This is a genomic window from Pseudomonas sp. LBUM1679, assembly GCF_059695565.1.
In genome coordinates, this window is record NZ_CP166774.1 from 4,766,051 (window position 1) to 4,996,736 (window position 230,686).

General features: G+C 59.3%; 198 protein-coding genes, 3 rRNA genes and 9 pseudogenes (1 of these 210 only partly in view). 97 read left to right on the forward strand and 113 right to left on the reverse strand.

Going from position 1 to position 230,686, the window contains the following annotated elements; all coding sequences use genetic code 11:
* The first annotated feature begins 170 nt into the window (after window positions 1-170).
* Both ACA062_RS21720 and ACA062_RS21725 read left to right on the forward strand, forming a co-directional pair.
* Window positions 171-665 (forward strand): PaaI family thioesterase, encoded by a 495-nt coding sequence (locus ACA062_RS21720; RefSeq protein ID WP_497452939.1) that lies wholly within the window; start codon window positions 171-173, stop codon window positions 663-665.
* A 67-nt stretch (window positions 666-732) separates the two neighbouring features.
* A complete protein-coding gene (locus ACA062_RS21725) occupies window positions 733-1,134 on the forward strand; it encodes a GFA family protein (protein WP_497452940.1) in 402 nt (133 codons plus the stop codon).
* A 27-nt stretch (window positions 1,135-1,161) separates the two neighbouring features.
* Here ACA062_RS21725 and ACA062_RS21730 read toward each other — a convergent pair whose 3' ends face one another.
* Window positions 1,162-1,497, reverse strand: coding sequence for a hypothetical protein (locus ACA062_RS21730; RefSeq protein WP_497452941.1), 336 nt, complete (start codon window positions 1,495-1,497; stop codon window positions 1,162-1,164).
* Between the two features lie 148 nt (window positions 1,498-1,645).
* Here ACA062_RS21730 and ACA062_RS21735 point away from each other — a divergent pair, with 148 nt between their 5' ends.
* Window positions 1,646-2,713: a GGDEF domain-containing protein gene (locus ACA062_RS21735; protein ID WP_497452942.1), complete on the forward strand. Its 1,068-nt coding sequence runs from the start codon at window positions 1,646-1,648 to the stop codon at window positions 2,711-2,713.
* Here the strand turns inward: ACA062_RS21735 and ACA062_RS21740 are convergent.
* From ACA062_RS21740 to ACA062_RS21750, 3 genes are all read right to left on the reverse strand, one after another.
* The gene (locus tag ACA062_RS21740; protein ID WP_497452943.1) at window positions 2,710-4,278 is read right to left on the reverse strand and encodes a long-chain-fatty-acid--CoA ligase; all 1,569 of its coding nucleotides are present in this window, start codon (window positions 4,276-4,278) and stop codon (window positions 2,710-2,712) included. The two genes, ACA062_RS21735 and ACA062_RS21740, sit on opposite strands and share 4 nt — an antisense overlap.
* Before the next feature lie 223 nt (window positions 4,279-4,501).
* A complete protein-coding gene (locus tag ACA062_RS21745; RefSeq protein ID WP_497452944.1) occupies window positions 4,502-5,242 on the reverse strand; it encodes a TorF family putative porin in 741 nt (246 codons plus the stop codon).
* 87 nt (window positions 5,243-5,329) lie between these two features.
* Window positions 5,330-7,069, reverse strand: coding sequence for an amidohydrolase (locus ACA062_RS21750; protein WP_497452945.1), 1,740 nt, complete (start codon window positions 7,067-7,069; stop codon window positions 5,330-5,332).
* A 106-nt stretch (window positions 7,070-7,175) separates the two neighbouring features.
* Here ACA062_RS21750 and ACA062_RS21755 point away from each other — a divergent pair, with 106 nt between their 5' ends.
* A complete protein-coding gene (locus ACA062_RS21755; protein WP_497452946.1) occupies window positions 7,176-8,087 on the forward strand; it encodes a LysR family transcriptional regulator in 912 nt (303 codons plus the stop codon).
* 191 nt (window positions 8,088-8,278) lie between these two features.
* Here the strand turns inward: ACA062_RS21755 and ACA062_RS21760 are convergent, their stop codons facing one another.
* The gene (locus tag ACA062_RS21760; RefSeq protein WP_497452947.1) at window positions 8,279-9,187 is read right to left on the reverse strand and encodes a LysR family transcriptional regulator; all 909 of its coding nucleotides are present in this window, start codon (window positions 9,185-9,187) and stop codon (window positions 8,279-8,281) included.
* 120 nt (window positions 9,188-9,307) lie between these two features.
* Between ACA062_RS21760 and ACA062_RS21765 the strand changes: the two genes are divergently transcribed.
* The 9 genes from ACA062_RS21765 (at window position 9,308) to ACA062_RS21805 (ending at window position 25,417) form a co-directional block, all read left to right on the forward strand.
* Window positions 9,308-10,387, forward strand: a complete 1,080-nt coding sequence (locus ACA062_RS21765) for a polyamine ABC transporter substrate-binding protein (RefSeq protein WP_497452948.1) — start codon at window positions 9,308-9,310, stop codon at window positions 10,385-10,387.
* Window positions 10,388-10,397: 10 nt separating this feature from the next.
* Window positions 10,398-11,366 (forward strand): agmatinase, encoded by a 969-nt coding sequence (gene speB / locus ACA062_RS21770; protein ID WP_497452949.1) that lies wholly within the window; start codon window positions 10,398-10,400, stop codon window positions 11,364-11,366.
* 35 nt (window positions 11,367-11,401) lie between these two features.
* Complete coding sequence (locus tag ACA062_RS21775) at window positions 11,402-11,959, forward strand: helix-turn-helix domain-containing protein (protein ID WP_497452950.1); 558 nt, start codon at window positions 11,402-11,404, stop codon at window positions 11,957-11,959.
* A gap of 32 nt (window positions 11,960-11,991) precedes the next feature.
* On the forward strand, window positions 11,992-13,338 hold the full coding sequence (locus ACA062_RS21780) for a glutamine synthetase family protein (protein WP_497452951.1): 1,347 nt from the start codon (window positions 11,992-11,994) through the stop codon (window positions 13,336-13,338).
* 87 nt (window positions 13,339-13,425) lie between these two features.
* Window positions 13,426-14,793 (forward strand): aspartate aminotransferase family protein, encoded by a 1,368-nt coding sequence (locus ACA062_RS21785; RefSeq protein ID WP_497452952.1) that lies wholly within the window; start codon window positions 13,426-13,428, stop codon window positions 14,791-14,793.
* Between the two features lie 136 nt (window positions 14,794-14,929).
* Window positions 14,930-15,133, forward strand: a complete 204-nt coding sequence (locus ACA062_RS21790; RefSeq protein WP_497452953.1) for a hypothetical protein — start codon at window positions 14,930-14,932, stop codon at window positions 15,131-15,133.
* Window positions 15,134-15,469: 336 nt separating this feature from the next.
* Window positions 15,470-24,115 (forward strand): GH36-type glycosyl hydrolase domain-containing protein, encoded by an 8,646-nt coding sequence (locus ACA062_RS21795; RefSeq protein WP_497452954.1) that lies wholly within the window; start codon window positions 15,470-15,472, stop codon window positions 24,113-24,115.
* A gap of 76 nt (window positions 24,116-24,191) precedes the next feature.
* The gene (locus ACA062_RS21800; protein ID WP_497452955.1) at window positions 24,192-24,917 is read left to right on the forward strand and encodes a Crp/Fnr family transcriptional regulator; all 726 of its coding nucleotides are present in this window, start codon (window positions 24,192-24,194) and stop codon (window positions 24,915-24,917) included.
* A 158-nt stretch (window positions 24,918-25,075) separates the two neighbouring features.
* A complete protein-coding gene (locus ACA062_RS21805) occupies window positions 25,076-25,417 on the forward strand; it encodes a GNAT family N-acetyltransferase (protein ID WP_497452956.1) in 342 nt (113 codons plus the stop codon).
* 163 nt (window positions 25,418-25,580) lie between these two features.
* On the opposite strand, the pseudogene ACA062_RS21810 reads toward ACA062_RS21805, so the two are convergent.
* The 4 genes and pseudogenes from ACA062_RS21810 to ACA062_RS21825 all read right to left on the reverse strand — a co-directional run.
* Window positions 25,581-26,045: pseudogene (locus tag ACA062_RS21810) on the reverse strand (class I SAM-dependent methyltransferase); the annotation flags it as partial.
* 310 nt (window positions 26,046-26,355) lie between these two features.
* Window positions 26,356-26,471, reverse strand: a 5S ribosomal RNA gene (rrf, locus tag ACA062_RS21815).
* Window positions 26,472-26,627: 156 nt separating this feature from the next.
* A 23S ribosomal RNA gene (locus ACA062_RS21820) occupies window positions 26,628-29,519 on the reverse strand.
* Window positions 29,520-29,831: 312 nt separating this feature from the next.
* Window positions 29,832-31,368 (reverse strand): 16S ribosomal RNA (locus ACA062_RS21825).
* Together the 16S, 23S and 5S rRNA genes form the textbook arrangement of a ribosomal RNA operon.
* A 434-nt stretch (window positions 31,369-31,802) precedes the next feature.
* Here ACA062_RS21825 and ACA062_RS21830 point away from each other — a divergent pair.
* Window positions 31,803-32,729, forward strand: a complete 927-nt coding sequence (locus ACA062_RS21830; RefSeq protein WP_497452957.1) for a transporter — start codon at window positions 31,803-31,805, stop codon at window positions 32,727-32,729.
* 193 nt (window positions 32,730-32,922) lie between these two features.
* On the opposite strand, the gene ACA062_RS21835 is transcribed toward ACA062_RS21830, so the two are convergent.
* The 3 genes and pseudogenes from ACA062_RS21835 to ACA062_RS21845 form a co-directional block, all read right to left on the reverse strand.
* On the reverse strand, window positions 32,923-34,044 hold the full coding sequence (locus ACA062_RS21835) for a DmpA family aminopeptidase (RefSeq protein ID WP_497457474.1): 1,122 nt from the start codon (window positions 34,042-34,044) through the stop codon (window positions 32,923-32,925).
* Between the two features lie 82 nt (window positions 34,045-34,126).
* Window positions 34,127-35,236, reverse strand: a complete 1,110-nt coding sequence (locus ACA062_RS21840; protein WP_497452958.1) for a polyamine ABC transporter substrate-binding protein — start codon at window positions 35,234-35,236, stop codon at window positions 34,127-34,129.
* A 126-nt stretch (window positions 35,237-35,362) separates the two neighbouring features.
* Window positions 35,363-36,177, reverse strand: a pseudogene (locus ACA062_RS21845) (carbon-nitrogen hydrolase family protein).
* 15 nt (window positions 36,178-36,192) lie between these two features.
* On the opposite strand from ACA062_RS21845, the gene ACA062_RS21850 reads away from it, so the two are divergent.
* Entirely contained in the window at window positions 36,193-36,291 is a 99-nt protein-coding gene (locus tag ACA062_RS21850) for a protease modulator HflK N-terminal domain-containing protein (RefSeq protein WP_497452959.1), read from the forward strand.
* Window positions 36,292-36,309: 18 nt separating this feature from the next.
* Window positions 36,310-37,095 (forward strand): helix-turn-helix transcriptional regulator, encoded by a 786-nt coding sequence (locus ACA062_RS21855; protein ID WP_497452960.1) that lies wholly within the window; start codon window positions 36,310-36,312, stop codon window positions 37,093-37,095.
* A 41-nt stretch (window positions 37,096-37,136) separates the two neighbouring features.
* On the opposite strand, the gene ACA062_RS21860 is transcribed toward ACA062_RS21855, so the two are convergent.
* The 9 genes from ACA062_RS21860 to ACA062_RS21900 form a co-directional block, all read right to left on the reverse strand.
* The gene (locus ACA062_RS21860) at window positions 37,137-38,021 is read right to left on the reverse strand and encodes a sugar phosphate isomerase/epimerase family protein (RefSeq protein WP_497452961.1); all 885 of its coding nucleotides are present in this window, start codon (window positions 38,019-38,021) and stop codon (window positions 37,137-37,139) included.
* A gap of 15 nt (window positions 38,022-38,036) precedes the next feature.
* Window positions 38,037-38,735 (reverse strand): hypothetical protein, encoded by a 699-nt coding sequence (locus ACA062_RS21865; RefSeq protein ID WP_497452962.1) that lies wholly within the window; start codon window positions 38,733-38,735, stop codon window positions 38,037-38,039.
* A 73-nt stretch (window positions 38,736-38,808) separates the two neighbouring features.
* The gene (locus ACA062_RS21870) at window positions 38,809-40,614 is read right to left on the reverse strand and encodes a thiamine pyrophosphate-binding protein (RefSeq protein ID WP_497452963.1); all 1,806 of its coding nucleotides are present in this window, start codon (window positions 40,612-40,614) and stop codon (window positions 38,809-38,811) included.
* The gene (locus tag ACA062_RS21875; RefSeq protein WP_497452964.1) at window positions 40,607-42,163 is read right to left on the reverse strand and encodes a GMC family oxidoreductase; all 1,557 of its coding nucleotides are present in this window, start codon (window positions 42,161-42,163) and stop codon (window positions 40,607-40,609) included. Before ACA062_RS21875 ends, ACA062_RS21870 begins: the two co-directional genes overlap by 8 nt.
* Window positions 42,164-42,611: 448 nt before the next feature.
* Window positions 42,612-43,781 (reverse strand): Gfo/Idh/MocA family protein, encoded by a 1,170-nt coding sequence (locus ACA062_RS21880; RefSeq protein WP_497452965.1) that lies wholly within the window; start codon window positions 43,779-43,781, stop codon window positions 42,612-42,614.
* A gap of 49 nt (window positions 43,782-43,830) precedes the next feature.
* Window positions 43,831-45,081 carry an MFS transporter gene (locus tag ACA062_RS21885; RefSeq protein ID WP_497452966.1) on the reverse strand — a complete coding sequence of 417 codons (1,251 nt, stop codon included), beginning with the start codon at window positions 45,079-45,081 and terminating at the stop codon, window positions 43,831-43,833.
* Window positions 45,082-45,341: 260 nt separating this feature from the next.
* Window positions 45,342-46,832 carry a CoA-acylating methylmalonate-semialdehyde dehydrogenase gene (locus ACA062_RS21890; protein ID WP_497452967.1) on the reverse strand — a complete coding sequence of 497 codons (1,491 nt, stop codon included), beginning with the start codon at window positions 46,830-46,832 and terminating at the stop codon, window positions 45,342-45,344.
* A gap of 42 nt (window positions 46,833-46,874) precedes the next feature.
* Window positions 46,875-48,035, reverse strand: a complete 1,161-nt coding sequence (locus ACA062_RS21895; protein ID WP_497452968.1) for an iron-containing alcohol dehydrogenase — start codon at window positions 48,033-48,035, stop codon at window positions 46,875-46,877.
* A 135-nt stretch (window positions 48,036-48,170) separates the two neighbouring features.
* Window positions 48,171-48,956 (reverse strand): IclR family transcriptional regulator, encoded by a 786-nt coding sequence (locus tag ACA062_RS21900; protein ID WP_497452969.1) that lies wholly within the window; start codon window positions 48,954-48,956, stop codon window positions 48,171-48,173.
* 234 nt (window positions 48,957-49,190) lie between these two features.
* On the opposite strand from ACA062_RS21900, the gene ACA062_RS21905 reads away from it, so the two are divergent.
* On the forward strand, window positions 49,191-50,057 hold the full coding sequence (locus tag ACA062_RS21905; protein ID WP_497452970.1) for a helix-turn-helix transcriptional regulator: 867 nt from the start codon (window positions 49,191-49,193) through the stop codon (window positions 50,055-50,057).
* A gap of 289 nt (window positions 50,058-50,346) precedes the next feature.
* On the opposite strand, the gene ACA062_RS21910 is transcribed toward ACA062_RS21905, so the two are convergent.
* The 8 genes from ACA062_RS21910 to ACA062_RS21945 all read right to left on the reverse strand — a co-directional run bounded on the left by ACA062_RS21910 (window position 50,347) and on the right by ACA062_RS21945 (window position 60,678).
* Complete coding sequence (locus ACA062_RS21910; RefSeq protein ID WP_497452971.1) at window positions 50,347-51,987, reverse strand: GMC family oxidoreductase; 1,641 nt, start codon at window positions 51,985-51,987, stop codon at window positions 50,347-50,349.
* 95 nt (window positions 51,988-52,082) lie between these two features.
* Window positions 52,083-53,378 (reverse strand): ABC transporter substrate-binding protein, encoded by a 1,296-nt coding sequence (locus ACA062_RS21915; RefSeq protein ID WP_497452972.1) that lies wholly within the window; start codon window positions 53,376-53,378, stop codon window positions 52,083-52,085.
* A 130-nt stretch (window positions 53,379-53,508) separates the two neighbouring features.
* Entirely contained in the window at window positions 53,509-54,612 is a 1,104-nt protein-coding gene (locus ACA062_RS21920; RefSeq protein ID WP_497452973.1) for an ABC transporter ATP-binding protein, read from the reverse strand.
* Between the two features lie 5 nt (window positions 54,613-54,617).
* Window positions 54,618-55,535, reverse strand: coding sequence for a carbohydrate ABC transporter permease (locus ACA062_RS21925; protein WP_497452974.1), 918 nt, complete (start codon window positions 55,533-55,535; stop codon window positions 54,618-54,620).
* Window positions 55,510-56,427: a carbohydrate ABC transporter permease gene (locus ACA062_RS21930; protein ID WP_497457475.1), complete on the reverse strand. Its 918-nt coding sequence runs from the start codon at window positions 56,425-56,427 to the stop codon at window positions 55,510-55,512. Before ACA062_RS21930 ends, ACA062_RS21925 begins: the two co-directional genes overlap by 26 nt.
* A gap of 93 nt (window positions 56,428-56,520) precedes the next feature.
* Window positions 56,521-58,194, reverse strand: a complete 1,674-nt coding sequence (locus ACA062_RS21935; protein ID WP_497452975.1) for a thiamine pyrophosphate-binding protein — start codon at window positions 58,192-58,194, stop codon at window positions 56,521-56,523.
* Between the two features lie 508 nt (window positions 58,195-58,702).
* Window positions 58,703-59,986, reverse strand: coding sequence for a histidinol dehydrogenase (hisD, locus tag ACA062_RS21940; protein ID WP_497452976.1), 1,284 nt, complete (start codon window positions 59,984-59,986; stop codon window positions 58,703-58,705).
* A 260-nt stretch (window positions 59,987-60,246) separates the two neighbouring features.
* Entirely contained in the window at window positions 60,247-60,678 is a 432-nt protein-coding gene (locus ACA062_RS21945) for a con-10 family general stress protein (protein ID WP_497452977.1), read from the reverse strand.
* Between the two features lie 261 nt (window positions 60,679-60,939).
* Here ACA062_RS21945 and ACA062_RS21950 point away from each other — a divergent pair, with 261 nt between their 5' ends.
* Window positions 60,940-61,497 carry an ATP-dependent Clp protease proteolytic subunit gene (locus ACA062_RS21950; RefSeq protein ID WP_046817303.1) on the forward strand — a complete coding sequence of 186 codons (558 nt, stop codon included), beginning with the start codon at window positions 60,940-60,942 and terminating at the stop codon, window positions 61,495-61,497.
* Window positions 61,498-61,694: 197 nt separating this feature from the next.
* Here ACA062_RS21950 and ACA062_RS21955 read toward each other — a convergent pair whose 3' ends face one another.
* The gene (locus ACA062_RS21955) at window positions 61,695-62,621 is read right to left on the reverse strand and encodes a LysR substrate-binding domain-containing protein (protein ID WP_497452978.1); all 927 of its coding nucleotides are present in this window, start codon (window positions 62,619-62,621) and stop codon (window positions 61,695-61,697) included.
* A gap of 227 nt (window positions 62,622-62,848) precedes the next feature.
* Between ACA062_RS21955 and ACA062_RS21960 the strand changes: the two genes are divergently transcribed.
* From ACA062_RS21960 to exaC, 5 genes are all read left to right on the forward strand, one after another.
* A complete protein-coding gene (locus ACA062_RS21960) occupies window positions 62,849-64,240 on the forward strand; it encodes an FAD-dependent oxidoreductase (protein ID WP_497452979.1) in 1,392 nt (463 codons plus the stop codon).
* A gap of 235 nt (window positions 64,241-64,475) precedes the next feature.
* Window positions 64,476-65,642, forward strand: a complete 1,167-nt coding sequence (locus tag ACA062_RS21965; protein WP_497452980.1) for a 2-aminoethylphosphonate--pyruvate transaminase — start codon at window positions 64,476-64,478, stop codon at window positions 65,640-65,642.
* Window positions 65,643-65,909: 267 nt separating this feature from the next.
* Window positions 65,910-67,253 (forward strand): MFS transporter, encoded by a 1,344-nt coding sequence (locus ACA062_RS21970; RefSeq protein WP_497452981.1) that lies wholly within the window; start codon window positions 65,910-65,912, stop codon window positions 67,251-67,253.
* 39 nt (window positions 67,254-67,292) lie between these two features.
* Window positions 67,293-68,120 (forward strand): phosphonoacetaldehyde hydrolase, encoded by an 828-nt coding sequence (gene phnX / locus ACA062_RS21975; protein ID WP_497452982.1) that lies wholly within the window; start codon window positions 67,293-67,295, stop codon window positions 68,118-68,120.
* Between the two features lie 74 nt (window positions 68,121-68,194).
* Entirely contained in the window at window positions 68,195-69,715 is a 1,521-nt protein-coding gene (exaC, locus tag ACA062_RS21980; RefSeq protein WP_497452983.1) for an acetaldehyde dehydrogenase ExaC, read from the forward strand.
* Window positions 69,716-69,834: 119 nt separating this feature from the next.
* Here the strand turns inward: exaC and ACA062_RS21985 are convergent, their stop codons facing one another.
* Window positions 69,835-70,278, reverse strand: coding sequence for a MarR family winged helix-turn-helix transcriptional regulator (locus tag ACA062_RS21985; protein ID WP_497452984.1), 444 nt, complete (start codon window positions 70,276-70,278; stop codon window positions 69,835-69,837).
* Window positions 70,279-70,360: 82 nt separating this feature from the next.
* Here ACA062_RS21985 and ACA062_RS21990 point away from each other — a divergent pair.
* Window positions 70,361-71,528: pseudogene (locus ACA062_RS21990) on the forward strand (aminotransferase-like domain-containing protein).
* A 148-nt stretch (window positions 71,529-71,676) separates the two neighbouring features.
* Here the strand turns inward: ACA062_RS21990 and ACA062_RS21995 are convergent.
* Window positions 71,677-72,318 carry a LysE family translocator gene (locus ACA062_RS21995; RefSeq protein WP_497452985.1) on the reverse strand — a complete coding sequence of 214 codons (642 nt, stop codon included), beginning with the start codon at window positions 72,316-72,318 and terminating at the stop codon, window positions 71,677-71,679.
* 375 nt (window positions 72,319-72,693) lie between these two features.
* On the opposite strand from ACA062_RS21995, the gene ACA062_RS22000 reads away from it, so the two are divergent.
* Complete coding sequence (locus ACA062_RS22000) at window positions 72,694-73,098, forward strand: DUF6632 domain-containing protein (RefSeq protein WP_497452986.1); 405 nt, start codon at window positions 72,694-72,696, stop codon at window positions 73,096-73,098.
* A gap of 212 nt (window positions 73,099-73,310) precedes the next feature.
* Here the strand turns inward: ACA062_RS22000 and ACA062_RS22005 are convergent, their stop codons facing one another.
* Both ACA062_RS22005 and ACA062_RS22010 read right to left on the reverse strand, forming a co-directional pair.
* Window positions 73,311-73,694, reverse strand: coding sequence for a hypothetical protein (locus ACA062_RS22005; protein ID WP_497452987.1), 384 nt, complete (start codon window positions 73,692-73,694; stop codon window positions 73,311-73,313).
* Between the two features lie 223 nt (window positions 73,695-73,917).
* Window positions 73,918-75,558: a phospholipase D-like domain-containing protein gene (locus tag ACA062_RS22010; protein WP_497452988.1), complete on the reverse strand. Its 1,641-nt coding sequence runs from the start codon at window positions 75,556-75,558 to the stop codon at window positions 73,918-73,920.
* Between the two features lie 430 nt (window positions 75,559-75,988).
* Here ACA062_RS22010 and ACA062_RS22015 point away from each other — a divergent pair, with 430 nt between their 5' ends.
* The gene (locus ACA062_RS22015) at window positions 75,989-76,444 is read left to right on the forward strand and encodes a hypothetical protein (protein WP_497452989.1); all 456 of its coding nucleotides are present in this window, start codon (window positions 75,989-75,991) and stop codon (window positions 76,442-76,444) included.
* A 29-nt stretch (window positions 76,445-76,473) separates the two neighbouring features.
* Here ACA062_RS22015 and ACA062_RS22020 read toward each other — a convergent pair whose 3' ends face one another.
* The 6 genes from ACA062_RS22020 to ACA062_RS22045 all read right to left on the reverse strand — a co-directional run bounded on the left by ACA062_RS22020 (window position 76,474) and on the right by ACA062_RS22045 (window position 82,228).
* Entirely contained in the window at window positions 76,474-77,796 is a 1,323-nt protein-coding gene (locus tag ACA062_RS22020; RefSeq protein WP_497452990.1) for a purine-cytosine permease family protein, read from the reverse strand.
* A gap of 111 nt (window positions 77,797-77,907) precedes the next feature.
* Complete coding sequence (locus ACA062_RS22025; protein WP_497452991.1) at window positions 77,908-78,882, reverse strand: 5-oxoprolinase subunit C family protein; 975 nt, start codon at window positions 78,880-78,882, stop codon at window positions 77,908-77,910.
* On the reverse strand, window positions 78,879-79,751 hold the full coding sequence (locus ACA062_RS22030) for a 5-oxoprolinase subunit B family protein (protein WP_497452992.1): 873 nt from the start codon (window positions 79,749-79,751) through the stop codon (window positions 78,879-78,881). The genes ACA062_RS22025 and ACA062_RS22030 overlap by 4 nt, the downstream gene beginning before the upstream one ends.
* Window positions 79,748-81,121, reverse strand: coding sequence for an acetyl-CoA carboxylase biotin carboxylase subunit (locus ACA062_RS22035; protein ID WP_497452993.1), 1,374 nt, complete (start codon window positions 81,119-81,121; stop codon window positions 79,748-79,750). The genes ACA062_RS22030 and ACA062_RS22035 overlap by 4 nt, the downstream gene beginning before the upstream one ends.
* 10 nt (window positions 81,122-81,131) lie before the next feature.
* Window positions 81,132-81,377 (reverse strand): acetyl-CoA carboxylase, encoded by a 246-nt coding sequence (locus tag ACA062_RS22040; protein ID WP_128869342.1) that lies wholly within the window; start codon window positions 81,375-81,377, stop codon window positions 81,132-81,134.
* Between the two features lie 92 nt (window positions 81,378-81,469).
* Window positions 81,470-82,228, reverse strand: coding sequence for a 5-oxoprolinase subunit PxpA (locus ACA062_RS22045; RefSeq protein ID WP_497452994.1), 759 nt, complete (start codon window positions 82,226-82,228; stop codon window positions 81,470-81,472).
* Window positions 82,229-82,371: 143 nt separating this feature from the next.
* On the opposite strand from ACA062_RS22045, the gene ACA062_RS22050 reads away from it, so the two are divergent.
* Window positions 82,372-83,289, forward strand: coding sequence for a LysR family transcriptional regulator (locus ACA062_RS22050; protein WP_497452995.1), 918 nt, complete (start codon window positions 82,372-82,374; stop codon window positions 83,287-83,289).
* A gap of 83 nt (window positions 83,290-83,372) precedes the next feature.
* On the opposite strand, the gene proC is transcribed toward ACA062_RS22050, so the two are convergent.
* The 13 genes from proC to ACA062_RS22115 all read right to left on the reverse strand — a co-directional run bounded on the left by proC (window position 83,373) and on the right by ACA062_RS22115 (window position 99,242).
* A complete protein-coding gene (proC, locus tag ACA062_RS22055; RefSeq protein ID WP_497452996.1) occupies window positions 83,373-84,164 on the reverse strand; it encodes a pyrroline-5-carboxylate reductase in 792 nt (263 codons plus the stop codon).
* A gap of 57 nt (window positions 84,165-84,221) precedes the next feature.
* Window positions 84,222-85,025: an IclR family transcriptional regulator gene (locus ACA062_RS22060; protein WP_497452997.1), complete on the reverse strand. Its 804-nt coding sequence runs from the start codon at window positions 85,023-85,025 to the stop codon at window positions 84,222-84,224.
* A 130-nt stretch (window positions 85,026-85,155) separates the two neighbouring features.
* Window positions 85,156-86,709, reverse strand: a complete 1,554-nt coding sequence (locus tag ACA062_RS22065; protein ID WP_497452998.1) for an AMP-binding protein — start codon at window positions 86,707-86,709, stop codon at window positions 85,156-85,158.
* 3 nt (window positions 86,710-86,712) lie between these two features.
* Window positions 86,713-88,416, reverse strand: a complete 1,704-nt coding sequence (locus tag ACA062_RS22070; protein ID WP_497452999.1) for an ABC transporter permease subunit — start codon at window positions 88,414-88,416, stop codon at window positions 86,713-86,715.
* A complete protein-coding gene (locus tag ACA062_RS22075; RefSeq protein ID WP_497453000.1) occupies window positions 88,413-89,483 on the reverse strand; it encodes an ABC transporter ATP-binding protein in 1,071 nt (356 codons plus the stop codon). Before ACA062_RS22075 ends, ACA062_RS22070 begins: the two co-directional genes overlap by 4 nt.
* A gap of 12 nt (window positions 89,484-89,495) precedes the next feature.
* Window positions 89,496-90,554 carry an ABC transporter substrate-binding protein gene (locus ACA062_RS22080; protein WP_497453001.1) on the reverse strand — a complete coding sequence of 353 codons (1,059 nt, stop codon included), beginning with the start codon at window positions 90,552-90,554 and terminating at the stop codon, window positions 89,496-89,498.
* A gap of 156 nt (window positions 90,555-90,710) precedes the next feature.
* Window positions 90,711-91,475 (reverse strand): enoyl-CoA hydratase/isomerase family protein, encoded by a 765-nt coding sequence (locus ACA062_RS22085; protein ID WP_497453002.1) that lies wholly within the window; start codon window positions 91,473-91,475, stop codon window positions 90,711-90,713.
* A gap of 409 nt (window positions 91,476-91,884) precedes the next feature.
* On the reverse strand, window positions 91,885-93,060 hold the full coding sequence (uxuA, locus tag ACA062_RS22090) for a mannonate dehydratase (protein ID WP_497453003.1): 1,176 nt from the start codon (window positions 93,058-93,060) through the stop codon (window positions 91,885-91,887).
* Window positions 93,061-93,077: 17 nt separating this feature from the next.
* Window positions 93,078-94,535: a mannitol dehydrogenase family protein gene (locus ACA062_RS22095; RefSeq protein WP_497453004.1), complete on the reverse strand. Its 1,458-nt coding sequence runs from the start codon at window positions 94,533-94,535 to the stop codon at window positions 93,078-93,080.
* A gap of 27 nt (window positions 94,536-94,562) precedes the next feature.
* Entirely contained in the window at window positions 94,563-95,855 is a 1,293-nt protein-coding gene (locus ACA062_RS22100; protein WP_497453005.1) for an MFS transporter, read from the reverse strand.
* Window positions 95,856-95,924: 69 nt separating this feature from the next.
* Window positions 95,925-96,956: a Zn-dependent oxidoreductase gene (locus ACA062_RS22105; protein ID WP_497453006.1), complete on the reverse strand. Its 1,032-nt coding sequence runs from the start codon at window positions 96,954-96,956 to the stop codon at window positions 95,925-95,927.
* A gap of 68 nt (window positions 96,957-97,024) precedes the next feature.
* Window positions 97,025-98,236: a D-mannonate dehydratase ManD gene (manD, locus tag ACA062_RS22110; RefSeq protein ID WP_497453007.1), complete on the reverse strand. Its 1,212-nt coding sequence runs from the start codon at window positions 98,234-98,236 to the stop codon at window positions 97,025-97,027.
* 4 nt (window positions 98,237-98,240) lie between these two features.
* A complete protein-coding gene (locus ACA062_RS22115) occupies window positions 98,241-99,242 on the reverse strand; it encodes a sugar kinase (protein ID WP_497453008.1) in 1,002 nt (333 codons plus the stop codon).
* Between the two features lie 151 nt (window positions 99,243-99,393).
* Between ACA062_RS22115 and kdgR the strand changes: the two genes are divergently transcribed.
* Window positions 99,394-100,176: a DNA-binding transcriptional regulator KdgR gene (kdgR, locus tag ACA062_RS22120; protein ID WP_497453009.1), complete on the forward strand. Its 783-nt coding sequence runs from the start codon at window positions 99,394-99,396 to the stop codon at window positions 100,174-100,176.
* 84 nt (window positions 100,177-100,260) lie between these two features.
* A complete protein-coding gene (locus ACA062_RS22125) occupies window positions 100,261-101,394 on the forward strand; it encodes a pyridoxal-phosphate-dependent aminotransferase family protein (protein ID WP_497453010.1) in 1,134 nt (377 codons plus the stop codon).
* A gap of 15 nt (window positions 101,395-101,409) precedes the next feature.
* On the opposite strand, the pseudogene ACA062_RS22130 reads toward ACA062_RS22125, so the two are convergent.
* Window positions 101,410-101,556 (reverse strand): annotated as a pseudogene (locus ACA062_RS22130) (hypothetical protein); the annotation flags it as partial.
* 270 nt (window positions 101,557-101,826) lie between these two features.
* Between ACA062_RS22130 and ACA062_RS22135 the strand changes: the two are divergent.
* The 6 genes from ACA062_RS22135 to ACA062_RS22160 all read left to right on the forward strand — a co-directional run bounded on the left by ACA062_RS22135 (window position 101,827) and on the right by ACA062_RS22160 (window position 107,146).
* Complete coding sequence (locus ACA062_RS22135; protein ID WP_497453011.1) at window positions 101,827-103,524, forward strand: molecular chaperone HscC; 1,698 nt, start codon at window positions 101,827-101,829, stop codon at window positions 103,522-103,524.
* A 3-nt stretch (window positions 103,525-103,527) separates the two neighbouring features.
* Window positions 103,528-105,120 carry a J domain-containing protein gene (locus ACA062_RS22140; protein WP_497453012.1) on the forward strand — a complete coding sequence of 531 codons (1,593 nt, stop codon included), beginning with the start codon at window positions 103,528-103,530 and terminating at the stop codon, window positions 105,118-105,120.
* Window positions 105,121-105,301: 181 nt separating this feature from the next.
* Window positions 105,302-105,883, forward strand: a complete 582-nt coding sequence (locus ACA062_RS22145; protein WP_497453013.1) for a hypothetical protein — start codon at window positions 105,302-105,304, stop codon at window positions 105,881-105,883.
* A 33-nt stretch (window positions 105,884-105,916) separates the two neighbouring features.
* A complete protein-coding gene (locus ACA062_RS22150) occupies window positions 105,917-106,285 on the forward strand; it encodes a hypothetical protein (protein WP_497453014.1) in 369 nt (122 codons plus the stop codon).
* A 73-nt stretch (window positions 106,286-106,358) separates the two neighbouring features.
* Window positions 106,359-106,535: a hypothetical protein gene (locus ACA062_RS22155; RefSeq protein WP_497453015.1), complete on the forward strand. Its 177-nt coding sequence runs from the start codon at window positions 106,359-106,361 to the stop codon at window positions 106,533-106,535.
* A gap of 23 nt (window positions 106,536-106,558) precedes the next feature.
* On the forward strand, window positions 106,559-107,146 hold the full coding sequence (locus ACA062_RS22160; protein ID WP_497453016.1) for an SMI1/KNR4 family protein: 588 nt from the start codon (window positions 106,559-106,561) through the stop codon (window positions 107,144-107,146).
* Between the two features lie 98 nt (window positions 107,147-107,244).
* Here the strand turns inward: ACA062_RS22160 and ACA062_RS22165 are convergent, their stop codons facing one another.
* Window positions 107,245-108,174 (reverse strand): LysR family transcriptional regulator, encoded by a 930-nt coding sequence (locus ACA062_RS22165; protein WP_497453017.1) that lies wholly within the window; start codon window positions 108,172-108,174, stop codon window positions 107,245-107,247.
* A 179-nt stretch (window positions 108,175-108,353) separates the two neighbouring features.
* Here ACA062_RS22165 and ACA062_RS22170 point away from each other — a divergent pair, with 179 nt between their 5' ends.
* The 10 genes and pseudogenes from ACA062_RS22170 to ACA062_RS22215 all read left to right on the forward strand — a co-directional run bounded on the left by ACA062_RS22170 (window position 108,354) and on the right by ACA062_RS22215 (window position 118,954).
* Entirely contained in the window at window positions 108,354-109,382 is a 1,029-nt protein-coding gene (locus tag ACA062_RS22170; RefSeq protein ID WP_497453018.1) for an alpha/beta hydrolase, read from the forward strand.
* Window positions 109,379-110,588 (forward strand): annotated as a pseudogene (locus ACA062_RS22175) (MFS transporter). The gene ACA062_RS22170 and the pseudogene ACA062_RS22175 overlap by 4 nt, the downstream one beginning before the upstream one ends.
* Before the next feature lie 25 nt (window positions 110,589-110,613).
* A complete protein-coding gene (locus tag ACA062_RS22180) occupies window positions 110,614-111,087 on the forward strand; it encodes a cyclophilin-like fold protein (RefSeq protein ID WP_497453019.1) in 474 nt (157 codons plus the stop codon).
* A 76-nt stretch (window positions 111,088-111,163) separates the two neighbouring features.
* The gene (locus tag ACA062_RS22185; protein WP_497453020.1) at window positions 111,164-111,661 is read left to right on the forward strand and encodes a (R)-mandelonitrile lyase; all 498 of its coding nucleotides are present in this window, start codon (window positions 111,164-111,166) and stop codon (window positions 111,659-111,661) included.
* A complete protein-coding gene (locus tag ACA062_RS22190) occupies window positions 111,639-112,403 on the forward strand; it encodes a carboxymuconolactone decarboxylase family protein (RefSeq protein WP_497453021.1) in 765 nt (254 codons plus the stop codon). The genes ACA062_RS22185 and ACA062_RS22190 overlap by 23 nt, the downstream gene beginning before the upstream one ends.
* A gap of 163 nt (window positions 112,404-112,566) precedes the next feature.
* The gene (locus ACA062_RS22195; RefSeq protein ID WP_497453022.1) at window positions 112,567-113,049 is read left to right on the forward strand and encodes a (2Fe-2S)-binding protein; all 483 of its coding nucleotides are present in this window, start codon (window positions 112,567-112,569) and stop codon (window positions 113,047-113,049) included.
* Entirely contained in the window at window positions 113,049-115,295 is a 2,247-nt protein-coding gene (locus tag ACA062_RS22200) for a xanthine dehydrogenase family protein molybdopterin-binding subunit (protein WP_497453023.1), read from the forward strand. The genes ACA062_RS22195 and ACA062_RS22200 overlap by 1 nt, the downstream gene beginning before the upstream one ends.
* Window positions 115,296-115,310: 15 nt before the next feature.
* Window positions 115,311-116,657 carry a c-type cytochrome gene (locus tag ACA062_RS22205; RefSeq protein WP_497453024.1) on the forward strand — a complete coding sequence of 449 codons (1,347 nt, stop codon included), beginning with the start codon at window positions 115,311-115,313 and terminating at the stop codon, window positions 116,655-116,657.
* A 15-nt stretch (window positions 116,658-116,672) separates the two neighbouring features.
* Entirely contained in the window at window positions 116,673-117,692 is a 1,020-nt protein-coding gene (locus ACA062_RS22210) for an XdhC family protein (protein ID WP_497453025.1), read from the forward strand.
* 602 nt (window positions 117,693-118,294) lie between these two features.
* Window positions 118,295-118,954, forward strand: a complete 660-nt coding sequence (locus ACA062_RS22215; protein ID WP_497453026.1) for a serine hydrolase domain-containing protein — start codon at window positions 118,295-118,297, stop codon at window positions 118,952-118,954.
* 53 nt (window positions 118,955-119,007) lie between these two features.
* Here ACA062_RS22215 and ACA062_RS22220 read toward each other — a convergent pair whose 3' ends face one another.
* The 8 genes from ACA062_RS22220 to ACA062_RS22255 all read right to left on the reverse strand — a co-directional run bounded on the left by ACA062_RS22220 (window position 119,008) and on the right by ACA062_RS22255 (window position 129,245).
* Complete coding sequence (locus tag ACA062_RS22220) at window positions 119,008-121,017, reverse strand: putative bifunctional diguanylate cyclase/phosphodiesterase (protein ID WP_497453027.1); 2,010 nt, start codon at window positions 121,015-121,017, stop codon at window positions 119,008-119,010.
* Between the two features lie 595 nt (window positions 121,018-121,612).
* Window positions 121,613-123,049: an IS1182 family transposase gene (locus ACA062_RS22225; RefSeq protein ID WP_497453028.1), complete on the reverse strand. Its 1,437-nt coding sequence runs from the start codon at window positions 123,047-123,049 to the stop codon at window positions 121,613-121,615.
* A 124-nt stretch (window positions 123,050-123,173) separates the two neighbouring features.
* A complete protein-coding gene (locus ACA062_RS22230) occupies window positions 123,174-124,118 on the reverse strand; it encodes a LysR substrate-binding domain-containing protein (protein WP_497453029.1) in 945 nt (314 codons plus the stop codon).
* Window positions 124,119-124,143: 25 nt separating this feature from the next.
* Window positions 124,144-126,162 carry an FUSC family protein gene (locus ACA062_RS22235; protein ID WP_497453030.1) on the reverse strand — a complete coding sequence of 673 codons (2,019 nt, stop codon included), beginning with the start codon at window positions 126,160-126,162 and terminating at the stop codon, window positions 124,144-124,146.
* Between the two features lie 63 nt (window positions 126,163-126,225).
* Complete coding sequence (locus ACA062_RS22240; protein WP_497453031.1) at window positions 126,226-127,131, reverse strand: efflux RND transporter periplasmic adaptor subunit; 906 nt, start codon at window positions 127,129-127,131, stop codon at window positions 126,226-126,228.
* A 28-nt stretch (window positions 127,132-127,159) separates the two neighbouring features.
* Window positions 127,160-127,360 (reverse strand): hypothetical protein, encoded by a 201-nt coding sequence (locus tag ACA062_RS22245; RefSeq protein ID WP_497453032.1) that lies wholly within the window; start codon window positions 127,358-127,360, stop codon window positions 127,160-127,162.
* Between the two features lie 360 nt (window positions 127,361-127,720).
* Window positions 127,721-128,512 carry an IclR family transcriptional regulator gene (locus tag ACA062_RS22250; RefSeq protein ID WP_497453033.1) on the reverse strand — a complete coding sequence of 264 codons (792 nt, stop codon included), beginning with the start codon at window positions 128,510-128,512 and terminating at the stop codon, window positions 127,721-127,723.
* A gap of 31 nt (window positions 128,513-128,543) precedes the next feature.
* Entirely contained in the window at window positions 128,544-129,245 is a 702-nt protein-coding gene (locus ACA062_RS22255; RefSeq protein WP_497453034.1) for a TetR/AcrR family transcriptional regulator, read from the reverse strand.
* Window positions 129,246-129,390: 145 nt separating this feature from the next.
* Here ACA062_RS22255 and ACA062_RS22260 point away from each other — a divergent pair, with 145 nt between their 5' ends.
* A complete protein-coding gene (locus ACA062_RS22260; protein WP_497453035.1) occupies window positions 129,391-130,845 on the forward strand; it encodes an efflux transporter outer membrane subunit in 1,455 nt (484 codons plus the stop codon).
* Here ACA062_RS22260 and ACA062_RS22265 read toward each other — a convergent pair.
* The 10 genes from ACA062_RS22265 to ACA062_RS22310 all read right to left on the reverse strand — a co-directional run bounded on the left by ACA062_RS22265 (window position 130,813) and on the right by ACA062_RS22310 (window position 140,554).
* A complete protein-coding gene (locus ACA062_RS22265) occupies window positions 130,813-131,745 on the reverse strand; it encodes a LysR family transcriptional regulator (RefSeq protein WP_128871361.1) in 933 nt (310 codons plus the stop codon). The two genes, ACA062_RS22260 and ACA062_RS22265, sit on opposite strands and share 33 nt — an antisense overlap.
* Before the next feature lie 107 nt (window positions 131,746-131,852).
* Window positions 131,853-133,775, reverse strand: coding sequence for a flavin-containing monooxygenase (locus tag ACA062_RS22270; protein WP_497453036.1), 1,923 nt, complete (start codon window positions 133,773-133,775; stop codon window positions 131,853-131,855).
* A gap of 52 nt (window positions 133,776-133,827) precedes the next feature.
* Window positions 133,828-134,745 carry an alpha/beta hydrolase gene (locus ACA062_RS22275; RefSeq protein ID WP_497453037.1) on the reverse strand — a complete coding sequence of 306 codons (918 nt, stop codon included), beginning with the start codon at window positions 134,743-134,745 and terminating at the stop codon, window positions 133,828-133,830.
* A gap of 15 nt (window positions 134,746-134,760) precedes the next feature.
* Window positions 134,761-135,126 carry a Rieske (2Fe-2S) protein gene (locus tag ACA062_RS22280; RefSeq protein WP_497453038.1) on the reverse strand — a complete coding sequence of 122 codons (366 nt, stop codon included), beginning with the start codon at window positions 135,124-135,126 and terminating at the stop codon, window positions 134,761-134,763.
* 3 nt (window positions 135,127-135,129) lie between these two features.
* The gene (locus ACA062_RS22285) at window positions 135,130-135,441 is read right to left on the reverse strand and encodes a YciI family protein (RefSeq protein ID WP_497453039.1); all 312 of its coding nucleotides are present in this window, start codon (window positions 135,439-135,441) and stop codon (window positions 135,130-135,132) included.
* Window positions 135,438-136,313: a dioxygenase family protein gene (locus ACA062_RS22290; RefSeq protein ID WP_497453040.1), complete on the reverse strand. Its 876-nt coding sequence runs from the start codon at window positions 136,311-136,313 to the stop codon at window positions 135,438-135,440. Before ACA062_RS22290 ends, ACA062_RS22285 begins: the two co-directional genes overlap by 4 nt.
* 42 nt (window positions 136,314-136,355) lie before the next feature.
* Complete coding sequence (locus ACA062_RS22295; protein WP_497453041.1) at window positions 136,356-137,423, reverse strand: maleylacetate reductase; 1,068 nt, start codon at window positions 137,421-137,423, stop codon at window positions 136,356-136,358.
* Between the two features lie 9 nt (window positions 137,424-137,432).
* On the reverse strand, window positions 137,433-138,896 hold the full coding sequence (locus ACA062_RS22300; RefSeq protein ID WP_497453042.1) for an aldehyde dehydrogenase family protein: 1,464 nt from the start codon (window positions 138,894-138,896) through the stop codon (window positions 137,433-137,435).
* A gap of 91 nt (window positions 138,897-138,987) precedes the next feature.
* On the reverse strand, window positions 138,988-140,010 hold the full coding sequence (locus tag ACA062_RS22305) for a hydroxyquinol 1,2-dioxygenase (protein ID WP_497453043.1): 1,023 nt from the start codon (window positions 140,008-140,010) through the stop codon (window positions 138,988-138,990).
* 46 nt (window positions 140,011-140,056) lie between these two features.
* Window positions 140,057-140,554 carry a cupin domain-containing protein gene (locus ACA062_RS22310; RefSeq protein WP_497453044.1) on the reverse strand — a complete coding sequence of 166 codons (498 nt, stop codon included), beginning with the start codon at window positions 140,552-140,554 and terminating at the stop codon, window positions 140,057-140,059.
* A gap of 437 nt (window positions 140,555-140,991) precedes the next feature.
* Between ACA062_RS22310 and ACA062_RS22315 the strand changes: the two genes are divergently transcribed.
* Window positions 140,992-142,251 (forward strand): outer membrane beta-barrel protein, encoded by a 1,260-nt coding sequence (locus ACA062_RS22315; protein WP_497453045.1) that lies wholly within the window; start codon window positions 140,992-140,994, stop codon window positions 142,249-142,251.
* Between the two features lie 561 nt (window positions 142,252-142,812).
* Here ACA062_RS22315 and ACA062_RS22320 read toward each other — a convergent pair.
* The 4 genes and pseudogenes from ACA062_RS22320 to ACA062_RS22335 form a co-directional block, all read right to left on the reverse strand.
* Window positions 142,813-143,106 carry a hypothetical protein gene (locus tag ACA062_RS22320; RefSeq protein WP_497453046.1) on the reverse strand — a complete coding sequence of 98 codons (294 nt, stop codon included), beginning with the start codon at window positions 143,104-143,106 and terminating at the stop codon, window positions 142,813-142,815.
* A 131-nt stretch (window positions 143,107-143,237) separates the two neighbouring features.
* Window positions 143,238-144,407: pseudogene (locus tag ACA062_RS22325) on the reverse strand (methyl-accepting chemotaxis protein); the annotation flags it as partial.
* Between the two features lie 307 nt (window positions 144,408-144,714).
* A complete protein-coding gene (locus ACA062_RS22330) occupies window positions 144,715-145,173 on the reverse strand; it encodes a metallophosphoesterase family protein (RefSeq protein WP_497453047.1) in 459 nt (152 codons plus the stop codon).
* 307 nt (window positions 145,174-145,480) lie between these two features.
* Window positions 145,481-146,269, reverse strand: a complete 789-nt coding sequence (locus ACA062_RS22335; protein ID WP_497453048.1) for a TRAP transporter substrate-binding protein — start codon at window positions 146,267-146,269, stop codon at window positions 145,481-145,483.
* On the opposite strand from ACA062_RS22335, the gene ACA062_RS22340 reads away from it, so the two are divergent.
* Window positions 146,231-146,950, forward strand: coding sequence for an SDR family NAD(P)-dependent oxidoreductase (locus ACA062_RS22340; RefSeq protein ID WP_497453049.1), 720 nt, complete (start codon window positions 146,231-146,233; stop codon window positions 146,948-146,950). The genes ACA062_RS22335 and ACA062_RS22340 overlap by 39 nt on opposite strands.
* Window positions 146,951-146,974: 24 nt before the next feature.
* Here the strand turns inward: ACA062_RS22340 and ACA062_RS22345 are convergent, their stop codons facing one another.
* Window positions 146,975-147,988, reverse strand: coding sequence for a GlxA family transcriptional regulator (locus ACA062_RS22345; protein WP_497453050.1), 1,014 nt, complete (start codon window positions 147,986-147,988; stop codon window positions 146,975-146,977).
* A gap of 214 nt (window positions 147,989-148,202) precedes the next feature.
* On the opposite strand from ACA062_RS22345, the gene ACA062_RS22350 reads away from it, so the two are divergent.
* From ACA062_RS22350 to ACA062_RS22360, 3 genes and pseudogenes are all read left to right on the forward strand, one after another.
* Window positions 148,203-148,775 (forward strand): chorismate mutase, encoded by a 573-nt coding sequence (locus tag ACA062_RS22350; protein ID WP_497453051.1) that lies wholly within the window; start codon window positions 148,203-148,205, stop codon window positions 148,773-148,775.
* 123 nt (window positions 148,776-148,898) lie between these two features.
* Window positions 148,899-149,174 (forward strand): annotated as a pseudogene (locus ACA062_RS22355) (hypothetical protein); the annotation flags it as partial.
* Between the two features lie 498 nt (window positions 149,175-149,672).
* Window positions 149,673-150,095 carry a nuclear transport factor 2 family protein gene (locus ACA062_RS22360; protein ID WP_497453052.1) on the forward strand — a complete coding sequence of 141 codons (423 nt, stop codon included), beginning with the start codon at window positions 149,673-149,675 and terminating at the stop codon, window positions 150,093-150,095.
* 110 nt (window positions 150,096-150,205) lie between these two features.
* On the opposite strand, the gene ACA062_RS22365 is transcribed toward ACA062_RS22360, so the two are convergent.
* Complete coding sequence (locus ACA062_RS22365) at window positions 150,206-150,595, reverse strand: c-type cytochrome (protein WP_497453053.1); 390 nt, start codon at window positions 150,593-150,595, stop codon at window positions 150,206-150,208.
* Between the two features lie 391 nt (window positions 150,596-150,986).
* Here ACA062_RS22365 and ACA062_RS22370 point away from each other — a divergent pair.
* Window positions 150,987-151,100 (forward strand): annotated as a pseudogene (locus ACA062_RS22370) (peroxiredoxin); the annotation flags it as partial.
* Between the two features lie 17 nt (window positions 151,101-151,117).
* Here the strand turns inward: ACA062_RS22370 and ACA062_RS22375 are convergent.
* Window positions 151,118-152,449, reverse strand: a complete 1,332-nt coding sequence (locus ACA062_RS22375; RefSeq protein WP_497453054.1) for an aminotransferase-like domain-containing protein — start codon at window positions 152,447-152,449, stop codon at window positions 151,118-151,120.
* A gap of 86 nt (window positions 152,450-152,535) precedes the next feature.
* Here ACA062_RS22375 and ACA062_RS22380 point away from each other — a divergent pair, with 86 nt between their 5' ends.
* The gene (locus ACA062_RS22380) at window positions 152,536-153,432 is read left to right on the forward strand and encodes a DMT family transporter (RefSeq protein WP_497453055.1); all 897 of its coding nucleotides are present in this window, start codon (window positions 152,536-152,538) and stop codon (window positions 153,430-153,432) included.
* 476 nt (window positions 153,433-153,908) lie between these two features.
* Here the strand turns inward: ACA062_RS22380 and ACA062_RS22385 are convergent, their stop codons facing one another.
* From ACA062_RS22385 to ACA062_RS22395, 3 genes are all read right to left on the reverse strand, one after another.
* Window positions 153,909-154,487: a hypothetical protein gene (locus ACA062_RS22385; RefSeq protein ID WP_497453056.1), complete on the reverse strand. Its 579-nt coding sequence runs from the start codon at window positions 154,485-154,487 to the stop codon at window positions 153,909-153,911.
* 331 nt (window positions 154,488-154,818) lie between these two features.
* Window positions 154,819-155,274: a GNAT family N-acetyltransferase gene (locus ACA062_RS22390; protein WP_497453057.1), complete on the reverse strand. Its 456-nt coding sequence runs from the start codon at window positions 155,272-155,274 to the stop codon at window positions 154,819-154,821.
* A gap of 183 nt (window positions 155,275-155,457) precedes the next feature.
* A complete protein-coding gene (locus tag ACA062_RS22395; protein ID WP_497453058.1) occupies window positions 155,458-155,790 on the reverse strand; it encodes a DUF6124 family protein in 333 nt (110 codons plus the stop codon).
* A gap of 441 nt (window positions 155,791-156,231) precedes the next feature.
* On the opposite strand from ACA062_RS22395, the gene ACA062_RS22400 reads away from it, so the two are divergent.
* The 3 genes from ACA062_RS22400 to ACA062_RS22410 all read left to right on the forward strand — a co-directional run bounded on the left by ACA062_RS22400 (window position 156,232) and on the right by ACA062_RS22410 (window position 157,437).
* Window positions 156,232-156,474, forward strand: a complete 243-nt coding sequence (locus ACA062_RS22400) for a CopG family ribbon-helix-helix protein (RefSeq protein ID WP_497453059.1) — start codon at window positions 156,232-156,234, stop codon at window positions 156,472-156,474.
* A 104-nt stretch (window positions 156,475-156,578) separates the two neighbouring features.
* The gene (locus ACA062_RS22405; RefSeq protein WP_497453060.1) at window positions 156,579-157,061 is read left to right on the forward strand and encodes an HIT family protein; all 483 of its coding nucleotides are present in this window, start codon (window positions 156,579-156,581) and stop codon (window positions 157,059-157,061) included.
* Window positions 157,062-157,122: 61 nt separating this feature from the next.
* Complete coding sequence (locus ACA062_RS22410; RefSeq protein WP_497453061.1) at window positions 157,123-157,437, forward strand: NIPSNAP family protein; 315 nt, start codon at window positions 157,123-157,125, stop codon at window positions 157,435-157,437.
* 47 nt (window positions 157,438-157,484) lie between these two features.
* On the opposite strand, the gene ACA062_RS22415 is transcribed toward ACA062_RS22410, so the two are convergent.
* From ACA062_RS22415 to ACA062_RS22425, 3 genes are read right to left on the reverse strand one after another with little or no spacing between them, the layout of a single operon-like run.
* A complete protein-coding gene (locus tag ACA062_RS22415; RefSeq protein ID WP_497453062.1) occupies window positions 157,485-158,717 on the reverse strand; it encodes a nucleoside permease in 1,233 nt (410 codons plus the stop codon).
* A gap of 46 nt (window positions 158,718-158,763) precedes the next feature.
* Complete coding sequence (locus ACA062_RS22420) at window positions 158,764-159,867, reverse strand: sugar phosphate isomerase/epimerase family protein (protein ID WP_497453063.1); 1,104 nt, start codon at window positions 159,865-159,867, stop codon at window positions 158,764-158,766.
* A complete protein-coding gene (locus ACA062_RS22425) occupies window positions 159,864-161,030 on the reverse strand; it encodes a Gfo/Idh/MocA family protein (RefSeq protein ID WP_497453064.1) in 1,167 nt (388 codons plus the stop codon). The genes ACA062_RS22420 and ACA062_RS22425 overlap by 4 nt, the downstream gene beginning before the upstream one ends.
* A gap of 197 nt (window positions 161,031-161,227) precedes the next feature.
* Here ACA062_RS22425 and ACA062_RS22430 point away from each other — a divergent pair, with 197 nt between their 5' ends.
* Complete coding sequence (locus ACA062_RS22430; protein ID WP_497453065.1) at window positions 161,228-162,235, forward strand: LacI family DNA-binding transcriptional regulator; 1,008 nt, start codon at window positions 161,228-161,230, stop codon at window positions 162,233-162,235.
* A 1-nt stretch (window position 162,236) separates the two neighbouring features.
* On the opposite strand, the gene ACA062_RS22435 is transcribed toward ACA062_RS22430, so the two are convergent.
* The 9 genes and pseudogenes from ACA062_RS22435 to ggt form a co-directional block, all read right to left on the reverse strand.
* Window positions 162,237-162,695 carry a GNAT family N-acetyltransferase gene (locus ACA062_RS22435; RefSeq protein WP_497453066.1) on the reverse strand — a complete coding sequence of 153 codons (459 nt, stop codon included), beginning with the start codon at window positions 162,693-162,695 and terminating at the stop codon, window positions 162,237-162,239.
* Between the two features lie 731 nt (window positions 162,696-163,426).
* A complete protein-coding gene (locus ACA062_RS22440; protein WP_497453067.1) occupies window positions 163,427-164,830 on the reverse strand; it encodes a purine-cytosine permease family protein in 1,404 nt (467 codons plus the stop codon).
* Window positions 164,831-164,880: 50 nt separating this feature from the next.
* Window positions 164,881-165,621 carry a TorF family putative porin gene (locus ACA062_RS22445; RefSeq protein WP_497453068.1) on the reverse strand — a complete coding sequence of 247 codons (741 nt, stop codon included), beginning with the start codon at window positions 165,619-165,621 and terminating at the stop codon, window positions 164,881-164,883.
* A gap of 112 nt (window positions 165,622-165,733) precedes the next feature.
* Window positions 165,734-167,476 carry an amidohydrolase gene (locus ACA062_RS22450; RefSeq protein WP_497453069.1) on the reverse strand — a complete coding sequence of 581 codons (1,743 nt, stop codon included), beginning with the start codon at window positions 167,474-167,476 and terminating at the stop codon, window positions 165,734-165,736.
* An 18-nt stretch (window positions 167,477-167,494) separates the two neighbouring features.
* Entirely contained in the window at window positions 167,495-169,363 is a 1,869-nt protein-coding gene (locus ACA062_RS22455) for an amidohydrolase (protein ID WP_497453070.1), read from the reverse strand.
* Window positions 169,364-169,523: 160 nt separating this feature from the next.
* Complete coding sequence (locus ACA062_RS22460; protein WP_497453071.1) at window positions 169,524-170,546, reverse strand: helix-turn-helix transcriptional regulator; 1,023 nt, start codon at window positions 170,544-170,546, stop codon at window positions 169,524-169,526.
* Window positions 170,498-170,839: pseudogene (locus tag ACA062_RS22465) on the reverse strand (sterol desaturase family protein); the annotation flags it as partial. The gene ACA062_RS22460 and the pseudogene ACA062_RS22465, both read right to left, overlap by 49 nt.
* A gap of 36 nt (window positions 170,840-170,875) precedes the next feature.
* Window positions 170,876-171,448 carry a cysteine hydrolase family protein gene (locus ACA062_RS22470; RefSeq protein WP_497453072.1) on the reverse strand — a complete coding sequence of 191 codons (573 nt, stop codon included), beginning with the start codon at window positions 171,446-171,448 and terminating at the stop codon, window positions 170,876-170,878.
* 81 nt (window positions 171,449-171,529) lie between these two features.
* Window positions 171,530-173,257: a gamma-glutamyltransferase gene (gene ggt / locus ACA062_RS22475; protein WP_497453073.1), complete on the reverse strand. Its 1,728-nt coding sequence runs from the start codon at window positions 173,255-173,257 to the stop codon at window positions 171,530-171,532.
* A 153-nt stretch (window positions 173,258-173,410) separates the two neighbouring features.
* Here ggt and ACA062_RS22480 point away from each other — a divergent pair, with 153 nt between their 5' ends.
* Window positions 173,411-173,923, forward strand: coding sequence for a methylated-DNA--[protein]-cysteine S-methyltransferase (locus ACA062_RS22480; RefSeq protein WP_497453074.1), 513 nt, complete (start codon window positions 173,411-173,413; stop codon window positions 173,921-173,923).
* Between the two features lie 283 nt (window positions 173,924-174,206).
* On the opposite strand, the gene ACA062_RS22485 is transcribed toward ACA062_RS22480, so the two are convergent.
* Entirely contained in the window at window positions 174,207-174,800 is a 594-nt protein-coding gene (locus ACA062_RS22485; RefSeq protein ID WP_497453075.1) for an NUDIX domain-containing protein, read from the reverse strand.
* A gap of 52 nt (window positions 174,801-174,852) precedes the next feature.
* Entirely contained in the window at window positions 174,853-175,290 is a 438-nt protein-coding gene (locus tag ACA062_RS22490; protein ID WP_497453076.1) for a hemerythrin domain-containing protein, read from the reverse strand.
* A gap of 150 nt (window positions 175,291-175,440) precedes the next feature.
* On the opposite strand from ACA062_RS22490, the gene ACA062_RS22495 reads away from it, so the two are divergent.
* Window positions 175,441-175,872, forward strand: a complete 432-nt coding sequence (locus tag ACA062_RS22495) for a GNAT family N-acetyltransferase (RefSeq protein ID WP_497453077.1) — start codon at window positions 175,441-175,443, stop codon at window positions 175,870-175,872.
* 117 nt (window positions 175,873-175,989) lie between these two features.
* Here ACA062_RS22495 and ACA062_RS22500 read toward each other — a convergent pair whose 3' ends face one another.
* Window positions 175,990-176,340, reverse strand: coding sequence for a hypothetical protein (locus tag ACA062_RS22500; protein WP_497453078.1), 351 nt, complete (start codon window positions 176,338-176,340; stop codon window positions 175,990-175,992).
* Window positions 176,341-176,489: 149 nt separating this feature from the next.
* On the opposite strand from ACA062_RS22500, the gene ACA062_RS22505 reads away from it, so the two are divergent.
* From ACA062_RS22505 to ACA062_RS22545, 9 genes are all read left to right on the forward strand, one after another.
* Window positions 176,490-176,738, forward strand: a complete 249-nt coding sequence (locus ACA062_RS22505; protein ID WP_128871290.1) for a hypothetical protein — start codon at window positions 176,490-176,492, stop codon at window positions 176,736-176,738.
* A 20-nt stretch (window positions 176,739-176,758) separates the two neighbouring features.
* The gene (locus ACA062_RS22510) at window positions 176,759-177,088 is read left to right on the forward strand and encodes a DUF6388 family protein (RefSeq protein ID WP_497453079.1); all 330 of its coding nucleotides are present in this window, start codon (window positions 176,759-176,761) and stop codon (window positions 177,086-177,088) included.
* 28 nt (window positions 177,089-177,116) lie between these two features.
* Window positions 177,117-177,821 (forward strand): YoaK family protein, encoded by a 705-nt coding sequence (locus ACA062_RS22515; RefSeq protein ID WP_497453080.1) that lies wholly within the window; start codon window positions 177,117-177,119, stop codon window positions 177,819-177,821.
* Window positions 177,822-178,019: 198 nt separating this feature from the next.
* Window positions 178,020-178,412: a sulfurtransferase complex subunit TusD gene (gene tusD, locus ACA062_RS22520; protein WP_497457476.1), complete on the forward strand. Its 393-nt coding sequence runs from the start codon at window positions 178,020-178,022 to the stop codon at window positions 178,410-178,412.
* Between the two features lies 1 nt (window position 178,413).
* A complete protein-coding gene (tusC, locus tag ACA062_RS22525; RefSeq protein ID WP_497453081.1) occupies window positions 178,414-178,776 on the forward strand; it encodes a sulfurtransferase complex subunit TusC in 363 nt (120 codons plus the stop codon).
* Window positions 178,776-179,069 (forward strand): sulfurtransferase complex subunit TusB, encoded by a 294-nt coding sequence (gene tusB / locus ACA062_RS22530; RefSeq protein ID WP_497453082.1) that lies wholly within the window; start codon window positions 178,776-178,778, stop codon window positions 179,067-179,069. Before tusC ends, tusB begins: the two co-directional genes overlap by 1 nt.
* The gene (locus ACA062_RS22535) at window positions 179,066-179,401 is read left to right on the forward strand and encodes a TusE/DsrC/DsvC family sulfur relay protein (protein ID WP_497453083.1); all 336 of its coding nucleotides are present in this window, start codon (window positions 179,066-179,068) and stop codon (window positions 179,399-179,401) included. The genes tusB and ACA062_RS22535 overlap by 4 nt, the downstream gene beginning before the upstream one ends.
* The gene (locus tag ACA062_RS22540; RefSeq protein WP_497453084.1) at window positions 179,398-180,399 is read left to right on the forward strand and encodes a glycosyl transferase family protein; all 1,002 of its coding nucleotides are present in this window, start codon (window positions 179,398-179,400) and stop codon (window positions 180,397-180,399) included. Before ACA062_RS22535 ends, ACA062_RS22540 begins: the two co-directional genes overlap by 4 nt.
* A gap of 90 nt (window positions 180,400-180,489) precedes the next feature.
* A complete protein-coding gene (locus ACA062_RS22545) occupies window positions 180,490-181,491 on the forward strand; it encodes a glutathione S-transferase family protein (RefSeq protein ID WP_497453085.1) in 1,002 nt (333 codons plus the stop codon).
* Between the two features lie 146 nt (window positions 181,492-181,637).
* Here the strand turns inward: ACA062_RS22545 and cysG are convergent, their stop codons facing one another.
* The 6 genes from cysG to ftsK form a co-directional block, all read right to left on the reverse strand.
* Window positions 181,638-183,032 carry a siroheme synthase CysG gene (gene cysG / locus ACA062_RS22550; RefSeq protein ID WP_497453086.1) on the reverse strand — a complete coding sequence of 465 codons (1,395 nt, stop codon included), beginning with the start codon at window positions 183,030-183,032 and terminating at the stop codon, window positions 181,638-181,640.
* A complete protein-coding gene (gene serS / locus ACA062_RS22555; protein ID WP_497453087.1) occupies window positions 183,033-184,313 on the reverse strand; it encodes a serine--tRNA ligase in 1,281 nt (426 codons plus the stop codon).
* Window positions 184,314-184,329: 16 nt separating this feature from the next.
* A complete protein-coding gene (crcB, locus tag ACA062_RS22560) occupies window positions 184,330-184,704 on the reverse strand; it encodes a fluoride efflux transporter CrcB (RefSeq protein ID WP_497453088.1) in 375 nt (124 codons plus the stop codon).
* Window positions 184,704-186,026 carry a replication-associated recombination protein A gene (locus ACA062_RS22565; protein ID WP_138968180.1) on the reverse strand — a complete coding sequence of 441 codons (1,323 nt, stop codon included), beginning with the start codon at window positions 186,024-186,026 and terminating at the stop codon, window positions 184,704-184,706. The genes crcB and ACA062_RS22565 overlap by 1 nt, the downstream gene beginning before the upstream one ends.
* Window positions 186,027-186,197: 171 nt before the next feature.
* The gene (gene lolA, locus ACA062_RS22570; protein WP_128871298.1) at window positions 186,198-186,821 is read right to left on the reverse strand and encodes an outer membrane lipoprotein periplasmic chaperone LolA; all 624 of its coding nucleotides are present in this window, start codon (window positions 186,819-186,821) and stop codon (window positions 186,198-186,200) included.
* Window positions 186,822-186,898: 77 nt separating this feature from the next.
* Window positions 186,899-189,307 carry a DNA translocase FtsK gene (gene ftsK / locus ACA062_RS22575; RefSeq protein WP_497453089.1) on the reverse strand — a complete coding sequence of 803 codons (2,409 nt, stop codon included), beginning with the start codon at window positions 189,305-189,307 and terminating at the stop codon, window positions 186,899-186,901.
* A gap of 305 nt (window positions 189,308-189,612) precedes the next feature.
* On the opposite strand from ftsK, the gene trxB reads away from it, so the two are divergent.
* The 4 genes from trxB (at window position 189,613) to infA (ending at window position 192,430) form a co-directional block, all read left to right on the forward strand.
* The gene (gene trxB, locus ACA062_RS22580; RefSeq protein WP_497453090.1) at window positions 189,613-190,572 is read left to right on the forward strand and encodes a thioredoxin-disulfide reductase; all 960 of its coding nucleotides are present in this window, start codon (window positions 189,613-189,615) and stop codon (window positions 190,570-190,572) included.
* A 65-nt stretch (window positions 190,573-190,637) separates the two neighbouring features.
* The gene (aat, locus tag ACA062_RS22585; protein ID WP_497453091.1) at window positions 190,638-191,318 is read left to right on the forward strand and encodes a leucyl/phenylalanyl-tRNA--protein transferase; all 681 of its coding nucleotides are present in this window, start codon (window positions 190,638-190,640) and stop codon (window positions 191,316-191,318) included.
* A 74-nt stretch (window positions 191,319-191,392) separates the two neighbouring features.
* Window positions 191,393-192,100, forward strand: coding sequence for an arginyltransferase (locus ACA062_RS22590; protein ID WP_497453092.1), 708 nt, complete (start codon window positions 191,393-191,395; stop codon window positions 192,098-192,100).
* A gap of 111 nt (window positions 192,101-192,211) precedes the next feature.
* On the forward strand, window positions 192,212-192,430 hold the full coding sequence (gene infA / locus ACA062_RS22595) for a translation initiation factor IF-1 (protein ID WP_002553999.1): 219 nt from the start codon (window positions 192,212-192,214) through the stop codon (window positions 192,428-192,430).
* Between the two features lie 261 nt (window positions 192,431-192,691).
* On the opposite strand, the gene clpA is transcribed toward infA, so the two are convergent.
* Together clpA and clpS are read right to left on the reverse strand one after the other, a co-directional pair.
* The gene (gene clpA / locus ACA062_RS22600) at window positions 192,692-194,962 is read right to left on the reverse strand and encodes an ATP-dependent Clp protease ATP-binding subunit ClpA (RefSeq protein ID WP_497453093.1); all 2,271 of its coding nucleotides are present in this window, start codon (window positions 194,960-194,962) and stop codon (window positions 192,692-192,694) included.
* Between the two features lie 30 nt (window positions 194,963-194,992).
* The gene (clpS, locus tag ACA062_RS22605; RefSeq protein ID WP_020799529.1) at window positions 194,993-195,376 is read right to left on the reverse strand and encodes an ATP-dependent Clp protease adapter ClpS; all 384 of its coding nucleotides are present in this window, start codon (window positions 195,374-195,376) and stop codon (window positions 194,993-194,995) included.
* A 225-nt stretch (window positions 195,377-195,601) separates the two neighbouring features.
* On the opposite strand from clpS, the gene cspD reads away from it, so the two are divergent.
* Window positions 195,602-195,859: a cold shock domain-containing protein CspD gene (cspD, locus tag ACA062_RS22610; RefSeq protein WP_497453094.1), complete on the forward strand. Its 258-nt coding sequence runs from the start codon at window positions 195,602-195,604 to the stop codon at window positions 195,857-195,859.
* Window positions 195,860-195,938: 79 nt separating this feature from the next.
* Here the strand turns inward: cspD and icd are convergent, their stop codons facing one another.
* Window positions 195,939-197,195, reverse strand: coding sequence for an NADP-dependent isocitrate dehydrogenase (icd, locus tag ACA062_RS22615; protein ID WP_010458895.1), 1,257 nt, complete (start codon window positions 197,193-197,195; stop codon window positions 195,939-195,941).
* Window positions 197,196-197,691: 496 nt separating this feature from the next.
* Between icd and ACA062_RS22620 the strand changes: the two genes are divergently transcribed.
* From ACA062_RS22620 to ACA062_RS22735, 24 genes are all read left to right on the forward strand, one after another.
* A complete protein-coding gene (locus ACA062_RS22620; RefSeq protein ID WP_497453095.1) occupies window positions 197,692-199,917 on the forward strand; it encodes an NADP-dependent isocitrate dehydrogenase in 2,226 nt (741 codons plus the stop codon).
* Window positions 199,918-200,109: 192 nt separating this feature from the next.
* Window positions 200,110-200,556, forward strand: a complete 447-nt coding sequence (locus ACA062_RS22625) for an NUDIX hydrolase (RefSeq protein ID WP_497453096.1) — start codon at window positions 200,110-200,112, stop codon at window positions 200,554-200,556.
* A gap of 59 nt (window positions 200,557-200,615) precedes the next feature.
* On the forward strand, window positions 200,616-201,761 hold the full coding sequence (gene mnmA / locus ACA062_RS22630) for a tRNA 2-thiouridine(34) synthase MnmA (protein WP_497453097.1): 1,146 nt from the start codon (window positions 200,616-200,618) through the stop codon (window positions 201,759-201,761).
* On the forward strand, window positions 201,758-202,381 hold the full coding sequence (gene hflD, locus ACA062_RS22635) for a high frequency lysogenization protein HflD (protein WP_064678738.1): 624 nt from the start codon (window positions 201,758-201,760) through the stop codon (window positions 202,379-202,381). Before mnmA ends, hflD begins: the two co-directional genes overlap by 4 nt.
* 126 nt (window positions 202,382-202,507) lie before the next feature.
* The gene (purB, locus tag ACA062_RS22640; RefSeq protein ID WP_497453098.1) at window positions 202,508-203,878 is read left to right on the forward strand and encodes an adenylosuccinate lyase; all 1,371 of its coding nucleotides are present in this window, start codon (window positions 202,508-202,510) and stop codon (window positions 203,876-203,878) included.
* Window positions 203,879-203,964: 86 nt separating this feature from the next.
* Complete coding sequence (locus tag ACA062_RS22645) at window positions 203,965-205,134, forward strand: ribosomal protein uL16 3-hydroxylase (protein WP_497453099.1); 1,170 nt, start codon at window positions 203,965-203,967, stop codon at window positions 205,132-205,134.
* A complete protein-coding gene (locus ACA062_RS22650; RefSeq protein WP_497453100.1) occupies window positions 205,127-205,552 on the forward strand; it encodes a GNAT family N-acetyltransferase in 426 nt (141 codons plus the stop codon). Before ACA062_RS22645 ends, ACA062_RS22650 begins: the two co-directional genes overlap by 8 nt.
* 344 nt (window positions 205,553-205,896) lie before the next feature.
* On the forward strand, window positions 205,897-206,658 hold the full coding sequence (locus ACA062_RS22655) for a secretin N-terminal domain-containing protein (RefSeq protein WP_497453101.1): 762 nt from the start codon (window positions 205,897-205,899) through the stop codon (window positions 206,656-206,658).
* 473 nt (window positions 206,659-207,131) lie between these two features.
* Entirely contained in the window at window positions 207,132-208,457 is a 1,326-nt protein-coding gene (gene aceA, locus ACA062_RS22660; protein WP_008032724.1) for an isocitrate lyase, read from the forward strand.
* Between the two features lie 642 nt (window positions 208,458-209,099).
* On the forward strand, window positions 209,100-209,513 hold the full coding sequence (locus ACA062_RS22665) for an NADH-quinone oxidoreductase subunit A (protein ID WP_003223812.1): 414 nt from the start codon (window positions 209,100-209,102) through the stop codon (window positions 209,511-209,513).
* 10 nt (window positions 209,514-209,523) lie between these two features.
* Window positions 209,524-210,198 (forward strand): NuoB/complex I 20 kDa subunit family protein, encoded by a 675-nt coding sequence (locus ACA062_RS22670; RefSeq protein ID WP_008146035.1) that lies wholly within the window; start codon window positions 209,524-209,526, stop codon window positions 210,196-210,198.
* A 73-nt stretch (window positions 210,199-210,271) separates the two neighbouring features.
* Complete coding sequence (nuoC, locus tag ACA062_RS22675; RefSeq protein ID WP_497453102.1) at window positions 210,272-212,056, forward strand: NADH-quinone oxidoreductase subunit C/D; 1,785 nt, start codon at window positions 210,272-210,274, stop codon at window positions 212,054-212,056.
* A 2-nt stretch (window positions 212,057-212,058) separates the two neighbouring features.
* On the forward strand, window positions 212,059-212,556 hold the full coding sequence (nuoE, locus tag ACA062_RS22680) for an NADH-quinone oxidoreductase subunit NuoE (RefSeq protein WP_007970445.1): 498 nt from the start codon (window positions 212,059-212,061) through the stop codon (window positions 212,554-212,556).
* The gene (gene nuoF / locus ACA062_RS22685; protein WP_150801504.1) at window positions 212,553-213,908 is read left to right on the forward strand and encodes an NADH-quinone oxidoreductase subunit NuoF; all 1,356 of its coding nucleotides are present in this window, start codon (window positions 212,553-212,555) and stop codon (window positions 213,906-213,908) included. The genes nuoE and nuoF overlap by 4 nt, the downstream gene beginning before the upstream one ends.
* Before the next feature lie 137 nt (window positions 213,909-214,045).
* Window positions 214,046-216,760 carry an NADH-quinone oxidoreductase subunit NuoG gene (nuoG, locus tag ACA062_RS22690; protein WP_497453103.1) on the forward strand — a complete coding sequence of 905 codons (2,715 nt, stop codon included), beginning with the start codon at window positions 214,046-214,048 and terminating at the stop codon, window positions 216,758-216,760.
* A complete protein-coding gene (gene nuoH / locus ACA062_RS22695; protein ID WP_008146046.1) occupies window positions 216,757-217,764 on the forward strand; it encodes an NADH-quinone oxidoreductase subunit NuoH in 1,008 nt (335 codons plus the stop codon). The genes nuoG and nuoH overlap by 4 nt, the downstream gene beginning before the upstream one ends.
* A gap of 12 nt (window positions 217,765-217,776) precedes the next feature.
* Window positions 217,777-218,322, forward strand: a complete 546-nt coding sequence (gene nuoI / locus ACA062_RS22700; protein WP_019648466.1) for an NADH-quinone oxidoreductase subunit NuoI — start codon at window positions 217,777-217,779, stop codon at window positions 218,320-218,322.
* A gap of 9 nt (window positions 218,323-218,331) precedes the next feature.
* A complete protein-coding gene (gene nuoJ, locus ACA062_RS22705) occupies window positions 218,332-218,835 on the forward strand; it encodes an NADH-quinone oxidoreductase subunit J (protein WP_497453104.1) in 504 nt (167 codons plus the stop codon).
* Window positions 218,836-218,837: 2 nt separating this feature from the next.
* Window positions 218,838-219,146 (forward strand): NADH-quinone oxidoreductase subunit NuoK, encoded by a 309-nt coding sequence (nuoK, locus tag ACA062_RS22710; RefSeq protein WP_007905077.1) that lies wholly within the window; start codon window positions 218,838-218,840, stop codon window positions 219,144-219,146.
* The gene (gene nuoL, locus ACA062_RS22715) at window positions 219,143-220,996 is read left to right on the forward strand and encodes an NADH-quinone oxidoreductase subunit L (protein ID WP_497453105.1); all 1,854 of its coding nucleotides are present in this window, start codon (window positions 219,143-219,145) and stop codon (window positions 220,994-220,996) included. Before nuoK ends, nuoL begins: the two co-directional genes overlap by 4 nt.
* A gap of 40 nt (window positions 220,997-221,036) precedes the next feature.
* Window positions 221,037-222,569 (forward strand): NADH-quinone oxidoreductase subunit M, encoded by a 1,533-nt coding sequence (gene nuoM / locus ACA062_RS22720; RefSeq protein ID WP_497453106.1) that lies wholly within the window; start codon window positions 221,037-221,039, stop codon window positions 222,567-222,569.
* 7 nt (window positions 222,570-222,576) lie between these two features.
* Window positions 222,577-224,040 carry an NADH-quinone oxidoreductase subunit NuoN gene (gene nuoN, locus ACA062_RS22725; protein ID WP_497453107.1) on the forward strand — a complete coding sequence of 488 codons (1,464 nt, stop codon included), beginning with the start codon at window positions 222,577-222,579 and terminating at the stop codon, window positions 224,038-224,040.
* Between the two features lie 250 nt (window positions 224,041-224,290).
* Complete coding sequence (locus ACA062_RS22730) at window positions 224,291-224,641, forward strand: toxin (RefSeq protein ID WP_497453108.1); 351 nt, start codon at window positions 224,291-224,293, stop codon at window positions 224,639-224,641.
* On the forward strand, window positions 224,631-224,945 hold the full coding sequence (locus ACA062_RS22735) for a helix-turn-helix domain-containing protein (RefSeq protein WP_064678751.1): 315 nt from the start codon (window positions 224,631-224,633) through the stop codon (window positions 224,943-224,945). The genes ACA062_RS22730 and ACA062_RS22735 overlap by 11 nt, the downstream gene beginning before the upstream one ends.
* Window positions 224,946-225,286: 341 nt before the next feature.
* Here ACA062_RS22735 and ACA062_RS22740 read toward each other — a convergent pair whose 3' ends face one another.
* The 6 genes in view from ACA062_RS22740 to ACA062_RS22765 are tightly spaced (at most 48 nt apart) and all read right to left on the reverse strand, a layout consistent with a single transcriptional unit that may run on beyond the window.
* Window positions 225,287-227,029: an ABC transporter substrate-binding protein gene (locus tag ACA062_RS22740; RefSeq protein ID WP_497453109.1), complete on the reverse strand. Its 1,743-nt coding sequence runs from the start codon at window positions 227,027-227,029 to the stop codon at window positions 225,287-225,289.
* Between the two features lie 48 nt (window positions 227,030-227,077).
* Window positions 227,078-227,350 carry a DUF2160 domain-containing protein gene (locus tag ACA062_RS22745; RefSeq protein ID WP_497453110.1) on the reverse strand — a complete coding sequence of 91 codons (273 nt, stop codon included), beginning with the start codon at window positions 227,348-227,350 and terminating at the stop codon, window positions 227,078-227,080.
* Window positions 227,351-227,360: 10 nt separating this feature from the next.
* Entirely contained in the window at window positions 227,361-228,161 is an 801-nt protein-coding gene (locus ACA062_RS22750; RefSeq protein ID WP_128871325.1) for a carbohydrate ABC transporter permease, read from the reverse strand.
* Window positions 228,162-228,169: 8 nt separating this feature from the next.
* Window positions 228,170-229,036 (reverse strand): carbohydrate ABC transporter permease, encoded by an 867-nt coding sequence (locus ACA062_RS22755; RefSeq protein WP_497453111.1) that lies wholly within the window; start codon window positions 229,034-229,036, stop codon window positions 228,170-228,172.
* Window positions 229,033-230,130, reverse strand: a complete 1,098-nt coding sequence (locus ACA062_RS22760; protein WP_497453112.1) for an ABC transporter ATP-binding protein — start codon at window positions 230,128-230,130, stop codon at window positions 229,033-229,035. The genes ACA062_RS22755 and ACA062_RS22760 overlap by 4 nt, the downstream gene beginning before the upstream one ends.
* On the reverse strand, window positions 230,130-230,686 hold the 3' portion of the coding sequence (locus ACA062_RS22765) for an ABC transporter ATP-binding protein (protein WP_497453113.1). The gene runs 538 nt beyond the window's last position; 557 of the gene's 1,095 nt are visible here — the last part of the coding sequence; its start codon lies off the right edge, out of view; it ends in the stop codon at window positions 230,130-230,132. Before ACA062_RS22765 ends, ACA062_RS22760 begins: the two co-directional genes overlap by 1 nt.

A 230,686-nucleotide genomic window follows, 5' to 3' on the forward strand; every position in this document is an offset into this window, starting at 1 on the left:
GAGCCTAACCCATTCTGTCGCGATTGATGAAGGCACTGCTTAGGCTCTTTCGCGAGCGCGGCTTCGCAGGCGACTGCCAGCGCCTTGTCTCTCGACAATCGATACCAAGCCCCAATCCCCCAGACTGAGGTTAAAATACCCGAGGTTCACTTCCCAGAGGATGACAAGACATGCCCCCGCACGATACCTCCCTGCAAGACAGCGCCGCGCCCGAAGGCGTGTGTTACGGCTGCGGCAGCAGCAACCCGCACGGGCTGCACATCAAGAGCTTCTGGCACGAGGACGGCGTGCACGTCATGGCCGAGCATGTGCCCGATGCCAAGTACTGCGGCTGGCCGGACCTGGTCTACGGCGGGCTCATCGCAATGCTGGTCGATTGCCATTCGAACTGGACGGCGATGGCCTATCACTACCGGCAGGAACAGCGCGAGGCTGACAGCCTTCCGCGCATCAACTGCGTCACCGGCAACCTTGGCATCAAGTTCATCAAGCCGACTCCCATGGGCGTGCCGCTGACGTTGCGGGCGAAGGTCGAGGGTGAAGTCGGACGCAAAACCCGGGTCATTTGCGAAGTGTATGCGGGGGACGTGCTGACGGCGGTTGGCGACTCGGTTTTCGTTCGGGTCGATACCGGGCAATTGGCCGATGCGGCTCACGGGCGCTAGCAGTCGTTCGACACTGCACCTGCCAACCGTTAAATTGGCCCCTCTCAATGGCCAGGCAGCTTCAAGAATGACCGGTAATTTCCAGGGCAGTTGCCTCTGCGGCGCCGTCCGTTACGAAATCAATTCACGCCCGAAAGCGCTTTCGCATTGTCATTGCAGCCAATGTCGCAAAAGCCATGGAGCAGCCTTTGCCAGCTATGGCAGCGTGCCGCGCGCTGACCTGCATTTCATCCAGGGTACTGAGCGCATCACGTCTTACAGCTCTTCCGAATCGGTGCTTCGTCAATTTTGTAGCCAGTGCGGTTCGTCGCTGTTCTGGTCGAGAGGCCGAGGAGACTACGCAGACTGGATTTCCATAGCGTTGGGCACGCTGGACACGTCGTTTACGTCCAACAAGCAGCAGCACGTCGAAGTGACCTCCAAGGCCTCCTGGTATGAAATCCAGGATCAGTGGCCACAATCCCGGTGATCGCATTGGGTTGATTTACGAGACAGCCTATTGTGTATCCCTGACCCGCTTGCGCACTGCTTTGGCAAGCAGCCAATAGAAGAGGATGAGCACGGGAATTGGCAGTGCGAGCAGTAGCAATGCGCGAGTGACGTCCGACAGGCCGCCGAAATTGAGGCTGGCCAATGGAATCATGATCACCAGACACGCCCCCAGGTTGCACATGCAGATGGCCATGACCCGGTAAAAAATTCGCCAGGGCCTGGAGGGGTGGTCGATGTTCCTGGTAGCCAGCGGGATAGCGCCAGGGCGAGGTAGCACGATACAAGTGCCAATGATTCCGGCACTGAACTGAAAGGCAAAGACGAAAAGTGTGAGTGTCATGAGGGCCAATCAAGTCGGTGGAAGCGCAATGACGGCATTATGCACAGTCTCGGCCAGAAGCAGGTGTACGGCACCGCGCCCCTGCGAAAAATCGGCTCAAACCCTTACAATCCTGGCTTTTCACCCAAACCTGACAGGCAGCTAGGCTATGGCGCTCGACCCACCCACGATGTTGACACTCTCGATCGCCCTCGCCGCGGCCGCCGCGCTGTACCTGGCGATCGAGTGGCGCAGCATTCGCGAACCCTCGCTACTGTTCTGGAGCGCGGGCTTTGCAACAATTACCCTGGGGTCGACCCTCGCCTTGCTGCGCATCAGCGGCCTGTTGCTGATCGGCATCTGGTTCGCCAACGGCCTGCTGGTGGCGGCCCACTGGTTTTTCCTGCTGGGCGTTGCGCGCTTCACGAAAGCGCGGTTGTCCCGTGCCTGGTACCTGATTTTTGCCGCCTGGATTGCACTGCTGTTATTGCCGGACGAGCCGTCCTGGTCGAAGCTCATGCTGCTGGCGCAGTCGCTGCTGGTCGCGCTGTTGGCGCTCAGGGCGAGCTTTTTGCTGCGCCCCCATGGCAAGTCGTTGAGTGTCGGGGCGGTACAACTGCGGTATGTGCTGCTGATCCATGGCCTGTTCTATCTCGCCAAGGCGATAACGGCAGTCGTTCCAGGCACCCTGATCGACCTCGCCGCCTTGCGTGGCGAGATCATTCAGATTTCCCTGGTCGAGGGCGTGATGGCGATCATGCTGATCGCACTGTCGATGACCGGTACCGAGCGCTACCGGCGCGAGAAGCACATCGCACGGCTGGCCGAACGTGATCCGTTGACCGCCCTCTACAACCGCCGCGCCCTCGAAGTGCGAGCGCCGCGGCTGTTGGATGCAGTCTCGACTGCTCGACCAGGCGCCTTGCTGCTGATCGATATCGACAACTTCAAACTGGTCAATGACCTGTACGGCCATACGGCAGGCGACCAACTGTTGGTCGCGCTGAGCGAGATGATTCGTTCGGCATTGCCCGATGGCACGCTTGCAGCCCGGCTGGGCGGTGACGAATTCGCCATCCTGCTGGGTAACGCATCGAATGAACGAATCCTCGAACTGGGCAGCGCCCTACGTGACCAGTTTCACCAGGCTGCCTCACAGACCTTCGTCAGTGTTACTGCCAATGCGATTTATCGCGGTTCAAGTAGCCAATTGCTGCATTGCGCACCGGCGTTCTAGGCAATTTGACGAGCGCGGTTCTCCCAGAACGGCTTGCGCAGTTCGGTTTTCAACACTTTCCCGACACTGGACAATGGCAACGATTCCCGGAACTCGACACTACGCGGAACCTTGTAACCGGCGATACATTCGCGGCAGTGGGCCATAACCTCCATCTCGGAGATGCTTGCTCCAGGATTGCAGACGATCACTGCGTGAACCGTCTCGCCCCACTTGTCGCTGGGAATGCCTATTACTGCAACCTGGGTAACGGCCGGAAGTCTGACGATGGCGTTTTCGACCTCGGCGGTATAGATGTTCTCCCCGCCACTCACAATCATGTCCTTCAGCCGGTCGCAGATATAGACGAAGCCATCTTCGTCCATGTAGCCGCCATCGCCAGTGTGCATCCAGCCGTTTCGCAGCGCTTCGGCAGTGGCTTGCACGTTGTTCCAGTAACCGAGCATGACATTCGGCCCGCGTGCGACGATCTCCCCCACGGTGCCACGCGGCACCTCCCGATCTTCGGCATCAACGATACGGATTTCAACGCAGTTGACCGGCACCCCCGCCGAGTACATCTTGCCGCTGCGCTGATGCTCCTCGCAGTGATACTCGGCATTGAGGATGCATGCGAAGGGAGACAGTTCGGTCATGCCGTAGCCCTGGATGAAGTCGGCTGCCGAAAAGGACTGGCGGGCTTGGTCGAGCAGTGCCGGGGAGATTGCCGAAGCGCCATAAGTGATTTTCCTTAGCGCGCTCAGATCAAGTTTGGCCGCAGCGGGATTGACTTCGCGCCAATCGAGGAGCATCTGCAGCATGGTCGGCGCCAGCATGGTATTGCTGATCCTTTCCAGGCCGATGCATTCAAGTACCTCCTGCGGTTTGAAGGTCGATAACACCACATGCGTACCGCCGCTAATGAACAGTGAGACCATTGCCGACAGATCGGCTATATGGAACATCGGCATGGCATGCAAGAAGATGGTCTGAGGTCCGATCCCGGTCTGGTCGAAAGTGGCCAGGGCTGATAAAACGAGATTGTTATGACTGAGCATTACCCCTTTGGGGAAGCCCGTGGTTCCACCGGTATAAAAGACGCCCAGCAGAGAATCGCCACCACGAAGGGCATCTTCGACCGGCTCATACTGGGTGATCAGCATTTCGTAGTTGAGCATGCCCGGCGGAGTTTCGCCGTCGCCGGCATAAATCATCAGGCGCAGGGTTTTCGCAGCAGCGCTGATTTTTCCTGCCAGATCCAGGAAACTGTCGTCGACGATCAGTACACAGGTTTCAGAATCGTCCAATGAATAAATGATCTCCGCAGCGCTCCAACGGATGTTCACCGGGTTGAGCACGGCATCGGCCCAAGGGACCGCCAGATAGTATTCGATGTAACGCTGCGAGTTTAGCGAAAGCATCGCCACCCGCTCGCCGCTGGTCACGCCCAGGTCTTTTAGTGCGCCGGCCAGACGGGCGACTCGGTCGCCCAACTGGGCAAAGCTCAGACTACGACCTTGGTAACGAATGGCCGGTGTTTCGGGACGCTGTTGCATATGGCGATGCAACCCTTGGGTCAAGTACATCGAAATCTCCTATCTTGTTTTTTTAAAGAGTCCAGCTACCGATACTCGCACGCTGATTGTGGCGCCTCGTTCAGGCATCTGCCCCGATGCCAAACTCCGAAACAGACGCCTAGAACGCGGAAATAAATCTATGTCCCTTCCAGCCTTTAAAAGCGGCGCAAAAGCACCGCCCGAAAAACCTGCAAGCATTCAACAGTGCAAGTTTCTTAACTGAAGGTTTTGATCAGAATGTCTTGCTGGCACTGACTACCACGGTCGCCGTGCAGACGTCGGTGTAACCGTAGTAACTCGCGCACTCGCTCTCGGAAAGATCCGTGTCGATGTAGCTAAGGCCCCAGTCGACCCCAAATGCGCTGCGGGTCAGCTTGGCTTCCCATTCGTCATAATCACCGCGAGCCTTGCCACTGTTTGACAAAAACACATCATCCTTGAAGTCGAAACGACCATAGCGGACCTCCAGACCGACCTGATCCACAATTTCATGGCTGTACCCCAAGTAGCTGTAGAGCGTGTCCTGGTCTTTCCCTACAAAATTCTTCAGATCGTTGGAGTAATAACTGCCGAACTTGAAACCATAGGCTTTGAAAATGGCATAGACCTCACTCATATTGAACTGTCCTTCCTTGGCATAGGTGTACTTGAGATACCCCACATCAAGGCTGACATCGTCATTCAATGGAATGAAAAAGCCTGCGTAGAAATCTTGTTCCAGGCGAGTTTTCAGGTTCATTCCAAAGTCGACATTTGAGGTCCAGACACCCGCGTAAGCACCGCTACTGTGTATCAAGGTGGCTTCCAACTGCGCAGCGGGGTCGCCGAGTGTCATGGACAATCCGCGGCTGCGGTAATCGCTGACCACCTGCGGCTTGAGCTCCAGTTGCAGGTCGTCAGTCAGCGGCACAGCCCAGGCAGCAAAAGGCATAAGCGTGCAGCAGACAGCGGTCGTAAGGGCAAGGCGATGCATAGGTCGAATCCTGTTTATTATTATTGGCAGGCAAGACTTCGTTCTTCCCGTGCCCCGAAGGGCACAGGTCAGGCATACGTTGGGGGGTTACGGGTGGCTGTAAACTTCGCGCCCGGAAAAGTAGGTCTTGAGCACTTGCGTGTCAGCCAATTGCTCATCGGGCACGCTGAACACATCGCGGTCGAGGATGATCAGGTCAGCCTGTTTGCCCGCTGTGAGAGAGCCAATCTCCTTATCTAGACCGATCGCACGGGCGGCGTTGCGGGTATAGGCATAGAACATCGTTTCCCGATCGATATCCTCATCCTTGTTGAGGATCCCCTTGGGGCCTTTACGGCTGATGGCCTGCCCAATGGCTTTCCACGGGTTGGGGGTGCTGATCGGCCAGTCGCTGGCACCGGCAATGGTTGCGCCATTTTTCAGCAGCGAGCGCGCCGGATACATGAATTGGAATTGCATGGCACTGATGTAGGGTTTGAGTAAATCAATGCTCAATTCGTCGGCAGAGGCCCAGTACAGCTGCATGGAAGCAATGACGTTCAGCGGTTTGAAACGGGTGAATTCCTTGGGATTGACCATCTGCAAATGGGTGATCGAATGCGTCACGCCGCTCTGCCTGTCGTGGCGTGCCTGCTCGATCCCATTGAGCGACTCGCGTACCGCCCGGTCGCCAATTGCATGTACGTGGACCAGCCAGCCACGGGCATCTGCGGCACTGACCAATTCACCGAAATGAGCGGGGTCGATCAACAGCTCTCCACCTTTTTTCGAGTTTTTATAGGGGGTCAGCAACGATGCCGTTTGAGCAGGAAACTCGGCGACACCGTCGGCGAATATCTTGATGCCAGGCAGGCTTAGATTATCGACGCCGACAAACTGCTTTCTGACCTCATTCAGCACGTCCAAATCCGCAGGTTTGCTCTTCGGATTGGCAACCATCAGAGCGGCCACCCGCAACTCCAACTCACCTTTTTCCGACAGTGCTTTGTAGACAGGTAAAACCCCCAACGTCTGTGCTGTAGGCTTGAAGTCGAATACCGCATCGCCAGGCATGGTATTGGCCGCTGGGTCCATCAGGGCAGTAATTCCCAGACTGTGGTTCAGATCACGCGCCGCCCGGCCCGCAGCCATCAACTGATCGAAGGAAGGAGAAGGAAGCTGAGACATCACCGCAGACAATCCGGCATCTGCGACGAATCCATTGGGAGTGCTGTCCTCATGGTGGCCGATGGTCGCCACGGCTTCGCCCTTGAGCGACTTGACCCGCTCGGCATCGATACCTGCTCGCTTGAGCATCGCCTTGTTGGCCCAACCAGTGTGGTAATCCCAACCTATGAATACGATCGGTGTATCAACCCATTCACCGTGATTGAAGTGCTTTTCAAGTTGAGCCACTTCACTCCAGTAGGTAGAGGGAAAACCACCAATACTGAGTATGTCGCCGTGTCGCGCCTTGCCATCATCTCGCCACGCGCGCAAACGCTGCTCCAGTTCGTCGAAGGGCAGCATTTGTCCTTCAAGGTCGGCCGCCTTGAGTTTCACCCCGCCAAAGATGGCATGGCTGTGGCTGTCAATAAAGCCTGGCATGACGACCTTACCTTTCAAATCAACCACTTGGGTCATGGCATCTTTGAGCGAAAGAATCTCGATATCACTACCGACCTTGAGGATCCGGCCATCGGCCACCGCTATGGCTTGTTGCTGGGGCTGACCCGGCTCGGCGGTGAACACCTTGCCGTTGTACAAAAGCAGATCGACTGCCGCCATGCTTTCCATAGATGAAAAAGCAATCACCATGGTTAACGTCGCCCTGAGAATCTTCTTCATCGCCCGAACACCTTTTTTTATTAGAGTATCGGGAGACTATCCAATGGAGGCGATGTAAAGAATACTTAAACAGCGAAACACATACTTTCCAAAAAGGTAAAAGTGAATGGATCAGCTCGGCGCTATCACTATGTTCGTCGCCACGGCGGATCAAGGCAGTTTTACGCGCGCGGCTTCCTACCTGGGCAAAACCACGTCGGCTCTGACCCGGGCGGTAACCCACCTTGAGACGGAATTAGGCACACGTCTTTTTGAGCGCTCTACCCGCCGAATTGCCCTGACCGAGGCCGGACAGATCTATCTGGCAAGCGCTCGACAGGTGCTAATTCAGCTGCAGCAAGCTCGGGAAGATGTTGACCAACTCCAGCAGGAGATGTGTGGCACTTTGCGAGTAGCGGCGCCACCGTCCTACGCTCCGGCGTTTCTGAATGCGGTGTGCTGTCGCTTTCTTGATAGGTACCCACAGATGCGTCTTGAGGTAGTTCTCACCGAAGAGTTCGTGGACCTGCTTGAGGGCAGCTACGATCTTGCTGTGCGTGACGGACCTGTTGGGCCGGATCTGATCGCCCGACCACTGACCGTCAACCGTATCCGACTTTACGCTAGCCCACGCTATCTACAGCGCAAGCCTCTTGAAGTCCTACCGCAAACGTTCGATCAACATGACTGGTTGATCTATCGACACCCTGCACTGAACCCGCATTACTGGTGGTTGACCCATGCAGGCGAGCGCCGGCGCATATTGCAGCCGGTGCCTCGCCTGTCTAGCGATAGCTATGATCTTTTGTTTAGTGCGCTGTTGGATGGGCAGGGAATGCAATTCTGTCCGCAGTGGAGTGCTGCTCCCTATCTGCGGCGTGGCGAACTTGTGCAACTGCTCCCCGATATAGACCCGGACCCGGAGCAATTCGGTTCTACAGTCCATGTGATCTATCCGGCACACAGACGCCACACACGCAAACTCCTAGCCTTTATTGAATGTCTCAGCAACTATCTAGACGAGGAAGCGCTGCATTAAGGGGGCAGTGAGGTTCTGAACCAGGGCGATCATCCCTCCCTTTAATTCCGGTCAAACTGGGTAGCGGGAGGGTGTTAACCATAAAAGAAAGTGCGGTTAACGACTGCCGCCGGGATAGTGAGAGCCCAATCTTCGACCACATTGGTGTCTCTACTCGCGCCTCACCATTCAGGAGCGTCTCCTGAATCTAGTCAGATCTCAGAGTTTTCGGCGAACGCAATCAGTAAATCTTCAACCACGGCTTGCTGTGCCTCGCTTGGTTGGCGGCCACTATGGTTGGCCAAGTGGAATTGCACGTTGAATTCTAACGTTTCTGGCCCTAATGCCTGCAACAGGCCTCGGGCTTGCCAAGGCACAGCGATGTGGCGCGGCAGGTAGCCAATGTGTGCGCCAGAAAGGATAAAGGCCAGACTTCCTTCGACTTGTTCGGTGCTCACACTACTGTGGTTGGGCTGGAATGGTTCGACCGAACTTGTGAAACGGTAAGGATGGAGCACTCCGTCACACGCGCTGAGCTGCATCTGGCTGGGGTGTGAAATACCGAATAACGGGTGGCCCTTACCGCAGTAGAGTCGTTGCTGCTCATTGAACAGAGGATGGTAATTCAGCGCACTTTGCTGGCCGGAGAAGTAGCTGATGGCCAGGTGCAGCTGGTTCTGCAACAGGCGCCGTTCCAATTCTGCCGGCATGGCACTGAGTAACTCGATCTGCACATCCTGGTTACGCTTACGAAAACGCCCAATGGCCTGCGCTACGCGGTGCAGCACCTGTACATCAAGGGCTTCGGATAGACCGATTTTGAGCTCGCCGAGCAGTTTATCTGCCATCCCCTGAGCTTCGCCTTTGAATTGTTCGATGGCGGTGAACAGCTTGCGCGTAGCTTGAAGCACCTGCTCACCTTTGGGTGTTAGGCGAAAGCCTGACTTGCCGCGCTCGCACAGGCGATATCCGAGTCGAGTCTCCAGCTTGGCCATTTGCGTGCTGATGGTGGACTGACCGATACCCAGTTCGCCTTGAGCCGCGCTAAAGCCGCCACACTCGACTACGCAGACAAACAGCCGAAGAAGCTGAAGATCAACGTCGTGAACTTGACTGAACATGGCGATTCCAAACATTGATAGCGGTAGATGCCAAGTTAGCACACTTCATATTTATCAGAAGCGAAATGCATCGCAGGATGTCCCGGCCAAATAATAAAAATAACTGAAGAGACCCCAATCATGCGTATGGCCCCCTGGCTTTTGTCGCTCTGTTGCGTGTTGTCCGTGCACGCCGAAGACAAGGTTCTGAATGTCTACAATTGGCCTGAGTACCTTCCGATGCAAGCACTCAAGGAGTTTCAGCGCGAGACCGGTATCCAGGTCAAATACGATATCTTCGACAGCGCCGAGACGCTGGGCAGTAAGCTGCTAACCGGCGGCAGCGGCTATGACGTGGTGTTTCCGGCCTCCAGCGGGCTGGCGCAGGCGATCAAAGCCAAGGCGCTGCAGCCGGTCGACCAGGCACAACTTAAGCACTACACCAACCTCACCCCCGACCTGCTGGCCAACCTTGCCAGTTCCGATCCGGGCAATCGTTACGGTGTGCCTTACACCTGGGGCACGATCGGTCTGGGGCTCAACAAAGAGGCAGTGGCGAAGCGTATTCCCGATGCGCCGCTGAATAGTCTCGACTTGCTGTTCAAGCCGGAATATTCAAGCAAGCTCAAGGACTGCGGCATCGCCATGCTGGATTCACCGCAGGAAGTGATCAGCATTGTCCTCAATTACCTGGGGCACGACCCCTACAGTACGAACGAGGCCGACTTGGAGCAGGTGCAGAAACTGCTCGCCGAGTTGCAGCCGAACCTGCGCTATGTCGCCTCTGGCCGGCATATCGACGACCTGGCCAAGGGTGAGATTTGCCTGGCGCTAACCTACAACGGCGATGCCACCACAGCCGCCGCTCGTGCCAGCGAGGTTAAGCAGCCGTTCGAGGTGCTTTACCGCATTCCGCGTGAAGGCACACTGATCTGGTTCGACACCATGGCGATCCCGGCGGACGCACCGCACCCGCAGGCTGCGCTCGCCTTCATCGACTACATGCTGCGCCCGGAGTCGATAGCCGAGCTGACCAACACCCTGTTCTTTGCCAATGCCAACAGCGCCGCCACCCCTCTGGTTGACCCAGCCGTGAGCGGCGATCCGAACATCTATCCGTCACAGGAAGTGCGTGCCCGGCTATTCAGTGAGCAACTGCTTCCACTGCGCATGCAGCGCGAACGCACTCGCATCTGGACTAGTTTCCGCAGTCACTATTAAGGAGTTCATCGTGGAAGTATTTCAAGGCAACGATCTTGCCCTCACGCGTGAAAGTCTCTACGGCACGCAATCGGAACCGACCTACGGCGGCATCACCAGTTTCATGCGCCGGCGCTACACGCGTGATTTGAGCGGCGTCGATCTGGTAGTCAGCGGCGTACCGTTCGACACAGCTACCAGCAATCGTCCAGGCACTCGCTTCGGGCCAAGGGGAATCCGTGCTGCGTCGATCCAGACGGCCTGGGAGCGCCCTTTCCCATGGGAGTTTGATCCCTTCGATCATCTGGCTGTGATCGACTACGGCGATTGCAATTTCGATCATGGACAGCCGCAGAAGACTCCCGCCGCCATCGAAGCGCATGCCGATCACATTCTGGATGCGGGCTGCGGGATGCTGACTCTGGGGGGGGACCACTTCATTAGCTACCCATTGCTCAAGGCCCATGCGAAGAGGCACGGCGCTTTGTCGCTCGTGCACTTTGACGCTCACAGTGATACTTGGCCCGATGCCGACGACAGCGAGCAGGGGATCCATCACGGCACTATGTTCTATCACGCCGTCCGCCAGGGCCTGGTCGATCCGGGCCGCTCAGTGCAGGTCGGTCTTCGCACCACCAATGACGACACGATGGGCTTCCAGGTACTCGATGCCCGGCAAGTTCTCAGCAACTCACCGAAGGCTATCGCCGAGCTGATTCGTGCGCGGGTAGGTGATAACCCGGTGTACCTGACCTTCGACATCGACTGCCTCGACCCGGCCTTTGCACCCGGTACAGGTACGCCGGTCTGCGGCGGGTTGAGCACGCATCAGGCACTGGAAATCCTGCGTGCATTGCGCGGTATTAACCTGGTTGGGATGGATGTGGTGGAAGTCTCACCGCCTTACGATCACGCCGAAGTGACTTCGCTGGCCGGCGCGACCATCGCCATGGAGATGGTCTGCCTGTATGCCGCGCGGCACAAATTACCCGTCAGTTGAATATGCACGATGAGCCATCTTTTGGAGCTCTTGGCATGAACAAACAAGAAGAAATAGCAGCGTTGGCGATCCTTATTCGCGACCTGCGCGAGCACAAGAAATGCACCATGAAGGAACTGGCGGACAAAATTGGCTGCACGGTCGATTTTCTTTCGCTAGTCGAACGCGGTCTGTCACGTCCAACTGTGGCGGATTTGACGGCGATCAGCGAAACCCTCGGGGTGGCGACCACGTATTTCTATAGCTTGCCAAAACCCAAGAAACTGCCTTGGGTGACTCGACCGGATGAGCGACGTGCGCTGTATTTCGCCAATGGTATTACTGACATTTTAGTCTCACCGAAGATGTCAGCTCCCTTCTCCATGCTCGAAAGCCAGCTGGAGGCCGGTGCCAATAGTGGTGAGCGGTATATGAATGACAGCTCCGAACAGGGAGGTTACGTCCTGGAGGGAGAGTTGAAGTTATGGCTGGGCGATGACGACGAGCCAATCACCTTGTTCCCTGGAGACAGCTTTCAGTTGGCCCGCCACACCCTTTTCCGCTACGGCAACCTCACTGAACAGACGACCCGGGTTCTTTGGGTTTACACCTGATGACACCTATAAAGATCGAAGGAAAAACAACTATGAATGCTGTCTGTGCAGACCTGTTGGCTGAAGTGCGTGCGTTCCGCCTGTGCTACCCGCAGGTCCGCTACGTCGACCTGATTGCCCTGGATATTCCTGGGCACTTTTACGGTAAACGTTACCCGGTAGACATGCTGGAAAAGGTTGCCGCCGGCAGCGCTCTGAAGCTGCCGCAAAACTGCGTGCTGCTGGGTGTGCAGGGTGGGCTGTTCAAGATTGGCGACTACTGCTTCAACGACGGCGACCCGGATGCCCGTCGTCGTTTGATACCTGGCACACTCAAGCCGGTGACCTGGGAAGCACAACCGCTGGGGCAGATGTTGATTACTTCCGATGGCACGGCGACGCCTATCGAGTTCGAGCCACGGGAAGTCCTGGCGCAGGTACTGGATCGCCTGCGCAGCAAAGGCATTCACCCGGTGGTGGCCTTCGAGCTGGAGTTTTATCTGTTCGATAAAAAGTTGCGCGATGGACAACCACAGTTCCCACGCGATCTGCTGACGGACGATGCGGATGATCAGCCGAATATGCACATCGAACGGCTGTCGCGTTTTTCTCCGGTACTCGATGAAATGGTCGAGACGGCGCGAATCCAAGGCATCGACACCACGGTGATCACAGCCGAACTGGGTCCGGGTCAATTCGAAATCAATTTCGGTCACCTCGATGACGGCCTGCGTGCCGCCGACTGGGCCGCTCTGTTTTGCCGCAGCACTCGCGGTGTTGCCCTCAAGCACGGTTACCGCGCCAGCTTCATGGCCAAGCCTTACTTGCAGCACCCGGGCAGCGGCATGCACGTGCACGTCAGCCTCTACGACGAGAAGGGCAATAACCTGCTGGCAGCCAACCATCAGCAGGCGTTGCGCCATGCGGTTGCCGGGTGCCTGGAGCTGCTACCCCATTGCATGCCGATCTTTGCACCGAACCAGAACGCCTTTCGCCGTCTGGGCGGCACAGTGAACGCCGCGACGCGGGCCAGCTGGGGTTTTGAGGATCGCGATGCCTGTGTGCGGATTCCCGAGTCGGACCCGCAGAACCTGCGAATCGAATATCGTCTGGCCAGCGCCGATGCCAACCCTTACTTGGTCCTGGCTGCGATTCTGGTTGGTCTGGAGAACGGCCTGGTCACCGGCCATGAACCGATCGAGCCGCTCAACGAAGACCGCAGCAGCGGTATCGACTTCCCGCTGGAAATACTCGACGCGGTGCGTGCCATGCAGCACGAGCCACGGATACGCGAAGGGCTGGGCGCGGAGTTTGTCGATGTCTACTGCGAAAACAAGCGTCAGGACCATCTGGCCTTTATGCAAGAGATCGCTGCGCGCGAATACCGCTGGTATCTGTAGGTGGCAGCTTGCTGTTCCCGCGCGTTGACGTGGTTGGGCACAGCAAACGTTCTCCAGATTTGTCAGGTACGACTTTAGGAATCAACTATGAGCAAGCAAGTCAGCAACCCGCAGACACTCGAGTGGCAAGCACTGAGCAATGATCACCACTTGGCGCCCTTCAGCGATAACAAACAGCTGAAGGAGAAGGGGCCACGGATTATTACCAAGGCTGACGGGGTCTATATCTGGGACAGCGAGGGCAACAAAATCCTCGACGGTATGGCCGGGCTCTGGTGCGTAGCGGTCGGCTATGGTCGTGACGAGTTGGTGCAGGCCGCCAGCAAGCAGATGAAACAGTTGCCCTTCTATAACACCTTCTTCATGACTGCGCACCCACCGGTGCTGGAACTGGCCAAGGCGATTGCCGATATCGCGCCAGCCGGCATGAACCATGTGTTCTTCACTGGCTCCGGTTCGGAAGGCAACGACACCATGCTGCGCATGGTTCGTCACTACTGGGCGATCAAAGGCCAGCCGCAGAAGAAAGTTATCATCGGCCGTATCAACGGCTACCACGGTTCGACCGTGGCCGGTGCCAGCCTGGGCGGGATGCAAGGCATGCACGCCCAGGGAGGTCTGATACCCGATATCGTGCACATCCCACAGCCATACTGGTTCGCAGAAGGCGGCGACATGACGCCGGACGAGTTCGGCATCTGGGCCGCAGAGCAGTTGGAAAAGAAAATCCTCGAAGTCGGTGTAGACAAGGTCGCGGCTTTCATTGCCGAGCCGATTCAGGGTGCCGGCGGCGTGATCATTCCACCCGACAGCTACTGGCCGAAGATCCGCGAGATCCTCGCCAGGTACGACATCCTGTTCGTTGCCGACGAAGTGATCTGTGGCTTCGGCCGCACCGGCGAATGGTTTGGCAGCGACTACTTCGCTAACAAGCCAGACATGATGACCATCGCCAAGGGTCTGACCTCGGGCTACATCCCCATGGGCGGGCTGATCGTCAGCGACAAGATCGTCGAGATGCTCAACGAGGGTGGCGATTTCAACCACGGTTTCACCTACTCCGGGCACCCCGTGGCAGCGGCGGTGGCGCTGGAAAATATCCGCATCCTGCGCGAAGAGGAGATTCTAGAGCGCGTGCGTGAGGAAACGGCACCTTATCTGCAGCAGCGTTTGCGTGAACTGGCAGATCATCCGCTAGTGGGCGAGGTCCGTGGCGTCGGCATGCTCGGTGCGATCGAGCTGGTGAAGAACAAGCAGACCCGCGAGCGTTTCGAGGGCAAGGGCGTCGGCATGATCTGCCGCGGTCACTGTTTCGACAACGGCCTGATCATGCGCGCCGTCGGCGACACCATGATCATTTCGCCGCCGCTGGTGATCAGCAAAGCCGAAATCGATGAACTGGTGACCAAGGCGCGTCAGTGCCTGGATCTTACTGCCACTGAGATCCTCGGTTGAGCTAAGCGTCAGGTATTAACTCAGGTTCCGGGTGGTGGAACCTGAGTTGATCCACTGGTAGCCCAGTTCTAGTCAGAGTCCAGCGTATTTAATTTGGCTGCTACATTTTCCAGAATTATCGACTTTGGAGGACTGCATGGACGACCTTGCTGGGAAGGTGGCAGCGGGTGAGCCGCTATTGCGCAAGGCTCTGCAAGCAGTACGCCGTTACAACGAAGCGAACGGCGTGCAGCCGGCCGAGGAGGTCGAGCGCCTGCGGCTCGAAGCTAAAGCGCTCATGACTGCAGTGTCGGAGTATCAGCTTTGGGTACTGGGTAATCCGGCGCGGTTACTTCATTGAACTGGAAAAGGAACGCAGGAGAACTCACTGCGGGAGCAGCAACTGTTCATCGATTCTGACTGTCAAACTCGCTCTGAAACAATTTCACACAGCCTGGGTCGATTTCAGTCAGTCGTGACCGGCAGAAATCGGCCAGAAGCAGTCACTCCAGACACCGCCAGGAACATCCTAAGAACGCGCGCTATGTTCGCCAGCGAACAGACGAACAGCCCTCCAAGTCTCCACACTCAAGTTGAAAAGCTACGTCCACCAAGCGCTGCTCGGTGCTGGCGCAATACGTTGGCGCACCTATAAAAATGCACGCAATTGTATGATGCGTTTCAGGCTCAGGACCTTATGAACAGCATATGGACACGCCTACAGAAGGTATTTTCTCGCTCGTCCGGTTTTTGGCGAACCCGTCTGTTTCCCCCACCCCGATTCAAATACGAGCCCATTTTGCGCTCGGAGCTTTTCAGCGCCGATCAGATGGCCAGTCACGGCATCGCCCTGGCCGGGCAGCATCGCCTGACCACGCTGTCCGCACGGGACTCGATGCTGCACAGGCTCGATGACAACGAGGAGTTGCTTAAACGCAGCTGCGCGGCGCTGACCAACGCGCAAGGGTCCAGCCGACGAGTGACGCCGGCAGCGGAATGGTTGCTGGACAATTACTACCTGATCGAAGAAAACATTCGCACCGCCAGAACGCACCTGCCCAAAGGCTATAGCCGTGAGTTGCCACGCCTGATCAACGGCCCGTCGGCGGGGTTGCCTCGCGTCTATGACATCGCGCTGGAGACCATCTCCCATGGCGACGGTCGAGTCGATGAGGAAAGCCTGAGCCGCTTCATTTTTTCCTATCAGACCGTGATGCCGCTTGCGCTGGGCGAACTGTGGGCGATACCGATCATGCTGCGCCTGGCGTTGATCGAAAACCTGCGGCGAGTGGCCTCCAGGGTCATGGCCAACGCCGACGAGCGCAATCTGGCCGATGACTGGGCCGAACACCTGATTGAAACCTCGGAACGAGACATCAAAAGCGTGGTGCTGACCGTTGCCGACATGGCCCGCTCCGCACCGCCGATGACCGCCGCCTTTGTCGCCGAATTCACCCGCCGCCTGCAGGGCCAGAGCGCGGCGCTGGCCCTGGCGCTGAACTGGATGGAGCAGACGCTGAGTGAGACAGGCTCCAGCATCGAACGCCAGGTGCAGCTCGATGCGCAACAACAGGCAGCGGATCAGGTGTCGATTGGCAACAGCATCGGCAGTTTGCGCCTCCTGTCCGCCACGGACTGGCGCGAGTTTGTCGAGTCGATGAGTCATGTCGAGCAGATTCTCACTGAAGATCCGGCAGAAATTTACCGGGCGATGGATTTCAGTACGCGCGACAGCTACCGGCATGTCATAGAACGCCTTGCCCGAAGGAGCCCCCAGCACTCGGAAATCCAGGTTGCCCGCGCCGCGATCCAGCTTGCCGCGGCCGGAACCGCTTCAGTCCCCTGCGAGTTGCTGGCACGCCATGTCGGGTATTACCTGATCAGCGCAGGGCTGCCGACGCTGGAGCGACGACTCAATGCCAGGGTGCCGCTTCATGAGCGTTGGAAACGGTTGTTGCAGCAGTCGCCGCTGATGTTTTATCTGGCGCCGGTGGCTGTTCTGACGCTCATCTTCGCCTGGCCTTTACTGGCCTCCGCGCAGCGCGACGGGATGCCCGATGCGGCGCTTCTGATGATGGCGATTCCCTGCCTGATCATGACCAGCCGACTGGCAATCAGCCTGATCAACTGGTTGGTGACGTTCAGTCTGTTGCCGACGACGCTGCCGAAAATGGATTTTGCCAGCGGTATTCCCGATGGCGCGCGAAGCCTGGTGGTGATCCCGACGCTGATCGCCACCCTGGCCGATGTGGACGAACTGGTGGAAGGTCTTGAAGTGCGGTTTCTCGCCAACCGCGACAACAACCTGTATTTCGCGTTGCTCAGCGATTTTCTGGATGCGCCTGAAGAGGCTCAGCCGCAAGACGCCGAGCTGCTCACACAGGCCTCCCGTGCAATCACCCTGCTCAACCGAAAATACGCGGACGGACTCAGCGACCGATTCTTTCTGCTGCATCGGCCGCGTCGCTGGAACGCGAGCGAACGCGTGTGGATGGGCCACGAGCGCAAACGCGGCAAGCTGATTGAACTCAACGCCCTGTTGCGTGGCCATGGAGAGGAACGCTTCAACGCCATCGTCGGCGACATCACGCCATTGCGCGGGGTGCGTTACGTGATCACGCTGGACACCGACACCCTGCTGCCGCGCGATGTCGCTCGCCAATGCGTGGCGGCCATGATGCACCCGTTGAATCGTCCGTTGTTCGACAGTAGCGGCGAGCAGATCATTTCCGGCTACGCAGTGTTGCAACCGCGAGTGGGCATCAGCCTGACCAGCGCCACCCGCTCGATCTACGCCCGGCTGTTTGGCAGTGATGCCGGCGTCGATCCCTACACTCGCACGGTATCGGACGTTTACCAGGACCTGTTCCACCAAGGCTCCTTCATCGGCAAGGGCATCTACGACGTGGACGCGTTCACCTGCGCCCTGGAAGGTTGCTTGCCGGATAACCAGATTCTCAGCCACGACCTGATCGAAGGGTGTTATGCACGATCCGGCCTGCTCAGCGACGTGCAAGTCTACGAGCAATACCCCTCGCGCTATGGTGCCGATGTCAAGCGACGGCATCGCTGGGTTCGCGGCGACTGGCAACTGCTGCCGTGGACATTGCCCTGGGCGCGCAACGCCGACGGCAAGTGGGTGCGCAACAGGCTGAGTGTCATGGCACGCTGGAAGATTCTGGACAATCTGCGACGCAGCCTGGAACCGCTGGCGCTGTTGCTGATGTTCGCATGGGGCTGGTTTGCCAGCAGCCAGCCAATGAACTGGACCCTGACTGTCATCGGGTTGCTGGTGATACAACCGTTGCTGCGAGCGGTGACCGATCTGATGCAGCCTCCCGCTAATGTGCCCTATGGGCAATACCTCAGGGCGCTGCTGGGTGATCTGGCACAAGACCTCGCCCGGGCTGGTCTGACGCTCGCCTGGCTGCCCTTCGAGATGTTCTACAGCGCTGACGCCATCCTGCGCTCGCTCTGGCGAATCGGCTTCAGCAGACGTCGGCTTTTGCAGTGGCAGCCCTCGCGCGAGGTGGAGCGCACCACCGAAAACCGGCTGTCCGGCCTCTATCGCCAGATGTGGATCGAGCCGGTATCGGCCCTGATCTCACTGGCCCTGCTGGTGAAGGATCCGCAGACGCTGGCCATCGCCAGTCCGCTGCTGCTGTCATGGTTAGTCGGCCCCTGGATCGCTTGGTGGCTCAGTTCGGCACCCAAGCAGTCAGTGTTCGTACCGTCGACGGATGATTTGCGCTTCCTGCGGTTGCTGGCGCGCAAGACCTGGGCGTTCTTCGATCAATACGTCGGGCCCGAGGATCACTGGCTGCCACCGGACAACGTGCAGGAACAACCCAGGCCTGCCATTGCCCATCGCACCTCGCCGACCAATATGGGCATGTCGCTGCTCGCCCACCTGGCCGCTCACGATTTCGCTTACTTGAGCACCGAACGACTGCTGTCCCGGCTGGCGGCGTCGCTGGACAGCATGGACGGTCTGGAGCGTTATCGGCAGCATTTCTATAACTGGTACGACACGCGGACCCTCGAGCCGCTGCGTCCGCATTACGTCTCCACCGTCGACAGCGGCAACCTGGCGGGCCTGCTGTTGACCTTGAGCACCGGCATTGCGCAGCTGGCAGACGCCCCGATGTTCGGCCCTGCCGTGATCAAGGGCCTGCGCGATACCCTGGACATTCTTGCAGACTCCCAACGCGCCTCGGGGGCAGATGAATACGCCCTGCCACTGAGAAAAGGCCTTGAACCGGTCTCGCAAATTGCGACCCCTGAGGCGCTGGCAGACCTGCTGCACACGGCTCGCATCTTGGTCACCAGCCAGCCAGCGGACACCGACGAGGAAAGCCTCTACTGGCGGGAAGCGTTTACCCGTCAATGCATCGACTGGACAGAAGAACTGCAGCGTTATCGCCTCCCTGCCCCCTTGGTCATGATTGAATCGCCTCGCACCTTGCGTCAACTGGCCGACCTGAACCCCACCGACTGGGCCACCGAGCATCACCCTGAAATCGAGCGGGTCCGCAGTGACGCCGCGCAGCGTCTGGAAACCCTGAAGCGTCTGGCGTTATTGACCACGTCGCTGGCGCAGATGGATTTCTCGTTGCTTTACGACCACCAGCGTGACTTGTTTGTCATTGGTTACAACGCCGAGGAGCGCAGGCTCGACACCGGTTACTACGACCTGCTGGCGTCCGAGGCGCGGCTGACCAATTACGTGGCCATCGCTCAAGGGCAAATCCCCCAACGCGCCTGGTTCACCCTGGGAAGGCTGCTGAGTGAAAACGCGGGCGTACCGACGTTGCTGTCCTGGTCGGGTTCGATGTTCGAATACCTGATGCCGATGCTGGTGATGCCCAACTTCGAGGGCAGTCTGCTGGACCAGACTTGCCGCGCCGCCGTGACGGTGCAGATCGAACAGGGCAACAGGCTGGGCATTCCGTGGGGCGTTTCGGAGTCGGGGTACTCCACCGTCGACGCGCACTTCAATTATCAATACCGCGCCTTCGGCGTTCAGGCCCTGGGGCTTCAGCGCGGGCTGAGCAATGACGTCGTGATTGCGCCCTACGCCAGCGCCCTGGCGTTGATGGTCGATGCCGATGCGGCCTGCAAGAACCTGCAACGCCTCGCCCAGGGCTCTGCCGGACGTTTCGGTCTGTATGAAGCCGTGGATTACACCGAGGCCCGCTTACCCCGCGGCCAACACTTCGTCGTGGTCCGGTCGTTCATGGCTCACCACCAGGGCATGAGCTTGCTGGCCTTGACCAGCCGACTGCTCGATCAACCCATGCAACAGCGATTCGAGGCCGACCCGGCGCTGCGATCTGCCCTGCTGCTGCTACAGGAGCGGGTGCCGAAATCCGCCGCGCCGTACCTGCAAACCGCACAGTCGCCGGTACTCGGCGATGTCGGCCAAGGCCAGGATACGGGGCTTCGGGTGTTCTCTGATCCGGGACGCAAGCGTCCGGCCGTGCAGTTGCTCTCCAACGGTCGCTACCACGTCATGCTGACCAGCGGCGGCGGTGGTTACAGCCGCCGTAATGAAATGGCGATCACCCGTTGGCAGGAGGACACCTCACAGGACAATTGGGGGATGTTCTGCTACCTGCGCGATGTCCAGAGCAACACGGTCTGGTCGGCTGCGCATCAACCGACTATGCATCAACCCGAGAGCCACGAGGCGATCTTCTGCGATTCCCGTGCAGAGTTCCGTGCGCGCAACCAGGATTTCGACACACACCTGGAGATTGTTGTCTCGCCTGAAGACGACATCGAACTGCGCCGCCTGCATGTCACCAACCGAGCGTCATCGGCCAAGACACTGGAGATCACCACCTACGCCGAAGTCGTGCTGACAACCCCGGTCAACGACGCGATGCACCCGGCGTTCAGCAAGCTGTTCGTGCAGACCGAATTACTGCCTGCGCTTCAGGCCATTATCTGTAGCCGCCGCCCCCGGGCCAGCGATGAACCGACGCCGTGGATGTGCCATTTGCTGGCGGCACACGGGGTGGACATCGATGCGATCTCGTACGAAACCGATCGCGCCCGGTTCATCGGCCGAGGACGCAGCCTTGTGTCACCTGCCGCCCTTGATGCCGATTGCCAGCGCTTGTCAGGCAGTGCAGGCCCGGTGCTCGATCCGGTGATCGCGATTCGCTGCAGGATTACCCTGCAACCTGGCCAACAGGCCACCATCGACTTGGTCACCGGTGTCGCCGACAGCCGTGATGACTGCCTTTACCTCATCAACAAATACCGTGACCGCCACCTCGCCGACCGCGTGTTCGACCTGTCCTGGACCCATAGCCAGGTGCTTCTGCGTCAGCTCAATGCCTCGTTGTCCGATGCCCGTCTGTTCGAGCAGATGGCCTCGTCGTTGCTTTACGCGAACGCCTCGATGCGCGCCAACCATGCGGTGCTGATTGCCAATCGCCGCAATCAGCCGGGGCTCTGGGGTCAGGCCATCTCCGGCGACCTGCCCATCGTGTTGCTGCAAATCCAGAGCCTGGACAACATAGCCCTGGTGCAGCAATTGATTCAGGCCCACGCCTACTGGCGGCAAAAAGGGTTGGTGGTCGATTTGTTGATCTGGAACGAAGATCAGGCGGGTTATCGCCAGCAATTGCAGGACGCGATCCTGGGCCTTATCACCTCAGGCAGTGAAGCCACTCTGCTGGATCGTCCGGGCGGGATTTTTGTGCGCCCCGCGCAGCAGCTGTCGAATGAAGATCGCGTGCTGTTCCTCTCGGTTGCCAGGCTGGTGCTGAGCGAAGATCTGGGCAGCCTGGCCGAACAGATTCATCGCCGCAAAGTATCACCGATGCACGCACCGTTTGTGGCGACCCGGCATTTTCAGGCTCGGCCGGCATCGGTACGACCGAACCGTCCCTTCCTGCTGCTGAGCAACGAATATGGCGGCTTCAGCGCCGATGGCGGTGAGTACATCATCACCGGACTCGCGCCCGATCCGACACCCGCGCCCTGGGTCAACGTGATCGCCAATGCACATCTCGGCACGGTGGTCTCGGAAGCCGGCAGTGCCTATACCTGGGCCGAAAACGCCCATGAATTTCGCCTGACGCCCTGGCACAACGACCCGGTCACCGATCGCAGCGGCGAAGCCATTTACCTGCGTGATGAAGAGACCGGGCACTTCTGGTCTGCAGCGCCTCAACCCTGCCCCGGACAAGGCCCGTACCAGACCCGTCACGGTTTCGGTTACAGCGTGTTCGAACATGAAGAAGACGGCATTTACAGCGAGCTGTGGATCTACGTGGCGCTGGATGCGCCGATCAAATTCTCGCGGCTAGTGTTGAGCAACCGCTCGGGACGCCGCCGGTCATTGTCGGTCACAGGGTATGTGGAATGGGTGCTGGGCGATCTGCGCAGCAAATCGGCGATGCACGTGGTCAGCCAATCGGATCCCGCCAGCGGGGCCTTCTTCGCCCGCAACGCCTATTCGGTGGAGTTTTCCGAGCGGGTGGCGTTCTTTGACACCGACACGATCGATCACGGTGTCAGCGGTGACCGTACTGAATTCATTGGCCGCAATGGCACCCTCGCCTCACCGGCAGCGATGCAGCACGCCGGTCTGTCCGGGCGCATGGGCGGTGGTATGGACCCTTGTGCCGCCCTGCAAGTGTCGATCGAACTCGGCGAGGGCGATACCCGGGAAGTCATTCTGCGTCTGGGGGCAGCGTCTTCCAGTAACGCCGCCACCCAGCTGGTGCAGCGTTATCGGGGCAGCCTGGTGGCTGCCGAGGAATTGCATAAAGTACGGGAACACTGGCGCTCATTGCTCGGGGCGATTCGTATTGAAACGGGCGCGCCTGCGGTCGACGTCATGGTCAACGGCTGGTTGATGTATCAGGTCATCGCGTGCCGTTTCCAGGCCCGAAGCGGCTACTACCAGTCGGGTGGCGCCATCGGTTTTCGCGATCAGCTGCAGGACAGCATGGCGATGATCCATGCCGATCCGGCAGCCGTGCGCGCGCACCTGTTGCTGTGTGCCGGCCACCAGTATGTGGAAGGCGACGTGCAACACTGGTGGCACCCGCCGATGAATCGAGGGGTTCGCACCGCCTGCTCCGATGACTTTTTGTGGCTGGTGGCCGCCACCAACCGCTATGTCGAAATGACCGCAGACGTGGACGTGCTGGAAGAGGTCGCCGGATACCTGGAAGGACGCCAACTGGTGGCCGGCGAAGAGTCCTACTATGACCTCCCCGGTGTATCGCCCCTGCGAGAGTCCCTGTATCAACACTGCGTGCGTGCCATCGAACACAGCCTGCGCCGTGGTCATCACGGGTTGCCGCTGATGGGCTCCGGGGACTGGAACGACGGCATGAATCGCGTCGGCCACCTGGGTGCAGGTGAAAGTGTCTGGCTGGGCTTCTTCAGCTATCAGGTGCTGGAGCAATTTGCGGTGACCGCTCGCCAGCACGGTGATCACGCATTTGCCAAACGCTGCAGCGACAGCGCGGTGACACTGCAACGCAACCTCGATAAAACGGCCTGGGACGGCGCCTGGTATCGCCGCGCCTGGTTCGACGACGGACAAATGCTCGGCTCGGCGAGCAATGAAGAATGTCGTATCGATTCCATTGCTCAAAGCTGGTCAGTGCTGTCGGGGGCCGGCTCTGCCGTCCGCCAGATCAAGGCCATGCAGTCATTGGATGAGCATCTGATCAAACGTGACATCCGCGCCGTGTTGCTGCTCGACCCCCCGTTTGACAAGGGTGCCCTGGACCCCGGCTACATCAAGGGCTACGTGCCAGGCGTGCGCGAGAACGGAGGTCAGTACACCCATGCTGCCGTTTGGGCGGGCATGGCGTTTGCGCAGTTGGGTGAAGCCGGCAAAGCCTGGGAACTGCTGAATCTGATCAACCCCGCCGCGCCTGCCAACAACGCTCAAATCGAGACCTATAAGGTCGAGCCCTATGTCATGGCCGCGGATGTCTACGGCACCGCGCCCCATGCCGGTCGAGGTGGCTGGACCTGGTACACCGGCTCTGCGGGCTGGATGTACCGGCTGATTGTCGAGTCGTTACTGGGCGTACAACGCAGCGGCCGCACGCTCAGGATCGAACCGCTGATACCCGTCGACTGGCCGGGCTTCATCTTGCACTACCGCTTCGGCAAAACCCTCTACCACTTTGATGTGCGTCAGAGCAGTTCGACCTTCACCTCCATGACCCTCGACGGCCAGCCATTGAGTGATGCTGCGCTGCCACTGGATGACGGCGGACTGGAGCATTGGGTCCGGGTAGATTGCCGCGCCCGGTCACCCAGGCCCCAAGCGCTGGAATTCGAGCATGCCGCCGATGAATAGACATTGATCACCAGCCATGGCATGCATGGGAGTACCCTGAGCGGGCACGCCCCTGTTCCGCCACGGATGCTCTGTCATGCATGCCTCCCCCGATCCAAGCCACAATCATTTACTGGCGGCGCTACCGGCCGTCGACCTTCAGCGTCTTGTTCCGCACCTGGAGCAGGTCAGTCTGGCGCTAGGCGATGTGCTGTATGAACCGGGGGACACACTGCGGCACGTTTACTTCCCGACCGACGCCATCGTTTCTCTGCTGCATGTCACGGAAAACGGCTCGTCAGCAGAAATCGCCGTGGTCGGAAACGAGGGTTTGATCGGCATAGCGCTGTTCATGGGCGGCGAAAGCACCTCCAGTCGGGCAGTGGTGCAAAGTGCCGGTGGTGCATTTCGCCTGCCGGGGCAAAAGCTCAAGAATGAGTTCAACCGTCATGGCGATCTGCTTCTGTTGATGCTGCGTTACACCCAGGCGCTGATCACGCAGATGTCACAGACCGCCCTGTGCAATCGCCACCATTCGATCGATCAGCAATTGTGTCGATGGCTGCTGTTGTCGCTGGATCGCCTGCACGGCAATCGCCTGAACATGACCCAGGAGCTGATCGCCAACATGCTGGGCGTGCGCCGCGAAGGCGTCACGGAAGCGGCCGGCAAACTGCAGCGTCAAGGCGTCATCGAGTACAGCCGGGGCCAGATCACGGTTCTGGATAGAGCGCGCCTTGAACGGCTCAGCTGCGAGTGCTACCTGGTGGTCAAGACCGAAACCGATCGGCTGTTGCATTACACCCGCCGTGAGGACGAATGATGGGTTCGAATGGATTGCCGGCGGCAATACCGGCTATCCCTTAAACCTGTCAGCGAGCGGGTATTGCCCCCGCTAACCGCGCATAAGACTAGGGTGAAGGAGCAGTCCCAAAAATGAGCCGGAGTTCAGCGCATGTCTTAGAACCCCACGACCAGCTCATGGACATCAATCTGCACAATCGCATGGCTTACATAGCACTGGCATTCGAAGGCAGCCAGCTCATTGAAATCGGTACCGCGCGTTACGGGGCGTACGAAGGCGACGCTCATTGCGAGTTCGCCGTTGCTGTTCGCGACCGCTGGCAACGAAGGGGGGTCGCCACTGCGCTGTTACAACATTTGATGGACACCGCCACTCGCCAAGGCTTCAGCAAAATCTCGTCAATGGATTCGTCAGGTAACGAGGCGATGCACGGCTTGGCAATGAATATGGGATTTACCAGCAGAAACGATGATCAGCATGGGCCGCAGATTTTTCATGAATATGTTTTAGCGCCTTAGTTTTAAAAAGACAGCCACGTGACCTGTTCGCGTTGATGCTTGGGCAGCAGTTGAGCGCGCAAAGAAGTGTTCTGCGTCAACAGCAAACGCCGGGTTATGCTGGTTCGATTGCTGCCCGTCGCGACAGGCAGTAATCGGCCAGGAGCAGTCTATCGGTTCCGTTTTAAATGGTCTTACGCGTTAGCCAGGCACCCCAGAACAGACTACTGAAGAAACGAGTAGCGTCTCCGAATCCAGAGTCATGCATCAATTGTTGAACCGCAGCCTCGGAATGTGGCGGGTCAGCTCCCTGAAGAATTTTTCCTAACTTGGCCTTCACTTCATCCGGGCTGGCGCCATGCTGTCGCCACCGCTGCCCCCAGGCGGCAAGCAATAACGGTTGGCTGGCATAAGCATATTGATTGCCCGCGATAATCAGCGGCGCACCCGGCTTTAGATGAGCCCGAATGGATCGTAAAATTTGTCGCTTCGCAACATCCCCATCGAGATGATGGAGCACACCGATCAAGGTGGCTGCGTCGTATGACTCGTTCGCTGCCAGGTCTTCAACATGCCCAAGATGCAGGCTTGTTCTTTCGAGCAAATTGTTTGCCTCCAGCTGCTGCGCCGCAGCCTCCAGCATCGGCTCATGACAGGCAGTAATTGGGTTGATAATAACCGCGTGCAGTGACTGGCTCGATCTGCAACGGTATGAACGCAGGCAACTCTGCTGGCGGGCGGTCACGATATAGCGGAGGCTATTTACGGATGACCCTGGCTTTGATGCCGTATTGATGACAACCCCGAAAACGCCTTACCTGGTTGCAGGCATTCCTGAAGAGCCTGGGCCTTGACGGCAGACTACGCGCCGGTACTCCGTACCCAGTTTCAGGATGCTTTTTTCGAGGGCAAAAACAAAACCCCTACCTGCATGCGCAGATAGGGGTTTCGGAATTTAATCTTGACGATGACCTACTCTCACATGGGGAAACCCCACACTACCATCGGCGATGCATCGTTTCACTGCTGAGTTCGGGATGGGATCAGGTGGTTCCAATGCTCTATGGTCGTCAAGAAATTCGGGTACCGAGTCGCGGCCTGATGGCCTCGCTTCAGCAAAGTGGGTATGTGATAGTTTTCGGTGTTTTGTGAGATCGAACTTTCGGTTCGTTTCGTCTTCACACACCGCAATCTGGTGCCTTTTCAGGTCAGCAAATTGCTTGGGTGTTATATGGTCAAGCCTCACGGGCAATTAGTATTGGTTAGCTCAACGCCTCACAGCGCTTACACACCCAACCTATCAACGTCGTAGTCTTCGACGGCCCTTCAGGGGACTCAAGGTCCCAGTGAGATCTCATCTTGAGGCTAGTTTCCCGCTTAGATGCTTTCAGCGGTTATCTATTCCGAACATAGCTACCCGGCAATGCCACTGGCGTGACAACCGGAACACCAGAGGTTCGTCCACTCCGGTCCTCTCGTACTAGGAGCAGCCCCTCTCAAATCTCAAACGTCCACGGCAGATAGGGACCGAACTGTCTCACGACGTTCTAAACCCAGCTCGCGTACCACTTTAAATGGCGAACAGCCATACCCTTGGGACCGGCTTCAGCCCCAGGATGTGATGAGCCGACATCGAGGTGCCAAACACCGCCGTCGATATGAACTCTTGGGCGGTATCAGCCTGTTATCCCCGGAGTACCTTTTATCCGTTGAGCGATGGCCCTTCCATACAGAACCACCGGATCACTAAGACCTACTTTCGTACCTGCTCGACGTGTCTGTCTCGCAGTCAAGCGCGCTTTTGCCTTTATACTCTACGACCGATTTCCGACCGGTCTGAGCGCACCTTCGTACTCCTCCGTTACTCTTTAGGAGGAGACCGCCCCAGTCAAACTACCCACCATACACTGTCCTCGATCCGGATAACGGACCTGAGTTAGAACCTCAAAGTTGCCAGGGTGGTATTTCAAGGTTGGCTCCACGCGAACTGGCGTCCACGCTTCAAAGCCTCCCACCTATCCTACACAAGCAAATTCAAAGTCCAGTGCAAAGCTATAGTAAAGGTTCACGGGGTCTTTCCGTCTAGCCGCGGATACACTGCATCTTCACAGCGATTTCAATTTCACTGAGTCTCGGGTGGAGACAGCGCCGCCATCGTTACGCCATTCGTGCAGGTCGGAACTTACCCGACAAGGAATTTCGCTACCTTAGGACCGTTATAGTTACGGCCGCCGTTTACCGGGGCTTCGATCAAGAGCTTCGCGTTAGCTAACCCCATCAATTAACCTTCCGGCACCGGGCAGGCGTCACACCCTATACGTCCACTTTCGTGTTTGCAGAGTGCTGTGTTTTTAATAAACAGTCGCAGCGGCCTGGTATCTTCGACCGGCATGGGCTTACGCAGTAAATGCTTCACCCTCACCGGCGCACCTTCTCCCGAAGTTACGGTGCCATTTTGCCTAGTTCCTTCACCCGAGTTCTCTCAAGCGCCTTGGTATTCTCTACCCAACCACCTGTGTCGGTTTGGGGTACGGTTCCTGGTTACCTGAAGCTTAGAAGCTTTTCTTGGAAGCATGGCATCAACCACTTCGTGTTCTAAAAGAACACTCGTCATCAGCTCTCGGCCTTAGAATCCCGGATTTACCTAAGATTCCAGCCTACCACCTTAAACTTGGACAACCAACGCCAAGCTGGCCTAGCCTTCTCCGTCCCTCCATCGCAATAACCAGAAGTACAGGAATATTAACCTGTTTTCCATCGACTACGCTTTTCAGCCTCGCCTTAGGGACCGACTAACCCTGCGTCGATTAACGTTGCGCAGGAAACCTTGGTCTTTCGGCGTGGGTGTTTTTCACACCCATTGTCGTTACTCATGTCAGCATTCGCACTTCTGATACCTCCAGCAAGCTTCTCAACTCACCTTCACAGGCTTACAGAACGCTCCTCTACCGCATCACCTAAGTGATACCCGTAGCTTCGGTGTATGGTTTGAGCCCCGTTACATCTTCCGCGCAGGCCGACTCGACTAGTGAGCTATTACGCTTTCTTTAAAGGGTGGCTGCTTCTAAGCCAACCTCCTAGCTGTCTAAGCCTTCCCACATCGTTTCCCACTTAACCATAACTTTGGGACCTTAGCTGACGGTCTGGGTTGTTTCCCTTTTCACGACGGACGTTAGCACCCGCCGTGTGTCTCCCATGCTCGGCACTTGTAGGTATTCGGAGTTTGCATCGGTTTGGTAAGTCGGGATGACCCCCTAGCCGAAACAGTGCTCTACCCCCTACAGTGATACATGAGGCGCTACCTAAATAGCTTTCGAGGAGAACCAGCTATCTCCGAGCTTGATTAGCCTTTCACTCCGATCCACAGGTCATCCGCTAACTTTTCAACGGTAGTCGGTTCGGTCCTCCAGTTAGTGTTACCCAACCTTCAACCTGCCCATGGATAGATCGCCCGGTTTCGGGTCTATTCCCAGCGACTAGACGCCCTATTAAGACTCGCTTTCGCTACGCCTCCCCTATTCGGTTAAGCTCGCCACTGAAAATAAGTCGCTGACCCATTATACAAAAGGTACGCAGTCACCCAACAAAGTGGGCTCCCACTGCTTGTACGCATACGGTTTCAGGATCTATTTCACTCCCCTCTCCGGGGTTCTTTTCGCCTTTCCCTCACGGTACTAGTTCACTATCGGTCAGTCAGTAGTATTTAGCCTTGGAGGATGGTCCCCCCATATTCAGACAAAGTTTCTCGTGCTCCGTCCTACTCGATTTCATGACTAAGAGATTTTCGCGTACAGGGCTATCACCCACTATGGCCGCACTTTCCAGAGCGTTCCGCTAATCTCAAAGCCACTTAAGGGCTAGTCCCCGTTCGCTCGCCACTACTAAGGGAATCTCGGTTGATTTCTTTTCCTCAGGGTACTTAGATGTTTCAGTTCCCCTGGTTCGCTTCTTAAGCCTATGTATTCAGCTTAAGATACCTAACTTATGTTAGGTGGGTTCCCCCATTCAGACATCTCCGGATCAAAGTCTGTTTGCCGACTCCCCGAAGCTTTTCGCAGGCTACCACGTCTTTCATCGCCTCTGACTGCCAAGGCATCCACCGTATGCGCTTCTTCACTTGACCATATAACCCCAAGCAATCTGGTTATACTGTGAAGACGACATTCGCCGAAAATTCGATAATACTCAATTAAGAGCAACTCACAAATTTTACCTTAGCCTGATCCAACACCAGTGAAAGTGTTGTTCAGTCTATCTTTCTATCACATACCCAAATTTTTAAAGAACGATCTAATCAAAGACTAGAAATCAATATTCATCTGCGAATATTCATTTCTAAACTCTAACGAGCCAGACAACCTGATGGATGTCTCTCGCCTCTACAGTGAATCAAGCAATTCGTGTGGGAACTTATGGAGCAGCTGATGTCGTCGATTAAGGAGGTGATCCAGCCGCAGGTTCCCCTACGGCTACCTTGTTACGACTTCACCCCAGTCATGAATCACACCGTGGTAACCGTCCTCCCGAGGGTTAGACTAGCTACTTCTGGTGCAACCCACTCCCATGGTGTGACGGGCGGTGTGTACAAGGCCCGGGAACGTATTCACCGCGACATTCTGATTCGCGATTACTAGCGATTCCGACTTCACGCAGTCGAGTTGCAGACTGCGATCCGGACTACGATCGGTTTTCTGGGATTAGCTCCACCTCGCGGCTTGGCAACCCTCTGTACCGACCATTGTAGCACGTGTGTAGCCCAGGCCGTAAGGGCCATGATGACTTGACGTCATCCCCACCTTCCTCCGGTTTGTCACCGGCAGTCTCCTTAGAGTGCCCACCATTACGTGCTGGTAACTAAGGACAAGGGTTGCGCTCGTTACGGGACTTAACCCAACATCTCACGACACGAGCTGACGACAGCCATGCAGCACCTGTCTCAATGTTCCCGAAGGCACCAATCCATCTCTGGAAAGTTCATTGGATGTCAAGGCCTGGTAAGGTTCTTCGCGTTGCTTCGAATTAAACCACATGCTCCACCGCTTGTGCGGGCCCCCGTCAATTCATTTGAGTTTTAACCTTGCGGCCGTACTCCCCAGGCGGTCAACTTAATGCGTTAGCTGCGCCACTAAGAGCTCAAGGCTCCCAACGGCTAGTTGACATCGTTTACGGCGTGGACTACCAGGGTATCTAATCCTGTTTGCTCCCCACGCTTTCGCACCTCAGTGTCAGTATCAGTCCAGGTGGTCGCCTTCGCCACTGGTGTTCCTTCCTATATCTACGCATTTCACCGCTACACAGGAAATTCCACCACCCTCTACCATACTCTAGCTTGTCAGTTTTGAATGCAGTTCCCAGGTTGAGCCCGGGGATTTCACATCCAACTTAACAAACCACCTACGCGCGCTTTACGCCCAGTAATTCCGATTAACGCTTGCACCCTCTGTATTACCGCGGCTGCTGGCACAGAGTTAGCCGGTGCTTATTCTGTCGGTAACGTCAAGACAGCAACGTATTAGGTAACTGCCCTTCCTCCCAACTTAAAGTGCTTTACAATCCGAAGACCTTCTTCACACACGCGGCATGGCTGGATCAGGCTTTCGCCCATTGTCCAATATTCCCCACTGCTGCCTCCCGTAGGAGTCTGGACCGTGTCTCAGTTCCAGTGTGACTGATCATCCTCTCAGACCAGTTACGGATCGTCGCCTTGGTGAGCCATTACCTCACCAACTAGCTAATCCGACCTAGGCTCATCTGATAGCGCAAGGCCCGAAGGTCCCCTGCTTTCTCCCGTAGGACGTATGCGGTATTAGCGTCCGTTTCCGAGCGTTATCCCCCACTACCAGGCAGATTCCTAGGCATTACTCACCCGTCCGCCGCTCTCAAGAGAAGCAAGCTTCTCTCTACCGCTCGACTTGCATGTGTTAGGCCTGCCGCCAGCGTTCAATCTGAGCCATGATCAAACTCTTCAGTTCAAACATCTTTGGGTTTTTAAGAAACCCTAAACTTGGCTCAGCAATCGTTGGTTACATCTTTGATTTCTCGCGGAGTAACTTGTGATGCTGATAATCTTGTTGACTATCAGTCTGACTCCACAAGCACCCACACGAATTGCTTGATTCAGTTGTTAAAGAGCGGTTGGTTAAGATCTTTCGTCTCAACCGAGGTGCGCATCTTACAGCTCACCTTCCTTAAAAGCAAATGATTTTTTTAATCAAATCAACTACTTAGACCAAGAACAACTTCGAGTTGCTCGTTAGCGGGAGGCAAATAATACAGTATTAAAGTACGTGGTCAACCCCCACCCAGAAATTCTTTTTCCATTCCAAAAAGCCCAGGGGTTGGCTTGCAGATGCGCTACAACAATACATAGAACTCTGGAGCCCTCACAGGAAGCGAGCGAATGTGGATGAAACACAAACTCTGCGTCGCCAGGTGGGTCCGGTTCGCATCCGCTTCGCTCGTCATGGTAGCCCCCGGTGCAGTCGCAGAGGATCTCGAACCCAGGTCCTACGCCAATACGCCGGTCGGTATCAATTTCCTGCTCCTGGGCTACAGCGATCTCGACGGCAACGTGACGGCCAACCCGTCAATCCCGCTCGAGGATGCCAAGCTCAATATAAAGACTGTCGTGTTTGCCTTTGCCAGATCCCTGGATGTCTGGGGCCGCTCCGGAAAGTTCGATATCGTCGTGCCTGAGGCAAGGTTGACGGGCTCCGCCCTGCTCGCCGGTGAACCCAGGGAGCGTAAGGTTAGCGGTTTGATCGATCCAAGACTGCGCTTCTCGGTCAACTTGTATGGCGCCCCGGCGATGTCCCTGGCTGAGTTCCCCAGCTATCAACAGGATGTGATTATCGGCGCCAGCCTGGCGATCACGGCGCCGCTCGGCCAATACGATGACAGCAGGCTGATAAATCTGGGCAACAATCGCTGGTCATTCAAGCCCGAACTCGGGATTTCCAAGCGCCTGGGGCAAGTGACCCTGGAATTATCCGGCGCGGGCACCTTTTACACCGACAATGACGAGTTACTCGGCGACCACGTACTGTCCCAGGACCCGATTTACCAGGTACAGGGGCATCTTATCTATGCCTTTCGCAACGGAGTCTGGGCGTCGCTGGATACGACCTGGTTCGCTGGCGGGAGCACCTCGGTCGATGGGGTCGGTAACCACGACTATCAGGAAAACACCCGCTACGGATGCACCCTCACGCTACCGTTGAACCGGAACCATTCCCTGAAGCTGAGTGCGAGTAATGGCGGGCATACCCGCACGGGCAGCGAATACGATGCCATTGGCATCATCTGGCAGTATCGCTTTGGCGGAGGGCTTTGAAGCATAGGATTTACGCTGCATCGAAAAGAACATCGAAAGGGGACGGATGTATTTTCATCGAAAGGGGACGGATGTATTTTATGAAAAATAAGTCCGTCCCCTTGCCTCTGCAGTCCCCTTGCCTCTGCAATCAATGTGCTCGAGGTGGCATGAACGCGAAACACGCACACCTCCTCGATACCGCCAGAATCAGTCAGACATTCGTCGCTCCCGGCCAGCCGGCCTGATGCAAGGCTTTGAGCAGTGTCTGGGCATCCAGGCCCGGCACGGCATGGCCGTTGCCTTCGGCGGTGTCGGCGGCCAGCAAGGCATTGATGATCGCTTCCTCCACGGCTTCGGTGGCGGCCAGGAACAACTCACTGATGTGGTCGTTGTTGACCATGCTCAGGTTGTCGGTCGTTGGCGCGCGCTTGCTTTCATAAGCGGCCGGCGGCATGTGATTGCCGGTGGCGAAGGCGATGAAGATGTCACCGCTGTGGTCTTCATTGCCGCCGCCGGTGCGGGCCAGGCCGAGGCTGGCGCGTTGGGCGAGACGGGTGCATTGATGGGGCAGCAACGGCGCATCGGTGGCCAGGCAGACGACGATCGAGCCCATGCCTGGATGCGGCAAAGACGCTTTGAGGAACGGCGAGTCGGCCTGTTCCATGTAGCGTCCGACCGGGTAGCCGTCGACGCGCAGTTCGTTACGGATGCCGTGGTTGGCCTGGACGATGGCGCCAACGGTCCAGCCGCCCTGGGCACTGCTCAGACGCCGTGATGCGGTGCCGATGCCGCCCTTGAATTCATGACAGATCATGCCGCTGCCGCCGCCGACCGCACCCTCGGTCACCGGCCCGCCCGCCGCGGCACCCAAGGCTTCGGCGACGTGTTCAGGTTTCACATGGAAGCCGTTGATGTCATTGAGCAGGCCGTCGAAGGTCTCCAGCACCACCGGCATGTTCCAGTAGAGGCGCCCGTCGTCCGGCTGCTGCTCCCGATCCAGCACAATCAGCGCATCGCGCACCACGCCCAGGCTGTGGGTGTTGGTGAAGGCGATGGGACTGGTCAACAGGCCGGCCTCGCGAATCCACTCCAGACCTGTGGCGTCGCCGTTGCCGTTCAGCACATGGACGCCGGCAAAGCACGGTTGCTGGCTGGTGGAACCCGCTCGCGGTTCGATCACCGTGACACCGGTCAGGATGTCGCGGCCGTTGGCGGTGCGGCCTCGCACATTGCTGTGGCCGACGCGCACGCCGGGCACATCGGTGATGGCATTGAGGGGGCCGGGGAGCAGTTGGCCGAACCGAATGTTCAGGTCACGGGCACGTGGTCTTATCGTCACTTTCATGATCTCTCTGTTTTGTTTGATGTGTTTCATGAAGGGCTTGGCCAGTCGGCAGCAGGGCCGGGGCTGCTCATCAAGCGCCGGTCTTGACCGTGTTCCAGGCACGGGTGCGCACGCGCTCCATCTTCAGCGGCAGTGGTTCAAGCGGAAACAGCGTGTCCAACACTTGCCTGGACGGATACACACCCGGGTTGTCGCGGATTTTCTGCTCGACAAGCGCGGTGGCATCTTTGTTGGCGTTCGGATAGCTCAGGTAGATGGATGACTCGGCGATGACTTCGGGGCGCAGCATATAGTTGATGAAGGCCAGCCCTTGCTCCGGGTTCGGCGCATCGTTGAGCTGCACCAGACTCTCCACCCACACCGGGGCACCTTCGCGGGGAATGCTGTAGACGAGGTTGCGATGGTTGCCAGCCAGCTCGGAGGCTTTTTGCGCATCGGCGACACCCCCCGCCCAGCCCAGCACGACGCAGATGTTGCCATTGGCCAGATCGGAGATGAACTTGGAAGAATCGAAGTAGACGATATGGGGACGCAGTTTCAGCAGCAGTGCCTGGGCTTTTTTGTAATCCTCCGGGTTCTGGCTGTTGTAAGGCAGTCCCAGGTAGTGCAACGCGATGGGAATGACTTCGCTGGGGGCGTCCAGCATGGCCACACCGCACTGACTCAGTCTGGCCAGGTTGTCTTCCTTGAAAATCAGGTCCCAGGAATTGACTGGCGCATCCGGGCCGAGTATCGATTTAACCTTGTCCGCGTCATAGCCGATGCCCGTGGTCCCCCACAGATAAGGGGCCGCATAGGCGTTGCCGGGATCGTTGCTCTGCAACTTGGCGAGGATGTCGGGGTCGAGGTGCGACCAGTTGGGCAGCTTCGAGCGATCGAGTTTTTTCAGCACACCCGCTTTGATCAGGTTCGGCAGCAGGTCGCCACTGGCAACCACGACGTCATAGCCGCTGCGGCCGGCCATCAGTTTGCTTTGCATGACGTCGCTGTTGTCGAACACATCGTACACAGCGCTGATGCCCGCTTCTTTCTGGAAGTCTTTCATCGTGTTCGGGGCTATGTAGTCATACCAGTTATAGATGTGCACGCTGGATTTGGCAGGCTCGTCGGCCTGGGCGCAGGCCAGGCCGACACTGAACAGCGTGACCAGGACGAATGGCATGTAGCGAGTCGCTTTCATCGGGATGCTCCAGAGCATTGGCGCCGGGTCCAGGGACTCGAGCACTGCTCCTGCTAGTGTGTGAATTATTGTTGTGGCAGGGTCAACATCGAATCAAGAAGGTGGGGTACACCCCTCGCGCCTGGTTCAGGGGATCAGTAGTTCACGTCGACCATCACCGTGCTCAATCTGCTCGCCGATCAGGAGCAGGCGGCGGTCACTGAGGTAGTCGTAGTCGCGGCGGGCGGTGCGCAGCAGGTCAAGATCCAGCTCTACCACCTGCCGACACTCCTCGCGCCCGGCTTCGAATAACGTTCGCCCGAAGGGATCGATCGCTGCACTCCCACCGGCAAACACCAGGCCTTCATCGCCGTCGCCGACTCGATTCACCATCACCGCGAATGCCTGGTTTTCCTGAGCGCGAGCCATGATCGCGGTACGGTGGACAGGGCCGTAGGGATCCATATTGCCGTTAGTGACCAGGATCAGCTCGGCGCCGAGTTGGCCGAGGGCTCGAGCACTTTCCGGCAACTCGATGTCGTAGCAAATCAGCAGCCCGACACGCACGCCCTTCCAGAGCGCAGTGGCATAGCGGTCGCCCGGTTGGAACAGGCCGCGTTCCGACGGCCAAAGGTGAGTCTTGCGATAGTGCAAGGCGACCCTTGTGGCGTGATCAGCAGGGAGGTGTTGTAGAAGAGGCCGCCGTCGTTCTCAGCCATGCCAACCACCACCGCGACGTTCCGTTCCCGGGCGGCGCGCTGCACGGCCTGCACACTCGGCCCGTTCAGGGGCTCGGCGACTTCGGCGAGCTGTTGCGCGCTGGCGAATCCCATCAAATGGGTTTCCGGAAATATCAGCAGATCGGTATCCGCCGCGCAGGTAGCAATGGCCTGCAAGGTACGCTTCAGGTTATAAGCGGTATCGCCATCGCGACCGGTAAGTTGTACGAGTTCAATCTTCATCGATGATCCTTTCACGTGTTGTGGGCTCGCAATCGCCATACTCAACAGCACCCGCCAGGGCTGGATGAAGTATGGAGAGCCATAAAACGGAAAGTAATCACATCGATGGGGTAACCCCGTATGGGTAGACACGTGAGCATTACAGTGCAGGACATGGCCTGGCACCAGGCGATTGGCAAGCTGATCGAGGCTCTGGACCGGCCTGGTTTCTGGCTCGCCCTGGTGCGTCTGCTGGACAGATACATTCCGGTGGACAGTTGGGTCGTGCTGATTTTCAGCAATGGCCGTCCGCAGGTGCTCGCCGAATGCCCAGGCAAGGATGGTGGGCCAGACCCGCTCTTTCAGGATTACCTCAAAGGCCTGTATCTGCTCGATCCCTTTTACCTGGCCAACCGGGAAGCACCGCAGAACGGTTTGTTCTGGCTAGCCGACGTGGCGCCGGAGTGCTTCGAGCAGACTGACTACTACCAACGCTACTTCCGCCTCAATATCGTTGCCGACGAAGTCCATATCAACGTCCAGCTGGACGCGGAACGCACCCTCAGCCTGTCACTGGGCAGCGAGGCCCGCTTCAGTCCAGAGCAGACCGCCCTCCTCACCCTCATCCAGCCTTGGGTCGCCGCCCTGATGCGTCAGCGCATGGCATTCGAGCGGGAAGTGCTGGAGCAGGCCGCGTCGCCGGCGCCACGCTGGCAGAGCTGGCTCGACTCCACTGACCAGCAGTTGGACACACCGCTCTCCGCCCGCGAACTTGAAGTCGGCCGGCTGATGCTCAGCGGCTGCTCGAACAAGGAGATCGCGCGCAAGCTGGCGATTTCCGCCGAGACGGTGAAGGTCCATCGCAAGCATATGTACAGCAAACTCGGGATCAAATCTCAGTCCGAGCTGTTCTCTCTGTTTCTGAACGCGCAGGGCTGAAGTCGCAAGGGTCAATCAGTGTCCGAGGTTGCCTGGCAGCCTCAACCATTGACCAGCGCATTCAGCTGGCGATAAAGCTGTTTGGCCACCACGTAGCCATTATCCTGATGCTGCGCACGACAGAAGGTCTCGCTGCACCACCACCCCTCGTACCCAGTCGCTTTCACGGCCTGCGTCCATGCCTTCAGGTCAAGTATTCCGCGTCCGGTGACCACGTCACGCAGCACTGTTTCATCAGGCACTCCGGCGGTAAACGGCAACGAATCGCAGACATGAACCCCATAGATATGGCGTTTGTCGATTTTGGCGAGGTCATCCGGGTTGGCACCGCTGGTGTAACAGTGCCAGTAATCGATGACGATTTTCAGGTTGTCCCGGTCGGCGCGTTCCAGCGTTCGGACCTGTTGCTCAAGTGTCGACAGCGGGGCCCAGGACAAGGCTTCCAGGTAAACGATGAGACCCGCTTCTTGAGCTCGATCCGCCAGGCGCTGCAAATTGCTTGCAGTCCGGGCGACCTGCTCCTCTTCGGTGCTGCCCAACAAGCCGCTGTAACGTGCAGTGCGACCATCACGTCGATATTCGACCACGGCGCGGTAATCCAATGGGCCCGTGACCAACTGCACGCCTTTTGCGCCAACGGTGGTCGCGAGCTCGTACAATTTTTCGGCCTGGTCCATCATTTCCCGCCCCTGCTCACCCGTGCGCTCGATATCCAATAGCGCGCCTATACCCTCAACCTGCAAACCGTCCAACGACGCCTTGAGTTCCCTCTGGCTGTACCCGGCTTCCAGGTATGCCCGTACCGGTCCACTGGTCAATTCGATCGAGCTGAACCCGGCACTGCGCGCAATGTCCACCTGCATGATGAAGTTGCAGTGCCTGGCGGCTGTCGTATTGAAGGTCAACCTGTTTTTTTGCTGCGCCATGGAGTTACGCCCTGATCAGAGTGGATGGAATTCTATCGCCAGCCAGATCGCATCCGAGTCGGACCAATAGCGGTGCCAGGGATAGGTCGGGTTGCCATCTTGATCAACATGAGTAAACGGATCGTGGGTGTAGCCGGGCGACATATGGATCTGTTTGTAAAGCGTCGTGTCGTCACGCTCGAGGAATTTCTGGATTCGCCCCGTGCCGTGGATTTGCGTATGAATTTCCAGGAAAGGATGTTCGTTATGCAGATAACAGTCGGTGTTGGCCGGGGCCCACCACAGGTTCAGGCGGATGCCGTACTGTCGAAGGTCGGTAGGCTCCTGCCGTTGATTGGTGAACGCGAAAGGGTCGAGTGTGACTGCGCCGATCTCGTCGTAACGTGAAATATAGAGCGGTGTGGTTCGCGGAAATTTAGCGAACCGATTGCCAAACCAGTCCCATTCGCCGAACACCAGGCCACCCAGGTTAACCTCGCTACGCACACGAAAAACCGCAATACGGGCTGCCTTCACGATGACGGCCGCAAACAACTCGGTCGACTTCCACCCGGGTACAACGCTTGGAACCGGCCCGCCGATGCTCATGGGTGTGTGGTCCAGGTTCACCACTACACCGCCCGGCACGTTGAAGTGGTCGACGTTCTCGACGAGGTAACACTCCACGAACTGATCCGAGAATTGCAGTTCCCGTTTCTGATTGGTCTGCGCCATGGTTGTGCCTCACTTGCTGAATCAGTTGATGCAACACACCGCCCTACAGGCGGCGTGTTGTCAGGAGGAACGTTTAGAAGCCGCGATTTTTCACATACTCATCGCGCAGGTCACCCAGGTAGGCGGGGACGGTAATGTCCCACCAGCCGGTCGGGTGCATGTTGCTCCATGGACGCTCGATCGAGGTGATCGCTTCGATGACGTATGGCCGACCGGACGCCAGTGCGCGCTCGACGGCAGCGCCAATCTGCAATGGGTCGGTCACGCGCTCGGAAGCTGCACCCAGCGACTTGGCAAAGTCCGCGATATGCGCTTCCCACGATGCGCCATCGGGGGTGCGAAAGTCGGTGATCATTTCGCGGTCTTCACCGAACATGTTCAGCTGCAGGTTGCGAATCGCTGCCCAGCCGCCGTTGTTCATGATCAGGAAGATCGCCGGCACTCCCATCATCACCGCCGTTGCCAGTTCCTGCCCGGTCTGCAGGAATGCACCATCACCACAGATGGCGACTACCGGCTGGTTGGGCGCGCCCATCTTGGCGCCGATGGCGGCGGGTACGGCGAAACCGATACCGGAAAATCCACCTGGGGTGATGTGCTGCTTAGGGCCATAGACAGGAAATTCGTTGAACACCTGGTTCTGCGGGTTGCTGGAATCGGTGACGACAATGGTGTCCCGTGGCAGCACCTTCCTGGCCTCGAACAGCACTTGAGAAACCGTCATCGGCGACTGGTTGCACGTACGCAACGGGTGCAGATGCTCTTCCCATTTACCTTTCAGAGCCTGCAAGCGCTGGAACATGGGCGATTTGCTGTAGTCCGCTGCCGGGGTCGCTGCACGCAGTTGCTCCAGCAGTGCGGCAAGGATCGGGCCTGCATCACCGACAATGCCGATTTCCGCCGGGTAGTTCTTGCCGATTTCGAAGCCGTCGATATCGATCTGGATCAGCTTGGTCTTCGGAATATCGAACGTGACACCGGGACGATAGGACGAGGTGATACGGTCACTGAAACGACAGCCGATGGCCAGGATGACGTCGGCTTCGCGGGTCATGGCATTGCCCGGAATGGACCCCAGGTCGCCGCAAGGCCAGGCGTACAGCGGGTGATCCTCCGGGATGGAGCCCTTACCCATGAAGGATGTCGTCACCGCCGCACCGATATGTTCGGCGATCCCCACAAGGTCCGCACTGGCGTTGGCCGCGATCACACCGCCACCGGCCATGATCACTGGCCGCTCGGCGGACAGCAACAGCTCGACGGCGCGGGCAATGTCCGCCGGATCGCCGTGCAGGCGGCCATGGCTGCGATGTGCCTGAGGCGCAGGCAGCGGCACTTCGGCGTACTCGGCTTGCAGGTCTTGCGGCAGGTTGATCAGTGCCGGACCCCGGCGTCCTTCCAGCATGACATTGAACGCCTGGGTCATCACGCCTGGCAGTTGTTCGACATGGCTCGGCTGCCACCAACGCTTCACCACCGGCTCCGCCATGCGCGGGAAGTTGTCACCGTGCGGACGATCAAGCTCCTGCAGCACGCCTTTGCCCATCATGTAGGTGTGCACACCACCGCTGATCACCAACTGAGGGATCGAATCGGCGAATGCCGTCGCAATACCGGTCAGTGTGTTGGTGGCGCCAGGTCCAATGGAGGCACACACCGCAGCAATCTGGCCACTGGCTCGATAAAACCCGTCGGCCATGTGCGAGGCGCCCTGCTCGTGCATGGCGGGAACCAGGGTGATTTCCTCCTTGCGATCCACGAAGGCGTCGAGTAACGCGGTGTTGCCGTGGCCTGGAATACCGAAGACATAGGGGACTTTCTCACGGATCAGGTACTCGACCACGATCTGCCCGCCTGTCATTTTTTTTGTATCAGTCATGTCCTGCTCCTGCTGTGCCTAGAGGGTTACGTGAGTCAGCGCCGATAGCGAAATCGTGCGCGAGAATGTGGTCTGCTGCCCGCAGCGCTTGCGCCACGATGGTCAGTGCGGGGTTGACTGCCGCGGACGACGGCATGAAAGAAGCGTCGATCACAAATAGATTGGCGTGATCATGGCTGCGGCAATAGGTGTCCAACGCAGAGGTGCGTGGGTCATTGCCAAAGCGCACGGTGCCGCACTGGTGTGCCGTGGAATGCTTGAGCAACGGTTTGGTCAGCACGATCGGGTAGCCGGAACCGCGCAGCAGTGCTGCCAGACGCTTCACCAACTGTTTATGCGGGGCAAGGTTGTTGCGGCGGATAGCCAGCTGGATCTTGCCGTCCTTGATCAGCACTCGACTGTCCGGGTCGGGCAGGTCTTCGGAAAACGCGATCCAGTCAATACTGTGCCGGGCCATGCTGCTGCCGACAGCCTTTGGCAGGAAGGGAACGTTGGCCGATAACATCCCTCCCTGCAGCTTGCCGAGCATCTGGGCGTGCCCCAGAGGGAATGGATAGTCCGGCGCGCCGAAGTAGAACTCGTTCATCGCCAACGTCTTCTGGAACGTCGTGGTGTTTTCCCGAAACGAAATGCCCATCAAGGCCGTCTGGTTGTGCGCCATGTAGTGCCGACCGACCACATCGGAACTGTTGGCCACGCCGTTGGGCGCTGCCGGGCATGCCGAGCGCAATAACAACGCTGCACTGTTGACTGCGCCACAGGCCACGACAACGAGCTTGGCCGTCAGGGTTTGGGATTCGCCCTCAATATCCACCTCCACGCCGGTCACTGTTGTGCCGTCGGCGCTCAGCACCAGACGTTTGACCAGGGCGTGGGTCTGCAGGGTGACGTGTCCTGTGGCCAGCGCGGGGCGAACCAGGGCGGTCTCGGCTTCGAGTTTGGCCGCCACTTTGCAGGGGAAACCATCGCAGGTCTTGCACAGGATGCAGCTACCCGACGAGGTATAGTCAACCGCCAACGGCAGCGCCGAAGTGCGGGCACCGGCACGACGCATTGCCGACGCCATTTCGGCCACTATCGGCTCGTCAGCTACCCGTGGATAAGGATACGGGTGGCTGCGCCAGGGTGCAGTCGGATCATCGGCGTCATCGCCATGCACCTTGAACAGCTTCTCGGCTTCGTCGTAATAGGGTTCAAGCTGCGCATAACTGATCGGCCACGCGGGGGCGACCCCTGCTTCGTGCTCGAGCGCCTCGAAATCACGTTCGCGAAAACGGATCATCGAACCCCCGTAGAATTTTGTGCAGCCTCCTACGTTGTAGTAAATGCTGGGGCGAAATTCAGCACCGTTGGCATCCAGCCAACTGTCGTGGGCCGTGTAACGCTTGTCGAAGAATACAGACGCCACGCTCCAGTTTTCCTCTTCACGAGGAACCCAGTCTCCGCGCTCAAGCATCAGCACGTTCACCCCGTTTTCAGCGAGGCGTCGGGCAGTGGTTGCACCACCGATTCCGCTGCCAATCACAATGACGTCGGGTTGTACTTTCATCTAAGCCTTCGCCTCTTTATTTTCGGGTCATTAGCTTTGCTGTCACGGTTGCGTTGAACGCCACAGAATTATTCGCCGCCCCGTACTTCCACTCAATTTCGCAACCGTTGAAAAAGCCGACGCACACTGACGCACTTTCCTTCGTGATAGCGTGCTGGCGGGACTTTCAGCGAGACGTGACCAGGCATAGCGCGTCACCCGGAGCGTTTGTCGGGGCATTGGCAATGGTTTTGATAGGGGGGGGTGCTGCGGAATTCAGGGGGCAGCGATCAACTGTGGCGAGGGAGCTTGCTCCCGCTGGGTCGCGCAGCGGCCCCCTGTGTCCCGGCAGCAAGATAGTTTTCACAGGTTTTACGACTGCTGCGCAGCCGAGCGGGACGGTGCGGCGATCCGACAAGCTCCCTCGCCACAGGAGATGTAAATCTACCGGCGAAAAACCGAGGGTTGCTCAGTCCTTGGGGAAATCAACCCAACCCCGGCGCTCATGGGAAGCCACGCACAGTTGTGATAACAGAACGCCTCGCACGCCCTGGTCAATACCGGGGATCGGTACCGGCGTGCTGTTGCGCCATCCTTCGCCGGCGTCCAGCGCCTGAGCGAAGTCGGCATAGAGCACCGCCAATGCCTCAAGATACCCCTCGCTATTGCCGGCCGGCAGGCTCGAATCAGCCAGGGTCTGTGGCATGTTGTCGGACTGGCCGCGCCGGTAGATCCGGTCCGCTTCGTTAATGGGAGTGAACAGCAAAGTCTCCGGCGCTTCCTGGCGCCACTCAATCGACGCCTTGCTCCCGATGATCTTGAAGCGCAAGCCATTGCGATGCCCTGGCGCCGCCAGGCTGGCCCACAGCAAGCCGTCGACGCCGCCTTCGAATTCCAGCTGAACCACGTCGGTATCGTCCATCTGCCAGCCCGGCACCGTCGACGTCAGCTTGGCGCTCAGCGCCGTACAGCGCAGCCCACTGAGAAACTCCAACATGTTGAACGCATGGGTGCCGATGTCGCCGAGCGCGGCGGTCGGGCCGACTTTGGCCGGATCACCGCGCCAGGCCAGGCTTTTGCCGAGTTCTGCAGTGCCTGCCGCCAGCCATTCGAGCAGGTACTCGACGTACATGAAACGAATATCGCCCAACTCGCCGGCCTGAATGCGGCTGCGAGCGTCCCGTACCATCGGATAGCCCTGGTAGGTATAGGTCAACGCCAGAAAAGTATCGTGCCTGGCGGCAATGCGCTGCAGGTCGCGAGCCTCATGCTCGGCATTGACCAGCGGTTTGTCGCAGATCACCGGAATCCCGGCCTCCAGAAACAACTTGCAAGGCAGGAAGTGCAAATGGTTTGGCGTCACGATGACCACGGCCTCCAGACGGTCCGCTCGCGCAGACTCCACCTGCGCCATGTGCTCAAAACTTTCATAGATCCGGTCCGGCTCCACGCCCAAGGCTTCCCCCGCCTCGCGCGCCGTGGCCGGGTCCGAGGAAAAAGCACCCGCCACGATCTGAAAACGATCGCACAACCGCATGGCTGCACGGTGATAACTGGCGAAATATGCGCCCTTCCCTCCTCCCACCATGCCTACCTTGATCTTGCGCTTGCCAGGGATGTCGCCGGTTAGCCTGGGCATTTCTGATGCTCCTTGTTGTACGATGAATGGGTTGATCAGAACGGCTGACTCAGCGAGTGACCGGTAGCGCCTGTACTTGCCGCTCCTTGCGTCGGCTGCTCATCAGCATCGGGCCGAACACGGTCAGCAAGACCGCCAGCACCAGGGGGACGTAGAACAACGCGCCAATACCGAAGACGGTCACCACATACGAATAGGCCGCCGGGCCGCCCAATAATCCGGCAAACCCGACGCCGTTCACGATGCCGACGTTGCGCCCGGCATTTTCAGGATCCTTGCTCCCCGCTGCGGACACCAGCAAAGGCGCCACACAAGCCAGCCCGAGACCGAGCAAAGCGAATCCGGCCATTGCCACATGGCCGTCATGACTCAAGGTCGAGAGACCCACGCCCACAATCGACGTCACACCGCAGAAGAACATCATGCGCGCACGGCCAATCCGCTCCGCCAGCCAATCCCCGGTCATACGCCCCACAAAACCCGCACCGGTGAACAGGCTGATACCCAGTCCCGCCGTGGAGATACCCAGGCCGGACTCACGCATCAGGAACTCCTGACCCCAATCGCTGACGGCGCTCTCGCTGATCATGCCGGCGATCATCAGGGCGCCCAGCCCCACCATCAGCGCGGTGATTTTGATGTCTACCGGCGTTTGAGGTTCTGGCTTCCTTTTAGTGTCGACAGCGCTCAACAGTTCGTTCTTGGCCAACAGAAAATGGCTCATTACCAGGCTCAACGTCGCCAGACTCAATCCGGCAACGGTGAAAGGGATAATCGCGCTTTCTTCAGACAGACCCGCCAAATAGCTGGCAAGAATGCCGAACACGAACCCACCCAATGAAAAGCAGGCATGAAACGACGACATGATGGGGCGCTGATAGAAGCGCTCGATTTGTACACCGTGAGCATTCAGCGCTGTATCCGTGGCGCCACGCAGTGTTCCTAAAACGATGCCGAACATCATCGCGAACCAATACTGGTCAGCGAGGCCCAGGCCAATCAAGGACAAAGGGTAAGCCAGCAATGTGCAGCGGATCACGGTGCGTGGGCCGAACAGATCGACCAACCGGCCAACGGCAAAGGCGCCAACCGTGGCGCCGATGGCGATGCCCAGTGCCACCATTCCGAAGTCGAGGTCGCCTAAAGCGCCTTGCATGCCCAGCCGATTCCTGAAGGCACTGACGCCGACTGACCAGGTATAGAACAGGGCGCCAATAATCATGAACCCGGCAAAATTCGCCCAGCGCGCCTTGCGGATGCGTGGGGTGACCAGGGAGTTGTCGCGTTTATTGGTAAACATCAATCACCTGTCGAGGGCGCTCATACTCGCCCCTTAGTTATTGGTATAAATGGCTCGACGCCATAGACAGTGATGTTGCAAAGAACCCGTGTTGACGGGTAATGACTGGAGTATCCGCAGGCAAGTGCGTTTTCTCAATTTCGCACTTGCCCCTGGAGTGACGCACATTGACGCACTTCGAATCCAGCGCCCTTCACGTTGGCGGGCTGGCTCACAAACCGCCTGATGACAGACGGTCTGTCGTGCGCCAAACGGCTAGTTCACGTTGGCATGGAAAACGTCGCACCTTCACGCACGTTCGCCGACGGCCAGCGCTGAGTGATGGTCTTGCGTCGCGTGTAAAACCGCACGCCATCGGGGCCATAGGCATGCAGGTCGCCAAACAGCGAACGCTTCCAGCCACCGAAACTGTGTGAAGCCACGGGTACCGGCAAGGGAACGTTGATACCGACCATCCCCACTTGAATGCGATCGCTGAAGTAACGGGCCGCCTCACCGTCGCGGGTATAGATACAGGTACCATTGCCGTACTCATGGTCATTGATCAGTTGCATGGCCTCATCCATGGTTTTCACGCGAATAACCTGCAGCACCGGGCCAAAAATTTCTGCACGATAGCTGTCCATGTCGGCCGTCACCGCGTCTATCAACGTGGCGCCAACAAAGAAGCCGCCCTCATGCCCTGCCACCCGCGCATCACGACCATCGACCACGATGCGCGCGCCTTGCTGCTGGGCGCTACTGATATAGCCAACAACCTTGTCCCGATGCTGAGCCGTAATCAGCGGCCCAAAATCATTGCTGGCGTCACTGTGCACGCCGAATTTCAGCCCTTGCATGGCTTCGGCCAGCTTGCCGATCAACGCGTCGGCAACGGCGTCGCCCACGGCCACGGCCACCGACAACGCCATGCAGCGCTCACCGGAAGAACCGAACGCTGCACCCAGCAACGAGTTGACCGCATTGTCCAGGTCGGCATCGGGCATCACGATCGCGTGGTTCTTGGCGCCACCCAGTGCCTGGCAACGTTTTCCTTGTGCGGTCGCCGTGCGGTAGATGTATTCGGCGATAGGCGTCGAACCCACGAAGCTCATGGCCTGTACTCGCGGATCGAACAACAGCGCGTCAACCGCCTCTTTGTCGCCATTGACCACATTGAGCACGCCAGGTGGCAGCCCGGCTTCATGCAACAGCTGGGCGATGTACAGGGTCGCACTCGGATCGCGCTCGGAGGGTTTCAGTACAAAGCAGTTACCGCACACCAGTGCCATGGGCACCATCCACAACGGCACCATGACCGGGAAGTTGAATGGCGTCACACCCGCCACGACCCCCAAGGGCTGAAACTCGCTCCAGGAATCGATGTTCGGCCCGACGTTGCGGCTGTGCTCGCCCTTGAGCAACTCCGGAGCACCGCACGCGTACTCGACGTTTTCGATGCCGCGCTGCAATTCACCGGCGGCGTCATGGCTGATCTTGCCGTGCTCTTCACCAATCAATTGGCAAATTTGCGCAGCGTTTTGCTCCAACAGTTCCTTGAAGCGAAACATGATCCGCGCGCGCTTGGCCGGCGGCGTATCGCGCCAGGCCGGGAATGCCGCGTCCGCCGCGTCGATCGCCGCCTGGACGGTGGCTGTGGTGGCCAGGGAAACCTGGCGTTGCACCTGCCCCGTTGCGGGGTTGAATACGTCCTGGGTCCGGCCCGCGGGTGTAACCATTTCGCCGTTGATTAAATGTCCGATGGTGCTCATGGAAATCTCCGAAACAAGGTGAAGGATCTGACGCAGCGGTGGTTAATCCCAAAGCGCGCGGTAAAGCTCGATCATTTGATCGACGTCGGGTACTTGCGGGTTGTTGCCAGGAGAACCGGACGCCAATGCCTGCTCGGCCATCGTGGCGACCACTTGATCGAAACGCGCGCGATCGACACCAAACCCGGCCAGTGTTGGCACGGCTAACTCGGCATTGACCTGCTGCAGAAACTCGATCAGCCGTTTGCCCGCCAATGCATCGTCGTCGCCCGGTTGTGCCGCGCCCATGGCTCGCGCGCACGCGGCATAACGTGGCAAGGCCGAGGGCAGCGACCAGGCCGTGACCGAGGGCAGCAAAATGGCGTTGGAGAGCCCGTGCGGCACATGAAAGAACGCGCCAATGGGTCGGCTCATGCCATGCACGAGTGCGACCGATGCATTGGAAAAGGCGATACCGGCCAGGGTCGCGCCCATCATCATGGCCTCCCGCGCACGCTCATCCTGGCCATCGCGATAGGCCTTGATCAGGTTCGGCCCCAGATACGCCATGGCCGCGAGTGACTGGCTATCGCTGTACGGATTGGCCTTGCGGCTGACGTAAGCCTCGATGGCATGGGTCAAGGCGTCGATGCCGGTATCGGCAGTCGTCCGCGCTGGCAGGCTGAGCGTGAGCCTGTAATCGATCAGCGCTGCCACGGGCATGAAGCCGATGCCCGCGCAGAGCAGTTTTTCGTCGGTCGTCTCATCGGTGATGATCGTGAAGCGCGTCACCTCCGACCCTGTGCCTGCCGTGGTGGGAATGGCGATCAAGGGCAGACCGGCTTCATTGACCTGACGCGGGAATCGGTAGTCACGGATCTGGCCACCGTATCTGGCGAGAATCGCCATCGCCTTCGCACTGTCGATGGGGCTGCCACCTCCCAGCGCCACGATAGCGTCGAAGTCGCCATCACGAAGACGCGCAACGCCGGCCTGAATGGAGGCGGCGGTCGGTTCCGGCACCGTTTCGGCAAAAATCTCGCTGTCGATACCACGCGTCGCAAGAATGTCGTGCAGGCGTTGCGCCTGACCCAGCTTGACCATCACCTGATCGGTCACGATCAAAGGTCGGCGGCAACCCAGTGTGCCGAGCACATCGGGCAGTCGCAGGCTTGCATCGGCGCCAATTTCCATGATGCGGGGCAGGATGACAGGGACTGACATATGACCACCTAAAATTGATTAATTGTTCAATACCGATATGAAATGTATCGGTATAAGAATATTATGTCGATAGGCAGGCAAAAAAAAGGAGCACCGCCAGTCGGTGCTCCTTCTTGAGAAAGGCGAAAAGTATGTTCAATCCTGCTCGGCAGGTTCCTCGACCAAGATGCGCAGCTGCTCGGCGGCATGACGAAGCGCCGGTTCAAACTCCAGTAGCTGTTCGAGGCTCTTGCGGATGGTCGGAGCGTGGGTAAACAGACAGGCGATCAAGCGTCCGTCATGGTCTTTGACCGGCACCGCGCAGGCGACCATGCCATCGACGAACTCTTCATTGTCCACCCCGATATCGCGAAGGCGGGTTCGTTTGAGTTCTTCCTCCAGCTGCTCGGCGTCGGTGATGGTATTGCGGGCCATACGCTTGAGCGCCAGGCTATCGATAATCTGCCCGCGCCGGGCTTTGGAAAAGCTGCTGAGGTACAGCTTGCCGCTGGCCGTGCACCACATGGGCACATGGGCCCCCACGGGAAGGTGCAACTGCAGCGGCCAACTGCTCTGAACGCGATCGTAATACACCATGTCGATGCCATCGGGCATCGCAATACCGCAGGTCTCATCGAGGGTTTCGCACAACTGCCGCAGGATTGCCTGGCGCTGAGCCTTATGACGGCCGGCGTAAATCACGCCTACGGCAATCTGATGCAGTCGATCGCTGGGAACGATCCCGCCGCGCATATTGGTTTGCAAATAGCCTTCTGCCTGTATCTGCTGCAGCAGGCGATGCACACTGGGCTTGGGAATGTCGAGCAGATAGGCCAGATCCGCCGGTGACAGTGCATGATCCGCCTGAACCACCGCCTCGATGATGTCCAGCGCACGGGTGATGGAGGAGCCTTTGTTTCGGGAGTTCGGACTATCGGTCATAGGGCAAAGGCCTGAGTTCGGAATGCGGCAATTCTTGCGCAGCATGGCCCGGATGTCTAACCGCGCTGAAGTGAGGGTGTGGCGTAGAATGTGCTTGAATCTGCTGTAAGAACCATCGATACCTGCTTTGCGTACATCAGGGAAGCCCTGAACACTGGATGATGATTTGCTTCTCTGTTTCCAGATGGCGCACTTGCCATTACCCGACACACCGGTTGAGGAGTCCTATTGATCATGCCTGTAGATACCGCCCTCTCACATGGCGAGCGCAACCAAGTGCGCAACGACCTGCAGGGCAACGTCCAGAAAAACCTCGCGACGCTGGTGGAATCATGCAGGTCGGTCGCCGACATGTGCCGCAAGGTCGACGTTAACCGCCAGCAGTTCAACAAATACCTGGCGGGCCAGCACGTGCCCTCGCAGAAGATCCTGCAGAAAATTGCGCGTTATTTCATGATGGAAGCGGAGGATCTTTTCCGCGCGCCGGCCGACTTCAAGAAGTTCTATGAAGGCTTCGAGAACGAATTGCCCATCGGGCTCAGGGCGTCGTCGCAGTTCAATCATTTCCTGCCGCTGGCCAAGCAGTCCGCCGAGTTGCTCGACGACTACCTGGGCGTTTACTACCGCTACCACAACTCCTCGATCTACAAAGGCCGGATCCTGCGCTCCGTGACCTGCCTGTACCGGGCAGAATCGATGGTGCAATACGTGACCGTAGAACGCTTTCCGCTGCTCGACGGCAGCGGCAAGATCGGTTACTCGTTCACCTATCATGGCTTCTGCCTGCTGCTCGGCGATCGCCTGTTTCTGGTGGACTTTGAAGGCAAGCAACGCAATGAAATCACCTTCTCCATCCTGACGCCCCAGCACCGCAGGCCGATCCGTTTCCTTTACGGCCTGGTCACCGGTGTCGCCTCCAGCTCTTTCCGCCAGCCGTTTTCGACGCGCATGGCGTTGGGATTTGCGAACAAGGGGATGATCACTCGACAGCATCTGCGCAATGCCACGGTTCTGCTGCCCAGCGATCTGTCGCTGCCGCTGGAAGTCCGTGAGTACATGACCGGTGATAACTCGACCATCGTGTGGGGTGGTCAGGACTGATAGCCGACCTGCGTTTTGATCCTCTGCAGGCGCTGTGTTGGACTGTGTTGGAGCTATGTAGGAGCTGTCGAGTGAAACGAGGCTGCGATCTTTTGACTTTGTTTTTTTAAAGACAAGATCAAAAGATCGCAGCCTCGTTTTACTCGACAGCTCCTACAGGGGCGGGAAGATCAAAAGATCGCAGCCTCGTTTCACTCGACAGCTCCTACACAGCTCCTACACATTGCGCGTCAGGGCCGCAAAGACATCGCGTTCCCGCGATATCACCCAACCGGTTGCGATGCCTTCATCAGGCAGAAATCGCTCGCTTCGACACGCTGGCAGCCTCACGCAATGGCGGAAAACCGCGAATGATGTCCGAAGCCCGTTCACCGATCATGGTGCAGGCAGCGTTAGTATTGCCCGACACAATGTTGGGCATGATCGAAGCATCGGCCACCCGCAGATTTTCGATGCCCCTGACTTTCAGTTGCGGGTCGACGACACTCATGAAGTCGGTGCCCATCTTGCACGTGCCAACCGGGTGCAATGCCGCACGGGCGTTGCGTCTCAGGTACGCCCCCAACTCCGCGCGATCGACGAATGTGCGCCCTGGGTAATGCTGAGCGGCAACGTAGGCGCTGAATGCTGGCTGGCTCATGATGTCCTGGCCGATCAGATAACCTTCGACCAGGCGCTCCAGATCATAGGGGTCGGTCATGTAGTTGGGTGCAATACGCGGCAGTTGCGACGGCTCGGCGCTGCGCAACGTGACACTGCCGCGTGAGCGCGGTCGCACGTGTTCAAAGTTGAGGGTGCAACCGGTACCGCCCGGCACGCTGTCGGTCCCCTCCTCGATGCCGGCACCCACCAGGAAAAAATACTGCAAGTCAGGCATCTGATCCGTTTGCGAGCCGCGAGCGAACAAACCGCCCTCGATCAGGTTCGAAGCGATCGGGCCGCTTCGTGCCACCAAGTACTGCAAGGCCGCCCAGGCTTTCCAATGGGCTTTTTTATAGCGGTCATAGCTGTGCACATTCTTGAGTTGGTAAATCTGCGACATCTCAAGATGATCCTGCAGGTTCTCCCCTACGCCCGGCACATCGGCATGCACCTTGATGCCCAACGCGGTGAGCGCCTCTGCCTGGCCAATGCCCGATACCATCAAGAGCTTGGGTGAATTGATTGCACCGGCCGACACAATCACTTCCCGATCAGCCTTCATCGTCAGCAGGTCGCGGCCGACGCTGTATTCCACCCCGATCGCACGGCCGCGTTCAATCAGGATGCGTGACACCCTGGCCCCTGTGATCACTTTAAGATTGCTTCTGTGCATGGCCGGGCGAAGGTAAGCACTGACAGAGCTGACGCGCCGACCGTTCCTGGCCGCTACCTGATAGTAACCACATCCGTCCGGCTTCCCGGAATTGAAATCCGGGTTGAACGCGAACCCGGCCTGTTGGCACGCCTGCAACCATTTGCGCGTCAGGGGGTGAACATGGTTGTTGAAAGACACGCCTAACGGTCCCCCCATGCCATGCGCTTCGTTGCAGAAATCGGAGTTGTCTTCACTGCGCCGGTAGTAGGGCAAGATATCTGCATACCCCCAGCCGGTGGCTCCACTGCTTGCCCACTCGTCGTAGTCGCCAGGGTTCCCGCGGGCATACACCATGCCATTGATGGAGCTGCCGCCACCCAGCACACTCGCCTGGATCATCGTGTCCCCCGGCGCGCGGGCGAAGTCGGCAGGCGAGTCCCAAGGGTATCGTTTCAGTAACGGGCCCTGACAGGTTTTGTAGTACGTACCTGGAAAACGAATGTAGGGATTTCGATCCGCTGGCCCTTCTTCAAGCAGCACAACCTGCACGGCCGGGTCTTCAGACAGTTTAGCCGCCAGGATACAACCGGTAGTACCACCACCGACGATGACATATGAGGGATGCCGAGACATATCACGCTTCCATTTTCAGGAGAGAACAAAGGGTGTCGAGACCGCTCGACACCTGGCAACCGAGCGATCACAGCACCCGGTACACCCGCTGTGGGCTATAGGTTTTGCAGGTCTTTGACGATGCGGTCAGCGGCTTGTTGTGAGGTCATCGATGGGGTGTTGGCGAAATGGGTAATCACATCCATCAACACGCCGCGTACGTCACGGTCCACCGCAATGTTCTCGATGAAGGACGGCAACATGCCGCCCGTGGCCTGGTTGGCTTTGCGGTCGGCCAGGTTGATTTGGGCGCAGCTGTCAAACTGCTCCGCCGGCACGTCGGTGATAGTCGGAATGGAGCCTTTGCGACGACTGAACTCGATCTGCACCGCCGGGTCGATCACCAGTCCAGCGAAAATTTTCTGCGTGGCTTGACGTTGAGGATCGCTCTGGGTGAAGAACGCCAGTTCGTCAGTCAAGTAGACAAAGTTCTGACCGGTACCGGGCGAACTGGCACACAGAAAATCTGCTCCGGGCTGCTTGCCGGCGCGCAGGAACTCGGCTTTGGCGAAGTCACCGATGAACTGAAAAGCGGCCTTGCCATCGATCACCATCTGCGTCGCCGCATTCCAGTCCCGGCCGATACGGTTCTTGTCGGAGAAGTTGATGAGCTTGCGGAACTGATCGAACACTTTAACCATCGTGGCACTCTTGATGGCTTGCGGGTCGTGTTCGATGATGGCCTTGTTATAGAAATCCTTGCCACCGACGCCCAGGATCACCGACGTGAACATCTGGCCCTCCTGCCAGTCTTCGCCGCCCAATGCCAATGGGATGACACCGTCTTTCTGCATGCGCTCAGCCAGCGCATTGAACGCCTCCCATGTGGTAGGCAACTCACCGCCATACCTGGCCAGCAACGCCTTGTTGGCCCACATCATGTTTTCCCGATGCTCAACCAGCGGGATGGCGTAATAGGACCCTTTGTACATCGCCACCTTGCGCATTTCCGGTGACAGTTTCTGGTCCCAGCCCTGCTCTTTCGCCTGGGCATCCAGGTTGGTCAACACATTCTGCTCGACATAGGCGTGCATGAGGTTGGGGACCGTCTGGGTGACGTCGGGCAGATTACCGGCTGACAATCGGGCCTGAAGCGCTTGCTGTTGGTTGTTGCTGTTATTGCCGGCAATAGCGGAATCCTGCCATTCGAGCCCCGCCTTCTTGACGGCGTCTTTCAATGCGTCCAATGCATAGGCCTCACCCGCAGACGACCAGGGATGAACCACTTCGACTTTTGGCTCAGCGGCGACTGCGAATTGAGTGCTGAGCAAGAATCCCAACAGGGTGTTGGCCAGCACATTGCGTTTGCGGCTGATTGCCTGAGTACTCCAAACATTCGTTGTGTTGTTCATCACATTTCTCTTCTTTTTTGGATGGGGAGATGGCAGTTGATAAAGCAGCAGGCGTCCTTTGCCAGCCTGGACAGGTGGCGACATCGGCCATGGCGCAGACACGGTTTTATTGAAAGAACAACGTCAGGGGTCAGCGGGGAATCCGCTGCTCGGTCGAGGCATCGAACAGCAATGTCTTGTGGGTATCGATGGCCAGGCCAACACGTTGCCCTGGGGTGCCGACACCCGGCGCGAATCTCGCCATCAGGGTTTCGCCGCTGGCCTCGAGCAGCACGAAATTATCCGAGCCCGTCGGCTCGACCACGTCCACCACCGCATCGATCAGCCCAGGCGCAGAGCCTTGCTCGGCGAAGGCAAGCCACTCGGGGCGCACCCCCAGCACAACCTGGGCGCCCATGCAGGCTTTGAGATTTTCGCTGAGTGGGCCCAGGTTGATGCGCAAGCCGGATGAGGTCCGGGCGCTCCCTCGAAAAACGGCATCCGGGCCTTCGGCCTCAAGGGTGCCGTTCAGACAGTTCATGGACGGTGAGCCGATAAAACGCGCCACGAACAGGTTGCTCGGTTGCTCGTAAATCGTCTGCGGTGAACCGATCTGTTGAACCTCACCGCCCTTCATCACCACGATCCTGGTCGCCAGGGTCATCGCTTCGATCTGGTCGTGGGTCACATACACAGTGGTGGTCTGTTCGCGCTGATGCAGCTTCTTGATTTCAGCGCGCATGTCCGTGCGCAACTTGGCGTCCAGGTTCGATAGCGGTTCATCGAACAGAAAGATCTTCGGTTGGCGCACCATCGCCCTTCCCATGGCAACCCGCTGGCGCTGACCACCGGAAAGCTGTGACGGTTTGCGGTCAAGCAACTGGTCCAGCTGCAGCACGCCCGCCACACGCTTGACGGCCTCGTCCTGCTCCTGGCGCGAAGCACCGCGCACCCGCATGCCAAAGGTCAGGTTACGACGCACGGTCATGGTGGGATACAGCGCGTAGGACTGGAACACCATGGCAATGTCCCGGTCCGCAGACTCGATATCATTGACCACCACACCGTCGATCAGGATTTGCCCGCTACTGACCGGAGCCAGACCCGCAATGGCACTCAACAGGGTGGACTTGCCACACCCCGAAGGCCCCAACAACACCAGAAAATCCCCGTCCTCCACATCAATGTTGATGCCCTTGAGGGTACGCAGATCGCCGTAGTGCTTTTCCACATTACGAATATTCAGAGATGCCATTTCACTTACCCCTTGACCGCGCCAGCCATCAGGCCGCGAACGAAATATTTGCCAGCCAGCAGGTACACCACCAGGGTCGGCAATGCCGACAGCAGCGCACCGGCCATGTGAATGTTGTAGGGGCGCTCACCCGCGGCGGAGCTCACCAGATTGTTCAGCGCGACCATGATTGGACTGTTTGCACCGCTGGTGAACGAGACGCCGAACAGGAAGTCATTCCAGATGCTGGTGAACTGCCAGATCACCGTGACCACGATCATCGGCGTGGACATCGGCAGGACGATCAGCACGAACGTGGTCCAGAACCCGGCACCATCGACCTGCGCGGCCTTGATCAGATCCTGTGGCACCGTCATGAAGTAATTGCGGAAAAACATGGTGGTCATGGGCAACCCGTAAAGGGTGTGCAGCAGGATCAGCCCTCCGATGCCATTGGAAAGGCCGAACAAGCCGAGCATTTTGGAAATCGGGACCAGCATCACCTGGTACGGGGCGAAGGTGCCGAACAGGATCAGGCCATACACCAGGTTCGCCCCACGGAAGCGGAACTTCGACAATGCGTAGCCGTTCACGGCGCCGATAAGGGCCGAGATCAGCACAGCAGGAACCACCAGCAACACCGTATTGAAGTAATAGCCACGCAAGCCCACGCAACGGGTGCCAATGCAGGCACTGGACCAGGCCTCGCGCCAGGGTTGCAGGGTGGGATGGGTGGGCAATGCCAGAATCGAGGAATGAAGGATGGCATCCATGTCCTTGAAAGAGGCGAACACCATCACCAGCAGCGGTAGCAGAAAGAACGCTGCGAAGCCGATCAGCACCGCGTAAACCGCCGCGCGGCGCAGGGTTTTTCTGGCCAGGCGAGCAAAGTTGCGCTGACGGACCAATGGGCGGATATCAGTGGCTGCTGTCATTGTGTTCATGCTTGAACTCCGCATACAGGTAAGGGACAACGATGACGATCACCACCAGCAGAATCATCACGGCACTCGCGGACCCTTGGGCCATCTGCCCACGCAGGAACGTCGAGTTGTACATGAACGTGGTGGGCAGATCGCTGGAGTAACCAGGGCCACCATTGGTCATTGCCACCACCAGGTCGAACGAGCGCACGGCTTGATAGACCAGAATGACGATGGCGGAGAACATTGAGGTCCGCAGCATCGGGATGATGATGCAGGTGTAGATCCTGAAGGCCCCTGCGCCTTCCAGTTGAGCCGCCTTGACGATCTCGGCATCCACGCCGCGAAGCCCGGCCAGAAAGATCGCCATGACAAAACCGGCGGTTTGCCAGACGGCCGCAATCACCAGCGTGTAGACGGCCATCTTCGGGTCTACGAGCCAGTTGAAGCTGGCACTCTCCCAGCCCCAACTGCGTAACAGGTGCTCGATGCCGGTCCCGGGATTGAGAATCCACTTCCAGGCGATACCCGTCACAATCAGGGAAATCGCCATCGGGTACAGGTAGATCATGCGCAGGGTGCTTTCAGCACGAATTTTCTGGTCGAGGAAAATCGCAATGATCAAGCCGAGCAACAGCGAGATCAGCGCGAAGCCGACCGAAAACAACAGCAGGTTGATGACCGAGGTGTTCCAGCGGTCCGACTCCCACAGCCGGACATACTGGCTGAAGCCGACGAAATCGTACTGGGGAAAATACTTGGAGCTGGTGAAGGAAATCACCGTCGACCAGGCGATGAAACCGTACACACTGATCGCCACCAGAATGAACGTCGGCGCGACTGCTAAAGCCGCAGGGCTCCAGCGTCGTTTTCCAGGCCGACGCAGCGGTGCTGCATCGGCCGCCTTGTGCAGCCTTGATAGGGTTGGTCTCACGGTGTCTCTCCTCGGTGGCAGTCTTGTTAGGGCACTAAAGGGCGTGCGCTGCTCTGTCGGCGGCACTACGGATCAGGGAACGTCGTCGGAAAAAGCGTCGAGCACACCGCGGCGCTCGCGTGAAATCATCACTTCGACCAATGCGGGGCCTTTGCTGTTGAGCGCTTTATGCAGCGCCGGGCTGAGTTGATACGGATGCTCCACGCGCCAGGATTCAAGGCCGAAGCTGCGCGCTACTTCAGCGAATTCCGGAGAGTAGGGTTTGCCATCCGGGAGGTTGAATTCGCTGCCCGTGTAGCGACCGGCGTGCGGCGTCCGGGCATCACGCAGCGACGAATACCCGCTGTTGTTGAACACCATGAACAACACCGGGATGCAGTGCATGACACACACCGCCATTTCCTGCATCGATTGCAGGAAATCACCGTCGCCCACCACACACACCACTTGACGTGCCGGCATTGCCAGTTTCGCGCCAATGGCGGCTGGCACTGCCCATCCCTGTGCACCGAAGCCGGTGGATGACAGGTGCGTGCGTGGAAAAAAGACCGGGAACATCTGCACCATGGCGTCGCCGACACTGCCGGTGCCAACGACCACGATCGCATCGCGCTCGAGCACCGCCCGCAGCTCAGCCAAGGGCCGTTGCACGATGAAGGGTGAGGATTCGTCGGCTCGCTCGTTGTCCAGACGCGCTTCCCAGTCGGCTCGAAACTCGGTCATATGCTCGAGGTAAGCCGCGCGTTGCAGTGCGATCGCGCGATGTTGCGACGCCGACACCCACTTAACCAAAGCCGCCAGTGCGCTGCGAATATCGGCTTCGATGCCCAGCTCAACCTGACCGACGCGGCTCGGATGAGCGAGATCGGCATCGATCCGAATCACCGGGCCGCGACCTTGTACGTCTGCCAGCTCGTTGCCCAGCAACAGGATAAGGTCAGCCTCCGCCAAAAGCCGGTTGGCACAAGCGCTCCCCGACCGCCCCACACAACCGCCCGCCAGTGGGTGATCCTCGGCAATCGCGCCTTTGCCATTCGCAGGGGTCAGCACTGGAATACAAAAGCGCTCGGCGACTGCGAGCAACTCGTTGCACGCGTCGCTCATCAAGACCCCAGCGCCCGCCACAATCACCGGGCGAACGGCCTTGAGCAACCATTGCGCGGCTTGGGCGACCTGCTCCGCCGGGGCATGAAACTTTTCAGAAGCAGCGCGAACAGAGGCCGCCATGAATTCGACACTCTGCGCTTGAACCGCTACCGGTATTTCAATACTGACGGGCCCGGGACCAGGGCTGCCCATCGTGGAAAATGCTGTACGCAATAACGTCGACAAATCTGCAGCGGTCTCGGTGATCAACCGGGCTTTCAGGGTTCTGGGCGGGTGAACCGCTTCTGCTCCCGTCAGGTCATGCGCAGTGTCGGTGTCGGGCAAATGCGAAAGCTGCCCCCCACTGATCACCAACATCGCACTGCCTTCGGCATAGGCACACGCCAGGCCTCCCAAGGCTTTGGATACACCGGTAGCGGTCGGCAACAAGGCAGCCATCGGCCGTCCGCAAGCACGGTAATACCCATCGGCCATATGCACGGAACTTTGCTCCTGCATCACCTGAATGAAAGGAATTCCGTGTGCCGACTGCAATGCATCGACAATGGCCCAGGAGCCGTAACCCGGAATCCCGGCGACGTATTCCACACCGTGTGCCTTGAGCAATCTTGCAAGGGTTTGGCTGCCGGTGAGCTTCACAGTGAACTCCAATCGGACCTGAGCGAATGCCGCCAGCGTGTTCCCTGTCGGGTGTCGCTGGCCTGCCGTTGGACTCGAGTATTGGCCGCGGCGCCCTCACACTCAATTTCGCAGGCAGAGTAAAAGCGACGCACGTTGACGCAGGGTGCAGACCCCCTTGCCAGACGCCTCCTGCCCTTGTGAAAACGGCAAACAGGCCGCTTCCTCAGCGCCATCGGACACGCTCGCAAGCGCCAGCGGGAAAAGTGCGTCGTGTTGCGTCGGTACCGGGAAGATGTCGAAAAAACAGGAGGGAACAGCACGATCGAATGCCTGCAACCCGCAACGTCCCCCTGACAAATCAGAGGGTCGCCAAGGGGCTCGCGGCCTAAGTGAACCAGGTGACCAACCTGAACCGGCATCACGACCTGTGAATGCCGGCCTCACTCTTTGCCGGGACAGCCTCAGGGTGCTGGCTTGGCCAGCTACCCTGCAACACGGTGCGCATTGCACGCACGCGCGCGGATTTTCAAACGGTTTTCTTGTAGCGGCGAATACGGATGTCTGCCTGTTCCTTGTGACCGGCGAAGCCTTCCATCGCGCACAGGCGTGAACAGTATTCGCCCACCATTACAGAGGCCTCATCGGTCAGTACACGCTGGTAAGTGCAGGTCTTGATGAATTTGCCCACCCACAACCCGCCCGTATAGCGCGCCGATTTGGTGGTCGGCAGCGTGTGGTTGGTGCCAATCACCTTGTCGCCATACGACACGTTGGTGCGCTCGCCGAGAAACAGTGCGCCATAGTTCGTCATGTGCTCGAGGAAATACAAAGGATCGCGGGTCATCACCTGGACGTGCTCCGAGGCGATGCGGTCGGCCTCCTCCACCAACTCCTCCACGGTGTCGCACAAGATGATTTCACCGTAGTCACGCCACGCCACACTGGCCACCGCAGCCGTCGGAAGCACCGCCAACTGGCGTTCGATTTCGGCCGGAATCGCCTCGGCAAGCGCTGCGCAGTTGGTCAGAAAGACCGCTGGAGAGTTCACGCCGTGCTCGGCCTGTCCCAGCAGGTCGGCCACCACGATCTCAGCGTCACTGCTGTCATCGGCAATGACCAGCGTCTCGGTAGGGCCTGCGATCAAATCGATACCGATCTTGCCGAATAGCTGACGCTTGGCCTCCGCCACATAGGCATTACCCGGCCCGACCACCATATCCACGGGCGCAAACTGTTCTGTGCCCAAGGCCAGCGCGGCGATCGCCTGCACGCCGCCGACGCAGTAGATTTCATCCGCGCCAGCCAGGTGCATGGCCGTCACGATTGCCGGGTGCGGCTTGCCATCGAACGGTGGCGCCACAGCAACAACACGCTTCACACCTGCCACCTTGGCAGTGAGCACGCTCATATGCGCGGAGGCCAGCAGCGGGTACTTCCCACCCGGGATGTAGCACCCTACCGAATTCACCGGAATGTTCTTGTGCCCGAGAATGACGCCCGGTAGCGTCTCGACCTCCACATCGATCAACGCCGACTTCTGTACTTCAGCGAACCGGCGCACCTGGGCCTGGGCGAAGGTGATGTCATCCAGTTCCTGCCTGGACAGACTGGCCACACAGGCGGCTACTTCCTCATCGCTCAGACGAAAGTCAGCCGGCGACCACTTGTCGAACTTCTGGGAGTACTCACGCACAGCGGCATCACCCTTGCGCCCGACATTGGCGATGATGTCTGCAACGACGTCGCGAACCTGGCTCGCGATTTCGGCCTGTGCTTGCACCGGCTTACTGGTTTTCAGGTATCGAATCATCTCTTACTCCGGTTCAAATCACGAGAAAGCGCCGTGCACTGCATTGCGTGGAGCAGCCTGCAGTAACGCGACTGGTGTTTGAGATGATTTTCCCGGCATGAGCGAGCGCTCACAATTTCGCACTGAATGTATAGGTGACGCAGGGTGACGCATTTTTTGGGTGTGCTTAGATCTTGATAGTGGCCTGGGGTCTGATCTCTTGGCCGGCAATATCGAAATCAAGCCCCGAAAGATTCGAGGCTTGATTGAATCAGACGACATCAGGGTTTGCGTCCTCCACCTTCGCTCGTCCCACCATCCTTGCGTCCCATTTCAGAGGACTTATCGCGGTTATCGGCGAGATTGCTGCCGCTCCCGCTTCCTTTCCCACCGCTGGACGATTGATCAGCCTTGTTGGATTGTTGTCCGCCTGAACCCTGGCCGCCTTTTTGGCCTGGTTTGGACATGTTTTCTTTATCGTCGGCAAATTCGCCTCCGCGATTCGTACCCTGCCCGCCTCCGGACATGCGATCGCTATCGCGCGATTGTTGTCCGCCGGAAGCTTGACCACCTTTCTGGCCTGCTTCAGACGCGCGTTGTGGATCGTTGGCAAAATTTCCGCCAGAGGTTTCTCCACCTCTCTTACCGGCTGCAGAAGCCTTGTCCGGGTCATTGGAAAAATTGCCTGGATTTTTGTTTCCTGTATTGGCCATTTTTGTTCACCTCTACATCGTTAGCACGAGCATGGGCTCGTCTAGTTCGGAGGACGCACAAAACAAAAAGTTTGAACGGAAATATGGGGCTTGCGACGAGTGGATCCGGGTATTTGGTTCCATTGAAAATGCGCGCATTCGATGGACGGCGTGTGCGTCATGGAGGGGTTATTTACGTCGGATTTCGGATCAAATGATCGATGTTTACTACACTGAATAACTCGTAGAGTCCTCCATGCATCACACTCAGGAGGTCAATCGATGACTGAACACATCGTGCATTTTCATTGCCAGATCGATCAGGGAACGACTGAGCGCTTCCGGGACTGTTGCCTTGAAGCCATCGATCAAGGCGCTACCTCCTTGCTCCTCAATCTTTCTACAAGCGGGGGTAGCACTAACTTTGGCTTCACCCTCTACACGTTCCTGAAGTCACTGCCGGTACCGCTATGCGCGATCAACGCGGGCAACATCGAATCAATGGGTATCATTATGTTTTTGGCGGCAGGCCGCCGTATCACCTCGCCCCACTCACGCTTCCTGATTCACCCGATGAATTGGTACTTCAGCCAAAAATCAGTCGACCATCAGCGCCTGCGTGAATACCTGTCGAGCCTCGACAACGACCTCGCGCGTTACGTGCAAATTTTCACACTCGAAACTGCTGACGCAGAGACCAAGCTCGATATTTTTCATTGCCTTTCAGCAGAAGAAAAAGTCATCGCTGCACACGAGTCTCTTGCATACGGGATTGCGCATGAAATGAAGCAAATGATGTTCGCCGATGATGTCAAACATTGGAAAGTCAGCGGCGGATGAACCGAGCGCATTCCTCATGCCTGACCTAGCGGACATGTCAAACAAAACCCGCTAAATGTTTATATAAATCAGATAAGTAGATTCGTAGCGCCATGAGGAGAAGCGCAAACCCGAAGCTGGCACAGACGGTGCGTCGATCGTGACGTCGCAAGGGTCACGATTCATCCCGAGCGACACTCCGGTTCTCTCTCACTGATTCATTTGCGGCGCGGGCTGGCGGGTGCCTTCCAGCGCGCGCCATGCAAGTGCCAAACGTCCAGCCCCTCTCGGACCATGTCGAAAAAGGTCGTCAGGATGCGTCGGGAACTCTGTGCGCGCAGGCACACCAATGTTTCGGTGAAGCGCTGCTGACTATCGATGATCGGCAATCCGCAGAGCCGCGAATCGGAGCCAAGCTCGGCTGCCGAGACAACCCCGACCCCCATACCGATTGCGACGGCCTCGCGCGCCGCTTCACGCCCTTCCACCTCGATGGCCTTGCGAATGCGCAAGCCCGCCACCGCCATCTCCTCTTCCAGGGATAGCCGCGTCACCGAGCCCTGCTCGCGCAAGACCAGAGGCGTGTTGTCCAGATCGGCGAGGCAGATGGATGTTCGTTGCGCCCAAGGATGGTCATGGGCGACGAAGGCGAGCATCGGGTCACTGCGCAGATGCAGCTTCAGCAGTCGGTCATCTTCGATATTGCGCCCCAGCAGGGCAATGTCAGCCTGGTGACCGAACAACCGCTGCAGGACCTCATCGGTATTGGCCGTTTCAACCTTCACATCGATACCCGGGTATCGAGCGCAGAAGCGTGCGACATAGGGCAGCACATGCACTGGCGCGTCTACGGCAAGGTTCAAGGTTCCAGTCGACAGGGTGCGATAGTCCATCAACATGTCGTGGGCATCGACACTGATATCGAACAGGCGCCGGGTCAGGCCGAACAATCGCTCGCCCACTTCAGTCAGGCGCACCAGACGCTTGTCGCGGTAGAACACCATCACCCCGTAGTAATCCTCGAGCTTGCGCACCTGGTCGGACACCGCCGGTTGAGACAGGCAGAGCTGCTCGGCCGCGCGCGTGAAACTGCCATTCATGGCCACGGCGTGGAACGCCTTGAGTTGGGTATAGGAAATAGTCATCGGGGAGCCTTTGCATAGGTTCAGCTTATTCATGCATACGATAAATCGATTTTATTTATAGACGATGAACTGCAAGCATGGTTTTCGCAAGTCGCCTGCCCCCTGTTTGAACAGTGCCGCCCTCGTACCAACCCCCCGGTTGGCGCGTGAAAATGATCGTGTTCGCCGCGTGCGGCTGATTGCTTCCCTGAACCCTGTTCCCCAACCGCTCCAACGGAGATGACCTCATGCGCCCCTACTGGCTCGATCAGGCCCTGAAAACTCAACCCGACTCGCCCTGCCCGCCGCTGCGGCAGAACACCCGTGCCGATGTCTGCATCGTCGGTGGTGGTTACACCGGTTTGTGGACTGCCATCATGCTCAAGGAACAGAACCCCGAGCTGGACGTGGTCATCGTCGAAGCCGACATCTGCGGTGCCGGTGCCAGTGGGCGCAATGGCGGCTGCGCACTGTCCTGGTCGGCCAAGTACTTCACCCTGGAGCGCTTGTTCGGCGTCAAAGAGGCGATACGCCTGGTCAAGGAATCGGAGCAAAGCATCTACGCCATCGGCAGCTTTTGCCAGAAGTACGGGGTTGATGCCGATTACCGTCTCGATGGCACGCTTTACACGGCGACTAACCGCGCTCAGGTCGGCTCGACCGACGGAGTGATCGCTGCGCTGGAGCGCAATGGCATCAACTCTTTCTCCAAAAGCGCGCTAGCTGACGTGCAGCGGATGGCGGGTTCGACCCGACACGTTGAAGGCTGGTTCTCGCCAGCAGCGGCCAGTGTGCAGCCGGGCAAGCTGGTCCGCGGCCTGCGCCGGGTAGCGCTGGAACTTGGCGTGCGAATCTACGAAGGTTCGCCAATGACCGGCCTGGAACAAGGGCTGCCGGCCACCATCAATACGCCGGGTGGGCAAGTCGTCGCCAATCGCGTGGTGTTGGCGATCAACGCCTGGATGGCGCGGGCTTTTCCCGAATTCTCGCGTTCGGTGGCCATCGTTTCCAGCGACATGATCATTACCGAGCCGCGACCGGACCTGCTCGAGCGAATTGGCCTGACCAGCGGGGTCACCGTACTCGACTCGCGCATCTTCGTGCACTACTACCACAACACCCCGGACGGCCGGATCATGCTCGGCAAAGGTGGCAACACCTTCGCCTACGGCGGGCGCATCCTGCCGGTATTCGACCAGCCTTCGCCCTACAAAGGCTTGTTGCGCAACACGCTGGTGGAGTTCTTTCCAGACTTTGCCGATGTCGGCATCGCCGCCACCTGGAATGGCCCGTCCGACCGCTCGGTCACCGGGTTGCCTTTCTTCGGCCGTATGGGCGCAAGCGCCAACATCTTCTATGGCTTCGGCTATTCCGGCAGCGGCGTCGGTCCCTGTCATATGGGCGGGCAAATCCTGTCATCGCTGGTGTTGGGGGTGGACAACCCCTGGACACGCTCGCCACTGGTGCAAGGCCCGCTCGGCCATTTCCCACCGGAACCGATTCGCTACCTGGGTTCACTGATGGTGCGCAACGCCATTCGCCGCAAGGAGCATGCCGAGGACCACAACCTGCGCCCCCGTCGGCTGGATGTGCGTCTTGCGAAGTTCGCCGCGGCGGCCGGCAAGTCAGACAAGGGATAACGCACCGGTCACTCAACGGAACTTCAACACGCCCCCACAGAACACCCCACCCGGCTCGTGCCAGGTGGGGTTTTACGCGTGCTTGTCGATCAGGTGTTGCACGAAAATCAACATTTCCACTTATAAGCTCAGCTTGTTATTGACATGTGATAAATCGATTTCAGTTATTTTTCGGCTAATGGTTTTATTGGCCCATGCATCACTCCCCACAAAAACAACATCGCCGGAGAAGATCATGACCAAAGCTGAGTTTCCGACCACACAGACGCTGGCCACCCCAGCCCTGGGTGAACCCTACCTGCTCACCCCAGGCCCGTTGACCACGTCCAAAGCCACCAAGGAAGCCATGCTGCGCGACTGGGGTTCATGGGACGTTGCCTTCAATCAAGTCACGGCTGACGTTCGCCAGAGCTTGCTCAGCATGGCGGGCGTACAGGACGACAGCTTTGCCTGCGTGCCATTGCAAGGCAGCGGCAGCTACTCGGTGGAAGCCGCCTTGGCCACTGCCATCCCTCGTGACGGTAAAGCGCTGGTGCTGATGAATGGCGCCTACGGCCAACGCGCCACCAAGACCCTCGAGTATCTCGGTCGCGCCTTCATCACCCTGGACAAAGGGGATTACCTGCCGCCGCAGCCCGAGGAAGTGGACGCCTTGCTCAAGGACAACCCGGACGTCACCAACGTCTTCATCGTCCATTGCGAAACCAGTTCCGGCATTCTCAATCCGCTGCGCGAAATCGCCGATGTGGTGAAGGCACATGGCAAGAGTCTGATCATCGATGCCATGAGTTCCTTCGGCGCCGTGCCGCTGACGGTCAATGAAATAGCGTTCGACGTGGTGGTGTCCTCTGCCAACAAATGCATCGAGGGTATTCCGGGGTTCGGTTTCGTCATCATCCGCCGCTCCATCCTGGAGGCCGCCAAAGGCCGCGCCAATTCACTGAGCCTCGACCTGTACGAGCAGTGGGTGTACATGGAGCGCACTGGCCAATGGCGTTTCACGCCACCGACCCACAGCGTTGTAGCGTTCCATAAAGCCTTGGAGCAACACACTGCCGAAGGCGGCGTGCATGGCCGTCTGGCACGCTACACCCGCAATCGCGATGTACTGGTCGCAGGCATGCGCGAACTTGGCTTCAGAACGTTGCTTGAGGACCGTTGGCTGTCGCCAATCATCACCACGTTCTTCAGCCCGGAACATCCAAACTTCGAGTTCAAGCGCTTCTACGATGAACTCAAAGCCCGCCAGTTCATCATCTACCCCGGCAAACTGACAGTAGCCGAGAGTTTCCGTATCGGCTGTATCGGCCAGATCGACGAATACATCGTCCATCAGTTACTGCGCGCCATCGCCGACAGTCTCGTGGCGATGAACGTCGACATGCGCCTGCCGGCAGGCTGACCGCCCCCTTTAAAGGTCCTTGTCAATTCGAGCACGGGTGCAATGGGTAGCACCTGTGGACGAGGATCTTTTTTCAGCACATGGATTCGTTGACTTATCGCCAGGCACAGCCGGGCAGGCGTCAGCGACTGCGTCATTTGAATACTGAAAGCCTGATGCCATCTCACTGCCATCTCATCGATGTCATGTGCGTGGACAGATTTTCCGTACCGAAAACAAAAACAAAAACTTTGCGCTGTCTGGCACCACATACGGGATCAGAACACCATGAACAAGAACGCAACAAGTCCTCTCGCAACCGGCTGGAAATCGCTCCAGCGTTGGCGCGTGCAAGTTTTTCTCATCACCTGGGTGGCTTATGCCGCCTTCTACTTCACCCGCAAGGCGTTTTCTGTCGCCAAACTGGGTATTGGCGAAGACCCGGACTTCATGCTCGAAAAGGCCATGATGGCCAATCTCGATGCCCTCTACCTGACCGCGTATGCCGTGGGCCAGTTTCTTTGGGGCAACTTCTCTGACCGTTTCGGGCCAAGGGTCGTGGTGCTTAGCGGACTCGTCATCTCGGCGCTGGCCGCGCTGCTGATGGGCACCTACGCCACCTTACCGATTTTCGCCTCCTGCATGCTGATCCAGGGCCTGGCTCAGTCCACCGGTTGGTCGGGTCTATGCAAGAACGTCGGCAGTTTCTTCAGCACCAGTGAACGTGGCCGCGTGCTGGGTTACTGGAGCACCTGCTACGCCTTCGGGGGGCTGGTAGCCACACCGTTTGCCGGTTGGTGGGCCTACAACGCTTACCATGACTGGCGCATCGCGTTCATCAGCAGTGCTGTGGTGGTGTTGGTGGTGGCGGTGCTGTTCTTTTTCCTGCAGCGCAACCAGCCAGAAGATGTCGGGCTGCCTCCTGTCGAGATCGAAATCGAACCCGTCAGCAAGGTCGCAGTTCCGCGCGAAAGTATGTGGGCTGGCTTGCGCACGGTGATGAAAAATCGAACCGTGCTGATACTCGGCCTTGCCTATTTCATGCTCAAGCCAGCGCGCTACGCCATCCTCCTGTGGGGGCCAGTCATTATCTACGAACGCATGCCCGAGATTGGCAAAGTGGCATCCGCAATCGTCCCGACGGCTTTTGAACTGGCGGGTCTGGCAGGTCCAATCCTCATCGGTATCGCATCAGATAAGTACTTCGGCGCTCGTCGCATGCCGGCCTGTGTCCTGAGCCTGGTTGTCCTCACCATCTGTTTGGGGCTGTTCGTCCCCGCGATGCAGAGCGGCAGTCTCTACATGGTGGTCGGCCTGTTGTTCATGATAGGCCTGACTCTTTACGGGCCGGATTCGATGATGAGCGGCTCAGCTGCCATTGATTTCGGCAGTAAGGACGGAGCGGCCTCCGCCGCAGGCTTCGTCAACGGCTGCGGTTCGATAGGCGCGGTCCTCGGCGGCCTGTTACCAGGATACTTCGACACCACCACCATATTCCTGGTGTTCACCGTCGCGGCGCTGCTGGCCAGCTTGATGTTGATTCCATTTTGGAACAGCCGCCCGAAAACAGTGGAAAGCACGGCGTTGGCCTCGCCTGCGGTGCAACCGGTCGTTGTCGGCACCAGTTCCTGAACTCGAATTAACCAATCACCCATCACTGGAGCAATCACCATGCATTACAAGCAACCTTCTCAACTGCAAGCCGTGGTTCTGGACTGGGCGGGCACTGTCGTTGACTTCGGTTCTTTCGCACCGACGCAGATTTTTGTCGAAGCCTTTGCCGAGTTCGGCGTTGCGGTTTCCCTGCAAGAAGCTCGCGGGCCGATGGGCATGGGCAAGTGGGATCACATCCGCACGCTGTGCAACGAGCCGCAGATCGCCGATCGCTACCATGCTGCCTTCGGCCGGTTGCCGACTGATGATGATGTCACCGCCCTCTACGAGCGCTTCATGCCGCTGCAGATCGAAAAGATCGCCCTGCACTCGGCGCTGATTCCCGGTGCCCTCGATACCATCCATGGCTTGCGCGACAAGGGTCTGAAAATCGGCTCCTGCTCAGGCTACCCGGCCGTGGTCATGGAAAAAGTCGTAGAGCTGGCGCGCAAGAACGGCTATGTCACCGACCATGTGGTGGCGACCGACGAAGTGCCCAATGGACGCCCGCACCCGGCTCAGGCCTTGGCCAACGTGATCGCGCTGGGGATCAGCGACGTCGCCGCTTGCGTGAAGGTCGACGACACCTGGCCGGGTATTCTCGAAGGTCGTAGCGCGGGGATGTGGACCGTCGCGCTGACCTGCTCCGGCAATGCACTGGGCCTGACCTATGAAGAATTCCAGGATTTGTCCCTGGAGGAATTGGCCGAGGAACGCGCGCGCATCATCAAGATGTTCGAAGGCTCCCGCCCCCACTACCTGATCGACACCGTCGTTGATTTGCCGGCGGTCATCGAAGACATCAATGCCCGTCTGGCACGTGGAGAAACCCCTCAGGGCTCCTGACCCCGTAGCGCTTGTGTAGCTGACAGTGGCCGTCCCAAGGACGGTCACAACCAAAACAACCAGAGAACACCACCATGAACTACGCCCACCCTGGCACGCCCGGTGCCATCGTTTCCTTCAAGTCGCGTTACGGTAACTACATCGGCGGCGAGTTCGTCGCACCGGTCAAAGGTCAGTACTTCACCAATACCTCGCCAGTGAATGGCCAACCGATTGCCGAATTCCCGCGCTCCAGCGCCGAAGACATCGACAAAGCCCTGGACGCTGCCCACGCCGCCGCCGATGCCTGGGGCAAGACTTCGGTGCAGGACCGCTCTTTGGCGTTGCTGAAAATTGCCGACCGCATCGAACAGAACCTGGAACTGCTGGCCGTCACCGAAACCTGGGACAACGGCAAAGCCGTGCGTGAAACCCTCAACGCCGACATCCCGCTGGCCGTGGACCATTTTCGCTACTACGCCGGTTGCATCCGTGCCCAGGAGGGCAGCTCGGCGGAAATAAACGAACACACCGCGGCGTATCACTTCCATGAACCACTGGGCGTGGTCGGACAGATCATTCCGTGGAACTTCCCGCTGCTGATGGCCGCCTGGAAACTCGCCCCGGCCCTGGCCGCGGGTAACTGCGTGGTACTCAAGCCTGCCGAGCAAACCCCACTGGGCATCACCGTGCTGATGGAACTGATCGGCGACCTGCTGCCACCCGGCGTGCTCAACGTGGTGCAGGGCTTCGGCAAAGAAGCAGGTGAAGCCCTGGCCACCAGCAAACGCATCGCCAAGATCGCCTTCACCGGCTCGACCCCGGTCGGCTCGCACATCATGAAATGCGCCGCCGAAAACATCATTCCGTCCACCGTGGAGCTGGGTGGCAAGTCGCCGAACATCTTCTGCGAAGACATCATGCAAGCCGAGCCACAGTTCATCGAGAAGGCCGCCGAAGGCCTGGTGCTGGCGTTCTTCAACCAGGGCGAAGTCTGCACCTGCCCGTCCCGTGCCCTGGTGCAAGAGTCGATCTACGACGACTTCATGCAAGTGGTGATGAAGAAAGTGCTGTCGATCAAACGTGGCGATCCGCTGGACACCGACACCATGGTCGGCGCCCAGGCATCCGAGCAGCAATTCGACAAGATCCTGTCGTACCTGGAGATCGCCAAGGGCGAAGGCGCCGAGCTGCTGACCGGCGGCAAGGTGGAAAAACTCGAGGGCAACCTGGCGACCGGGTATTACATCCAGCCGACCCTGCTCAAGGGCACCAACAAAATGCGCGTGTTCCAGGAAGAAATCTTTGGCCCGGTGGTGAGCATCACCACCTTCAAGGACGAAGCCGAAGCCCTGGCCATCGCCAACGACACCGAGTTCGGCCTGGGTGCCGGCCTGTGGACCCGCGACATCAACCGCGCCTACCGCATGGGCCGCGCGATCAAGGCCGGTCGGGTGTGGACCAACTGCTATCACCTGTACCCGGCGCATGCCGCGTTCGGTGGCTACAAGAAGTCCGGCGTCGGCCGTGAAACCCACAAGATGATGCTCGATCACTATCAGCAGACCAAAAACCTGCTGGTGAGCTACGACATCAATCCGCTGGGCTTCTTCTAACCCGGCCGGAACACCGCAAAACCCTGTAGGAGCGAGCTTGCTCGCGAAGAACGTCAACGATGACGGGGGCCGCCTGGATGTACGCGTCCCCCTCACGTCCTTCGCGAGCGAGCTCGCTCCTACATTGGCACTTGGGTTTTCCCCAGCGCCAGATTTACTGCCAGCCACCCATTCACCGCCGCCTCCCCAGCCTCGGCAAACACCCGCTCCAGCAATTTAACCTGCTCGCGCCGCAATGACTGTTCGAAGCGCGCGCCATCATCCGTCAGTTCCAGCAGTCGTTTACGCTTGTCGGTCTGCGACGCGACGCTATTCACCAGATGCATTTCCAGCAACTGACGAAGGGGAATATTCAGCGCCTGCTTGCTCACGCCGAGCAGCGCCAGCAATTCCTTGACGCTCAGGTTTGGGTAACGGGCGACGAAAAACACGATCCGTTGATGTACCCGGTTCAAGCCTCGGCGTTCGAGCATTTCGTCGGCCTTGGCGGTAAAGGCCTGGTAGCCGAAGAAGAACGCTTCCATGGCCTGTTGCTGGGTACCGGGGTGTTTAAGGTCAAGCATATTGACGTTTCCGCGGAAATTGTCGTAAGTTCGGTCAACTAGTTTGACTCATTCTCCCCAAGCCTCGCTACTGGTGACTCCCATGGCATTCTCCGAACGTGTCACGCGCCTTAAAAGTTCTTTGATCCGTGAAATTCTCGCCGCGGCCCAACGCCCGGAAGTGATGTCGTTCGCTGGGCGGGTTGCCGGCCGAAGCCATGCTGCCCAAAGTAGAGTGGACGGGCATGCCGGTGTCTATGGGCCAATACGGCATGAGCGAAGGTGAGCCGGCGCTCCGGGAGGCGTTGGCCGCAGAGGCCCGTGCGTCAGGTGTGCCCTGCGAGGCGAATCAGGTGCTGGTGGTGAGCGGTTCTCAGCAAACCCTCGACCTGGCAGCCAAGCTGTACATCGACAAAGGCACCGAGATTCTGCTGGAAGCGCCAACCTACCTGGCGGCGTTGCAGATCTTTCAATTGTTCGGCGCTGACTGCATAACAGTTCCGCAGGAGGCGGACGGCCCTGACCTGGCGCAACTGCGCGCGCGTCTGGAAAAACACAAACCTGCGTTCATCTATTTGATCCCGACGTTCCAGAACCCTTCGGCCGTGCGTTACAGCGAAGCCAAGCGCGATGCGGTGGCAGCGTTGCTTGATGAATTCGGGGTGACGTTGATCGAGGATGAGCCTTATCGCGAGTTGACATTCGACGGCGACAACGCAACGCCAATCGTCAGCCGCTTGAAAAAGGCCAGCTGGATCTACACCGGCACCGTGTCAAAAACACTTCTGCCCGGACTGCGAGTCGGCTACCTGATTGCCAGTACGGACTTGTTCCCGCACTTGCTGAAACTCAAACAATCGGCCGACCTGCACACCAATCGGGCCGGTCAGTGGCAGGCGCTGCAATGGATTGGCACCGACAAATTCCAGCGTCACCTGAGCGAGTTGCGGGACTTCTATCGGGTTCGTCGAGATGCATTTCAAATTGCATTGGAAGCGCACTTTTCCGATCTGGCGGATTGGAACGTGCCCAAGGGCGGGCTGTTTTTCTGGCTGAGGCTCAAGCAGCCGCTGGATACCCGCACACTGCTGAATGCTGCACTGGCGGCGGATGTGGCGTTCATGCCAGGTGAACCGTTCTTCCCCGAACCGGATAACAACCCGGGGTATATGCGCCTGAACTTCAGCCACATCGATCCTGCACGGCTGGACGAAGGGCTCAAGCGGCTGGCAGCAGTGGTGAGTCATGCCCAGGCGGCACAAGCAGCCTGAGTTTGCTTGAGAGCGATATAATCGCCACAGGAGACGGCCTTTAACAATCCGTTCTCCTGCCACGCCGGTATGACCGCACCGGGCAATTTCAGAGAATATCGTGAAACCCGGGAAGTAGTCTTGGGGTCTGGGCATCCGTATTGAGTACTTACGCCGCCTGCCGCCGCATCGTCAGAATGGCAGCACCGAAACCAATGAATGTCGACCCCACCACCCGGCTGACCCAGCGGGACAGCGCAGGCCGGGTCAGCACACCCTTGGCCCGCGAGGCGAGCGCGGCATAGAGGCTCAGGGACGACACCGACAATGCCATGAAGATCGAGGTGAGGATCAGAAATTGCGGCAGCAATGCCGCGTTCTGATCGATGAACTGCGGGAACAGCGCGGTGAAGAACATCGTCGCCTTGGGGTTGGTCACTGCCGTCAGGAAGGCCGATTTGTACAGTTTGGAACGAGTCGGCCGGCTTTTCTTCAAGTCATCCTGAATCCCGTCCGGGAGCATCGGGCCCTTTTTGAACAATTGTCTAATACCCAGGTAGAACAAATAACCGGCACCGATAAACTTCACCGCGTTGAACAGCCATTCGGAACTGGCGAGCAGCGCCCCCAGCCCCAGCATGGCAGCAGACGACAGGCAGAACAGGCCACTGGCGTTGCCCAGCGATGACCATATGGCGCTGCGCTGCCCATGGGCCAGGCTATTGTTGATCGCCATCAAGGTCGCAGGCCCTGGGCTGGCGATGGCAATCGCGGCGACCAGGGTAAAAGTCAGAATCGAGTGAGAATCCATTTTCAAAGCTCGTGGTGGTGAGGCTGGCATGTTACAGGAGCGAGCGGGACCACGAGTCAAGTGGTGTTCGGTATCCCAGGCGGTCATTGGATTGAAAGCGCTCCTTGCCCACCGACAGCAATCGGCCCAGAAGCAGCCGGTGGACGGAGCGATAGCAAATGAGCAGCTATGCTTGGTCTACTGCCGGAACTGATTGAGCAGATTGGGCTTTCCGTCCATGGTGTATAAACCGCCTTCAGCGGTCACCCGACTGTCACAATGCCCGGCCTAGTCAGGGATAGACGACAGAACAAGGAATGTTCTCCACCAAACCCGTGAAGGTGTTGTCACCCCACTTGGGGTCAATTTAGAGTTAGGCCCAAGGAGGCGTCCGCCATGACCGTAGTCGATCGCCTCAGGTATTTGCGCGTCGTTCTAGTGTTGGCTGGCCTCGCGTGCCTTGCTCTCTACCCACTTATGTTGTTCTGGCCGTCCGGCTGGGCCTGGCACGTCGGTCACTCGGACTACCCGATGATGATCGTTGGCATCTACGCCGCACTTGGCGTGTTCTTGATCCTGGCCGCACGTGATCCATTAGCCAATCTGAGCCTAATCTGGTTCACCGTGTGGTCTAGCGCCGTACACGGAGGAATCATGGCCGTCCAGGCGGTCACCCAGCCGGGGCAAATGGGGCACTTGGCAGGTGACGTGCCGGCGCTCTTCATCGTGGCGGTTGCCTTGGCCATCTTGACGCCCCGCTCGCAATTGGCCGCTCGGCCCCGGACACACAATGGGGTCTAAGAGCAGGTTTGACTGTCAGGATCGGGACGAAAATCGCGTTTCTACGCAAATTTTTGGTCTGCTGATCAACCAAGCGCCGACAGATGGGTCGGACAGCGACGGTCTGGCATCGGCCGTCTCTACAGAGGCGATGTCAAACGTCGTGTCCGGCTGATTCCTTGCACGATGGGGATGAATCTCCGATTCTTGCGGGAAAAGAGAAGGAATTCAGGTTAGAGCGGTTTGTGCGATAGCGTCTTGTTTTGGCCATCAACGACATAACGAAGAACCACGTTGATCATCCAGGCAGCCGTGTTCGAAGGGGAGTTGGCAGCCGGCGAATTTATGCTGACTATCGCTTTCTTGCGATAGCCCGCTCTGGTTTCATTAGAAGCGCTGGTCTGGACGTCGGAAAGGACAGTTCCATCGTCTTGAATGAACTCGACCGAGAAGTTGGGCGAAGCGCCCTCGGTTGACCAATACGGGACAAACAAAAACCACCTTCGGCGCTCTCGCCGGGCTTCGCCCCCCCACTCAACGAACGCGGGCAATTCCGTCCCGATCGTGTTGATTTTGATACGGATACCATTCCCGAGATCATGCACTTTTTGCGCCATACATTACCCCTTCGTGCGAAGTTGTAGATTTCCAATTTTTCCGTACCAGGAGATCGTAGTCTGTCCCGATTTCTGGATCACTCTGCCCAATGTTGCATCGCAAGACGCCGCTTCCCCTCTGGGTTATGGAATTTGACACTCAAATTCGGTATGCCATCCTCGAACCAGCAGTGGTTTATGGAGTTTTCTGAAGCTGATTACCGATTTTAATAGTCAACACTCACTAGGCAACCTCATTCAGGATGGCGAGTGTCCCTGGATTCAAAGCGATTAGCTTGGAAAAAACATCCTCATCCACCGGATTTACGATCTCACTGGTTAGATTATCTCCCATATCGCTCAGCAGTACGTTTCTAACCTGCTCAGCATACGCACGGCTTTCAATTATCACATTGAATTCTAGGTCCTTGCGTGCGCTACGCCAGTTCAGATTATAAGAACCATGAGTTGCCAACCACCCATCGACCACCGCGATTTTCAAATGATTAAATGCCCGCGAATATTCGAATATCCGCGCACCGGCATCCCGAAGTTCTTTGTCGAAGGAACGAAAAAGCGACTTCACTGCACCCGTATCGGCAAACGGAAAGTCGTTCGCACTCGGATGCGGACGGATGAGCCTGAACGATAATCCATCGCGCCCTTCTATTTCTTCAAGCCATGTCCTCAGCATTGCGTAGTCAATAGGGTATGGATTCCCAATCAATATTTCCTTCGCGCGGCGGAATATTTGACGAGAATAGAAGTGACGGAGAGCGTTATCTTGTCTGAGAGGCAGTGGACCGGACCTGAGCAATTGAGGTAGATCGACCTGGAGTTCTTCGCCTGGCCGGCTCTCAAGGATCAGAACTGTGTCGGTTCCTTCTGGAACGGCTGGGGGAGTAAAAAAAACGTCATTAACGTCAATAAACTTATTGGTGCTGAGCATCCACCGCTTCGCAAAAAAAAGATTCACTCGGGCGCTCGCGCCACCAACAATATGGGTAATGGCGTCGTGCCAGTGAGGCTCGCTAGTCTCTGTTCCTATTCGTTGCTGCCCTTCATACAAATACTCGTTCCCGATACCAATGCTCATTACCATAGCTTCGCGACCATCGACGATTAAGAGCTTTGTATGGTCAACGTGGTTTAAACCAATCAGCGTATGTCGATTAATGTCGCGCTGTTCCTCTGCCCAGTCCGGGTTCATCCCTTGATCGACAAGCCCCTTTAATTGGTCCTCGCTTAACCGATGTCCAAGCCAGGCTGTATCCACAACCTCGACACGGCCATTCTCCAGACGATTTACCAACTCATCGATCTTATGTCGTCCTGTATTATTTTTCCGGGCATCCTTTCCATCGGTCGATCCATCTCTGCTCTTGCGAATGTCAAACATGACCCGAACGTCGACATCACGTGATGCAGCTTCAATCAGACTGTCCGCGACTAGCTGTCCGGCCTCATCATTAAAGAACATGAAGGTTGAAAGATGCACGTAGCGTGTCGCGCGACCGATCACATCGAGGATCGCCTGTCGGCAACCGGGTCCGTCGGTTATGAGCGTCACCCGATTCCGATGCAGCGCATGGTTTGACATCGTAAACGCCAGGTCATCAAGCTTGTCCTGTGCAAAACCCTTGACCTGTGTAAGCAAGCTAATATCACGGAGTTCACCGTCAGGCTGTGAATCTCTGAGAGCCAATAGCCGAGGAGCGACCACGTGGCCAATACCATATCCTGCCTCACCGTATCCTAAGATCGGGTCGTCTCGCAGCCATCCATTTGATGTCAGGTACCCGTCATGAGGGGCACGGTTAATAAGCTCAAGTATCGCCGCTTGGGTGTCTAGATCAATTCTTGAGTAGTCTAAACTTTTCGGCATAAACCCCTCCGATCAAAATCAAGAGCGTGTCAGTGAGAATTCGGGGACGTTTTGCACAGCGCAGCAACAAGCGCCTCTGCGGCGGCTACATCTGCCAGGGCGCGCAGCAGTTCCGCTTCGCGCAGGCCCAGTGCAGCGAACTCGTCCGCGAACTGGCGTGCGCGCCGTACTAGCAACGCGACGGCAACAGATCAAGCATAGCCAATGATCTGCCATTGTTCTGGCCACAGGCAGCTTCTGGCCGATTTCGGCCTTTGGTCAACGGCAGCTTGGGGCCGATTACTGCGCAACCAGCAGCCTCTGCCGCCGCTTGAAATGCTCTCCACATGCCCGGGTTCGGGGAATGCCCCCGGGGGCAACGTCAAAGAGGCGATTGATGAGCTATACCCACTAATCTCCCATTGCAGTTCTTCAACCCGGGACGTTGGCAATGAAGCTCAAAAACTCACTTGCAGCGCTAATGGTCTGCGCCAGCCTCTTCGGCTGCACCACTTCATCAGAGCATGGCGTGAGTGTTCCACTGGTTGCCACCCGCCAGAACACCGGTCAGATCGGCAATCTAACGTTGACCAGCTGGAACAATAATAAAACCGGATTCAGTTTCTTCATCAGTGGTGTTCCAGGCGGAACGTCCCTGCCCTTGCGCCTCTATACCTTCATCAATAAAGGCAGCTGCCAGCAGCCCGGGCCCGTCGCCTACGCAATGAACGATCATGTCAACACCGAACGCCAAGCCATACGCGGCTGGGCGTTCTCGAGAGGCGCACCTGTCGCACTGCCGGTCCTGCTGTCCAGTGAGTACTCCGTCGTCGTGCGCACTGCCCCGGACAGTGGCAACATCGATATTTTTTGCGCTGATCTCCGGCAAGGCGGTTCGGTGAAATAACCGCGCCCTCCTTGGCGCGGGCAAAGACCTTACTGCGCCAACTGCAACCGGCTTCGGCTGAGGCGGGACAAGCCGCCCTGCAAGACAAACGCCAACACCACCGTTGCCGGTGCGGAAAAGCTGCTCAGGCTGCCACCGCAGAACATCAGTACCAGTCCCAGCGCAGTGGCGCCGAACCAGGCCGTCAAGCCCGCCGGATGAAACGCTGCCACCCGTTCGAGCGTCGCTCCATCACAGCGTCCGTAGCGGATTTGCGCCAACGCCACACCGACCCAGGCCACGACGAAAATGCCTTGATACGCCAACGCTTTGAGCAGGTAGGTAAACACATCGGCGAGCATCAAGCCGTAGACGATCAACCCGACCGCCAAGGCCCACATCGCGTACGAACCGCGCAGGCCAAAACGTGCGAAGAACGCCTGCATGTTCAGCGTGGCCAGATAGTAATTGGCGGTGTTGATCCGGGTTTGCGTGGCCCAGACAAACAACAATCCCCACAAGCCCATCAGTTGCAAAATCGCCATCACCACCGACACTTCGTTCAGCGCCCCGTCATGGGGAATGCTGCTGACCAGATAGATGCCTGCCGCGCCGTTGAGCAGGAACGTCACCGCGTAGAACGGCATGCCGAAGTTCCAGCGCCCGTGATACCCGGCGTCTTCAGGTTTGCCGAAACGTGCATAGTCGAAGGTGAACAGCATCAGCACCCAGACGCCCATGTAGGCCACAAAGCAATCCCACCAGCCAAACATGCTGGGGGTGGCCGGGCCGAAATCCAGCCATTGCGGCTGGTAGCCATAACGGCTGATCGACAGCCCCACCGCCACCAACAGGCCCCCCAGGTAAACTGGCAGCAACACGCCGTTGAGCTTGTCCAGCCAGTGCTGCACGCTGCCCAGGATCATTGGCACGCTGTACAGCACCACCAATAACGCGGCCAACGGATAGACCAGTTCCGGGTACAGGTGGTTGAGCGCCACGGCGATCACCGAACCCTCGAACACGGCGTAATAGATCGCCGTGGAAAAGAAGATCAAGGTCGCCAGGCAGGCGCCGGTACTGCCGAACAACAGCCTTGAAAACAATGCCACCGACAACCCACTGCGGATCGCGAAACGGCTGAGCACACTGTTGACCAGCCCGTAGCTGATCACCGACAACAGCATCCCGATCAGCGCATTGCGGGCACCGTAAGACAGGGCCAGTGACGCGCCGACCACGATGTAAAACATCGCGCTGCACACCGCCCACCAGGCCATGGTCAGCGACAAGCGGCCCATGCGTGCTTCGGGGGGAACGGGATGATGGGCAGGGTCTTGCCCGGTTTGACTCGATTGCGATAAAGCAGCCATATGCGTGAACTCCAGAACCAGTCAAAGGTTGAAGCGCGGGCAGCCGCCACCGCACCGGAGTGCGGCGTTGGCTTACCGTTTGGCATGACCCGCGCGATGCGGCGGGCAGAATCAGGAAGGGAACAGCTTGCTCAGGCAGCTGAGTTTTTTCTTATAGGAACGTCGCGCTTGCAGCGCCTCATCCAGGGTGACCGCTTGGAAGCGGGCCTTCTGGTTGGGTTGCATCTGGCCGATCAAGTCGAGGTCGGCGCTGATCACCGTGCCAATCATGGCGTAGCCGCCACCGGACACCGCGTCGCGGTGCAACACGATAGGTTCCAGCCCGGCCGGAACCTGGATCGAACCGATCGGGTAGCAACTGTCGACGATATTCGACGGGTCCGAGCCTGCACCGAACGGCTGCTCACGCGGCTGAAAGCTCAGTGCACTGCCGCCCTTGAAGCGATAGCCGATGCGGTCGGCTTCCGAACCGACTGTCCAGGGCTCGGCAAAAAAACTATCCGCTGCCGCTGGCGTCAGGCGCTCGTAATACAGACCCGGCACCACACGCAGGGTGATTTCGCCACCCAATGATTGCCGCAGGGCCATGGGCAAACTGGCCCCGGCGCGGCTTTTACCGCTGGCGATACCGACGGGCAGTTCATCACCGGCCACCAGCCTGCGCCCCTGAAAACCACCGAGTGCGCCCAACGCATAGGTGGAGCGACTGCCCAGCACCACCGGCACATCGATGCCTCCGGCAACCGCCAGATAGGCGCGCGCGCCGGCCTTGGGGAAGTCAAAGCGCAGCACTTGCCCGGCCTTCACCGAGAACGCCGTGTCGTGGTGCATTTCCACACCATCGACACGGGGCGTCATGTGCGCACCGCACACCGCCACCAAGGCGTCTTGCTGAAACTCCAGCTCCGGCCCCAACAGCGTGCATTCCAGCGCTGCCGCCCCTGCCGGGTTGCCGACCAGTTGATTGGCCGCGCTCAGGGCGTATTGGTCGAGCGCACCGGAGGGTGGAATGCCGAGGTGGTAGTAACCTTCGCGGCCCAGATCCTGTACCGATGTGGCGAGACCGGGTTTGAGTACCTTGATCATGCCAGCACCTCCTGCAACGACTTGGGATAGCCAACGGGGTCGGCCAGGAATGCGTCCAGCGAGAACGCCACCGGACGAATCCGCAGATCGAAACGCCCCGCTTCCACTTCGGCGACGGCGTGGTCATACGCTTCGCGGTCCATCGGTTTGAACTGGACGATGTCGCCCGGACGGAAAAACACCATGTGCTCTTTCAGGTACGCCAGGGTTTGCTGTGGGTCGTAGATCGGTGCCGGCGTGACACCAAACATCTGATAACCACCGGCGCCACGCACCGAGTAGATGCAACCGAAGCAACCGCCGTGGCCGAGGGTCAGTTTCGGGGTGTCGGTACGGGGTCGCAGGTACTTGGGCACCTGCAATTGACGCTCGCGCTCGACCATCTGGAACATGAACGGCAGGCCCGCGACGAAGCCGACCATCGAGACAAACCACGGCGCGCCACTGTGGGCGGCAATGAAGGCTTCGACGTCCGCCAGGCCGTTGATGCGCGCGGCGTACTCCAGGTCCGTCGCGCTCGGGTCCTGATGACGGTCGCGAAAACGCATCAGGGTTTCATGGGTCCAGGGATCGTTATAGAGCACCGGAATCTCGATGATCCGCGTCTGCAACGTGCGTTCGGCGACCGCCCCGGCCTCGGCGATTTTCACCGCTTCAAGCAGGTCGAAAGGCGCAATGCGATCCGGATCAAACCGAATCTGGAACGAGGCATTGGCCAGGCACACATCAAGCACGCCATCCAGCGCCAGACGCTCCACCGCGCGGGTGACCGCCAGGCCTTTGAAGAAGGCTTCAAGGGACATGCTGTCGCTGACTTCGGCGAACAAATGCTCATCGGCGCCAAAACTGTAACGGATAGGATGACTCATGCTTCACCTCCGCTGCGGCGCTCGGCCAGCCAGGTTTCCAGGGTGCCGGTGTGGAAGTCGGCGCTGTGCAGCCACGGTTGTTCCAGCAATTCGCCGTGCAGCGCCAAGGTGCTGGCCATGCCGGTGAGAGTGGTCTGTTCCACCGCCGTGCGCGCGCGGGCCAAGGCTTCGGCACGGTCGCGACCGTGGACAATCAGCTTGGCCAACAGCGAGTCATAGTACGGCGGCACGCGGTAGCCTTGATAGAGATGGGTGTCGACACGCACCCCCTGCCCTAGCGGCCAGACCAGCGCCTCGACCACGCCTGGGCTGGGGAAGAAGTCCCGCGCCGGATCTTCAGCGTTCAGGCGCATTTGCAGCGCGGCGCCGTTGAGCCGGATGTCACTTTGCTTGAAGCCCAGCGGCTCGCCACCGGCAATGCGCAACATCGCCTGGACCAGATCGATCCCGGTGATCAGCTCGCTGACCGGGTGCTCCACCTGAATCCGCGTGTTCATCTCGATAAAGAAAAACTCGCCCGTCGCGTCGTCATACAGGTACTCCAGCGTCCCGGCCCCCTTGTAGCCCAGCGACTCGGTGAGGCGCACGGCGCTGGCACAGAGCGTCTCGCGTTGTTGCTGGCTGAGTGCCGGCGACGGCGCTTCTTCAAAAATCTTCTGGCGCCGACGTTGCAGCGAACACTCGCGCTCGAACAAGTGCACGGCGTGCAGGCCATCGCCCAACACTTGCACTTCGATGTGCCGGGCCTTGCTGATAAACCGCTCCAGGTACACCGCGCCATTACCAAATGCCGCCTGGGCTTCACGCTGGGAACGGGGAAACTCCTCGCTCAGTTGCCGGGGGTTTTCAGCCAGGCGAATCCCCCGCCCGCCGCCACCGGCCGAGGCTTTGATCAGCAGTGGGAAGCCGACGGATTCGGCCGCCTCGAGTGCCGACTCGACGTCAAACAGTTCACCAGGGGACCCCGGCACCACCGGTACGCCCGCCGCTTGAGCCGTGCGTCGCGCCTCGGCTTTATCGCCCATGCGCCGGATCGTCTCCGGGCTCGGCCCGACGAAAATAGCGCCGGCGGCGATGACCGCCTCGGCGAAGTCGGCGTTCTCCGAGAGAAAGCCATAACCGGGATGGACTGCATTGGCCCCCGTGGCTTTCAAGGCGCCGAGCAATGCTGCGACGTTCAGGTAACTTTTGTCGGCGCGGGCGGGACCGAGCAGGTGCACCTCATCGGCCATGCGCGCAGCCTGGGAGTCGATGTCCGCTTCGCTGCACGCGGCGACGGTGGGGATGCCCAGTGCTTTGGCGGCGCGGATAATCCGCACGGCAATCTCGCCACGGTTGGCGATCAGTAATTTACGAATGCCTTGAGTCATGATCGCGCCCTCACTCGTCGTCGAGTGTTGCGACAACCTGACCCGGTTCCACCGGATCGCCGTCTTCGACCAGAAATGCGCCAAGGCGACCGGCCGTCCCGGCGGTCAGTTCGGAAAACTGCTTCATGACCTCGATCAGGCCAATCACCGTGTCGGCGTTGACCTGCGCGCCCTCCTCGACGAAGTTCGCCGACTCGGGCGTGGCTTTGCGGTAGAAGGTCCCGGGTAATGGGGTGATGACAGTGTGTTCGGCCATGTCTGTTCCTCTTGGAATAGTTGTAGAAAGGCAGGCAAAAATAAATCGGTGTTCAAACCCTGGCGTCTGTGTACCGGGTGTTTCGTGCTGATTCAGCGCGGTGCGCGAACCTTGATCCCGGCGCTATCGAGTGCGTTACGCGTGGCTTCGACCAACGCCAGAGCGCCCGGCGTGTCGCTGTGCAAACAGATGGAATCGAATTCGATCGCCAGGTCCTGACCCTCGACGGTGCGCACCACGCCTTCCTGACAGGCACGCAGCACCCGCGCGGCCACCTGGGCCGGATCGTAGGCGCGCACGTTGCGGGTGAAGACGATGGAGCCGCTGAGGTCGTACTCGCGGTCGGCGTAGAACTCGCGGATGACCGGTTGACCGAGTTCCTTGGCGACGTGCCAGATCACTGAATCGGGCATGCAATACAGCAGTAACCCAGGCTCCAGACGCCGCAGGTTTTCCACCAGCAAACGGGCGGCCTCCTCATCCCGCGCCAAGTGCATGTAGAGCGCGCCGTGGGGTTTGATGTGTTGCAGCGCCACCCCTTGAACCCGGGCGAGTTCACGCAGGGCGCCCAACTGGTAGAGCATGTCGTCCACCAGTTCCTGGGCCGGCGCATTGATGTGCCGACGGCCAAAACCCACCAGGTCGCGAAACCCTGGATGCGCGCCGATGGCGACGCCCAGGCGCTTGGCCTGTTCCACCGTGCGGCGCATGGTGCTGGGGTCCCCGGCATGAAAGCCGGTGGCGATGTTGGCCGAACTGATGAAGCCCATCAGCTCATGGTCGACGCCATCGCCGATGGTCCATGGACCGAAGCCTTCGCCCATGTCCGAGTTGAAATCTACTGCCTGCATGACACTTGCTCCTGACGCTTGTGACTTCATGCAAGCCACGTTAGATTCCTCTCAACCCCTTGGGAAGATCTATTATCAGATGGGCCATCTTCTGAAAAACAGATAGCCTCTGAAAAACAGATACCCAAAAGTCCGGAGTGCTCATGTCACTGACCCTGCGCCAGGTCCGCTATTTCGTCGCCACCGCCGAGATCGGGCAAATTTCTCAAGCGGCCATTCATTTGAATATTTCCCAGTCGGCGGTGACCACGGCGATCAAGGAACTGGAAGGCATGCTCGGCACCTTGCTGTTCCAGCGTTCGGCCCAGGGCATGAGCCTGACCGATGCCGGGCGGCATTTTCTCAATCGGGCCTATGTGATCTTGCGCAGCGTCGACGACGCTTTGAACAGCCCGCTGCCCGACGTCCGCGCCAGCGGGCGGCTGCGCCTGGCCGCCAGCTACACGGTGATCGGGTACTTCCTGCCGCACCATCTGCAACGGCTGGAACACTGGCACCCGGACGTGGCCATCGAAGTCCACGAACAAGAACGCCAGGCCATCGAACAAGGTTTGCTGGAAGGCCGATTCGACATGGCGGTGGTGCTCACCGCGAACCTTACTCACCCGGACATCGTCTCGGAAATCCTGTTCAATTCCGAACGCCGGCTCTGGCTGCCCAGCCACCATCCGCTGTGCGAACGCTCCGCCGTCAGCCTCGCCGACGTGGCGAAGGAACCCTACATCCTGTTGACCGTCGACGAAGCCGAACAAAGCGCCATGCGTTATTGGGAACACGCGCACCAGCAACCCAACGTGCGCGTGCGAACCAGCTCCGTGGAAGCGGTGCGCAGCATGGTTGCCAATGGCAGCGGCGTGGCGATCCTCTCGGACCTGGTGCATCGCCCCTGGTCGCTGGAGGGCAAACGCATCGAAACCCTGACGGTCACCGACAAGGTCACCCCCATGAGTGTCGGCCTGGCCTGGCATCGTGAACGCAATTTCAGCCCGGCCATGCAAGCGTTTCGCAACTACTTCCACGATGCCTTTCTGGCGCCGCAACAGTTATCTGCGCGACGTTGAAAGAAGATGGCACTACGGGGCTGCTGACTGCTCGCCAGACAAGCGGGTGATTTGGACTTGTCTGTTTGCAGCAAGGGATCGCCTTAACTACCTGTCGATAGTTCTTGCGAGCGCCGATAGGCCGCTTGCGTTGCCGCTTCAATCAAGCGGCGAAGCGCCTGGTCCTGCTCGAAGACGGCAATTGCCGCTGCAGTCGTGCCTTTGGGCGAGGTGACGGCGGTGCGTAAATCGACAATGTTCGCGTCTTCCCGGATCTGCTGGCAAGCGGCGCCAAAAGCGGTCTGGCTGGCCAGGTCAAGCGCCAATTCGGGCGCCAGTCCGAGAAGGACTCCGGCCTGGGCCAAGGCTTCACTGAACAGGTGGTAGTAGGCCGGGCCACTGCCTGAAATAGCGGTGACTGCATCAAGCTGGCGTTCGTGCTCAAGCCAGTAGCTGCGCCCCACGCTGTCGAACAATCGGCTGACCAAGGCACGGCGCGCGCCATCGAGCCGCGAATCGGTGTATAGCGCTGTGCAACCGGCATTGACCAGCACCGAGGTATTGGGCATGGCGCGAATCACCGGACAGCGCCGGGAAAGAGCATGATCCAAGGCTTCGGTGGTGATACCGGCGGCGACTGAAATGACCACCGCGCCCTGGCAGATAATGTCGGGCAGGGACGCCGCGACGCTGCACACTTTGTCGGGTTTGACCGCGATGACAATCAGTTCGAATGCCTGTTCCGGAACAGCTTGCATATCCTCGTACAAGGCTGCCCCAAGACCGGGAGGCTGGTGCGGGTCAATGGCGCTGACGGTATCCACCAGACCCGTTGCCAGCCAGGCTTCTCCGATGGCGCTGCCCATACGTCCGTAGCCAATAAAAAGAACGTTCATGGTGTGTTCTCCCAGTCAGTCGCATGACTTGTTTCAAAAAAGATGCATCGTGTCAGCTCAGGCTTTGCGCTTGGCTGAAATCGAAGAAGCGGTGGAAATCAGCAGATCGGCGTAGCGTTGCATATCCCGCTCCGCGACCCAGCGCGAGCGCGACACCGCCACGTTAACCGCGCCAATCCCGCGCCCCGACCCATCCAGAATGGCCGCGGCAGTAGAAACATCACCGTAGAAGAACTGGTCCTCGACATGGGCAAAACGTTGCTGGCGGACCTGCTCCACGTGTGCCCAGATCTGCCCACGGTCGGTGATGGTGGCCGGGGTGTGCTGGACAAAATGACTGCGGTCGAAGATATCGTTGACTTCGTCATCCGGGTAGGTGGCGAGCAGCGCCAGGCCGGGTGCGGTGCACCACGCGGGCAGGCGCGTACCGACAATGACGTTGGCATTGAAGACGTGACGACTGACGATCCGCTGGACGAAGACAATGTCTGTGTTGTCCATGACGGTGAGGTTGGTCGCTTCTTCGGTTTCCGCGCTCAGTTGCTGCAGATAGGGCGCAGCGCGGTTAACCAATTCGCTGGAGCTGAGGTAGTGGAAGGTGAAATCGAGCAGCTTGGGGGACAACTCGTATTTCTTGCCATGGTCCTTGTTCAAGTAACCCAAGGTGGCGAGCGTATAGGTGAAGCGTTGCGCTGCGCTGAGGTCCATGCCGGTCAGCCCGGCAATTTCCGATAACGACAATTGCCGTTGGCTGCCATCGAAGGCCATGAGTACTTTCATGGCTTTCTCCACGGATTGCACGTACAGCGAGGAAGCAGTGGGATCAGTTACCGTTTTTTTCGGCAAGCGGGGATTAGCCATGGGTACGTTACATCGCGTAGTGAATGAAATAGTGGGGGTTGTACGACATAGTCTATCGCTATTCACTGAATGCCTGTCGCTTGGCGCGAACTCATGACCAAATCCTTGGTGTCCCCGCGTGAGCTTGGCGCTACGGGTTTTGCCCCTGCCGGTCCCACGCGCCTTCGATGGTTCGCGCCAACAGGTGCTTCTTGATCCGCTCGCTGGGCGTCATCTCGAAACTGTCGATCCGCTGGTAGTAACGCGGTTGCTGGTAAGACGCCAATCGCTGGCTCGCCCATTGAACGACGGCGGGCCAATCCGCGACCGCGTTATCCTCGAACTGGACATACAGCAGGATCTCCTGCTCGCCAATCTTCGATTGCACGCCCACGGCAGCACAGGCTTGCACCGCAGGATGACTGCTGAAAACGCGCTCCACTTCCCACGCCGAGACGTTCTCACCGCGTACTCGCATGCTGTCGGTGCGTCGTCCGACGAAAAACAGATCGCCGTCGGCATCGAAACGGGCCATATCGCCGGTGTGCAACCGTCCGTTGCGCAGCGCCTGTGCGGTGGCCGTGGGGTTATCCAGATAGCCGGGGAGAAAAACCCCTTCGACGGGACTGGACAAAACGATCTCGCCCAACTCCCCAACGGCCACCGGCTGGTTCTCGGCGTCCAGCAGCTCGACCGTCAACCAGGGCAAAGCCTTGCCCACCGAACCCGGTTTGTTGTTGGCGTTGAGGGTGGCGAAACTGGCGCACTCGGTCATCCCGTAGCATTCGCGCAATCGGCAGCCGAAGCGTTTTTCGATAGCCGCCCAGTTATTCAGCGACACCCCGGCCCCCCACAGCGTGCGCAGGCTATGCCGCATTGGCCACGTGGCGGGATCCTGTTGCATGAGGATATCGAGCACCCCGCCCAGATAATGCATTTGCGTCGCCCCGACCGCTTCACATTGGGCCCAGAACCGGCTCGCGGAGAAGCGTTGCACCACATTCAATTGCACGTCGGCCAGAAACGGCAGCAACAACATCTGCGCGCCACCGATGTGGCACAAGGGTTCCCATAGCAGCAGACGGTCGCCCGCTTGCACATCGGCCACCAACAGCACGGCCTCGCCGGCGATGCGCATCATGCGATGGGTGAACATCACACCCTTGGGCGCCCCGGTCGTGCCCGAGGTATAGATCAGGCATAGCGCGGCATCACTGTCGCTGTCGACCCACTGCAGTGGAACATCCGCGCAGGCCTGGGCGGCACGGTGCAGTGCATCGATCGACTGGTACGGCAGAGCGCCTGCCGCACCTTGTCGCAGCAGCGGCTCAAACTCGTCGTCAGCCACCACCAACTCGGGCCTGGCATGTTCGAACGGGTAATCCAGACCCGGACCGCGCAACCGGGTATTGATCGGAATCCACACCAGCCCGGACAGGATCAACGCGTAGATCAGCACAATCTGCTCGTCGCTGTTGCCCAGCATCACCGCCACCCTTTGCCCGGGCTTCAGCCCCTGCGCGGCCAGCACAGCTTGCAGCGCCGCCACCCGCGCGCGCAGTTCGGCCGTTTGCAGCGAACGCCCCTCGAAGGTGATGCGCACCCGGCTGTCATCGTTCATCAGGCCTGCGTGGATCAGCGGCGCGGCGGTCAATTGGTCATTCGCAATGCGCTGCGGAAAATATTCGCTAGGAAAGTTATGCATCGTTCAGGCGCCTTGGCGTTTGGAAAGAGAGCGTCGCGCGACCCATTGGGCAACCACAACGAACAGCACAATGAAGCCCAGCAGCGTGGTGGAAACCGCGGCCAGCGTCGGTGTGAGCGCCAACTGAATGCTGTCCCACATTTGCTTGGGCAGCGTGGTGTTGATACCGCCACTGACAAAGATGGCGACAGTCAGGTCGTCGAACGAGGTAATGAACGCCAGCAGGAACGCCGACATCAGGCTGCCCGCCATCAGCGGCAGGGTCACCGTGCGCAACCGGGTGAAGGTGCCGGCGCCGAGGATGCGTGCAGCATCGTCCAGGCGCATGTCGTATTGCCGGAACGCTGCCGCGAGGGTCACCACCACGTAGGGCAACGCCAGCACCGTATGGCCCAGAACCAGGCCCAGGTCCTTGCCGGCCAGGCCCAACCGCGAGAACAGGTAAAGCAGCCCCAGGGCAATCACGATACGCGGCACGATCAGGGGCGCGATGAACAGCGCAAACAGGCCTTTGCGCCAGCGTGCCGACATGCGGGTCATGGCCATGGTCGCGCCAAACCCGAGCACCAGTGCCAGCAACGCTGTCGCCAACCCCACACCGAAGGAGCGCAACAAGGCCGCCTGCCACACCGGGGAGGTGAAAAACTCGGCAAACCATTTGAAGCTGTAGAGCTTGGGCGGGAAAGCAATGAATGGACTGCTGGTAAAGGCCAGGGGAATCACCACCAACACCGGCAAAATCAAGAGCAAGACCAGCAGCACACTGTAGCCGGGCAGCATCACCCCATCACCGCCCCGCTGACGCCCGGAACTGAACCGCGAGCAGACATGGCCGATGGCGAACAACAGGCGCAGACCCAGGCCAGACTGGCGGCCCTTGGGTGCCTCTCCGCCAAGGGAGGACAGCCCGGCGACCCGGTCGTAGATCACGAACACCAGCAACGAACAGATCAGCAGCACGACCGACAGTGCCCCGGCAAAGTGCATGTCGAACAGATCGAGCACCGAGGAGATCACCAACTGCGCAACCATCATTTCCCGCGGCGAGCCCAGCAGCGCGGGGACGATGAAGAAGCCCAGGCTGGTAATGAACACCAGCAGCGCGGCAGCGGCGATGCCCGGCGCCGACAATGGCAGGAAGATGCTGAAGAAGCTCATCGGGCCGCTGGCGCCGAGGGTTTGCGCGGCGGGCGCCAGGCGTTGATCGATACTGCGCATGATCGGCAGCAGTGTGATGACAGCCAACGGCAGCATCGAGTGAACCATGCCGATCAGCACGCCGGACAATGCCGGCACCATCCCCGACGGATTGTCGATGAACTGCGCCACCATGGTGGTGACCAGTCCCTTGCGCGACAGCAACAGCATCCAGGCGTAAGTCTTGACCAGATAGCTGGTCCAGAATGGCAGCATGATCCAGATCATCCAGCGCTCGCGCCCCCTGGGCGACAAGCGCGTCAGCAGATAAGTCACCGGATAGGCCAACAGCACTGAAAGCATGGCGGTGAGTGCCGAAATCCAGAAGGTGATTCCCAACACCCGGCCATACACCGGGGTCGAAGCGATGCGCTCGAAATTGCTCAGGCTCAGCTCGCCGCTGGTGTTCTGGAAACTGCCCATCAGCATTTCTGCTACCGGCAACAGAAAGAAAACACCGAGGAACAGCAGCGCCGGGATCGCCGGCAACAGGCGTTTAGGCAGGCTCATGGGTGCACCTGCGCAGGCAACAAGGTGGCACGGTGAGCGTCCCAGGCGATTCCGACGTCATCCCCGACACGAGGGGTGATATGCCGAGCGCAGCGCACGCTGAACCGGGCACCCGAAGGCAGCCGGATCAAGGCACGCGTATCGCTGCCCAGGAAAACGCATTCGTCGACACTGCCCACCAGTAACCCCGCGCCTGGCTCGGTCAGACGCGCCGCTTCCGGGCGCACCAGGACGAAGGCGTCGTTGCTGTCGACATTGGCCGACACTTCATGCCCGACACAGCCGCTGAGTTCAAGCAGGCGCCCTTCGACATGCAACTGAGTGGCGTTGGCACGCTTGCCCTGCAGCACGTTGGAGTGACCGATGAACTCGGCGGCGAACAGACTGGCCGGACGATCATAGAGCTCCTGCGGCGTGGCCAGCTGTTCTATGCGCGCCTTGTTCATCAGGCAAATGCGATCAGACAGGGTCAGCGCTTCTTCCTGATCATGCGTGACATAGATGAAGGTGGCCCCCAGTTCCTTGTGCATGCGGCGAATTTCCAGCTGCATGTGCTCACGCAGGTTCTTGTCCAGGGCGCCGAGGGGTTCGTCGAGCAGGATGACCGAAGGCCGATAAGCGAAGCAGCGCGCCAGGGCAATACGCTGCTGTTGCCCGCCGGAGAGTTCGCTGGGATATCGATGGGCGAACTCGTGCATGCGCACCATGTTCAGCGCATCGTCGACTGCGCTTTCGAGCTTGCGCTTCTCGTACTTGCGCATGCGCAGACCGTAAGCAACATTGTCGCGCACACTCATGTGTGGAAACAGCGCATAGCTCTGAAACACCAGGCCGATGCCGCGTTTGCCCGGTGCGATGTGCGTGGCCTCCTGGCCGTCGATCAGCAATTGCCCGCTGCTCGGCGGCACCAGCCCCGAAATCATCTGCAGCAGGGTCGATTTGCCTGAGCCTGAAGGCCCCAGCAGGGTCAGAAACTCCCCTTCGCGCACCTGGATATCGGTGGGTTGCAGCGCGACGAACTGGCCATAGGTCTTGCCCAGCCCACGTGTTTCAAGTTTTACGCTCATGCAACGACTCCCTTACGACAAGATCCAGGCGTTGAAACGTTCAGTCACCTGAGTACGGTTCGCTTCCCACCATTGGGGACTGGGCAGGCGCATGTTTTTCAGGTTCTGCGGCGCCGTCGGTAGCAGCGCTGCCCGTTCGGCGGGGATTTGCTCGAAGGACTTGCGATTGGTCGGGCCGTAGGCCAGGTCATCGGTGAACGCGGCCTGGCGCTTCGCATCAGCGCAAAAACGCACGAATTGCTTGGCCATGTCAGCGCGAGGGGTACCTTTGGGAATGGCCCACCCTTCAATGGAATACAACCCCTGGTTCCAGACGATCTGCACCGGAGCACCGTTCTCCAGGGCGGCCTGGGCGCGACCGTTCCAGATCGAAATCAGGTCCACTTCACCACTCTGAATGGCTTGCATGGCCTGGGCCCCGGAGGTCCACCACAGGTCGATGTGCGGCTTGATCTTGTCCAGACTTTTGAAGGCTCGATCGACGTCCAACGGATACAGCGCGTCCAGCTCCACGCCGTCTGCCAGCAAGGCCTGTTCCAGGGTATCCAGCGGACTGCGGCGAAGGCAGCGGCGGCCCGGGAATTTCTCGACGTTCCAGAAATCCGCCCACGATTGCGGGGCATTGCTGAGGGTATCGGTGCGATACGCCAGAACGGTGGAGTACACATCGACGCCCAGGAAATTCGGGGTGATGGCCTCGGGCAGCAAGTCCGGAAACTCCGCGCTGCTCAGGCCGATAGGTTCGAGGAACCCCTGGCTTTCCAGATAGGGAATGTCCGCGGAAATCGTCAGGGTCGTGACATCCCATACGAAGTTGCGGGTCTTGACCATGGCCGAGAGCTGCGCGACCGGCTGCGCTTCGCGGGCGACGCTGATCACCTTGATGCCAGTGGCTTGTTCAAACGGGTCGTAGAACGCTTTGCGGTAGGCCTTGGTATAAGGGCCACCGGGGTCGGAAACAATAATCTGGCGGTCGGATGCACGCACAACGCTCGGCAAGCTGCAGGCCAGCGCGAGGGTCATGCCTGCCTTGAGCAGATTTCGACGGTCAGGGCTTTCTGGGTTGCTCATGAAGGACTCCTGCGAAAAACGAAAGCATCGATAAAAGGCGAAGACATCGGCAGTTCACAAGGTCGTGGGGGTTGCCGGTGAGGGTACATTGCCGCCGCCGTGCGCATTGTTGTAGCCACCGGCCGTGCAGGCCAGTGGCGAGTTTCGGGTTGTTAATCAGGCCTGTTTGGCCCGCTGTTGGAAAAACGCTTCCATCATGCGCGCAGGCTCTCCCGAGTCGTACGCCTCTTTCTGCAAGCGCCGGCCGGCTTCAATCGAGTTCTTGAAATCGGGGTCGCTCATCTCGCGAAAGCGCTGCTTGTCCAGGCGCATGGCGACCGGTGGCTTGTTCGCCAATTCGTTGGCCACTTGCAGGGCTTTGGCGAACACTTCGTTGGCCGGCACCATGTAGTGAATCAGGCCGATGCGATGGCACTCTTCGGCGTCCATCAGGCGTCCGGTCAAGGTCAGCTCGATGGTCCGCGACATCCCCAGCATGCTGTTCATGATCCATGGCCCGGTGGTACTTGGAATGCCGGAATTGATCTCGGGCTGACCCATACGCACACCCGGATGACCGACCCGGATATCGCCCAGCAACGCGACCTGGAACGCAGAGCCGGCGGCAGTGCCGTTCAGTGCGATAACCAGTGGCTTGGACAGACCCCGCAGGGTGGCGTAGTAACGCTCCCATTCACCGACCCATTGCACCGCGTGCTCACCATCAAAATCATGGGCTTCGGAGAGGTCTTGCCCCGCCGAAAAGGCACGATCCCCAGCACCGGTCATGATCAGCGCCTTGATAGACGTGTCAGCGTCGTAAGCCAGCAAGGCATCAATGATTTCGTTGCGCATCGCCGTGGTCCAGGCGTTGAGGACTGCCGGACGATTGAGGGTGATAACTGCCACGGAACCTTGAGTTTCTAGCACAATGTTTGACATGGTTATCTCTATGCAATAGTTAATGTCTAATTACGATATTACTAAATTGATTTACCCGCAAGCAGAAAGATCGTGCTCGAGGTGGGTCATCTGAGGGGTGTGCTAATCGGGAGCAATTTCGGGCGATGGCGTGCCTTTCGGCAACGGCGGCGAGATAGCGCGACCGGCTACGAGGTCTACTGAGAGGAGGTGTTCAAGAAAGCCTGGCCGAGCCTCGTGCGCAGATCGACCATTGGGCAAACCTGTTTCAATAAGCACTGGCAAGCCAGGACGAGCGACTGATTCGCCAGGCGCACGAACGCATCTCGCGCCTGGTAGGCGGTATAGGGCATTTGCGCGGCGACGAGACTCGGCAGAGCTTGTAGTAAACGGGGTTGCCCGCTTACCACTTGCTCAGTTTTTCAAGCCATCAGTCCAGCTGTTGACGCACGGCCAATTCCACGCCGCGGATTTCTGCCAGGCCCTTGAGGCGACCGATCAGCGAATAGCCGGGGTTGCTTTTACGGTACTGATCGTCGAGCAGTTGATGCCCATGGTCCGGACGCAGCGGCAAGCGCGGGCCGCCTTCGCGTTCACGCCTGCGTTCTTCTGCCACCAGGGCACTGATGACCCCGACCATGTCGACGTCGCCGTCCAGATGATGGGCTTCGTGGAAGCTACGCGGGTCGGCCTCTCGGCGGGTTGAGCGCAGGTGGGTAAAGTAGATGTACGGCGCAAAGTGCTTGGCCATCGCCACCAGGTCGTTGTCTTCCCGTACGCCATAGGAACCGGTGCAGAACGTCAGGCCATTGGCCGGGCTTGGGGCGGCGTCCAGCAACCATTGGGCGTCTTCGGCGGTGGACAGGATGCGCGGCAAGCCGAGCAGCGCCCGGGGTGGGTCGTCCGGGTGGATCGCCATGCGTACGCCCACTTCCTCTGCAACCGGAATCACCGCGCGCAAAAAATACCCCAGGTGTTCACGCAACCTGGCTTCGTCGATTTCGGCGTAGGTGCGTAACAAGGCCCGGAAGTCTTCCAGGCTGTAGTGTTCCTCGGCGCCAGGTAAACCGGCGATCAAGGTGTTGACCAACGATTCGGTCTGGGCTGGCGTCAGTTGCTCGAAGTAGGCCTTGGCCTGCTGGATATCCTCGGCGCTGTATTCGGCTTGCGCATCCGGGCGCTGGAGGATGAACAGGTCGAACGCGGCAAATGCGGTTTGATCGAAACGCAGCGCCCAACCGCCATCCGCCAACTCCCAGGCCAGGTCGGTGCGGGTCCAGTCCAACACCGGCATGAAGTTGTAGCACACGATATCGATGCCGCAACTTGCAAGGTTGCGCACGCTTTGCTGGTAGTTGGCGATGTACTCGTCACGCCGGCCGCAGCCGCGCTTGATATCTTCATGCACCGGAATGCTTTCCACCACCGACCAGCTCAAGCCGGCGGCTTCGATCATCTGTTTGCGCGCGGCGATGGCCTCCACCGGCCAGACTTCGCCATTGGGGATTTCGTGCAACGCGGTGACGATACCGGTCGCACCGGTTTGGCGGACGTCCGCCAGGGAGATCGGGTCTTTGGGGCCAAACCAACGCCATGTCTGTTCCATGTTTTTCTCCTTTCTTGTTAATTGTGTGCAGCAAAGGTGTGCAAAAGACTGCCTATGCCGTCGCGGGCCAGGTCGCCATAGGCGCGTTGCACGGCATCGCGAAAGGCTGCGCGATCGGACAACACGGCCGGGAAAACCTCGTCCAGATCGAGAAAGGCATCCACCAACGACGCGCCTTCGAATCTTCCTGCGAGATCGGCAAAGGTCGCGCTCAAGGGGTCGTCAATAACGTGCGCGGAACCGTCGGGCAGCGGCTGCGTGCAATAGTGAATCCATGCAGCGATACCCAACGCGGTGCAGGCCAGGCCGCGTCCCTCGTCGAGCAACTGCTGTGCGCCGAGCAACCAGCGTTGCGGCAGTTTCTGCGAGCCGTCCATGGCGATCTGGCGCAGGCGATGTTGCAGGCTGTCATTGGCAAAGCGCGCCTTCAGATCGTTGGCATAGTCCGCAAGATCGATGCCCGCCGGCATGTCCAGGGTGGGCGCCGCTTCCTGGGCCATGTAGCGCTCGATGAAGTACGCCAGATCCGCATCGTTGATGGCATCGAACACAGATTCGTGGCCGGCCAGCAAACCCACGTAGGCCAGCAACGAATGGCTGCCGTTGAGCATGCGCAGTTTCATCGTTTCAAACGGGCGTACGTCGTCCACCATCTGTACGCCTTCCACCTCCCAATCCGGACGCCCGAGAGGAAAGTGATCCTCGATCACCCATTGGCTGAAACTTTCACAGACCACGGCCGCACGGTCGTGGCAGTCAAGTTGCTGTTCCAGCCGAGCGAAGGACTCGCCATCCATGGCGGGGACGATCCGGTCAACCATGCAGCCAGGGAACGCCAAGTGGTCGTTGACCCACTGCGCCAACCCTTCGTCCTGCATCGCCGCCAATGCGCTCACTGCCTGGCGAGTGCGCTGGCCGTTGTCGGGCATATTGTCGCAGCACAACACGGTGAACGCTGGAATGCCTGCGGCGCGACGGCGGCGCAGGGCTTCGAGGACAATGCCGGGCGCTGTGCGCGGTGCTTGCGGATGGGCGATGTCATGGGCAATCGCCGGGTCGTCAATGCGCAACTGCCCGGTGGCAGGGTTAAGACAGTAGCCTTTCTCGGTGACGGTGAGCGTGACGATCCGCGTTTGCGGCGAGGCCATGCGCTGCAACAGCAATTGCAGCTCATGGCCGCCCTCGCCTACATATAAGGCCTGGCGCAATACACCGATCTCACGCAGCGTCACCTGCTCGCGGTCGCGATACTCGGCCACATGGTAGCGGCCATCCTGCTCGCGCAATTGATCAACCAATGTGCGGTTCGAGCGCAGGTTCGCGCTGCACAATCCCCAATCACTTTCGCCATGGCGGTTGAGATGGCGTTGCAGGTAGACCGCCTGGTGGGCGCGATGAAACGCCCCCAGGCCAAGATGCACGATGCCGATTTCAGGGGCAGGGCTGGTAGAGGGCACACGTTTCACAACAGGCATCGACAAGCTCCTTCTGTTTATGACTGGTTATTGTTGGTTCAGGGCCGAAATGGGTTGCGGGCTTTGTGCCTGCGAGTGACCGGAATCCGCCGCCGAAAGGGGTTTGACATAGCGCGCCACACACACGGCGCCGATCACAGTCAAGAGTCCCGCCAGCAGGAACGCACTGGTGAACGAACCGGTAAATTGCACCAGGAAGCCGGTCAAGGTTGGACCAATGATGCCCGAGGTGTTAGCCAGAAAATGCATGAAGCCACTGACACCACCCACCCGCGCCGCAGGCACGGTGTCCTGGATGATCGCCCAGTAGATCGCACCGGTGAGGTACAGGAAGAACACTGCCAAGGCGACGAGGATGACCGCCGGATACAGGGTTTTGACGATCCCGGCAAAGGCGATACACGCGGCGCAGACCAACAGGCAAGTCACCAGTACCACTTTGCGGGAGAACATCATCCGCCCGGTTTTCTTGAACACGAAGTCGGAAATGAAACCGCCCAAGGCCAAACCGAGGAAACCCAGAAGCCAGGGAATGACTGTGGCGATGCTCATGTCCTTGACGTTCAGGCCGTGGGCCATGGTCAGGTAGCTGGGGAACCAGGTCAGGAAGAAGAACAGCGTGTAGTTATAGGAAAAGAATGCCAGCGCGGTGTACAGCACCGTCGGTTGCTTGAGGTAATAACGCAGCGGATGAACGGGCAGCGCCGCAACGTCGCTCTTGCCCTCGGCCTGCAGAATCTCCTCGGCGACCTTGCCTTGAGGCTTGTCCTTGACGAACTTGAACCACACCAATGCCCAGATCAGGCCCATCACCATAATGATGATGAACGACACCTTCCACCCGTAACTGATGGCGATAAAGCCCACCACCGGCCCTGAAATCGCGCCGCCCAACGGTGTGCCGGACATCGAGGTACCCAGCGCCCGCGCCCGTTGTTTCGGGGTGTACCAGTTGTTGACCATCTTGCTCGTGGTGACGCTCAACGGCCCTTCACCCATGCCGAACAGGATGCGGATGAACACCAGCGAGGCGAAGCCTATCGTCAGCACCGTGAGACCGCTGAACAGCGACCACAGCACCATTGCCAGCAACAGCGTGGTTTTCGCGCCGTAGCGGTCGGCTGCCCAGCCGCCGACAAAGTTGAACACCGCATAACCGACGAAAAAACTACTGAAGATCATGCCCATCTCACCCGTCGAAAGACCATAGTCTTTCTGGATGAACGGGGCCGCAACGGACAATGCCGAGCGATCCAGGTAGTTGATGACGCCTGCCAGGAACAGCATGATGATGATTAACGTGCGACCTTGACCAAACATTGGAACCTCCCGCTTTTTGTGTTTATTTCGGTGAGGGTGCCCAGGTGGGCACGAGTATTTACAAAATGACTATTGATCAGCGCCGCTCAGTTCCACGAGGACCTTGCGGGTCTGTTCGGGATGGCTTTCGATCAGCCCGATTGCCGCCGGCATTTCGTCGAAGCTGACGCGATGACTGATCATTTCCTGGACTTGCAATTTGCCGCTGGCGATCAATTCGATCACCCGTGGGAACTTGCGATTGTTCAGGCGCGATCCCACCAGCGTCAGCTCTTTCTTGATCATTTCCAGCTGCACCAGGTCGCTCGGCACCGCGTTGAAACCCAGCAAGCCGATGCGCCCCGCTGGCGAGGCCAGGCGCACCATTTGCGGCATCAGCGCCGGAATGCAGGCCGCGTCGACGATCAGCGGCACGCCTTCGCCATGGGTCAAATCGCGCAGGGTTGCCTCGACGTCCACATCCTTGCCGTTGAGGGTGCGGCTGGCGCCCAGGGCCTTGGCAGTCTCCAGGCGTGTATCGATGACGTCGGTCACGGTGATATCGGTCAGCCCCAGCGCCCGGGCCATTTGCACCAGCGTCAGGCCAATCACGCCCGCGCCGTAGATCAACAGGCTGTCACCCGGGTGAGGCTGCATGCGATCGAGCACGTTGAGGGCGATGGAGTAAGGTTCCACCAGCGCCGCGTGGCTCAACGACATCGAGTCAGGCAAGCGGTGGGCATTGTCGGCCGGCACACAGACTTGCTCACTGAAACCGCCATCGCGGTGTACGCCAATCACTTGCAGTCGAGTGCAGACGTTCGGCCGGTTGATCCGGCACGGGTAGCAGGTGCCACAGCTGATTACCGGGTCGATGCACACGCGGTCGCCGACCTTGAGGCTCTCGACCCCCTCGCCCACTTCGCGCACCACGCCTGAGAACTCATGGCCGGTCACCCGTGGAAAACGCACAAAGGCGTTTTGCCCGTGGATGATGTGCATGTCCGAGCCACAGATACCGGCGTAGGCGACGTCTACCTTGACTTCACCACGCGCCACTTGGGGCACCTCGACTTGCGCCAGGCCGAATTCAAAAGGTGCTCTTACTTGAAAAGCTTTCATCGGGTAGCTCCTGCCAGGGCGGGTGGCGCCCTGTGTCCTTGATAGTTATTGATCAGCCAGAACAGCGGTTACCAGTGCCAGAGCGTGCCGTCTTCCAGGCGATTGACCGGCAGGCTGGCGCGTTTGTAGGGGTATTTCGCCGCCAGGTTCTCGTCGATGTCGACGCCATGCCCGGGGATTTCGCCGGGGGTGAAGTGGCCATCTTCAAAGCGATAGGCGTGGGGAAAGACTTCGTCGATACGTTCGTCATGGGGCATGTGTTCCTGGATGCCGAAGTTGGGCACCCAGGTATCGAAATGCAGCGCCGCGCCCATGCACACCGGCGACAGGTCGGTGGCGCCATGAAAGCCGGTGCGCACCTGATAGAGCGCGGCAAAGTCGGCAATGCGGCGCACATGGGTGATGCCACCCGCGTGCACCAGGGTGGCGCGGATGTAGTCGATCAACTGTTCCTGGATCAGCTCGCGGCAGTCATGAATGGAGTTGAACACTTCACCCACCGCCAGCGGCGTGGTGGTGTGTTGGCGGATCAGCCGGAAGGCTTCCTGATTCTCGGCCGGGGTGCAGTCTTCGAGCCAGAACAGGTTGAATGGCTCAACCGCCTTGCCCAGGCGCCCCGCTTCAATGGGCGTAAGGCGATGATGCACGTCGTGAAGGATGTGCAAGTCATCGCCGAAACGCTCGCGAACGGCGGCAAACAGCTTGGGCACATGGTTCAGGTATTTGGCGGTGTCCCACACATGTTCGGCAGGCAGGTCGCTGTCGGCTGGTTCATAACGCTCACCGCTGCGTTTGGCCACGCCATAGGTGGTGGCGATGCCGGGAATCCCGCATTGCACGCGCACCGCCTTGTAACCCAGCTCGACATGACGAGCGACTTCGTCCAGACAACCTTCGATGTCCTTGCCCGTGGCATGCCCGTAGACCATCACCCGCTCGCGGCTTTTGCCACCGAGCAACTGGTACAACGGCATCTTCGCAGCCTTGGCCTTGATGTCCCACAGGGCGATGTCCACGGCGGCAATCGCGGTCATGGTCACCGGGCCACGGCGCCAGTAGGCCCCGCGATACAGGTACTGCCAGATGTCCTCGATGCGCTGGGCATCGCGACCGATCAGTGCTGGCAGCACATGTTCTTCAAGGTAGGCGACCACCGCCAGTTCCCGGCCGTTCAAGGTCGCATCGCCGATGCCGTAGAGGCCGCAATCGGTGACAATTTTCAGGGTGATCAGGTTGCGACCCGGGCAGGTAACAATGACGCGGGCTTCAATGATTTTCATAAGATCAGGCCTCTGCAGCAGAAGAAAATGAAGGCATGTTCAGACTGGGCATGGCGGTGCTGGGGATCAGCGCACCGCGATGCTGGACGACTTGGGCCGCCAGTCGATGACCCCAACGCGCAGCCAGTTGTGGATCACCGCCTTGCAGGCGACACGAAAGATAGGCCGCGCTGAAGGAGTCGCCCGCCGCCGTGGTGTCGACGATCTGCCGCACCTGCTCGGCAGGCACTTCGAAACGACCTGAGGCGCACTGGATCAAACACGAAGCCACGCCACGCTTGAGAGCGACTTCACCGACGCCAAAATCCGCGTAGGCGCGGAACAACGCCTCGACATCGGCATAACCGAACAGTGCAGCGTCGTCCTCCCAGGTAATCAGCGCCAGGTCAGTCAGGCGCAGCATGTCGCCATAGGCCTGGCGCGCAGCCTGGGCATCGGGCCACAGATGGGGACGGTAGTTGTTGTCGAAGACAATGCGGGTGCCGGACTCACGGGCCAGGCGCAAGGCGTGCATCAGGCGCTCGCGACCATTGGCCGTGAGAATCGCCAGGCTGATGCCACTCAAATAGACGTAGTCGTAATCCGCCAGGACATGCAACACGGTGTCTGCTTCAAGACCGTCAAACATGTTTCGCGCTGCGGCTTCGCCACGCCAGTACAGAAAGCGTCTTTCGCCTTGGGCGTCGGTCTGGATGAAGTACAACCCCGGCAGCGCATCCTCGATCACGCGCACATGTTGGTCGCCGACGCCTTCGTCGCGCCACAACTGACGCATTGAGTCACTGAAGCTATCGGCGCCGATGGCGGTGACGTAGTCCGCGACAATCCGGGCGGTCGGATTCAATCGGGAGAGATAAACCGCTGCATTGAGCGTGTCGCCACCGAAGGTCTGGCTGAAACCCGAGACTGGCTCGCCGCGCATCTCGATCATGCACTCGCCCACCAGCGCCACTTTGAGGGGACGGGGTGAAACGGTTTGCGGGCATTGTCCTGGAATTACCTTCATCACTGTGCGCCTTTGTTATTTTTAAAACGGCGTTTCATTTTCAAGCTTGTGGCCGAGTTTAGTCAGATTTCCTCTACCGTCAAGAAAAATGAAACAGCGTTTTGATTCGCCAGCGTATATCCTTGGGTTTTCCGTTTCCGTTGGAGCCTTCATGGACAACAACACCATCCAGAACAACGAACTGGTCTCCGCCGTCGGCCGGACCATGGCCGTCCTCGAGGCGCTGGCAGAGCATCCCGAGGAAAGCGGCGTATCGGAAATCGCGCAGAAACTGGACATGTCCAAAAGCACGGTTTACCGCTTTTTGCAGTCACTCAAGGCCCGCGGCTATGTGGTTCAGGATGCAGAGGATCGCTATCGGCTCAGCGTTCGGCTGTTTGAACTGGGCGCTCAAGCCCTGCCCCACCTGGACATCGTCCGCGAGGCGGAACCGGGCATGCGGCGCATCAATGAATTGACCGGCGAGACCGTGCACCTGGGAATTCTCGACGAAGGCAGCATCGTCTACGTGCACAAGATCGACTCCAAATACAACCTGCGCATGTACTCGCGCATCGGCCGACGTGCGCCGCTGTACTGCACCGGTATCGGCAAGGTATTGATGGCGTGGCTGGAGCAGCCCGAGCTGATCGCCCACTTGCAGGAAGAAAGTTTCGAGCGCCGCACCGCCAACACCCTGACCAGCATCGAGGAGTATCTGCAAGAACTGGAAGTGGTTCGCGCCCAGGGCTATGCCGAAGACCATGAAGAATTCGAAGACAATATGCGCTGCCTGGCCGCACCGATCCGCGACCGTTTTGGCCATGTGATCGGTGGCATGAGCGTGTCATTCCCCTGCTTTCGCTTTCGCGAAGAACTCAAGCAGGACTACGTCAAGCGGCTGATGGAAGCCACGCAGCAGATTTCCCGGCAATTAGGCTGGCATGGGAAGTAGCGGACGCAAATAGGACCACCTTGTCATTTGCCAAGGCTTAGGGCAGGGTCGATAACATTGACACTTCTGCCACAGGAGTCACCTATGTCAAAGCTCTATCCCAGTATCGATCCCGAGGGACTGGTCGAGTACTCGGTGGTCTACACCGACCGCTCGCTCAACCACATGTCGCAGGCGTTCCAGGGGGTGATGAACAACATTTCCAGCACCCTGAAACAGGTCTACAACGCCCAGGCCGTTGCGGTGGTCCCCGGCAGCGGCACCTTCGGCATGGAAGCGGTGGCGCGGCAGTTTGCCGGCGGCCAGCAATGCCTGGTGATCCGCAACGGCTGGTTCAGTTATCGCTGGAGCCAGATCCTTGAGATGGGCAACATCCCGGCGGCGACCACGGTATTGAAAGCCCGTCCGGTCGAGGCTGGTCGCCAGGCAGCCTACGCCCCACCCCCTCTGGACGAAGTGCTGGCAGCCATTCAGGCGCAGAAGCCGCAGATCGTCTTCGCCCCCCACGTTGAAACCTCATCGGGGATCATTCTGCCCGATGACTACCTGCGTGCAGTCGGCGACGCCGTGCATGCGGTGGGTGGCCTGTTCGTGGTGGACTGCATCGCCTCGGGCGCGCTATGGGTCGATATGCACAAGTGCGCTATCGATCTGCTGATCAGCGCGCCGCAAAAAGGCTGGAGCGCGTCCCCTTGCTGCGCCCTGGTGATGTTCAGTCCCTTGGCCCTCGAGCGCATCGAGCAGACGCAGAGCAGCAGCTTCGCCTGCGACCTGAAAAAATGGTTGCAGATCATGCAGGCCTACGAACAAGGCGGGCATGCCTACCATGCGACCATGCCCAGCGATGCGCTGGCGCGTTTTAGCGAAGTAATGAAAGAGACCGAAGCCTATGGCTTCGACAAGGTTCGCGACGAACAGCAAGCGCTAGGTGACCGTGTGCGCGCCCTGTTGACCGCCAAAGGTATCAAGAGCGTGGCCGCAGCCGGGTTTGAGGCGCCTGGCGTCGTGGTCAGCTATACCGACGATCCCGAGATCAAGAACGGCAGGAAATTTGCCGCGCACGGCCTGCAGATCGCCGCCGGAGTGCCGTTGCAATGCGACGAGCCGGTCGACTTCCAGACCTTTCGCATCGGCCTGTTCGGACTCGACAAGCTGCACAATATCGAGCGCACGGTCAGCACACTCGAACAGGCGCTGAACGAGGTCATGGGTCACTAAGCCCTCGCAGCACACAGCAGACTGGATGACCACACCGCTGCCGACGAACAGGCCGGCGCCGATGACACCACCGAGGGCGATCATGGTCATGTGACGTTGCTTGAGTCCCGATTGCAGGCCTCCGTTGGAGCTCTCCGATCGGGTTTGTTGAGGTACGGACATGCTGCTCACCCCATTCGTTATTATTTTAGGTTGAAAGGCAGTACAGAAGCAGTCGGTCATCGATCCTTCATGGGAGCGAATCTGGCTGCCTGCGCAGTGTCTTCCGGGAGTGCAGAACTTTTTAGGACCAATTGCGGCGCGCTGCTGGAGCCACGTCGGGACGTTTTGAACCTTCATTGGAAAAAGTGATCGCACAATGACTACGATCTGTCTCTGCGGTTCAAGGAAGAACAGGTCCATGAAGTCAAGCCAGGGAAAAGGAACGCATAGATGATTGTCGGAATCGACCTGGGTACCACCAACAGCCTGGTGGCTGTCTGGCTCAACGACGCCAGTGTGCTGGTGCCTAACGCACTGGGTCAGGTGCTGACCCCTTCGGTGGTGGGGCTGGACGATGAAGGCCGGATTCTGGTCGGCCAGGCTGCCCGCGAGCGCTTGCACACCCATTCCACCATGACCGCCGCATTGTTCAAGCGTCATATGGGCAGCGCGCACACCGTGCAACTGGGTACGAAGTCGTTGCGCCCTGAAGAACTGTCGGCGCTGGTGCTCAGGAGCCTGAAGGAAGACGTCGAGCGAGCCTACGGCGAACCGGTGACCGAGGCAGTCATCAGCGTCCCCGCGTACTTCAGTGATGCGCAGCGCAAGGCAACCCGTATCGCTGGCGAACTGGCCGGGCTGAAAGTCGACAAGCTCATCAACGAACCGACCGCTGCCGCGCTGGCCTACGGTTTGCCTCAGCACGGCAAGGAAACCTCGTTCCTGGTCTTCGACCTGGGCGGCGGCACCTTCGACGTGTCAGTCCTGGAACTGTTCGACGGAGTCATGGAGGTACGGGCCAGCGCCGGCGACAACTATCTGGGCGGTGAGGATTTCGACCAGGTGCTGGCCGAACGCTTTATCCAGACCCAGCGCGACCAGCCAGGATTTCCGCCGACACCCTCCATTGCCCACGCGCTGCGTCGCGAAGCCGAGCGGGTCCGCCAGGCGCTGGGGCAGGAAACGGCGAGCGAGTTTGTTTTGCGTGTGGACGGGCAGCAATGGAAGCATGTCTTTTCCCAGGACGAGATGGCCACCTTGTTCGCGCCCTTGCTCGAGCGCCTGCGCAATCCGATTGAACGCGCCCTGCGCGATGCCAGAATCCGTATCAACGAGCTCGACGAAGTGCTGCTGGTGGGCGGTACCACACGCATGCCGCTGGTGCGCAAACTGGCCGCGGGGCTGTTTGGCCGCTTCCCCTCCTTCCACATCAACCCTGACGAAGCCGTGGCTCACGGCGCAGCGATACAAGCCGCGCTGAAGTCCCGCAGTGCCGCCCTGGAAGAGGTGGTGCTGACCGACGTCTGCTCCTACACCCTGGGGATTTCAACCTCGGTACAAGTGGGCCAACACTATGAGGAAGGGCACTATCTGCCGATCATTGAGCGCAACAGTACGGTCCCCGTCAGCCGGGTAAAAACCGTGTGTACCGTCCATGAATTGCAGGAAAGCGTACGGGTGAAGATCTACCAGGGTGAGAGTCGTCTGGTGCGTGACAACATCGCCTTGGGTGAACTGGAGATTCCGGTCCCGGCGAACACGGGTGGCGTCGTCGACCTGGACGTGCGCTTCACCTACGACATCAACGGCATTCTCGAGTGTCAGGTGCGCATTCCCATGACCGGTGAACAGCATGTACTGGTCATCGAAAACAACCCGGGGGTGCTCGGCAGCGAAGAAATTGCCCAGCGTCTGCTCGCGCTGGCCGAGCTCAAGGTGCATCCCCGCGAACAGCAGATCAATACGGTGCTGGTGGCCCGCCTGGAGCGTTTATATCAAGAAAGCCTGGGCGAGCTTCGTCAGCAGATCGGTCATTGGGCAAGCCTGTTTCAGCAAACACTGGCAAGCCAGGACGAGCGCCTGATTCGCCAGGCGCGCCATGATCTGAGCGGGCGCATCAGCCTGCTCGAAACCGGTGGCGGATACTGAGCCATGGCGTCTGATTTCGATTGCTGGGAAGTCCTCGACCTACCCGCCCGATCCGACGAGCGCAGCATCAAGCGCCAATACGCCAAACTGCTCAAGGTCAGACGTCCGGACGAGGATCCCGGCGCCTTCCAGCAACTGCGTGAAGCCTATGAGCAAGCCTTGCACATCCTGCGCGAGGGCTGGGGCGAGGTCGATCGGGATGCCGCTGACGTTACAGCTCGGCCCACTGCGCAGGAACGGACACAGCCGAGCCTGGCGCCGTCGCGGTCCCTGCACGAGCAGGCCGTTGAGCTCCTGTGCGGATTTGATGACCGGGCGGTAGATCGATACTGGACCGAGGCATCGGCCCGAGGCTGCGACGCCGAATTCGAACGGCTGCTGTTCCAACGTTGCGTGAACGATCCTGAAGCGCATCGGCACCTTCTGACCTGGGGCATTGAACAACGCCAATGGCTGACGCCCTGGCAGCAGATCCCCGCCAGTGAATTTGAGCAGCAAGGTCTTGCCCACGTCCTCACGGCAGCGCTTTACCGCAAGCTTGACCAGCAGTTGGCAACCGGCGAGGAACAGAGCTTCTTCGACTGCCTGGAACACCACAGCCAACAAGCCTGGCTCGGTGATTTCGCTCGTCGTCAGGCGTTGCAGGTGCATGTCCTGACTCTGTTCTTGAATACCGAGGACTGGTCACCGCCCCTGTTTCAACGGGTGTGTCGATTGTTCGCCTGGGACGTTGAAGCGGCGGTGGTGCCCATTGCCCAAGAGCAGTGGCAAGCGCTGCACCGACGCTGCGAGCAGCAAACCTGGCTTGGCGAACTGCGCGCCTTGATGCAGCAACGTCAACAACATCCCAGTGCGCGCGCCAACGCCGCCACGCTGTTCCTGCTGGCGACCCAGCCGGCGCAGCAGGCGGAGCTGGCTGCAGGTTTCGTCGAGGCTGACTGGCAGGCCTGCGAACAACTGGCAGCGACCTTTGCCACGCGTTTCCCCGACCTGCTGGGGATGTTCCCCAACCATGATCCCGGGTTCTGGAAGGCACTCATCGGTCACAAGGACCCGCCCCACGGCGTGAAACGTGCGGCCTGCGTCTTGACCCTGACCCTTGCACTGAACAACCTGCCCGGTTCCGGACTCATGCTGACGCTGCTCATGCTGCCACTCTATGCACTGGGTGGCCTGTTGGCGGCACAGGTCGGCAAATGGCTGCTCAGCCATTGGACTTCCTTGACGCAAAGCCTGCATGACCTCGACCAGCGCGCCAGCGCATGGTGTGTACGACACAAACTGACCGCGGATCGTGGTTACCGGGTGATCCGTAATGGCGGCCCGTTACTGGCACTCGCCGTTGTTATCTGGAACTGGCTTGGGGTGCTGGGGCTGGCGACTTATCTGATCACCGGGGCGATCGGCCTGCTGCAGCCCGCCAGCGCAGGCCCGGCGGACCGCCAGTACCGTTGGCGAAGGCCATTGCAGGCGATCTATCGGATAGCCGGGCTCAGTCGGCTGCAATGGTTGTTCTGCGTGTCGATGGTGATTGTCATTGGCTACGTGCAATTGCATATGCCCGGCACCCTGCTCACTCAAGGTCGACTGCGCTAACTTCGTCACAGCGAAGCCGCGCTGGTCGCCGGCCACGGGCTGGTGGAAGCCATTGAATGGCTGTGCAGTTCAAACGTTCTGACGGAAGCCTTTACCGAGCGGGATTTCGAACCGTTTGACAGTCGAGGCGAAGCCTCTTGATGCATCACAGGCCCCGGTAAACGCATTGCAGGAAAACAGTATGGATCACCCGTTGAAGGTGTTTGAACATTTTGTAGCGCTGTTTAATTCGTGGCCGGGCTCCCTCGGCCACCTGAAATTCAACGACGCCCCAGCCAATGTTTCTGCCATCGCAGAAGTCCCGAAAAGCGGGGTCATGCGCGATTATTTCGAATGGATAGGCTTCTCTGCTCGACCGATGATCGGGCCGGACTTCGGCTTGCAGCTTTACGGCCCCCAGGACTTGGCAAAAGCACAACTAGGCTGGCATGCGACGGGGAACGAAGATCCGGCATGGGGATGGAAAGTCGGCTTCACGGTCTTTGCTGATCGACATGGCGATGTGCTGGTTTTTGATCGCTGCGATGAGCATTCGCCGATCTTCGGCTCGATTCAGAAAAGGTCGTTCAAGGTAGCGGCAGACATCCTGGCGTTGATCGGTGCGTTGCAGGCCGGCATCGCCGTGCAAATGCAGGAATTCAATGACGAAACAATCGATGATGAGCAGGACTACAAACCCGCCTTCCTGCACAGAGTCAGGGAAGTTGTCGGCACCGTTGCAGGTGCAGACGTGGACGGATTCATGAAGTTCTTTTTTGAATGAAGGTGCTAAAAACCTTTCATCTGGTGCATCCGAATGAACTTGCGTTACACAGAAAAAAACCCGCCTGCAGGCGTTGAAAAGATCACTCGAACAGCGCAACAGCTATCCATCAACCCAGGTTCATGGATAAGCAGATTCTGGTCGTTCTGCGACGGTGCAATAATCGAAGACCTCGTGAAAATTTACTCGACGAATGAAATAGCCGAGCGTCAACAGACATACGAAATAGCAGAGTACTTCCCAGGCTATCTGTTGATCGGTGATGACTCAGGCGGCCGGCTGATACTGGTGGACAGATCCGCAATAGAACGGTTTTATCTGCTGGGCTCGGGGTGTCCGTCCATCACCGATGGACTGGCCTTTTCATCCATGGACGCCTTGATCAAGGACGTTGTTGGTTAATCCCATCCATGGACGATGCGTTCATCGCGTTCAAGCCTGGCAACGACTCATGCCCCTTACAGCGAGAAGCCCGATGTTGACCTTGAGCAGCGAACGTCTTCCACGAGAGATTCAGACAGCGTCCCTCAAGGCCATCGAACTATTTCGCAAGGACTTCCCGAACGCCGAGGTCTGCGGATTCAAGTCCTGGCTGGAGCAACACTCGGACGGGTGCTGTATCGATGTCGATAAAGGGCATTTTGAACCGTAACCACTATCGCAAGGCCCCCTCTCATGTCACTCGTAGATACCTACCTTGCCGGTTTACGCCAAGTGTTGCCGGCCGAAAACCTCGATCAACTGAAACTGGCACATGGCGCCTCGGCGACAGACTTGCAGCAGCTCACAGAGCATTATCCGTTGTGCCCGGCAAGCCTGCTGCAACTGCTCAGCCAGATCGACGGCACGCACTTCAGGGATTACCCCGACGGCACCGTCATGGTACTGATGCTCGGCTCGGATGTGTTCGAGTACCCCTATTACCTCCGTTCCGTAGAGCAGATACTTGAGGACGACCACGCTTACACCCGGAGCATTGCGCAGATATATGAGGGCTACCTGGATGAGGAACCCGACCTGATCGGCCCCGGCATCGACAGCACGTTGCCCATGAACAAACGGCTGTGCTTCTCCCACTGCATGAACAATGGGGGAACCTCAAGGCTGTATATCGACTTCAATCCAGCGCCCGGTGGAACAGTGGGTCAAGTCATGCGTTTTCTGCACGACCCTGACAGCTACAAGGTCATTGCGCAAAGCTTCGATCACTACCTGCAACAGCTGATCGATGACGACTACTCGTTTATTTATGAGGATGAATAACGTCAGCGTTGGTTGGATGCGCAATCAGGTCGCTTTGATTGCATGTGTCTTTGCAAGCACTGGAGCGTTTCCGCGCGTAATCGCACCAGTGAGAGCGGTTAGCCGTCCGTCTCGCGCGGATCACCGATCGGCGGCAAACGATCAACCCGCAACGCATCAACGACCAGCGAAAACGCCTGGGAGGGTTGTCGGCGGCTGGGGTAGTACAGATGAAAGCCGCCGAAGGGTTCACACCAGTCCTCCAGTACCCGAACAAGCCGCCCTTCGGTTAGATGCGGGGCAAACTCATCCTCGGGCAGATAGGCGATACCCAGCCCACTCACCGCAGCATCGGCGATATGGGTTGTGGAGTTGAATACCAACTGGCCGTCTACACGTACCTTAAGCTTCTTGCCCAGGCGTTCGAATTCCCATGCATCCACGCCGTCATAGGTGGGAAAACGGATATCGATACAGCGGTGTGCTGCTAGATCGCGAGGGTGTTCCGGGGCGGGATTTTTCGCGAAATAGCCTGGCGCAGCAACTACGGCCATTCGTATCGGCGGGCCAATGGGCACGGCGATCATGTCTTGGGCCACCGTGTCGCTGAAGCGCACGCCGGCATCGAAGCGGTCGGCGACGATATCGCGAAAGCCATAGTTGATATCGAATTCCAGCTTGATATCCGGGTACATCTGTAGCAACGGCGCCAACTTGGGCAGCAGGGTTGTCTTGATGACGTTGTCGCCGCAGGTAATGCGTACCGTCCCGGCCGGCTTATCGCGCAGCTCGGTCAAAGCTTCCACTTCGGCCTCGATTTCATCGAAGCGATGGCCCACCGCTTCCAGCAATCGCTCGCCCGCCGCCGTCAGCGATACGCTGCGCGTGGTGCGGGTAAGCAAGCGAATTTTCAGACGCGCTTCCAGTGCCGAAACCACCTGACTCACTGCCGATTGCGTCACCCCAAGCTGTACCGCTGCGCGGGTAAAGCTGCCCATCCGCGCCACGGTTACGAAAGCCAGCAGATCGTTGAAATTGGGTTTGGCCATAGCGAGCATGCTCGATTGATTGATTAGGCATGGTTATATCCGAATTAAGCATTCATTAGCTAATCAAAATCTCTTTATTGCGTAACACTAACCGCCATCCAAGCCTCTCGGCATGAAGAAGGGCGAGCCTCGCGCCAACTGCCTGCGTCGCCTTTAGCTTTCCCTCATCAGGACGCCCCATGAAAAGACTTTTCGTAATGCTCGGACTTCTAATCAGTTCATTCACCACGTTAGGAGCCGATATGTCCAACGGTGCAGATAATTTCTTTAAAAGTGACAAGGTGACCGTACAAAAGGTCAGCTTCAAAAATCAGTACCAGCTCAATGTCGTGGGCAATCTATTCATCCCAAAAGGGCTGGACAGCGCCACCCGCAGCCCGGCCATTATCGTTGGTCACCCCATGGGCGCGGTAAAGGAGCAAAGCTCCAACCTGTATGCGCAAAAATTGGCGGAACAGGGCTTCGTTACCCTGTCGCTGGATTTGTCGTTCTGGGGCGAAAGCGAAGGCCAACCACGCAACGCGGTACTGCCCGACATGTACGCCGAGGACTTCAGTGCCGCCGTGGACTACCTCGGCACGCGGCCCTTTATCGACCGCAAGCGCATTGGCGTGCTGGGGATTTGTGGCAGCGGCAGCTTTGTAATCAGTGCAGCCAAGATCGACCCGCGCATGAAAGCCATCGCCACGGTCAGCATGTATGACATGGGCGCCGCCAATCGCAACGGGCTCAAGCATTCGCAAACCCTTGAACAGCGCAAGCAAGTCATCGCAGCGGCTGCCGAGCAGCGTTATGCGGAATTCGCGGGCGGCAAGATCGAATACACCGGCGGCACGGTGCAAGAGCTGAATGCTGACACTCACCCCATCCAGCGCGAGTTCTTTGACTTCTACCGCACCCCGCGTGGCGAATTCACCCCGGCCGGCTCCACGCCGCAACAGACCACCCGCCCGACGCTGAGCAGTAATACCAAGTTCATGAATTTTTACCCATTCGTAGATATCGAGAGCATTTCGCCGCGTCCGGTGTTGTTTATTGCAGGTGAAAACGCCCACTCTCGCGAGTTCAGCGAAGAGGCGTTCCGCCTGGCAGGGGAACCTAAAGAGCTGGTCATTGTGCCCAACGCAGGCCATGTCGATCTGTACGACCGCGTCGACCTGATTCCTTTCGCCAAGCTGACCCAGTTCTTTCAGGACCACCTGAAATGACCGCTGAAGTCCAGCTGCAGGCCACCGCCTTGAGCGAGACAAGTACGCGTACCAGTCATTGGGGAGGCGTATATGCAATGACACTATGCGTATTCGCGCTGATCGCCTCGGAGTTCATGCCAGTCAGCCTGCTGACACCATTGGCAAACGACCTGCAGGTCAGCCAAGGATTAGCGGGCCAGGGGCTTGCCATCTCTGGCGCGTTTGCGGTGTTGGCCAGCCTGTCGATCAGTTGGATCGCTGGCACCTTGAACAGAAAGACCCTGCTGCTGGGCCTGACCGGTTTGATGGCCGTATCGGGTGCCATTGTGGCACTTGCCCCGAACTACCTTATCTACATGGCCGGGCGAGCTCTGATCGGCATCGTGATTGGCGGATTTTGGTCAATGTCGGCGGCCACTGCGATGCGCCTTGTACCTGCCGCACAGGTGCCCAGGGCGCTGGCTGTTTTCAACGGCGGCAACGCCCTGGCGACGGTGGTGGCAGCGCCACTGGGCAGTTATCTGGGTTCTGTTGTGGGTTGGCGTGGTGCGTTCTTGTGCTTGGTGCCGGTGGCGTTAATTGCGCTGGTCTGGCAGTGGATAAGCCTGCCAAGCATGGCAACGCAGAAGCGTTCGCCGGGTGGCAATGTTTTAAAACTGCTGAAAAACCGCAAGGTGGCGCTGGGCATGGCCGCCGCCGGCTTGTTTTTTATGGGCCAATTTACGCTGTTCACCTACCTGCGCCCGTTTCTCGAAACAGTCACCCAGGTCAACGTGCCGATTCTCTCTCTGCTGCTATTGGTGATAGGCGTCGCTGGCTTTTGCGGAACAGCGCTGATCGGATTAGTGCTCAAGCGCAGCCTGTACGGCACCTTAAGTACCATCTCGCTGCTGATGGCGGTTATTGCGGTAGCGCTGATTCCTGCTGGCACCTGGGTTATCGCTGTAGCGGTATTGCTCGGACTATGGGGGCTTTATTACAACGGCAGCGCCCGTGGGCTGGTGGAGCTGGATTGCGCACGCCTTGCCGGATCACGCCGAGGCGGGCGGCGGCCTGATGGTGGCGATTGTTCAATTGGCTATCGCAGTGGGCTCCACCGTCGGCGGTGTACTGTTTGACGCTCTCGGCTACCAGAGCACATTTATCGCCAGCGCCGCGATGCTGATGCTCGCCGCCTTGTTGACCTTTCTAACCTCTCGTTCGCCGGTCCCGCACACCCGGTGAACCCTCTATTCCAAGGAGCAAGGCCATGTTTATTGATCATTCCCCTGGATGGAAGGGCCTCTGGTTCGCGGCCTTGATGCCATTTGCTCTATCGGCATTGCCCCTCGCCGCTGCGACAGATATTGCCGGCCCGTCAACAGGCATGGAGAACAACACAATGTGGATGACCATAGGCCAACAGCGCTTCGCCATTACCCTTGAGGACAACCCGACCACTCGGGAGCTTGCCGCCCGTTTGCCGTTCAGCCTGGACATGAGCGATCTGAACGACAACGAAAAGCACGTCAACTTGCAGCGCCCGTTACCCACTCAAACTTATCGGCCTGGAACAATCCACAACGGTGATTTCCTCCTGTACGGCGCCGACACGTTGGTGGTCTTTTATAAAACCTTCAGCTCGTCTTACAGCTATACCCGTCTCGGTCGCATCGACAACCCAGCGGGCCTCTCGCAGGCTCTGGGTCGGGATGATGTTCGGGTGACGTTTTCAGCGGACTAGTTTCAGTCATCTTCCGCCCGGCCAGTTATGTCACGTGGTGCGCACACCCACTCGCACGTTGATCCAGGAGCTTCTTATGCCGTCCAAGCACACTCATTCAACCCTGGCCGCATTGGCGCTGCTCACCGCCAACTGCATCGGACCAGCCTTCGCGGCCGAGCTGAGCCCTGCCAGCCAGAAAATCACACGTGCGGGTGAGCAGGCTTCGATGACAGGGCCTGCCGATTATTTCACTGGTCACGTGCGGATCGATCCATTGACGACTGCAACGGCCGAACTCAACACCTCAACGCTCTACGTCACCTTTGAACCTGGCGCTCGTTCGGCCTGGCACACGCATCCTGCCGGACAATATCTTGTCGTGACATCGGGGGTCGGACGTACTCAGGAATGGGGAAAGGCGGTGCAGGAATTACGTCCCGGTGATGTGGTGTTTTGCCCGCCAGGGGTAAAGCACTGGCATGGCGCCGCGCCATCGACTGCCATGACGCACATGGCTATCACTGGCATGAAGAACGGCAACAACGTCCGTTGGATGGAGAAGGTCAGCGATGAACAGTACCCAACCCAGTAAATACCGCTATGCCCGCTTGGGGCCGTTGGCCGCCCTGGTAGTGCTGGCCAGTGTTGTAGGTGCTCACGTATCGAGTGCCAGTACCCCACACAATTCGCAGACGCAGACGGTGACTGAGCAAACCCTGACTGCAAAACAACTGGCTGTCGCCCCTATCGGCGCCAGCATGGCGACCGGCGATATGCCCCGTTTGCGCGATGCGCTCAATCGCGGTCTCGATGCCGGTCTGACGATTAGTGAGAGCAAGGAAATCCTGGTTCAGCTCTATGCGTATGCCGGGTTCCCGCGCAGCCTCAATGCACTGTCGCTGCTGATGAGCGTGTTGCAAGAGCGCGCAGCACGCGGCGCTCACGACGAGCCGGGACGCGAACCAGGCCCCGTGCCGTCGGGGCACGCTTTGCTCGATCTGGGCACCGACAATCAAACCCGTCTGGTGGGTGCACCGGTCTCAGGAGCGTTGTTTGAGTTTGCCCCTGCGATTGACCAGTTTCTGAAGGTTCACCTGTTTGGCGATATCTTCGCCCGAGACAACCTCGATTGGGCTGCTCGTGAACTGGCCACTGTTGGGGAACTTGCCGCGATGCCAGGGTTAGCGTCGCAGTTGGAGTCGCACCTGAAGATCAGCATGAATGTTGGCCTCACGGCGCAGCAGTTGAACCAAGTGGCTAGCGACTTCAAACGCAGCGGTGACCAAGAGGCGGCTGAGCGCATTGTTGTGGCCTTGGAAAAAATCAGGGGCTGACTACACCACCGATGGCGACGGGAAATTGATGAGCTCAGCTAGTAACGGCTATCGGAATCCGTGGATTCTGAATTTGCGGGCGAATGCCAAGTTCCTAAGGCACTGAGACCACTATCCGAATGCCTCCATCCCAAAGATTAACCCTCGTGAAAGCAGGTGAGCCATGGAACTGCGAATAAACCAAAAAACCTACCAGGTCGATGCCGAGGCGGATACGCCGCTGCTATGGGTTATCCGCGATGACCTAGGGCTGACCGGTACCAAGTACGGCTGCGGTCTAGCGCAATGTGGCGCGTGCTCGGTGCTGGTGGACGGCAACGTTGTGCGCTCGTGCGTTACTCCGGTAGCCGGGGTGGTGGGCCGGGAGGTCACCACGATCGAGGCGATAGAAGCCGACGATGTCGGAAAGCGTGTGGTCGCTGCGTGGGTTGAGCATCAGGTCGCCCAGTGCGGCTATTGCCAGTCTGGCCAGGTCATGGCCGCGACCGCCCTGCTCAAGCGCAACCCTAAGCCCAGCGATGTGCAGATCGCGGCGGCGATGGTCAATCTGTGTCGCTGCGGCACCTACAACGCCATCAATGCTGCCGTCCACGAGCTGGCAAACGACGTTGCAACCGCTGCGGCGCCAGCCGGGGAGACGGTCTGATGAGTAAGCATGGTGATACCGCCCTTGGTGAGCCGATCAATCTATCGCGACGTCGCTTTCTCGTGGCCTCTGCTGGCACTGCTGTTGGCGCGTTGGTGCTCGGTTTTGGCGTGCCGCTGGGTTCTGCACGTATGCAGGCGATGGCGGCCGAGCGCCAAGTGGCAGGCACCCAAGTGAGCGCTTTTCTTGAGATCCGCCCGGATAACACCATCCGCTTGCTATGCCCCTTTATTGAGGGAGGTCAGGGCACTTATACCGCCATGGCACAAATAGTCGGCGAGGAACTGGATGCCGATCCATCGACCTTTGTGGTCGAAAGCGCGCCGCCTGGCGAAGCCTATGTGGTAATGGAAAATGGCCTGCGCATTACCGGCGGCAGTATGTCGGTGCGCATGAGTTACCCGACCATGCGCCGGCTGGGTGCCCTTGCCCGCGCGATGTTGCTGCAGGCCGCAAGCGCACGTCTGAATGTGCCTGTGGCTGAGCTGACCACCGAGCCTGGCCACGTTTTGCATGTAGCTTCTGGACGCTCGCTGAGCTACGGCGAGCTGGCCAGCCTTGCTTTAGACCTGGCAGTGCCCGCTGTCGAGAGCGTCACGCTGCGTGACCCCAGCCAGTTTCGCTGGATCGGTAAGCCGGTGCGCCGTCTGGACAGCTACGACAAGTCCACCGGCAAAGCGCTGTACACCATCGACATGCAGGTGGACGGCATGCTCCACGCCGCCGTGCAACATGCGCCGCGCCTGGGCATGACGGTGGGCGATCTGCGCAACGAAGCGCAGGTTAAGGCGATGAAGGGGGTGCACTCGGTGCATCGTTTGCCCGGCGCCGTGGCGGTTGTCGCCGAGCGCTGGTGGCACGCCAAGCGCGCCGTCGAAGCCATTCAGGTGCAATGGCTGGAGCCCGCTGCCGATTCGCCGTTGCGGGTGATGCCCGCCGATTTCTCCTCTGTGGCGTTCCGTGAGCGTCTGGCCAATGAGCCAGGGCCGGGGCGTGATGCCGAGGTGGAAGGCGACTTCTCCGGCACGTTGGCACAGGCGACTACGCACGTTGATGCCAGCTACCACAATCAGTACGTCAATCACGCGCAGCTCGAACCCCCTTCAGCATTGGCCCGCTTTCATTCCGATGGTTCGCTGGAAATCTGGTTGCCTAACCAGGCGCAGGACTTTTTCCTGGCGGACATTGCAAAACGTACCGGCCTGGCTCCTTCTAAGATCACGCTGCATACGCCGTTGCTCGGCGGCTTTTTCGGGCGGCACTTCCTGTACGACACCGCCAACCCCTACCCGCAGGCCATCGAATTGGCGAAGGCAGTCGGGCGCCCGATCAAGCTGATTTGGAGCCGAGAGGAAGAGTTTCTGCGCGACGTGCTGCGCCCCATGGCCTTCGTTAAGTTTCGCGCCGCGCTGGATGACAAGGGCTTTCCCGTCGCACTCGAAGCGGTGAGCGCCACCGAGGGGCCGACCGAGGGTCTTGCCGGCAAGCAAGGTGCAAAGCTCGACCCTTCTGCCGTTGAAGGCTTGACCGACAAGGCTTACGCGATTCCCAACCGGCGCATTGCCCAGATCTACGTCAAGGGCCCTGTCATGCTTGGCTACTGGCGCTCGGTGGGCAATTCGCTCAATGACTTCTTTTACGAGGCGTTTCTGGACGAGTTGGCCGACAAGGGTGGCCATGACCCCTTTGAGCTTCGTCTGCACTTGTTGCAAGGCAACGCGCGGTTGACCCATCTGCTGCAGTCCGTCGCTGAAATGTCCGGTGGCTGGAAGCGTGGGCCGTTCACCGCTGAAGATGGTTCACGACGCGCGCGGGGTGTGGCCATGGCCTCGCCCTTTGGTACGGAAACGGCAGTGGTCGCCGAGGTGTCGATTGAAAATGGCCAGGTCAAGGTTCACGACATTTGGCAGGCGATAGACCCCGGTAGCATCGTCAACCCCGCTATTGTCGAAGCGCAGGTCAATGGCGCGGTGGCCCTGGGCTTATCCCAGGCGTTGGTGGAAGAAACGGTGTACGTCGACGGCAAACCGCGCGCGCGTAACTACGATCTCTACCCGATCTTGCCGCCCGCCCGCATGGCACGGGTGCACGTTAAAGTGATCGAGAGCGGCGCCAAAATGGGCGGCATCGGTGAGCCACCGCTGCCAGCCGTGGCGCCGGCAGTGGCCAATGCCGTGGCCAGGCTTACCGGCCAGCGCCTTCGCAGCATGCCGTTCTCCAACTACACCTTTAGCCAACCAGCCTGACGGGAAGATCTGTCCATGAGCAAACGGCATTACGCAAAAGCTGCCGGCACACTGGCATTGGTCGGTCTCGTAGCGTTGGTCCTGCTGGTTTGGTATGGCACCCGGGTGCCGGCGTCGGCGCTCGACGCCGCAGGCAGTGTTGCCGCAGGCGACGCGGCACTGGTGCAGCGCGGCGAGTATGTGGCCCGGTCCAGCGACTGCGTGGCCTGCCACAGCTTGCCGGAGGGTCCCCCATTCGCCGGAGGCCTGGCGATGGCTACGCCACTGGGGACCATTTACGCGACCAACATTACCCCCGACCGCGAGGCAGGTATCGGTCATTACAGCCTGGCTGACTTCGACCGTGCCGTTCGCCACGGCGTTGCCCCTGAAGGGCGCCGGCTTTACCCCGCGATGCCTTACCCCTCGTACGCCAAGCTGACAGACGATGATATGCGGGCCTTGTATGCCTTCTTCATGCAGGGCGTCAGCCCGGCTGCAAAACCCAATAAACCGAGCGAAATTCCCTGGCCGTTGAACATCCGCTGGCCCATCTTGCTGTGGAATAGCCTTTTCACTGAGGCTGCAACTTTCATTGAACAACCCGCCAGAGACGCCCAGTGGAATCGTGGCGCCTACTTGGTCCAGGGCGCAGGCCACTGTGGCAGTTGCCATACGCCACGCGGCCCGGCTTTCAATGAAAAAGCGTTGAGTGATGCCAGCGACCAATTCCTGGCCGGCGCCCTCCTGGATGGCTGGTACGCCCCCAGTTTGCGCAACGATCCAAACACGGGGCTGGGGCGCTGGAGCGAAGCGGATATCGCGCAATTCCTGAAAACCGGGCGCAATCAGCATGCGGTGGTGTTTGGTTCGATGACCGAGGCGTTCAACAACTCCACGCAATTCTTGACCGACGCCGACCTCGCGGCTATCGCTCACTACCTCAAGTCCTTGCCGGGTGATCCACAGCGCGATGGCGCGCCATGGCAATACGAGGCGGCCGCTGCGTCGGCATTCGCCAGCGCCGGGGGACACCTTTACGAGACGCGCTGTGCCTCCTGTCATGGGCAGGATGGGAAGGGACAGGCGCCATGGATGCCGCCGCTGGCCGGGGCCACTTCAGCACTGACGGCGGCACCTGACTCAGCCATCAACATCAGCCTCAACGGATCAATGCGGGTGGTCACGGCCGGGGTTCCAGATGCTTACCGGATGCCTGCCTTTCGCGAACAACTCTCGGACGTAGAGATTGCGCAGGTGTTGTCTTTTGTGCGCGCGACCTGGGGTAATCGGGGTGGCGAGGTTGATGCGCAGGCGGTCTCCCGACTGCGCGCGCATACCGACCCGGCCAGCCCCACGCCAATTATCTTGCACATGCGCTGAACCTCCGGAGGCTTGATGGAAAGCATTGATCTGCTAGTACTGCGCACCGCCCGCGATTGGCTTGCTGCGGGCGACCGTGTACTGCTGGTAAGCGTGGCGCGAACCTGGGGCTCATCACCACGACCGGTTGGCTCGATGATGGCGCTGCGCAACGATGGGCGTGTAGTGGGCAGCGTCTCCGGCGGCTGCATCGAAGACGACCTCATCCACCAATACACCTCCGCTTACGGCGCAGCAGGCCTACCGGAGCGGTTGCCCGAGGTGGTTCGCTATGGCGTGAGCGCCGACGAGGCGCACCGTTTCGGCCTGCCTTGCGGAGGCACGCTCGAATTGATTCTGGAATTCATGCCCGCCGTCGAGCCCCTTGAGCAACTGCTGGCTCTTCTCGACGCAGGGCAACTGGTGCGGCGCCAACTTGATCTGCGCACTGGACAGGTAGATCTGCACAGCACAGCGACGCCCGATCAATTCACCTTTGATGGCCTACACATGAGTAACACACTTGGGCCAGGCTATCGCATGCTGCTGATCGGCGCGGGGGCGTTAGCTGAGTACGTTGCCGTGATGGCCCAGTTCAATGGCTTTCAGGTGACCATCTGCGATCCCCGGCCTCAATACATAGAGATGTGGAATGTTCAGGGCGTCACTCGAATCCAGGACATGCCAGACGACGTGGTCAGAGCCTTTGCGCCCGACTTACGCACCTGCATCATCGCCCTCAGTCATGATCCAAAGCTTGACGACCTGGCATTGCTGGAGGCCCTGCAAGGTCCAGCCTTCTACATCGGCGCCATCGGCTCGCGACGCAACAGCCAGAACCGACGGAATCGTTTGATCGAGCATTTTGGTGAGACCGAGGGATCGCTGAAACGTCTGCATGGACCGATCGGCATATACATCGCAAGCAAGACGCCGCCGGAGATCGCCGTCAGTGTGATGGCCGAAGTGCTAGCCGCCAAAAACGCAGTAACGCTCCCAAACGAATTCTCTATTTCCCAGGCCAAGGGAATCAGAGAGGTGGAGAGATGTATATAAGCCCGTTACGTTGCATGCGACTTGTCGCTTGAGTGCAGTGCATCAAGCGTCCCCACACTAACCGGCGAGCGAAATCTGTTTTCAGTGCAAGGCCTGAATGAAATAGAGGCAAGTGGTTGCATCCACCGGTGACCGCTCACCGTATCAGTCAGTTGTGCATGGCTGCTTCCACAGATAATTAATGTCCGCAATTGGCCGTTTTTTGCCAGTCGCGACCGGCTGAAAACCTCTTGCCCAGAACCGGTCGATAAAATTATCCCTGACCCCAAAAAAAGTTTACCTGGAGTCAGAGTGAAAGGGTTGTTGGTTCTAAAAATATGTACCACCTTTATGCTGGTGATGTTTTTTAAGCTTAGAAAATAACATACAAAAGCTACCGGCCGGTCAATTTATTTCAAATATGGAATATAAGCTAGACAACAAAAAACTTGGCATTAGCGACCACCTGAAAAATCAAAGCGTGGCCGGATTACTGGTAATAAAGAACGGCAAAATTGTCCTGGAGCATTACGGTGACAGCGTTAATGAGACGACGCTTTGGACATCCAGATCAGTTGCTAAATCCATTGCATCTGTACTCATTGGTGCGGCGATAAAAGACCATGCCATCGAATCGGTACAGTTGTATCCTCTCGCTCGTTAGCGGTCTCGCCCGAAATCCCGGTGTAAAACCAGGAGAGCGCTGGAGTCACAACACTGGTGGGGCTTGGCTGGTAGGTTTGGTTTTGGAACGTGCAACCGGAATGACCATCGCCAAATACTTGGAGCAAAAAGTGTGGCAGCCAGCTGGAATGGAGCGAGACGGTGTCTGGTATGCGCTTAAACCTGGAAAAGTTGATATGGGTGGCTATGGCTTCAACGCAACATTGCGAGATTGGGGTCGCTTCGGTCTGTTTGTGGCCAATAATGGCGTACTTTCTAACGGCGAACATGTCCTGCCTGGCGACTGGATAAAGCGTTCTACGGATTGGACTAACGCAGACGGATCCGTAAAGCCATGGGCTCCGAAGGGTCAGTATGGTTATCAGTGGTGGTATATGGGCTTTGCGCCCGGTGATGAGGCTTCCTATGCACCTACAAGTACTTTTAATTCAGACGAAAGCTTTTGGGCATATGGCATTTTCGGTCAAGCGATCGCAATCAATCAGAAGGAAAATTTGATTATGGTCCAGTGGTCCACTTGGGAGCACGCTGAAGGACCTGATGTGTTGTATGGCGAGCAGGGTGTTTTCTTCAACTCTCTGATTCAGGCGTTGCATTAATACAGAAAAATGAGGGGACTGTAGTCCCCTCATTCAGTGGGAAAATTATTCAGTTATTTGCGCTCTCGCTCTTCATACCACTGCATGAACGCTTCGGCACTTACCGGTCGGCAGACGTGAAACCCCTGGGCCATATCGCAGTGGTAGTCGCCCAGCGCATCGAGCACGTCGGCTGTTTCCACGCCTTCGGCAATGACCGTCATGCCAAGGTTATGACCCAGATCGACGACGCTTCGCACGATAAGTTCGTTCGCCTGATCGCTCTGCATGGCCAGTACGAAGGATTTGTCGATCTTGAGTTCGCTGATGGGCAAGTCCTTTAACTGAGCCAGACTCGTGTAGCCGACGCCGAAATCATCGATGGCGATATGGATGCCCATCGTATGTAACTGCCTGAGGATGGTACGAGCCGCATAGGAATCGAGCATGATCGCGGACTCGGTCACTTCGAGCACGAGGATGTTCGGCGTCAAATTGTAGTGTTCAAGCAGATCGATGACCTGGGCCACCAACTTGTCGTCCAGCAGGTTGCGTGCAGAAATGTTCACGGCGACCGGTATGCATAGCCCGGCGTCAGTCCAGGCCCGCGCCTGGGACAGTGCGAGGTTCAGCACATATCGAGTCAGGGTGCCGATGATCCCGGTCAATTCGGCAAACGGAATGAACTCATCCGGACTCACCAGGCCTCGGACTGGATGCTGCCAGCGCACCAAGGCTTCGACGCCGGTAACTTTCCCTGTGCTCAGGCTGACCTTGGGCTGGTACTCCAGGAACAATTCGTCGCGCTCCAGGCCTCGCCGTAGTTCGCCAAGCATTGCCAGGCGTTCCGGAGAACGCCGATCCGCTCCCGGGTCGTAGGCGAGTACGCCCTTGCCCTGCTTTTTGGCGGCATACATGGCGATGTCGGCACGCTGCATGAGCGTTGATGGATCGTCACCGTGCAGCCCGGAAACCACGACCCCAAAGCTGGCCTCGACATCCAGTTCGACCCCATCGATTTCGAACGCTGCGGTAATCGCCGTGTGCAGCCGTTTCGCTGCTTTCAAGGCTCCCTCCAGGCCTTCGACGGAGGGAAGCAAAATTGCAAACTCATCACCACCCAACCGGGCGACCGTGTCGATTTCCCGCGCTTCGTTGATCAGCCGCTTGCCGATCTGGTCGAGCAGGCGGTCCCCATAGTGGTGCCCCAAGGTGTCGTTGACTTCCTTGAACCGGTCCAAGTCAATCAGCAACAGGCCCGTGCTTGACCCCTGACGGCGGCCCAGGCGCAGTGCCTGCTCGAAACGGTCCGCCAGCAGTGTTCGGTTGGCCAGCCCGGTGAGCTTGTCATGCAGCGAAGCGTGCAAGGCGTCCTTGCGTTGACTGTCGAGCTCGACACGTGTGCGCCGCAGCACTTCGGCGAACAAGCCCGCGAGCAGCAGTCCTGCGATAAAAACGATGGGCGTGGTATTGGCGTTGAACGACTCCCGTGTACGCAGTTTCTCCAGTGCCACGATCGACTCCTGGTGGTGAGCGGCCGCTGCTTGCAGGACGACGTTTTCAATCTTTTCGAACAGCGGGTCGGCCTCCTCGTTGTCAATCCGGCGCGCCCGCAAGGCATCTCCATGATCTATGGCGCCGAACATCCTGTGGATGCTTTCCAGATAGGGAGTCAGTGAGGTGCGAACATCCTCGACAAGCAGATGATCGGCATGCGTTCCGGAGCGGTGAATACGCTCTAGCGCAGTACCAAGTTGCGCTACGACATCGTTGAAATTACGCAATACGTCAGGCCCGGGATCCAGCCGATACTTATGCTCCAAAGACTCGGCGGCCAGCACGGCAGTCGCCGCCGCCGTGTAGTGATCAGACAGAACGCTCGAGGCGATCGCCTCTTGCCCCAGGCGTCCGGTGGCAATCGCAGACCATACCGCAAAGCCGCTGATTGCCAGCAGCACGGCGACCAGACCATGGCGAGCCCACCGGCTGGGTATTATGCTGCTCCAGCGCATAAGCTTGGGTACAACGATCTGAGGTGCGAAGACTTCAGGATGCTCCGGACTTGCTGGCGGTAAATTGCTCATGCGCTACCTCATGTAGACGTGGCTGCTTCCATTCTCATTGGCAATATCCACCAAACCTCAAGCTTAGTTGAGAAACGAAATAAAACTTGGAAATTCGATAAATACTGTGCAGCATTAATCGCATTTAACAACAACTAATTGACAATAATCAGGATTGTAATCGACTGAAATCCAAAATAAATTTTCAACCTTTCGCGCACTATCTCATGCGTATGCCGTGGATTCTACTGGACCTAAGCCGCAACTACTGGTGGCGTCAGCGTTAAGAAACGCCATCTTATTAAGCTGTCTATGGCCTAAGAAGTCTTTTGCCGATATTTTTTATAATGGCTCACGAGTTGCAATTTAATTATTTAATGCTATGGAGGCAAATAACCGTCAAGGTTCAATTGCAGCCCGTCGCGGCAGGCAGCAATCGGTCCAGGCTGTGTGAAAACGCGCTAAATACGTCGAAAACTGAGAGTCGCGAGGATTGCCTGTGGAATCAGCGGACGGAAGCGCGAATCATCTAAGTCAGCTACATAGACGTTCGTAATGCCGTTTGGGCCGCGTCAGCGGCCCAAACGGCTACTAACGGGCGAGCAAGCGGCTGGACTCACGCCCTGATCGCCTCAAGCAGTCCTGCGATGCCAAAGATGTTCATCATTCGTTTGAGATTGTAGGCGAGCACATGAAGGCTCATTTCGGTACTTACCCTTGGTAGGGTTTTGGTCAGGAAGTGGGTGGCGCCCATCCAATATTTGAGCGTTCCAAAAGGATGCTCAACAGTCTGGCGGCGAACCTTCATCTTCCCCGGGTCATGCTCCAGCCGAACCTGCATCGCGTCGATTACCGACTCATGTTCCCAGCGCTTCACACGGCGCTCCTTACCCGTCGTACATTGCTTTTGCATTGAGCAGGACTGGCAGCCCGAGAAGTAGTAACAATGCAATAACATACCGTCTTCCATCGACGAATGCCGCCGGGTTAGTAACTGCCCCGCAGGGCATCGATACTCGTCCGACGCAATAAGGTAGATGAAATCCTGCTTACCAAATCTGCCTTCGGCTTTGCTGCCCGATGTCAGGGGTTTCGGCACGAAAGTAGTGATGCCGGCTTGCTCGCAAGCAAGGATTTCCAGACCTTTGTAATAGCCTCGATCAGCCACCACCGTGAGCGATTCAGCTCCAATTTCTTCACGCGCTTGGTGCGCCATATTGCTCAGCTGCCCGCGATCATTGCCAACGTTGGTCACCTCATGGGCAATGATCAGATGGTGTTTGTCGTCGACAGCGGTTTGCACGTTGTAGCCAACCGTCCCGGTGCCTCGACCGCTCGTGGCCATTGAGCGTGCATCTGGGTCTGTGAGGGAGATCTGCTGGTCTGGACTTTCGTGGAGCTGGGCCTCGATTTCCTTGAGTTTCTGCATCTGCTTTTTCAGTGTTTCTATCTTTTCTTTAAGCCGCTCTGCTTTGGCCTCGGCCACTTCGGGCGTTGCTCGATCCGCCGAATCCATCGCCGCCAGATAGCGATCAATGCTCTGCTCGATCTGCTGCATGCGTGCCTTCACCTTGCCCTGAGTGAAGTTGCGGTCGCGATTATTGACGGCTTTGAATTTGCTGCCGTCGATGGCGATGATCGACTGAGAGAAGAGATTGAGGTTGCGGCAAAGCACCACAAATTGACGGCATACGTTGCGAATGGCTTTGCCGTTGTCTTTGCGAAAGTCGGCAATGGTTTTGAAGTCCGGAGCCAAACGCCCCGTTAACCACATCAACTCGACGTTGCGTTCGGCCTCACGCTCAAGCCGGCGGCTGGACTGAATCCGATTCAGGTAGCCGTAGATATATATCTTCAGCAACACCGCAGGGTGGTAGGCCGGACGACCCGTAGCGGCAGGATCGACGCCCTCAAAACCAAGTGCGCCCAGGTCGAGTTCATCGACGAAAACATCGACCACGCGCACTGGATTTTCTTCGGCTACGTAATCGTCCAGACACTCCGGCAGCAAGGTGACTTGCGTCCGAGCCTCACCTTCAATGAATCGCTTCATGATCGCCCCCGCTACGATCTCGACGATCAGAAGATTAGACAATTGCGGGTGTTTTCACACAGCCTGGGCCAATAGCGGACATTTGCAGCTCCTCATGCGCGTCTCGAGTGGAGATCACGGCAGTCTAGCCAGCCCGCCTAACCCGATCGCCTTGAAGGCGCTTCTCTTCATGCGCGCGCTTGGCAAACAGGCCCCCAACCCAGTCAGTAAAAGCTCGAACAGTTATCGATGAGCGATTACCAACTGGGTAGACCACCGAGACGGGTACACTTGGTTCACTGAACTGCTTCAGTACCGAAACCAAACGCCCGCTTCGCAAATGGTCATGAACGAGGTAACTGGCTACTCGAATCAAGCCAAGATTTTTCAAGCCGCAGTTTACATACGCCGAAGTTTCGTTGACGGAAATCGTGTTGTTCATTCGGATATTGACGGACTCGCCATTGGCGACAAACACCCAGTCAATAGTCTTGCCTGACTGCGGATGAAAATAGCCAACAGTTCGATGGGCCGCGAGGTCAGTCAATTGTCCGGGCGTTCCATACTGTTGCAGATACTGGGGAGTGGCGCAGGTGATCCATTCGAATGCAGCGACGCGGCGCGCGATCAGGTTTTGAGAGTCTTGGGGGATGCCGGTGCGGATCGCACAATCGATATTGTCCTGAATGAGGTCGACCACCCGGTCATCCAATCCGATCGTCAATTGAATCTGCGGATACAGTTCGATGAATTGGTTGATTTCCGGCAAGATCAACTGATTCGCCAGCGCATGGGAAACATCGATTCGCAGCTTTCCTCGCGGCGATTGGGTACAGCCTGGCAGGGTATTTTCCGCCAGTTCTAATTCAACCAAAATCCGCTTGCAGTAGTCATAGTAGTGGAGACCGTCGGGGGTCAGGCTCAGTCGTCGTGTAGTGCGATTGAGCAAGGCTACCCCGAGATGAGTTTCCAAATACTGGACATGCCGCGATATCGTCGGCGTCGTCACGCCCATCACCAGCGATGCTTTGCTGAAGCTGGCTTGTTCGACCACATGGGCGAACGCTTGCATGGCTTGAAACCGATCCATATCCACTACCTCACTGATTGCAGCATCAAACGTGCGGGGTAAATACACGACGGGTGAGTCGATCCATGGACAGCAAGTAACCCGAGAGTTGCGCGCGATCCGGATCGTCAATCACACCTGAGGATGCGGGCGCCACACTGTCGATCTCGGTTAGCAACGGATGCTCATCGCGGCTGGTGTCGTTTCGATAGTTGGCAAGCAGTTCGGCGCGCCATTGGGGCAGCGCCTTGGTGCCGGACGGCGAAAGGTTACTCGCCTCGACAAATGCGCTGACATGACGGACCTGACTCATCAGGAAGATCGCCCGCCCCGCCTGCTCGATCAACTCGAGCTTCTTCTCAGGCGCCTCATAAATCGAGATATAGACCATCTTGTCGATAACCAGCCCGACCCGATCGGTTAGGGCTGTCGACGACGTTCGTTCTACGGAGCTATCGGTGAGGAAGCGATCCAGGTCGTGTTCGAACACTTCACTGACCCGAACGGGGTTTTTCAATACCCGTTTCCTGGGCAGCCAGATGTATAGAAAGGCCAGAGCAATGGTGCCCAGCCCCATGCTCAGCGAGCGCTCGATAGCAAAACCGATGTCAACCGATGGCACGTTTTCCGGCAGCAGGAACACCATGAAGGATATATTGAAGCCCAGGCTGTAGGCGAAACTCGTCAGGCTGGACAAGCCCATGAAGCCAAAGAACAACACCAGCCCACTGGTCACAATAAGTAGCTCGACGGCGCTCGGCGCCTGAGCCAACACGCTCAAGAACACCATCCCAACCGGAATGGCGACAAAGAAACCGATGGCGATATTCTTGAGAATAAGCTCCGGGTGCGGAAGCTTGCCCAGCATGATGCTGAAAACGACCGGAACGACGCACATCAAAAAACCGTAGGTCCAATCAGTTGCATACCAGAACGCGAATCCCAGCAGAAACAGCACCGCCGAGCGAGCCCCGGTAATCAAACAGTTCGACAACTGTCGATGACGACGAACGCTGATCCCTTTGACGCTGACTTTCTCAGCCTTCATCAGACTCGTATAGAGCTGGGCAAAACCTTTGAGGTGCTGCGCCAGATCAGCGATCTTACTCAGCAACATGCTCAGCTCGCCATCCTGGTGCGCTACGTCCTCGCTACGCTCGCGCGCATCCCCCATAAACGTTTCCAGCAGATCAATATCGCCGCTGGCGGGTACAGCCTGGTGGGCAAGGACGTCAACCAGGTGCTCCAGCTCATTGAGTTCAACCGCTAACCGCTGGCAATACACAGGCGTGAGTTGCTGCAGTGCATACGAGTCAGTGGTGATCTCGATCGCCAGCTTGTTCATTTCCCGAGCGACCTGCGCACCCCGTCGGCCCCAGGGCCCTTCAAACTCACAATGATCAGCCAGGTCCGCGTGTTCGATGATGCCGCTGAACACAGCCGACAGACGTGCCTGGAACTGCTCAGGATCAGATCCGAACTGCGTATTGAGGGCAAACACCGATTTGAACAAGCGCCCGGAGGACAGGCGCAGCAAGTCCGAGCTGAACGTTGGCCAGATGCAGGCGCTGACAAAAGATGCCCAGACGATCCCGGCAATAATGGTGCCGATCCGATCAACGAATATTTCGAAAATCTCTTCGCTGGTGGGCCCCAGCGTCACCGTTACCATGACCATGATGCAAACAGTCACCGCGAAGATCGCACACAGAAAAGTGAGATTGGCATCACGTGTATGGTAGGAAAGCGCCGAGGCTATGAATATGACGATGGCGACCGACAACGCTGCCATGAGCGGGCTTTGTCCGAAAAAGTTCATCAGCGCCACGCCGACAACACCGCCCAGCAGGGTACTGAAACATTGAAACAGACACTTTTTAAGTACTTGTGCGTGGTCAGGCGAAAAAAACGAGATCATCCCGGTAATCATGGCCCATACCGGGTGTTCAAAGTTCATCAACAAGGCAATGAACAACGCACCCAGGACCGAAATACTGATTTTGATACCTGTCTTGACGGCGACCTTGTTGCCTAACAGGTATGAATCTAGCGCTGTAGGAGCCATCTAATTTGCCTCGACTTTGCACGAAGATACTGCACTTGCCATCTGAAAAAATCGTGCCGAAGCCTACAACACCGATTTCACGTTTTCGCTGAAAGCATGAACGACCGAACGCTGGTCACGCTGATCGCCAGCCGGTACAACGACTTTCAACGTGGCCGACATGCCAGAGCTCAAGTTGACGCCTTCGGGCACATGATCGATCTTGATATTGACGGGAATCCGCTGGGCCAGGCGAACCCAGGCGAAGGTCGCTTCGACACTAGGGAGCATCTGATTGCCCGGCGTGGTATTGCTGTTGGAAATACCACTATCGATCGATTCGACATGACCGTCGAGCTTCAAGGTCCCGGCCATCAACCATATCTCGACCTTGTCGCCGATCTTGATTCCAGGGATTTTGGTCTCTTCGAAATAGCCGGTGACGTAGTAACTGTCGTCCTTGACGAGGGCAAGGCGATTCACCCCGCGGTTCACGTAGTCGCCTTTTTCCAATTCAAGATTGACGATTTTTCCGGAGGCCGGGGAGCTGTAAGTGGTTCGCGCCAAATCGATCTTCGCACTGTTCAGCATGGCGACTGACTGTTTGTAGCTCGCCTGCTTTTCCATCATGTCCAGGCGCGAGGTATCGAGTTCTTCACGGCTGACGGCGTCGGCACTCATTTGCGTCCGGCGTTTATAAACGTTAGCAGCCCGATCCAAGCCCACCTTGGCACTGTCCGATTGGGCCTGCGCCAGATCTACGGCTACTTGATAGCGTGCATGATCCACTGTGAACAAGACATCGCCCGTTTTAACTTCGCGCGAGTTCTCTGCATGCAACTCATCGATCCACCCCGACACATCAGGGGCGATGTTGATGACGTCGGCCCTGACCCTCCCGTCGCGCGTCCAGGGCGAGTACATGTAGCTATCCCAGATGTAAACCAGACATATGACGATGGCGCCAAACAGCACCAGCGTCATGGCCATATTTGCGACTCTTTTCATTTTTCGTCTCTCAGAAAGTAATTCGTACCAGCCCAGCGAGGATCAACATGAACAGCAGCATGCCCAGCAAGCTTTCATTGCGTTGCATTGAATAGGGAATGATTCGATCCACAACTCGGCTGGCCACAACAGTCACGGCACCGGCGATCAGCACCATCATGAATATCGGGCTTACCAGCAATCCCTGAAAACTTACTTCGTGCAGCGGCATAACAGGCGATCCTCTGGTGAAAGGCTGAATACGCAAAACTCGGTCATCCGGCTGCCGGCCCTCTCCAGCGCAGAATGGGCCCAGGGGCGGACAACGACAGGGGGCTCATGAGTCAGCAAGGGATGACCATCAGCAATCTCGTATTACGATACAGCATCCCGCGATACGAGACAACGAGACCGCTCTAAAATTTTCCTTTTTGCCCGACTCTTGTCTGGATCAGCAAAAAGCAGCCACCGCAAATGCTGCGTTCGGCCCAGCCAGGGCCGACGCATTAGGGGTTTGAACTCAGGGGACATGCCGACACAGGCCGTGCCGTAAAGATAAGGAAGTTGCTAACGCAGCGCCTGCAAATGACGTTTAGCGACCCGCCACAGCGCCCTTGGACATGCGACCTATCTTCTTCTCGATCTCGCGCTTGCAGTCCATCAGCGCCTCTTTGTACGTCTCACCATTGCGCCCGGCGCGGATGCTCGGGGCGATGATGCTGATGGAGTAATTTCCGAGATAAGTCTCCAGGGCCACGGCAAAGGTACAGACGCCCTCAATGTGTTCCTGATCATCCACCGCGACGGCAGACTGACGTACTTCTTGCAGTTGGGTAATGAGCTGCGCGCGAGTCAGTGTGTGTTCGGTAAGCTCCGGAAGTTTCTTCGGAAGAATGGCTTGCAGTGCATCGCCGGGAAAGGCTGCCAGCATTATTTTTCCTGCTGCGGTGGCATAGGCTGGAGCTTCGATACCGACCGAGAAGACCACCCGCAATTCGCGCTCGAAAATGATGCAATCGACGACGTTGACCTTGGCGCCCGCCAGCGTCGCCAAGCACACCGACTCTCGGACCTGAGCCGACAAGATGTTCAAGTATTCCTTGACGCTAGAAATGATATCGGCCTGAGTCTGGTGGATAAGCTGACCGAATGCATGACCCAGACGAAACCCTCCTGACGGGCCGATTGACTCGACCAAGTGCTCTTCTTCGAGTGCAACGATGATTCGGTGGACCGTGGAGCGCGGCAGCTTAACGATGTTGGCGATCGCCGAAAGACTCAGTCCGGCAGCATTGTTTCCCAGCGCGCGCAGGATCGCGGCGGCTCGGGCGATGACCTGGATACTGGGTTGCTTGCTCTCTACCAGGTCGCTTGGATCAGACATCGAATCACTCCAAAAAATAGGCATTACATCGCTAATGGCGGCAGCTCGCAAATTTATCGCTGCCGATTTCAGCGCCTGAGGCTGGGATGCCGCCGCCACTCACCAGCCCCTGCAACGTATGCACGAACGACGCCGTCAGCGTCTCGGTGGGCCCGGAATTGTGTAACGACTCGATAACCAGACCAGTGATCGACAATGCCATCAGGTGCGCCAGCACATTCAACTGGGCTTTCGTACGCTGGGTGGACACCTCCCCCTGTGCAATTAAGAGCAGCATGAGCTGGGCCCGCAGGTTTTGCAGCGCAATACGCCAACGGACCACCACAGGACATTCCAGCGCGCCAATTGCGCCATCCTTCAACAGAATTGTGCAGATGTCTCGGTGATGCTGGACGTTGAGCGTGTCATTCAATGCGCGGGCAAAATACTCGAAACCTTGTGCCGGATCAGCCGTTGGCACGAAGAATCCCTCCAGCGGCAAGACCGAGCCGTTGATGATCGACAGCAGTAGCTCCCCCTTCCCCTTGAAATGCCAGTACACCGCACCTCGACTAAGACCGGCGCACTTCGCGATGCCCTCAAGTGTCGAGTACGCGTAACCGTACTTGGCAAACATCCGTGTTCCCGCCTCCATCAATCTGACACGTGTCTGTTCCGACTCTTCAACCGTTTTTCTGGCCATGCCGATCGCTACCCGATCTGTGGGCGGCAGACTGCCGCCGATGGGTGTCATTCAGCCCTCCATACACCTCGTCACAACGAAAACCGAGCCTTGCAGGTGAGCCGCATCGTGATACACTTTCTCGCATCACGGTACAGATACGATTAATTTTTTACAAGCTGGCAGCCAACGCCCTCAAAAAAATCAGGTAAGAACCATGAAGTTGAAAGCACTTACTGTTGCGATTCTGCTGGGCGCCAGCCTGCAAGGTTGCAGCTTGATCCCCACCTACCATCGGCCTGAAGCGCCGGTGGATCAGAGCTGGCCTCAAGGTCAGGCTTATAAAGCCTCATCGGTGGGTGGGGCCAACAGCGCCAAATCAATCGCTGACTTGCACTGGCAGCAATTCTTTCGCGACCCGGCCATGCGCCAATTGATCGGGTTGGCCTTGACCAACAACCGGGACCTGCGCCAGGCGGCCTTGAACGTCGATGCCTACCGAGCGCTGTATCGCATCCAACGCTCCGAGTTGTTGCCCTCCGTTGACGTCAATGGCTCAGGCGCCAGACAACACCTGGCGGGAGATCTGGCGGCTTCCGGGAAGAGCGGGACCTATGGTAACTACGAGCTCAATGTCGGCGTCGCGTCTTACGAGCTGGACGTGTTCGGACGAATCCAGAGCCTGAATGAGAGCGCCCTGCAAACTTACCTGTCGACAGAAGAAGCCCGGCACAGTGTGCAGGTGGGCCTGGTGGCCAGCGTCGCCAGCGCCTACCTGACCTGGAGAACGAACCAAGAACTTTTGCGCATTTCGCAGTCGACATTGGACACCTATACCCATGGACTCAATGTGATGCAGTCCGCCCGTTCTGCCGGCACAACCTCTGATTTGAGCGTGCGTCAGGCGCGCACCCTGGTGGATACCGCACGCACCAAGACCTTGGCCTACACCCGCCGAGTCGCCCATGATATGAACGCCTTGGCGCTGTTGGTCGGTACCCACATACCCGGCAATCTGCCTGAAGACGGCGATTGGACGCAGCGGATGATTGCCTCCATTCCGGACGGTTTGCCCGCGGACATCCTGCGCCAACGCCCCGATGTCAGAGCAGCGGAGCGCGACTTGATCGCCGCAAATGCCAACATCGGTGCAGCGCGGGCTGCGTTCTATCCTTCCATCACCTTGACCGCCAATGCCGGCGCGGCCAGTGCGCAGCTGTCACAGTTGTTCGCCGGAGGCCAGGGCCAGTGGACGTTCATTCCCCAGATCAATATCCCGATCTTCAATGGTGGGCGCCTCAAGGCGAACCTCAACTACGCAGAAATCCAGAAAGACATCCGCGTGGCCGCCTACGAAAAAAGTATCCAGACGGCTTTCAGTGAAGTGGCCGACGGCCTGGCCTCCGCAGGAATCTACGAAGAGCAACTGCAAGCGCACCGCGATCTGGTGCAAGACAACAGCGCGTACCTGGATCTCGCTCTGAATCGCTTCCAACACGGCGTCGACAACTTCCTGCCGGTCCTGGATGCCCAGCGCAATTTGTTTGCGGCGCGCGAAGAGCTCGCTTCCAACCAATTGCTGCAGCTTCAAAGTCAGGTCCAGCTCTACCGCGCCTTGGGCGGCGGCTGGGGCCCGCAGTCAGTTGACCAGAATGCCACGATCCAGCAGTAACTGGTCCCACTGCGGCGTATCGCCGATGCGTCCTATCAAAAAGTCGATCAAGGTCCGCACCTTGAGGGCTCGACGTTGGGTTTCGGGATACACGGCGGCAAAATCGAAGGATGACAAACGATAGTCGGTAAGAATCGGCACCAGTCTCCCGGCAAGTAGCTCGTTGCTAGCAAGAAGTGTCGGCAAGCAGGTGATCCCAGCACCGCTCAAGGCATAGTCACGCAAAAGATGGACCGAACTGGAGCGCACCTGACCGTGTAAGGTCAAATCGATACACTCCTCGCCCCGAGTGAACTGCCACCGGTTGCGTGACGGATAGCCACCGTAAAGAGCAATGCGGTGATCCTTGAGTTGTTCGGGATGCTGGGGAGCATCATGTACGCGCAAATATGCGGGCGATGCACAGAACAGCCGATACACATTAAACAGCTTGCGCACCACCAGGCGTTCAGCCATCGGCGGGAACATCTGGAAGGCAATGTCAAAGCCCTCTTCGATCGGATCGACCACGCGGTCATTGACCACCACATCGAACTCGATCTCGGGATACATAGCGGTGAACTCCGCCAGCATCGGACCCAAATGATCGATCGCGAACCCTTGCAGAACCTGTACGCGTAACTGACCCGTGAGGTTGGAGCGCTGATTGCGCATTTTCTCGGTCAGACCATGAAAACCGGCAACCATGTCGGCGCATTCTTGGAAATAGGCTTCGCCAATGTCCGAGAGTCGAACGTGGCGAGTGCTGCGGTGAAAAAGCGGCGAATTGATGAACGTCTCAAGCTGTTGCACACGATTAGTAATCACTGAGCGAGTCACGCCCAGCTGCTCCGCCGCCTTGGAGAAACTACCGGTCTGCGCCACGTGCACGAACGCCTCAGTGATGAGTAGACGATCCATGACCTCCCCTTTTTTTGTGATGATGGGCTGGAATTCGTTTTAGGTGAGTCCGGCACAGCCTGCCGTTTCATAGTAAGGCTGCGCCGGTGATCTCGCCAGCGAAGCGATCAGGAAAGGTGGTAATCGGTCGGCTCGACTTCATGAGTCCGGCGCCAGAACTCTACTGCGTTGAACGGGAAGTTCTGGGTGACCCGCCCTTTGCTGTTCTTGTACCAACTGTTGACCTTGGAGAAGCCCCAGGCGCGCAAGCCATTGGCGTCGTCGACCCTCTGGTTGTAGCTCTCGAACACCTGCAGCTTGATCTCCATGCTCTGGTGCCCCCCCTCCAGCAACAGACGCACGGCATCGACGATATAGGTCGCGGTGAACTCGGAGAATTGAATAATGGTGCTGTACACCACCAGCCCTGTGTTGGGCCCGTACATGCAGAACATATTGGGGAATCCAGGCACTGTCATACCCATATAAGCCCGCGCGTCGTCATCCTTCCAGACCTCATGCAAGGCCAGGCCGTCACGCCCGGTAATGTTGATCGGCATGAGGAACTTGGAAGCGTGAAAGCCGGTGCCATAGACGATTACGTCGAACTCGTGCTCGGTGCCGTCCACACAGCAAATGCCCTTGGGCGTGATGGCCTCGATCGGCAGACGAATCATGCTGACGTTGTCGCGTTTGAGCGTCGAGATCCAAGTACCATTGTCGCGGATGATGCGCTTTCCGCCGACCGGAGAATCCGGAATCAGCACATCACGCAGATCAGGCCGGTCGGCAAATTGTGGCTCCATCCAGGCGCTGATTGCCTGGCGCAATTGATCGTTGCGCGCCGACACCGCGACCTCGGTCGGAGGGTAATCGACATCCACCACAACGTCTTCGAGGAAACCGACACTCTGCGGCATCACCATGGCCGCCCGATACCACAGGCTGTAGTTGGGCAAATTGGTAAGCAACCACTTGCAACTGTCGGAGATTTTCTCGTGCAGGTCAGGCGTGGGCAACAGCCAGTTGGTGGTGCGGGCAAAGACCTTCAGATCGGCAGCCGTCTTGGCCAGTTGCGGAATAAACTGGGCAGCACTCGCTCCAGTGCCGATCACACCAACCCGCTTTCCGCTCCAGTCGACGTTGTGATCCCACTGCGCCGAGTGGAAGGCCGGACCTTCGAAGGTCTCGATGCCGGGGATCGCCGGAATCATCGGCCGATTTAATTGCCCTACTGCAAACACCACCACGTTGCTGTCGACGCGGGTCTGCCCTGTACTGTTGCGGCAGAGCATTTTCCAACGCTGGCTGTCTTCGTCCCAATGGGCATCGGTGACTTCGGTGTTGAACTGAATATGCTCATACAGCCCTTTCTCCCGCGCCACCGCCTGCATGTAACCGAACACCTGCGGGCCGGGGGCGAAACAATCGTCCCAGGTGCTGCGAGCAAAAGAGAAGCTGTAAAAGAAACTATTGATGTCGATGCGGCAACCCGGGTAGGTATTTTCGCGCCAGGTACCACCGACATCGGAGCCTTTCTCATAGACAACGAAGGGCACACCCGCCTGTTTGAAACGCAGCGCCGCGATCATGCCGCTCTCCCCAGCGCCAATGATCACCACCTTGAAGTCACGGCCGGCGGCCACATGTTCTTTATGCCAGCGTGGGGCGCGAGGGTCCTCTTCGGCGGTCACCAGTTCTTCGGCGACCAAAGGCAGATAGGGCTCGATGACAGGCCCCATCAGCCAAGTCCCCAAGGCATGCAGCTGATCGCTGGTCGGGCGCGCCGGCACGGGCAGCCCGCTGTCGCGGAAAGCCAATAGCCGGTGCAGGCAGAATTCACGCACCTCGGCTTCGACGTCGGAGTTCATCCCGCTTCCTGCGACGCCCATGGCAACTACAGGTTTCCAGTCCGGCTTGAGCACATCGAGGTCGCCGGTCAGGTGCGCGACGGTCATCAGTAAGGTCGGAATATCGGCCCCCTGCAAATGGCCACGCAGGGTTTCTTCATCACAGTCAAGGGAAGCCAAAGTAGTGTTATAGGCGCTCATGGGTAAACCTCTTGTTCTTGTTGTCGGGGATCATTGATCGGTCGTACGGGGTTTAAACGGCCTGCAACCAGGGATCGATCTGGTCACTCAGCCAATCCAGCGCCTCGCGGCTGGCACGCAGGAAAGGAATGGTCACGAAGCCGTGCATCTGCCCGCTGAAACAGCGTTCACTCACAACGATGCCGGCCTGCGCCAGCCGGTTGGCGTAGGCTTGGCCTTCGTCGCGCAACACATCGAATTCCGCAGTCAGCACCACCGCCGGTGGCACGCCACGAAAGTCCTTTGCGGCTAACGGTGATGCCGAAACCTGCTGGCGCTCGTTGGCATCCGGCAGGTAGTGATCCCAGAACCAACGCATGTCATCACGGGTCAGCAGCAGTTGCCGTTGCGGGTCGAGATAACCAGGCCCATCGAGATCAGCCTGGGTCGCCGGATAGATCAACACCTGCAAGGCCCAGTGCAACTGGCCTCGCTGGGCAGCACGCTGAGCGAACACGGCCGCCAGGTTGCCGCCGGCACTGTCGCCCGCGACTATCAATGTGCCGTTGGCCGAGCCGGCGAGCTGCTCGCGACGGTCCATCAGCCACTGTGCGGCGCGCTCAACGTCATCGAGGGCAGCCGGAAAAGGAAACTCCGGGGCCAGGCGGTAATCGACGAGGACGACGGTGCAGTCGGTACGGTGCGCCAACTGGCGAGCGAAGTGGTCGAAGTCGTCGAGCCCACCCACGACCCAGCCCCCGCCATGCAGGTAGAGGATGGCGCCGCGTACCGAGGCGCTGGGCGTCAATACACGCAGGCGCGTCCCACCCAATTGCACGTCCTCGACGCTGTGCATGGTTGGCCCCTGGGCCAACGGGCGCAGGCTCGCCATGACTTCACGAGCCTCGTAGGGATTCATCAAATGAAACGGTTTCAGGCCGCTCTCGGCCATTTGCTCAAGTAATCGGGCAGACTCGACATCAAGCGTCATAGCGTTGCTCTCCTGTCATGGGTGCACCTGCTCGGGTGCGTTGTGAACCTCGGCCAACCACAACACCCCGTCCTGCTCAAACACCGGGACACTGTCCAGGTTCGCGCCTTCACAAGGTCCATCGATGCAGTGGCCATCTTCGAAACGAAACATCGCCCCGTGATGTGCGCACATCAGCAGTCGTGTCTGGTAGGTGCTGAACAGCCCCGGTTGATAGTCCAAGGGGATGGAAAAATGCGGGCAGCGGTTACGGTAGACCCACACCTGCGTGCCCCGTCGCACCGCGATCAAGGGAGTGGCCTGGCCCCGCAGCGTCGCCTCAAACCCGAGTGCTCCGCCATCGGGCACCTGATCGAGGGCGCACAGCCGAATATCTGCCATGCCTCACCCTCCCATTTGGGGATTACCCAGGCCCCAGTACCAGGGCCGGATCTCGACGCGCTCGAACAGCCCTGCCCGGGCATAAGGATCATCGGCAAAAAAAGCCTCGGCCTCGCTTAAACTACCTGCCTCCACTACCAGCAAAGTGCCATTCATGGCGCCTTCGCAGCCGTTCAACGTCGGCCCGCCCAAGCGCACCACCACGCGATGCGGGTGGGGCTCGCGCAGATACTCACGATGCAAAGGGCGGATCTCGCTACGCAAAGGCCCGCGGTCGGGCTTGTCGGTGGCGAAGATGGCAAAGAAATGATTCATGCCGTGGCCTCCAGGACGAAGTCGAAACTCGCGATGTGGAAATCCGTGCCGATATCGAACTGCTCGGCCAAGGGATCGCTGGCGGACCGTGGTTCGTACACGACCCGCAGCGAATCCTTGACCCCAAATACGGCGTCAGAATCGATATAGGGATCGTCGTCGTTGAACAGATGGGTCACCAGTCGGCGATGCCCCCTCGCATCCAGCATGAAATGCAGATGCGCCGGCCGCCACGGATGGCGGCCGCTGGCCTTCAGCAGGTCGCCAACCGGGCCGTCGGTGGGGATCGGATAACTTACCGGCACCACGCTGCGAATCGCATAGCGCCCCTGTTCATCGGCGTGGTAACGACCGCGCAGGTTGCCGTGCGGCTGCGCGCCATCCTGACCCGAGTACTGACCGTTTTCCGCGGTCTGCCACACGTCCAGGGTGGCCCCCGGCAAGGGGTTGCCAGAGGCATCGCGCACGTAACCGGTGATCAACGAGGCGCTGCCGGGAATCAGCGCCATGTTTTCACCGTATTCCCGTTCGGGCATACCGGCAATATAGAACGGCCCAAACACCGTGCTCTGCGTCGCCTCCACGGCACTGCGGTGCTCGATGGCGTCGACTAACATGGACAGCCCCAGAACATCCGAGAGCAGGATGAATTCCTGGCGAACCACGTCGTCACACTTTTGCCCGGTGGCGGTAAGGAATCGGATCGCCTGCAACCATTCGGCCTCGTTAAGCTCGACTTCACTGGCGAACTGGTGCAGATGTGACACCAATTTCTGAAGCAAAAAGCGCAGGCGTGCATCGGGTGTGTGCGCAAAGCTGTTGATGGCGCGTGCGGTTATCTCGCGCTCGGAAGACAAGTCGAGGTTATTCATCTTGTTATTCTCGGGTGGCAATCGTTGGAAAGCGGCACCATCTCAGGCCGGTGCTTGCCCGTTCAGCGCTCGGGTCAGCAATGCCTCAATGGCATCCTGTTCGAACGGGCGCGGGTTGTAGTAAGGGCTGGCGCAGGCAATGCGCGCCGCTTCGGCCGGGCCTTGCTCGGGAAAGCCGATCTCGGCCAACGCCAGTGGAATGCCAAGGCGACGGTTCAACTCGTACAACAATGTCCCCACTTCATCGGCGCGCTCACCGCCCAGCGCTCGTGCAGCGCGGCGCAACGGCTCGGCCGCTGCACTGCGGTTGTAATGCGCCGCATGGGGCAGGACGATGGCGTGGGCCTGGGCGTGTGGCAGGTTGAAGGTACCGCCGAGGGTGTGGCACAACTTGTGGTGGATCGCCATACCCACCGAACCCAGGCAGATACCGGCCAACCATGCGCCTTGCAAAGCCTGGCCACGGGCCTCGACGTTTTGCGGGTCGTCGACGATTTTCGGCAGTGCCTGTGCCAATGCGCGGATCGATTCTTCGGCCATCAACGAGATCACCGGGTTGGCGTCCTCGGCATACAGGGCTTCAATCGCATGGGCCATGGCGTTCATGCCCGAACAGGCCGACATACCCACCGGCAGAGTCAACGTCAGCTGCGGGTCATAAATCACGGTCTTGGGCAGGACGCGCTGGTCGCGCCCAGTTTTCTTCAGGCGGTTTTCGGTCAGGCCATAGATCGGGGTCATCTCCGATCCAGCGTAAGTGGTTGGGACCGCCAGGATCGGCAAACCGCTGTCCATGGCAATCGCCTTGCCCAGGCCGATGGTCGAACCACCGCCTACGGCCACGCAGCAATCCGCTTCGCGGCGCACGGCCTCCTCGCGGGCCGCTTGCGCTGTTTCCAGCGGCACGTGCATCACCGCGTAGGGATAGACACCGGCGCTGCGATCACCCAGTAACCTGGCGACCTGTTCGCCCAGTTCCTGTTGCTCCGGGGTGGTCAGGATCAGCGCGCGACGGGCGCCCAAGCGCTGGATTTCATCACTGAGGCTGGCCAGTTTACCGGCACCGAAAATCACTCGGGTCGGCGTGCCTTGATAGATGAATGCGTTCATGAGGTCGCCTCAGCGCGGGTAGTGGGGAAGGATTTTGGCATCGACGTTGACCCATACCGAGCGAGCCTCGGTGTAGTCGTGAATGGCGTCGAAACCCATCTCCCGGCCGTAACCGGATTGACCCAGACCGCCAAACGGGCTGCCGGGGCTGACACGCTTGTAGCAGTTGATCCAGCACATGCCGACGTTGATCTTTTCCGCCACACGATGGGCGCGCTGCAGGTCACGGGTCCACAGACCACTGCCCAATCCGTAGTCCGTTCCGTTGGCTATCTCCAGCGCCTCTTCCTCGGTGGAAAACCGCAGCACGGTCACGAAGGGGCCGAACACCTCTTCCTGGGCCACACGGTCACTTGGCTTGGCTTCAACGATGGTCGGCTCGATATAAAAACCCGAGGCCAACGCGGGATCGCTCGGCGCCTTGCCTCCGGTGAGGACGCGGCCGCCCTGCTCGCGAGCGATGTCGACGAACGACAGCACGCGGTCGCGGTGCAACGCAGAGGTCAGTGGGCCCATTTCGGTATTCGGATCCAGGGGATCGCCCAGGCGGATGGACCGGGCCAAGGTGACAAAGCGCTCAAGAAACTCATCGGCAATGCTTTCTTGCAACAACAACCGCGAACCTGCGATGCAGGCTTGGCCCTGATTGTGGAAGATCGCCCAGGCCGCGCCGTTGACGGCGGCGTCGAGGTTGGCGTCTTCGAAGACGATGTTGGCCCCCTTTCCGCCCAACTCCAGTTGCACGCGTTTCAGGTTGCCCTGGGAAGCTTCGACGATGCGCCGCCCGGTGGCGGTAGAACCGGTGAAGGCGATCTTGCCGACATCGGGGTGTTCGGCCAGGCGTTGCCCGGCGGTATGGCCATAGCCTGGGACGATATTGACCACGCCGTCTGGAAAGCCCACTTCTTTCATCAGCTCGGCGATGCGCAGCGTCGAAAGTGGCGTCAGCTCCGACGGCTTCAGCACCACTGTATTACCCGCGGCCAGCGCCGGGCCCATCTTCCAGCTGGTGAACATCAGCGGAAAATTCCACGGCACGATCTGACCCACAACACCGATCGGCTTGCGCTGCACGTAATTGAGAAAGCCGGCATCCACCGGAATAACCTTGCCTTCGATCTTGTCGGCGATACCGCCAAAATAGCGGAAACAGGCGGCGGTGCGCGGTACGTCGAGGATCCGTGAATCACGTAGGGGATGGCCGGTATCCAACGACTCCAGGTGCGCCAGCTCATCGCTGCAAGCCTCGATGCGATCGGCCAGCTTCATAAGCAGACGCCCCCGCTCTGCGCCCGGCGTGGCAGCCCAGGCTGGGAATGCGCGCTTGGCCGCTGCCACGGCGAGATCGACGTCTTCGGCCTGCGCCGCGGCAATGCGCGTGATCAGCTCGCCATTGGTAGGATTGACGACATCGATCTCGCCCCCTTCAAGGGCGGGGACGAACTGGCCATCAATGAACAATTGGTTTTGCATGAGCAAAGACTCCCTGCAGTGCCTGGATAGGCACTGTGAAATGCACTGGTATGGGAATGCCGGCCCAGCCTGAATCGCTGGGCTGCGGTGATTAGAATTCGACGGGGTACGGCTTGAGTTCGCCGCTTTCGTAACGCTGAGGCAGGTTAGGCGTGGCGTTCTCCCAGACCAGCAGCATCGAGCGCTTAGTCGAGTAACCCTGGTGACGGATGTCGGCGGGCATCGCGCAGATGTCGCCGGCACGCATAGTGATCCGCGCACGAGGATTGCCATCATCCTTGTCGCCGATATCCCAGATGATCTCGTCGCTGAGCTGCAAGAACCACTCGATCCGGTCATTGCCATGGACAATCGGCAGGATGAACTCTTCGGTGGTCGGGCAGAACAGACTGGTGCCGCACACCGAAGTCACCGAAGGGTTCCAGCTCACGTCAGAGCGTGATAGATACTTGTATAGACTGAAGGCATGCAGTTGGCCTTCAAAACCTTCGGCCGCATGTACCTCGGGTTCGTCCTGGGCTACATCGGCGAAATGGCGGTTGACCGGCAGGTCGTCGCGCAGTGGCGAATCTCCTTCCAAGCCTGGCATGCGGCGGGTGGCAACGCGGAAGCGCTCGATCGCCTCGATGTTATCGCCGTTTTTGCGGCCAAACGCCGTACCGGTTTCGCTAGGCGCGGCAAACGGGTCAAAGCCGGCGTTGGTCCAGTCGCGCAGGATCGCCTTGAAAGTGGCCATGATCTGCGGCGTCTCGAACTGCTCGGTGTAGTCGACACCTGCTGCTTTCAGCACGCCATTGAAGGTACCCGCGTACATGTCGACTTTGCCGTACAGATTGCGGGTGCCGACGACGTGGTCGAAGTTGACCCAGCCGTAGAAGAAGCCCCACGCCACATCGCGCATCACCGCACGCAGGAATGCATCGGCGGGCATCAAGTGCGAGCGTTGCTCCCCCTTGGCCGGCCATTCGATGCGAGCGAAGTATTCATCTCGTGAGAGCTTGAAGGAGCCCAGGTTAAACGCTTTGTAGCCGGTGACTGGGTGAGCGGCACTGGCATCTACCAGGGTATCAAAGATAAGTGCACTTTCAGTTTCAACTGCTTCGAGCATAGCCATGATCGGCTCCTGTTATTTTTGGATTAATGTCGAGGTCAGAACACAATCATTTCAAGCAGATGTCAGCCCACTTCTCGATGCTGAGGGAGCCCTGTACGGTTTGCTGCAGGAGCACGCAGGGGGTGCTCGCTTCAAAGCGGTAAGCGCAGCCGGCCGGTAGCAGCGCCTGATGGCCGCGCTTGAGCAGCACGTAGCCCATCGGCCGACCTTTAGGCAGTTCGCCGGCCAGCTGGGTGCCGTCGCCTTGGGCCGTTGCCGCGTCGAGCTTGAGAAAGTCGACGCGAACAATGCCGTCAACGGCGATGACGAATTCGTCGTGGGCGCAGGTGAACCAAGGGGAAGTGCCTTCAGCGCGGATGGCTTCGATGACATAGCCGAGATTAAGGCCTACGACGACTTTCTCGTAGGGTGCCGATTGCGCGGCGACTTCGAAAATATTGGAAAAGGCATAGTGGCTTTTTTTGCCGGTGACCAGTTCGATCGAGCCCTTGTTGTACTGCGCCAGCGAGCCGAAAACCGTATTGAATGCAGGTTGGGTACTCATCGTTTTAGCCCTGTTTATTTTTGTGTTGAGTGGCTAAACGTTAAGGCGCGTCCCCGTGTCCTAACAAGGCCATTATGAGCGAAATGACTGTTCGCGAAACGCGAACAGTATTGCTGCAACCCTGCAGCTCGCTTGAGCGTAGAGGCGGTGATGGATCAGTTGTTCGTTTTCGACGAACAGTCATTTCGCAATATTGTCCTTGTTGTGCAGGGGCGATGAACTTACCGTCTGGGCACTCGACTATAAAAACAACAGGCCAAGCCATGAGTACCCAACCCGCCTTTTAGACGATCTTCGAATCGTTCCAGCTCTGTCTGATCGACTTTAAACAATAACAATAAGGTAAATGCTCTATGCGTATTCCTATCGCATCACTGTGCGCGGTGTTTTCATGCACCCTGTGCGCGGCATCTCCCTCCCAGCCTGGAGAAGGTGACTTGGCAACCTGGCTGATACCTGAATTGGAAAGAGACACCGGCATCAGGATTTATGGCGTCGTGGACGCAGGGTATTCCCGCAACAATACATCGACCGCTAGTGAGCGGCATGGCGGCCTGACCAACTTGCCAGTGGCGGGATACGCCGACGAAAAGTTTCAATTATCCTTTTTCAACTTATTTATCGAAAAGCCACTTAATACCACCTATGTTCCGCGCGCTACGCCATTACCAGGACCGCAGCCGACCGATACGTCATTCGGCTTCACTTTTGGGTTGCTCTATGGCCGCGACGGTCAATTTGCGCGAACCACGGGTTGGGATGAGCACTGGGGGGTGAATGAGCCTGGCGCATCAGACTCGGCTAAAGCTCAGCGACGCCGGCAAAACTTCTACGCATTTCCCGACTTGTTTGGCACAGCCTATCTGCCTGTTGGCACAGGGATCAGCGTCATGGCCGGGATCTTCGGACCGGGCGTAGGCTACGAGATTCCGCCGAACATCCGGATTGCGCGCAACGCTTTTGCTACCAAAACCTACGCATTCGTAACCGAGCCAGCGACCGTCAGCGGCGTCGTTTTGGGCACTAGACTGATGAGTACGCAATCAAGTCTGCTCGGTGGAGAAATAGGCATTGTGCAGGGCTGGAATAACCTGAGAGACAATAACGACAGTAAATCAATATTAGGCGCAATACGTTGGCGCAGTGCCGACATGCGAGGATGGATCGATTATGAGTTTATTATTGGCGACGAGCAGAATAAATCTATCGATGATATTCAAGCCCCCACTTCTCGATTGATATCATCAAGTGGCCAACTCAAACAGCAACATTCATTGAATGGCTGGTTCGCGCTTGACCAGCACTGGTCTATCGGCGCCGAGGCGGTGTATGGACACCAAAGTGGCGACGGCAAAGTTGATACTGTCGACATCGTGACCGGCCCGCGGTTCTCAGGCGCTCACTGGTGGGGCGTCAATAGTTCTCTGAGTTATCACTATCGCAGCGACCTTATCTTCTCGGCGAGGGCGGAACATTTCGCGGACCCCGACGGCTTCGCGCTGTTCCCGGTATCAATAGCACACGGTGCATTCAATGCCCTGACCTTGGGATTTCGCTATGAAGCAACGCGTAATTTATCGTTGCGTCCTGAAATCCGATATGACTGGTTCGCCGGCAGCGATGATGACAACCCCTTTGGCAATGGCAGGGACCGCAAACAAGCTACAGCGACCGTGCAAGCGCTCTATTATTTTTGACCGCTGTCACCGAAACCCTACTTGCGCTACGTGAACGAACCGCGGCGAGGCTATCGATGCGGTTTGGCGTCCGCGCGATCGCTTCACCCCACGCAAGGTCACGTTAAAGCATCCCTGGACGATGGCGCCAGGGGGGCAGCTCGTATCAGCGGACGTTAAAGACGCCTCAGAACACCGGTTTCAAGTCTCGTAAGGCTCGCGGCCGGCCGCCATGGCGGCCAAAAATCCGTATTTCATTGCTTCATCGTCCTAGTATTTGATACCAACGCTAACCATTTCTGCTTGCTCGAATGACCGCTATGGGTCCAGGCTGTGTGAAAACGCATGCACCGTTGTGAAGTCTGCGTTGCTACGTAAAATCTGCCAGAGTTTTGTTGGTCAACAGACCTGAAATTTGTGTAGGAACGCGATTTTCGTTGCGGTTCTGACTGTCAAACTCGCTCTAAAACGTTTTCACACAACCTGGGTCGTTTTCTGCCTCTCGCGACGGGCAGAAAACGGCCAGCAGCGGACGAACGTGACCTGTGCTGACAGGTCGGAAACGTACGCGCGAATTTGCAGCTAATTGTCCTTCAACCATTCCTCGATCAGTCTTTCTGTCGCACACATTTCATCCAGAAATTTCTGATCATAATGACTGGAGGTTTCCAGGTAGCCTCTCGTGCAATTTAACAGTCCCTTCAAGCTCGCCTCCAGCTTCGGCTCTGAGCCAGTACCGAATAGTGCCAAGGTCAATTCGTACCGCCTCATGAAATCCGCCACTACCACCTCATCAGACACCACGAGTTTTTCGCGCATGGCAGTGGCGGCTTTTTCGATTTGCTGGTTCAAACCCAATAATCTGTCGTTACGCACATTCCACTCCTGCTAACGTTCGCTCTCGGCCTCGGCCGTTCGATGAGACAGTGTAGTGGTCTACTGAAACCGCCCGCAGAACCTTAAAGCTTGAACTGCGCGACCAGGGTGTTAAAGGACAAGGCCAGCCGGGCCTGTTCCTGGGTGCTGGTGGCCAGCGACAGGCTCTTGCCCATGGCGATGACGGCCCCGTTGGCACCCGATTGCACCGTATTGATCATGCCTTCGATTTCGACAGTCGAGGCTTGGGTGCAGTGGGCCAATGCGCGCACTTCATCGGCCACCACGGCAAACCCGCGCCCCTGCTCGCCGGCACGGGCGGCTTCGATGGCCGCGTTGAGCGCCAACAGGTTGGTCTGTTCGGCGATACTGCGGATCACGTCCAAGACCTTGCTGACTTCCCGAATGTGCCCGGCCAGTTCGGTCACCGTCTCGGTCGACCCGGTGATCTGTTGCACCATGGTGCTGATGCCCTTGAGCGTATGGTCGACCTGAGCACGTCCATCGACGGCGTCTTCGGTCGCGGTTTTAGAGGCATCGGAGGTCGAGACCGCGTTACGTGCCACTTCCTCGACGACCGCGGTCATTTCATTGACCGCGGTGGCCGCCTGCTGGATTTCGTCATTCTGCCTTGTCAGGCCACGGGTGCTTTCCTCGGTGACCGTGCTCAGCTCTTCGGCGGCCGAGGCCAACTGATCCGAGGCCCTGGCGATCTCCTGGAGGGTGCGCTTCAAACCACCTTGCATATCCGCCAAGGCATTGAGCAGTTGCCCCGCTTCATCGCCACGGGTAGTGGAAATACGCTGAGTCAGATCGCCAGCGGCAATGCGCTGGGCACTCGCGACCGCCACTGCCAATGGGCGAGTGATCATGCGGGTAACCAGCATGCCCAGGACAGCGGCCACCAGAAAGGCGATCACGATCCCGACCGACAGCATCAGCGTGGAGCTGGCTTTGAGTGCTTGCGCACCCTCGGCACCCTTTTTGATCTGTCGATCGATCGAATTGATCATAACGTGCAGGCACTCGCGGGCCTCTCTGAATTCGTCCAGGGATAGCGCGTTCAAGCGAGTGCGTGCCTGGGCGATATCGCCAGCGTTCAACAGTTCCAAGATCTGCCGGGTCGCGGCCACATAGGCAGGCCACAGGGCTTCGTACCGGTCCCCCACCACCCGCTCATCCTCCTCCAGCGGCGTGCCGCGGTAGGTCGCGAAGGCTTTCTCCGCCCGTGCCTGCTCCGTCGCGTCGAAAACTTGGACTTGTTCAGAATGTTCATGCGACGAACTCGATGGGTTAGCCATTATTATTGTTTGAGGTTTGCAGCTGACAGCCCCCGCCAAGGCACGCAGCTATCGGGCTTGACGGGGGATTTCGCTTCACGACTTCGGTGAGACAGCCAGTATCGTCAAGCGCAAGTCGACTGCGTCGCATTGAACGTCAGTGACGTGGCATTTGATGACAGAGGCTGCAATACCCGCGGTAGATTCCCCGTGAAGCGTATTCAGCCAAACCCTTCAGCACATGATCATTGCGGCAGCGAGACCAGCCGCGGCTTCGAGCTCTCGCTGCTTTTGCGCCTTTTTTTGGGGACCGCATTCCAGCAGATGGTCATTCCAATAACGAAACCAGCCGCGGTTCAATCGAACCCTCAAGCACCTCCAACAACGCCAGCGACACCGGCAGCTTGAATCTGCGCCGCCCCGCACTACCTGGATTGAGATACAGCCGTTCGCCGCGCCATTCAATGCGTGGCTTATGCGAATGGCCGGTAATCACCAGCTTTATCCCGGCATCCAGCTCCGTCGGAACATCGGCAACGTCGTGCACCAGCAAGGTCTGCCATCCATTCAGATCAAAACGCAGCTGGTCGGCGAGTGTGTCTGCCCAAGGTGCGCCCAGGTCATTGTTCCCGCGTACTACGTGCAGCGGGGCAATTGCTGCCAACTGCTCGAGGATCTCGAGTTTTCCGATGTCGCCGGCGTGGATGATCCGTTCACAACCTTCCAGGGCAGCGACGGCTTCGGCGCGGAGCAAGCCATGGGTATCGGAGATCACGCCAACTTTCATTCTGGGCTCCAAAGCATGCTCAAGCCAATCGGACCTCATGCATGATCCTCGGTTTCCGGCACACTTGCAGGGTCATTCAGGGATTCGCTATTGGCGGCCTCTGGAAGGACGGCAGCCTATATTCACTTGATCTCCCCCCGCGACACTCGCAAGGCCCATATTGAATTGATCAAGGCGATCATTGGTGAATGACTGAACCAGGCAGGGCCTGGCTGAGCAGGCGGTAAACGCCTGCCAGCGGCTTGAAGCTGCACCCCTCTCCCGAGCACATCCACTCCCTACAGCAGGCATTTCTGCCGATCATCGATCAAACCAAAGATCCACTTATCTTCTCCAACAACGCCCACGGCTTCTCGCCGAACGTCTCGCGCCACTGCGAGTAGTAACCCGCCTCACGCAATTTCTGACGGAAAGCCTCGGGGGCAACGCTGCTCAAGATCAGTTTTTTGCTACTCAGCACCTCGATGACGTCCAGCTGCATCGTTCGCAGATCGGCGCGCATGTTCACCCCAGCTTCGTTGATGTGCTTCGTCACAAGTGCCTGCACCGGCGCGGGCAGTCCGGCAAACTTCGATTGATTGCCAAGAATCCAGAAGCCGTCCCACATGTGGTTGGTCATCGAGCAATATTTTTGCACTTCATACAACTTGGCGGACGCGATCAGTGTCAGAGGGTTTTCCTGACCTTCAACAATACGAGTCTGCAAAGCGGAATAAACCTCGGAGAAGTTGATGCTCGCCGGTGCGGCCTCGAAGCTGCGGAACATCGACATGATGATTGGGCTTGGCGGGACTCGTAGTTTCATTCCCAACAGATCAGCGGGTGTCGCAATGGGCTTGCTACTGGTGGTGGTGACTCGAAAGCCGTTGTCCCAGATTTTTTCGAACGCAAATAACACCTCGCTCTTGGCAATCTCTGTGCGGATATGCGCGCCCAATTCGCCATCCATCGCCGCCCACACCTGATCGTAATCCTTGAACGCGAACCCCACTGCGCTGATCTGCGCGGAAGGTATCAGGGTGCCCAGAATGACCGGCGGGCCTGCATAGAAGCCGCCATGGGGATCGGTGCCGCTATCGCCGAACGCCTGGGACATGACGGGCATACCGTGGTGGTGGCAGACATTAACCTGGCGGCGGCCGAAGAAATGGTCGCCGGGCTGAACGCCCAAGGCATTGAAGCGGTGGCGCTGGCAATCGACGTCGGCGATGCGCACTCCATCGCGGCGGCGTTTGCCTTCCTGCAAGAGCGCTTCGGCCGCTGTGATGTGCTGGTCAACAATGCCGGCATTGCCAAGACCCAGGCGTTTCTGGACTGCGACCTCAGCGACTGGCAACGGGTACTGAACATTAACCTGACCGGCTCGCTGCTCTGCGGGCAACACGCGGCGCGGCTGATGAGCGCCAATGGCTGGGGGCGGATCATTAACGTCGCGTCCATCAGCGGTATGCGCGCGAGCCTGGGCCGCACGGCCTACGGCACTTCCAAGGCCGCGCTCATCGGTCTGACCCGGCAGATGGCGGTCGAGCTGGCCGAATACGGCATTACGGTCAACGGCATAGCGCCCGGCCCGGTGGACACACCGTTGACCCAGATGTTGCACTCGGCCACGACGCGGGATTCCTACGCCCGGGCCGTACCGATGCGACGTTATGGAACGCCGGCGGAAATGGCGGGCGCGGTGGCCTTTCTGGCGTCCGACGATTCGTCGTATATCAGCGGTCATGTGATTCCGGTGGACGGCGGCTTCATGGCGTCGGGCATTCTGGAAATCTGACTTTCATTCAGAGTTCCAACGTCATTACTTGACCAGGCGCTTTTCCTTGGAAGGCCTGTAGCCAAAATACGAGCTGTAGCACTTGCTGAAATGACTGGGCGAAACGAACCCGCAGGCCACCAGCACGTCGACCTGGGACAGCTCCGTGTGCTGGAGCAGCCGACGGGCTTCGGTGATCCGCAGTTCCATGTAATAGCGCTGCGGCGTGGTGCCCAGTTGTTCCTTGAACAGGCGCTCGAGTTGGCGACGTGAGCGGCCGGCGTAAACGGCCAGTTGCTCCAGCTCCAGCGGTTCTTCGAGGTTGGCGTCCATCAGCTTCACCACTTCGCGCAAGGGCGCGCTGACGCAGATGTTTTCAGTGGGTTTGATGCGCCGGTAGCGAGACTCCTCGAACGCCAGGATGTCTTCGATGCCCTCGACCAGGGCTTTGTCGTGCAGGCCCTTGATCCAGTCCAGCGCCATATGGAATGCGCCGGAGGGGCTGGACGCCGTGAGCCGGTCGCGATCGATGACATAGGGCTCGCTGCTGACCTGGGTCGCCTTGGCGATTTCGGCGAGTGCGGGGCGATGTTCGGGGTGGATTGCACAGCGATAGCCGTCGAGCAGGCCTGCCCTGCCGAGGAACCATGCACCGTTCCACAATCCGGCCAGCGTGACGCCCTGGTCCGTCGCCGCTCGCAACAGGTTGATGAACTCCTCGTTCGCCTTCAGTTCGGTCCGGTAGCCGCCGCAGATGACCAGCAGATCCAGGTCGTGGATAGCGGCAGAATCGAGGCGTGCATCCGGGCGGATCACCAGCCCCAGATCGCTGACGACTTCTGCGTCATTCAGGCCGAACGTGCGCGATGAGAACAACCCGGGGCGCAGCAGATTGGCGGTGACAATGGTATCCAGTGCCTGGGTGAACGCAGGCAGCGAGAAGTGCTCGAGCAGCAAAAAGCCTGCTCGACTCATCTGAGCAGGCTGGCCAGGGTTTTCATTCAGATAGCGGAGATTTTTACCCTTCATGCCTCCGCTGAATTGACGTCGTTCGATCAATGTTCGACCCACTCGTTTACGTTAACCAGCCTGTCGCTTGGCTCGCCGGTAAAGCGTTCATGCTACCTGCACAAGCGCAAAAAAGCCCTAGCGCCATTATGCGACCCGGCTTTCGTTGCGCCCTGCGTAAATGGATCCGCCACCCTTAACGGCCCTGCCACACCTGTGTTACACATCACCTGCCTGTGAATCCCGCGTCCAATGAGGTTTGCCAATGCTCCACTCCCCACGCTTACCGCTGCTGCTGACCTGCGCCCTGCTCGGCTTGTTCGCTGGCGGCGCACAGGCTGCCACGCCCGGACCGGCGCCCGATAGCCTGCAACCGCTGCTGGCGACGATGAACGAGCGCCTGAACATTGCCGATCTGGTGGCGCTGACCAAATGGGACAGTGGCAAACCGATCCAGGACAGCGCCCGGGAAGCGCAGGTCATCGCCGACGCGAGGAAGATGGCCGCGGCGCGCAAGCTGGACCCGAACGACGTCGCCGAATTGGTCGACGCACAGATAGAGGCCAACAAGCTGGTGCAGTACGGCCTGATCGCTCAATGGCATGCGGCGGGCAAGGCGCCTGACACGCCACGGCCGGACCTCGCCAAGCAGATCAGGCCTCAGCTGGATGAACTGCAGAACCGCCTGTTGCAGCAATACGCCAGGTTCGTGCCCTATCGCACCGACCCTAACTGCCAGGACTGGCTGGCCACGGCGCGATCCGGTTTGATCAAGGACGGTTTGCATGGCCAGGCCTTGATACGCGCCACCGGCGAACTGTGTATCGCTGATCGGTAAACCCTGGGTGATGCAGCCATTGACGGGGTTAATAGTCACCATTAACTCAATGAAGTTCTCTTAAAAACTCCGGGGCGTAACATCGCCTCCATACCAGACACCTACACCCCGGAGCACACCATCATGAAACGCCAAGTCCTTCTCAGCATCGCTTTCTCGGTTTTTGCAGTGAACGCTTTCGCCGCTACCTCTGCTCACCCGGTTGTCGCTGAAGGCGGCTCGGATCGGTTGATTGAAAGTCGTGTGGCCGAGGGGGGGTCGGATCGGTTGATCGAGAATCGCGTGGCGGCTGATGGCTCGGATCGGTTGATCGAAAATCGGGTGGCTGCTGATGGTTCGGATCGGTTGATCGAAAATCGGGTGGCTGCTGATGGTTCGGATCGCCTGATCGAAAGCCGTGCGGTGTAAATGAATGGTTTACCGCAACACTCAACGAAAAACCCGGCCTCGTCTGCCGGGTTTTTTATACCTGCAATAACCCGCAGTTCATGGGATGCCCGGGCAATCGCCAAGATCGCCGCTGTAGGAGCCGGCTTGCTGGCGAAGGTGTTTCCATTGGCGCTGCATGACTCGAGGCCGCCTTCGCTGGCAAGCCAGCTCCTACACGATCACCGGCGTACAGATGAATAGTGGACAACGCCAAACCTGTAGGAGCCGGCTTGCTGGCGAAGGCGTCGTCATGGGCGCTGCAAGGTTTGAGACCGCCTTCGCTGGCAAGCCAGCTCCCACACAAGCCTGCGCCACCAAATGCCGGGTATATCCGCCAATTCGTGGTCGTACGCGCATTCCGCAGGCTGCGATCTTTTGGTCCCCTTGCTGCCCACGCAGGGCCTCTTATACTCGACGGGCAACGCCATCGCCGCCGGAAGGCCAACAATAAAAATACAGGAGTTGAAGATGTCTGGACTGAACCTGCATCCCGAAGCCGCAGCCTCTCTGAACCAGTGGCACGCCATGATCCGCAAGGGTGACTTGAGCGCCTTGCCCGAACTGTTGGACCCTCAGGCGATATTCCGCTCGCCGATGGCGCACAAGCCTTACCTGGGGGCGGTCGTGGTCTCGAAGATTCTCAACACCGTCATTGAGGTGTTCGATGATTTTGTCTATCACCGGGAATTGGCGACGGCAGACGGATTGAGCGTCGTGCTGGAGTTCAGCGCCAACGTCGACGGAAAGGCGCTAAAGGGCATCGACATGATCCGCTTCAATGAACAGGGGAAAATCGTCGAGTTCGAGGTGATGGTCCGCCCCTTCAGCGCCTTGCAAGCCTTGGGCGAGCAAATGGGCCAACGCCTCGGCGCCTACCTCGCGGCCCTGTAGGAGCTGGCTCGCCAGCGAAGGACGTCAACGATAACGCATTGTTAGTTGGCTAAACGCGTCGCCCGTCTGTCAGCGGTTGAACCACCACGCGCGCCTAGTGTTCAGCCAGCTCAATGCGGTTGAAAGGTCTGAAGATAAGCCAGCACATCTTCGACCTTTTCCGGATCGCTGAGCCCCCAGAAAATCATCCGGGTCCCGGGGACCACTCCCTTCGGGTTTTCGAGGTACGCGGTCAGTGTTTCGCGAGTCCAGACGATGCCGGCCGCTTTCATCGCGTCAGAGTACAGGTAGTCCGTCGTGCTGGCTGAAGGGCGACCGAAAATCCCGTTGAGCTGCGGACCAAAAGAGCCCCGCGCCGATTCCCCGACCTGATGGCAGCCACCGCAGATCCGCTTGAACAGTTTGCCGCCTGCTTCAGCATCGCCGGCCGCGTCGGCCTGGGCGCTGCAGAGCCCTGCGTTGAGCAGCAGGGCGAAGGTCAGTACGGCGGCGTTCTTCATGTCGGTTCCAGGTGTCGTTCATAGCAAAAGCAGGCGGCTATTTCATCATGACTGGCGCCGGTACCAAAACTTAAATGCAAAAACGCCCTCCCCCGGCCTTGGCGGCGAAAGCCTGTGGATAGCCTTGGGGCTGCCAGCAGATAGGGCAGGATTCGGGCCGCCAGCGAGGACCAGGGCGATGCCGCCGGCAACGGCAATCAAGCCAAAGCGGGTGTTGTTTGTATCGGCCTGCATGTTTTCCGGTGATTTTACACAGCGATACACAACCGCCGGTTCAGGACACACACGCACTACATGAAGGTGGAAAAGTGGGCGCCATCGGACATCAGCTTCTCCGATGAATCCAGCGACCTAACCGCTGAAGAGTCCAACACCCCAGCAGGAGCCACCCATGATCAATCAAATCGACACCGTGCTGTATACCGGCAAGACCCACACCACCGGCGGGCGCAATGGCGAAGCGCGAAGCGACGATGGCCGTCTGAACATCAAACTGTCCCCGCCGTAGGCCATCGCCCTGCGCTAGGAATAAGCCCCCACCACCCTCTTCACCTTCACCAACGCCTGGCGCAGCGTGTCCAGATCCACCGACCCCAACGCCAGACGGATCGCATGGGGTACATGCACGGAGATCGCAAAAGGCTCGGCGATCGAGACCGCCACCTGTTCGCGCATCAACTCCATGGCGATCTGGTCGGCCCGTGCGTCTTCCGGCAACGGCAGCCACAGAAAATACGACGATGGGTGGCTGATGTAGCGTAGGCCCGCCAGCACTTGCGCGGCGATGGCTTGCCTGGCCTGGGCGTCCTTGCGCTTTTCCGCTTCCAACTGCATGACGGTGCCATCGTCGAGCCACGTGCTGGCAATCGCTGTCAGCACGCCCGGGGTGTTCCAGGTGGTGGCCCTGATCGTTCGCTCCAGGGCGGGCACTTTATCCAGGGGCGCAGCGATGAAACCTACACGCAACCCGGTGGCGACACTTTTGGATAACCCGGACACGTAAACCGTGCACTCCGGGGCGAGATCGGCGATCGGTCGCGGCGGGTTTTCAGCCAGGAAGGCGTACGCGGCGTCTTCGATGATGAGCAACTCATGGCGACGCGCAATCGTCACCAGGTGCGCGCGCTGCTCGGCACTCATCACCCACCCCAGTGGATTGTGCAGCGTTGGCATGCTGTAAACCGCCCTTACGCGCCGGCTCCGGCAGAGCTTTTCCAGGGCAGCGAGATCCGGCCCCTGTTCGGTCACGGGAATGGGCACGATTTCGAGGTGCAGGGCTTCGGCGAGCACCTTGAAACCTGAATAAGTCAGCGCATCGGCGGCAATCACATCACCGGGTTTGAGCAGCGCCATCATCGTCACGGCCAGCCCCTGCTGAGCGCCATTGACGATCAACACTTGCCCGGCCTCCACCGTCAATCCGCGAGCGCGCAGATGACGTGCCACCGATGCCCGCTCATGCTGTCGCCCGGCGTGTGGCTGGTAGCGCAGCAGCGCCTCCAGGTCACCCCCCGACGCCAGTTGGCGCAACGCACTGCGCAACAGTTCTGCCTGTCCCGGCAGCGACGGATAGTTGAAGTTGAGATCGATCATGCCGACGGCCACGTCTTTCTGGTCGATGCCCGAACCCGGCGCCAGCGCGGTTTCCCTGACGAAGGTGCCGCGCCCGGTTTCCCCGCTGACCAGGCCCATCGCCTCGAGTTCTGCATAGACCCGGCTGGCCGTCACCAGCGCGAGGCCTTCGGTCGTCGCCAGTTGGCGGTGGGTCGGCAAGCGCGTACCTGGCAGCAGGCGCCCGGAGCGGATATCCGCGGCAAAGCTGTCAACCAGCGACTTGTATCGAGAGCGAGGCATGGGCCGATGTATCCATGACAATATTTTGATTGTCTTGATCTTCGATCATAGGATGGGTCTCTGCAAACTTTTTGAGTGTGAACGAAATGGAACGGGCATCGAAGCTGCAAAACCTGGAGGTGGAAAAGACCGCCAGCGGCTGGCTCAACGGGTTCATCGGCGTCCTGATCTTCAGCGGCTCGCTGCCTGCCACACGGTTGGCGGTGCTGGAGTTCGACCCGGTATTCCTGACGGTTGCCCGCGCTACCATCGCGGGGCTTCTGGCGCTGTGCATGTTGCTGCTGTTCAAGGAAAAACGTCCTGCCCGAGGTGATCTTCTGCCCCTGGCGATCGTGGCACTCGGGGTCGTGGTGGGGTTCCCGCTGCTGACGGCGTTGGCGCTGCAGTACGTGACGTCGGCGCATTCGATCGTCTTCGTTGGCCTGTTGCCGCTCGCCACCGCGGCGTTTGGCGTGCTGCGCGGTGGTGAGCGGCCGCGGCCGGTGTTCTGGTTGTTCTCGGTGCTGGGCAGTGCGTTGGTGGTGGGCTTTGCATTCTCCCAAGGCCTGACCGCGTCGCCGACGGGGGACATCCTGATGTTGCTGGCGATCCTCGCCTGCGGCCTGGGTTATGCCGAAGGCGCGAAGTTGTCCAGGACCTTGGGCGGTTGGCAGGTGATCTGCTGGGCATTGGTGCTGTCGCTTCCCGTGATGATCCCGCTGACCTGGTACCTCGCCCCGCCTTCGTTCTCGGGTATCACGACATCGGCGTGGGTCTGCCTGGGATACGTATCGGTCTTCAGCATGCTGGTCGGCTTCGTGTTCTGGTATCGCGGGTTGGCCCAGGGCGGGATTGCCGCCGTCGGCCAGTTGCAGTTGCTGCAACCGTTTTTCGGTTTGGCGCTAGCGGCGACGTTGCTGCATGAGCAGGTGAGCATTGGCATGTTGGGAGTGACGGTGGCGGTGATTCTTTGTGTGGCGGGGGCGCGGCGGTTTTCCAAGTAGACGGGACCGGGGTGTCTTTGGTTTGACTGCAGGCTTGCCTAAAGGCGTCGTCAGTCGACATCGATGCCGAATGTCAGTACGCCTTCGCGAGCAAGCCCGCTCCCACAGGAATCGCTGCCGTGCACGAATACTGCGCCCAACACAAAACCCTGTGGGAGCTGGCTTGCCTGCGATGGCGGCCGGACATTCGACATCGATGTTGACCGTGCTGCCCTCATCGCGGGCGCGCTCCCACAGGAGTCGCTGCCGTGCACGAATACTGCGCCCAACACAAAACCCTGTGGGAGCTGGCTTGCCTGCGATGGCGGCCGGACATTCGACATCGATGTTGACCGTGCTGCCCTCATCGCGGGCAAGCCCGCTCCCACAGGAATCGCTGCCGTGCACGAATACTGCGCCCAACACAAAACCCTGTGGGAGCTGGCTTGCCTGCGATGGCGGCCGGACATTCGACATCGATGTTGACCGTGCTGCCCTCATCGCGGGCAAGCCCGCTCCCACAGGAATCGCTGCCGTGCACGAATACTGCGCCCAACACAAAACCCTGTGGGAGCTGGCTTGCCTGCGATGGCGGCCGGACATTCGACATCGATGTTGACCGTGCTGCCCTCATCGCGGGCCCGCTCCCACAGGAGTCGCTGCCGTGCACGAATACTGCGCCCAACACAAAACCCTGTGGGAGCTGGCTTGCCTGCGATGGCGGCCGGACATTCGACATCGATGTTGACCGTGCTGCCCTCATCGCGGGCGCGCTCCCACAGGAATCGCTGCCGTGCACGAATATTGTGCCCAACACAAAACCCTGTGGGAGCTGGCTTGCCTGCGATGGCGGCCGGACATTCGACATCGATGTTGACCGTGCTGCCCTCATCGCGGGCCCGCTCCCACAGGAGTCGCTGCCGTGCACGAATACTGCGCCCAACATAAAACCCTGTGGGAGCTGGCTTGCCTGCGATGGCGGCCGGACATTCGACATCGATGTTGACCGTGCTGCCCTCATCGCGGGCAAGCCCGCTCCCACAGGAATCGCTGCCGTGCACGAATACTGCGCCCAACACAAAACCCTGTGGGAGCTGGCTTGCCTGCGATGGCGGCCGGACATTCGACATCGATGTTGACCGTGCTGCCCTCATCGCGGGCCCGCTCCCACAGGAGTCGCTGCCGTGCACGAATACTGCGCCCAACACAAAACCCTGTGGGAGCTGGCTTGCCTGCGATGGCGGCCGGACATTCGACATCGATGTTGACCGTGCTGCCCTCATCGCGGGCCCGCTCCCACAGGAATCGCTGCCGTGCACGAATATTGTGCCCAACACAAAACCCTGTGGGAGCTGGCTTGCCTGCGATGGCGGTCTGATGATTGGCAGGTTTGTTTGATCAGATCCGCTATCGCCTTAACACCCTCTGCATGATGATGGTGCGCTCGGTCCCGTGAAATTCATCCCGCACTTTTCGAAACCCCTGCGCGGCATAAAAGCCTTCTGCGGTGATTGAAGACGGCACGTGCAGAACATCAAGGCCCAGCTCAAGAGCAGCCGAATGAATGACAGTCATGAGCTGCCTGCCGATTCCGGTCCCTTGGTGTTGCGGGTCGACAAAGACGCTTCGTACGACGTCCCCATCCAGACTGGCCGTTGCGACGACACGTTGATCGACAGACGCCACATAAACCCGGCGCTGCGTCATCAACTGAATGATCCCCTGCGCGGAGAAGCCCTGCTCCACTCGCGCGATGACGTCGGGCGGATAGTCTTGCGCATTGGACTCACGCAGCGCGCTGATCACCACGTGACTGATCGCTGCTGCATCCCCGATTGTTGCGAGACGAACCTGACAATCCATTTTGCGTTCCCTCGCTACGGTGATCATTCAATCGTAAACGCATAAAAGATCACGGGATACGCTCACCCGATCATTTCATTTACACCGGCAATGCCTCACCGGGCGCTCTGCATCCGCATGGACGCGGAACGCCTCGGGCCGCATTCCCACGCGGACGGTTCGACATGGGAATGACCAGGTGGGTCAATCTTGCGGATCAACGTTATCCAGTGCTCGATTCACCGCCAGCTCGGCCAGCATGATGACCTGCTGAATGCCCAGCATTGTGTTGCGCTGCGACCCTTCCAGGAACGCCGCGAAATCACTGGCCATGACACTCGCGGAGGCCAGGGATTCGCAAGCGTGGGCCAACAGGGTTTCGGTGTTGATGTCGGGGGCGATGACGAACATTGTGCTGGGTTTGTGCGGTGGGATGGCGATTTTGAGGGACTGGGGATTGTGGTGATGGTCGCCAGTTTGGGACGAGGATTGCGTTGCGGATTCTGATTCCGGAGGGCTGGGGGTCGATCTGATCATGGTGAAACTCCTAGAGTGATGGAGTCGCCACAGTCGCTGCTAAACGAATGGAGGTGGCGGCCGTACGCGGGTTAGCAGACCAGGACTCTAGAACCCGGCGCACCGAAGTGCCCCACGCAAAGCCGCCATAACACGAACCTGCAGGTAAAAAACCTGAGTATGAAATGGACGCTGTGTGCCTAGAGTGGACCCGAGCTGCTAAACCCGATCGCTGATTTTCAGCGACCCGCAGACAATAAAAGCCAGACCCAAGGCGCACAAGTCAGCGGATTCTGTCTTAGGCGTAGGCATCGACGCAAGACGATGTAGCCTCCTGCCTACAACTCAGAAAGTTCCTACAGCCGCCCTTTCAACCTGATCGCTCCCACGCTCTGGCCTGCTAATTCACGTGAGCGCTTGACGGTGTAATATGCCCAACAAACGTTCACCACCGAGGCTGTCATGACCGGGATATCCCTGACCCTGCCGGAAGACCTTTCGAACGCTCTCGCCGATCTGGCCAAGACGAATGGCCAAAGTGTGAGCTACTTGGCGATGGACGTTCTTCGCGACTACATCGAGCATGAGAGGACGCTGACCGCACAGATCGAATTGGCGGTAGAGGAAGCCAATCAAGGTAAATTCGCCACCGACGACCAGGTTGCGGCCATGCGCGCCCGCCGCTGGAGCAGGAATGCGGGTTGAGTGGCTGGAAAAAGCCCTCAAGAACCTGGAAGACGAAGCCAGCTAAATTGCCAAGACTTTCCTAACCGCTTCGTGAGCAACCGATTCACCATGGACACCCACACATGGAAGTAGCCCCCCGGTTCATCATTCATGAAACCGCCCATTGGATACTCAATCACCACATGTCGTCCGCGCTTCCCGGCTATCTGATGCTCGGCTCAAGGACGCACGTCAGCTCGCTGGCAGAGCTGCCCGACGATGCGCTGGCGGAACTGGGTGGTCTGCTCGCCAAGGTTCAGAAAACCATTGAATCGCAGTTGAAGCCGAAGTGGCTCTACATCAGTCGATTCGGCCATGACCCCGGCTATCCCATCCATTTCCACTTCATCCCGGTGTATCACTGGGTCGAAGATCTGTTCTGGAAGGATACGAGATACAGGCTGCTGGAGACCTTCGCGACAAACGAAAATGCAAAGACGCTTACTGACGGAGCGGAACTGACGCTGTTCATCTGGCGCGAATTCGGGGAAAGCCCTGAGCCACCGCCCATTCAAGGACCTTCAACCGATCAAGTCATCGATCTGCTATGCGGGTCGTTCAGATAGGACAGCACGGCTGTCGCATCGGGCCGAAATCAGCATCACCCAACCAAGAGGGAGAAAAAAAGTGGTCACTTGTTATCTCAAATACGTCCTGGATCCCTACCAGATCAAAGCATTCGAACACTACGCGACGCTATGGATTCCCCTGGTTGAAAAGTTCGGTGGCCAGCACCACGGCTACTTCCTGCCCTCCGAGGGCGCCAATAACATTGCCCTGGCGATGTTCAGCTTTCCAAGCCTTTCGGCGTATGAGCAGTACCGGCAAGACTCCATGAACGATGCGGATTGCATCGCGGCGTTCAAATATGCGGAGGACACAAAATGCATCCTCAGCTATGAGCGGTCTTTTTTCCGGCCGGTGTTTGGCAAACAGGCGTAGCAGACAGCGGCATGGAAACGGGCGCCTGACGGGCGCCCGTTCTGGCTTCAGACACTCGATTGCACGGCCTGGGTTTGCCTGCCGTTGAACGCCAACGAAAAGCAGAAAAAGATCGCCAGCGCAAACCCCGCCGGGAACAGCCAGATACTCTTCCACTCGTGGCTGTCCGCCGACGCATAGTGATCGGTCACCTGCCCCGCCACCCAGAATCCAATGAGCATGCCCACGCCATAGGTCGCCAGGGTGATCAGCCCCTGCGCCGAGCTTCTGAAGCGCTCCGAGGCCTTGGCATCGGTGTAGATCTGCCCCGAGACAAAAAAGAAGTCATAACAGATGCCATGCAGGGCGATGCCGGTGAACAGCATGAACGCCAGGTCGCCATTATTGCCGTAGGCGAACAACAGGTAGCGCAAGGCCCACGCCAGCATCCCCACCAGCAGCGCAAGCTTGATCCCGAAGCGCTGGATGAACAGCGGCAGGAGCAGCATGAACAGCACTTCGGACACCTGCCCGATGGCCATCTTCGCCGTGGGGTTGGTGACACCGATTTCAGCCAGGAACGGGTTGGCATTCTGATAATAGAAAGCCAGGGGAATGCAGATCAGGATCGAGGCGATGAAGAACACCAGGTAGCTGCGATCCTTGAGCAAGCCCAAGGCATCCAGCCCGAGCATTTGCTTGAGGCCGCCACTGCCGGGCTCACGCGGCAGCGGTGCGGTACGGGGCAAGGTGAAGCTGTAAAGACCCAGCGCGAGGGACGCGATGGCGGACATCAGGAAGGTGTTGCGCAAGCCGCCGGACGAGATCGCCTGTTGCGAGTCCCAGGCAAACACGAAGCTGATCACCACGCCCGCGACGATCCAGCCGATTGTGCCCCACACCCGGATTCGCGAGAACTCCAGCGCCGGGTCGCGCATCTGCCGGAAGGCCACCGAGTTGACCAGGGCCAGGGTCGGCATGTAGATCATCATGTAGGCCAGCACGAACGGATAAAAGGTGCTGAAGTCGGCGGCTCGATAGAGCTGGAACAGCAACACCGCGCCGATCAGATGCAGCACCGCGAGGATGCGCTCGGCATTGAAGTAGCGGTCGGCGATCAGCCCGATGACAAAAGGCGCGATGATCGCGCCCCAGGATTGCGTGGAGAACGCCATGCCGATCTGCCCGCCGCTGGCGCCCAGGTTGCTGGAGAGGAAAGTGCCGAGGGTGACGAACCAGCCACCCCAGATAAAAAACTGCAGGAACATCATTGCGCTCAATCGCGCACTCATCGTGGTCATGAACTGTCACCTTGTTGTTTTTATTGTCTGGAAAAAATCGGCAGTTTCAGGCGTCGGGCAACCCCAGCAGCCGTCGATTGAAACCCTCGTCGGACGTCACGCTGGCGAAATCGTCGAAGGCCTTTCGGGTCTTGCTGATCATGTGCTCGCGGATGAACGCCGCCCCTTCTGCAGCGCCCTGCTCCGAGTCTTTCAGGCAACACTCCCACTCCAGCACCGCCCAACCGGCAAAGTCGTACTGGGTCAGCTTGCTGAAAATCGATTTGAAATCGATCTGGCCATCCCCCAACGAACGGAACCGGCCCGGGCGATCCACCCAACCCTGGTAGCCGCCGTAGACGCCGGAACGGGCATCGGGGCGGAATTCGGCGTCCTTGACGTGGAACATGCGGATGCGCTCGTGATAGCGGTCGATGAACCCCAGGTAGTCCATTTGCTGCAACAGCAGGTGACTCGGGTCGTAGAGGATCGTGGCGCGCGGATGGTGATCGACGGTCTCCAGGAAGCGCTCGAACGAGGCGCCGTCGTGCAGGTCTTCGCCGGGGTGGATTTCATAGCAGAGGTCGACGCCGGCCTCCTCGAAGCAATCGAGGATCGGCCGCCAGCGCTGGCCCAGTTCGGCAAACCCCTGCTCGACCAGACCGCTCGGACGTTGTGGCCATGGGTAGATGTAGGGCCACAACAGCGCGCCGGAGAAGGTCGCGTGGGCTTTCAACCCCAGGCGCTGGCTGGCGCGGGCCGCCAGTTTCAACTGGTCGATGGCCCATTCGGTCCGCGCCTGGGGCTGGCCGCGCAGATGCGCGGGGGCGAAGTCGTCGAACAAGGCATCGAACGCCGGATGCACGGCCACCAACTGGCCTTGCAGGTGAGTCGACAACTCACTGATTTCGACGCCTGCCTCGGCGCAGACGGCGTTCAACTCGTCGCAATAACTCTGACTTTCCGCGGCACGGGCCAGGTCTATGTATTGCGTGCCCAGGGTGGGTAGCTGAATGGCCTTGTAGCCCTGGGACGCCGCCCAGCGGGCAATGTTGGCCAGGGTATCGAAGGGCGCTTCGGCGGACATGAATTGCGCGAGGAAAATCCCCGGGCCGCACAGGCCGGTCGGTGCTTGGGAGGTAGGGTTCACGGGTGGGTTCTCCAGGTTCATGGATGGCAGACCAGGGCGGTCCACTTCGCGTCGCCGCGATGGTTGGCGATCGCCGCTTCGATGAAGGCCATGCCGCGCAGCCCGACGTCGATGCCCGGCACGCCGGGGGCGTCGTGGCCTTCGACCTGGTTGCGGATCGCGCTGGCGAAGTCGCCGTAGAGGTTGGCCATGGCTTCCAGATAACCTTCGGGGTGCCCGGCGGGCAGCCGCATGCGCCTGGTCGCGGCCTCACACAGCCAGGGCTGACCGACACCGGAGCGCAGGATGCGCATCGGTTGGTCGAGGGAACGATGGATCAGGCTCGACGGTTCTTCCTGGCGCCATTCCAGCCCGCCCTTGTCGCCGTAGACGCGGATTTTCAACGGGTTCTCTTCACCGGCGCAGACCTGGCTGGCGATCAACACGCCGGTGGCGCCGGCCGCCATCTTGAACAGCATCGCCGCGTCATCGTCCAGTTGCCGCCCGGCGATGTGCACGCCCAGGGTCGCGCAGATCTGCTCGATGGGTTGATCGGCGACGAATTCGGCCAGGGAAAAGGCATGGGTGCCGATATCGCCGATGCAGCCGCCCAGCCCTGACTGCTCGGGCTGGTCGCGCCAGGCGGCCTGTTTGTTGCCCTGCCCGGCCACATCACTGCTCAACCAGCCCTGGGGGTACTCGACCATGACCTTGCGCACGGCGCCGATCACACCGGTGCGCACCATCTTGCGGGCCTGCCAGACCATTGGATAACCCAGGTAGGTGTGGGCCAGGCCATAGAGGCGGTCGCTGTTTTTGAGTACGGCCTTGAGCGCCAGCAGTTCGGACAGATTGAGTGCCGCGGGTTTCTCGCTGAACACATGAAAACCCGCGCTCAGCGCCTGGCTGGCGATCGGTGCATGCAGGTGATTGGGGGTGACGATGACCAGCAACTCCATGCGCTGGTCCGCGGGCAGCGCCCGTTCGGCCGCCAGCATGTGCTGCCAGTCGTTGTAGCAGCGTGAGGCGGGCAAGCCCAAGGCTGCACCGCTGTCCTGATTGTTGCGCGCGTCGCGGCTGAAGGCGCCGCACACCAGTTCAAAATGCCCATCGAGGCCGGCCGCCTGGCGGTGGGCCTTGCCGATGAAGGCGCCCTCGCCGCCCCCGACGAAGCCCATGCGTATTTTTGGGATTACAACGTTCATCGCGAATTTCTCTTGTCCGGGGGAGATTCAGACTCAGAATTGACTATGATGTAACCGGTTACATCATGCCGGGAATTTAGGCTCAGTTGCTTGAGGTGTCAAACCCGGATTAGGCATGAAGATCATTTCAACCCACGGCCTGCCTGCGGTAAGCTCGCCGGCCGCACTGGCATTTGCCGTTTCGTAACGAGGTTGTCTTGTCCAATATCCGTGAAGTTGCCCGCCTGGCCGGCGTCTCGGTGGCGACCGTGTCCAGGACGCTGAAGTCGCCCGAACGCGTGCTCCCCGAAACCCGGGACAAGGTCAATGCGGCGGTGGAACAGGCCGGCTACCGGCCGAACCTGATGGCCGTGCAATTTCGTTCGCGCAGGACCGGCAACCTGGTGATTCTGGTCCCGGCCATCGCCAACACGTTTTTCGCCCGGGTCATCAGCGGTGCCCAGCAGGCTGCCCAGGCGGCCGGTTACCGCCTGCTGCTGTGCGACACCCAGGGCCGCGAGGAAGTCGAACGGGAATTCGCCGCGCTGGTGCACGCCCATCAGGCCGACGGCGTGATCCAGTTGCGCGCCTACGACCCTTTCGAATCGCCCTCGCCCAACGGCGAGTCACCGCCCCTGGTCAACGCCTGCGAAGTGATTCAGGGCGGGCGTCATCCCACCATTAGCCTGGATAACCGCGCAGCCGCCAAGGCCATGACGGAGCACCTGATTGGGCTGGGCCACCGTCGGATCGGGTTGGTCAAAGGACCAAAAAGCAGCCCGCTGACCCGCGACCGGGTGGCCGGTTATCACGATGCGCTGAGCCAGGCCGGGATTGCCTGCGACCCGGCACTGGTCTGCCACGGCGACTTCACCTTGACCGCCGGTTTCGAGGGGGCGGGCGCGTTGCTGCAACTGGCCGAGCGCCCTACTGCCCTGTTTTGCGAGAACGATGAAATGGCGATCGGCGCGTTGAAGCGCATCAAACAACAGGGGTTGCGGGTGCCCGAGGATATTTCCCTGGTGGGGTTCGATGACATTCCCTTCGCGGCCTATTGCGACCCGCCGTTGACCACCATCGCCCAACCGGCCGAAGTCTTTGGGCAGAAGGCGGTCGAGATGCTGATCGCTCTCATAGAGAAAAAACCCATCTCGCAGCGACATGTGGTGCTGCCATTCGAATTGACCCTGCGCGACAGCACTGCCGTGCTCGACAGCGACGCTTGATTCAGCCCTGTTTCAAATCCAGGCAATAGGTGTAGTAACCCGTATCGCGCACATACCCCAGGGACTCATACAGGCGTTGCGCCCCGAGATTGTCCGTGGCCGTCTCCAGCACCAGGCCTTTGGCGCCGGTGAGCAGTGCAAAGGTTCGGGCGGTGTTCATCAGCAAGGTCCCAACGCCGCGCCCCCGGGCTGCCGGGGTGGTGAACAGGTCGCTTAGCAGCCAGGTGCGGTGCGCGTCGATGGAGGAGAATGTCGGGTACAACTGGACGAACCCCAGCGCCTCACCCGTGTCGTCCTCGACGAAGAAAATCGCCGATTCGTCCCGGGCGATGCGCTCGGCGATGAAGTTGCGCGACTGTGTGAGGTTCGATAGCTGGCCGTAGAAGCCACGATAGGCGTCGAAGAGGCTGGCGATTTTGTCGAGGTTGGAGGGGGCGGCGCGCAGGGCCTGGAGTGGCATGTTGATCGTCTCCGTGCGGATTGATTGATCAGCGGGAAAGGGAAATGTAGATCAAAAGATCGCGGCGTGCGGGAGCTCGTAGAGCAAGCTTGCTCCGGGCGGCGTTCCGACGATGGTCTGAAGGGCGATGCGTTCATTCAGCGGGAACGCGTTATCGTTGACGTCCATCGCGAGCAAGCTCGCTCCCACAGGGATCTTGGTTGTGAGCATAATCCAGGGCTAACCGTAAACCCTGTAGGAGCGAGCTTGCTCGCGATGGTCTGGGGAGCGACGCGTTCATTCAGGGGGAACGCGTTATCGTTGACGTCCATCGCGAGCAGGCTCGCTCCCACATGGAATCTTGTCCGGTCGAAATGGATGGGTCGGCAGTCAGGGCGCCTTCGCCGGCAAGCCGGCTCCTACAAGTTTGAACTGCACTCGGGTCGGAGAGCCAGGTCGGCCCGCAGGCCGCCTCGCTTTGGCTTTGGCGGTGCCCGCCCCCTCGAGAGGCCGAGTGGAGGTTCTGCGCAGTGGGCAACCCGGCATGGATGCCGGGTTAGCCGCCCCCGGCCATGGATGGCCGATGGCGGCGGGCCCACGGAGCAGGACCGGAGCGAGGGCATGCCGAGCCTAGGCGAGGCACCGAACGAAAGGGGCAAGAGCGCTTGGTTACTTGGCGCTCTTCCAAGTGACCCGCCGTAAGGGCGGAACCCTAAGTCGCCGTTACCGCAGAAACGGATATGTCCCGGCCTTCAGCTCCGCTCAGAAACCACCGCCAGCGCGGATCCCCTGGCCAGCCCGTAATACAGAACCCCCGGCACCACCAACCCCACGATCCAGGAAATATCCACACCGCCAAGCTGCGCCACCATCGGCCCCGAGTAGAATTTGGTGTCGACAAAAGGCAGCTGGACCAACACCCCGATCGCATACACGCTGATGCCCAACAGGTTCCAGCGTCCGTAGCGACCGGCCGGATCGGACAGCGCCGGGATGTCGTAGCGTTCCTTGTTGATGAAGTAGTAATCCACCAGGTTGATCGCGCTCCAGGGCGTGAAGAACGTCAGCAGGAACAGGATGAAGTACTTGAAGGTGTTCAGGAACGAATGCTGTCCCAGCAGCGCCAGCGTGGTGGACGCCGCGACAATCAGCAGCACGAACAGCATGCGCTGCCGGGCGGTTATCTCCAGACGGCTGCGAAAGCCACTGATGATGGTCGCCACGCACATGAAGCTGCCATAGGCGTTGAGGGTGGACACCGTGACCTTGCCAAATACCACGCTCAAATACAGCAACGAGGCCATGACCCCGGTACTGCCCAGGCCGACGATGGTCGCGACTTCATGCCCGCGAAAATTCGCCCCGGCCAGGGCCGCGGCGAACACTCCCAGCACCATTGAGGCCTGGGCGCCGAGCACCGTGCCCAGGCCGACGGCGGTGAAGGTCTTCCAGGACGCAGTCTTGCTCGGCAGGTAGCGCGAGTAGTCGGCCACGTAGGGACCAAAAGCGATCTGCCAGGACGCGGACAGGGACACCGCCAACAGGAAGGTACTCCAGCCGAAGTGACGGTTATCCAGCAGCAGGCCGACATCATTGAGGGTCAAGAGCCGGGTAAACAGATACACAAAGGCGATGATCCCCAACACGCTGGCCACCTTGCCGACCAGGTGGATGACCCGATAGCCGAACATCGTCAGAAAAGCTATGCAGGAGGCAAAAATCAGGATGCCGGCGCTGTCGCTGACATCGATCAACTGGGCAATGGCCTGCCCCGACAGTACCGCGCCGGTGGCGCTGAAGCCGAGGTACATCAGGCACACCAGCACGATCGGGATCGCTGCCCCATAGACGCCGAACTGCACGCGACTGGAAATCATCTGCGGCAACCCGAGTTTGGGCCCTTGCGCCGCGTGCAGCGCGACTACCGCGCCGCCGAGCAGTTGGCCGATCAGCAATCCGATGAGCGACCAGAACACATCGCCGCCCAGCACCACGGCCAGGGCGCCGGTGACAATCGCCGTGATCTGCAGGTTGGCGCCAAGCCACAGGGTGAACTGGCTGTAGAGGCTGCCATGACGCTCGGCCTCGGGAATGAAATCGATCGAACGGGTCTCGATCAGGGTACTGCGCTGCTGTTTATCGCTGACCTTGGTCATTGCGCTGTTTTCCTTTGAGGAGCTTGTTTTTATTGTGTGGGTTTGCAGGCTTAGAACGTCTTGCTGGCACTGGCGACCACCGTCGCCGTGCACAGATCGTCATAGCCATACCAACCCGCGCATTCGCTTTTCGACAGGTCGGTATCGATGTAGCTGAGGCCCCAGGTCACGCCCACGAAGTCACGGCTCAGTTTGGCTTCCCACTCGTAATAGGCCTCGCGGCTGTCGCCGTTGGTGGTCCAGTACGCCGGGTCTTTGACATCGCCACGCCCCACCCGCACGTTCAGGCCCAGTTCGGCCGGCAAGGCAAACTGGTAGCTGAGGTAGGTGTAAAGGGTGTCCTGGTCTTCGCCGAAGACGTTCGGCGTATCGTTCGAGTAGTTGGCGCCGAGCTTCACGCCATACAGGTCAAGGATGGCGTAGACCTCACTCAGGTTGAATTGGCCCTCCTTGGGATAGTCGTACTTGATGTACCCCAGGTCGAGACTGATGGCCTCGGTCGCCTGCCAGTAGTAGCCGGCGTAGTACTCGAGCTCCTGCCGGGTCTTGAACTCGCCGCCGAAATCGACATTCGACGTCCAGGCGCCAATGTACAGGCCGCTACTGTGCACCAGCGTGGCGCTGGCCTGTGCCGCCGGATCGCCCAGGGTTTGCGAAATGCCGCGGGTGCGGTAGTCGCTGAATACACCCAGTGTCATGTCCAGGTTGAAGTCGTCATTGAGGGTCAGTGCCTGGGTGGTCAGGGGTGCCAATACCAGACTGGCCAGGGTCATTACTGAGCGTGCGTTCATACAAATCTCTTATTTTTATGGAGGTGCGGGGAATGTCGGGCATGGCGAAGCCGAGCCCCTCGTCATACGAGGAGCCGGTCATTTTTTTCGGGTGCTGCGGCTGGGCAATGCGTCAGGACGCGGGGGCGTACACCTCTTTGCCGGCGAAGAAGGTCTTCAGGACTTTGGTGTCGAACAGCTCGTCATCGCTGACCTTGAACACATCGCGGTCGAGAATGATCAGGTCGGCCTGTTTGCCAGGCGCCAGCGAGCCGATCTGCTGCTCCAGGCGCAGGGCTTTGGCGGCATTCAAGGTGTAGGCGTAGAACATGCTCTGGCGATCGATGCTTTCCTTGGCATTGAGCACACCCAGCGGCCCTTTGCGCGTGCTCGCCTGGGCGATGGCATTCCACGGGTTGGGGCTGGACACCGGCCAGTCGCTGCCGCCGGCGATGACGGCACCGGCGTTATGCAGGGACCGGGCGGGATACTGGTAACCGTAGGCAAACGCGCTGATATAGGGTTTGACGAGCTCGACGGTGTAACTCTCGCCGGTGGCCCACAGCAACTGCATGGAGGCGATCACGCCCAGTTGCTTGAAGCGCGCGAACTCCTTGGGGTTGACCAGTTGCAGGTGGCTGATGCTATGGGCCACCGGTGTCGGATTGAGCTTGCGCGCATAGGCAAAACCATTGAGTGACTCACGGACCGCGCGGTCGCCGACCGCATGCATGTGCACGATCCAGTCGCGCTTCTCCGCCGCCACCACCAATTCACCGAAGTGCGCGGGGTCGATCAGCAGTTGACCGTTTTTCTGGCTGTTCTTGAAGGGCACGATGACCGCTGCCGTCTGCCCTGGAAACTCGAGAACGCCGTCGGCGAAGACCTTGATGCCCGGAAAGCTCAGGTTGGGTACGCCCTGAAATTCCTTCATCACCTTGGCCAGCACTTCCAGGTCGGCCGGTCGGCTTTTTGGATTGGCGAGCAACAGCGCGGCCACGTGGGCGCTGAGTTCACCCTTCTCTGCCAGTTGGCGGTACAGCGGCAGCACCCCATAGCTCTGCTCGGTGGCCTGGAAATCGAACAGCGAATCGCCGCTACCGGCATTCGCTGCCGCGTCCATCCAGGCGGTGACGCCATATTGGTTGTTGACCTTCACCGCCTCGCGGGCGGCCTTCAACATGACCTCGGCGCTGGGCGCGGGGATCTGGCTGCGGACCTGGTCCCAGCGAGACTCGGCGAAATAGCCATTGGGGGTGAAATCCGCGTAGTGCCCGACGAAGCTGCGATCCTGTTCCGACAGACCTTTGACCAGTGCCGCGTCGATCTTCAGGCGCTTGAGCATGGCGTTGTTGGCCCATCCGGTGTGCCCGTCGATCCCGCTGAGGACCACCGGCTGATCCACCCAGCGCCCTTGATTGAAGCGCTGGCCGAGCTCACGGCTTTTGTCCCAATAGGCCGAACTCACCCCGGCAATGCTGATCACATCACCGGCACGGGCGATGCCCGCCTGATCCTGTTCGATGATCCACTGCTCAAGCTCGGGCAACGGCTTGACTGCATCCAGCAGGTTGGCGCCCATGCTGTCGAAGGCCGCCACCACCGGGTGACTGTGGGTATCGATCATGCCCGGCATCAGCACCTTGCCCGCCAGATCGATGCGTTGCGTGCGAGCATCGGCCAGGGCGTTGATCTGGGCATCGGTGCCCGTCTTGAGAATCTTGCCGTCTTGCACGGCCACTGCCTGGACCAGTCCCTGACCGGGTTCGGCGGTGAATACCTTGCCGTTGACCAACACCAGGTCAGCGGCAGCCATGGCCTGTACCGAGGAAAAAGCCAGGGCGGCGGCCAGCAGGTTGGGAATCAATCGTTGCATCGGAACGCTCTCTTGTTGTTATTGGGCTGGGCGGGAGGCGGATGCCTGGGATAACACCTGCGGATCAAGGCCAACGAACGGCGCCTTGGCCCACACGACCTTGCCGCCTACCACTGTCAGTAGCACGTCGTTGCGGGCCAACGCCTCCTCGGGGACCTGCATGAAGTTCTGGTCCAGGACGATCAGGTCGGCGAACTTGCCCACCTCGACCGAGCCGACGACCGCGTCCAGTTTCAGCTGCTCGGCGGCGTTGATGGTGATGGTGCGCAGCACTTCAGTGCGCGACAGGGCCGGGTCGGCATTCAGCCTGCCCGCATACTTGGGGCCGTAGCTGTGCGGGTTCAGCGGATCGCCTGAGCGGGTGACACCGATCTTCAGCGCCAGGAATTCGTCGAGCGGGTCGACGGGCCAGTCGCTGCCATACGCCACACGGCCGCCAGCACGGGCGATGCTGCCGGAGGGTTCCATGCGGGCAAACCGCGCAGACCCCAGGTGCTCGTTGGTACCGTCGACCGTAGAGGGTGCCTGCTGGGCCCATTGGAAGGACATGTTGGCGGTCACGTCGAGCGCCTTGAAGCGCGCATAGTCGGCAGGGTCCACCGACTCGTTATGAGTGATGGCCGGACGGAAGCCGTTGCCAGGCAGTTGCCGGCGCACGTATTCGATGCCGTTCAGCGAATCACGCACCGCCCGGTCTCCGGTGGCATGCAGGTGCGGGTCGAGGCCGGCCTGCACCGCTTGCAGCAGTAGCGGATTGAGCACTTGCGGCGGGAAGTAAAGCTCACCGGTGTTCTTGCCGGGTGTCCACTTCGGCGCCGTGTCGGTGCCGGCGTTGCGCAGGTACGGGGTCAACATTGCGCCGGTGTCGGCCGGCGCGTTGATGATGCCGTCCATGAACAATTTGACGTGGCGCATGCTCACGCCGGGTGCGGCCTTGGCTTCACCCTGGTCGTAGGTGTTGGCCAATGCCTTGGCGTCGGCGATGGTTTTCACCGGGTCGGCTGCTGCGGCAGCAGGGTCCAGTTTGATCGCCAGCAAGGCCCGGGCGGTCAGCTCACCCGACTGCTGCAGGGTGGTAAACGCTTTGCCGTTTTCCGGCCCCGATAAGGCATCGAAGAAACTGGTGATGCCTTGCTGGCGCATGGCATCGAGCGCCGCGCGGGTCTGATTGAGCTTCTCTGCGTCAGTGGCGAGCGGTACCACGGCGGCCATGGCATCGGCGGCTCCGTCTTCGCAGATACCGGTCGGGTTGCCGGCGCTGTCGCGCACGTACTTGCCGTCACCGGGATTGGCCGTTTGCTTAGTGATGCCAGCCACTTCCAGGCCGCGAGAGTTGGTCAGCACGGTATGGAAGTCGGTGGAGCGGACCTGAATCGGGCGGTTGGTCTTGAGCGCGTCCAGCGTCGATTTGTCCGGGTCACCGTCCAGTCCGTCCATGCCCATGCGATCCCAGCTGCCCACTTCCAGCCAGACATCGGGGCCTTTGCCCTGGTCGGCATCCAGGCACGCCTGAATGGTCTCCTGGAACACCTTGCGGGTCATCGTCTGGTATTTCAGGTCGCACAAGGTCATGGCGCGACCGCCGTCCCCCGGATGCATATGCGCATCGATGAAGCCTGGCATCAACATGCGGCCGGACAGATCGATCAGCTGTGTCTGCTTGCCGATGTACGAGCTGACCCCTTCATCGCTACCGACATAAACGATCTTGCCGTTGGCAACGGCGATCGCCTGCTGCACGGAGTTCTGGCCATCGACGGTATAGACATAACCGTTGCGCAGCACCATGTCGGCGCCGGTCGAACCCTGGGTCTGACACCCCACCAGCGCCATGCCGGAAACGGCCGTGGTCGTGGCAACGGCGATAAATAGCCTGGACAATTTCAACTGCCTCACCTCTGTTTTTATAGTTGTGGAAGTGGCCCGAACACGCTGCCGTGCAACCCCTGAATGCAAGGCACACCTTATAGAGGGCAGCACAAATCCGGACCTCCACAAATGAGGAGGGTCAAGGCAGTTTTCAGGTGAACAATCGGCGGCGCCGCGCCTAGGTTCGACGTGCGGCTTCTGCGGGCGAGGTGGGCGAGCGCAAGGCGGAACCGAGCTCCACCTTGCTTTTGACGCCGAGCTGCAGATAGCAGTTGCGCAGATAGGTGCGCACGGTGGCAGGACTCAATGCCAGGATCCTGGCTATTTCCTTGTAGGAATGACCGGCGGCGAACAGCATGGCGGCGGTCCGTTCCCGGGGTGCAAGCACCGCCCCGCGCGACAGCGTTTCCAATGACAGAATGACATGCTCGGCATTGGGACTCAGGGTCAGTGCGCAACGGCCCAGGCGCATCACGCAGGGCGCCTTCGGCAATTGCGCGATCACCTGCGAAGGCAGCATTGAGCCGCTCCAGCCGGGCAACTCACGCTCAATGGCGGCGCATAGCCTGGCCCCCACGTAGAGCAGACTGCCATCCATGCGCGCAACGCCGAAGTCGGTTGCACCGTTGTCCGTGTCGAACCGGATCATGTCCTGGACCTGAAATCGCCACAGCTGCAACAGGTGATCGCAGAAGGCTGAAAACAAGCCGGCCTCACTGTCGTTGAACGCCGGAGCCTGAAGGCCACGGTAGAGGCAGACGAAAAACATCAAGCCGCTCTCGGGCAACTCGAACGTGATGCACATCAAGTGGTAGAGGTCATGACGCCGGGCGAAGTCGTTCACTGCCTCGCAGGGGTCGGTGAACCCACTGTCGCGCACGACCTCACCGGGCTGGCTCAGCGTGTCATGGGAAAACCTGTCGTTGACCGCCACCTTGTGCCATTCGACGGCAAACGACTCGGGCAGATTGATTCGCCCGTGCATCCAGCTTTGCGGGGGCGCACTGGCGTCGGACGTCGACATCTCGCCCCACCATGCCGAAGCGAAGGGCACCAATCGAGCAAATGCCTGCAGGCCATCGGCAATGAATTGAGAGGCTCCGCGATCCCGGGCAAGGCGCCCCAGGTGAAGCACACACTGATTGAACGCTTTCAGCGTTGCCATCGACGTCCCGACGCCGACCTCATCACCCGCCTCCATCGCTCTGTTCCCGTCTGCTGAATGGCCTGGGTTGCGACCATGCCATGGCGCACCCATCGCGTCCAGCCGCGGCCGCTCTGCGGGCGTTTCGCCAGGCGGATCTTGCGCGCGGTTTCCACGAAGGGGGTGACGATCAGGCTGTAGATCGTCAGGTAGCGCTCGTGATCCTGTCCACCTGTGCCGAACCGAATGGGCTCGGGTTTCGAGGTGGTGACATAGAGCGTGCCGAACAGCCAGTCCCAGACTGACAGGTTGATCCCGAAGTTCTTGTTCAGATGCCGCGGCGCGTCACTGGGAGCGCAGGATGTACGGGTCCACCGTAGACCTGGTCAGTGCATTCCTGACCGGGTGGATCGAGCTTTTCGGTTCCTGATGCGTATGTCCCTGGTCGGGATCACATCGATCCGGGACACCGGACTGCTCAGGCGTGCAAGGCGGGTATTGTGCTCGGCAATGATGTCATCGGCGGCCATGTTGTCGGTGTCGACGGTGGAATGGGCATCGGCGGCGAGCACTACGTCATAGCCCAGTTTCAGGGCCTGGCGCACGGTGGCATTGACGCAATAGTCGGTTTGCAGGCCGCAGATGATCACGCGCTCGACGTCCCACTGTTGCAGCATTTGCAGCAGACGGGTCTGGTAAAAAGAATCCCGGGTGGTTTTTCGTACTCGCAGATCTTCGGGTGATGTATCCAGGTCCTCGACCAGCTGCCAGCCTTCGCCACCGTGCTGCAGCAGGCTGCCCTTTTCTTCGTGTTGAATCAGGATGACCGGAATGCCTGCTACGCGTGCCTTGGCGCTCAGGCCGTTGATGAGATCGATGACACGTTTGATCTCGAAGCATTCGTACTCGCCGACGCACAGTAAATGTTGGACGTCGATGATCAGCAGTGCAGTGGTCATAGTGACTTCCTTTAAATCTCAGTGGTTCAGGGGACGGTAAAACACGTCCCCTTATAAAAAGGTCCCCTTTTAAAACGACCCTCAGTAACCGAGCGACAACCCGGTGTTACGCCGCGGATCGTTCGCCCCGTAGAAGCGGTTCTTGCCCACCGGCTTGCCCTCCAGCGAAGGTGCGCCGACCAGGATCGCCGCCAGATGGTTGGCGTCCTGGGGACCGGCAAACTTGTGGCCCCAACTTTCCAGCATCTTCACCGTATCCGGGCTGGTGGTGAAGGTTTCCAGATTGGTCTCTTCCGGCAACCACTGCTGGTGGAAACGCGGAGCGTCGACCGCTTCCTGGATGTTCATGCCGTAGTCGATCACGTTGAGCATGGTCAGCAGGGTCGCGGTGATGATGCGGCTGCCGCCGGGAGTGCCGACGACCATCACCACTTTGCCGTCCTTGGTGACGATGGTCGGGCTCATGGACGACAGCGGCGCCTTGCCGGGCGCGATGGCGTTGGCCTCCCCTTGCACCAGGCCGTACATGTTCGGCACGCCGATTTTCGAGGTGAAGTCGTCCATTTCGTCGTTGAGGATGACCCCGGTCTTGCTGGCCATGACGCCGGCACCGAACCAGTCGTTGAGGGTGTAGGTCACCGACACCGCGTTGCCCCATTTGTCGACGATGGAGTAATGGGTGGTGTTGCTGCCTTCGTGGGGCGCTACGCCGGGTTTGAGTTCGCGGGACACGCCGGCCTTTTGCGGATTGATGGCGGCGCGGATTTTGGTCGCGTAGTTTTTATCCAGCAGATGGGCGATCGGGTTTTTCACGAAGTCCGGGTCGCCGAGGTAGCTGTTGCGATCCACGTAGGCGTGGCGCATCGCTTCGATCTGGTAGTGCATGCCCTGGGCCGAGTGGTAGCCCAGGTCTTTCATCGGATAGCCTTCGAGAATGTTCATGATCTCGCAGATCACCACCCCACCGGAGCTTGGCGGTGGCGCCGAAACCACGTGGTAGCCGCGGTAATCGCATTCGATCGGCGCCAGTTCGCGGGTCTTGTACTTGTCGAGGTCGGCCTGGGCGATGATGCCCTTGTTGGCCTGGCTGGCGGTGACGATGGCGTCGGCGACCCAGCCTTTATAGAAACCGTCGGCGCCCTTCTCGGAGATTTCCCGCAGGGTTTTCGCCAGGTCCTTCTGCACCAGTTTCTGCCCGACCTGCATCGGCTCGCCGTTGCTGAGGAAGATCGAGCCGGAATCCTTCATGTCCTTCTTGAATACGTCAGTGGCGTATTCCAGCAATTCGACATCGCCTTGCTCCAGCACGAAGCCGTCTTCGGCGAGCTTGATCGCCGGGGCGATCACTTCCTTGCGCGGTTTGGTGCCGTATTTCTGCAAAGCCAGTTCCATGCCGGACACGGTGCCCGGCACGCCGACGGCCAGGTGACCTCGGGTGCTGAGGTCCGGGACGACGTTGCCTTCCTTGTCGAGGTACATGTCGGCGGTGGCCGCCAGCGGCGCTTTTTCACGGAAATCGAGGAAGGTCTTGCGCCCGTCCGCCAGCTGAATGGTCATGAAACCACCGCCGCCGAGATTGCCCGCAGCGGGGTACACCACCGCCAGCGCATACCCCACCGCGACCGCGGCATCGACGGCGTTGCCGCCGTTCTTGAGCACATCGACGCCCACATGGCTGGCCAGATGCTGGGCGGTGACCACCATGCCGTTTTCGGCCGCGACCGGGGCCACGGAGGCGGCGTGGGCCATCAGGCAGCTCAGCGCCAACGAGGTCGCAATGAGCGATTTGGCAAAAGGTTCGAACTTCATGAGTCGGTCTCTTTTTGTTTTTTTGGCTCTGTAAAAAAAACAGAGGAAACGGTTCAAGAACAGTAGGCAAGTATGGCTGGGATTGCGTATTGCGCCTCCCCGTCGAGGCAGTATGCTTGGCCCCTTATCGGCACTTGCGCGGAGGCTGCCTGCATGACGTACACCTGCATGACCATGGCGTCGCCGGTTGGCAAGCTGAAGCTGGTGGCGAACGGTTCGCGACTGGCGGCCATCCTCTGGGAAAACGACAAGCCGAACCGGGTGTTGCTGGGGCCGATGAGCGTAGACCCGGACAACCCGATCCTCGTGCGCACCGCACAACAGCTGAAGGAATACTTCGCCGGCACACGCAACCGTTTCGAGCTGGAGCTGGATTTTGTCGGGACGCAGTTTCAGAAAAAGGTCTGGGCGGCGCTGCTGACCATTCCGTTCGGCGAGACTCGCAGTTATAGCCAGATTGCCGAGCAGATCGGTAATCCTGGTGCGGTTCGGGCGGTGGGTGCGGCGAATGGCAGGAATCCGATTTCGATTGTGGCGCCCTGTCATCGGGTGATTGGTGCGTCGGGGAAGCTGACGGGGTTTGCCGGGGGGCTTGAGGCCAAGGAGTGGTTGTTGACGCTTGAGGCCGGGCAATGGGGTGGGACTGGACGACTTGAAGGCTTTTGATCCTGCTTTTGATCCTGCTTTTGATCCTGTAGGAGCTGCCGCAGGCTGCGATCTTTTGATCTTAAGCGTCTGCAAGGGCACCAAAGATCAAGATCAAAAGATCGCAGCCTGCGGCAGCTCCTACAGGGATCGCGTACACCCGTTTGATTTTCCGAGGGAATGCGTACACCCGTTGGATTTCCGTAGGGAATGCGTACACCCGTTGGATTTCCGTAGGGAATGCGTACACCCGTTGGATTTCCATAGGGAATGCGTACACCCGTTTGATTAGAGTGAACGTGGCTCAATCCGTCGTGAAAATGTTTTTCATCGCGGCATACTGCAGCAGCATGATGGTCTTCGCATCGCAGATCTCCCCGCGGTCGAACGCTGCAAGCGCATCCTCGAACGACCACTCCAGCACTTCCAGTTCCTCGGTCTCCTCCTCCAGCCCGCCACCCTCGCTGACTTTCGATGAAGCGTCGTACTCGGCGATGAAGAAGTGCAGCTTTTCAGTCACTGAACCTGGGCTCATGTAGGCCTCGAACACCTTCTGCACATGGTGCACGCGATAGCCGGTTTCCTCTTCCGCTTCCTCGCGGATTCGCGCTTCAGGCGCCGCCCCTTCAAGCAGTCCGGCCGCCACTTCGATCAGCAGACCATCGTGGCCGTTGACGAACACCGGCAGGCGGAACTGCCGGGTCAGCACCACGGTGTTCTTTTCCCGGTTGAACAGCAGGATCGCCGCGCCATTGCCACGGTCGTAGACCTCACGGGTCTGGCGCTGCCATTCGCCATTGTTGCGTTGGTAATCGAAGGTGATTTTCTTCAGCAGGTACCAGTCGTGGGACAACACCTTGGACTCGATGATGTTGACCCGCTCGGCTGTGTTCGACATGAAACCCTGTCCTTTTTTCGTCAGAAGGCGCTCATGTTAGACGAAAACGCCTTCAAGAAAGCTGGGCCTTGTACTCCTTCATGTATTGCCCGGCCAAGGTCTCTTTCTGATTGTCGTCGAGCAGCTTGCCGGCCATCTGGAAGAATTTCTGCTCTTCCTCCTTCAGGTGGTGATGCACCTTTTCGCACAGCTTCTTCGCGGTCGCCAGCCAGGCCGGGCTGGACATCTCGGTTTCATCCAGCGTTTCCATCATTTCATCCATCTCGTGATGTTCGGCGATCGCATGGCGGCTGAGGTCGACGCCTTTGTCGAACTCCATCAGCGGGATGTAGAAATACCGCTCTTCAGCGGTTTCGTGGGCCTGGAGTTCCGACTTGAGCTGCTTGTAGGCCTCGACCCGCTCCGGGGTGTCGCCGCTGGTCTGGATCAGCGCATCGGCGTAGGTGCGTTGGCGTTCGTGGCTTTCTCGCAAGGCTTCAAAAATATTCACGGGTTGTCCTCATAGGCTGCGCTCTGGAATGACGCTGTCTAGGCTAGACATCTGCGCGTGAACGAGGGTTCCATCCGAGGACTGGAACAACGACCGGGTACCGCGATAGGCTTGGGACTGTTTTTCACCCTGGCAATAAGGAAGTAGCTGATGAACCTGCGGATCGAACAGTCGCAAAACCCCACGGATGAAGAGCGTCAGGCGATCCTCCTGCCGTTGCGCGCCTACAACGCGGCCAAGGCCGGTGCCACTGTCCCGGAGCCGATCGCCTTGCTGGTCCGCGACGAAAACGGCGAGATTCTTGGCGGTCTGTATGGCCGGGTTTTTTTCAAATGGTTGTACGTCGAGTTGCTGTCGGTGCCGGAACAGGCCCGAGGGTCAGGCATGGGCACGAAGCTGATGCAGATGGCCGAAGACCTGGCGCGGGAGAAGGCCTGCATCGGGGTCTGGCTCGACACCTTCGACTTCCAGGCGCCGGCGTTCTACAGGAAGCTGGGCTACAGCGAATTGGGGCAGATCGCTGACTACCCGCCGGGGCATAAGCGCTTTTTCTTCCAGAAGCGCCTGATCAACAACGCCTGACCCGTGTAGGAGCTGGCTTGCCAGCGAAGGCGTCATCAGTTCCAACATAAATGTTGCCTGAACGGACGCTTTCGCTGGCAAGCCAGCTCCTACAGGGGGGGAAACGCTGCCATCAGGTCAGAGGCAGGTCGCCAGCGCCGCCAACCGGCGCTTGGCGACAAAGTCATCCTTCTGCGCGTAGTAGTTCAACTGTGTTCCCGAGGCATCGGTCGTCACGTCCACAAAGGACTCCACCGAGCGCGTGTAGACAGTGGACCCGCCCTTCTTGCCCGGCTGCAGATACGCACTGGCATCGACGCCGAACACCGCCTCGTCCTGCCAGGAAAACTGCACGCACTGGGCGACGACTTTTTCCGGCTTGTTCGAGGTCAGGGTCTTATACGGGGTTCCAGTGCGAGCATCGTTCATCGCCGAGCCCGCACATCCCGCCAGCAAGGTTACAGCCAGCGCCACCATCAGAATTCGCATTGCGTTCGCTCATCAAGAAAAAGCGGACTGTATCACCGTGGCACGGCGTATCGTTCTGCTTTACTTCATTTATACCGCGACACCGGGTGCCGATTCGCGCACCCTGTCGCGCCATTAACGCTGCATCGCACATTTTTCTGGAACGACCCATGACACCCAACGCTGAATACTACAAACCGACCGCTGAATACGCCGACAAGCTGATCAGCCAGATCGGTCAGACGCCTTCCTGGATCGCCAAGCGCATCGGCGTCACCGACAAGCGGATTCGTTACATCCTTGATGGCGAACGCACCGTCAAAGGTGAAACCACGCCGATCCAGATGACGTACCCCGAGCAGTTTGCCCTCGAGTGCCTGGCCGCTGCGGCTAAAGCCAGCAAGAAGCAGTCTGTGTAATCCATTTTCAAGGAGCGACCATGGCGGCAAGCGAACAGCAACACGAGCAGGCGCTGAAGAGGTTTCTCGATGAGCGCCCTGAACTGCGCGTCGAACTCGACAGCCTCAACCCGCTGCTGGCTCAGGCCAAAGGCGAGACCCAGGCGCAATACCGCGACGAGCGCCTGCACGAAGCCTTCGAGGCCGAAGCCGAGCGTCTCGGGCTGTTTGCCTGGGAACTGACGTTGCAGTTGACCGCCGCGTCGCCTGAGGACTATCAGGCCCAGCGCATGGAAGTGCACAAGGAAGTGGCCGAGATGGCCGGTATGGACTGGCTGGAGTATTGCGAGTTATATGGATTAGGCAAGTAACCCTCGCCGCTCAAGGATGTAACTAACGATGCTGCCTTCGACCTCCAGCACCCACGCCAGTCCGGGCCATCTGCATATCCAGAAATGGCGCGGACGCATCGGCCTGTCGTTGGTGGCCGCACTCTCGGTACTGGCCGGCATGACCGACGCCATCGGCTTCATGGCCAGCGGCGATTTCGTTTCGTTCATGAGCGGCAACACCACCCGTCTTGCCGTGGCCATCAGCGACGGCGACATGGGCCTGACCCTGCGCCTGACGATCCTCGTGGCCACGTTCATCATCGGCAACGCCCTGGGCATCGTCGTCAGCCGTCTCGGCGGCCGGCGGGCGCTGCCCTTGCTGCTGTGCATCGCTACCCTGCTCTGCGGCGCCGCTGCCTGGCCTTATGAGGAACAACTGCCGGCGTTGCTGGCGGCGATCATTGCCATGGGCATGCTCAATGCCGCGGTGGAGGAAGTGAATGGCCTGCCGGTCGGCCTGACCTATGTCACCGGCGCCCTGTCGCGCTTCGGTCGCGGCCTGGGGCGCTGGATGCTCGGCGAACGGCGCAATGGCTGGCGGGTGCAGTTGATTCCCTGGGCCGGGATGTTTGCCGGCGCGGTGCTCGGTGCGGTGCTGGAACATCATCTTGGGCTCAGGGCGCTGTTTGTCAGCGGATTGCTGGCGGGGGGGATCGGGTTGCTGTCGTTGAAGATTCCGCGGCGGTGGCAGTTGGGGTATATGCCGCGCTGAATTTTGTATTGCCTGTGACGGCCCCATCGCGGGCAAGCCCGCTCCCACAGGGATTTGTGTGATGCCAAAGATTCCAGCTTCACCAAATAACCTGTGGGAGCGGGCTTGCCCGCGATGGGGCCCTTCCAGACAACATCGATTTAGCCGCCCCGCCGATAAAGCTTTATCATGACCGCAGTTTCGCTGATCGAGTCCGTCATGAAGTTCGCCATCGCGCTGTTTTCCGCCGCCCATGCGCCCTCCTCGCGCCGCGCCTTGCTGTTCGCCCAGGCCGCGCTGGCCGGCGGGCATGAGATTGTCCGGCTGTTTTTTTACCAGGACGGGGTCTACAACGCCTCCGGCAGCGTGGTCACGCCGCAGGATGAGCAGGACTTGCCCAAACAATGGCGCACCTTCGTCACTGAACATCAGCTCGATGGCGTGGTGTGCATCGCCGCCGCGCTACGCCGTGGCGTGTTGAACGCAGAAGAAGCCGGACGTTATCAGCGCGAAGCGGTTGCCGTGGCCGCGCCGTGGGAATTGTCCGGGCTGGGCCAGTTGCATGACGCGGTGCAGGACGCTGACCGCCTGATCTGTTTCGGAGGCGCATGAAATGCCCAGATCCTTGCTGATTATCAGCCGTCAGTCGCCCTGGTCCGGGCCGAGTGCGCGCGAAGCGCTGGACATTGTCCTGGCCGGCGGCGCTTTCGATCTGCCGATCGGCCTGCTGTTTCTCGATGACGGCGTGTTTCAGCTCGCCGCAAACCAGGACGCCAGGGCTTTGCAGCAAAAAGACCTGAGTGCCAACCTGCAGGCGCTGCCGATGTTCGGCGTCGAAGACCTGTTCGTCTGCGGCGACAGCGCGGCCGAACGCGGCCTGGACCCCAAGGCGTTATCGCTCGAAGAGGCCCAGGTGCTGACCGCCGGCGAAATCACCGCACTCTTTGACCGTTACCACCAGGTGATCACCCTCTGATGTCGACTTTGCATGTGTTGTCTCATTCCCCTTTCGGCGACGATCGCCTGACCAGCTGCCTGCGCGTGATCGGCGCCGAGGATGCGCTGCTGCTGTCCGGCGACGCGGCCTATGCCTTGCAACCGGGCACCGCGCCGTTCAATACCCTGGGCAGCCGCGGCCTGAAACTGTTTGTGCTGGCTGAAGACGCCCAGGCTCGCGACCTGCAAACGCCGGACTGGGCCAAGGCCATCGACTACCCGGCCTTCGTCGAACTGTCGATCCACTACGACAAGGTCAACAGTTGGCTATGAATGTCCTGACCGTGGGCGCCCGCGCCATCGAGCTGGACAAGGATGGTTTTCTGGTCGAACTGAGCGACTGGTCCCTTGAGGTCGCCAGCGCCCTCGCCGCCGCCGAAGACATCGAGTTGAGTCCCCAACACTGGGAGATCCTCGAATTGCTGCGTAATTTCTACAGCGAATTCCAGCTGTCCCCTGCCACGCGCCCGCTGATCAAGTACACCGCATTGAAGCTCGGCCCGGAAAAAGGCAACAGCCTGCACCTGAACCGACTGTTCAAAGGCACCCCTGCCAAACTCGCCGCGAAACTGGCGGGCCTGCCCAAACCGACGAATTGCCTATGACCGACTATCCTGCGCTGATCCTTGAAACACCCGCCGAACACCCGTTCGCCCAGTTCGTGCGCATCCTCGGCAAAGGCAAGCGTGGCGCCCGCGACCTGACCCGGGTCGAAGCGCGTGAAGCCATGGGCATGGTGCTCGACGACAAGGTCGAGGACACCCAGCTCGGCGCTTTCCTGATGCTGCTGCGGCACAAGGAAGAAAGCGCACAGGAGATGGCCGGGTTTACCGAAGCCTTGCGTGAACGCTTGCAGGCACCGGCGTTGAAGGTCGATCTGGACTGGCCGACCTATGCCGGCAAGAAACGTCATCTGCCGTGGTACCTGCTGGCGGCCAAGTGCCTGGCGCAGAACGGCGTGCGGATCTTCATGCACGGTGGCGGCGCGCACACGGCGGGCCGGCTGTACAGCGAACAGTTGCTCGAAACCTTGCAGATCCCGTTGTGCCGTAACTGGCAGCAGGTCGGCGCGGCACTCGATAACGGCGGCCTGGCGTTCATGCCGTTGGTGGATTGGGCGCCGCAGTTGCAACGGATGATCGACCTGCGCAACACCCTGGGCCTGCGTTCGCCGATCCACTCCCTGGCCCGGATCCTCAATCCGTTGGGCGCTCGCTGTGGCCTGCAAAGCATTTTTCACCCCGGCTACCAGGCGGTGCATCGCGACGCCAGCGGCTTGCTCGGCGACACCGCGATCGTGGTGAAAGGCGACGGCGGCGAGATCGAGATCAACCCGGATGCCGACAGCCACTTGTACGGCACCACCGGTGGCGAGAGTTGGGATGAGGAATGGCCGCAACTGTCGACCCAGCGCCACGTCAAACCGGCCAGCCTCGATCCCGAGCATTTGAAAGCCGTCTGGCGCGGCGACGTGGTCGACAGCTACCCGCACATGGCGCTGATCTCGACCATGGCCCTGGCCTTGCGCGGCCTTGGCCAGAGCCGTGAACAAGCCTTCGACACCGCCCAGCAGTATTGGGACGAGCGGGACAGATCGATTTAACCGATCATAACTGCCCAACCTTTGCGCTTTTAGTTCGAACCTATGCGAATAGACTCCTCTCCAACGCTTATCGGTTGAGGAGTCTGGAACATGGGTTTGTTAGTCGACGGTCGCTGGCATGACCAGTGGTACGAAAGCAGCAAGGACGGCGCGTTTCAGCGTGAACAGGCGCAGCGCCGCAACTGGGTGACCGCCGATGGCAAGCCGGGCCCGAGCGGTATCGGCGGCTTTGCGGCCGAGGCCGGTCGCTATCATCTCTATGTGTCCCTCGCCTGTCCGTGGGCCCATCGCACGCTGATCCTGCGCCAACTCAAAGGCCTTGAGAGCCTGATCGATGTGTCCGTGGTCAGTTGGCTGATGCTGGAAAACGGCTGGACCTTCGATCAGCACCTGGGTTCGACGGGCGACAAGCTCGATCACTTCCAGTTAATGCACCAGCGCTACACCGCCGATACCGCCGACTACACCGGCCGCGTCACTGTGCCGGTGCTGTGGGACAAACAACAGCAGCGCATCGTCAACAATGAATCGGCGGAGATCATCCGCATGTTCAACAGTGCTTTTGATGACTTGACCGGCAATGATCTGGACCTTTACCCGGCGCCGTTGCGCAGCGAAATCGACGCGTTGAACGAACGGATTTATCCGGCAGTGAACAATGGTGTTTATCGCGCCGGATTCGCCACCTCGCAGAAGGCTTATGAAGAGGCGTTCGATGAGTTGTTTGCCGAGCTGGATCGGCTGGAGCAGTTGCTGGGCGCCAATCGTTATCTGACCGGTGAGTACCTGACTGAAGCCGACATTCGGCTGTTTACCACGATGATTCGCTTCGACGCGGTGTATTACGGGCACTTCAAGTGCAACCTGCGGCGGATTGCCGATTATCCGAATCTGTCGAACTGGCTACGGGAGATTTATCAGTGGCCGGGGGTGGCCGGGACGGTGAGTTTTGAGCATATCAAGAACCACTACTATGGCAGTCACAAGACCATCAATCCGACCGGGATTGTGCCTAAGGGGCCGGCGCAGGATTTCACCGCACCGCATGATCGGGAGCGGTTGAGCGGGAAAGGGGTTTGGCGCAGGGCCTGAGGATTTGTTCAGGTTTTAGGGCCCCATCGCGAGCAAGCTCGCTCCCACAGGTTATGTGGTGAAGATGTAATCTTCGGCATCACACAAATCCTGTGGGAGCGGGCTTGCCCGCGATGGGCCGGGGTCGCGCTCGACCGACTCGGTCTCTAGAGTTGCCCCTGAGCCCCTTCAAACCACGCCAGTTTCTCGCGCAATTGCACCACTTCCCCAACAATCACCAACGTCGGCGCATGCACCTCATGCTCTGCCACCAGCTGCGGAAGGTCGGCCAGCGTGCCGGTAAACACCCGCTGATTGACCGTAGTGCCCTGCTGGATCAACGCCGCCGGGGTATCCGCCGCGCGACCGTGCCGGATCAACTGCTCGCAGATGATCGGCAACCCCACCAACCCCATGTAAAACACCAGGGTCTGCGCCGGCGCGACCAGGTCGGCCCACGGCAGATCGGTGGAGCCGTCCTTGAGGTGCCCGGTAACGAACCGCACCGACTGCGCGTAATCGCGATGCGTCAGCGGAATCCCGGCATAGGCCGCGCAACCGCTGGCTGCCGTGATCCCCGGTACGACCTGGAACGGGATGCCATGGGCCGCCAGTTCTTCGATCTCTTCGCCGCCACGGCCGAAGATAAACGGATCGCCGCCCTTCAGGCGCACCACGCGCTTGCCGGCCTTGGCCAGGTCCACCAATTGCTGGTTGATCTGATCCTGGGGCACGGCGTGATCGGCGCGGCGCTTGCCGACGTAGACCCGCTCGGCATCGCGGCGGCACAAATCGAGAATCGCCGGCGCCACCAGGCGGTCATACAGCACCACGTCGGCTTGCTGCATCAGGCGCAAGGCGCGGAAGGTCAGCAGGTCGGGATCACCCGGCCCTGCCCCCACCAGGTAGACTTCGCCGGTTGCAACAGGCGCTTCGCCGTTGATTTTCGCCAGCATCAAGCGCTCGGCTTCGGCACCCTGCCCGGCCAGTTGCCGATCGGCAATCGGCCCCTGGAACACGTCTTCCCAGAATGCCCGACGCTGCTGCACATCCGGGAACAGACGTTTGACCTGGCTGCGAAAACGCGCCGCCAGACCGGCCAGTTGCCCGTAGGTGGAAGGAATCCAGGTTTCCAGTTTGGCGCGGATCAAGCGTGCCAGCACCGGCGCATCGCCGCCACTGGAGACTGCGATGATCAGCGGCGAACGGTCGACGATCGCCGGGAAGATCACGCTGCACAGCGCAGGCGCATCCACCACGTTGACCGGCACGCAACGCCGATGGGCATCGGCGGAGACCTGTGCGTTCAGCGGTTCGTCGTCGGTGGCGGCGATGATCAGCCCGCAACCGTCCAGGTCGGCCTCGACGTAACCGCGCACCCGGCACTCGCCACCGCTGCCGGTCACCAGTTCGCGCAGTTGCGGTTCGATTTCAGGTGCGACCACCCGCAGCAGCGCACCGGCTTCGGCCAGCAGGCGGGATTTGCGCAAGGCAATCTCCCCCCCACCAACGACCAACACACGACTGCCGCGAAGGTTATGAAACAGCGGCAGATAGTCCATTTAGCCGATGACCTCGATGCCACCCATGTACGGTTTCAGCACCTCAGGCACACGGATCGAACCGTCGGCCTGCTGGTAGTTTTCCAGCACCGCCACCAGGGTACGACCGACCGCCAGGCCGGAACCGTTCAAGGTGTGAACCAGCTCAGGCTTGCCGGTTTCCGGGTTACGGAAACGCGCTTGCATCCGACGGGCCTGGAAGTCGCCGCAGTTGGAGCACGAGGAAATCTCGCGGTATTTGTCCTGGCTCGGGATCCACACTTCCAGGTCGTAGGTCTTGACGGCGCTGAAACCCATGTCGCCGGTGCACAGCGCCAGGGTGCGATAAGGCAGCTCGAGCAGTTGCAGGACTTTCTCGGCGTTGGCGGTCAGGCCTTCCAACGCGTCCATCGATGTCGACGGCTCAACGATCTGTACCATCTCGACCTTGTCGAACTGGTGCTGGCGAATCATGCCGCGGGTGTCACGCCCCGACGCACCGGCTTCACTGCGAAAGCACGGCGTGTGGGCGACGAACTTGATCGGCAGCAATTTCGAATCGACGATTTCGCCAGCAACGATGTTGGTCAGCGACACTTCGGCGGTCGGGATCAGGTACAGATCGGCTTCGCCTTCGCGAGCGATCTTGAACAGGTCTTCTTCGAACTTCGGCAGCTGACCGGTGCCTTGCAGCGCCGGGGCTTGAACCAGGTAAGGCGTGTAGGCCTCTTCGTAACCGTGTTCGCTGGTGTGCAGGTTGATCATGAACTGCGCCAGGGCGCGGTGCAGGCGCGCAATCGGGCCACGCAACAGAGCGAAACGGGCACCGGACAGCTTGGCGGCGGTTTCGAAATCCAGCCAGCCGAATTTCTCGCCCAGGGCTACGTGGTCCTGAACCGGGAAATCGAAAGCCTTCGGCGTGCCCCAGCGGCGCACTTCAACGTTGCCTTCTTCGTCGTCGCCGATCGGCACCGATTCGTGTGGCAGGTTGGGGATACCGAGCAGGATCGCGTCCAGATCGGTCTGAATGCCGTCCAGCTCGACTTTACCGGCACTCAATTCGTTCGCCATGCGCTCGACATCCGCCATCAGCGGCGCGATGTCTTCACCGCGTTGCTTGGCCTGACCGATGGACTTGGAACGTGCATTACGTTCAGCCTGCAGTGCTTCGGTGCGGGTCTGGACGGTCTTGCGCTGTTCTTCCAGCGCTTCGATGCGCGCGACATCCAGCGTGTAGCCACGGGATGCCAGGCGGTCCGCTACGTCCTGAAGGTTGCTACGTAACAGTTTGGAATCGAGCATGTCGGTTTCTCGTTTATCAAAGTTTGGTCAAGGACAGGCCGGCCCAGGTGGCAAGCAGCCCGCCGAATACGCTGATCGCCGCATAGCCCAGGGCCAGCGGCACTTGCCCGCTTTCCAGCAAGCGCACCGTATCCAGTGAAAAGGATGAAAAAGTCGTCAGCCCCCCGAGGAAGCCGACAATCAACCCGGCGCGCACTTCGAAAGGCACGTCCGGGCGAATCAAAAACAGACCGTATAGAACGCCGATCAGCAGACAGCCCACGATATTAACGGCCAGCGTCGCGGTATAGAAGTGCCGCGGCCAATTAGCATTGATCCAGTTACCCGTGGCGAAGCGCAACAGCGTACCGGCGACGCCGCCAATGGAAACCGCAACGACCAATGCAATCACTACTTTCTCCGCTGCCGGGGGCTGAGACGGTCAAGTTGCGCCAGGTGATTGAGCTTTTCGCCAATCTTCAACTCCAGGCCGCGCGGCACGGGCTGATAGAAGGGTTGCGGCTCGAGTTCTTCGGGGAAGTAGTCTTCGCCCGCGGCGTAGGCATCCGGCTCGTCGTGGGCGTAACGGTATTCATCACCGTAACCCAGCTGTTTCATCAGCTTGGTCGGCGCGTTGCGCAGGTGCAGCGGCACTTCCAGCGAACCGTGTTCGGTGGCGCTGCGCATCGCGGCTTTGAAGCCCATGTACACCGCGTTGCTTTTCGGCGCGCAAGCCAGATACGTGATGGCCTGGGCCACGGCCAGTTCGCCTTCGGGGCTGCCGAGGCGCTCCTGCACTTCCCACGCCGCCAGGCACAGGCTCAGGGCCCGCGGGTCGGCGTTGCCGATGTCTTCGCTGGCCATGCGCACCACGCGACGCGCCAGGTACAGCGGATCGCAACCGCCGTCGATCATCCGCGCGAACCAGTACAACGCACCGTCGGGGTTGGAGCCGCGCACCGATTTATGCAGCGCGGAAATCTGGTCGTAGAACGCCTCCCCGCCCTTATCGAATCGGCGACGGGTATCGCCCAACAGGCTTTGCAGCAGATCGACGCCGATCTCGCTGTGGTCTTCGGCCAGGTCCGAGGCGTTTTCCAGCAGGTTGAGCAGGCGTCGGCCATCGCCATCGGCCGCCGACAGCAGCATCTGGAAGCCTTCATCACTGAGGGTCAGTTGGCGTTTGCCCAGGCCACGCTCTTCGGTCAGCGCGCGCTGCACCAGTTTGCGCAGGGCCGCTTCGTCGAGGCTTTTGAGCACGTAGACGCGCGCCCGGGACAGCAAGGCGTTGTTGAGTTCGAACGAGGGGTTTTCCGTGGTTGCGCCGATGAAAATCAGCGTGCCGTCTTCGACATACGGCAGGAACGCATCCTGCTGCGACTTGTTGAAGCGGTGCACTTCGTCGACGAACAGGATGGTGCGCTTGCCGTACTGCCCGGCCTGCTGTTTGGCGATTTCCACCGCCTGGCGGATTTCCTTGACCCCGGCCAGTACCGCCGAAACCGTTTCGAAGTGCGCATCCGAGACTTCCGCCAGCAGCCGCGCCAGGGTGGTCTTGCCCACACCCGGCGGCCCCCAGAAAATCATCGAGTGCAGGGCACCCTGCTCCAGGGCTTCGCGCAAAGGCTTGCCCCGAGCGAGCAGGTGTTCCTGACCGACGTACTCGTCCAGATTGGCTGCGCGCAGGCGTGCTGCCAATGGTTGAGCTATCGGGGCGCTGCGAAACAGGTCCATCACTACTTATGAAACCTCACTGGGTCCTGATGTCGGTCATTTAGCTTGATAACACCACAATCCCTGTGGGAGCGGGCTCGCCCGCGATAGCGGTGCATCAGTCACATCAATGCTGGATGTGCCGACGCCATCGCGGGCAAGCCCGCTCCCACAGGTTCTATGTTGTGTTCTTTATTCCTGGATCACGTCCGCACCCTTGGGGATCACGAACTTGAATTTGGACGCCGCGATCGGCTCGTTGGCCTTCACCCCGGTGAACAGGATATTGGTGCGCTGGCCGACACTGTCGATCAGTTGCATATCATTGACCAGACCGTTGCGGAACGACAGACGCAAGCTGTCGAACAAGGTGTCCTTGGTTTTCGGCTTGAGGGTGAAGTCGATCACGCCGCCGGCTTCCTTGGCGCTGATATCGAAGCTCTGGCTGATCTTGGACACGTCACCGGACAGCAGCAACGCCGGCGTCTGGGTCAGGCGCAGGTCGAGGGTCTTGATGGTGACCTGTTCCAGGTCCGGGTCCCACAGCGTGACTTTCTTGCCGTCGGAGACCATGGTCTGCTCGGCCGGCGCATCGGTGTGCCAGTAGAACAGGCCCGGGCGCTGCAAGGACATTTCCCCGGCCGTTTCCTGCAACTGGGTGCCGCCGCCGTCGAGGGTCAGCTGGGAGAAGCGCGCGGTCAGGGTCTGGGATTTTTCCAGCAGTTGGGTCAGGCGTGCCACGTCCTTGTCATCGGCGTGGGCCGAGAGCGTGGTCAGAGCCAGAACCGGCAGCAATAACATGCGGATAAGACGCATGGGAGTCCTCTTGATATTCGTGGGGGGTGCGGGGCGCACTTGTGCGCCAACGCTTTTCAATTCAAGGCCTGTTCAAATCAGTCGCGCACCGGGCCAGGCGCCAGGACTTCACGGGAGCCGTTGGTGTTCATCGACGTCACGACCCCGGCCATTTCCATGGCTTCGATCATGCGCGCGGCGCGGTTGTAGCCGATTTTCAGCTTGCGCTGAACCGCGGAGATGGAGGCGCGACGGCTTTCCAAAACGAATTGCACGGCTTCGTCATAAAGCGCATCGGTTTCGGGATCATCGTCGCCACCGCTGCTGCCGCCATCGAAACCGCTACCCGGCTCTTCGACACCGGCGAGGATCTCGTCGTTGTATTCTGGCGCGCCGCGCAGTTTCCAGGCTTCAACCACCCGATGGACCTCGTCATCGGAGACGAAGGCACCGTGGACACGGATCGGCAGGCTGGTGCCCGGCGGCATGTAGAGCATGTCACCGTGGCCCAGCAGTTGTTCGGCGCCACCCTGGTCGATGATGGTCCGCGAGTCGATCTTGCTCGACACCTGGAACGCCATGCGCGTCGGAATATTCGCCTTGATCAGGCCGGTGATCACGTCGACCGACGGACGCTGGGTCGCGAGGATCAAGTGGATACCGGCCGCTCGGGCTTTCTGGGCGATACGGGCGATCAGTTCTTCAACCTTCTTGCCGACGATCATCATCATGTCGGCGAATTCGTCGACGACCACGACAATGGTCGGCAGCTTGACCAGCAGCGGCGCTTCGTCGTGAATGCTTTCGCGCTTGAACAATGGATCGGTCAGGGGTTCGCCGGCATCCTGGGCTTCCTTGACCTTGGCATTGAAGCCCGACAGGTTACGCACGCCCATCTTCGCCATCAGTTTGTAGCGACGCTCCATCTCCGCCACGCTCCAGCGCAGGGCGTTGGCCGCGTCTTTCATGTCGGTCACGACCGGGCACAGCAGGTGCGGAATGCCTTCGTAGATCGACAATTCGAGCATTTTCGGGTCGATCATGATCAGTTTGGCGTCTTCCGGGCCGGACTTGAACAGGATCGACAGGATCATCGCGTTCACACCCACCGATTTACCGGAACCTGTGGTACCGGCCACCAGCAAGTGCGGCATTTTCGCCAGGTCGGTGATGACCGGCTTGCCGCCGATATCGTGACCCAGGGCCAAGGTGACCGGCGACTTGAAGTTGTCGTACTCAGGGGTCGACAGCACTTCGGAGAAGCGCACGATCTGCCGGTCTTCGTTCGGGATCTCGATACCGACCGTGGTCTTGCCCGGGATCACTTCCACCACGCGCACGCTGGTCACGGCCAGGGAACGGGCCAGGTCTTTCGCCAGGTTGGAGATGCGGCTGACCTTGACGCCTGCCGCGGGTTGGATTTCGTAACGGGTAATCACCGGGCCCGGGTGAATCGAATCCACCGAGACTTCGACGCCGAATTCCTTGAGCTTGATCTCCAGCAAATGGCCCACCGCAGCCAGGGATTCGGGCGAGTAATTGAGTTGTTTCTTTTCCGCGGGGTCGAGAATCGAGATCGGCGGCAAGGTGCCCTCGACGGCGCTGTCGACGAACAGCGGCGCCTGCTTCTCTTTTTCCACGCGTTTGCTCGGCGCCGCAGGTTTCGGCGGCGCTGGCGCGATCACTGGCGGGACCTGCTTCTCGCGGTCCGACATGTGCTTGCTCAAGGCTTGCTCGCGCTCGATCAGGCGTTCCTTGACCTTGGCCTGCTCGCGCTTGTCGGTGACGCTCGGCGCCACCACGTCATGCACGCGTTCATCGACTTCGCGCAATTGCGCAACCAGCTGCTTGCGCTCGACACGGGCGGCCCACCAGCGATTGGCCGCGCCCTGGACCAGCTCGAACAGGTCCAGCGTGATCTTGCCGGTGACGTCCATCACCTTGAACCACGACAGGTCGGTGAACACCGTCAGGCCGAACAGGAACAACGCGATAAACAGCAATGTGCTGCCCTGGATGTTCAGGGCGTTCCTGGCCAGATCACCGAGGCTTTCCCCCAAAGCGCCGCCTGCGCCGGCCGGCAGACCGGTCGCCGCGTGGAAATGGATATGCGCCAGGGCCGCCCCCGACAATACCAGGAACACCAGGCCGATCAGGCGCCAGGAGAACAGCCAGCCGCTCCATTCCCAGGGTTCATGGCGCTGACGGAAGATCTGCCAGGCCTTGACCGCCAGCAGCAGCGGGAAGATGTAGGCGAAGTAACCCAGCACCATGAACAGGATGTCGGCGCTGTAGGAGCCGGCCGGGCCGCCGAAGTTCTGCACGTCGTCGATCTTGCTGTTGTGGCTCCAGCCCGGATCGTCCTTGCCATAGGTCAGCAAGGCCATCATCAGGAACAGGCACAGGGCACCGACGGCGATCAACGCACCTTCCTTGAGTCGGTAGTGCAAATGCTGGCGCCAGAGCGGAACGACGGCTGGTTTAGGTGCTGCGGTGGATTTCTTCAAAACGCTTCTTTTCCTGCGCCCATGGCGCGTCCATCTGTTGAATGACTATATAAAACTGCCCAATCCAGGCAGGTAAAAAAGTTAACAGGCGCAACTGGGACTACTTTTAACACTACGTCCCGGTTTTTATAAACACGGCTCGCAATGCTTATTTTGTTACAAGCACGCCGACAGCAGGCATTGTACGGGTTTGTTCGTCCGATGCCATGCTTGCAGTCCCGGGTGTAGCATAGTCAACGGGACTTGCATGCAGTTCAATTTGAGCATGCATTCTCTTTCGTGACAAAGGCTTATGAGGTGTTTTTATGAGCGAAGCGAAGCATTCCCGCCTGATCATTCTGGGTTCCGGCCCTGCCGGTTACAGCGCAGCCGTTTATGCCGCCCGCGCCAACCTCAAACCCGTGGTCATTACCGGCATACAGGCAGGTGGCCAGCTCACCACCACTGTCGAAGTCGACAACTGGCCCGGCGACGTCGAAGGACTCACCGGCCCGGTGCTGATGGAACGCATGCAAAAACACGCCGAACGCTTTGACACAGAGATTGTTTACGACCACATCCACACGGCCAAGTTGCAACAGCGCCCGTTCGAGCTCATCGGCGACAGCGGTACTTACACCTGCGATGCACTGATTATCGCCACCGGCGCCTCGGCGCAATACCTGGGGCTGCCTTCGGAAGAAGCCTTTGCCGGCAAAGGGGTTTCGGCCTGCGCGACGTGCGACGGCTTTTTCTACCGCAAACAGGTGGTCGCGGTGATCGGCGGCGGCAACACCGCGGTCGAGGAAGCCTTGTACTTGTCGAACATCGCCAGTGAAGTCCATCTGATTCACCGGCGCGACAAGTTGCGCGCCGAGAAGATCCTGCAGGACAAACTCTTTGAAAAAGCCGCCAACGGCAATATTCGCCTGCACTGGAACCAGCATCTGGAAGAAGTGCTGGGCGATGCCAGCGGCGTGACCGGCGCCCGCCTGCGGGACAGCCACAGCGGCGAAACCCGCGTATTGCCGCTGACCGGGGTCTTCATCGCCATCGGCCACAAGCCCAACACCGACCTGTTCCAGGGCCAGCTGGAAATGCGCGACGGCTATTTGCTGGTCAAGGGTGGCAGCGAAGGCGATGCCACCGCCACCGCGATCGCCGGGGTATTTGCCGCCGGCGACGTGGCCGATCACGTTTATCGCCAGGCCGTCACCTCCGCCGGGGCCGGCTGCATGGCCGCACTGGACGCAGAGAAATACCTCGACGACATTCCCACCGTTTGACGGCACACTTCACGGCGGGCCTGACAGCCCGCCACTGCCCTCCCCTTCTGCAAAGCCCGGATGCCATGCTGACTTGGTTACAACGCAACACCCTGACCTTCCCGCCGCTGGACAAGGCCATGCGCGACCCCAACGGGCTGCTGGCGGCGGGCGGCGACCTGTCCGCCGATCGGCTGATCAAGGCCTATCGCCATGGCTGTTTTCCGTGGTTCTCGGAAGGCCAGCCGATCCTCTGGTGGTCGCCGGACCCGCGCACGGTGTTGTTTCCCGACGAACTGCATGTCTCGCGCAGCCTGAACAAATTGCTGCGCCAACAACGCTACCAAGTGACCTTCGACAGGGATTTTGCCGCGGTTATCCGCGCGTGCGCCGCGCCACGGGAATACGCCGACGGCACCTGGATCACCGACGCCATGCAGGAGGCCTACCTCGAACTGCACAAGCGCGGTTACGCGCACTCGGTGGAAGTCTGGGACCAGGGCGAACTGGTCGGCGGGCTGTATGGCCTGGCCATGGGGCAGCTGTTTTTCGGCGAGTCGATGTTCAGCCGCGCCGACAATGCCTCCAAGTATGGTTTTGCCACGCTGGTGCGACATCTGGAAGACTCAGGCTTTGTGCTGATCGACTGCCAGATGCCGACCGACCACCTGCACAGCCTCGGCGCCCGGGCGATTCCCCGCCGCGAGTTCGCCGGTTACCTGGCGCGGCATCTGGACCAACCCAGCCGCGCCAGCTGGGTTTGCTGAGCGACTTTGGCCCGCGTGACTTACACTTATTCAAAAGCGCTTACACTTATCCAAAAGCTTATCGAGGGTTGATCATGACCGAGTTGGCGCGCTTGAAGTTTTATGCCACTCAGCCCCACTCTTGCAGTTATCTGCCCGAGGAGCAGGCCACGACCCTGTTCCTCGACCCTAGCCAGCCCATGGATGTGCATGTCTACGCAGACCTGTCGGAAATGGGTTTTCGTCGCAGCGGCGATCATCTGTACCGGCCCCATTGCCAGAATTGCAATGCGTGCGTACCGGCGCGCATTCCTGTGGCGCAGTTTTCACCCAACCGCCAGCAGAAGCGCATCTTCAAGCGCAACGCCGATGTGCAAGTCCGTCCGGCCAGGCCCCAGTTCAGCGAGGAGTACTTCGACCTCTACCAGCGCTACATCGAGCAGCGTCATGCCGATGGCGACATGTACCCGCCGAGCCGCGATCAGTTTTCGACCTTCCTGGTGAGGGACCTGCCTTTTTCCCGGTTCTATGAATTTCGTCTGGAAGGCCGGTTGCTGGCAGTGGCTGTCACCGACCTGCTGCCCAACGGCCTGTCTGCGGTCTACACCTTCTACGAGCCCGATGAAGAGCGTCGCAGCTTGGGGCGCTATGCAATCCTCTGGCAGATCACCGAGGCCCGGCGACTGGGCCTGGAAGCGGTCTACCTCGGCTATTGGATCAAGAACTGCAAAAAAATGAGCTACAAGACGCAATATCGCCCTATCGAACTGCTGATTAATCAGCGCTGGGTCATCCTGAACTAGAGCAAGCCCTAAACCCCTTGGCTTAAACCCCATTTTTCGGGCACAATGCACGCCGCTTTTGCCTGGCGCAGTTGCACCGGGCCATTCATTGGACACCGAGGGCTTTACTGCATGTCGAAAGAAGACAGCTTCGAAATGGAAGGCACTGTCGTCGACACCCTGCCCAACACCATGTTTCGCGTGGAGTTGGAAAATGGGCACGTCGTAACCGCGCATATCTCCGGCAAGATGCGCAAGAACTACATTCGTATTCTTACCGGTGACAAAGTGCGCGTCGAGCTGACGCCCTATGACTTGAGCAAAGGGCGCATCACTTACCGCGCTCGCTAATCAGGTCAATACAAGACGCCCGGCTTATGCCGGGCGTTTTTGTGTGCCCGGTTTTTTTTAGCCACCTATTCGAACCACTGCACAGATCCCTGTGGGAGCGGGCTTGCCCGCGAAAGCGGTGGGTCAGCTTGCATTGATGTTGGATGTGCCGCCGCCTTCGCGGGCAAGCCCGCTCCCACAGGGCAATGTGGTGATTGAACGAAATGAGGCAGACAGCAAAAAGGCGCCTTTCGGCGCCTTTTGCTTTTGTTGCGGATAACGTCAGGCCATTTCAGCCGTGGTCTCGAACTCGAAGGTCAGCTCGCCGTCCTTGAGGTCGATGTGCACCACGCCGCCATGGTCGGCCAGTTCGCCAAAGAGAATCTCTTCCGCCAGCGGACGCTTGATCTTGTCCTGGATCAAACGCGCCATAGGTCGAGCGCCCATTGCCGAGTCGTAGCCACCGGCTGCCAGCCAGCTGCGCGCCGCGTCCGTCACTTCCAGCTGCACACGCTTGTCTTCCAGCTGCGCCTGAAGCTCGGTAAGGAACTTGTCCACCACGCTCTTGATGACCTCATGGCTGAGGCGACCAAACTGGATAATGGTGTCCAGACGGTTGCGGAATTCCGGCGTGAAGCTCTTCTTGATCACTTCCATCGCATCGGACGAGTGGTCCTGATGGGTGAAACCGATCGAAGCACGGGCTGCGGTTTCGGCACCGGCGTTGGTCGTCATGATGACGATCACGTTACGGAAGTCCGCCTTGCGCCCGTTGTTATCGGTCAGCGTACCGTGGTCCATGACCTGCAGCAGCAGGTTGAAGACTTCCGGATGCGCCTTCTCGATCTCATCGAGCAACAGCACGCAGTGAGGCTGCTTGGTGATGGCTTCGGTCAGCAGACCGCCCTGATCGAACCCGACATAGCCTGGAGGTGCACCGATCAGACGCGATACGGTGTGGCGCTCCATGTACTCGGACATGTCGAAACGCACCAGCTCGATGCCCAACGCCTTGGCCAACTGCCGCGCCGCTTCGGTCTTGCCGACACCGGTAGGCCCGGCGAACAGGAACGAACCGACTGGCTTGTCAGGCGACTTGAGGCCGGCACGGGACAGCTTGATCGCGGTCGACAGCGAGTCGATCGCGGCATCCTGGCCAAACACGGTCAGCTTCAGGTCACGCTCAAGGTTACGCAGCAGCTCTCTGTCGGAGCTGTTGACGTGCTTAGGCGGAATCCGCGCGATTTTCGCAACGATGTCCTCGACCTGAGGTACTTCGATGCGCTTCACGCGCTTCTCGATCGGTTGCAGGCGCTGGTAGGCACCCGCCTCGTCGATGACGTCGATGGCCTTGTCCGGCATGTGCCGGTCATTGATGTAGCGTGAGGCCAGCTCAGCCGCTGCACGCAGGGCTTCATCGCTGTATTCAATGCCGTGGTGCGCTTCGAAACGCCCTTTCAGGCCGCGCAGGATACCGATGGTGTCTTCCACCGACGGTTCCGACACGTCGACCTTCTGGAAGCGCCGGGCCAGGGCACGGTCCTTCTCGAAGATCCCGCGGAATTCCTGGAACGTGGTCGAACCGATGCAACGGATATCACCGGACGACAGCAGCGGCTTGAGCAGGTTCGAGGCATCCATGACGCCACCGGACGCGGCACCGGCACCGATGATGGTGTGGATCTCGTCGATGAACAGGATCGCCTGCGGACGTTTTTTCAGCTCATTGAGCAGCGCCTTGAAGCGCTTCTCGAAATCGCCGCGGTATTTGGTCCCGGCCAGCAAGGCACCCAGGTCGAGGGAATACACCACGCTGTTGGCCAGCAGATCCGGCACCTGGTTGTCGACAATACGCTTGGCCAGGCCTTCGGCAATTGCGGTTTTACCCACGCCTGCCTCGCCCACCAGCAGCGGATTGTTCTTGCGACGACGCGCCAGGATCTGCGCGACACGCTCGACTTCCAGCTCACGGCCTACCAACGGGTCGATACGACCCTGGCGCGCGAGTTCGTTGAGGTTGCTGGCATAAGCATCCAGGGGATTGCCTGAAGAAGAAGACTCGCCGCCCTCGTCGTCCTGCATATCTTGCTCACCTTCAGAGTGATCGCCGTGCCCCGGCACTTTGGAAATGCCATGGGCGATGTAGTTGACGACATCGATGCGCGCGACGCTCTGCTGTTTCAGCAGGAACACCGCCTGACTCTCCTGTTCGCTGAAGATCGCAACCAGCACGTTGGCGCCGGTCACTTCGCGTTTGCCCGAGCTCTGTACGTGAAAGACAGCACGTTGCAGGACACGCTGGAAGCCCAGGGTTGGCTGGGTTTCACGATCCTCGTCATGGACGGGAATCAATGGCGTGGTCGAATCGATGAACTCCTGCAGGTCATGCTTGAGTTTGTCGAGGTTTGCGCCGCAGGCACGCAAAACGGTGGCGGCAGCCTCATTGTCCAATAGGGCCAGCAGGAGGTGTTCGACGGTCATGAATTCATGACGCTTCGATCGGGCCTCCTTGAAGGCAAGATTGAGGGTGACTTCGAGCTCGCGGTTTAACATAGCTTCACCTCATACCCAAGTGGTCGGCGATTAACCGTCCTTCTCGATTTCACAGAGTAGCGGATGCTGGCTTTCCCTGGCGTACTGGTTGACCTGCATGGCCTTCGTCTCGGCGATGTCGCGGGTAAACACTCCACATACTGCCCGTCCTTCTGTGTGGACGGCCAGCATGACCTTGGTCGCCAGCTCGCGATTCAGGTTAAAAAACACCTCGAGCACTTCGACGACGAAATCCATCGGTGTGTAGTCATCGTTGAACAAAACCACCTTGTACATCGGCGGCGCCTGTAATGCAGGCTTTGCTTCCTGAACAGCAATGCCTGCTGAATCGTCGTCGTGTTCCTCCGGGCGATCCTTTTGGAGAGTCGGGCGATCCTGATTGAATGTTAGTCGAATCTGGCTGATTGCATGCATGGAAAGAAAGGTTCGTCAGTTGTGCGAATACAGTGGTGGGGGCGGCCATCGTCGATTTCAACTCCGACTGCCTGGTCACCTTGACTATCGGCAAAACGGTGTTACAACCAATAGAGCCCACAGTGGGTAAAAAAGGTCCGTGGAGTCAACCTTATTTCCAGGAAATGACTGCGGATGTACTGGATGATACTCCAGTGATGGAGTCTGTTGCAGAGGGATATGAGTATGGCGGTAGGCAAGGTGAAATGGTTCAACAACGCCAAGGGCTACGGCTTTATCAACGAGGACGGCAAGGATGAAGATCTGTTTGCCCACTACTCGGCGATCAAAATGGACGGTTACAAAACCCTGAAAGCCGGGCAACCCGTGACCTTCAACATCATCCAGGGTCCGAAAGGGTTGCATGCCATCGATATCGCCGCCGCCGAGGCTTCGGCAGGACAGGCGCTGCCCGCCACGCAAAACGAAACGGTTTCGGGCTGACACGACCAAACATCCAGTCATAAAAAACCGCCCGACTCAATCACTTGAGCCGGGCGGTTTTTGTTATGCCGAAATCCGCTTACATGTGCGAAATCAGTGCATCACCAAACGCCGAAGAAGACAGCAGCTTCGCGCCTTCCATCAAACGGTGGAAGTCATAGGTCACGGTCTTGGCGGAAATCGCGCCATTGGTGCCCTTGATGATCAGGTCGGCCGCTTCGGTCCAACCCATGTGACGCAGCATCATCTCTGCAGACAGGATCAGCGAACCCGGGTTGACCTGGTCCTTGCCGGCGTATTTCGGCGCAGTACCGTGGGTCGCTTCGAACATCGCGATGGTGTCGGACAGGTTGGCACCTGGTGCTATACCGATACCGCCCACTTCGGCCGCCAGGGCGTCGGAGAGGTAGTCGCCATTGAGGTTCAGGGTCGCGATCACATCGTACTCGGCCGGGCGCAGCAGGATTTGCTGGAGCATGGCGTCGGCGATGGCATCCTTGACGATGACGTTCTTGCCGGTTTTCGGGTTCTTGAACTGCATCCAAGGACCACCGTCGAGCAGGGTCGCGCCGAATTCTTCAGCCGCCACTTCGTAGGCCCACTCCTTGAAGGCACCTTCGGTGAACTTCATGATGTTGCCTTTGTGCACGATGGTCAGCGAGTCGCGATCGTTGTCGACCACGTATTGCAACGCCTTGCGCGCCAAGCGTTTGGTGCCTTGCAGCGAAACCGGCTTGATGCCGATACCGCAGTTTTCGTCGAAACGGATCTTGGTGACGCCCATTTCATCTTTGAGGAACTTGATGACCTTGGTCGCTTCCGGCGAGCCGGCCTTCCACTCGATACCGGCATAAATGTCTTCCGAGTTTTCGCGGAAGATGGTCATGTCGACGTCGCCTGGCTTCTTGACCGGGCTAGGCACGCCTTCGAACCAGCGCACCGGGCGCAGGCAGACATACAGGTCGAGTTGCTGGCGCAGGGCCACGTTCAGGGAACGGATGCCGCCGCCAACCGGGGTGGTCAGAGGGCCCTTGATGGAAACCACGTAATCCTTGACCGCGTCCAGGGTTTCCTGGGGCAGCCAGGTGTCCTGATCGTAAACCTGAGTCGCCTTCTCCCCGGCGTAGACTTCCATCCAGGAAATTTTGCGCTCGCCGCCGTAAGCCTTCTTAACAGCAGCATCGACAACCTTGATCATGACCGGGCTGATATCAACGCCAATACCATCGCCTTCGATGAAGGGGATGATCGGGTTGTTAGGAACATTGAGAGAATGGTCCGCGTTGACGGTGATTTTGTCGCCGACGGCTGGAACCTGAATCTTCTTGTATCCCATGCTGAACTCCATTGTTTGGATTGAACATCTGGCTTCGTTCGAGCGTACCCCAGTTAATTCGGCGCGCAAACCCTCTGTTCCACCCATCTGCCGCAAAGCGGCGCGGTTCGGGGCCTACAAGCCTGAAAGCCAAGGGAAAAACGCCAAACTCAAGCACGGTGCAAGACTCTACGCCCCGTACTCCCCTGCGACCTTTAGACCAATGGACGTCAATCGATGTGTATGAACCATCGGCAGATTGCCAGCTACCTATGTATAATGCCGCCCGCTGACCACAGAGTCACGACGGCCGACCGCTCTATCACAAGACTTCGGGCCCGAAAAAGCAGGACCGTTACCGCGGTCCACCCGCTTGACGCTCGACTGATGCACCCAACATCACCGCGCACAAATCTCGACATTCGGCTCATGGATGACTTTGAACGAACGCGCTTACCCGGCGCCCCTCGAGTTTTTCTGCGCATGCTTTAGCAAAGAAGAGAGAGTTAATCCGAATATGCCCACCCGCTCGAAGATCATCTATACCTTCACCGACGAAGCTCCCGCCCTCGCCACCTATTCACTGTTGCCTATCGTAGAGGCTTTCACCGCCTCCGCTGATATCGCCGTGGAAACCCGCGATATCTCTCTTGCAGGGCGCATCCTGGCCAGCTTCCCCGAGCAACTGGGAGACAAAGCCGTCGCCGACCACCTCGCCGAACTGGGCGACCTGGCCGTCACGCCTGAAGCCAACATCATCAAGCTGCCGAACATCAGCGCCTCGGTTCCGCAACTGCAAGCCGCGGTCAAGGAACTGCAAGCCCAGGGCTTCGCATTGCCGGACTACCCGGAAACCGTGACCAGCGACGCCGACAAGCTCGCCAAGTCGCGCTACGACAAGATCAAGGGCAGCGCCGTAAACCCGGTCCTGCGCGAAGGCAACTCCGATCGTCGTGCGCCGCTGTCGGTCAAGAACTACGCGCGCAAGCACCCGCACAAAATGGGCGCCTGGGCTGCGGACTCCAAGTCCCACGTGGCGCACATGAGCACCGGCGACTTCTACGGCAGCGAAAAAGCCGCCCTGATCGACGCCGCTGACGCCGTCAAAATCGAACTGATCGCTCAAGACGGCACCACCACCGTCCTGAAAGAAAAGACCACCGTGCAAGCCGGTGAGATCCTCGATTGCGCGGTCATGAGCAAAAAAGCGCTGCGCAGCTTCATCGCGGCCGAAATCGAAGACACCAAAGCCAAAGGCGTACTGCTGTCGGTGCACCTGAAAGCGACCATGATGAAGGTCTCCGACCCGATCATGTTCGGCCAGATCGTTGCCGAGTTCTACAAAGACGCCCTGGCCAAGCACGCTGACGTGCTGGCACAGATCGGCTTCAACCTGAACAATGGCATCGGCGACCTGTACGCTCGCATCAAGGCTTTGCCGGCCGAGCAACAAGCGCAGATCGAAGCGGACATCCAGGCGGTCTACGCCGTCCGTCCGTCGCTGGCCATGGTCAACTCCGACAAAGGCATCACCAACCTGCACGTACCGAGCGACGTGATCGTCGACGCCTCGATGCCAGCGATGATCCGTGACTCCGGCAAGATGTGGGGCACCGACGGCCAGCTACACGACACCAAGGCGGTGATCCCGGATCGCTGCTACGCCACCATCTACCAGGCGGTGATCGAAGACTGCAAGCTGCACGGCGCTTTCGATCCGACCACCATGGGCAGCGTGCCGAACGTCGGCCTGATGGCGAAAAAAGCCGAAGAATACGGTTCCCACGACAAGACGTTCCAGATCAAGACCAACGGTGTTGTCCGCATTACCGACAGCAAAGGCGGCCTGTTGCTGGAACAGTCGGTTGAAGCCGGCGACATCTTCCGCATGTGCCAGACCAAAGACGCGCCGATCCAGGACTGGGTCAAACTGGCTGTCACCCGTGCTCGCGCCAGCGCCACGCCAGCGATTTTCTGGCTGGACCCAATGCGCGCCCACGACGGCGTAGTGATCGAGAAAGTTCAGGCTTACCTGAAGGATCACGACACCGCAGGGCTGGACATCCGCATCATGTCGCCTGTCGACGCGATGAAGTTCACTCTGGACCGCACCCGCGAAGGCAAGGACACCATCTCGGTGACCGGCAACGTATTGCGCGACTACCTGACCGACCTGTTCCCGATCATGGAACTGGGCACCAGCGCCAAGATGCTGTCGATCGTTCCGCTGATGAATGGCGGCGGTCTGTTCGAAACCGGCGCCGGCGGTTCGGCACCGAAGCACGTGCAGCAGCTGCTGGAAGAGAACTTCCTGCGTTGGGATTCCCTGGGCGAGTTCCTGGCCCTGGCCGCTTCCCTCGAGCACCTGGGCGTGACGTACAACAACCCTAAGGCGCTGGTACTGGCCAAGACCCTGGATCAGGCTACCGGCCAGTTCCTGGACAACAACAAGTCGCCATCGCGCAAAGTCGGCAACATCGACAACCGCGGCAGCCACTTCTACCTGGCGCTGTACTGGGCCCAGGCCCTGGCCGCCCAGACCGAAGACACTGCACTGCAAGCGCAGTTCGGCGAGCTGGCCAAGACCCTGACCGAGAACGAGGCAACCATCGTCGCCGAGCTCAACGCCGTACAGGGCAAGCCAGTGGACATCGGCGGTTACTACCACGCCAATGCCGAGCTGATCAGCAAGGCCATGCGCCCGAGCAACACCTTCAACGCCGCGATTGCTGCGTTGGTTTAAGGTTGTAAGGATGCAAGGAAGCCCCGGCCCAGTGCCGGGGTTTTTGTTTCTGGCATACCCACTCCTGTAGGAGCTGGCTTGCCAGCGAATGCGGTTTATCATTCAACATCAATATTGACTGACCCACCGCTTTCGCTGGCAAGCCAGCTCCTACAAGGGCCGGGTTTCAACATTCCGAAACGAGGAAGCTTTATGGATTGGCTACCCCACATCACCGTCGCCACCATCGTCGAAGACAACGGCCGCTTCCTGATGGTCGAAGAAACCAAGCACGGACGAACGGTGCTCAATCAGCCAGCCGGTCACCTCGACCCGGACGAAACCCTGATCGACGCCGCCATCCGCGAAACCCTCGAGGAAACCGGCTGGGACGTCGAACCGACCGGCGTGGTGGGCATTTATCTCTACACAGCCCCGAGCAATGGCGTGACTTATCAGCGGGTCTGTTTCACCGCAAAACCGCTCAAGCATCACCCCGACTATCAGCTGGACGACGGCATCGTCGGCGCCAAGTGGCTGACGCGTGACGAATTGCTGGCACAGCGCGCAAACTGGCGCAGTGAGCTGATCATCCGCTGTATCGATGATTATCTGGCAGGCAATCACTTCGGTCTCGAATTGATCCGCCCTTCTCTTTAGCCTTGTGGGCTGCGGCCTGTTAGAATCGCGTCCTTTTTCAAGACACTCATTGAATCCCTATGCGTGATCCAGCCCCTTCTGACACACAAAAGACGCGCGTCATTGTCGGCATGTCCGGCGGCGTGGACTCCTCCGTTTCCGCTCTCCTGCTGATCGAGCAGGGTTATGAGGTGGAAGGCCTGTTCATGAAGAACTGGGAAGAAGACGATGGAACGGAATACTGCACCGCCATGGATGACCTGGCGGACGCCCAGGCCGTGTGCGACAGGATTGGCATCAAGCTGCACACCGCCAACTTCGCCGCCGAGTACTGGGACAACGTGTTCGAGCACTTCCTGGCCGAATACAAGGCCGGTCGCACGCCGAACCCGGACATACTCTGCAACCGCGAAATCAAGTTCAAGGCGTTCCTCGACTACGCCATGATGCTGGGCGCCGACCTGATTGCCACCGGTCACTACGTGCGTCGCCGCGACATCGACGGCCGCACTGAGCTGCTCAAGGGCCTGGACCCGAACAAGGACCAGAGCTACTTCCTGCACGCCGTCGGCGGCGAGCAGATCGCCAAGACCCTGTTCCCGGTCGGCGAGCTGGAAAAGCCCGAGGTCCGTGCGATTGCCGAGAAACACCAGTTGGCCACCGCGAAGAAAAAGGACTCCACCGGGATCTGCTTCATCGGCGAACGCCGCTTCAGTGACTTCCTCAAGCAGTACCTGCCGGCCCAGCCGGGCGAGATCAAGACCACTGAAGGTGAAGTCATCGGCCGTCACCACGGCTTGATGTATCACACCATCGGTCAGCGCCAGGGCCTCGGCATCGGCGGCCTGAAAGACGCCAGTGACGAACCCTGGTACGTGCTGATCAAGGACCTGGAGCACAACGAGCTGATCGTTGGCCAGGGCAATGACCACCCTTATCTGTTTTCCCGCGCCCTGCTCGCCTCGGAGATCTATTGGGTCAACCCGATCGACTTGACCGGGCCGCGCAAGCTGACCGCCAAGGTCCGTTATCGCCAGAGCGATCAACCCTGCACCCTGGAAAAGACCGCCAGCGGCTACCGCGCGACCTTCGACGACCCGCAACGCGCGGTGACCCCGGGACAATCGGTGGTGTTCTATGACGGTGAAATCTGCCTCGGCGGCGGTGTGATCGAAATTGCCGAACCCTGGACGAGCAAGAGCACCAGCAAGGGCCAAGCCCAATGAACCCGACCCAGGAGCAATTGACGGCACTGGGCGGGGTGTTTCTCGCCGCGGTACTGGTCGACAAGATCGCCAAGACCGGCCAGACCACCGAAGCCGGCCTGACCTGCATGCTCGGCAGCCTGCTGATTCGCGACCCCAAGGACACCCTTGAAGTCTACGGCGGCGACGACCTCAATCTGCGTGAAGGCTACCGGGCGCTGATTGGCGCCCTGGAGCGCGACCCCAGCACCCTTCAGCGCGAGCCGCTGCGGTATGCGCTGGCCATGCTGGGCCTGGAGCGCCAGCTGGCCAAACGTGGCGACATGCTGGACGAAATCGGCAAGCGCCTGCCGCAGATCCAGTCCCAGGTCGAACACTTCGGCGCGGCTCACGAAAACGTGATCGCGGCCTGCGGCGCGCTGTATCAGGACACCTTGAGCACGTTGCGCCAGCGGATTCAGGTGCACGGCGACATGCGCAACCTGCAGCAACCGAGCAATGCCTCGAAAATACGCGCCCTGCTGCTGGCCGGGATTCGCTCGGCACGCCTGTGGCGGCAGCTGGGTGGTCATCGCTGGCAGCTGGTGATCAGCCGCCGCAAGTTGTTGAAAGAGCTTTACCCGCTGATGCGCAGCAGCTGAACCGCGCCCGCAAGACCTTGTGTAATTTGTAACGCGTAAGACGCTGGTCAGTTGGCAACGGACCGGCGAATTTTTTCATGTATGATACGCGCCCCATTTCGTTGCCCGACTGTCCGAGAACACCCCATGCAGCTTTCTTCGCTCACTGCGGTTTCCCCTGTTGACGGCCGCTACGCCGGCAAAACCCAGGCCCTGCGCCCGATTTTCAGCGAATACGGCCTGATCCGTGCGCGCGTTCTGGTTGAAGTGCGCTGGCTCCAGCGCCTGGCCGCTCACCCAGGCATCAGCGAAGTGCCGGCGTTCTCCGCCGAAGCCAACGCGGTGCTGAACACCCTGGCGGACAACTTCGCCCTGGAGCACGCCGAGCGCGTCAAAGAGATCGAGCGCACCACCAACCACGACGTCAAGGCCATCGAATACCTGCTCAAAGAGCAAGCGGCCAAGCTGCCGGAACTGGCCAAGGTCAGCGAATTCATCCACTTTGCCTGCACCAGCGAGGACATCAACAACCTGTCCCACGCCCTGATGCTGCGCGAAGGCCGTGATGATGTGATGCTGCCCCTGATGCGCCAGACCGCAGACGCCATCCGCGAGCTGGCGATCCGCTTCGCTGACGTGCCAATGCTGTCGCGCACCCACGGTCAACCGGCTTCGCCGACCACCCTGGGCAAAGAGCTGGCGAACGTGGTTTACCGTCTGGAGCGTCAGATCGCCCAGGTCGCGGCCGTTCCGCTGTTGGGCAAGATCAACGGTGCTGTCGGCAACTACAACGCCCACCTGTCGGCCTACCCCGAGATCGACTGGGAAGAAAACGCCCGCGCCTTCATCGAAGACGAGCTGGGCCTGGGCTTCAACCCATACACCACGCAGATCGAACCGCACGACTACATTGCCGAGCTGTTCGACGCGATCGCCCGTTTCAACACGATCCTGATCGACTTCGACCGCGACATCTGGGGCTACATCTCCCTGGGTTATTTCAAACAGCGCACCATCGCTGGCGAAATCGGTTCGTCGACCATGCCGCACAAGGTCAACCCGATCGACTTCGAAAACTCCGAAGGCAACCTGGGCATCGCCAACGCATTGTTCCAGCACCTGGCGAGCAAGCTGCCGATCTCCCGCTGGCAGCGCGACCTGACCGACTCCACCGTCCTGCGCAACCTCGGTGTCGGCTTCGCCCACAGCGTGATCGCGTACGAAGCCAGCCTCAAAGGCATCAGCAAACTCGAGCTCAACGCTCAGAAGATCGCTGCCGACCTGGACGCTTGCTGGGAAGTATTGGCCGAGCCGATCCAGACCGTGATGCGTCGCTACAACATCGAAAACCCGTACGAAAAGCTCAAAGAATTGACCCGTGGCAAGGGCATCAGCCCGCAAGCGCTGCAAACTTTCATCGACGGCCTGGACATGCCAGCCGCGGCCAAGGCCGAGCTGAAACTGCTCACCCCGGCGAACTACATCGGCAACGCTGTAGAGCAAGCCAAACGCATCTGATCGACCGCTGTACCCGTTTGAGACGCCCGGCAGCGCCGGGCGTTTTTATTCCCGTCTGAAAAGTGCTTTTTTTCAATAGGTTACACATGAATCCTGACATTCCTCTTCAACTTCTGGGCGGCATCACGGCGCGCGAATTCCTGCGCGACTACTGGCAGAAAAAACCGCTGCTGATCCGTCAGGCGATTCCTGAATTCGAAAGCCCGATCGACGCCGACGAACTGGCCGGCCTCGCGCTGGAAGAAGAAGTTGAGTCGCGTCTGATCATCGAGAACGGCGAGCGCCCTTGGGAATTGCGCCGCGGCCCGTTCGCCGAAGACGAGTTCAGCAAGCTGCCGGAGCGCGACTGGACCCTGCTGGTTCAAGCCGTTGACCAATTCGTGCCGGAAGTCGCCGAGCTGCTGGAGAACTTCCGCTTCCTGCCGAGCTGGCGCATCGACGACGTGATGATCAGCTTCGCCGCCCCGGGTGGCAGCGTCGGTCCGCACTTCGACAACTACGACGTGTTCCTGTTGCAGGGCCATGGCAAGCGCAACTGGAAGATCGGCCAGATGTGCGATTCCGAGAGCAAGCTGCTGCAACACGCCGACCTGCGCATCCTCGCCGACTTCGAAGCCACCGACGAATGGGTCCTGGAACCGGGCGACATGCTGTACCTGCCGCCGCGCCTGGCCCATTGCGGCGTTGCCGTCGATGACTGCCTGACCTACTCGGTCGGTTTCCGCGCACCGAGCGCCGCTGAAGTGCTGACCCACTTCACTGACTTCCTCAGCCAGTTCCTGCCGGATGAAGAGCGCTACACCGACGCCGACGCCCTGCCGGCGGTCGATCCACATCAGATCCAGCACGATGCCCTCGATCGCTTGAAAGGCCTGCTCGCCGAGCACATGAGCGATGAGCGCCTGCTGCTGACCTGGTTCGGCCAGTTCATGACCGAGCCGCGCTACCCGGAACTGGTGGTCGGTCCGGAAGAGATCGAAGAAGACGACCTGCTCGCCAGCCTCGAGCAAGGCGCAGTGCTGATCCGTAACCCGAGTGCACGCCTGGCCTGGTCCGAAGTCGATGACGACCTGCTGCTGTTCGCCAGCGGCCAGAGCCGTTACCTGCCGGGTAAACTGCGCGAGCTGCTGAAGATGATTTGCGCCGCCGATGCACTGCACGTCGACAATCTCGGCGACTGGCTGAGCGACGAAGACGGTCGCGGCCTGCTGTGTGAGCTGATCAAGCAAGGAAGCCTGGGGTTTGCCGATGAATAAGATTCACGTACGTGTCGCAGACTGGCAAAAAGACAACGCCGAGATCCGGCGCATTCGTGAGACGGTGTTCGTCGCCGAGCAGTCCGTTCCGCCAGAACTGGAATGGGACGCCGATGACCAGAGCGCGGTGCATTTCCTCGCGCTCGAAGGCGACTTTCCGGTCGGCACCGCCCGCCTGCTGCCTGATGGTCATGTAGGCCGGGTGTCGGTGCTCAAGGACTGGCGCGGCCTGAAAGTCGGCGATGCGTTGATGCAAGCGGTGATCGGTGAGGCGGAGAAGCGCGGGCTCAAGCAACAGATGTTGAGCGCACAGGTACAAGCCACGGCATTCTATGAGCGCTTGGGCTTCAGCCTGGTCAGTGAGGAATTCCTGGAAGCAGGCATTCCGCATGTGGACATGGTGCGGCACTCAGCCTGACACCGCGGCGCGGCCATCGCGAGCAAGCTCGCTCCCACAATTGGAATGCATTCCCCTGTGGGAGCGAGCTTGCTCGCGATAGCGGCTTCAAGAACACCACAAAACGCCCCGCCATCCTCGGATGCCGGGGCGTTTTGCTGTCTACGATTCAACTTGCCCCACGTCGGGCCGACAAACTGGCAATATCAAACCCCCTGTAGGAGCGAGCTTGCTCGCGATGGTCGCCAACGATAACGCTGGAAACCTGATACCCCGCGGCGATTTCACATCCATCGTCGGAACGCCGCCCGGAGCAAGCTCGCTCCTACACAATATCAAGTCATCAGAAGCCGGAGATAACGGACATGTCCCCACGCAACCTGCTCACCACGCTACTACTGACCTGCAGTGTTTCAGTCATGGCCGCCACCGAAATCGTGCCGTTGAACTACCACACCAGCGCCGACATGCTGCCGATGGCACAGGATTTCATCGGCCAGGAAGGCCAGGTCAGCGCTTACGGCAACCAGCTGATCGTCAACGCCGATCAACGCAAGATCGACGAACTTAAAGCTCTTGTCGCCCAACTCGATACCGCGCCCAAACGCCTGCTGATTACCGTCGACACCAACGAAAACAACTTCCAGAATGACCAGGGCTATTCGGTCAACGGCGCCAAACCAAGCCAGACCCGCATCATCAACCGCAGCACCGACAGTCGTGACGGTGGCATCCAGCAAATCCAGGCCAGCGAAGGTGCGCCGGCACTGATCCAGGTCGGCCAGAGCGTGCCGCTGACCAGCACCCAGGCCGATTCCTACGGCGACCTGCGCAGCCAGACCGAGTACCGCAACGTCACCCAGGGTTTCTACGTCACCGCCCGCGTCACTGGCGAAACCGTTCACCTGGCGATCAGCACCAATCGTGATCGCATCAGCCAGGAACGTCCCGATGTAGTGAACGTGCAAAGTACCGACACAACCGTCACGGGACGCCTCGGCGAGTGGATCACCCTGGCCGGCGTGAACCGCCAGACCCAGGCCGACAAACAGGGCCTGACCCGCAGCTACTCGACCCAGGGCCGGGATGACATGACCCTGCGAGTGAAAGTCGATACTTTGGACTGAATCACCGAAAACTGACTGATTAGTCGTATTAGACCAAAGATGTAGTGCCACAAAAAAAGCACTACAAAACGTTTGACGATACAAAAAAGCAAAGGCATGATGGCCTCGCTCCCGCTAATCAGGGGCCCTGGCAAGGGCCTTCGAAGCGATGTTCGCACCTACCCCGCGAGCCGCTTCGTGTCTGTACCGCCCACAAGGCGTGTTTGACGAGGTTGCCGACTGGAACGAAGTTGTCCCGAGGGACGGAAGCGTAATTAGGTAACCCGGCTCCACACTGAAGTTCGTACCAAGGCCCACGACGCCCGAATGCGCTCGCCAGTTCGCCCTTACCTGCTCACTTCCCCTCGAGCCCATCGTTCATCCCGTCGCCAACCCCGCCGAATTCGACTTGACCACCTAAGCTTCTGGTCAGCGAGCATGAATTTTTCACCGCAGAACAACTTTCCGTAAAAGACGCGACGAGGTTTATCTCCATGGCACTGACACGCGAACAGCAAATTGCAGCCCTCGAAAAAGACTGGGCTGAAAACCCACGCTGGAAAGGCGTGACACGCGCTTACTCCGCTGCTGACGTCGTCCGCCTGCGTGGCTCGGTTCAACCTGAGCACACCTTTGCAAAATTGGGCGCCGAGAAGCTGTGGAACCTGGTCACCCAGGGCGCCAAGCCGTCCTTCCGTCCTGAGAAAGATTTCGTCAACTGCATGGGCGCCCTGACCGGCGGCCAGGCTGTACAACAAGTCAAAGCCGGTATCCAGGCGATCTACCTGTCGGGCTGGCAAGTCGCTGCGGACAACAACTCCGCCGAATCGATGTACCCGGATCAGTCGCTGTACCCGGTGGATTCGGTTCCGACCGTGGTCAAGCGCATCAACAACTCGTTCCGTCGTGCCGACCAGATCCAGTGGAAAGCCGGCAAAGGCCCGGGCGACGAAGGTTACATCGACTACTTCGCGCCGATCGTGGCTGACGCCGAAGCCGGTTTCGGCGGCGTACTGAACGCTTACGAGCTGATGAAGAGCATGATCGAAGCAGGCGCCGCCGGCGTTCACTTCGAAGACCAACTGGCTTCCGTGAAAAAATGCGGCCACATGGGCGGCAAGGTACTGGTGCCTACCCAGGAAGCCGTACAGAAGCTGACCGCTGCTCGTCTGGCAGCTGACGTGGCCGGCACGCCGACCATCATCCTGGCCCGTACCGACGCTAACGCGGCGGACCTGCTGACTTCCGATTGCGACCCGTACGACCAGCCATTCGTGACTGGCGAACGCACCCAGGAAGGCTTCTACAAAGTGCGCGCCGGCCTCGACCAGGCCATCGCTCGCGGCCTGGCCTATGCGCCGTACGCCGACCTGATCTGGTGCGAAACCGCCAAGCCGGACCTGGACGAAGCTCGTCGCTTCGCCGAAGCGATCAAAAAGGAATACCCGGACCAACTGCTGTCGTACAACTGCTCGCCTTCCTTCAACTGGAAGAAAAACCTGGACGACGCGACCATCGCCAAGTTCCAGCGCGAACTGTCCGCCATGGGTTACAAGCACCAGTTCATCACCCTGGCCGGCATTCACAACATGTGGCACAGCATGTTCAACCTGGCGCACGACTACGCCCGCAACGACATGACTGCCTACGTGAAGCTGCAAGAGCAAGAGTTCGCCGACGCTGCCAAGGGTTACACCTTCGTGGCTCACCAGCAGGAAGTGGGCACCGGCTACTTCGACGACATGACCACCGTGATCCAGGGCGGCTCGTCCTCGGTGACCGCGCTGACCGGTTCGACTGAAGAAGAACAGTTCCACTGATTGGCTGTACCTGAACCAACGGCCGCTGCGGATCGAATAGAAAGCTAACCGCAACGCCGCCCATCTGACGCCCCGACTGGTTCGGGGCGTTTTTTTTGCCCGGGATTTATCGGCCACCGCAGAACCCTGTGGGAGCCGGGCTTGCCCGCGATGGCGTCGTGTCAGCCAATCAAACCATTAGTGATCCACCGCAATCGCGGGCAAGCCCGCTCCCACAAGGGTAAGTGGCGATTCAAGAAAAATCATTGATCCGGAGCGGTTTCTCGCTCAGAAGAACAAGGTAAAACGACCCCGCCCGCTACATGCAGTAACGCGCATATAAGACAACTTCCCACCCACCCATCCGCCAAACAGTTTAAAAACTACCGCAAACAATATTGATTATCATTTAGCTCGAATTATGTTCGTTACATTCCTAACAAAACATATTTAACGAAAACCCGGCTAATGCCCGCCACGCATGGGTTACAGGGCCCCGGAGGGGGGCGATGTCCTTATTTCACCCAATAATTTCGCTATCTGAATTTTACTTGCACGGTGTTTAGCCATAAAATCAGCGGGATCGATTGCTGCGACATATCGTCACTGCGTTGTTTCTTTTTCAAGCTCAGAGACCTTTGCTCTCTGTTAAGGATTTCCAGCATGCCCGAAGCGACAGGACTCATGGCCCACAACTGGGGCTTTGCCATTTTCCTTCTGGGCGTTGTCGGCCTCTGTGCCTTCATGCTCGGCGTCTCCAGCCTCCTCGGGTCAAAAGCCTGGGGCCGCAGCAAAAACGAACCGTTCGAGTCCGGCATGCTACCTACAGGTGGCGCCCGCTTGCGGCTCTCAGCCAAATTCTATCTGGTCGCGATGCTCTTCGTGATCTTCGATATCGAAGCCCTTTTTCTCTTTGCCTGGTCTGTGTCCGTCCGCGAAAGCGGCTGGACCGGATTCGTCGAAGCTCTCGTTTTCATAGCAATTCTGTTGGCAGGTCTTGTCTACCTGTTCCGAGTGGGCGCCCTTGACTGGGCTCCGGAAGCTCGTCGCAAGCGGCAGGCGAAGCTGAAACAATGAGGCTTTGGCAATGCAATACAATCTCACCAGGATCGACCCCGATGCTCCTAACGAGCAGTATCCGATTGGCGAACGGGAAACCGTTTCCGATCCGTTAGAAGATCAAGTCCACAAAAACATTTTCATGGGCAAGCTCGAAGACGTGCTTAACGGCACGATCAACTGGGGGCGCAAGAACTCCCTGTGGCCGTACAACTTCGGTCTTTCGTGCTGCTACGTGGAAATGACCACCGCCTTCACGGCGCCCCACGACATCGCGCGCTTTGGCGCCGAGGTTATCCGGGCATCGCCGCGCCAGGCGGATTTCATGGTTATCGCCGGTACCTGCTTCATCAAGATGGCGCCGATCATCCAGCGTCTCTACGAGCAAATGCTCGAGCCTAAATGGGTCATCTCCATGGGTTCGTGCGCCAACTCCGGTGGCATGTACGACATCTACTCCGTCGTTCAAGGGGTGGACAAGTTCCTGCCCGTGGACGTCTACGTGCCTGGCTGCCCGCCCCGCCCTGAAGCTTTCCTGCAAGGCTTGATGCTGTTGCAAGAGTCGATTGGACAGGAGCGTCGCCCGCTTTCCTGGGTCGTCGGCGATCAAGGCGTGTACCGCGCCGAGATGCCTTCGCAAAAGGAACAGCGCCGCGAACAGCGAATCGCAGTCACCAACCTGCGCAGCCCCGACGAAGTCTGATCCAGACCTGCTTCTTTTATAGAACGAGAACCTGGCTTCATTCTTTACGTTGACCGAAAGCGATAAAATAACCATGACTACAGGCAGTGCTCTGTACATCCCGCCTTATAAGGCAGACGACCAGGATGTGGTCGTCGAACTGAACAACCGTTTTGGCCCCGAGGCGTTTTCCGCCCAGCCGACCCGTACCGGCATGCCGGTGCTTTGGGTTGCCCGTGCCAAACTCGTCGAAGTCCTGACCTTCCTGCGCAACCTGCCCAAGCCGTACGTCATGCTCTATGACCTGCACGGCGTGGACGAGCGTCTGCGCACCAAGCGTCAAGGGCTGCCAAGCGGCGCCGACTTCACTGTGTTCTATCACCTGATGTCGATCGAACGTAATAGTGACGTGATGATCAAGGTCGCCTTGTCCGAGAGCGACCTCAGCGTACCGACCGTGACCGGCATCTGGCCGAACGCCAACTGGTACGAGCGTGAAGTCTGGGACATGTACGGCATCGACTTCAAAGGTCACCCGCACCTGACCCGCATCATGATGCCGCCGACCTGGGAAGGTCACCCGCTGCGCAAGGACTTCCCGGCCCGTGCCACCGAGTTCGACCCGTTCACCCTGACCCTGGCCAAGCAACAGCTCGAGGAAGAAGCCGCGCGCTTCAAGCCTGAAGACTGGGGCATGAAGCGTTCCGGCCCGAACGAGGACTACATGTTCCTCAACCTCGGTCCCAACCACCCTTCCGCGCACGGTGCGTTCCGCATCATCCTGCAGCTGGACGGTGAAGAGATCGTCGACTGCGTGCCGGACGTCGGTTACCACCACCGTGGTGCCGAGAAGATGGCCGAGCGTCAGTCCTGGCACAGCTTCATCCCGTACACCGACCGTATCGACTACCTCGGCGGCGTGATGAACAACCTGCCGTACGTGCTCTCGGTCGAGAAGCTGGCCGGCATCAAGGTGCCCGAGAAGGTCGACGTCATCCGCATCATGATGGCCGAGTTCTTCCGGATCACCAGCCACCTGCTGTTCCTGGGGACTTACATCCAGGACGTTGGCGCCATGACCCCGGTGTTCTTCACGTTCACCGACCGTCAGAAGGCGTACACGGTGATCGAAGCCATTACCGGTTTCCGTCTGCACCCGGCCTGGTACCGCATCGGTGGCGTCGCGCACGACCTGCCGCGGGGCTGGGAAAAACTGGTGAAAGACTTCATCGAGTGGATGCCAAGGCGTCTGGACGAATACCAGAAAGCCGCACTGGACAACAGCATCCTGCGTGGCCGGACCATCGGCGTCGCCGCCTACAACACCAAAGAAGCCCTGGAATGGGGCGTCACCGGTTCCGGCCTGCGCTCGACCGGTTGCGACTTCGACCTGCGCAAGGCTCGCCCGTACTCCGGTTACGAAAACTTCGAATTCGAAGTGCCGCTGGCGGCCAATGGCGATGCCTACGACCGTTGCATCGTGCGTGTCGAAGAAATGCGCCAGAGCCTGAAGATCATCGAGCAGTGCATGCGCAACATGCCGGAAGGCCCGTACAAGGCGGATCACCCGCTGACCACGCCGCCACCCAAAGAGCGCACGCTGCAGCACATCGAGACCCTGATCACGCACTTCCTGCAAGTTTCGTGGGGCCCGGTCATGCCGGCCAACGAATCCTTCCAGATGATCGAAGCGACCAAGGGCATCAACAGTTATTACCTGACGAGCGATGGCGGCACCATGAGCTACCGCACCCGGATTCGCACCCCAAGCTTCCCGCACCTGCAGCAGATCCCTTCGGTGATCAAAGGCAGCATGGTCGCGGACTTGATCGCGTACCTGGGTAGTATCGATTTCGTTATGGCCGACGTGGACCGCTAAGCATGAACAGCACGCTTATCCAGACAGACCGTTTCGCCCTGAGCGAAACCGAGCGCTCGGCCATCGAGCACGAGCTGCATCACTACGAAGACCCGCGCGCGGCGTCGATCGAAGCCCTGAAGATCGTCCAGAAGGAACGTGGCTGGGTGCCTGACGGCGCCCTGTACGCCATCGGCGAAATCCTCGGCATCCCGGCCAGCGACGTTGAAGGGGTGGCGACGTTCTATAGCCAGATCTTCCGTCAGCCAGTCGGTCGTCACATCATTCGCGTCTGCGACAGCATGGTCTGCTACATCGGCGGCCATGAATCGGTAGTCAGCGAAATCCAGAGCAAGCTGGGCATCGGCCTGGGTCAGACCACCGCCGACGGTCGTTTCACCCTGCTGCCGGTCTGCTGCCTCGGCAACTGTGACAAGGCGCCGGCGTTGATGATCGACGACGACACTTTCGGTGATGTGCAGCCTGCCGGCGTTGCCAAATTGCTCGAGGGCTACGTATGACCCTGACTTCCTTCGGTCCCGCCAACCGCATCAAGCGGTCGGCCGAGACTCATCCGCTCACCTGGCGTCTGCGTGACGACGGCGAAGCTGTCTGGCTCGACGAGTACCAGGCCAAGAACGGTTACGCTGCTGCGCGCAAGGCCTTCGCCGACATGGCTCAGGACGACATCGTCCAGACCGTGAAGGACGCCGGCCTGAAGGGCCGCGGCGGTGCAGGCTTCCCCACTGGCGTTAAGTGGGGCCTGATGCCGAAAGACGAATCCATCAACATCCGCTACCTGCTGTGCAATGCGGATGAAATGGAGCCGAACACCTGGAAAGACCGGATGCTGATGGAGCAACTGCCCCATCTGCTGATCGAAGGCATGCTGATCAGTGCTCGCGCGCTGAAAACCTACCGTGGCTACATTTTCCTGCGCGGTGAATACACCACCGCCGCCAAGCACCTGAACCGTGCCGTGGAAGAAGCCAAGGCTGCAGGCCTTTTGGGCAAGAACATCCTGGGTTCGGGTTTTGATTTCGAGCTGTTCGTCCACACCGGTGCCGGGCGTTACATCTGCGGTGAAGAAACCGCACTGATCAACTCCCTCGAAGGCCGTCGCGCCAACCCGCGCTCCAAGCCGCCCTTCCCTGCCGCCGTTGGCGTGTGGGGCAAGCCGACTTGCGTGAACAACGTTGAAACCCTGTGCAACGTCCCGGCGATCATTGCCGACGGCGTCGACTGGTACAAATCGTTGGCCCGTGAAGGCAGTGAAGACATGGGCACCAAGCTCATGGGCTTCTCCGGCAAGGTCAAGAACCCGGGCCTGTGGGAATTGCCGTTCGGCGTCACCGGTCGCGAGTTGTTCGAAGACTACGCCGGCGGCATGCGCGACGGTTACACGCTCAAGTGCTGGCAGCCAGGCGGCGCCGGTACCGGTTTCCTGTTGCCGGAACACCTGGACGCACAAATGTACGCCGGCGGCATCGCCAAGGTGGGCACCCGCATGGGTACCGGCCTGGCCATGGCGGTGGACGACAGCGTCAACATGGTGTCCCTGCTGCGCAACATGGAAGAGTTCTTCTCCCGTGAGTCGTGCGGTTTCTGCACCCCGTGCCGTGACGGTCTGCCGTGGAGCGTCAAGCTGCTGCGCGCCATCGAGAACGGTGAAGGGCAAGCCGGCGACATCGAGACCCTGCTGGGTCTGGTCGGTTTCCTCGGCCCGGGCAAGACCTTCTGTGCTCACGCACCGGGCGCCGTGGAGCCGTTGGGCAGCGCAATCAAATACTTCCGCCATGAGTTCGAAGCCGGCATCGCGCCCACCAGCGCCGTCGTCCCGCCTCTGGCCAGGCCGATCGTAGTCGGCGCTTAACGCTTTAAAAAAGGCGAAGGGTCCGTGCCCTTCGCTTTTCGTGCGATGACGCCGCAAGCGGCTGTGTTGATTCGTGCGGATAACAAGATTCCATTAGCCACGCCCGCTGACACCGGGCCAACGAAGAACTTTGAACCATGGCCACTATCCACGTAGACGGCAAAGAGCTCGAAGTCGATGGGGCAGACAACCTGTTACAGGCGTGTCTGTCGCTAGGCCTCGATATCCCTTATTTCTGCTGGCACCCAGCCCTTGGCAGCGTTGGCGCTTGCCGCCAGTGCGCGGTCAAGCAGTACACCGACGAGAACGACAAGCGTGGTCGGATCGTCATGTCCTGCATGACGCCAGCGACCGACGGCAGCTGGATCTCCATCGACGACGAAGAAGCGAAAGTGTTTCGCGCCAGCGTCGTTGAATGGCTGATGACCAACCACCCCCACGACTGCCCGGTCTGTGAGGAAGGCGGTCACTGCCACCTGCAAGACATGACGGTGATGACCGGCCACAACGAGCGCCGTTACCGCTTCACCAAGCGTACTCACCAGAACCAGCAACTGGGCCCGTTCATTTCCCACGAAATGAACCGCTGCATCGCTTGCTACCGCTGCGTGCGCTTCTATAAGGACTACGCCGGCGGCACCGACCTTGGTGTGTTCGGCGCCCACGACAACGTGTACTTCGGTCGCGTTGAAGACGGCACCCTGGAAAGCGAGTTCTCCGGCAACCTCACCGAGGTCTGCCCGACCGGTGTGTTCACCGACAAGACTCACTCCGAGCGCTACAACCGCAAGTGGGACATGCAGTTCTCGCCGAGCATCTGCCATGGCTGCTCCAGCGGTTGCAACATCTCCCCGGGCGAGCGTTACGGCGAGCTGCGTCGCATCGAGAACCGTTTCAACGGCTCGGTGAACCAGTACTTCCTGTGCGACCGTGGCCGTTTCGGCTATGGCTACGTCAACCGCACCGATCGCCCGCGTCAGCCGCTGCTGGCCAACGGCGCCAAGCTGACCCTCGACGAGGCGCTGGATAAAGCCGCCGACCTGCTGCGCGGCCGCAACATCGTTGGTATCGGTTCGCCCCGCGCCAGCCTCGAAAGCAACTACGCGTTGCGCGAACTGGTCGGCGCCGAGCACTTCTACTCGGGTATCGAAGCGTCCGAACTGGAACGCATCCGTCTGGTGATGCAGGTGCTGAAAGACAGCCCGCTGCCGATCCCGAACATGCGCGACATCGAAGACCACGATGCGATTTTCGTCCTCGGCGAAGACCTGACCCAGACCGCCGCCCGTATGGCGCTGTCCCTGCGTCAATCGGTCAAGGGCAAGGCCGAAGACATGGCCGACGCCATGCGCGTTCAGCCGTGGCTCGACGCAGCGGTGAAGAACATCGGCCAGAACGAACTGAACCCGCTGTTCATCGCCAGCCTGGCTGAAACCAAGCTCGACGATATCGCTGAAGAATGCGTACACGCAGCTCCAGACGACCTGGCCCGCATCGGTTTCGCCGTGGCTCACGCCCTCGACGCCAGCGCACCGGCCGTCGAAGGCCTGGATACTGAAGCACTCGACCTGGCCAAGCGCATTGCCGACGCCCTGCTCGCGGCCAAGCGTCCATTGATCATTGCCGGCACCTCGTTGGGTTCCAAGGCGCTGATCGAAGCCGCGGCAAACATTGCGAAAGCCCTGAAGCTGCGCGAGAAGAACGGTTCCATCAGCCTGATCGTGCCAGAGGCCAACAGCCTCGGCCTGGCCATGCTCGGTGGCGACTCGGTCGATGCCGCGCTGCAAGCGGTGATCGACGGCAAAGCCGACGCCATCGTCGTGCTGGAAAACGATCTGTACACCCGCACTGATAAAGCCAAGGTCGATGCTGCCCTGAACGCCGCGAAAGTGCTGATCGTGGCCGACCATCAAAAGACCGCCACCAGCGATCGCGCGCACCTGGTCCTGCCCGCCGCCAGCTTCGCTGAAGGCGACGGTACGCTGGTCAGCCAGGAAGGTCGCGCCCAGCGCTTCTTCCAGGTCTTCGACCCGACTTACCTCGATGCGAGCATCCTGGTGCACGAAGGCTGGCGCTGGCTGCATGCCCTGCGCTCCACCCTGCTGAACCAGCCGATCGACTGGACCCAGCTGGACCACGTCACCGCTGCCGTGGCTGCAAGCACGCCGCAACTGAACCGCATCGTCGATGCCGCACCGTCCGCCGCGTTCCGTATCAAGGGCCTGAAACTGGCGCGTGAACCGTTGCGTTACAGCGGCCGGACTGCCATGCGCGCCGACATCAGCGTGCACGAACCGCGTACCTCCCAGGACAAAGACACCGCGTTTTCCTTCTCGATGGAAGGTTACTCGGGCTCGGTCGAACCCCGCCAACAGGTGCCATTCGCCTGGTCGCCGGGCTGGAACTCGCCGCAAGCCTGGAACAAGTTCCAGGACGAAGTCGGTGGTCACATTCGTGCTGGCGACCCGGGCACCCGCCTGATCGAAAGCACCGGTGATTCACTGAATTGGTTTGCCGCTGTTCCGCGTGCGTTCAACCCGGCTCCAGGCACCTGGCAGGTTGTGCCGTTCTTCCACCTGTTCGGCAGCGAAGAGAACTCTTCCAAAGCCGCACCGGTTCAGGAACGCATTCCGGCCGCTTACGTCGCTTTGGCCAAATCCGAAGCCGACCGCCTGGGGGTCAATGACGGCGCCATGCTGAGCTTGAGCGTTGCCGGCCAGACCCTGCGTCTGCCGCTGCGCATCAACGAAGAGCTGGGTGCCGGTCTGGTCGCATTGCCGGCCGGTATCGCCGGCATTCCGCCAGCGATCTTTGGCAAATCCGTTGACGGTCTGCAGGAGGCAGCTCAATGACCTGGTTCACGCCTGAAGTGATTGACGTGATCATCGCGGTCCTCAAGGCCATCGTGATTCTGCTCGCCGTTGTGGTGTGCGGCGCGCTGCTGAGCTGGGTCGAGCGTCGTCTGCTCGCCCTCTGGCAGGACCGTTACGGTCCGAACCGTGTGGGTCCGTTCGGTGCGTTCCAGATCGCCGCCGACATGATCAAGATGTTTTTCAAGGAAGACTGGACGCCACCGTTCGCCGACAAAGTGATCTTCACCTTGGCGCCGGTCGTGGCCATGAGCGCCTTGCTGATTGCCTTCGCGATCATCCCGATCACCCCGACCTGGGGCGTGGCGGACATCAACATCGGCATCCTGTTCTTCTTCGCCATGGCCGGTCTGTCGGTCTACGCGGTGCTGTTCGCCGGCTGGTCGAGCAACAACAAGTTCGCCCTGTTGGGCAGCTTGCGGGCCTCGGCGCAAACCGTGTCGTACGAAGTGTTCATGGGCCTGTCGCTGATGGGCATCGTGATCCAGGTCGGCTCGTTCAACATGCGCGACATCGTGGAATACCAGGCGCAGAACCTGTGGTTCGTCATTCCGCAGATCTTCGGTTTCCTGACCTTCTTCATTGCCGGCGTCGCCGTGACTCACCGTCACCCGTTCGACCAGCCGGAAGCGGAACAGGAACTGGCCGACGGTTACCACATTGAATACGCCGGCATGAAATGGGGCATGTTCTTTGTCGGCGAGTACATCGGCATCGTGTTGATTTCGGCGCTGCTGGTGACCTTGTTCTTCGGTGGCTGGCACGGTCCGTTCGGCATTCTGCCGCAGATCCCGTTCATCTGGTTCGCGCTGAAAACCGCGTTCTTCATCATGTTCTTCATCCTGCTGCGCGCTTCGATTCCGCGCCCACGGTATGACCAAGTGATGGACTTCAGCTGGAAGTTCTGCCTGCCGCTGACCCTCGTCAACATGCTGGTGACCGCTGCGATCGTGTTGCTCAACACGCCCGCCGTCGCGGCTCAGTGAGGATAGAGAATCATGAAGTACATATTTGACATCGTGCATGGCTTCTTCACCCAGCTTCGCAGCCTGGTGATGATTTTTGGCCACGCCTTCCGCAAGCGCGACACGCTGCAGTACCCGGAAGAAGCCGTGTACCTGCCGCCGCGCTTCCGTGGCCGTATCGTCCTGACCCGCGACCCCGACGGCGAAGAGCGTTGTGTAGCCTGCAACCTGTGCGCCGTGGCATGCCCGGTCGGTTGCATCTCGCTGCAGAAAGCTGAAACCGATGACGGTCGCTGGTACCCGGAGTTTTTCCGTATCAACTTCTCGCGCTGCATTTTCTGCGGCCTCTGCGAGGAAGCCTGCCCGACCACCGCGATCCAGCTGACACCGGATTTCGAGATGGCCGAGTTCAAACGTCAGGACCTGGTGTACGAGAAAGAAGATCTGCTGATCTCCGGCCCCGGCAAAAACCCTGATTACAACTTCTATCGTGTTGCAGGTATGGCGATTGCCGGGAAGCCCAAAGGCGCCGCGCAAAATGAAGCCGAACCGATCAACGTGAAGAGCTTGCTGCCTTAAGGAAGAAAGATGGAATTCGCTTTCTATTTCGCATCGGGTATCGCTGTTGTGGCCACGCTTCGCGTGATCACCAACACCAACCCTGTGCACGCCCTGCTCTACCTGATCATTTCGCTGATTGCCGTGGCGATGACGTTTTTCGCCCTCGGCGCACCGTTCGCCGGTGTGCTGGAAGTGATCGCCTACGCTGGCGCCATCATGGTGCTGTTCGTGTTCGTGGTGATGATGCTCAACCTTGGCCCGGCCTCGGTTCAGCAAGAGCGCGTCTGGCTCAAGCCCGGCATCTGGCTCGGCCCGGTCGCCCTCGGCGCCCTGCTGCTGGTTGAACTGCTGTACGTGTTGTTCAGCGACGCCAGCGGCCAGGCCATCGGCCACACCACCGTAGACGCCAAGGCCGTGGGCATCAGCCTGTTCGGTCCTTATCTGCTGGTGGTCGAACTCGCCTCGATGCTGCTGCTTGCCGCAGCTGTCACGGCGTTCCACCTGGGCCGCAACGAAGCCAAGGAGCAATGACGATGCCTGCTATCCCTCTGGAGCATGGTCTGGCGGTCGCCGGCATCCTGTTCTGCCTCGGTCTGGTCGGCCTGATGGTCCGGCGCAACATTCTTTTCGTGCTGATGAGCCTGGAGGTCATGATGAATGCCTCCGCCCTGGCGTTCATCGTTGCCGGTAGCCGCTGGGGTCAGCCGGATGGACAGATCATGTTCATCCTGGTGATCAGCCTGGCAGCCGCCGAGGCCAGTATCGGCCTGGCGATTCTGTTGCAGCTGTATCGCCGCTTCCACACTCTCGATATCGACGCTGCCAGCGAGATGCGCGGATGAATCTTCTCTATCTGACTTTCGTATTCCCACTTATAGGTTTCCTGCTGCTGTCGTTCTCCCGTGGACGCCTCTCGGAAAACCTGTCGGCGCTGATCGGCGTCGGTTCCATTGGCCTGTCTGCCATCGTCACGGCCTATGTGATCTGGCAGTTCAACGTTGCGCCACCTGAAGGCGGCCACTACACCCTGGTGTTGTGGCAGTGGATGGCGGTGGAAGGCTTTACGCCGAACTTCGCCCTGTACCTGGATGGTCTGTCCCTGACCATGCTCGGTGTGGTGGTCGGCGTCGGCTTCCTGATCCACCTGTTCGCGTCCTGGTACATGCGCGGTGAAGCCGGTTACTCGCGCTTCTTCGCCTACACCAACCTGTTTATCGCCAGCATGCTGTTCCTGGTGCTGGGCGATAACCTGTTGTTCCTGTACTTCGGTTGGGAAGGCGTGGGCCTGTGCTCGTACCTGTTGATCGGTTTCTACTACAGCAACCGCAACAACGGTAACGCCGCACTCAAAGCCTTCATCGTGACCCGTATCGGCGACGTGTTCATGGCGATCGGCCTGTTCATCCTGTTCCAACAGTTGGGCACGCTGAACATCCAGGAACTGCTGGTGCTGGCACCGCAGAAATTCCAGGCCGGCGACTTCTGGATGGTCATGGCCACCCTGATGCTGCTGGGCGGCGCTGTCGGTAAATCCGCGCAACTGCCGCTGCAAACCTGGCTGGCAGATGCGATGGCTGGCCCTACCCCGGTTTCGGCACTGATCCACGCTGCAACCATGGTGACCGCCGGTGTCTACCTGATCGCCCGTACCCACGGCCTGTTTGCGTTGGCGCCGGACATCCTGCACCTCGTCGGCGTCGTCGGCGGCGTGACCCTGGTGCTGGCAGGCTTTGCCGCACTGGTTCAGACCGACATCAAACGTATCCTCGCCTACTCGACCATGAGCCAGATCGGCTACATGTTCCTGGCCCTGGGCGTCGGTGCCTGGGATGGCGCGATCTTCCACCTGATGACCCACGCCTTCTTCAAGGCGCTGTTGTTCCTTGCCTCCGGTGCGGTGATCGTGGCCTGCCATCACGAGCAGAACATCTTCAAGATGGGCGGCCTGTGGAAGAAACTGCCACTGGCCTACGCCAGCTTCATCGTCGGCGGCGCGGCCCTGGCGGCCCTGCCACTGGTGACCGCAGGCTTCTACTCCAAGGACGAAATCCTCTGGGAGGCGTTTGCCAGCGGTAACGACGGTCTGCTGTACGCAGGTCTGGTCGGCGCGTTCATGACCTCGCTGTACACCTTCCGCCTGATCTTCATCGCGTTCCACGGTGAAGCGAAGACCGAAGCCCACGCCGGTCACGGCATCGCTCACTGGCTGCCACTGTCGGTGCTGATCGTATTGTCCACCGCCATCGGCGCGATGATCGTTCCGCCCCTGCACGGCGTGCTGCCGCAAAGCGTCGGCCATGCCGGCGGCGAAGCCAAGCACAGCCTGGAAATCGCTTCGGGCGCCATCGCCCTGGCCGGTATCCTGCTGGCCGCCTTGCTGTTCCTCGGCAAGCGGCGTTTCGCCACTGCAATCGCCAACAGCGGCATCGGCCGCTTCCTTTCGGCCTGGTGGTTCGCTGCCTGGGGCTTCGACTGGATCTACGACAAACTGTTCGTCAAGCCATACCTTGCGATCAGCCACGTACTGCGCAAAGACCCGCTCGACCAGACCATCGGTCTGATCCCGCGTATGGCCAAAGGCGGTCACTCCGCCCTGAGCCGCACCGAAACCGGTCAACTGCGTTGGTACGCGGCATCGATGGCAGCCGGCTCCGTGCTGGTCATCGGCGCCATCGTGCTGGTAGCGGTCTGAATATGAACCTTGCGAACTTGCGAAAGGAATTGAGCCCGTCATGATTCTGCCTTGGCTAATCCTGATCCCCTTCATCGGCGGCCTGCTGTGCTGGATGGGTGAGCGCTTCGGCGCCACCCTCCCCCGCTGGATTGCGCTGATCACCATGTCCCTGTTGCTCTGCCTCGGCCTCTGGCTGTGGGCCAACGGTGACTATTCATTTGCCCCGGCGCCTGGCGCCGACCCGACCTGGGCGCTTGAGTTCAAGCACATCTGGATCGAGCGCTTCGGCATCAGCGTGCACCTGGCCCTCGACGGCCTGTCGCTGCTGATGATCATGCTGACCGGCCTGCTGGGCGTGCTCTCGGTGCTCTGTTCGTGGAAAGAAATTCAACGTCACGTTGGCTTCTTCCACCTGAACCTGATGTGGATCCTGGGCGGTGTCGTCGGCGTGTTCCTCGCCCTCGACCTGTTCATGTTCTTCTTCTTCTGGGAAATGATGCTGGTGCCGATGTACTTCCTCATCGCGCTCTGGGGTCACAGTTCTTCGGACGGCAAGAAAACCCGGATCTATGCGGCGACCAAGTTCTTCATCTTCACTCAGGCTTCCGGCCTGATCATGTTGGTGGCGATCCTGGGCCTGGTACTGGTCAACTTCAACGACACCGGCGTGATTACCTTCAACTACGCCGACCTGTTGAAAACCAAGATGTCGCTGACCACCGAGTACATCCTGATGCTCGGTTTCTTCATCGCCTTCGCGGTCAAGCTGCCCGTCGTGCCGTTCCACTCCTGGTTGCCTGACGCTCACGCCCAGGCACCGACCGCGGGTTCCGTCGACCTGGCCGGTATCTTGTTGAAAACAGCGGCCTATGGTCTGCTGCGTTTCGCCCTGCCGCTGTTCCCGAACGCTTCGGCCGAGTTTGCGCCGATCGCCATGACCCTCGGTCTGATCGGGATCTTCTACGGTGCGTTCCTGGCCTTCGCGCAAACCGACATCAAGCGTCTGATCGCCTTCTCGTCCGTTTCCCACATGGGCTTCGTACTGATCGGCATCTACTCCGGCAGCCAACTGGCGCTGCAAGGCGCGGTGATGCAGATGCTGGCGCACGGTCTGTCGGCCGCCGCACTCTTTATCCTCAGTGGTCAGTTGTACGAGCGCACCCACACCCGCGACATGCGGGAAATGGGTGGCCTGTGGTCGAAGATCGCTTACCTGCCAGCCCTCAGCCTGTTCTTTGCCGCGGCGTCCCTGGGCTTGCCGGGTACCGGTAACTTCGTCGGTGAGTTCCTGATCCTGCTCGGCACCTTCCCCGCTGCGCCTTGGGTCACCATCATCGCGACGTCGGGCCTGGTGTTCGGTTCGGTCTACTCGCTGATCATGATCCACCGTGCGTACTTCGGTCCGGCCAAATCGGACGCGGTACTGCATGGCATGGACGGTCGCGAAATGATCATGGTGGTAGGACTGGCGGCGCTGCTGATCTACATCGGCGTGTACCCGCAACCGTTCCTCGACACCTCTGCTGCGACGATGCATGGCGTGCAGCAATGGCTCGGTACCGCCTTCACTCAACTCGCTTCGGCCCGGTAAGAGCGCTATGGAATTCACGACTCAACACTTTATCGCGCTAGCGCCGTTGTTGATCACCAGCGCCACGATCATCGTGGTGATGCTGGCGATTGCCTGGCGCCGCAACCACTCGCAGACCTTCCTGATTTCCGTGGCGGGTCTGAACCTGGCGCTGCTGTCGATCCTGCCAGCCCTGAAAGTCGCACCGTTGGCTGTGACTCCACTGCTGCAGATCGATAGCTTCGCCTGCTTGTACATGGCGCTGATCCTGGTCGCCACCCTCGCCTGTGTGACCCTCGCCCACGCCTACCTCGGCGATGGCGGCTCGGGTTACCCCGGCAACCGCGAAGAACTGTACCTGCTGATCCTGATGTCCGCGCTCGGCGGGCTGGTGCTGGTCAGCGCACAGCACCTGGCCGGGTTGTTCATCGGTCTGGAACTGTTGTCGGTGCCGGTCTACGGTCTGGTGGCATACGCCTTCTTCAACAAGCGTTCGCTGGAAGCCGGTATCAAGTACATGGTGCTGTCGGCCGCCGGTTCCGCGTTCCTGTTGTTCGGCATGGCCCTGCTGTATGCCGACTCCGGCAGCCTGAGCTTCAACGGCATCGGCCAGGCCCTGGCGGCCACCGGCCTGCCAAGCTCGCTGGCGCAACTGGGCCTGGGCATGATGCTGATCGGCCTGGCGTTCAAGCTGTCGCTGGTGCCGTTCCACCTCTGGACCCCGGACGTCTACGAAGGTGCTCCGGCACCGGTGGCCGCGTTCCTGGCTACTGCGTCGAAAGTCGCGGTGTTCGCGGTGATGGTGCGTCTGTTCCAGATCTCGCCGGCGGCGAGCAGCGGTGTGTTGAGCGACGTGCTGACCATCATCGCCATCGCGTCGATCCTGTTCGGTAACCTGCTGGCACTGACCCAGAGCAACCTCAAGCGTCTGCTGGGTTACTCGTCCATCGCCCACTTCGGTTACCTGCTGATCGCCCTGGTGGCGAGCAAGGGTCTGGCCGTGGAAGCCATCGGCGTGTACCTGGTCACCTACGTGATCACCAGCCTCGGCGCCTTCGGCGTGATCACGCTGATGTCCTCGCCGTACAACGGCCGTGACGCCGATGCCCTGTACGAATACCGCGGCCTGTTCTGGCGCCGTCCGTACCTGACCGCCGTCCTGACCGTGATGATGCTGTCCCTGGCCGGTATCCCGCTCACCGCGGGCTTCATCGGCAAGTTCTACATCATCGCTACCGGTGTCGAGTCGCACCAATGGTGGCTGGTCGGTTCCCTGGTACTGGGCAGCGCCATCGGCGTGTTCTACTACCTGCGTGTGATGGTCACTTTGTACCTGATCGAACCGAACCTGCGTCGCCACGATGCCCAACTGCACTGGGAACAACGTGCAGGCGGCGTGATGCTGCTGGCCATCGCCGCACTGGCGTTCTTCCTTGGGCTGTATCCACAGCCGTTGCTGAACCTGGTTCAGCAGGCGGGGTTGGCGGGTTGATCGCTTAGGCGTACTTGGTAGAGAACAGAAACGGCACCTTCGGGTGCCGTTTTTGCGTTTGTAGGATTTGTTACTGCTGCCCTGCCCTCCTTCTGCAATCCCCGAAAGCTCTCGCCGAATTGTCCGTTTCGTCCTACAGCCAGAATCAAGCACTTGGTTCTACCTTGGAGACCGGGACGAAAAGGATGGCTTCGATGCCTTGACCTATTCGATTATCGAGATAACACTATACGTAGGTAGCGTACAGAACATGAATGCTCTTTTTATCGAATTACCTGCGTTTCAGAAGCACCGAAACGATTATCTGGATGACGATCTGGTTCGTAGCTTTCAGCTGGAGTTGCTGAAAAACCCTGAAGCGGGCGATCTCGTGGAAGGTACGGGTGGGTTGCGCAAAGTCCGCTTCTCCGACCAGCGACGAGGCAAAGGCAAGCGCAGCGGATTACGGGTGATTTATTACTGGTGGTCAGGTTTCGATCAATTTTGGCTGTTCACCGTGTATGGCAAAAACGAGCAAGACGACCTGTCGCCTTCCCAGAAAAAACTTTTCAGACAAACGCTGGATAGAGAAATCAACACGAGAACCCACAATGAAACGTGACATTTTTTCCGAACTGATGGAAGGCCTCGAAGCCTTGGCCGACGAGCGCCAAGGCAAGATCACGCTGCGGACCCACAAGGTTCAGCTGCCAAAACTAGTACCCATCACTGCCGAGGAAGTGGTAGCCATCCGCCAACAACTCAACCTTTCCCGGTCGGTGTTCGCCATGTATCTGCGCACCAACACCCGAACCCTCGAAAACTGGGAACAGGGACGGGCAACGCCAAATGCCCAAGCCACGACACTGATCCGCTTGGTTGAACGCTTTCCACAAACCATCGAGCAGCTCGCCGCCCTGACCTGAGCGGTAGAGGCTGCACCACACGCACATGACGAAATTGTAATTACCCCATCACCTTGGCGTTACCCGCAGATTGCAACAATGTCACCCGGGGACGATGACGGAGTTTCGGTTGGGGTTTCCTGCGATTGAGGGTGCGATGCACTGAGGTTTCAGGCGGGGGATCTCTGTCGTGAGGGATGGCCTCTTCGCTGGCAAGCCAGCTCCCACAGGGATCTGTGGTGTTAGCACCCAGTGTGACAGACGCAAAACTTGTGGGAGCGGGCTTGCCCGCGATGGCGATCAGACACCCCCCTACAAAAACGGCACCTTTCGGTGCCGTTGGTATTTCAAGGTCCAGCCGCTTACTTACGCGCCGCCTCCCACGATTTCAGCAGTTCGGCATAACTCACGGTTTCACCTTTAGGCTTCTCGTTCGCCAGTTTCGGCTTCGGTGCGCCCGGCTGATCGAACCAGTACTGCGCATCCCGCTCGGGATTCATTTTCGGCGCGCAGGTCGCTTGCGCCTTGGAGCGTTCCAGACGGGCCATGATCGCGTCCTGATCCTTGGCCAGGCCATCCAGCGCCTGTTGCGGGGTCTTCTCGCCACTGGCGGCTTCGGCGATGTGGCTCCACCACAGCTGCGCCAGCCGCGGATAGTCCGGCACGTTGGTTCCGGTCGGGGTCCATTGCACGCGGGCCGGGCTGCGGTAGAACTCGACCAGGCCACCGAGTTTCGGTGCCAGGTCGGTCATGGCTTGGGAGTTGATGTCCGATTCGCGGATCGGGGTCAGGCCGACGATGGTTTTCTTCAGGGACACGGTTTTCGAGGTCACGAACTGCGCGTACAGCCAGGCCGCCAGTCGTTGCTTCTCAGGCGTGGACTTGAGGAAGGTCCAGGAACCGGCATCCTGATAACCGAGCTTCATGCCTTCTTCCCAGTACGGACCTTTCGGCGATGGCGCCATCCGCCATTTCGGCGTGCCGTCGGCGTTCATCACCGGCAGGCCCGGTTTGGTCATGTCGGCGGTAAACGCGGTGTACCAGAAGATCTGCTGGGCGATGTTGCCCTGGGACGGCACTGGGCCGGACTCGGAGAAGGTCATGCCCGCCGCTTCCGGCGGGGCATATTTCTTCAGCCAGTCGACGTATTTGGTGGTGGCATAGACCGCCGCCGGGCCGTTGGTGTCGCCGCCACGGGTAATGCTGGAGCCGACCGGATGGCAGTCCTCGACGCGGATGCCCCACTCGTCCACCGGCAAGCCGTTGGGGATGCCCTTGTCGCCGGCACCGGCCATGGAGAACCAGGCATCGGTGAAGCGCCAGCCCAGGGACGGGTCTTTCTTGCCATAGTCCATGTGCCCGTAGATGCGTTTGCCGTCGATTTCCTTGACGTCCTCGCTGAAGAATTTGGCGATGTCTTCATAGGCCGACCAGTTCACCGGCACGCCCAATTCGTAGCCGTACTTTTCCTTGAACTTGGCTTTCAGGTCCGCCCGCTCGAACCAGTCGGCGCGGAACCAGTAGAGGTTGGCGAACTGTTGGTCGGGCAGCTGATAGATCTTGCCGTCCGGTGCGGTGGTGAAGGAAATGCCGATGAAGTCCTTGATGTCCAGGGTCGGCGATGTAAAGTTCTTGCCTTCGTTGGCCATCAGATCGGTGATCGATTCGGTCTTGCCGTAGCGAAAGTGCGTGCCGATCAGGTCCGAGTCGTTGACCCAGCCGTCATAGATGTTCTTGTCCGATTGCATCTGGGTCTGCAGCTTTTCCACCACGTCGCCTTCCTGCAGCAGGTCGTGGGTCAGCTTGATCCCGGTGATCTCGGTAAACGCTTTGGCCAGCACTTTTGATTCATATTCGTGGGTGGCGATGGTTTCGGAGACTACCTTGATGTTCATCCCGCGAAACGGCTCGGAGGCCTTGATGAACCACTTCAACTCCGCGAGCTGCTGCTCTGGCGTGAGGGTGGACGGTTTGAACTCGCTGCCCATCCATTTTTTGGCGGCGTCTTCATAGGCATCGGCCCAGGCCGCAGCGCTCAAACCGCTGAGTGCCAGCATGGCTGCCAATGAAACGCTATGTCGCAGCTTATTGTTTTTGTCGAACATAGAGACCTCCTGTTTAAGTTTCGGAGCAACATTGCCGATCGATTTCGACTAGCCCCAGCGCATCACAGCCAACAGCCACACCAGGGACACCGCGAACGCGACCCAGATGCTCCAGTCGGTTGCGCCGATTACCAGCAAATGCAGGTAGGCGCTGCCGAGAAGACCGATAAACAGCCGGTCGCCACGGGTGGTGGCAATCGGCAAGAAACCACGCCGAGGGACACTCGGCGAACGTAGCTCCCAGGTCGTCATGCCCATCAGGATCAAGGCAATGGCGCTGAAGAACGCCGCGGTGGGGACGGTCCAACTCATCCATTCCATCATCAGTTCCTCATACCCGGCCCAGGGCAAAGCCCTTGGCCACGTGGTTGCGAACAAACCAGATCACCAGCATGCCCGGCAGGATGGTCAACACCCCCGCCGCCGCCAGCACGCCCCAGTCGATGCCCGACGCCGAGACCGTGCGCGTCATGACCGCCGCGATGGGCTTGGCGTTCACCGAGGTCAGGGTTCGCGCCAGCAGCAGCTCGACCCAGGAAAACATGAAGCAGAAAAACGCCGTGACACCGATCCCGGAGCCGATCAGCGGGACGAAAATCTTGACGAAGAACTTGGGGAAACTGTAGCCGTCGATGTAGGCGGTTTCGTCGATCTCCTTGGGCACGCCGGACATGAAGCCTTCGAGAATCCACACCGCCAACGGCACGTTGAACAGACAATGGGCCAACGCCACCGCGATGTGCGTATCGAACAGCCCGATCGAGGAGTACAGCTGGAAGAATGGCAGCAGGAAGACCGCCGGCGGTGCCATGCGATTGGTCAGCAGCCAGAAGAACAGGTGCTTGTCGCCGAGGAAACGATAACGCGAGAACGCGTAAGCCGCCGGCAGCGCCACGCTCAGCGAGATCACCGTGTTCAGGCTCACGTAGTACAGCGAGTTGAGGTAACCGTTGTACCAGCTCGGGTCAGTGAAGATCACCTTGTAGTTGGCGAAGGTGAAGTCCTGGGGAAACAGCGTCAGGCCACCGAGGATTTCGCCGTTGCTCTTGAAGGACATGTTCAGCAGCCAGTAGATCGGGACCAGCAGGAACAGGATGTAGATCAGCAGGGGAATGAGCTTTCTTTTACTCATGGCGGACCTCAGCGGTTGGCGTCAGAGTGAGTCATGGCGGTGTAGAACAGCCAGGACACCAACAAAATGATCAGGAAATACACCAGGGAGAAAGCAGCAGCGGGGCCCAAGTCGAATTGCCCTACGGCCATCTGCGTCAACGTCTGACTCAAGAACGTCGTGGCATTGCCCGGACCGCCGCCGGTCAACACGAACGGCTCGGTGTAGATCATGAAGCTGTCCATGAACCGCAACATCACCGCAATCAGCAGCACGCTCTTGAGCTTGGGCAGCTGGATGTGCCGGAACACCGCCCAGGCCGAGGCCCGATCGATCCGCGCCGCCTGGTAGTACACGTCCGGAATCGCCCGCAGGCCGGAGAAACACAACAGCGCCACCAACGACGTCCAGTGCCAGACGTCCATCACCAGCACCGTGACCCAGGCGTCCATGGTGTTGGATGCATAGTTGTAGCTGATGCCCATGGCATTGAGGCTCGAACCGAGCAGGCCGATATCAGCCCGGCCGAAGATCTGCCAGATGGTGCCGACCACGTTCCACGGGATCAGCAGCGGAATCGCCAGGATGATCAACACCAGCGACGACCAGCGCCCCTTGGTCGGCATGGTCAGGGCGATGGCGATGCCCAGGGGGATTTCGATCAGCAGCACGCACCCGGAGTAGATGAACTGGCGCAGCAGCGAGTCGTGCAGACGCGGATCGAGCAACACTTGCCGGTACCAGTCGGCGCCGACGAAGTAGCGGCTGGACTGGTCGAAGATGTCCTGCACCGAGTAGTTGACCACGGTCATCATCGGGATCACCGCACTGAACGCCACCAGCAAAAACACCGGCAACACCAGCCACCACGCCTTGTTGTTGTAGACCTTGTTCATGGCTGCGCCTCCAGCAGGTAGTCATCGGCATACACCATCAACCATTGCGCCGGGAAGCTGATGTACGCCGTACCTTCGGGCACCGGCTTGTCTTCGGCCAGGCGCACTTTCAGCGGCGCGCCGTCGAGGTCCAGGGTCACGATCTTGTAGGTGCCCAGGTCTTCGACGTGTACGACCCGGGCCTGCATCGCGTCATCAAAGGGTTCATCCCACACGTGGACGAATTCCGGCCGGATACCGACCTTCAGGGTCTGCCACTCGGATTCGGCGATGCGCAGTTGCTGTGCAGCGGACAGCGGCAAATGGGTCGAGGCGAACCCGACACCCCCCGGTTGCGGCTTGACTTCAATCAGGTTCATGCCCGGGCTGCCGATGAAATAGCCGACAAAGGTGTGGCTCGGGCGCTCGAACAGTTCCCGCGGCGTGCCGAACTGCACGATCTGCCCGCCGTACATCACCGCAATCTTGTCGGCAAAGGTCGAGGCCTCCAGCTGATCGTGGGTCACGTAGACCATGGTGATGTTGAATTGCTCGTGGATCTGCTTGAGCTTGCGCCGCAGCTTCCACTTCAGGTGCGGGTCGATCACCGTCAGCGGTTCGTCGAAGAGGATGGCCGAGACGTCATCGCGCACCAATCCCCGGCCCATGGAGACTTTCTGTTTTTCATCGGCGGTGAGGTTGCGCGCCTTCTTGCTCAGCAGTGCCTGGAGGTCGAGAACTTCGGCGATTTCCTGCACCTTGCTGTGAATTTTCGCCTCGGCCATGCCCTGGTTGCGCAGCGGGAAGGCCAGGTTGTCGTACACCGTCATGGTGTCGTAGACCACCGGAAACTGGAAAACCTGGGCGATATTGCGCTTCTCCGGGGTCAGCTCGTTGACCACTTTGCTGTCGAACAGCACTTGGCCCTGGGACGGGCTGAGCAGGCCGGAAATGATATTGAGCAACGTCGACTTGCCGCAGCCCGAAGGCCCGAGCAAGGCGTAGGCTCCGCCCTGCTCCCAGACATGGTCCATCTCGCGGATCGCATAATCGTCAGGGCCGGTCGGCGTGCGGGTGTAGCTGTGGGCGAGGTTCTGCAAGCGGATTTCGGCCATCAGGCAACCCTCGCGATACGGCGACCGGGCGCCTGGACCAGCCGCCCCTGGGGATCGAACACAAACAGTTTATGGGTCGGGATGTAGATGCGAATCGGCGCGTCGACATCGTATTCATGGACCCCGGGCAGGTGCAGCACCAGCAGGAAATGCTCGTTGCGCACGTGCAGGAAAGTTTCCGAACCGCTGATCTCCGCGACTTCGACGGTCACCGCCAGTTCCAGATCGTCATCGTTGCTGGGCACCAGCGAAATGTGGCTGGGCCGCACGCCGAAGCGGAACTCGCCCTCGCCCACCGGCCGTAGATCCACGTTTAACGGAAAGTGCACGAAGTTGGCGAAACTCACTTCGTTGCCGGCGATGCGGCCGGGCATCAGGTTGATCGGCGGCTCGCTGAACAATTCGGCGGCCAGTACGGTCTGCGGCTGGTGATACACCGCGGAGGACTTGCCGCTCTGGACCACCCGGCCTTCATGCAGAATGGTCGTGGTGCCGCCCAGGGCCAGGGCTTCGTTGGGCTCGGTGGTGGCGTAGATGGCGATGGTGTGATGCGCCT

What these genes read in the sequence shown, in the direction of transcription:
- ACA062_RS21720 (WP_497452939.1), top strand. Translation starts at nt 171, where the DNA reads ATGCCCCCGCACGATACCTCCCTGCAAGACAGCGCCGCGCCCGAAGGC.
- ACA062_RS21725 (WP_497452940.1), top strand. Translation starts at nt 733, where the DNA reads ATGACCGGTAATTTCCAGGGCAGTTGCCTCTGCGGCGCCGTCCGTTAC.
- ACA062_RS21730 (WP_497452941.1), bottom strand. Translation starts at nt 1,497, where the DNA reads ATGACACTCACACTTTTCGTCTTTGCCTTTCAGTTCAGTGCCGGAATC.
- ACA062_RS21735 (WP_497452942.1), top strand. Translation starts at nt 1,646, where the DNA reads ATGGCGCTCGACCCACCCACGATGTTGACACTCTCGATCGCCCTCGCC.
- ACA062_RS21740 (WP_497452943.1), bottom strand. Translation starts at nt 4,278, where the DNA reads ATGTACTTGACCCAAGGGTTGCATCGCCATATGCAACAGCGTCCCGAA.
- ACA062_RS21745 (WP_497452944.1), bottom strand. Translation starts at nt 5,242, where the DNA reads ATGCATCGCCTTGCCCTTACGACCGCTGTCTGCTGCACGCTTATGCCT.
- ACA062_RS21750 (WP_497452945.1), bottom strand. Translation starts at nt 7,069, where the DNA reads ATGAAGAAGATTCTCAGGGCGACGTTAACCATGGTGATTGCTTTTTCA.
- ACA062_RS21755 (WP_497452946.1), top strand. Translation starts at nt 7,176, where the DNA reads ATGGATCAGCTCGGCGCTATCACTATGTTCGTCGCCACGGCGGATCAA.
- ACA062_RS21760 (WP_497452947.1), bottom strand. Translation starts at nt 9,187, where the DNA reads ATGTTCAGTCAAGTTCACGACGTTGATCTTCAGCTTCTTCGGCTGTTT.
- ACA062_RS21765 (WP_497452948.1), top strand. Translation starts at nt 9,308, where the DNA reads ATGCGTATGGCCCCCTGGCTTTTGTCGCTCTGTTGCGTGTTGTCCGTG.
- ACA062_RS21775 (WP_497452950.1), top strand. Translation starts at nt 11,402, where the DNA reads ATGAACAAACAAGAAGAAATAGCAGCGTTGGCGATCCTTATTCGCGAC.
- ACA062_RS21780 (WP_497452951.1), top strand. Translation starts at nt 11,992, where the DNA reads ATGAATGCTGTCTGTGCAGACCTGTTGGCTGAAGTGCGTGCGTTCCGC.
- ACA062_RS21785 (WP_497452952.1), top strand. Translation starts at nt 13,426, where the DNA reads ATGAGCAAGCAAGTCAGCAACCCGCAGACACTCGAGTGGCAAGCACTG.
- ACA062_RS21790 (WP_497452953.1), top strand. Translation starts at nt 14,930, where the DNA reads ATGGACGACCTTGCTGGGAAGGTGGCAGCGGGTGAGCCGCTATTGCGC.
- ACA062_RS21795 (WP_497452954.1), top strand. Translation starts at nt 15,470, where the DNA reads ATGAACAGCATATGGACACGCCTACAGAAGGTATTTTCTCGCTCGTCC.
- ACA062_RS21800 (WP_497452955.1), top strand. Translation starts at nt 24,192, where the DNA reads ATGCATGCCTCCCCCGATCCAAGCCACAATCATTTACTGGCGGCGCTA.
- ACA062_RS21805 (WP_497452956.1), top strand. Translation starts at nt 25,076, where the DNA reads ATGGACATCAATCTGCACAATCGCATGGCTTACATAGCACTGGCATTC.
- ACA062_RS21830 (WP_497452957.1), top strand. Translation starts at nt 31,803, where the DNA reads ATGAAACACAAACTCTGCGTCGCCAGGTGGGTCCGGTTCGCATCCGCT.
- ACA062_RS21840 (WP_497452958.1), bottom strand. Translation starts at nt 35,236, where the DNA reads ATGAAAGCGACTCGCTACATGCCATTCGTCCTGGTCACGCTGTTCAGT.
- ACA062_RS21860 (WP_497452961.1), bottom strand. Translation starts at nt 38,021, where the DNA reads ATGGCGCAGCAAAAAAACAGGTTGACCTTCAATACGACAGCCGCCAGG.
- ACA062_RS21865 (WP_497452962.1), bottom strand. Translation starts at nt 38,735, where the DNA reads ATGGCGCAGACCAATCAGAAACGGGAACTGCAATTCTCGGATCAGTTC.
- ACA062_RS21870 (WP_497452963.1), bottom strand. Translation starts at nt 40,614, where the DNA reads ATGACTGATACAAAAAAAATGACAGGCGGGCAGATCGTGGTCGAGTAC.
- ACA062_RS21875 (WP_497452964.1), bottom strand. Translation starts at nt 42,163, where the DNA reads ATGAAAGTACAACCCGACGTCATTGTGATTGGCAGCGGAATCGGTGGT.
- ACA062_RS21880 (WP_497452965.1), bottom strand. Translation starts at nt 43,781, where the DNA reads ATGCCCAGGCTAACCGGCGACATCCCTGGCAAGCGCAAGATCAAGGTA.
- ACA062_RS21885 (WP_497452966.1), bottom strand. Translation starts at nt 45,081, where the DNA reads ATGTTTACCAATAAACGCGACAACTCCCTGGTCACCCCACGCATCCGC.
- ACA062_RS21890 (WP_497452967.1), bottom strand. Translation starts at nt 46,832, where the DNA reads ATGAGCACCATCGGACATTTAATCAACGGCGAAATGGTTACACCCGCG.
- ACA062_RS21895 (WP_497452968.1), bottom strand. Translation starts at nt 48,035, where the DNA reads ATGTCAGTCCCTGTCATCCTGCCCCGCATCATGGAAATTGGCGCCGAT.
- ACA062_RS21900 (WP_497452969.1), bottom strand. Translation starts at nt 48,956, where the DNA reads ATGACCGATAGTCCGAACTCCCGAAACAAAGGCTCCTCCATCACCCGT.
- ACA062_RS21905 (WP_497452970.1), top strand. Translation starts at nt 49,191, where the DNA reads ATGCCTGTAGATACCGCCCTCTCACATGGCGAGCGCAACCAAGTGCGC.
- ACA062_RS21910 (WP_497452971.1), bottom strand. Translation starts at nt 51,987, where the DNA reads ATGTCTCGGCATCCCTCATATGTCATCGTCGGTGGTGGTACTACCGGT.
- ACA062_RS21915 (WP_497452972.1), bottom strand. Translation starts at nt 53,378, where the DNA reads ATGAACAACACAACGAATGTTTGGAGTACTCAGGCAATCAGCCGCAAA.
- ACA062_RS21920 (WP_497452973.1), bottom strand. Translation starts at nt 54,612, where the DNA reads ATGGCATCTCTGAATATTCGTAATGTGGAAAAGCACTACGGCGATCTG.
- ACA062_RS21925 (WP_497452974.1), bottom strand. Translation starts at nt 55,535, where the DNA reads ATGAACACAATGACAGCAGCCACTGATATCCGCCCATTGGTCCGTCAG.
- hisD (WP_497452976.1), bottom strand. Translation starts at nt 59,986, where the DNA reads ATGATTCGATACCTGAAAACCAGTAAGCCGGTGCAAGCACAGGCCGAA.
- ACA062_RS21945 (WP_497452977.1), bottom strand. Translation starts at nt 60,678, where the DNA reads ATGGCCAATACAGGAAACAAAAATCCAGGCAATTTTTCCAATGACCCG.
- ACA062_RS21950 (WP_046817303.1), top strand. Translation starts at nt 60,940, where the DNA reads ATGACTGAACACATCGTGCATTTTCATTGCCAGATCGATCAGGGAACG.
- ACA062_RS21955 (WP_497452978.1), bottom strand. Translation starts at nt 62,621, where the DNA reads ATGACTATTTCCTATACCCAACTCAAGGCGTTCCACGCCGTGGCCATG.
- ACA062_RS21960 (WP_497452979.1), top strand. Translation starts at nt 62,849, where the DNA reads ATGCGCCCCTACTGGCTCGATCAGGCCCTGAAAACTCAACCCGACTCG.
- ACA062_RS21965 (WP_497452980.1), top strand. Translation starts at nt 64,476, where the DNA reads ATGACCAAAGCTGAGTTTCCGACCACACAGACGCTGGCCACCCCAGCC.
- ACA062_RS21970 (WP_497452981.1), top strand. Translation starts at nt 65,910, where the DNA reads ATGAACAAGAACGCAACAAGTCCTCTCGCAACCGGCTGGAAATCGCTC.
- phnX (WP_497452982.1), top strand. Translation starts at nt 67,293, where the DNA reads ATGCATTACAAGCAACCTTCTCAACTGCAAGCCGTGGTTCTGGACTGG.
- exaC (WP_497452983.1), top strand. Translation starts at nt 68,195, where the DNA reads ATGAACTACGCCCACCCTGGCACGCCCGGTGCCATCGTTTCCTTCAAG.
- ACA062_RS21985 (WP_497452984.1), bottom strand. Translation starts at nt 70,278, where the DNA reads ATGCTTGACCTTAAACACCCCGGTACCCAGCAACAGGCCATGGAAGCG.
- ACA062_RS21995 (WP_497452985.1), bottom strand. Translation starts at nt 72,318, where the DNA reads ATGGATTCTCACTCGATTCTGACTTTTACCCTGGTCGCCGCGATTGCC.
- ACA062_RS22000 (WP_497452986.1), top strand. Translation starts at nt 72,694, where the DNA reads ATGACCGTAGTCGATCGCCTCAGGTATTTGCGCGTCGTTCTAGTGTTG.
- ACA062_RS22005 (WP_497452987.1), bottom strand. Translation starts at nt 73,694, where the DNA reads ATGGCGCAAAAAGTGCATGATCTCGGGAATGGTATCCGTATCAAAATC.
- ACA062_RS22010 (WP_497452988.1), bottom strand. Translation starts at nt 75,558, where the DNA reads ATGCCGAAAAGTTTAGACTACTCAAGAATTGATCTAGACACCCAAGCG.
- ACA062_RS22015 (WP_497452989.1), top strand. Translation starts at nt 75,989, where the DNA reads ATGAAGCTCAAAAACTCACTTGCAGCGCTAATGGTCTGCGCCAGCCTC.
- ACA062_RS22020 (WP_497452990.1), bottom strand. Translation starts at nt 77,796, where the DNA reads ATGGCTGCTTTATCGCAATCGAGTCAAACCGGGCAAGACCCTGCCCAT.
- ACA062_RS22025 (WP_497452991.1), bottom strand. Translation starts at nt 78,882, where the DNA reads ATGATCAAGGTACTCAAACCCGGTCTCGCCACATCGGTACAGGATCTG.
- ACA062_RS22030 (WP_497452992.1), bottom strand. Translation starts at nt 79,751, where the DNA reads ATGAGTCATCCTATCCGTTACAGTTTTGGCGCCGATGAGCATTTGTTC.
- ACA062_RS22035 (WP_497452993.1), bottom strand. Translation starts at nt 81,121, where the DNA reads ATGACTCAAGGCATTCGTAAATTACTGATCGCCAACCGTGGCGAGATT.
- ACA062_RS22040 (WP_128869342.1), bottom strand. Translation starts at nt 81,377, where the DNA reads ATGGCCGAACACACTGTCATCACCCCATTACCCGGGACCTTCTACCGC.
- ACA062_RS22045 (WP_497452994.1), bottom strand. Translation starts at nt 82,228, where the DNA reads ATGCAGGCAGTAGATTTCAACTCGGACATGGGCGAAGGCTTCGGTCCA.
- ACA062_RS22050 (WP_497452995.1), top strand. Translation starts at nt 82,372, where the DNA reads ATGTCACTGACCCTGCGCCAGGTCCGCTATTTCGTCGCCACCGCCGAG.
- proC (WP_497452996.1), bottom strand. Translation starts at nt 84,164, where the DNA reads ATGAACGTTCTTTTTATTGGCTACGGACGTATGGGCAGCGCCATCGGA.
- ACA062_RS22060 (WP_497452997.1), bottom strand. Translation starts at nt 85,025, where the DNA reads ATGGCTAATCCCCGCTTGCCGAAAAAAACGGTAACTGATCCCACTGCT.
- ACA062_RS22065 (WP_497452998.1), bottom strand. Translation starts at nt 86,709, where the DNA reads ATGCATAACTTTCCTAGCGAATATTTTCCGCAGCGCATTGCGAATGAC.
- ACA062_RS22070 (WP_497452999.1), bottom strand. Translation starts at nt 88,416, where the DNA reads ATGAGCCTGCCTAAACGCCTGTTGCCGGCGATCCCGGCGCTGCTGTTC.
- ACA062_RS22075 (WP_497453000.1), bottom strand. Translation starts at nt 89,483, where the DNA reads ATGAGCGTAAAACTTGAAACACGTGGGCTGGGCAAGACCTATGGCCAG.
- ACA062_RS22080 (WP_497453001.1), bottom strand. Translation starts at nt 90,554, where the DNA reads ATGAGCAACCCAGAAAGCCCTGACCGTCGAAATCTGCTCAAGGCAGGC.
- ACA062_RS22085 (WP_497453002.1), bottom strand. Translation starts at nt 91,475, where the DNA reads ATGTCAAACATTGTGCTAGAAACTCAAGGTTCCGTGGCAGTTATCACC.
- uxuA (WP_497453003.1), bottom strand. Translation starts at nt 93,060, where the DNA reads ATGGAACAGACATGGCGTTGGTTTGGCCCCAAAGACCCGATCTCCCTG.
- ACA062_RS22095 (WP_497453004.1), bottom strand. Translation starts at nt 94,535, where the DNA reads ATGCCTGTTGTGAAACGTGTGCCCTCTACCAGCCCTGCCCCTGAAATC.
- ACA062_RS22100 (WP_497453005.1), bottom strand. Translation starts at nt 95,855, where the DNA reads ATGTTTGGTCAAGGTCGCACGTTAATCATCATCATGCTGTTCCTGGCA.
- ACA062_RS22105 (WP_497453006.1), bottom strand. Translation starts at nt 96,956, where the DNA reads ATGAAAGCTTTTCAAGTAAGAGCACCTTTTGAATTCGGCCTGGCGCAA.
- manD (WP_497453007.1), bottom strand. Translation starts at nt 98,236, where the DNA reads ATGAAAATCATTGAAGCCCGCGTCATTGTTACCTGCCCGGGTCGCAAC.
- ACA062_RS22115 (WP_497453008.1), bottom strand. Translation starts at nt 99,242, where the DNA reads ATGAAGGTAATTCCAGGACAATGCCCGCAAACCGTTTCACCCCGTCCC.
- kdgR (WP_497453009.1), top strand. Translation starts at nt 99,394, where the DNA reads ATGGACAACAACACCATCCAGAACAACGAACTGGTCTCCGCCGTCGGC.
- ACA062_RS22125 (WP_497453010.1), top strand. Translation starts at nt 100,261, where the DNA reads ATGTCAAAGCTCTATCCCAGTATCGATCCCGAGGGACTGGTCGAGTAC.
- ACA062_RS22135 (WP_497453011.1), top strand. Translation starts at nt 101,827, where the DNA reads ATGATTGTCGGAATCGACCTGGGTACCACCAACAGCCTGGTGGCTGTC.
- ACA062_RS22140 (WP_497453012.1), top strand. Translation starts at nt 103,528, where the DNA reads ATGGCGTCTGATTTCGATTGCTGGGAAGTCCTCGACCTACCCGCCCGA.
- ACA062_RS22145 (WP_497453013.1), top strand. Translation starts at nt 105,302, where the DNA reads ATGGATCACCCGTTGAAGGTGTTTGAACATTTTGTAGCGCTGTTTAAT.
- ACA062_RS22150 (WP_497453014.1), top strand. Translation starts at nt 105,917, where the DNA reads ATGAACTTGCGTTACACAGAAAAAAACCCGCCTGCAGGCGTTGAAAAG.
- ACA062_RS22155 (WP_497453015.1), top strand. Translation starts at nt 106,359, where the DNA reads ATGTTGACCTTGAGCAGCGAACGTCTTCCACGAGAGATTCAGACAGCG.
- ACA062_RS22160 (WP_497453016.1), top strand. Translation starts at nt 106,559, where the DNA reads ATGTCACTCGTAGATACCTACCTTGCCGGTTTACGCCAAGTGTTGCCG.
- ACA062_RS22165 (WP_497453017.1), bottom strand. Translation starts at nt 108,174, where the DNA reads ATGGCCAAACCCAATTTCAACGATCTGCTGGCTTTCGTAACCGTGGCG.
- ACA062_RS22170 (WP_497453018.1), top strand. Translation starts at nt 108,354, where the DNA reads ATGAAAAGACTTTTCGTAATGCTCGGACTTCTAATCAGTTCATTCACC.
- ACA062_RS22180 (WP_497453019.1), top strand. Translation starts at nt 110,614, where the DNA reads ATGTTTATTGATCATTCCCCTGGATGGAAGGGCCTCTGGTTCGCGGCC.
- ACA062_RS22185 (WP_497453020.1), top strand. Translation starts at nt 111,164, where the DNA reads ATGCCGTCCAAGCACACTCATTCAACCCTGGCCGCATTGGCGCTGCTC.
- ACA062_RS22190 (WP_497453021.1), top strand. Translation starts at nt 111,639, where the DNA reads ATGAACAGTACCCAACCCAGTAAATACCGCTATGCCCGCTTGGGGCCG.
- ACA062_RS22195 (WP_497453022.1), top strand. Translation starts at nt 112,567, where the DNA reads ATGGAACTGCGAATAAACCAAAAAACCTACCAGGTCGATGCCGAGGCG.
- ACA062_RS22200 (WP_497453023.1), top strand. Translation starts at nt 113,049, where the DNA reads ATGAGTAAGCATGGTGATACCGCCCTTGGTGAGCCGATCAATCTATCG.
- ACA062_RS22205 (WP_497453024.1), top strand. Translation starts at nt 115,311, where the DNA reads ATGAGCAAACGGCATTACGCAAAAGCTGCCGGCACACTGGCATTGGTC.
- ACA062_RS22210 (WP_497453025.1), top strand. Translation starts at nt 116,673, where the DNA reads ATGGAAAGCATTGATCTGCTAGTACTGCGCACCGCCCGCGATTGGCTT.
- ACA062_RS22215 (WP_497453026.1), top strand. Translation starts at nt 118,295, where the DNA reads ATGCCATCGAATCGGTACAGTTGTATCCTCTCGCTCGTTAGCGGTCTC.
- ACA062_RS22220 (WP_497453027.1), bottom strand. Translation starts at nt 121,017, where the DNA reads ATGAGCAATTTACCGCCAGCAAGTCCGGAGCATCCTGAAGTCTTCGCA.
- ACA062_RS22225 (WP_497453028.1), bottom strand. Translation starts at nt 123,049, where the DNA reads ATGAAGCGATTCATTGAAGGTGAGGCTCGGACGCAAGTCACCTTGCTG.
- ACA062_RS22230 (WP_497453029.1), bottom strand. Translation starts at nt 124,118, where the DNA reads ATGGATCGGTTTCAAGCCATGCAAGCGTTCGCCCATGTGGTCGAACAA.
- ACA062_RS22235 (WP_497453030.1), bottom strand. Translation starts at nt 126,162, where the DNA reads ATGGCTCCTACAGCGCTAGATTCATACCTGTTAGGCAACAAGGTCGCC.
- ACA062_RS22240 (WP_497453031.1), bottom strand. Translation starts at nt 127,131, where the DNA reads ATGGCCATGACGCTGGTGCTGTTTGGCGCCATCGTCATATGTCTGGTT.
- ACA062_RS22245 (WP_497453032.1), bottom strand. Translation starts at nt 127,360, where the DNA reads ATGCCGCTGCACGAAGTAAGTTTTCAGGGATTGCTGGTAAGCCCGATA.
- ACA062_RS22250 (WP_497453033.1), bottom strand. Translation starts at nt 128,512, where the DNA reads ATGTCTGATCCAAGCGACCTGGTAGAGAGCAAGCAACCCAGTATCCAG.
- ACA062_RS22255 (WP_497453034.1), bottom strand. Translation starts at nt 129,245, where the DNA reads ATGACACCCATCGGCGGCAGTCTGCCGCCCACAGATCGGGTAGCGATC.
- ACA062_RS22260 (WP_497453035.1), top strand. Translation starts at nt 129,391, where the DNA reads ATGAAGTTGAAAGCACTTACTGTTGCGATTCTGCTGGGCGCCAGCCTG.
- ACA062_RS22265 (WP_128871361.1), bottom strand. Translation starts at nt 131,745, where the DNA reads ATGGATCGTCTACTCATCACTGAGGCGTTCGTGCACGTGGCGCAGACC.
- ACA062_RS22270 (WP_497453036.1), bottom strand. Translation starts at nt 133,775, where the DNA reads ATGAGCGCCTATAACACTACTTTGGCTTCCCTTGACTGTGATGAAGAA.
- ACA062_RS22275 (WP_497453037.1), bottom strand. Translation starts at nt 134,745, where the DNA reads ATGACGCTTGATGTCGAGTCTGCCCGATTACTTGAGCAAATGGCCGAG.
- ACA062_RS22280 (WP_497453038.1), bottom strand. Translation starts at nt 135,126, where the DNA reads ATGGCAGATATTCGGCTGTGCGCCCTCGATCAGGTGCCCGATGGCGGA.
- ACA062_RS22285 (WP_497453039.1), bottom strand. Translation starts at nt 135,441, where the DNA reads ATGAATCATTTCTTTGCCATCTTCGCCACCGACAAGCCCGACCGCGGG.
- ACA062_RS22290 (WP_497453040.1), bottom strand. Translation starts at nt 136,313, where the DNA reads ATGAATAACCTCGACTTGTCTTCCGAGCGCGAGATAACCGCACGCGCC.
- ACA062_RS22295 (WP_497453041.1), bottom strand. Translation starts at nt 137,423, where the DNA reads ATGAACGCATTCATCTATCAAGGCACGCCGACCCGAGTGATTTTCGGT.
- ACA062_RS22300 (WP_497453042.1), bottom strand. Translation starts at nt 138,896, where the DNA reads ATGCAAAACCAATTGTTCATTGATGGCCAGTTCGTCCCCGCCCTTGAA.
- ACA062_RS22305 (WP_497453043.1), bottom strand. Translation starts at nt 140,010, where the DNA reads ATGGCTATGCTCGAAGCAGTTGAAACTGAAAGTGCACTTATCTTTGAT.
- ACA062_RS22310 (WP_497453044.1), bottom strand. Translation starts at nt 140,554, where the DNA reads ATGAGTACCCAACCTGCATTCAATACGGTTTTCGGCTCGCTGGCGCAG.
- ACA062_RS22330 (WP_497453047.1), bottom strand. Translation starts at nt 145,173, where the DNA reads ATGAAAGTTGGCGTGATCTCCGATACCCATGGCTTGCTCCGCGCCGAA.
- ACA062_RS22340 (WP_497453049.1), top strand. Translation starts at nt 146,231, where the DNA reads ATGGGGATCGGTGCCGCTATCGCCGAACGCCTGGGACATGACGGGCAT.
- ACA062_RS22335 (WP_497453048.1), bottom strand. Translation starts at nt 146,269, where the DNA reads ATGTCCCAGGCGTTCGGCGATAGCGGCACCGATCCCCATGGCGGCTTC.
- ACA062_RS22350 (WP_497453051.1), top strand. Translation starts at nt 148,203, where the DNA reads ATGCTCCACTCCCCACGCTTACCGCTGCTGCTGACCTGCGCCCTGCTC.
- ACA062_RS22360 (WP_497453052.1), top strand. Translation starts at nt 149,673, where the DNA reads ATGTCTGGACTGAACCTGCATCCCGAAGCCGCAGCCTCTCTGAACCAG.
- ACA062_RS22365 (WP_497453053.1), bottom strand. Translation starts at nt 150,595, where the DNA reads ATGAAGAACGCCGCCGTACTGACCTTCGCCCTGCTGCTCAACGCAGGG.
- ACA062_RS22375 (WP_497453054.1), bottom strand. Translation starts at nt 152,449, where the DNA reads ATGCCTCGCTCTCGATACAAGTCGCTGGTTGACAGCTTTGCCGCGGAT.
- ACA062_RS22380 (WP_497453055.1), top strand. Translation starts at nt 152,536, where the DNA reads ATGGAACGGGCATCGAAGCTGCAAAACCTGGAGGTGGAAAAGACCGCC.
- ACA062_RS22390 (WP_497453057.1), bottom strand. Translation starts at nt 155,274, where the DNA reads ATGGATTGTCAGGTTCGTCTCGCAACAATCGGGGATGCAGCAGCGATC.
- ACA062_RS22395 (WP_497453058.1), bottom strand. Translation starts at nt 155,790, where the DNA reads ATGATCAGATCGACCCCCAGCCCTCCGGAATCAGAATCCGCAACGCAA.
- ACA062_RS22400 (WP_497453059.1), top strand. Translation starts at nt 156,232, where the DNA reads ATGACCGGGATATCCCTGACCCTGCCGGAAGACCTTTCGAACGCTCTC.
- ACA062_RS22405 (WP_497453060.1), top strand. Translation starts at nt 156,579, where the DNA reads ATGGAAGTAGCCCCCCGGTTCATCATTCATGAAACCGCCCATTGGATA.
- ACA062_RS22415 (WP_497453062.1), bottom strand. Translation starts at nt 158,717, where the DNA reads ATGACCACGATGAGTGCGCGATTGAGCGCAATGATGTTCCTGCAGTTT.
- ACA062_RS22420 (WP_497453063.1), bottom strand. Translation starts at nt 159,867, where the DNA reads ATGAACCTGGAGAACCCACCCGTGAACCCTACCTCCCAAGCACCGACC.
- ACA062_RS22425 (WP_497453064.1), bottom strand. Translation starts at nt 161,030, where the DNA reads ATGAACGTTGTAATCCCAAAAATACGCATGGGCTTCGTCGGGGGCGGC.
- ACA062_RS22435 (WP_497453066.1), bottom strand. Translation starts at nt 162,695, where the DNA reads ATGCCACTCCAGGCCCTGCGCGCCGCCCCCTCCAACCTCGACAAAATC.
- ACA062_RS22440 (WP_497453067.1), bottom strand. Translation starts at nt 164,830, where the DNA reads ATGACCAAGGTCAGCGATAAACAGCAGCGCAGTACCCTGATCGAGACC.
- ACA062_RS22445 (WP_497453068.1), bottom strand. Translation starts at nt 165,621, where the DNA reads ATGAACGCACGCTCAGTAATGACCCTGGCCAGTCTGGTATTGGCACCC.
- ACA062_RS22450 (WP_497453069.1), bottom strand. Translation starts at nt 167,476, where the DNA reads ATGCAACGATTGATTCCCAACCTGCTGGCCGCCGCCCTGGCTTTTTCC.
- ACA062_RS22460 (WP_497453071.1), bottom strand. Translation starts at nt 170,546, where the DNA reads ATGGAGGCGGGTGATGAGGTCGGCGTCGGGACGTCGATGGCAACGCTG.
- ACA062_RS22470 (WP_497453072.1), bottom strand. Translation starts at nt 171,448, where the DNA reads ATGACCACTGCACTGCTGATCATCGACGTCCAACATTTACTGTGCGTC.
- ggt (WP_497453073.1), bottom strand. Translation starts at nt 173,257, where the DNA reads ATGAAGTTCGAACCTTTTGCCAAATCGCTCATTGCGACCTCGTTGGCG.
- ACA062_RS22480 (WP_497453074.1), top strand. Translation starts at nt 173,411, where the DNA reads ATGACGTACACCTGCATGACCATGGCGTCGCCGGTTGGCAAGCTGAAG.
- ACA062_RS22485 (WP_497453075.1), bottom strand. Translation starts at nt 174,800, where the DNA reads ATGTCGAACACAGCCGAGCGGGTCAACATCATCGAGTCCAAGGTGTTG.
- ACA062_RS22495 (WP_497453077.1), top strand. Translation starts at nt 175,441, where the DNA reads ATGAACCTGCGGATCGAACAGTCGCAAAACCCCACGGATGAAGAGCGT.
- ACA062_RS22500 (WP_497453078.1), bottom strand. Translation starts at nt 176,340, where the DNA reads ATGCGAATTCTGATGGTGGCGCTGGCTGTAACCTTGCTGGCGGGATGT.
- ACA062_RS22505 (WP_128871290.1), top strand. Translation starts at nt 176,490, where the DNA reads ATGACACCCAACGCTGAATACTACAAACCGACCGCTGAATACGCCGAC.
- ACA062_RS22510 (WP_497453079.1), top strand. Translation starts at nt 176,759, where the DNA reads ATGGCGGCAAGCGAACAGCAACACGAGCAGGCGCTGAAGAGGTTTCTC.
- ACA062_RS22515 (WP_497453080.1), top strand. Translation starts at nt 177,117, where the DNA reads ATGCTGCCTTCGACCTCCAGCACCCACGCCAGTCCGGGCCATCTGCAT.
- tusD (WP_497457476.1), top strand. Translation starts at nt 178,020, where the DNA reads ATGAAGTTCGCCATCGCGCTGTTTTCCGCCGCCCATGCGCCCTCCTCG.
- tusC (WP_497453081.1), top strand. Translation starts at nt 178,414, where the DNA reads ATGCCCAGATCCTTGCTGATTATCAGCCGTCAGTCGCCCTGGTCCGGG.
- tusB (WP_497453082.1), top strand. Translation starts at nt 178,776, where the DNA reads ATGTCGACTTTGCATGTGTTGTCTCATTCCCCTTTCGGCGACGATCGC.
- ACA062_RS22535 (WP_497453083.1), top strand. Translation starts at nt 179,066, where the DNA reads ATGAATGTCCTGACCGTGGGCGCCCGCGCCATCGAGCTGGACAAGGAT.
- ACA062_RS22540 (WP_497453084.1), top strand. Translation starts at nt 179,398, where the DNA reads ATGACCGACTATCCTGCGCTGATCCTTGAAACACCCGCCGAACACCCG.
- ACA062_RS22545 (WP_497453085.1), top strand. Translation starts at nt 180,490, where the DNA reads ATGGGTTTGTTAGTCGACGGTCGCTGGCATGACCAGTGGTACGAAAGC.
- cysG (WP_497453086.1), bottom strand. Translation starts at nt 183,032, where the DNA reads ATGGACTATCTGCCGCTGTTTCATAACCTTCGCGGCAGTCGTGTGTTG.
- serS (WP_497453087.1), bottom strand. Translation starts at nt 184,313, where the DNA reads ATGCTCGATTCCAAACTGTTACGTAGCAACCTTCAGGACGTAGCGGAC.
- ACA062_RS22565 (WP_138968180.1), bottom strand. Translation starts at nt 186,026, where the DNA reads ATGGACCTGTTTCGCAGCGCCCCGATAGCTCAACCATTGGCAGCACGC.
- lolA (WP_128871298.1), bottom strand. Translation starts at nt 186,821, where the DNA reads ATGCGTCTTATCCGCATGTTATTGCTGCCGGTTCTGGCTCTGACCACG.
- trxB (WP_497453090.1), top strand. Translation starts at nt 189,613, where the DNA reads ATGAGCGAAGCGAAGCATTCCCGCCTGATCATTCTGGGTTCCGGCCCT.
- aat (WP_497453091.1), top strand. Translation starts at nt 190,638, where the DNA reads ATGCTGACTTGGTTACAACGCAACACCCTGACCTTCCCGCCGCTGGAC.
- ACA062_RS22590 (WP_497453092.1), top strand. Translation starts at nt 191,393, where the DNA reads ATGACCGAGTTGGCGCGCTTGAAGTTTTATGCCACTCAGCCCCACTCT.
- infA (WP_002553999.1), top strand. Translation starts at nt 192,212, where the DNA reads ATGTCGAAAGAAGACAGCTTCGAAATGGAAGGCACTGTCGTCGACACC.
- clpA (WP_497453093.1), bottom strand. Translation starts at nt 194,962, where the DNA reads ATGTTAAACCGCGAGCTCGAAGTCACCCTCAATCTTGCCTTCAAGGAG.
- clpS (WP_020799529.1), bottom strand. Translation starts at nt 195,376, where the DNA reads ATGCATGCAATCAGCCAGATTCGACTAACATTCAATCAGGATCGCCCG.
- cspD (WP_497453094.1), top strand. Translation starts at nt 195,602, where the DNA reads ATGGCGGTAGGCAAGGTGAAATGGTTCAACAACGCCAAGGGCTACGGC.
- icd (WP_010458895.1), bottom strand. Translation starts at nt 197,195, where the DNA reads ATGGGATACAAGAAGATTCAGGTTCCAGCCGTCGGCGACAAAATCACC.
- ACA062_RS22620 (WP_497453095.1), top strand. Translation starts at nt 197,692, where the DNA reads ATGCCCACCCGCTCGAAGATCATCTATACCTTCACCGACGAAGCTCCC.
- ACA062_RS22625 (WP_497453096.1), top strand. Translation starts at nt 200,110, where the DNA reads ATGGATTGGCTACCCCACATCACCGTCGCCACCATCGTCGAAGACAAC.
- mnmA (WP_497453097.1), top strand. Translation starts at nt 200,616, where the DNA reads ATGCGTGATCCAGCCCCTTCTGACACACAAAAGACGCGCGTCATTGTC.
- hflD (WP_064678738.1), top strand. Translation starts at nt 201,758, where the DNA reads ATGAACCCGACCCAGGAGCAATTGACGGCACTGGGCGGGGTGTTTCTC.
- purB (WP_497453098.1), top strand. Translation starts at nt 202,508, where the DNA reads ATGCAGCTTTCTTCGCTCACTGCGGTTTCCCCTGTTGACGGCCGCTAC.
- ACA062_RS22645 (WP_497453099.1), top strand. Translation starts at nt 203,965, where the DNA reads ATGAATCCTGACATTCCTCTTCAACTTCTGGGCGGCATCACGGCGCGC.
- ACA062_RS22650 (WP_497453100.1), top strand. Translation starts at nt 205,127, where the DNA reads ATGAATAAGATTCACGTACGTGTCGCAGACTGGCAAAAAGACAACGCC.
- ACA062_RS22655 (WP_497453101.1), top strand. Translation starts at nt 205,897, where the DNA reads ATGTCCCCACGCAACCTGCTCACCACGCTACTACTGACCTGCAGTGTT.
- aceA (WP_008032724.1), top strand. Translation starts at nt 207,132, where the DNA reads ATGGCACTGACACGCGAACAGCAAATTGCAGCCCTCGAAAAAGACTGG.
- ACA062_RS22665 (WP_003223812.1), top strand. Translation starts at nt 209,100, where the DNA reads ATGCCCGAAGCGACAGGACTCATGGCCCACAACTGGGGCTTTGCCATT.
- ACA062_RS22670 (WP_008146035.1), top strand. Translation starts at nt 209,524, where the DNA reads ATGCAATACAATCTCACCAGGATCGACCCCGATGCTCCTAACGAGCAG.
- nuoC (WP_497453102.1), top strand. Translation starts at nt 210,272, where the DNA reads ATGACTACAGGCAGTGCTCTGTACATCCCGCCTTATAAGGCAGACGAC.
- nuoE (WP_007970445.1), top strand. Translation starts at nt 212,059, where the DNA reads ATGAACAGCACGCTTATCCAGACAGACCGTTTCGCCCTGAGCGAAACC.
- nuoF (WP_150801504.1), top strand. Translation starts at nt 212,553, where the DNA reads ATGACCCTGACTTCCTTCGGTCCCGCCAACCGCATCAAGCGGTCGGCC.
- nuoG (WP_497453103.1), top strand. Translation starts at nt 214,046, where the DNA reads ATGGCCACTATCCACGTAGACGGCAAAGAGCTCGAAGTCGATGGGGCA.
- nuoH (WP_008146046.1), top strand. Translation starts at nt 216,757, where the DNA reads ATGACCTGGTTCACGCCTGAAGTGATTGACGTGATCATCGCGGTCCTC.
- nuoI (WP_019648466.1), top strand. Translation starts at nt 217,777, where the DNA reads ATGAAGTACATATTTGACATCGTGCATGGCTTCTTCACCCAGCTTCGC.
- nuoJ (WP_497453104.1), top strand. Translation starts at nt 218,332, where the DNA reads ATGGAATTCGCTTTCTATTTCGCATCGGGTATCGCTGTTGTGGCCACG.
- nuoK (WP_007905077.1), top strand. Translation starts at nt 218,838, where the DNA reads ATGCCTGCTATCCCTCTGGAGCATGGTCTGGCGGTCGCCGGCATCCTG.
- nuoL (WP_497453105.1), top strand. Translation starts at nt 219,143, where the DNA reads ATGAATCTTCTCTATCTGACTTTCGTATTCCCACTTATAGGTTTCCTG.
- nuoM (WP_497453106.1), top strand. Translation starts at nt 221,037, where the DNA reads ATGATTCTGCCTTGGCTAATCCTGATCCCCTTCATCGGCGGCCTGCTG.
- nuoN (WP_497453107.1), top strand. Translation starts at nt 222,577, where the DNA reads ATGGAATTCACGACTCAACACTTTATCGCGCTAGCGCCGTTGTTGATC.
- ACA062_RS22730 (WP_497453108.1), top strand. Translation starts at nt 224,291, where the DNA reads ATGAATGCTCTTTTTATCGAATTACCTGCGTTTCAGAAGCACCGAAAC.
- ACA062_RS22735 (WP_064678751.1), top strand. Translation starts at nt 224,631, where the DNA reads ATGAAACGTGACATTTTTTCCGAACTGATGGAAGGCCTCGAAGCCTTG.
- ACA062_RS22740 (WP_497453109.1), bottom strand. Translation starts at nt 227,029, where the DNA reads ATGTTCGACAAAAACAATAAGCTGCGACATAGCGTTTCATTGGCAGCC.
- ACA062_RS22745 (WP_497453110.1), bottom strand. Translation starts at nt 227,350, where the DNA reads ATGGAATGGATGAGTTGGACCGTCCCCACCGCGGCGTTCTTCAGCGCC.
- ACA062_RS22750 (WP_128871325.1), bottom strand. Translation starts at nt 228,161, where the DNA reads ATGAGTAAAAGAAAGCTCATTCCCCTGCTGATCTACATCCTGTTCCTG.
- ACA062_RS22755 (WP_497453111.1), bottom strand. Translation starts at nt 229,036, where the DNA reads ATGAACAAGGTCTACAACAACAAGGCGTGGTGGCTGGTGTTGCCGGTG.
- ACA062_RS22760 (WP_497453112.1), bottom strand. Translation starts at nt 230,130, where the DNA reads ATGGCCGAAATCCGCTTGCAGAACCTCGCCCACAGCTACACCCGCACG.